This is a genomic window from Streptomyces sp. NPDC001270, assembly GCF_042896695.1.
Classification (GTDB): domain Bacteria; phylum Actinomycetota; class Actinomycetes; order Streptomycetales; family Streptomycetaceae; genus Streptomyces.
In genome coordinates, this window is record NZ_JBIAXM010000007.1 from 1 (window position 1) to 223,985 (window position 223,985).

The following is a 223,985-nucleotide window of genomic DNA, read 5'->3' on the forward strand; positions in this document are numbered from 1 at the left end:
CTTCGTGGTGGCCCACTTCCACTACGTCGTCTTCGGCACGGTCGTCTTCGCGATGTTCGCCGGATTCCACTTCTGGTGGCCGAAGTTCACCGGCAGGATGCTGGACGAACGGCTCGGCAAGATCACCTTCTGGACGCTGTTCACCGGCTTCCACGGGACCTTCCTGGTCCAGCACTGGCTGGGCGCGGAGGGCATGCAGCGACGGATCCCGGACTATCTGGCGGTGGAGGGCTTCGCCACGCTGAACACGGTCTCGACGATCTCCTCTTTCCTGCTCGGCCTGTCGATCCTGCCGTTCCTCCACAACGTCTGGAAGACCGCCAAGTACGGCAAGAAGGTCGAGGTCGACGACCCGTGGGGCTACGGCCGCTCGCTGGAGTGGGCCACCTCCTGCCCGCCGCCACGGCACAACTTCCTCACCCTGCCGCGGATCCGCAGCGAATCCCCGGCGTTCGACCTGCACCACGCGGGGGTGTCCCGCGCCGAGGAGCGGGAGCTGACCGCGCCGTGACCACGAGGGACGACGGGGCGCGGGAGGCGCGGGCGCTGGTCCAGGAGGTCGAGGGCCATCTGCTGCTGGCCGCCGCCCGCGAGGAGGGCCGTACGGCCGCGGCCCGGCTCACCGGCCGGCTCGGCTGGCTGACCGACCGGCAACGCGAGGACGTGGAGCGGCAGTTCGAGGCCGAGTACCTGGGCCTGGCGCGCGCCTCCTGGCGGCGCACGGCGGAGCGTGCCGAGGAGCTGCGCCGCACCTACGAGACCCGGTACCGGGCGCTGCGGCACCAACTGGTGGCCTGCTTCCTGCTGGGCTGCGCCGTGTGGGCGGCGACGGGGCTGCTGGCGCTGTCGGCGGCCCGGTGACGGTTCGGCGGGCGCTCCCGGCGGTCCCAGGGTGCTCCGGCCGCATGGACGGGCGGAACCGGATCCGTACCGGCCGGAAGTGGCCGCCATGTCGGGCCGCGCGGGCGCGGCGCCGTCATACTGACGGTCGTGCGGGTTGCGATCATGACGGCGGGATCCCGGGGCGACGTCGCCCCGTACACCGGGCTCGGCCAGGGCCTGTGCCGCGCCGGGCACGAGGTCACTCTGGTCACCCATGCCCGCTTCGAGTACCTGGTGGCGGGCTCCGGGGTCGCCTTCCGGCCGCTTCCGGTCGATCCGCGGGCCGAGTTGGAGTCCGTGCGCGGGCGGGGACTGCACCGCAGCGCCAGCGGTGTGGGCAAGCTGGTGCGGGTGGCCGAGATGGCGCGGCGGCTCGTCGGCCGGATGTCGGACGGCCTGGTGGCCGCCGCCCGCGCGAGCGATGTGCTGCTGTTGTCCGGCGCGGTGGCGCCGCTCGGGCACGCCATCGCGGACGGGCTGTCCCTGCCCAGCATGGGCGTCTACCTCCAGCCGCTCGCGCCCACCCGGGAGTTCGCGCCCCCGGTGCTGGGCGGCGGGTCCTGGGGCGGAGCGGGCAACCGGTTCGCCGGGCACGGGGTGAGCCTGGCCGTGGACCAGATCTTCGCGGCGGCCGTGCCGGAGGTGCGGGCGCGGCTGGGTGCACCGCCGAAACGGCTCGGCACCGCCCGGCGGGCACGTGCGCGCACCTGGCCGGTGCAGCACGGTTTCAGCCCGCTGGTGGTCCCGCGGCCCCGGGACTGGCGGGCGGGTCTGGACGTGTGCGGCTACTGGTGGCCGTACGACGCCGCGGCCGGGCTTCCCCGCGACGCGCGGGACTTCCTGGACGCGGGGCCCGCTCCGGTCTTCGTCGGCCTGGGCAGCGCCACCGTGCCCGACGCCGGGCGGCTGAGCGAGCAGGTCGTGACGGCGCTGCGGCGGGCCGGGCTGCGCGGGGTGGTGCAGCAGGGCTGGGGCGGGCTCGCGGCGGACGGCGACGACATGCTGACCATCGGCGAGGCGGCGCACTCCACGCTGTTCCCCCGGATGGCCGCCGTGGTCCACCACGCGGGCGCGGGCACGACGGCCGCCGGACTGCGTGCCGGGGTGCCGGCCGTTCCGGTCCCGATCCAGTTCGACGAGAGTTTCTGGTCCGCCCGTCTGGTCGACCTGGGCGTGGCGCCGGCCGCGGTACCGCTGCGCGGTCTGACCACGGACGCCCTGTCCGCCGCCCTGGTCCGCGCGACCCGCGACCCCGCGTTCGCCGACCGCGCACGGCAGTTGGGCGCCCGGATCAGCACGGAGGACGGCGTGGCGCCGGTCCTGGCGGCCCTGGACCGACTGGCCGGATAGCCCGCGCGCGGCGGCCGCCCGTGCCTCGGCGCGGCTCAGCTCGACCCAGCGGGCGCGGCGCGCGAGACGCGGCCGCTCGGTGTCCCGAGCCCGCCCGCCACGGTCCCTCCCCTGCCCGCCGTACCCTCCGTACCGGCCAATTTTGTCGTGTACGCGCTCTTGTGGTGAAGCCGACTCCACCTTACTTTTCAGTAAGTTAGCTGTGAACGCGCCTGTGTTCAGCTGCTCCGCCCTGTCAGGGCCCGTACCTCCACGCACCCCCGTCCAGAGGAGAGCAGTCATGCCTGCCTTCACCACCAGGCACCTTTGCTCCGTGGCCGCCGCGCTCGTCCTGGCCCTCACCGCTCCCGCCACCGCCGCCACCGCCGTGTCCGACGCCGCGGCCCTGCGCGAGGTGCTGTTCGTGGGCAACAACTGGGACGGCACCGCGGACGTCATCGGCTCCGGCGGCGACTACGCGAAGGCCGGCCGGATCGACGTCATCCCCGACAAGGACCAGCGGATGGCGGAGATCAACGCCGATCCGATCAAGTGGATCTACTTCATGGCCATCCGCGACAGCGTCGGCGAGGGCCACGACCAGTTCGTGGACGACATGTACTCCACCCCGGACGGGAAGTCGGTCGTGGTGTCGCGGCCGAGCTTCGCCGACGTGGTCTCGATCGATCTGGCCACCGGCGCGGTCAACTGGCGCTTCCCGGTGAGCGGTTACCGCGCGGACCACATGGCGGTCTCCCCCGACGGCACCCGGGTCGCGGTGTCTGCCTCGACCGCGAACACCGTGCACGTGCTGGACATCGCCACCGGCAGGCAACTCGGTTCCTTCGGCACCGGCGACAAGCCGCACGAGAACATCTTCACCAAGGACGGCAAGTACATCTGGAACATGTCCATCGGGGACGTCAACACCGACCTCGACGACCCGTTCTGGGACTGGACGAAGGGCGACCGGCACATCACGGTCGTCGACGCGACGACCTTCCGGCAGGTCAAGGTCATCGACATGCGGGAGCGGCTCGACGCGATCGGCCTGACCGATTTCTCGGACGCGGTGCGCCCCGCGGTCTTCTCCCCGGACGAGTCCAGACTGTATTTCCAGGTCTCGTTCTTCAACGGCTTCCTGGAGTACGACATCGCCGCGGACCGGATCACCCGGGTGAAGACGCTGCCGGAGAACCCGGCGACCAGCGCGGACCGCACCACCTGGGTCAACGACTCGCGCCACCACGGCATTTCGATGAGTCCGGACGGTACGAAGCTGTGCGTCGCGGGCACCATGGACGACTACGCCACGGTCGTCGACCGCGCCACCCTCCAGGAAGGCCCGCTGGTCGGCACGTCCAAACCGTACTGGGCCACGGTCAGCGGCGACGGCAAGGACTGCGTGGTCTCCGAGAGCGGCGCCGACCAGGTCACCGCGATCGACTTCGCGACCGGGCGGAAGGTCGCGACGGTCGCGGTCGGCGACCATCCGCAGCGGGTGCGGCTCGGGCACGTCCAGGCCGACTGGACCGGCCCGGCGGAAGGCTGACGAACCTGACCGGACCCGCCCCGCCCGGACCTGACGGACTGTCGTGACCGGTCGCCGGACGGTGTCCGGCCGCCGTGGACCGGTGCGGGCGGTGTCCGTCCGGCCGCCGTCGGCGGCCGGTCAAGTGCCGAGCCGGTTCGTCACGTTCAGCAGGTACTCCTTCCGGTTCAGCGGGTTGTGGTCGGTGCGCGCCCGCTCCGGGACGGCGCCGCGGGTCACCGGTGCGTAGTGGTCGAAGGCGCTCTCCAGCTCGCCCTCGCACCGGGTCAGCCCGGGCAGCCGCTGCCCGAGACCGTGCACCCGGGCGGCGGGCACCGCACCCTCCAGCACGCACCCGGTGCCGTGCGTCGCGGTGGTCCGCGGCACCGCCGACAGGTGCGCGAGCACCGGCAGCAGGGTGCCGAGGGTGTCCGCCGGGGCCTCGATGCGGAAGCGGCGCATCGGCTCGTGCACCCGGGTGCCCGCCCGTCGCAGCGCCTCGACCAGGACGAGCGGGGTCAGTCCGCGGAAGTCGGCCCCGGTGCTCGACATGCTCTTGTCGAAGCCCTGGTGGGCGTGGCTCTGCCGGGGCGAGTACCCGGAGTGGGTCACGGTCACCGTGCAGTCGGTGACCTGCCAGCCGTGCAGCCCCTGCCCGAGCGTCTCGCGCACCGTGTCCTCGACGGCCTTGAAGAAGGCGTACGGCATCGAGCCGAGTTCCACCTCCAGCCGGAAGCCGGTGCGCGAGCCGGCCGGGGCCGGGTCGACGCGGAGTCCGACGGTCGCCAGGAACGGGTTCCCGTCCTTCTTGTTGAACTCCACGGCCGCCCCGCTGCCGAGCGGACGCTCGACGCAGAGGGTCGTCGTCTCCCGGAACGTGACGTCGAGACCGTACTCGTCGGCGAGGGTCGCCTGGACGACCTCCTTCTGCACCTCCCCGTAGAGGGAGACGGAGGTCTCCTGCCGCAACTCGTCGTGCCGGACGCCGATCAGCGGGTCCTGCTCGGCGAGCTGGGTGAGCGCGATGTGCAGCGACCGCCGCTCCACGTGCGGGCCCGGGACGACGACACTCTCCAGGGTCGGCGGTGCGAAGTGACGCCGGCGGGCCCGGCGCGGCACTTGCCCGCGCGCGAGCGCACCGTCGCGCGGGAGCCCGCCGGGCCGGTCCGCACCGGGAAGCCGGTCGGCCGGGTCCCTACCAGGGGGCCCGTCGGCCGGATCCGCGCGAGGGGGTCCGGCCGTCCCGCCCGCTCGGGGGCACGCCTCGATCGTGTCCCCGATCCTGATGCCGCCGAGACCCCACAGCTTGCCGATCCGGCCCGCGCCGACGCTCTCCGCCCGGGCGTCGGTGCCACGGTCGAAGACGCTCACCGCGGTGACTTTCCCTTCCTGCCCTTCCCGCCGGTCTCCGTCCCGCCTGCGTCCCTTCCTCAGGTCCCTCGGGTCCCCTTCGCGCGGACCCCCGTCCCACGGGCCGTCCCCGTACCGGATCCGGTCGCGGGTGCGCAGGGTGCCGGAGAAGATCCGCGCGTAGGCGGCCTTCTCCCCCGCCGGGCCCCGGTCGATCTTGAACACCGTGGCCGACAGCGGGCCGTCAGGGTCGCCCGCGGCGGCGGGCAGCAGGTCCTCGACGCCGGCGATCAGGTCGGCCACGCCCGCGCCGGTGACGGCCGAGCCGAAGTACACCGGGTGGACGCAGGCATGCCCGGTCTGCGCGGCGAGGGCCGCGCGCAGCCGGCCGGGGGTGACGGCGCCCTCGACGTAGGCGGCGAGCAGGTCGTCGTCCTGGTCCGCGAGCACGTCGAGCGCACCGGCGCCGAGTCCGGGCACGAAGCGGGCAGCGGGGGTGCCGAGCGCGACGGCGGTGCCCATCGGCACCAGCGACGGGGTGAGCCGGCGGGCCATGGCCCGCAGTACCTCCCCCGCCTGCGCCCCACGTCGGTCGATCTTGTTCACGAAGACCAGTGTGGGGATCCGCAGCCGGCGCAGGGTCCGCATCAGCACCCGGGTCTGGGCCTGGACGCCCTCGACGGCCGAGACGACCAGCACGGCGCCGTCGAGCACACCGAGGACCCGTTCCACCTCGGCGATGAAGTCCGGGTGGCCGGGTGTGTCGATGAGGTTGACGGTGACGCCGTCGAGCGGGAAGGAGACGACGGCGGACCTGATGGTGATGCCGCGCTGCCGCTCCAGCGCGAGGGTGTCGGTCCGCGTGCTGCCCGCGTCGACGCTGCCGACCTCGTCGATCACTCCGGCGGAGTGCAGCAGCCGCTCCGTCAGGCTGGTCTTACCGGCGTCTACGTGCGCGAGGATTCCGAGATTGAGCAGATGCACTGAGCGTGATGTCCTTCGGCATGGGTGGGATTCCTTCCTGGGTGGACATGCACACAGTTCGCATCTCGGGTCCTCTCCGTATGCCGATCGGTCACGCACAGTGCAGCAGGCCCGGGACCCGACGGCAACGGATTAACGCTCGACGACAGCGCGTCACAGCGCTCGCCGTGACCACGCCCCGGCCCTAGAGTGACGTACATCACGTTCGGTCGCCGATCCCCCTTTCCTTCCGCTTCCTTCTGGTTCCTCCCGTTTCCTCACGCCCGTAACGGCCTGGAGGGCACATGACCCACATCAAGGTGAACGTGGACGGCACGGTCTACGAGGACGACGTGGCGCCCCGTCTCCTCCTCGTGCACTACCTGCGCGACCGCCTCGGCCTGACCGGCACGCCGATCGGGTGCGACACCTCGAACTGCGGGGCGTGCACGGTCGACCTGGACGGAGCGACCGTCAAGAGCTGCTCGGTGCTGGCCGTCCAGGCGGACGGCTGTCGGGTGACCACCGTGCAGGGGCTGGCCCGGGACGGAGAGCTGACCGCCTTGCAGCGCGCCTTCCACGAACAGCACGCGCTCCAGTGCGGCTACTGCACCCCGGGCATGATCATGGCGGCGCGCGACCTGCTGCGCGAGAACCCGCATCCCGAGGCCGACGAGGTGCGCCACGCCCTGGAGGGCAACCTCTGCCGGTGCACCGGCTACCAGAACATCGTCCGCGCGGTGCTCGCCGCCTCCGGCCAGGAGGCCCCGCAGGAGCCCCAGGAGGTCCGGGAGGTCTCGGCATGACCGATCAGGTCGCGGCCCGCGAGGTCGGCCGCTCCCGGCTGCGCAAGGAGGACGCGCGGCTGATCACCGGCCAGACCAACTGGACCGACAACATCCAGGTCACCGGCCTGCTGCACCTCGCCGTGCTGCGCAGCCCGATGGCCCACGCGCACATCGTTCGGATCGACGTCTCGCCCGCGCTCGACCGCCCCGGAGTGGTCGCGGCGTTCAGCGGCGCCGACCTCGCCGACGGGCTCGGCTCGCTGCCCTGTGCCTGGCTGGTGACCGAGGACATCGTGGTGCCCGACCACCCGCCGATCGCCACCGGCGAGGTCCGTTACGCCGGTGACCCGGTCGCCGTGGTGGTGGCCCGCGACCGGTACGCGGCCGCCGACGCCCTGGAGGCGATCGAGGTCGACTACGAGCCGCTGGAGCCGGTCCTCGACCTGGAGGCCGCACTGGCGGACGACGCGCCGCTGGTCCACGCGGACAAGGGCACCAACCGCAGCTACGTGTGGCCGCTGGCGACCGGCGAGAGCTTCGCCGCGGTCCGTGAGCGCGCCGACGTCGTCCTGCGGCGCCGCTACCACCAGCAACGCCTCATCCCCAACGCGATGGAGCCCCGCGCGGTCGTCGTCACCCCGCTCGCCGCCTCCGGCGAGTACACGGTCTACTCGACGACGCAGATCCCGCACATCCTGCGGATCATGCTGGCGACGGTCACCGGCGTGCCCGAGCAGAAGCTCCGGGTGATCGCCCCCGACGTGGGCGGCGGCTTCGGCTCCAAGCTCCAGGTGTACGGCGAGGAGGCCGTCGCCCTCGCGGTCGCGCGCCGGCTGGGCCGTCCGGTGAAGTGGACCGAGTCCCGCTCCGAGGGCTACCTGGCGACCCACCACGGCCGCGGCATGATCCAGGACGTCGAGGTGGCGGCCACCCGGGACGGCAGGCTGCTCGGCCTCAAGGTGGACCTGACCGCCGACATGGGCGCGTACCTGATGCTCGTCACACCGGGCATCCCGATCCTCGGCGCCTTCATGTACCCGGCGATCTACAAGATGGACGCCTACGACTTCACCTGCACGGGCGTCTTCACCACCCGGACCCCCACCGACGCCTACCGCGGCGCCGGACGTCCGGAGGCGACGTTCGCCATCGAGCGGACCATGGACGAACTGGCCGCGGAACTCGGCCTGGACCCGGTGGAGCTGCGGCGCCGCAACTGGATCCGGCACGAGGAGTTCCCGTACACCACCATCGCCGGCCTCACCTACGACAGCGGCGACTACGAGGCCGCCACGGACAAGGCGCTCGCCCTGTTCGGCTACGAGGACCTGCGCGCCGAGCAGCGCGAACGCAACGCGCGCGGCGACACCGTACGTCTCGGCATCGGCGTGTCGACCTTCACCGAGATGTGCGGGCTGGCCCCGAGCCGGGTGCTGCGCGACCTCAGGTACGGGGCCGGCGGCTGGGAGGCGGCGAGCATCCGCATGCTGCCCACCGGCAAGGTCGAGGTGGTCACCGGCACCAGCCCGCACGGGCAGGGGCACGAGACCTGCTGGAGCCAGATCGCAGCCGACGTGCTCGGCGTGCCGTTCGAGGACATCGAGGTGGTGCACGGCGACACCCAGTCCTCGCCGCAGGGCATGGACACCTACGGCTCACGGTCGCTGGTGGTCGGCGGCGAGGCCGTGCACCGGGCGGCGGTCAAGGTGGTGGAGAAGGCCCGGAAGGTGGCCGCGCACCTGCTGGAGGCGAGCGAGCAGGACCTGGACTTCACGGACGGCGTGTTCTCCGTGAAGGGCTCCCCGGAGGCGCGCAGGACCATCCAGGAGATCGCCTTCGAGACGTTCGCCTCGCACGACCTGCCCGACGGCATGGAACCCACCATCAACGCCGAGTACCTGGTCGACCCGGAGAACTTCTCCTATCCGCACGGCACCCACCTGTGCGCCGTCGAGGTCGACACGGAGACCGGCGCGGTGACCATCCGGTCGTACGTCTGCGTCGACGACGTCGGCCGGGTCGTCAACCCGATGATCGTCGAGGGGCAGGTGCACGGCGGGCTGGCGCAGGGCATCGCGCAGGCGCTGTACGAGGAGGCCGTCTACGACGACGAGGGCAACCTCGTCTCCGGCACCATGGCGGACTACCTGGTGCCGTCCGCGGCCGACCTCCCCGACTTCGTCACCGACCGGACCCAGACGCCGGCCGAGGGCACCGCCCTGGGTGTCAAGGGGGTCGGCGAGGCGGGGACCATCGCGTCGACGCCCGCCGTGGTCAACGCAGTCGTGGACGCGCTCCGGCCGCTCGGCGTGCGGGACGTGCGGATGCCCTGCACACCGGAACGGGTCTGGCGGGCCGTCCGCTCGGCCGCCGGGAAGGAGGCCGCAGGATGATTCCCCCCGCGTTCGAGTACACCCGGCCCGAGAGCGTGGACGAGGCGCTGCGCGCGCTCGCCGAGGCGGGCGACGAGGCGAAGGTGCTGGCCGGCGGGCAGAGCCTGCTGCCGCTGCTGCGGCTGCGGCTGGCCTTCCCCGAACTGCTCGTGGACGTCGGCCGGATCCCTCAGCTGCGCGGGGTCCGGGAGGACGGCGACACCCTCGTCATCGGTGCGCTGACCACGCACCACGAGGTCATCCGCGACCCGCTGGTCCGCCGGCACGCGGGACTGCTCGCCGCGGCGACCGAGACCGTGGCCGACCCCGCCGTACGGCACCGGGGCACGCTGGGCGGCTCGCTCGCGCACGCCGACCCGGCCGGTGACCTGCCCGCGGTGGCGCTTGCGCTGGACGCGGAGCTGGTCGCGGCCGGTCCGGGCGGGCGGCGCACCGTCCCGGCCAGGGACTTCTTCACGGACTACTTCCAGTCCGCGCTGGCACCCGACGAGTTGCTGGTGGAGGTGCGGCTGCCGAAGACGGGCGGCTGGGACTTCCACTACGAGAAGTTCCACCGGGTGGCCCAGGCCTGGGCGATCGTCGGCGTGGCGGCCCTGGTGCGCCGCACGGACGGGCGCATCGCCGAGGCGCGCATCGGGCTCAGCAACATGGGCAGCACCCCGCTGCGGGCGGTGGCCACCGAGCGGGCGCTGGTCGGCGCCGAGGACGCGCGGGCCGTGGCGCGGGCCGCCGAGCAGGCCGCCGAGGGCACCCGGCCGGCGCAGGACGTCTCGGCCTCGCCCGAGTACCGGGCGCACCTCGCGCGGGTGCTGACCCGGCGGGCGGTGCTGAGCGCGACCGGAGCGAGGTGAGCGCCGATCACCCGGATGGACGACCCGGAGCAGGTGCGGACCCGCCTGGAGGAGACGGGGTACCTCGTCGACGAGGGGCTGGCCGTCACCTGTTTCCTGGCCCTGAGGCTCAACCGGCCGCTGTTCTGCGAGGGCGACGCGGGCGTCGGGAAGACCGCGCTCGCCGCCGCCCTCGCCGAGGCGCTGGGCGCGCCGCTGATCCGGCTGCAGTGCCACGAGGGCATCGATGCCACGCAGGCCCTGTACGACTGGGACTTCCCGCGTCAGCTGCTGCACCTGCGGGCCGCCGAGGCGGCCGGGGTCACCGACGCGGAGCGGCTGGAGGGCGAGCTGTACGACCGGCGGTTCCTGATCGCCCGGCCGCTGCTGCGGGCGTTGCAGACGTGGCCGTCGGTGCTTCTGGTGGACGAGATCGACCGGGCCGACGACGAGTTCGAGGCGTTCCTGCTGGAGCTGCTGTCCGAGTACTCGGTGACCGTCCCGGAGCTGGGCACGCTGCGCGCCGAGGTGCCGCCGGTCGTCGTGCTGACCTCGAACCGGACCCGGGAGGTGCACGACGCGCTGAAGCGGCGGTGTCTGTACCACTGGTTCGACCATCCCTCCTTCGCCCGTGAACTGGCCATCGTGCGCCGCCGGCTGCCGGACGTCGCCGAGCGGCTGGCCGAGCAGGTGACCGCCCTGGTGCAGGCGTTGCGGGGCGCGGACCTGCTCAAGCCGCCGGGTGTGGCCGAGACGATCGACTGGGCGCGGGCCCTGGACGCCCTGGGGGCGAGCGAGGTCGACGCGGAGCTGGCGGTGGCCACGCTGGGCTCGGTGCTGAAGTACCGGGAGGACATGGCGCGGGCCCGGTCCCTCGACCTCACGGCGGTGCTGGCGGCCCGGGGAGCACGATCGGCATGACGGACACCGGACGCGGGGCGGTCGACGGGTGGCGGGCACCCGGTACGGGTCGGTGGGCGGACGGGGCGGCGGGGCCGGACGCGGTGCTGCTCGGCTTCGTACGGGCGCTGCGGGCCGCGGGGGTCGACGCGAGCACCGAGCGGCTGTACGCCTTCCTGCGCGCCGTGGACGTGCTGCGGCCCGGGGTGCGGGCGGACGTGCACGCGGCGGGCCGGGCGACGTTGTGCGGCGGACGGGACGACCTGGAGCGGTACGAGCGGGTGTTCGCCGCGTACTTCGGGCCGGCCGGCCCGAACGCCCCGGCGCCGGCCCGCGCCGCCGCGCCGCCCCGGGCGAGGCTCGTCGTCCGGGACGCGCCGGCCGGCGGCCGGGCACCGGGCGAGGGCGAGCCGCCCGGCCCGCCGGTACGGGCCCTCGCCAGCTCCGCCGAGGTGCTGCGGCACCGGGATGTCGCCGGGCTGGACGCCGCCGAACGCGTCCAGCTCAACCGGCTGCTGGCCGCGTTCGCACCGCACGTGCAGACCCGGCTGTCCGCCCGCCGCCGCCCGGCCCGGCGCGGCGCCGTCGATCCGCGGCGGACCGTGCGGGAACTGCTGCGGCGCGGCGGGGAGCCCGCGCTGCTGCGGCGGCACGCGCGCGTGCGGCGGCCGCGCCGGGTGGTGCTGCTCGTCGACGTGAGCGGTTCGATGGCGCCGTACGCCGACGCCCTGCTGCGGTTCGCGCACGCGGCGGCGCGCGGGGCGCCGACGGAGGTGTTCACCGTCGGCACCCGGCTGACCCGGGTGACCCGCGAACTCTCCCACCGCGACCCGGACCTGGCGATGGCGGCCCTCGCGGCGGCCGTGCCGGACTGGCGCGGCGGCACCCGGCTCGGCGACCTGCTGCGCGAGTTCCTGAACCGCTGGGGGCAGCGCGGCATGGCACGCGGCGCGGTCGTCGTGCTGCTCTCGGACGGCTGGGAGCGCGGCGATCCCGCGGCGCTCGGGGCCGAGATGCGCCGGCTGCACGCACTGGCGCACCGGGTGGTATGGGCCAACCCCCGCAAGGCACGGCCCGGTTACGCACCGCTGGCCGGGGGGATGGCGGCGGCCCTGCCCAGCGTGGATGCGTTCGTCGAGGGTCACAGCCTGGCGGCTCTGGAACGGCTGGCGGCCGTGGTGCGCGGCGCCGCGGCCGACCCGGCCGGGGCCACCGGCGGGAGCGTCGCGAAGACCGGCAGAACCGGAGCGGGCGACGAGTCCGGGCGGAGAGGAGCGGGACGTGCGTGAGATCCTTCCGGCGCTGGAGCGCTGGTACGCGGCGGGCGTCCCGTTCGGGCTCGCCGAGGTCGTGGCGGTCAGCCGCAGCGCGCCGCGCGGGCCCGGCGCGGCCATGGCGGTCGGCCCCGGCGACGAGGTCGTGGGCAGTGTGTCCGGGGGCTGTGTGGAGGGCGCGGTCTTCGAGCTGGCGCAGGAGGTCGTGACGAGCGGCGAGGCCCGTCTCGAAACCTTCGGCTACAGCGACGAGGACGCGTTCGCGGTCGGCCTCACCTGCGGCGGCGAGATCACCCTGCTGGTGCGGCCGGTGACGCCGGCGTCCGATCCGGTCTTCGGCGCGGTCGCCGCGTCGGTCGCCCGGGGCGAGCCGGTGACCATGGCCACGGTGGTCGACGGGCCCGCGCGGCGCGGCGCCACGCTGGCCGTGTGGCCGCGGGCGGTGGCCGGCACGCTCGGCACGACCGGTCTGGACGCGGCGGTCACCGCGGACGCGCGCGGCGAACTGGCCCTCGGCGCCACCGGGTCCCGGCACTACGGCCCGCACGGCGAGCGCCGCGAGGACGCGGTCACCGTCTTCCTGCACTCCTTCGCGCCGCCGCCCCGGATGCTGGTCTTCGGCGCGATCGACTACGCGGCGGCGGTGGCCCGGATCGGCGACTTCCTCGGCTACCGGGTCACCGTGTGCGACGCCCGCCCGGTCTTCGCCACACCCAAGCGGTTCCCGGCGGGTGCGGAGGTCGTCGTGGACTGGCCGCACCGCTACCTGAGCGGCACCGAGACGGACGGGCGGACGGTGATCTGCGTCCTCACCCACGACCCGAAGTTCGACGTGCCGCTGCTGGAGGAGGCGCTGCGCCGGCCGGCCGCCTACATCGGGGCGATGGGCAGCCGCCGTACCCACGACGAACGCCGGAAACGGCTGACCGACGCCGGGATCACCGAGGACGAGCTGTCCCGGCTGCGCTCGCCGCTCGGGCTCGACCTCGGGGCCCGTACGCCCGAGGAGGTCGCCGTGTCCGTCGCCGCCGAGATCGTCGCGCTGCGCTGGGGCGGCAGCGGCGTGCCCCTCACCGCGACCGCCGGGGACATCCACCCGGCGGGCGCTTCCTGAGTGCGAGGAGGAAGTCATGGAGCTGAACCACGAGTTCACCGTCCCCGTCCCGGTCGACGACGCCTGGCACGCGCTCCTCGACATCGAGCGGATCGCACCGTGCCTGCCGGGGACGACGGTGCAGGAGTTCGACGGCACGACGGTGACCGGCACGGTGAAGGTCAAGGTCGGGCCGGTCACCGTGGCGTACCGGGGCACGGCCGTCTTCGAGGAGCGGGACGAAACGGCGCACCGGATGGTGATCGTGGCGAACGGCCGGGAGATCCGCGGCCAGGGGACGGCGCGGGCCACGGTCACCGGCACGCTGAGCGAACGCGACGGCGGTACGGCGGTGTCGGTGCGGACCGATCTGACGGTGACCGGGCGGCCCGCGCAGTTCGGGCGGGGGGTGCTGGCGGAGGTGGGTGACCGGCTCGTGGGCCAGTTCGCGCAGTGTCTGGGCGAGCGGATCACCGAGCGGCCCGGGGCGCCCGGCGAACAGCCTGCTCCGCCGGCGGCGGAGCCGGAACCGCTCGACCTGGTCCGGGCGGCCGGGCTGCCGGTGGCCAAGCGGGCGGCGGGCGCGGCGGCGGTACTGGCGGTGCTGCTGCTGGTGCTGGGAGGCGTGTGCCGACGGCTGCGGCGCGGGCGCCCCCGGCGGTGCCGCTGAGCGTCCGCCGCACCGTCCGCCCCGGACGGTCCGGCGAGAGCGCGGTGCGCCGATCGTCGGCGGCGCGTCACGGCCGGGCGCCCGCCCCTTCCGCCCCGGGCCTACCGCTGGGGCAGCCGGTGGAGCGTCACGTCCGTGAGCGCGCCGTCGGTGAGGGTCGCCGTGAGGTACGTGCAGTGCGGCTGCCGTCGGCGGTCCGTCGGCGAACCGGGGTTGAGCAGGCGCAGGCCGGTCGGGGCCGTGGTGTCCCAGGGGATGTGGCTGTGGCCGAAGACCAGGACGTCGAGGTCGGGGAAACGGGCGGCGCAGCGCGTCTCGCGGCCCGCGGCGGGTCCGGTCTCGTGGACGACGCCGAGGCGCAGGCCGCCCAGTTCGGCGCGGGCCACCTCGGGGAGGCGGGCCCGCAGCAGCGGTCCGTCGTTGTTGCCGTACACCGCGATGAGCCGCCGGCTGCGGCTCTCCAGCAGGTCGAGGGTGGCGGTGTCGACCCAGTCGCCGGCGTGGACCACCACGTCGGCGTGCGGCAGCTCGGCGAGCAGCGGGTCCGGCAGCCGCTCGGCCCGCCGTGGAAGGTGGGTGTCGGACATGAGGAGCAGGCGCACCTGGCCAGGGTAGGCCGACACGTCCCGGCGGGGCGGCCCGACGGGCGGGGGGTCGGGAGGCGGAGCTGCCTGTCACCGCTCGGGTGTCCCGTCGGAGGGGTCGCCGCGTACCTCGCGTGTCGGGTGGCACGGCGGACGGTGATCCACACACCTCACAGGCTACCTGAACAGTTCCAACTGGACAGTCTTGGCTGCGTTATCTAGGGTGTTGGCCATGGACGACATCTCGGGCTCCGCCACCCGTGCCGCGCGCGACCTGCGCGTGGTGCTCAGCCGCATGCGGCGCCGTATCCGCGAGGTCGCCCAGGACGCCGACCTCACCCCCTCCCAGGAGTCGGCGCTCACCCTGGTCGGCAAGCACGGCGCCGCCACGGCCAGTGCCCTGGCGTCCGCGGAGGGGGTGCGACCGCAGTCGATGGCCGCCACTCTCGCCGTACTCGACCAGCAGGGTCTGATCCGTCGCACCCCCGACCCCGACGACGGCCGTCGGCAGCTGGTGACCCTCACCGACGCCGGCCAGGCCCGCGTCGAGGGCAACCGGCAGGCGCGTGAGGAGTGGCTGGCCCGGGCCTTCCAGGACCGGTTCAGCGAGGAGGAACGGCACACCGTCCTGGAGGCACTGGCCCTCCTGGAACGGCTGTCGCAGCAGTGACACCGAGGCTCACCGGACGCTCCCGGCAGTCGACGACCGCCGCGGGCGACCGGTCCGCCGGCGCGGCCCCGACCGCCGCGCACCGGCGGACGGCGCCGTACGCCACCGCCTCGGCAATCGCCTCCAGCCCGGCCCCGGTCACGACCACCGGCACGCCGTGCCGGTCCGGCTCCGCGCCGGCAGTGACCGCACCGGACCGCTCCCCCGACCGCTCCCCGGTCCGCCCACACCCCGAACATCCCGAGACAAACCCCGAAAGGCCCCACCGATGGCACTCACCGCCCTCGACCCCCGCACCGCCCTCGTCGTGATCGACCTCCAGCGCGGCATCGCCGGTGCGCCCACCCAGCCGTACGGCGGCCCCGAAGTGGTGGCCCGCTCGGCGGAGCTGGCCGACGCCTTCCGGGCCCGGGACCTGCCCGTGGTCCTGGTCCGCGTGACCTTCGCGCAGGACGGTTCGGACCGGGTCCCCGGCCGCACCGAGCACCAGGCACCGGCCCGCTCCTACCCGGAGGGCTGGGACGTCATCGTCGACGAGCTGTCCGGCCACCCCGGCGACATCCACGTCACCAAGCGCAACTGGGGCGCCTTCCACGGCACCGACCTCGACGTCCAGCTGCGCCGCCGGGGCGTCACCCAGATCGTGCTGACCGGCATAGCGACCAGCATCGGCGTCGAGTCCACCGCCCGCGCCGCGTACGAGCACGGCTACCACGTCGCCGTCGCCACGGACGCCGTGGCCGACCTGAGCGCCGAGGCGCACGCGGGCAGCGTCGAGCGGATCTTCCCGCGGCTCGGCGAGACGGGCACGACGGCGGAGATCCTGCAGCTCCTGGCCAAGACCCACGGCTGACGTCGGCCGCTGCCCGGGCCCGGCCTCCGGTCGAAGGCAAACGCCGCCCTTACCGGGGGCCGGGTTAACATTCGGCCACGCACACGCTGCCATGGAGGCAACGGAAAGCGAGCCGAGGGGGCTAGGAAGCCGGATGCCGGTCAAGGTCAGTGTCATCGTCCCGGTCTGCAATCCCGGGCCTTACATCGAGGACTGCGTCGCCTCGATGCTGCGTCAGTCGCTGCCCCGGGACCAGTACGAGGTGATCTTCGTCGACGACGGTTCCACCGACGCCACCCCGGCCAGACTGGACGAGCTTGCCGCCGCGCACCCGCAGTTCACCGTCGTCCACCAGCCGAACTCCGGCTGGTCGGGCAAACCGCGCAACGTGGGGATCGAGGCCGCCCGCGGCGAGTTCGTGATGTTCGTCGACAACGACGACTACCTCGGCGACGAGGCCCTGGAGCGGATGTACGAGTACGGGGTGACGAACAAGGCCGACGTCGTCGTGGGCAAGATGGCCGGCAAGGGCCGCCCGGTGCCCGTGGAACTGTTCCGGCGCAACCACCCGCACGCCACCGTGGACAACGCCCCGCTCATCGACAGCCTGACCCCGCACAAGATGCTCCGGCGCGACTTCCTGGACCGCATCGGGCTGCGCTTCCCCGAGGGCCGGCGCCGCCTGGAGGACCACGTCTTCGTCACGGAGGCGTATCTGCGCGCGGACAACGTCTCCGTGCTCAGCGATTACGTCTGCTACTACCACGTGAAGCGGGACGACGCGTCGAACGCCGGATTCCAGCGCTTCGACCCCGTGGGCTACTACAAGAACCTCCGCGAGGCCCTGGACGTGGTCGAGCGGCACACCGAGCCGGGCCCGCGGCGCGACCGGCTGCTGCGCCGCTGGCTGCGCGTGGAGATCGTGGACCGGATGAGCGGCCGGCGCCTGCTCGGCCTCCCGGACGACTACCGGCGGGAGCTGTTCCACGAGATGCGCGGGGTGGTCGTCGAACGGTTCGGGCCCGGCGTCGCCGCCGGCCTGCGCCCCGCGCAGCGCATCGTCGCCGCACTGATCAGGGACGACCGGTACGACGACCTGGTCGCCCAGGCCGAATGGGAGGCCGGGGTCGTCCCCAAGGCCGCGCCGACCGGCGTCGAGTGGCGTGACGGGACGCTGTGGGTGGACTTCACCGCCGAGTACAAGCGCGACGGCGAGCCCCTGACCTTCCCCGTCGGCGGGGCCCGCACCCCGGCCGCCGAGGCACCCCGGGATCTGGCCCAGACGACGGCCTGGCTCGGAGCGGACGCCGTCGCGGGCTTCGAGACGGCCACCGCCGACCTCGTCCTGCGAGACCGGGCCAGCGCCGCCTCCTTCTTCCAGCCGGTCGAAATCACCCACGAGCAGGTCCCCGCCGGCGACGGGCGGGTCCGGCTGGTGCTGCGCGCGACGGCCGCCGTCGACCCCGGCACCGCGGCGGGCGGCGTCCCGCTCCACGCGGGCCTGTGGGACGCGTACGTCCGGGTCGGCCTCGGCGGCTGGACCAAGGAGTGCCGGCTGGGTCCGGTCCGTGGTCCTGACCGCCCCGCTCCGCCGGCCGGCGCCGTCGCCGGGCGCGTGGTGCTGCCGTACTGGACCAAACAGCACGACAACTTCTCCCTGGACGTCGACAAGGCGGGCAAGTCACTGGGCCTCGGGCGGCTGACGCCCGAGGACGCCGCGGTCTCCGGCACCGATCTGCTGAGCGTCGCGCTCCCCCTGTACGTCGCGGACCGTGTCGACGTGCTGCTGCGGCTGACCGACTCGGCCGGCGGCAAGCAGACCGAGCGACCGGGGACGCTCACCCCGGCGCAGGGCACCGGCTCGCTCCTGGAGGCCCAGGTGCCGCTGCGCGAGCTGCGCGGCGCCGCCTGGCGGCTGGAGGTGTGCCCGGCGCCGCGGAGCGAGACGCCCCGCTTCCTGCCGCTGCCGCTCGTCCTGCGGCCCCGGCGCACCGGCGGCGCCCAGCTGACCCGTTCCACGGCACCGGGCCCGGTGCACCGCCGACTGGTGCGCCGCGCGCGGAGCATTCTGGGCGCCGCCCTGCGCGGGACGGGAGAGCGAAAGACAACACGGAAGGCGTGACGGAGTGCGGGCACTGGAAATAGCGGGAGCCTGGGTGTTGGAGCCCAAGGTGTACCAGGACCATCGGGGCAGCTTCCACGAGTGGTTCCGGGGCGAGGAGTTCCGCGAGGCCACCGGGTACGACTGGACGCTGGCCCAGGCGAACTGCTCGGTGTCCCGGCGGGGCGTGCTGCGCGGGGTGCACTTCGCCGACGTACCGCCCGGTCAGGCCAAGTATGTGACGTGCGTGAACGGATCCGTGCTTGACGTGGTCGTGGACATCCGCGTCGGCTCCCCCACCTACGGGCAGTGGGAGGCGGTACGGCTGGACGACGCCGACCGGCACGCGGTCTTCCTGGCCGAAGGGCTCGGCCACGCGTTCATGGCGCTCACCGACGACGCGACGGTGATGTACCTGTGCTCGACCGGCTACCTGCCGGAGCGTGAGCACGGGGTGCACCCGCTCGACCCCGAGCTGGGCATCGAGTGGCCGCGGGGCATCGAGCCGGTGCTGTCCGAGAAGGACGCCGCCGCCCCCACGCTGGCCGAGGCGGAGCGGTCCGGGCTGCTTCCCAGCCACGCGGACTGCTCCGCCTTCTACGAGCGGCTGCGTTCGGGTCGGCTCAGCGACTGACGCCGAACTGCGCCACCGCGCGACGCAGCGGCTCCCAGCCGCGGGACCGCTTGGTTCCGCGGTTGCGGGCCGCCGCCAGCGGCCCCCAGAAACCGGCCGACAGCAGCGCCTGCGGCTGCGCGGCCGTCGTCCGGTCCAGGATCGCCTCGGGCACCTTCTGCGGGTCGGGCACCTCGAACTCCGCGATGATCTCGTCGTACTTGTCCTGGAGCACCGTGCTCTCCGGGTCGGCTCCGAAGACCAGGAGCTGCCCGGTGGGCGCGGTGTCGACCAGGACCGTCACGAGGTCGGGGCGGTGGCGGTTCAGGATCTCGACGAGCTTGTAGACGTCACCGGTCCAGGCGTCGGTGTGCCGGTCCCGGGCCGCCTCGTCCACGCTGCGCGGCAGCATGTCGTCGAAGACGATCACACTGGCCCAGTCCGAGTGCCGCTCGATGTTGATGAAGTCGCGCAGGGCGTACTCGAACAGGTGCATGCCATCGATGAACGACAGGTCGAGGGTGGTGCGCCGCCAGTACCCGAACGGACTGCGGTTGCGGGCCAGGTTGCGCAGCGGGTGGCGGCCGCCCCGCAGATGGGCGAGGGGGTTCTCCCGGGCGAAGAAGTCGTCGCTCGTCGCCTTGGCGAGGTGCACGTCGCAGCGGATCTCCGTGACCACCTTGAACGCGGGGTCGATCGCGATGCTGGGCACCCGGGACAGCGTCAGGCTGCGGCCGTCGTTGACGCCGATCTCCAGGTAGTTGCGGTTCGCGGTGACCTTGTGCAGCTCCCGCAGGAACTCGTGCCGTTTCACTGGGACATCTCCTTGCGGATATGGGGCAGTGCTTCGTGCAGGGCGGACCGCCAGTCGCGCAGCGGTTCCAGGCCGGCCTCCCGCCACCGGTCGTGCCCGAGGACGCTGTAGGCGGGCCGGGGAGCCGGACGGGGGAAGGCGGCGCTGCCGACGGGGCGCACCCGGTTGGGGTCCGCGCCCGCCAGCAGGAAGACCTCCTGGGCCAGTTCGTGCCAGGTGGCCTCGCCGGAACTGGTCGCGTGGAAGACACCGTGCGCGCTGCCGTCCCGGGCGAGCCGGGTGCCGAGGTCCGCGATCCGCGCGGCCACGTCCGCGCTCCAGGTCGGCTGGCCGCGCTGGTCGTCGACCACGTCGAGGGTCTCCCGGCGGGCCTCCAGGTCGAGCATCGTGCGCACGAAATTCCGGCCGTGGACGCCGTACAGCCAGGCGGTGCGGACGACGGCGCCGGCCCCCGGGAGTTCCGCGAGGACCGCCTGCTCGCCGGCGAGTTTGGTACGGCCGTAGGCGGTGCGCGGGGCCGGCGGGTGGTCCTCGGGGTAGGGCGTGATCCGGGTCCGCTCCGGCCGGGCGGGGTCGGGAGCGCGAAGGGGTGCCTCGCCACCGAAGACGTAGTCGGTGGAGACGTGGATCAGGCGGGCGCCATGGACGGCGCAGGCGCGGGCGACGAGACGCGGCCCGTCGCCGTTGACGGTGAGCGCCCGCTCCTCGTCGGTCTCGGCGTCGTCGACGGCCGTGTACGCGGCACAGTTGACGACGAGGTCCGGGCGGTGCTCCGCGAGCGCCCGGCGTACCGCGTCGGGTTCGGTGATGTCGAGGGCGGTGCGGTCCAGGCCCGTCACGTCCGCGCCGCGCCGCCGCAGTTCCTCGACCGTGTCCCGGCCGAGCATGCCGCCCGCCCCGGTGACCAGCCACCTCATCGCGTCCCCTGCTGCTTGAGCGGCTCCCACCAGGCACGCCGGTCGCGGTACCAGGCGACGGTCTCGGCAAGGCCGGCGGTGAAGTCACGCCGGGGGCGGTAGCCCAGTTCGTCGCGGGCCTTGCTCCAGTCGACCGAGTAGCGCAGGTCGTGGCCCTTGCGGTCGGCGACGTGGTCGACCCGGTCCCAGTCGGCGCCGCAGGCTTCGAGGAGCAGACCGGTGAGGTCCCGGTTGGTCAGTTCGGTGCCGCCGCCGATGTTGTAGACCTCGCCGGGGCGGCCCTTTGTCCGGACCAGTTCGATGCCCTGGCAGTGGTCGTCGACGTGCAGCCAGTCGCGGACGTTGCGCCCGTCCCCGTACAGCGGGACCCGCAGGCCGTCCAGCAGGTTGGTGACGAACAGCGGGATGACCTTCTCGGGGAACTGGTGCGGGCCGTAGTTGTTGGAGCAGCGGGTGACCCGGACGTCCAGTCCGTGGGTGCGGTGGTATGCGAGGGCGAGCAGGTCGGAGGATGCCTTGGAGGCGGAGTAGGGGGAGTTGGGGGCCAGCGGGTGGGTCTCGGGCCAGGAGCCGGACTCGATGGAGCCGTAGACCTCGTCGGTGGATATGTGCACGAACGGGCCGACACCGTGACGCAGGGCCGCGTCCAGCAGCGTCTGGGTGCCGACGACGTTGGTGAGCACGAACTCGCCCGCTCCGTCGATGGACCGGTCGACGTGCGACTCGGCGGCGAAGTGCACGACCTGGTCGGCGTCCGCCATCAGCTTGTCGACCAGTCCGGCGTCGCGGATGTCGCCCTGCACGAAGTCGAGGCGGGGGTGTGCGGCGGGAAGGTTGGTGAGCGTACCGGCGTAGGTGAGCTTGTCCAGCACCGTGATCCGGGGGGCGTGCGGCCCGTCGTCGGCGAGGAGCGCCCGGACGTAAGCGGAGCCTATGAACCCGGCGGCGCCGGTGACGAGGAGATTCATGAACAGATCTGCACCTTGCTGTGGTCTCCGAGGACGAGGTGGTGGGCACTGGGCACGGTGGTCGTGGGGGTCACCTCGACGTGCCGTCCGATCAGCGAGGACTCGATCCGGCCCACCCCCTGGATGGAGGAGTCCCGCAGCACGATGGAGAACTCCAGCTCGCTGTCGGTGATCCGGCAGTTCTCCGCGACGGAGGTGAAGGGTCCGACGTAGGAGTCGCGGACGACGGTTCCCGAGCCGATGACCGCGGGGCCGACGATCCGGGAGTTCTCTATCCGCGCTCCCGCCTCGACCACCACCCGGCCGACGGTCTCGGACCGCTCGTCCACCTCGCCGTCGATCCGCCGCTCGGCCGACTCCAGGACGGTCCGGTTGACCTCCAGCATGTCCCCGACGTTGCCGGTGTCCTTCCAGTAGCCCTCGATGAGGGTGGAGCGCACGTCGGCACGGGTGTCGATGAGGCGCTGGATGGCGTCGGTGATCTCCAGTTCGCCACGCCGGGACGGCTCTATGGCGCGTACGGCCTCGTGGACGGCGGGGCTGAACAGATAGACCCCGACCAGCGCCAGATCGCTCTTGGGCCGCTGCGGCTTCTCCTCCAGGCGCACCACCCGGCCGGAGGCGTCGAGTTCGGCGACGCCGAAGGAGCGCGGGTCGGGGACATGGGTGAGCAGGATCTGGGCGTCGGGGCGGTGCGCCTGGAACTCGTCGACGAGGGCGCTGATGCCGCCGACCACGAAGTTGTCGCCGAGGTACATCACGAAGTCGTCGTCCCCGAGGAAGTCCCGGGCGATCAGCACCGCGTGGGCCAGCCCCAGGGGCTGCGCCTGGGGGATGTAGGTGACCTTGAGCCCGAACTCCGAGCCGTCGCCGACCGCCGCCTCGATCTCCGCGGCGGTCTCGCCGACGATCATCCCGACCTCGGTGATCCCGGCGGCGGCGATGGACTCCAGCCCGTAGAACAGCACGGGCTTGTTCGCCACCGGTACGAGCTGCTTGGCCGACGTGTGCGTTATCGGCCGCAGCCGGGTACCTGCGCCGCCCGAGAGCACGAGTGCTTTCATCTGCCACACCCTATAGGTGGTCGTTCGGTTCGAACCTTCGATTCTCTTGCTGGTTGGTTAAGAAGGTACGTCCTGTGTTCTACGGAAGGTTTACGGGAGGGTACGGTCCAGCGGCACGTGGGGTTCTCGTCACCGAGCAGACACCTTCAGTCACCCTCCGGTTCGACCATGGCACGCTGCACGTCGTCCTCGATCTCGGTCAGGGACCGGCCCTCGTCCCGGGCGTACTCGCTCAGCGCGGTCTGCAGGTCCCGGGCCAGGTCGCGCCAGGCCCGCACGGCGGTCTCGTAGGTGTCGGCCTGGGTTGCGGTCAACTGGGCCTCGGCCGGGGGCCCGTAGGTCTCCCGCAGCTCCTCCACCTGGGCGTGGGCGGCATCGGCGGCGCGCCGTTTGGCGACGAGTTCTTCGAAGGTGTGCGACACGGCAAGGACCCTAGGCACGCCGCGCGCGCCACGCACCCGCGACCTGCGGGCGGAGCCGGTACCCGTACCCGTGTGGCGGTCAGTCGCCGATCATGACGTCGGCCCACACCTGCTTGCCGCCGCCCGCCGGTACGGTTCCCCACGCCGTCGACACGGCCTCCACCAGCAGGATGCCCCGGCCGCCCGTGGCCTCCCAGCCGAGGTTGGTGGGCTTGACGGGGGTGCGCGGCGAGGCGTCGGCGACGGCGGCCCGGCAGCGGCTGCCGACCAGCGTGAGGTCGAGCCGGACCGGGCCGCCGGTGTGCACGAGGGCGTTGGTGACCAGTTCGGAGACGACGAGCAGGACGGCGTCCACGGCGTCCACGGGCAGCCCCCAGGAGCGCAGGGTGCGCAGGGTGAAGCGCCGGGCGTGCCGTGCGGCCTCCGGCACCCGCCACACCGTCCAGCTCTCCCGCAGCGGGCGCACGGCCATGCCGTCGTAGCGCATCAGCAGCAGGGCCACGTCGTCGTCGCGGTGGGCGCCGCCGAGCAGGACGTCGGCGACGGAGCCCGGACGGGCCGGGTCGGCGGCGCCGAGCTTCCGGGCGAGCCGGGCCAGCCCCACGTCGATGTCGGTCTCGGCGGACTCCACCAGGCCGTCGGTGGTCAGCGCGAGCAGGCTGCCGGGCGGCAGCCGCACCGGAGTCATCGGGAACTCCGCCTGGATCACCACACCGAGCGGCGGGCCGCCCGCCACCTCCACCACCTGTGTGCTGCCGTCCGGGTGGCGCAGCACCGGCGGCACGTGGCCGGCGCGCACGAACCAGGCCGAGCCCTCCTCCAGGTCGACGTCGACGTAGCAGCAGGTGGCGAAGAGGTCCGTCTCCATCTCCAGGAGCAGCCGGTTGGCGTGCGCGACGACGACGTCCGGCGGGTGGCCCTCGGCCGCGTAGGCACGCAGCGCGGTGCGCATCTGGCCCATGAGGGTGGCGGCGACCGCATTGTGGCCCTGGACGTCGCCGATGACGAGGGCCACGTGGTTGTCGGGCAGCGGGATCACGTCGTACCAGTCGCCGCCCACCTCCAGGCCGGCGGTGGTCGGCAGATAGCGGGCGACGGCGACCGCGCCGGGCAGCCGGGGCAGACGGCGGGGCAGCACCGCGCGCTGGAGCATGCCGACCAGTTCGTGCTCGGCGTCGAAGGCGCGGACCCGCATCAGGGCCTGTCCGGCCAGGCCCGCGCAGGCGGTGAGCAGGGCGCCCTCGTCGGGTCCGAAGTCGTGCGGGTGGTCCCAGCCGATGACGCAGGCACCGGTCATGCGGCCGTCGGCGGGCAGCGGCAGCACGGCCAGGCCGCCGGGCCCGACCCCGACGAGGGCGGGTTCCAGGTCGGAGCCGGCGGGCCAGACCTGGGCGCGGCCCTCGCGCAGGGCCGCGGCGAGGGTGGGCATGGAGCGCACCGGTGCGTCGGGCCACTCGGTGCGCCACTCGGTGCGCCACAGCTCGGGCCAGGCGTCGGGCTCGGGCGGATCGAGGACGGTGACCACGAGCCGGTCGTTCTCCAGCTCGGCGAGGGCGATCCGGTCGGCCTGCAACGGTGTGCGCAGCGCCGCCACCACGGCCTGGCTGACGTCCTTGACGGTGCCCGCGGCGGCGAGGGACGCGGCCAGGCGCTGCACCCGGGCCACGTCGGTGACGTCGGAGCGGAGCGTGGAGGCGTCCGCGACGGTGCCGACGAGCCGGGCCGGGCGGCCTTCGCCCGCGGGCCGCAGCCGGCCGCGCAGCCGCAGCCACTTCGGCGGGCCGGAGGGCTGGAGGACGCGGAACTCCAGTTCGCGTTCGCCGAGGGACCTGGGGTCGGCCTCGACGGCGGACATGAGGGAGGGCAGGTCCTCGGGCACGGTCAGGGCGAGCAGCGTCTCGATCCGGCCGTCGAACGCGTTCCGGTCGATCCGGAACAGCTCCAGGATGCCCTCGCCGACCTCGGCCTGGCCGGTGTCCATGGCCAGGCTGAAGGCGTCGGCGGGCAGGTCCCCGGTCTCCCCCGGCCCGGCCGGGACGGGCGTGGTGGTCGCGGCGGCGAGCAGTTCCAGGCAAGCGCGGTCCTCGCGGTCGAAGCCGCCGGGGGCCTCGGTCACGGCGAGCAGCAGGCCGGCGCCGTCGCGCACCGGGAGGACGGCCAGGCTGACGTCCGGGGACGGGGTGCGGCGGTGCGCCTCGGGGTGGCCCGCCAGTTCCCCGGGGCCGAGCCATTGCGGGCGCCCGGTGCGGTGCGCCTCGGCGGCCGGCGAGCGGCCGGCCACGGGATGGGTGTCGCGCAGTCCGTACATCGTGCGCGGCAGTCCCGCCGACTCGGTCAGGCACAGCAGGGTGCCGTCGTCACTGAGGGTGTACAGGCCGGCGAACGCCGCGCCGGCGAGGACCAGTGCCTGTTCGAGCACGCGGTGGGTCCGGTGGGCGGTCCGGGGGTCGGCGGCGAGTGCGTCGAGGGCGGCTTCGGCACGCTCCCTCCTCGTTCCGCGCAGCGCCGCGCCGTCAGTGACCACGTCCGCCATTACAGCGCTTATGGGGCGTCCGCGCAGCCCCTGTGACCGTTCCATGGAGCCGCGGGCACGGGTTTCCCACGGTCTTTGCCGCGGCGCGCACCGACACGGACGGTCACCACACGGACGGTGACCGGCGCCGGGGCCGGTGCGCGTGCCCCCGGTGTCCCGTGCCGCCCCGCGTCTCTCCCCCGCGGCGTGCTCTTCCGATCGCCCCCACCCGCCCGTGCGCTCCGGTTCCGCACAGCCTTCTCGCTGCGGCGGCCGGGGGCATAGGCCAGGGGAAGCGGGGTACTCGTCGCCCTTCACCAGCTCGGGAGCGAGTGCCGGGGGGTGCTCTCGCCGTGCGCCGGGCGCCGCCACGAGGGAGCCTTGACCCCTGAGAAGCGTGGCGCGCCGCGTGGCGTGAGGAGGTGGTCGCCGTGTCCGAAAGGCAGACGCCCCCGCAGGCCCCCGCGCCGACCGAGCTGTGGTCCGGCCGACCGCTGCTGTCGCTGTCGCTGGCCTCGATGATGGAGCACGTCCAGGCCCACGCCGGTGCGGTCTATCTGATGGCTCCGGACGAGCCGGTGCTGGAGATGGCCGTGATGGCCGGGCTGCCGCGGGCGTTCGTGGCGCCGTGGGAGCGGATCGGGCTGAGCGCGCCGATCCCGGTGTCCGAGGCGGTGCGCGAGGGCCGGCTGGTCTGGGTGGGCGGCGAGGAGGACATGGCACGCCACTATCCGCGCATCGCCGTGGTCCTCCCCTATCCCTTCGCCCTGGCCGCGCTGCCGCTGGCGACCGCCGACGCCACCTACGGCGCGGTGTTCGTGACCTGGCCGGGGACGCACCCGCCGGAGCTGTCCGACCATGAGCGGGAGCATCTGACCCGGGCCTGCCGGCTGCTCGCGGCACGGCTGGAGCGGGCGGCGCGGGAGAACCGTCCCCCGCAGCACGAGCCCGACCTGCTGGCGGTGCCGGAGCCGGACGTGGCGAGCACGCTGGGCTCGGTCGAAGCGGCCCGGATGGTGGCCCGGCTGCCGTACGGGCTCGTCTCCCTCGACCTGCACGGCCAGGTGGGCTTCGCCAACGCCGTGGCGGCCCGGCTGCTGGGCGCCTGCGCCGACGAACTGATCGGCACCCGGCTGTGGGCGTCGGTGCCCTGGCTGAACGATCCCGTCTACGAGGACCGCTACCGGGCCGCGTTGATCAGCCAGCAACCCACCTCGTTCGTGGCGTTGCGCCCGCCGGGCGACTGGCTGTCCTTCCGCCTCTTCCCGAGCATGACGGGGCTGACCGTGTGCATCGGCAAGGCCCGTGCGGTGGCGGAGATGGAGCAGCGCACACAGCGCGACGAGAAACCGTCCCAGCTGGTGACCATCTCCCAGATACTGAGCCTGGCGGGCGCTCTGACCGAGGCGGTCGGCGTGCAGGACGTGGTGCAGCTCGTCGCGGACGAGGTCTGCCCGGCCGTGGGCAGCCAGGGCGTGGTCATCCTCGGCTCCCACGCCGGACGGCTGCACGTGCTGGGGCAGCGCGGATACCCGAACCCGCGGGCCGTCGACCAGTTCGACGGCGCGCCGCTGGCGAAACGTACTCCGGGAGCGCACGTCCTCAGAACCGGCGTGCCGGCCTTCTTCGACTCCCGGCAGCAGTTGGAGCATCTGTATCCGGGCCGGTACGAGACCCCGGACGGCTTCGGCGCCTGGGCTTTTCTTCCGTTGATCGCCTCGGGGCGCCCGGTGGGCACCTGTGTGCTCGCCTACGCTCAGCCGCATGTCTTCCCGGCGAGCGAGCGGGCCGTCCTGACCAGCCTGGGCGGGCTGATCGCGCAGGCCCTGGAGCGGGCCCGGCTCTACGACGCCAAGCACCAGCTGGCGCACGGACTGCAGGCGGCGCTGCTGCCGCACTCGCTGGTCCGGCTGCCCGGCATCGAGGCGGCCGCCCGCTATCTGCCGGCCACCCAGGGCATGGAGATCGGCGGCGACTTCTACGACCTGGTGCCGACCCTGCCGTTCCCGGCGGCGGTGATCGGCGACGTCCAGGGGCACAACGTGACCGCGGCCGGGCTGATGGGGCAGATCCGTACCGGGGTCCGCGCGTTCACCACCGGGGGCCAGCCGCCGGAGGAGGTCATGAGCAGCACCAACCGGCTGGTCATCGACCTCGGGGCGGAACTGTTCGCGAGCTGTCTGTACCTGCGTCTGGACCCGGCGCGCGAACAGGCCGTGATGGCCCGGGCGGGGCATCCGCCTCCGCTGCTGAGACGGCCGGACGGCCGGGTACGGGTGCTGGACCTGGCCGGCGGCCCGCTGCTGGGCATCGACGCGGCGGCGACGTATCCCCGCACGGACGTCGATCTCACCCGTGGTTCATTGCTGGCCCTCTACACCGACGGCCTGATCGAGGCGCCCGGCGTCGACATCGAGGACGCCCTGGCCGACCTGAGCGGGCTGCTGGCGGCGGCGGGCGATCAGCCGCTGGAGCTGCTGGCGGACGAGGTGGTAGGGCACTGCGTGGCGTCGCACGAGCGGGCCGACGACGTGGCGGTGCTCCTGCTGCGGGCGCGGCCGGAAGGCTGACCCACGGCCCGCGACCCGCGACCGCACGCGCCGCGAGCGGACCCGCCCACCGCCACCGCCTGGCCGGGCGTGCACCGCCCCGGCCGACTCGTCGGCCGATTCGACAGCCCGGCTCGTCCCGGCCGGTTCGGCAGGCCGGCTCGTCCCACGGGCTCGTCCCGCCGGTTCGGCACAGGGGTGCGGACGGGGCGGGCGGGCGGCGTGTTCCACCGCGTCGGCCGGCGCGCCGGGCGCCGCGGCGGATCGCCTGCCTCGCGTGTCGTCGGGCGCGTCCGGGAACAATCCCCCGTATGACGATGACCACCGCCGAAGCCGACAAGATCCTCTCCGCCAACTTCGCCCCCTGGGTGCTTGAACTCGGTTTGTCGGTCGAGGCGCTGGGCGAGGACCGTGCCCTCCTGCGCCTGCCCTGGTCCGAGCGGCTGTCCCGGGAGGGCGGCGGCCTGTCGGGACAGGCACTGATGGCCGCCGCCGACACCGCGACCGTGATCGCCGTCTCGGCGGCGCGCGGCGCCTTCGTCCCGATGACGACGGTGCAGCAGTCGACGTCCTTCCAGCGGGCGGTGACGGGTTCGGACGTCCTGCTGGAGGCGGTGCTCACCAAGATCGGGCGGCGGATGGCGTTCGCGGACGTCACGATGACCGACGCGGCCTCCGGCGCGCTCGCCGCCCGCGCGAGCACGGTGTACGCGCTGCTGGGCTGATGCGCGCCGATACCGCTCTGCATGCGAACTGATGCCGACGAAGCCGTTGCGGAGCGACAGCCGGCACCGGCCGGCACGCCCAGGCGGGCCCCCGACGTGGCGGATCCGTCGCCGCAACCGACACCCCCGGCCCCGCCACCAACACGCTCAGTCGCCGATCAGCAACTGTCCGTTCCGATCGATCGGCGACTTCCCTCATGCAGCGAATCTGCACATCGATTACTCAAGCGGGTCACGGGGACCCGCGGATCTGCACAACCGTGCGCCCCCTGCCGCGCCTTTGGCGAGGAGTGCCGGATTCGGCCAGGCGGAGGCAAGAGTTCGGCCACACCGATGCCGTGCGGCATGTGAAGGAGTCGCTGGCAAGCCGTGCCCACTCCTGCACCGGACGAGCCCCTATGCGACGCAAGTGCCCAGGTGGGGCCGGGGATTGATTGGAAGGGCGAGCAGCCCGCGTGCTTTGATCCATCGCACCGCGAAGGCCGTGCGGGGCTCCCGGAAACGGGCGCCCGGCGGCCGCGGCCGCGGCCGTCCCCAGAGGGGGCCGCTCTCCCCCTTATGAATACCCATACGAAGGGAAGTTCCATCATGAACTCCACCCCCCAGGTCGAGACCGCTGAGATCTCCGACGCCGAGCTGGACAACGTCTCCGGCGGCCTGATCGGTGGCGTCGTCGCCACCGCCACCGGCCTGGCGGACACGGTTCTCCCGGTTTCCGGCGTGGTCAACACCGCCGTCGGCACCGTCGAGGGTCTCACCGGCCTGAACACCCAGCCGGTCACCGGCCTGGTCTCGGGTCTCTGATCGCACCTCGTTGACGCCGAGTCCCGGAGCCGTCCTGCGGCTCCGGGACTCCGCGGTGTTCCGTGTCCGCCGTGCCAGAGTCTCTCCGCAGGTGAGGGAAGTTCCGTGCAGTTCCGCCAACAGGCCCTCGCCAAGCTCCAGTCACCCGAGGAACTGGACCTTCCGGTGCGTCTCGCCCGTCCGCAGGGCTGGCTCGCGCTCCTGGTCACGGTCCTCGTGGTGGCGGCTGCCGCCGTGTGGGCGGTGACCGGATCGGTCGCCTCCACGGTCGGCGCGCCCGCCATCCTCACGCACGGACAGGGCAGTTACATCCTGCAGAGTCCGGTCTCGGGCCAGGTCACCGCCGTACTCGCCCGACAGGGCCAGCGGCTGGCCGCCGACTCCCCCGTCCTGAAGGTCCGCACCACTCAGGGCGAATCGGTCGTGCGCACGGTCGCCCCCGGCCGGATCACCACGCTCGCCGCGACCATCGGGCAGATCATCCAGACCGGTGCCGACGTCGCCGCGGTGGAGAAGATCGCGCACGCCTCGGACCCGCTGTACGCGACCGTGTACGTGCCCGCCGAGAACGCCACCGCCATCCCCGCGAACGCCCCCGTCGACCTGACCGTGTCGTCGGTGTCCACCCAGGAGTACGGGGTGCTGCGCGGCCATGTGAAGTCGGTGGACCGCACCGCCCAGTCCGCCCAGTCGATCGCGGCGTTCCTCGGTGACAGCCAGTTGGGCGAGCAGTTCACCAAGGACGGGCGGCCGGTGGCCGTGCTGGTGCGGCTGGACACCTCGTCGGCCACCAGGAGCGGCTACCACTGGTCCTCGGCGGACGGCCCGCCGTACGCCCTGGACTCGATGACCCTGGCCACCGGCTCGATCCGGCTGGCCGACCAGCGTCCCGTCGATTGGCTGCTGCCGTGACCACCGCCCAGGAAACCCGCGGCCGACGACGCGCCGCCCCGGCCAAGCGGCCGGTCCCCAAGGCCGCGCGCAAGGCCGTCCGCACGCCGACCGTGCTGCAGATGGAGGCCGTCGAGTGCGGCGCCGCCGCGCTCGCCATGGTGCTCGGCCACTACGGGCGGCACATCCCGCTGGAGGAACTGCGCATCGCCTGCGGGGTCTCCCGCGACGGCTCACGCGCCAGCAACCTGCTGAAGGCGGCCCGCGGGTTCGGGCTGACCGCCAAGGGCATGCAGATGGACCTGGCCGCGCTCGCCGAAGTGGCGGCACCGGCCATTCTGTTCTGGGAGTTCAACCACTACGTCGTCTACGACGGCATGGGCCGCCGGTTCGGGCGGCGCGGCGTGTACATCAACGATCCCGGCAAGGGCCGCCGGTTCGTGCCCATGGAGGAGTTCGACGGCAGCTTCACCGGGGTGGTCCTGGTGCTGGAGCCCGGTGACGGCTTCACCCGGGGCGGGCGCAGGCCGGGGATCCTCGGCGCGATGCCGGCCCGGCTGCGCGGCACCGCGGGCACCCTGCCGGCGGCGGTACTGGCCAGCCTGCTGCTGGTGGCGGTGGGCGCGGCGGTGCCCGCGCTCAGCCGGACGTACATCGACATGTTCCTCATCGGCGGGCAGACCTCGCTGCTCGGCGTGCTGTTCGCGTCGATGGGCACCTGCGTGCTGCTCACGCTGATGCTGACCTGGCTCCAGCAGACCAACCTGCTGCACGGCCGGATCATCTCCTCGACCCTGTCCAGCGCCCGCTTCCTGCGCCATCTGCTGCGGCTGCCGGTGACGTTCTTCGCCCAGCGCAGCCCGGCCGACCTGGTGCAGCGGTTGCAGTCCAACGACCAGGTCGCCGAGACGCTGGCCCGGGACCTGGCGGCGGCGGGTGTGGACGCGATCGTGGTCGTGCTGTACGCCGTACTGCTGTACACGTACGACCCGCAGCTGACGTTCGTCGGCATCGGTGTGGCACTGCTCAACATCGTGGCGATGCGGTGGGTGGTGCGGCTGCGCGCGACCCGTACCGCGAAGCTGCGGGCGGACACCGCCCGGCTCACCAACACCTCGTACACCGGCCTTCAGTTGATCGAGACGATGAAGGCGACCGGCGGCGAGGACGGCTACTTCCGCAAGTGGGCCGGGCAGCACGCGACCACTCTTGAGGAACAGCAGCGGCTCGGTGTGCCCAGCGCCTGGCTGGGTGTGGTCGCGCCGACGCTGGCCACGTTCAACAGCGCGCTCATCCTGTGGATCGGCGGCCTGCGCGCGGTGGAGGGCCATATCTCGGTCGGTCTGCTGGTCGCCTTCCAGGCGCTGGTGACCCGCTTCACCGCCCCGCTGACCCGGCTCAACGGGGTGGCCGGACGCATCCAGGACTTCGCGGCGGACGTGGCCCGGCTCAAGGACGTGGAGAACTTCCGCGCCGACCCGGTGTACGACCGTCCCGGCGCGGGCGAGTCGACCCGCCGCCTGCACGGCCACGTGGAGCTGGAGAACATCTCCTTCGGCTACAGCCCGCTCGACAAGCCGCTGCTCACCGGTTTCGACCTGGCCGTCGGCCCCGGCCGGCAGGTCGCCCTGGTGGGCGGTTCGGGCAGCGGCAAGTCGACGGTCTCCCGGCTGATCGCCGGTCTGTACACCCCGTGGGAGGGGGTGATCCGCATCGACGGGCAGCGTCTCGACGACATTCCGCGCGGTTCGCTCGCCGCCTCCGTCTCCTTCGTCGACCAGGACGTGTTCCTCTTCGAGGGCACGGTCCGCGACAACGTCGCGCTGTGGGATCCGTCGGTCCCGGACGAAGCCGTGGTGGAGGCGCTGCGCGACGCGGCCCTGTACGACGTGGTGGCGCGCCGGCCGGGCGGCGTCCACAGCAGGGTCGAGCAGGACGGCCGCAACTTCTCCGGCGGTCAGCGGCAACGTCTGGAGATCGCGCGGGCGCTGGTGCGCCGGCCCAGCGTGCTGGTGCTCGACGAGGTGACGAGCGCGCTGGACGCGGAGACGGAGCTGGCCGTGATGGACAACCTGCGGCGGCGGGGCTGTGCCTGCGTGGTGATCGCGCACCGGCTCAGTACCGTGCGCGACAGCGACGAGATCGTGATGCTCCAGCACGGCACGGTCGTCGAACGCGGGCGCCACGACGATCTGGTGGCCCGCGGCGGAGCGTACGCCGCGCTGGTCAGGGAGCGGTGAGATGACGGACGCGCACGGCGGCGACCTGGTCCTCGGCGCGCTCGGCGCGCTGGGCACGCCGATCGACTGCGGCGGTTCGAGCCGCCTGGACCTGGCGGGCCCGCAGACGCTGTGGCTGGTCGCGGCCGGTGCCCTGGACCTGTTCGCGGTGGACGCCGAGCAGCAGGGCCACTGGCACCACCTCGGCCGGCTGGAGGCGGGTGCGTTGCTGCTCGGCCCGGTGGCAGGCGCCCGGCACACCCTGGTGGCCCGTCCGCTGCGGGACTGCGTGGTGCGCCGCATCGGGCTGCGCGAGCTGTACCAGGAGCCGCAGACCGACAGCTGGTCCTACGACGAGTACGGCAACCCGCAGTACGTGCCGCCGACGTCGAGCCCGCTGGAGTACGCGCTCGCTCTGGGAGTCGGCCGCGGTCTGTCCGTCCTGTTCCAGGCGCCGCTGGCGACCGAGCGGGCGGCCGAGGACGGGGGTACCCCCGTGCGCGCGTACGCGGGGACGGGGGACGACGATGACGTCTTCTGGATGCAGGTGCCGCCGGGCAGCGTGCGGTACGGGTCGGTGTACGGCGCGGAGGCCGCGGACGACCTGCTGATGGACCCGGCCCTGTGGCAGGGCATGGTCGATCAGCAGTTCAGGCTGCTGACCGCCCTGGACCGCTGGATCGAACAGCTGGAGCGCACCCACGAGACGCGCACGGCCGCCGGGATCAAGGCGGGCGAGGCGGCCCGGGCCCAGGCCGACCGCACCCTGCTCGCCTCGATCGGCAGGGCGTCGGCGAAGCCCGTCACGGCCGCCGACGCCGATGCCACCTACGCCGCCTGCAAGCTGGTCGCCCGGGCCGCCGGGATCACGCTCGCCGAGCCGCCGCGGGCCGGCACCGGGGACGACCGGCTCGACCCGGTCGAGCGGGTGGCGCTCGCCGCCCGGGTGCGCACCCGGGCGGTGCGGCTGACCGGCCGCTGGTGGCGGGACGACGTGGGTCCGCTGGTCGGGCACCGGGCGCTGTCCGGGGCGCCGGTGGCGCTGCTGTGGCGGCGCGGCGGCTATGTGGCCGTGCATCCGGCGACCGGCCGGGAGACCCCGGTGGAGAAGGCCAACGCCGAGGAGTTCGAGCCGCGCGCGGTAATGTTCTACCGCCCGCTGCCCGACCGGATGCCCGGCCCGCTCGGACTGCTGCGGTTCACCACCCGCGGCAGCGGCGGCGACCTGCTGGCGCTGCTGTTGTCCGGCCTGGTGACGGTCGCGATCGGCGCGCTCGTGCCGATCGCCACCGGCAGGGTGCTCGGCGAGTACGTGCCCAAGGCCCAGCAGGGGCTGATCGTGCAGGTCTGTCTGGCCGTCATGATCAGCGGGGTGGTGGCGGCCGCGTTCGCGCTGCTCCAGAACCTGACCATCCTCCGGCTGGAGGGCCGTATCGAGGCGACGCTCCAACCGGCCGTCTGGGACCGGCTGCTGCGTCTGCCGACCGGGTTCTTCACCCGGCGCTCGACGGGCGAACTGGCCAGTGCCGCCATGGGGGTCAGCGCCATGCGGCGGATACTCGCGGGCGTCGGCCCGGTGGTCGCCCAGTCGGGGACCGTGGGCGCGATGAACCTGGCGCTGCTGTTCTGGTACAGCGCGTCGATGGCGCTGGCGGCGCTCGGCATGCTCGTGGTCGTCGCGGCCGTGTTCCTGGGCCTGGGGCTGTGGCAGGTGCGCTGGCAGCGGCGGCTGACGGTGCTCGGCAACAAGCTGAACAACCAGGCGTTCCAGACGCTGCGCGGCCTGCCGAAACTGCGGGTGGCGGCGGCCGAGAACTACGCCTACGCCGCATGGGCGGCCGAGTTCGCGCGCAGCCGTGAACTCCAGCAGCGCGTGGGCCGGATCAAGAACCTGACCACGGTGCTGGGTTCGGTGTACCTGCCGGTGTGCACGCTGCTGATGTTCATGCTGCTGGCGGGTCCGGCCCGGGGCAGCATGTCGGCGGCGGCGTTCCTCACCTTCAACACCTCGGTGACCATGCTGCTCACCTCGGTCACCCAGCTGACCGGCTCGTTCGTCTCGGCGGTGGCCGCCTGGCCGCTGTTCGAGGAGATCCGGCCGGTGCTGGAGGCGGTACCGGAGGTCCGCAGGGCGAGCACCCGGCCCGGCCCGCTGTCCGGTGCGGTGGCGGCCCGCCGGCTGTCCTTCCGGTACACCGACGACGGACCGCTGGTCCTGGACGACGTGTCGTTCGAGGTGCGGCCGGGCGAGTTCGTGGCGGTCGTCGGCCCCAGCGGCTGCGGCAAGTCGACCCTGCTGCGGCTGCTGATCGGATTCGACCGGCCGCTTTCGGGGAGTGTGCTGTACGACGGGCAGGACCTGGCGGCGCTCGACCAGTCGGCCGTGCGCCGCCAGTGCGGGGTGGTGCTCCAGCACGCCCAGCCGTTCACCGGGTCGATCCTGGACGTCATCTGCGGGACCGAGGCGTACACGCCCGAGGAGGCGATGGCGGCGGCCGAACTGGCGGGGCTCGCCGAGGACATCAAGCGGATGCCGATGGGCCTGCACACGATCGTCTCCGGCGGCGGCGCGGTCTCCGGCGGGCAGCGGCAGCGCCTGATGATCGCCCAGGCGCTGATCCGGCGGCCGCGCATCCTGTTCTTCGACGAGGCGACCAGCGCCCTGGACAACGACACCCAGCGCACGGTCATCGAGAGCACGCGGGCGCTGAACGCCACGCGGATCGTCATCGCCCACCGGCTGTCGACGGTGCTGGACGCGGACCGGATCATCGTGATGGAGGACGGCCGGATCATCCAGCAGGGCCCGCCCGCGGAACTGCTCGCCGACACCGGGGGCCGGCTGCACGAGCTGGTGCGGCGGCAACTGGCCTGAGGGGTCAGCCGAGTCCGGGCACGGGTGCGCCGGAGGGGACCCCGGCCGCGAGGTAGCCGGCGTAGAACTCCTTCCAGGGCGCGCTCATGCCGGCGTGCGAGCCGGTGAAGGTCTCGCCGCGGGCCAGCGCGTCCAGGGCGGCGAGGCACACCTCCCAGCCGGCGCCGTTGCGGGCGGCGGTGTCCTCGGCGGCGAGGACGTTGGTGAGGGTGAAGCGGGTGCGCCGGCCGTCGGCCTCCTCCAGGTCGAAGTGGAGTTCGTCACCGCCCCAGTCGAAGGACAGGTGCCGGGGCGGGTCGACGGCGAGCACCCGGCCGGTCGACTCCGGCATGTTCGGGTCGCCGGCGAACCGGATCGCGCCGCCCGGCCGCAGGTCGATCTCGGCGCGGGAGGGGAACCACCGGGCGAGTTCACCGGGGTCGGTCACGAACCGCCAGACGCGGTCGACCGGGTGGTCGTAGGTGCGGCTGAAACGGACGGCGGAGCGGCCGTCGTCCAAGGTCACAAAGGTTCCGGTGAGTTCGGCCGGCATGGTGTTCAGTCCTTCGGGGCGGAGGGTCGCGTGCGGTCGTCCGACGTCTCGTCGAGGCGGCGCCCCAGGGCGTCCAGGCTGGTGTTCCACAGCCGGCGGTAGGGGGCGAGCCAGGCGTCGAGTGCGGACATCGGGGCCGGGTCGAGGGCATAGACGCGACGCTGCGCCTCCTGCCGGACCCGTACCAGCCCCGCCTCCCGGAGCACCTTCAGGTGCTTGGAGGTGCTGGGCTGGCTCAGACCGCACGCCTCCACGATCTCCCCGACGGCCCGCGGGCGCTCCAGGAGGAGCGCGACGATGGCCCGGCGATGGGGGTCGGCGAGAGCCGCCCAGAGCATGGCGTCGGACATGGCAGCAATATGCCTCCAGGGTTATATGCCTGTCAAGGAATACAAAACCTTGCCCTCCACATCGAAACGTTGCCGTTTCGCTCGCGATGGTCTAGCCTCGATGCGTACGAAACAGTTTCGTTCAACTTCTCTTCACCAAACCCAGAACGACTTCCCTGGAGCGGTTCTCCCATGCCTCAGAAGACCCTGCCCGACGACGCCCTCGCGGGTGCCGTGGAGGCACCGCCCGCGGCGGCGCCCTCGCCGCGGCGCTGGTGGATCCTCGCGATCATCGCCGTCGCGCAGCTGATGGTGGTGCTCGACGCCACGATCGTGAACATCGCCCTGCCGTCCGCACAGGCGGACCTCGGTTTCTCGGACGGCAACCGGCAGTGGATCGTCACCGCGTACGCCCTCGCCTTCGCCTCGCTGCTGCTGCTCGGCGGGCGCATAGCCGACCTGTTCGGCCGCAAGCCGGCCTTCCTCGTCGGCATCGTCGGGTTCGCCGCCGTCTCCGCGTTGGGCGGTGCGGCGAACGGCTTCACGATGCTGGTCATCGCCCGCGCCCTGCAGGGTGCCTTCGGCGCTCTGCTCGCGCCCGCCGCGCTGTCGCTGCTCAACACCACGTTCACCGACGCCCGGGAGCGGGCTCGGGCGTTCAGCGTGTACGGCGCGATCGCCGGCGCCGGCGGTGCGGTGGGGCTGCTGCTCGGCGGCGTCCTCACGGACGCGCTCGACTGGCGCTGGACGCTGTACGTCAACGTGGTCATCGCCGTGGTCGCCTTCATCGGCGGTTCGGTGCTGCTGACCAACCACCGCGACGGCGCGGGCTCCAAGCTCGACGTGCCGGGCACGATCCTGGTCGCCACCGGTCTCTTCGCCATGGTCTACGGCTTCTCCAACGCCGAGACGCACGACTGGGGTTCGCCTCTGACCTGGGGCTTCCTGATCGCGGGTGCCGTACTGCTGGCCGCGTTCGCCTGGTGGCAGACCCGCGCCGCGCACCCGCTGCTGCCCCTGCGCATCCTGTTGGAGCGCGGCCGGGCCGCCTCGTACATCTCGGTGCTGATCACCGGCGCGGGCATGTTCGGCGTGTTCCTCTTCCTCACCTACTACCTGCAGCTCAACCTCGGCTTCAGCCCGACGAAGACCGGTGTGGCGTTCCTGCCGATGGTCGGCGCCCTGATGGTGACCGCGCAGCTCGGCACCACGGTGCTGCTGCCCAGGATCGGTCCCAAGACCGTGATCTCGCTGGGCTTCGCCGTCGCCGCCGTGGGCATGGCCTGGCTGACCGGCATCGGGGTCGGCTCCGACTACGCCACCGCGGTGCTGCCGCAGCTGATCGTGACCGGCGTGGGTCTCGGCCTGGTCATGCCGCCCGCCATGCAGTTGGCCACCGGCGGGGTCGCCGCCGAGGACGCGGGCGTGGCCTCCGCGACGGTCAACGCCATGCAGCAGGTGGGCGGTTCGATCGGCACGGCGCTGCTGAACACGCTCGCCGCGAGCGCCGCCACCGACTATCTGGCCGGCCGGGACGCCACCAGCAAGGCGGTCCAGGCGCAGGCGACCATCGAGAGCTACACCACCGCCTTCTGGTGGTCGGCCGGCCTCTTCGCGGTGGGTGCGCTGATCGCGCTGTTCCTCTTCCGCCGCGGCGCGCCGCAGCAGGTCTCCGGTACCGCACCCGTCGTGCACATGTGACGACCGTACGGGCTCCGCGGGGCCGCTGAGCGGAGCCACCAGACGAGGGGCCGCCGTCCACAGGGAGACGGCGGCCCCTTCGTCGTCCCACCCCTTCGTCGACCGGCCGCAGCGTCGCCCGGCCGCATCGTCGTCTCGTCGCCTGCCACGACGTCACAGGCGGGCGCCCGGAACCCGGGCCCGCTCGCGGGGGTCGGGCCGTCCGGCGGCCGTGTTCCCGGGGGCGGTGGGCGGCCCCACTCCGTCCACCGCCCCCGGCGCGGGACCGCCGCCGTGCCGGAGCCCGCGCTCGCCACCCGCGGGTTCGGTGCGGCAGACGCGGCGGCCGTCGGGTGCCGCCGCCCGGCCGGGCCGACGGCGCGGCGGCGAGGACGAGTCTGCCGAGTCCGCCGCCGAAACTCACCTCCGACCCATACGTTTCAGTAACCTCACGTATGGGATCAGTGGCGTGAAGTGACGGAACCCGAACGCCTCACCCCCGGAACCCCGCGGCTCTTGATCGGCTCACGCCTGCGGCTGGCCGGATTCCGGTGCCTCGGCAAAAGTCCTGAATCATTCCGGTTCCGCTCTCGGCGGACCTCTCCCCCACCCCTTGTGTTCGCACACCGGCGGAGTAATCGTTATTACATGATTACGGCAGAGGAACGAGAGAAACTGCGCGGCTGGTTCACCGGCCGGGTGCCGGAGGACCTCTTCACCGAGCTGGTCGAGGTGACCGTGGACCGCGAGGAGATCACCGTCGTCGGCCGCATACCCGAGCCCCGGCTCACCGACGGCACCACGGAGGCCGAACGGGCGGCGGCCGTCGAGGGCCGCATCCAGGAGTTCCGGGAACGCACCCGCGAGGCCCGGATGGCGGTGGCCCACGAGGCCGAGCACCGGTTCGGCCGGAAGGTGTCCTGGGGCGTGGCCTGCGGCCCGCGTCAGGCCCTGTTCACGCATGTCGCGGCGCCGGTGATGACCCGGCTGCGGCAGCCGGAGCGGCAGGTCCTCGACACCCTGATCGCCGCAGGTGTGGCCCGCAGCCGCAGTGACGCCCTCGCCTGGTGCGTACGCCTGGTCCAGCGCCACACGGACGACTGGCTCACCGAGCTGCGCACGTCCCTGGAACACGTCCAGCGGGTGCGGGCCCAGGGACCCGACACCGGAGAGGCAGCCGGCTCACCCGGCGACGAGGCGGAGGAAGGCTGATCGACGAGGCAGGGAGGACGCAGCAAGGAGACGGACGACTACGCGGGACGACGGTTGCCGACACGGAACGACGGTCGGCGGGAGGGAGAACGGGGGATGGCACGCCTGCAGCATGTGATCCGCCGGCTGTCGGCGGAGCCGGTCCGCACACCGCGTACGGCCGTTCCGCACACCGCGCCTGTCCCCGCGGAGGTCCGGCACGCGCCCGGCAGACCGCTGTCCGTCGGGGAAGCCACCCTCCAGCACGGGCGGTTCTCCCTCGCACGACTCACGCACGACCGACAAGGCACGCGCGCACGTTCGGCCGCCCTGAAGGAAAGTCAGAATCCACGCGGGAAACGGCTCTTGGCGCCCGGCGCGGCATGCGGGCGAGCACCCCGTGTGAAAGGTGTGCACGCGACGGTCCGGCGCGCACGCTGCCGACACACCAGGCCGGGTGGTCCACTGGGATCCGGCCCTCCTCGAAGGCCCCGCGCGGGACGGCGGCTCTCCCGTGTGAAACCGGCCGCCGACCCCGTTCCTCCCGCCCGCGGTCGGCGGCCCCGGGCGGGGGGCCGGCGGCCGGGGGCCGATTCCCCCCCGGCCGCTGCCGCCCGGCGGTCCCCGGTCCGGACTCACCGGGTCACCGGGGCGCCGGGCTCACAGCTGCCAGGAGCGGAGCCGGTCGGCCGCGCCGTAGACGTCCGTCTTCCCCGACATCAGGTCGCGGGCGAGGTCGACGAGGGCGCCGTAGGGCGGGTCGGTGCCGACGCCGCTGGCGAACATGTAGGCCACGGCCGCGGCGCAGGCGAAGCGGGCGTTGGCCGACGGCAGCGGCCTGAGCAGGGCGAGGGTGTGCAGCAGGGCCGCGGCCCGCCAGGCCGGGTCGGAGTCCACGCCGAGCCGGGGCGGGTCCACCCGGTGCCGGGCGACGGCGGCGACCAGCGCCGAGAAGTCGTCGACCGTGGGCTGGTCCGGCAGCACTTCCTCGTGTCGCTGGAGCAGCCAGGGCACATCGATATGGATGACGGGCGGCATCGGTTCAGGCGGCCCGTCCCACGCCCTTGGCGGGGGGTTCGTCGTCCGGGAACGCGGCGGCGAACTCGGCCGCATGGGCCGTGAAGAAGCGCCGGAACGCCTCGGCACCCTCCTGCAGCGCCCGGTGCCGGGCGATGTCGGCGGCGGCGGCCTCGCGTACGAGTGCCTTCATCGACGTACCCCGCTCCTTGGCGATCTGCCGCAGATCCTCTAGCTCGCGTTCGCTGAACTCCACATTGAGAGCTGGCATGCGCTCACGGTACCGCTCGGGTACTTACCGGTAAATACCAGCAGGTCAAGTGCCATGCCTCGCGGTACCCACGGCGCGTGAGCACCATGTCCGACTTCCGCCGGTGCCGCGCCCGTCCGCGCAGCAGACTCGTAACCGGAATCCCCCGGACCCATGGACCGGGACGACCGGGGGCCAGGACGACCGGAGACGAAGGAGGCGGTCACGATGGCCCTGTACACCCTCCACGACAGCCCGCTGGGCGAACTGCTGCTGACCGGCGAGGAGTCGCCCGGCGGCACCGTGCTCACCTCGCTGTCCATGCCGGGGCGGCGCGGCGCACCCGGTACCGGCCCCGGCATGCGCCGCGACGAGCGGGCCTTCGCCGTGGCGACCGCCCGACTGGACGCGTACTTCGCGGGCCGGCTCACCCGGTTCGAGCTGCCCCTGTCCGCCGCCGGCAGCGAGTTCCGGCAGCGGGTGTGGCGCGCCCTGGACGACATCCCGTACGGCACCACGACGACGTACGGCGCGCTGGCCGAGCGGCTGGGCGTGCCCCGGGCGGAGATCCGGGCGCTCGCCGCCGCCGTGGGCGTCAACCCGCTGCTGCTCGTCCGCCCCTGCCACCGGGTCATCGGCGCCGACGGCTCGATGCGCGGGTACGCGGGCGGGGTGGAGCGCAAGGTGCGGCTGCTCACCCATGAGGGCGCGCTGCAACCGCTGCCGGTGGGCTGAGGCGGCGGTCATGCCCCTCACCCACGCCCTGGCCGGCCGCCGCGTCGCCGACACCGACTGGGGCGCGCTCGCCGCGGAGCTGGACGCCCACGGCAGCGCGTCCACGGCGGAACTGCTGACACCCGCCGAGTGCCGCGAGCTGGCCGCCCTGTACGAGAGGCCGGAGCTGTTCCGGACCACCGTCGACCTGGCCCGGCACCGGTTCGGCTCCGGCGCCTACCGCTATTTCACCCACGAACTGCCCGCCCCGGTGGCCGCGCTGCGTGCCGCGCTCTACCCGCGGCTGCTGCCCGTCGCCCGCGACTGGGCGGCACGCCTGGGCCGGCCCGCGCCGTGGCCGGACTCCCTCGACGCGTGGCTGGCGCGCTGCCACGCGGCCGGCCAGGACCGGTCCGCGCAGATCCTGCTGCGCTACGGCACGGGCGACTGGAACGCCCTGCACCGGGACGTCTTCGGAGAACTGGTCTTCCCGCTCCAGGTCGTCATCGCCCTCGACGAGGCGGGCCGCGACTACACCGGTGGTGAGTTCCTGATGGTCGAACAGCGGGCCCGGGCGCAGTCCCGGGGCACCGCGACCGTGCTCCGGCAGGGCCGCGGCCTGGTGTTCACCACCCGGGACCGGCCGGTGCCGTCCCGGCGCGGCTGGTCGGCGGGATCGATGCGGCACGGCGTGAGCACCGTGCGCTCCGGCCGCCGGCACACGCTCGGCCTGGTGTTCCACGACGCGTCCTGAGGCCCGCAGGGGCGGCACACCGGCGCGGTGCCCTCGGGCCAGGGCCCGTCTGGCCGTCTGCCGCAGCGCGCGCAGCGCGATGCCGAGGAGAAGCGGCGCGGCGCCGCGCCGATGAGACGTACGTCACTTTTCACCCCAGCGACGTCACATTCAGGGTCGCCGGGTGCCTCGCAGTGGTGAGCGCGCCATCGGGGAGGCACACGCATGACGCAGAACCCAGCCGGTTCCGCCGCCGGCCGTCCGGCCGACGACCCGGCCGACGAGGCCACCGGTCATTTCGTCGCCCACCGCGAGCTGCTGTTCCGGCTCGTCTACAACATGCTCGGCAGCGTCGCCGACGCCGAGGACGTCCTCCAGGAGACCTGGCTGTCGTGGGCGTCCCGGGGCGGCGGCGCCCCGCCGGCCGAGGTCGCCCATCCGCGCGCCTATCTCGCGCGGATCGCCGTCAACCACGCGCTGCGACGGCGGTCCGCGATCAGCCGGCGCCAGGAGACGTACGTCGGTCCCTGGCTGCCCGAGCCGCTGGTCGCCCCGCCCGGGGAGGACGAGGACCCGGCCCTGCGCAACGAGTCCGTGTCGCTCGCCATGCTGGTGGTGCTGGAGTCGCTGACCCCGCTGGAGCGCGCGGTGTTCGTGCTGCACGAGGTGTTCGGGTACGCCCACACCGAGATCGCCGGCATCCTCGACCGCAGCCCGGCGGCCGTACGGCAGCTTGCACACCGCGCACGGTCCCATGTGCACGCCCGCCGGCCGAGGTACGAGGCTCATCCGCGGGTGCGCCGGGAGGCGACGGAGCGGTTCGTGCGGGCCGCGCTCGGCGGGGACCTCGGGGGGCTGCTGGAGATCCTGGCGCCGGATGTCACGGTGTGGACGGACGGCGGCGGCAGCCGCAGGCCGGCCGGGCTGCGCCCGGTGCGCGGCCGGGACAAGGCGGCCCGCCTGATCACCGCGCACGCCACCCGGCACGACCCGCGCGGCCTGGAGCTGCGCTACCGCAGGGTCAACGGGGACGAGGCGGCGGTGCTGTTCGACGGCGACGCCGCCTACGCCGTGATGGTCATGGACCTCACGCCCGACGGCGAGCGGGTGTCCGGGGTCTACATCGTGACCAACCCCGAGAAGCTCACGCACGTCCGCAAGGAGGAGGCGTGAGCGGGGACCGGCGGAGGCGGCGGCCGTCCTCCTCGGAGCGCGTCGCCGACTGGGCCGACGGCCGCCTCGGCATCCACATCCTGGCCAGGCAGTACCTGCGGAAGGTCTTCCCGGACCACTGGTCGTTCCTGCTCGGGGAGATCTGCCTGTACAGCTTCGTCGTGCTGGTCCTGACGGGCGTCTACCTCACCCTCTTCTTCCACCCGTCGATGAACGAGGTGACGTACCACGGCGGTTACGTCCCGCTCAACGGCATCCGGATGTCCGAGGCGTACGCCTCCACGCTGCACATCAGCTTCGACGTGCGCGGCGGGCTGCTCATCCGGCAGTTGCACCACTGGGCGGCGCTGGTGTTCGTCGCGGCGATGCTGACGCACATGATGCGGCATTTCTTCACCGGGTCGTTCCGCAGGCCGCGGGAGCTGAACTGGCTGTTCGGCTGGGCACTGCTGTTCCTCGGGCTGTTCGAGGGCCTGTTCGGCTACTCGCTCCCGGACGACCTGCTCTCCGGGACGGGCCTGCGCTTCGTCAACGGCGCCCTGCTGTCCGTGCCGATCGTCGGCACGTACCTGTCGATGTTCCTGCTGGGCGGTGAATTCCCGGGCCATGACATCGTCGCCCGCTTCTACTCGCTGCACGTCCTGCTGCTCCCGGGCGTGATGGCGGCGCTGGTGGTCCTCCATCTGCTGCTGGTCGTCCACCACAAGCACACCCAGTTCGCGGGCCCCGGCCGCACCGAACGCAATGTCGTGGGCGCCCCGTTCCTGCCGGTGTACCTGGCGAAGGCGGGCGGCTTCTTCTTCCTGGTGTCGGGGTTCCTCGCACTGCTGGCGGCGGTCGCGACCGTCAACCCGGTGTGGGCGTACGGTCCGTTCCGCGCCGACCAGGTCTCCACCGGCGCCCAGCCCGACTGGTACCTGGGGTTCGCCGAGGGGCTGGTGCGGATCATGCCGGGCTGGGAGATCGACCTGTGGGGCCACACCCTCGTCCTCGGGGTGCTGATCCCGGTGGTCGTCTTCCCGCTGCTCCTGCTGTTCATCGGCGTCTGTCCGTTCCTGGAGGGCCGGATCACGGGCGACGACCGGGAGCACCACCTCCTGGACCGGCCGCGCGACCGGCCGGTGCGCACGGCCGTCGGGGCATCCTGGATCAGCCTCTATCTGGTGCTGCTCGCGGGCGGCGGCAACGACATCGCGGCGACCCGGCTGCATCTGTCGGTCAACGCGGTGACCTGGGCGATCAGGGTCGGCGTCGGCGCCGTACCGGCGGCCGTGTTCGTGCTCACCCGGCGCATCTGTCTGGGGTTGCGGCTCAGGGACCGGGAGCTGGTGACGCACGGCCGGGAGACCGGGGTGATCGAGCGGCTGCCGAACGGCGGGTACGCCGAGGTGCGGCGACCGCTGGACCCGGCCCGCCGCCACACCCTGACCGCACACGAGCGGCCGGGGGAGCCCGCCGAGCGGGAGAAGACCTGACCCGGGCCCGTCGCGGACCGGGGCCGGCCGGCTGTTGTCCGGCGGGTCCGGGTCGACGGCACGGCCCCGCCAATGCCCCTGTCCGTCACGGGAGTCGGCCTCGCGGCCACCGGTGGTGCACGGGAGGTCCGGCGTGGCCGGCGGGCCGAGGCGGGTCCGCGGGGCCGCTCCCCCCGCTCGGATTCCGTCCGGCCGGATCATCCTCCTCCCCTCCGGCCGATGGGCCCGGCGGGCTCGCGTAGCCGTCCGCCACCGGAGCCGAAGCACTACGCTGGAACACAAGTGACGCACCTGCTCACTGTGAGTGTGCGCTTGGGAGTGGCGAGATGAGCCCGGTCTATCCGTTCGACGACGCGACGACGGCCCGGGCTGTCATCAGTGACGACGGCATCCTGGTCGAGTGGAACGGGGGCGCCCGGCGGCTGCTCGGCCACACCGCGGCCGACGTCGTGGGCCGCCCCGCGGCCCGGCTGCTCGCCGGTGACGGCGTCCCGGCCGCCCCCGCCGGTCCCCGCTGGCACGGCACGGTCGGCCTGCGCCACCGGGACGGCCGCACGGTGTCGGTCTGGCTGCTGGCCCACCACCGGTCGCCGCGCGCCGGCCGCCCCGGCGACTGGCTCGTCGTCACCCCGCTCGCCGACGACGCGCCCGACACCGCCCACGACCCGCTGACCGGCGCGGCGCTCGACCAGTCCCCGTGCGCCATCGCGGTCTACGACGACCGGCTGCGGCTGTGCTGGATGAACGACGCCATGGCCGGGGTGATCGGCCTGCCCGAGGCGCGCCTTCGGGGCCTCAGGATGTCCGAGATCGGCGGCGACCTGGTGAGCGACGACATGGAGGACGCCCTCCTCGACGTGCTCACCGGCGAGCGGCCCCGGGACGTGCGGACCCATACACGCGCCGGCGGCGAGGAGCGGGCGCACGCCTGGCTGGTCCGGATGGCCCCCGTCCGCGACACCGACGGGCGGGTGCGGGGCGTGTCCGTGGCCGCCCACGACTTCACCGACAACTACTTGGCCCGGGAGCGGCTGCAACTGGTCAACGAGGCGAGCATACGCATCGGCAGCACCCTGGACGTCACCCGGACGGCAGAGGAACTGGCGGCCGTGTGCGTACCCGCGCTCGCCGACTTCGTCACCATCGACCTGATCGACCCGCACGGCCACAGCGGCGAGATCGCGCCGCCGGTCAACGCGCCGGTCACGCTGCGCCGCATCGCGCACCGCTCCGTGCTGCCGGGCGACCCCGAGGCGGTGACCGAGATCGGCCAGCTCGCCGTCTACGCGGAATTCTCCCCCCAGGCCGACTCGCTCGTCTCGGGCCGCCCGGTCGTGGGCTCGCTGCCGTCCGACCGGTTGACCCGGTGGCTGGCCGCGGACCAGGCGCGCGCCCTGCGGTCCCAGGAGTACGGCGTCCACGCCATCATGATCGTGCCGATCCAGGCCCGCGGGCTGACCCTCGGGGTCGCGGGCCTCGCCCGGCACCGGAGCCCCGGCCCGTTCACCCCCGACGACGTCCTGCTGGCCGAGGAGGTCACGGCCCGGGCCGCGGTCTGCATCGACAACGCCCGCCGCTACTCCCGCGAGCGCGAGACCGCCATCGCCCTGCAACGCAGCCTGCTGCCCCGAACGCTGCCGCGCACGGCCGTCGTGCAGGCCGCGTCCCGCTACCTGCCCGCGGCCCGCGCCGGGGTGGGCGGTGACTGGTTCGACGTCATCCCGCTGTCCGGGATGCGGGTCGCCATGGTCGTCGGGGACGTCGTCGGCCACGGCATCCAGGCATCGGCCACCATGGGACGGCTGCGCACCGCCGTACGGACCCTCGCCGACATCGACCTGGCCCCCGACGAGCTGCTCACCCACCTCGACGACCTGGTGGTCCGGCTGTCCGAGGAGTCGGGCGAGCCGGGCGACGAGGCCGGCACCGGCGAGGTCGGCGCGACCTGCCTGTACGCCGTCTACGACCCGGTGTCGCGGCGCTGCACCCTGGCCCGCGCCGGGCATCCCCCGCCGGTGCTGGTGCCGCCCGGGGGCACCCCTCGCCAGCTGGACCTGCCCGCCGGGCCGCCCCTGGGCCTTGGTGGGCTGCCGTTCGAATCGGCCGAGGTGAAGCTGCCCGACGGCAGCCTGCTCGCGCTGTACACGAACGGTCTGATCAGCAACCGGGACTGGGACGCCGGCGCCGCCCAGCGGCTGCTGCTCGACGCCCTGGCGACGCGCAGGGGCAGCGCGGGCCCCGCGGACTCCCTGGACGAGACCTGTGACCGGATCCTGCGGTACCTGCTCCCGCCGGACGGCGTCCCGGACGACGTGGCCCTGCTGCTGGCGCACACCCGGGGGCTGCCCGCCTCCCAGGTGGCCGCGTGGGACATCCCGGTGAATCCGGCCCTGGTGGCGCCGATCCGCAAGAAGGTCGTGGAGCAGCTGGACACCTGGGGGCTGAGCGGGATCGCGTTCACCTCGGAGCTGGTGGTGAGCGAGCTGGTCACCAATGCCATCCGGTACGGCGCGCACCCCATCCGGCTGCGGCTGGTCCACGGTACGGACAACCTGATCTGCGAGGTGTCGGACAGCAGTCACACGGCACCGCACCTGAGGCGCGCCAAGACCTGGGACGAGGGCGGCCGGGGACTGCTCCTGGTCGCCCAGCTCACCCAGCGCTGGGGCAGCCGGCACACGGCCGAGGGCAAGACGATCTGGGCGGAGCTGACACTGGCCGAGGAGTAGCGGCCGGCCGTTCCGGGTCGGCCGCTGCTCGGGCGATCAGGCGATCAGCCAGGGACGCACTTGTTTGCGCGCCTCGTGCAGCCGGGACTTGAGCGTGCCGAGCGGGATACCGATGCGCTCGGCGATCTCGGCGTACTCCAGCTGGCAGATGTCGCGGAAGACCAGCGGCGCGACCAGGTCGGGGCGCTCACGCTCCAGCCGGTCCAGCGCCTCCAGCAGGTCCAGCCGGGAGCCGGCGATGACGCTGGTGGTGCGGGGGTCCACCCGTTCGATGGGCTCGATGGCGGCGGGCTGCTCGGCGGCCCGCCGCTTGAGTTCGCGGTACTTCTGCCGGGCGCAGTTGGAGACGACCGTGAACAGCCAGGTGCTGAAGCGGCTGCGGCCCTCGAAGGTGGAGATTTTCCGGGCGATCTGCAGGAGGACGTCCTGCGCGGCCTCCTCCGCGTCCTCCCGGCACGGCAGGAAGCGTCCGCAGCGCCGGACGACCTCCGGCCGGACCTCGGTCAGCAGCCGGTTCAGGGCCGCCGGATCACCGGCGGCGGCAAGCCGGGCGAGGTCTTCGGTCATCGCCGGGTCATGCACGGGTGGCCCCCTAGAAGTCGATCTCAAGGAGGCATGATAGTCCCATGCAACCCCGCGAACGGATCGGCCGCTACCTTCTGGAACGACGCCTGGGCACCGGTGCCTTCGGCACGGTGTGGCTCGCCCACGACGACCAGCTCGACGCCCCGGTCGCGGTGAAGGTCCTCGCCGACAACTGGTCACACCGCCTCGACGTGCACGACCGGTTCCTCTCCGAGGCCCGGCTGCTGCGCCGGGCCGACTCCAAACGAGTCGTGCAGGTCTACGACATCGGTGAACTGCCCGACGGCAGACCGTACTTCGTGATGGAGTACGCGGACGCGGGCACCCTGGCCGACCTCACGGCCGCGGGTCCGCTCCCGGTGCCGCAGGCGCTGCGGCTGACGGCGCTGGCGGCGCGCGGCGCCGCGGCGCTGCACGAGGCGGGGATCGTGCACCGCGACATCAAGCCGAGCAATGTGCTGCTGCGCTCCGCGTCCGACGGCAGCCGCCGGGTGCTGCTGGCCGACCTGGGGCTGGCCAAGAACCTGGCGCAGGGATCGGGGCTGACCCAGGCCGCCGGATCGGCCGGGTACCAGCCGCCCGAGCAGGCCGAGCCGGGCGCGGGCATCGATGCGCGCGCCGACGTCTACAGTCTCGGCGCGGTCGGCTACGAGCTGGTGACGGCCACGGTGCCGGCCGCCCCCGGCAAGGTGGTGCCGCCCGAACAACTGCGGCCGGACCTCGACGAGGAGGTCGTGCGGGCCCTCATGCGCGCGCTGGAACCGGACCCGGAACAACGCTGGCAGAGCGCGCAGGCGTTCGCGGAGGAGCTGGACCGGCTGGCGGCGCGGACCTCCGTGCCGGCGCCGACCTCCGCGCCGGCGCCGGGCAAACCGCCCAAGGCGGTCAGGAAGCGGTCCGGCGCCCTCGGGCTGGCCGGTGCCGCGGTGCTCGCGGCCGGGGCCGCGGCCCTGGCCGTCACGCTGCTGAACCGGCAGGCCGCGCCGGACACGGTGCGGATCACGGACACCACCGGCCGGATCGCGGCGGACGTCCCCTCGGCCTGGGCCCGCCGGCTGCGCGACTCCGGCTGGGACCCGAAGGCGCTCGGCCTGGACTCCGCGCAGGAACCGGGGCTGGCCGTCGCCGACGACCTGTCCCACTGGCAGGACCTGACGGCCCCGGTGAACGGCGTGTTCATCGGCCTGAGCGAGCACGGCGACGTGACGCCCGAGGTGGACGCCCTCACCCACACCGGCTGTCACTACGCCGGCAGCCGTGCCTTCAGCGACACGCGGTGGCGGGGCCGGATCCGGACCTGGGACGGCTGCACCGGCGGCGGCTCGGTCACGGAGGCGGCGCTGTCCTCGGCGGACGGCAAGGCGCAGCCCCAGGTGTATGTGCAGATCCGCGAGCACGGGGGCGCGGACGCGACCGACGGGATACTCCGCTCGCTCCGAGTCACCTGAGAGGGCGGCAGCAAGTACGGCGGGGCGGGGAAGAATGGCTGTGGGGCGAACCTTTCCCGCGGCCCGTGCATCGGAAGGTGATGACGGCGCCCGGCGCCCCGGGCACGCATCCGGCGCATGCCCCGTAGACCCAGGAGTGTTGACAGACATGGCGTACACCTCCCAGACCCCGCACCGGGCGGCGTTGCTCGTGGCCTCCGTCGCCGTGCTGGGCCTCTTGACCGCCTGCGGCAACGAGACCGGCACCCAGGGCAGCCCGCAGAAGGTCTCGGGCATGGCGGCACCCGCGACCGGCAGCCCGACGACGCACGACAGCGCGGCGGGGAACACGCCGGCGGGCGCGGCGACGCCACCACCGGTGCAGACGGGCGGCGAGGCCGCCGCCGGCGGCGCGTCCTCCCCCACCCCGCCGTCCGCGGGCGGCACGTCGGCCACGGCCGGCGGCGGCTCCCGCTGCCACACCTCCGAGCTGAGCGCCACGGTGGGCGGCAACAACCCGGGCGCCGGCCAGGAGAACTTCCCGGTCGTGCTCACCAACAAGTCCTCCCGCACCTGCACCGTGCGCGGCTTTCCCGGAGCGGCCTTCGTGAGCGCCGCCGGCGAACAGCTCGGCCCGGACCCCAGGCGTTCCTCGGGCACGTCCGCGACGGTGACGCTGAAGCCGGGACAGCACGCCTGGGCGGGACTGACCTTCTCCAACCCGGAGGTCAGCGGGGCCCGGACGGCGACGCCCGCGGCACTGCTGATCACCCCGCCCGACGAGCAGGACCCCCTGAAGGTGGCGTGGACGGCCGGCGAGGTGCCGGTGTCCGGGAACGCGTCCTCGGTCTCCCTGTCCGTCTTCGCCCCCGGAAGCGGCGCCTGACCCCCGTACCCACCCCCCACCGACCCCGCCGTCCGCTTGCCGGACGGCGGGGTTCGTCATGACGGCACCACGACTGTCACAGCGCGGAAACGGGTCCCGGCCGTGCCGATCTTTCCTCCGCGACCGCACATCGAACCCGACGACCGCACGGTGAAGCGGCCCCGCCCGGGGCCCGTGACGAGGAATTCGGGGACGAACATGAGCGGCATCTCACGCAGGCGCATGCTGACCGCGGGAGCGACGGCGGGCGCCCTGGGCGCCCTCTCCGCCTGCTCGAAAGGTACCTGGAGCGCGGGTGGCGGCCTAGCCGCGGGCGGTGCGGCCACGCAGCAGGCCAGGCCGGTGCGGCCGATCGGGGACGGCTCCACCGCGGACACCGGTGCCCAGCCGAAGCAGCCGAAGGCCACCCGGCTCGCAGCGGGCACCCGGCCGCCGCAGTTCGTGGTGTTCTCCTGGGACGGCGCGGGCGAACTCAGCAACCAGCTGTTCTCCCGGTTCCGCAAGGTGGCGGCCGACCACGGCGCGTCGATGACGTTCTTCCTCAGCGGCATCTACACGCGCCCGAGTCCAAGAAGCACCTCTACCACCCGCCGCAGCACGAGGTCGGCGCCTCCGCGATCGGCTATCTCGCCGACCGGCACATCCACGCCACGCTCCAGCAGGTGCGCGCCGCCTGGCTGGAGGGCCATGAGGTCGGCACCCACTTCAACGGGCACTTCTGCGGCGAGGACGGCGTGCGCAACTGGTCGTCCGCCCAGTGGCGCAGCGAGATCGACCAGGCGATCGACTTCGTCACGAACTGGAAGACGAACACGGGCTTCACCGACCTCGAACCGCTGCCCTTCGACTACCGCAAGGAGCTGACCGGCGGCCGCACCCCGTGCCTGGAGGGCCAGTCCGCGCTGCTGCCGACGGCCGCCGCGCTCGGCTGGAAGTACGACGCCAGTTCCCCCGGCGGGCTGCAGATCTGGCCGAACAAGGTGCAGGGCGGCAGGATCTGGGACTTCCCGCTGCAGTCCATACCGTTCTCCGGACACTCCTTCCAGGTGCTCTCGATGGACTACAACATGATGGCCAACCAGTCCGAGGGCAGTCCGACCGGCGACCGTTCCCAGTACGAGGCGTGGCGCACCCAGGCCCGCGACACCTATCTCGCCGGGTTCCGCCGTGCCTACGAGTCCAACCGGGCGCCGTTCTTCATCGGCAACCACTTCGAGCGCTGGAACGGCGGCATCTACATGGACGCCGTCGAGGAGGCCATCGGGGAGATGGCCAAGTTCGACGACGTGCGTTTCGTCTCCTTCAAGCAGTTGGTGGCCTGGCTGGAGGCGCAGGACCCGGCGGTGCTGCGCCAGATGCGCACGCTCAACCCGGGGCAGTCCCCGACCGGCGGCTGGGCGGAGTTCCTGGGCGGGGCCGGTGCCGGCTCCTCGTGACGGCCGGCCTCCCCGGCGGCCGCTGCCGATCGGCACGGCGCGGCCCCCGCGCGCAGGCCGGCCCGGCGGAGTCCGTGTCACGTCCCCGTACGCGCCCTGGACCGGTAGGCGCCCGGCGGAAGGCCGTAGCGCGCACGGAAGACCCGGCTGAAGTGGAACGGGCTCGGAAAGCCCGCTGCCCGGGCCACCCGTTCCACGGTCAGGTCGGTGCCCTCCAGCAGCCGGACCGCGTGCCGCAGCCGGGCCTCGCGCAGCGCGCGCATCGGGGAACGGCCGGTCTGCCGGGTGAACAGGTGGGCGAACCGGGAGGGCGACAGCGCGACGTCCGCGGCGAGTGAGTCGACGGTGTGCGAAGCCCCGGGGTCGGCGGCCATCACCTCCTCCGCCCGGCGTACGCGCGCGTCGAGCCCGACCGGTGCCGTCGGCCGGTCCGCCGCACCGGTCGTGAGCAGCACGATCTCCTCCAGCGCGCACAGGGCCAGGTCCCGGGCCGCGCTGCTGTGCGCGACCGAGACCGGCTCACCGTCCGCGGGGCCGGCTTCGGGCGGCGCCCCGGCACCCGTCCAGCGGGCGTCGGCGAGCATCCGGCCGAACGCCGCGCCGACCCGGTCGTGCAGACCGCCCGGGACGGGAGTGACGGCGTACAGCCCGTCGGCCACGGCGTGCCGGCCGAGCCGGTCCGTCCAGCCGGGCCGGGCCTGGCAGTGCGTCCACCAGAAGCGCCAGTGCCGGGCGCCCGGCGCGACCGCGTACCGGTGCGCCGCCCCCGGAGCGAGGACCACCAGGTCCCCGGCGCCCGCGTACACCCCGGCGGTGCCCCGGCCGACCAGTCCGCGCCCGCCCGTGGTCCAGGTGAACAGCCAACTGGACGCCCCGTCGGGCCGGTTGACGCTGTAGCCGGTGTCCTGGTCGAAGTGGCCGACCACGACCACGCCGGGCGGTGGGGAGGGGGCGGCGGGCGCGGCAGCCCTGGGCAGTTCCGCAGCTGTCATGGGCATCCTCCGGACGAGTGCGTCGGGCCTAGCGTGACGGGCGGGAACACCGCACGGGAGAGAACCGAGGAGTGGACGATGACAGCCACGGACAGCGGCGCCACCGGCGCCCCCATCCTGCCCGAGGATCTGCGGCGGCGGCTCGGGGAGTTCGAGGAACAGGGTTTCACCGTCATCCGCGGGCTGTTCGGGCCCGCGGAGACCGAGCGGTTGTGCGCCGAGTTCGCGGCGCTGCACGCGGCCGGGCCGGTGCCGGGGCACTTCGAGCCGCGGCCGGACCCGGCGGGCGGGCCGGCCGACCCGCTGCGCGCCTACCCGCGGGTGATGCATCCGCACGAGATCAGCGCGCTCGCCCGGGACGTCCTGGTGGACGCCCGGCTGCGGCCGGTGCTGGCGGCGCTGCTCGGCGAGGAGGTCCTGGCCGCGCAGAGCATGTTCTACTTCAAGCCGCCGGGCGCCCGCGGCCAGGCGCTGCACCAGGACAACTTCTATCTACGGGTCGAACCGGGCACCTGCGTGGCCGCCTGGCTCGCCTGCGAGGCGATCGACCGGGACAACGGCGGTCTCGAAGTGGTGCCCGGCACCCACCGGATGGGCCTGTTCTGTCCCGAGGAGGCGGACGTCCGGGAGTCGTTCGCCCGGGAGTACGTGCCTCCGCCGCCCGGTCTCGCCGCGGTGCCCGTGGACATGGCGGCGGGTGACGTCCTGTTCTTCAACGGGAGTCTGGTGCACGGTTCCGGGCCCAATCGCACCGCCGACCGCTTCCGCCGCTCGTTCATCGGCCACTACGTGGGCCGTTCCGCGCGGCGGATCGGGGCCCACTACCGGACGCTGTCCCTCTCCGGTGAGCGGGTCCGGCTCCCGGAGAGCGAGGGCGCCGGTCCGTGCGGCACCGAGTTCGCGCCGCACGGACCGCACTGACCGTCAGTGGCCGCTGATGGCGTGCGGGGTGTAGGACTGCTCCAGTTCCTCGATCTCCTTGTCGCCCAGTTCCAGTTCCACGGCGGCCACCGCGTCCTGAAGGTGCTGCGGCTTGGCCGCGCCGACGATCGGCGCGGTCACCGTGGCCCGGTGCAGCAGCCAGGCGAGGGCGATCCGGGCCCGCGGCACACCGCGCTCGGCGGCGATCCGGGCGACCGCCTCGACGATCGAGCGGTCGCTCTCCAGGTAGAGGCGGCCGCCGAAGTCGTCGGTCGTGCTGCGGTCGGTGACGGTGCCCCAGTCGCGGGTGAGGCGGCCGCGGGCGAGCGGGCTCCAGGGCAGCACTCCCACGCCCTGGTCCGCGCAGAGCGGAAGCATCTCCCGCTCCTCCTCGCGGTAGAGCAGGTTGTAGTGGTTCTGCATGGACACGAACTTGGTCCAGCCGTGCCGCTCCGCCGTGTACTGGGCCTTGGAGAACTCCCACGCGTACATCGAACTGGCCCCGATGTAGCGCACCTTGCCCGCCTTGACCAGGTCGTGCAGCGCCTCCATGGTCTCCTCGACCGGGGTGTCGTGGTCGTAGCGGTGGATCTGGTAGAGGTCGACGTAGTCGGTGCCGAGGCGGCTGAGGCTGTGGTCGATCTCGGTCATGATCGCCTTGCGGGACAGCCCGCCCCCGTTGGGCCCGGGCCGCATCCGGCCGTGCACCTTGGTGGCAAGCACGATCTCGTCGCGGCGGGCGAAGTCACGCAGCGCCTTGCCGACAATCTCCTCGCTGGTGCCGTCGGAGTAGACGTTCGCCGTGTCGAAGAAGTTGATGCCCGCCTCCAGCGCCTGCCGGATGAGCGGACGGGACGCCTCCTCGTCCAGCGTCCACTCGTGCGTGCCCCGGTCGGGCAGCCCGTAGGTCATGCAACCCAGACAGATCCGGGACACGTCCAGGCCCGTCGAACCGAGCTTCACGTACTGCATCGTTGCTGCTCCTGCCTTGGGGACGGTTACCTTCTCGCAGCGTACGTGCTCGGCGGGGTCCGGCTTGACGGCGGCGGGTCCTGCGGCTTGGATCGTGATCACGTGTCCGGCGCACCGCGCGGACACGCAGAGGTGCGCCCAGCCGGTGACGGACACGTTCTCAGCCCGGCCCGAGTCGCCAGGACCGTCGCGGTCCGAGGCGGGGCCGTACCCGCGATCCGCTGGAGCGGTCCATGCCCGCGAAGGGTGCTCTGCGCACCGAAGGTCCGGTGCCGGCCGTCGGCACGAGGATTCTCACCGCGCTCGTCTCGGCGGCCCTGCTGCTGACCGGCTGCGGGTCCCCCGAGGACTCCGCGCAGGCCGGGCCCGGGCCGGCCGGTACGGCGTCCGCGGTGCGGCTCCCGCCCCGGCACGCCGGCTTCGACTACCAGATCGGCGGCGCTTATCCGCCCCCGGCCGGTGTCCGCGTCGTCAGCCGCGACCGCACGGCGGCACCGGCCCCCGGCCTCTACAACATCTGTTACGTGAACGCCTTCCAGGCCCAGCCGGACGAGGTGGCGGCGTGGCCGGCCGACCTGCTGCTGCGGGACGCGCACGGCAGGCCGGTCGTCGACGAGGACTGGGACGAGCCGCTGCTCGACATCGGCACCGCGGCCAAGCGCAGGCGGGTGGCGGAGCGGGTCGACCGCTGGATCGACGGCTGCGCGGACAAGGGCTTCGACGCCGTCGAGCCGGACAACTACGACAGCTACACCCGGTCCGGGAAGCTGCTGACGGCGGCCGACGCGACCGCGTTCATCGCGCTGCTGTCCCGGCACGCGCACGCCCGGCACCTGGCCGTCGCGCAGAAGAACACGGTGGAGCTGGCCGGTCTCAGGCACCGCACGGGCCTCGATTTCGCGGTGGCGGAGGAGTGCGCGGAGTGGGACGAGTGCGGTGCCTACGCCGACGCGTTCGACGACCGGGTCCTGGTCGTCGAGTACACGGACGGCGGGCTGCGCAAGGCCCTCGCGGGCTTCGGCGACCGCCTGAGCATCGTCCGCCGGGACCGCGCGGTGTCGCCCGAGGGCAGCGCCGGTTACGTCCGTGAGGTGCGCTGAGTCCGGGTGCGGTGCCGGTCCGGGAGGCGGCGCACGGCCCTCTCCCCCGCGTCCCGGTACGGGTCAGGGGCGCTCCAGCAGGTCCAGAGCGCGTTCCCATCGGAAGTCCGGCCGGTGTCCGCTCCCGTCGGGCTCGCCGGTGTACGGCTCACCGACACGGACGCCCATGGCACGCAGCCGCACCAGGCTCGCCCGGTAGGCCGGGTGGGCGGCCAGCGCGTCGCCCACACAGGGCAGGACGGCGATCGGGACACCCAGGCCGTACGCCTCGCAGAGGGTGCCGAGGGCAAGGGTGTCCGCGATCCCCGCCGCCCACTTGTTGAGGGTGTTGAAGGTGGCGGGTGCGGCCACCACGGCGGCGGGCGCCGGGAAGGGGCGGGGGTCGGCGGGGGTGCGCCAGGCGGAGCGGACGGGACGGCCGGTCTGCGCCTCGACGGCACCCACGTCGAAGAAGCCGCCCAGGGCGACCGGGGTGGCCGTGACACCGACCTCCCAGTTCCGCTCCTGGGCGGCGATGATCAGCTTGCCGACGCCCGCGGCCACTCCGGCCGCGCACACGACGAGCTGGAGAAAGGGCTTTTCGGCCGGTTGGGTCACCCCGGAACCCTACGCCGCCGCGGGTCCGGCCGGGGTGGGCTCAGCCGGGTTGCCCGGTCACCGTGATGGCGCCGACCGGGCAGGCGCGTGCCGCGTCCCGGACCAGTGGGTCGCCGCCGCCGTCCTCCCGTCCGGGCAGCAGCGTGCTGAAGCCGTCGTCGTCCTGGGTGAAGACGTTCGGGGCGGTCAGGGCGCACTGGCCGGCGCCGATGCAGACGTCTCGGTCGATCTCGATGTGCATGGCCAGAGCCTCTTACCAAGTCACGGGGAGTTCCAGCATCCCCTGGATCGTGTCGCCGGGTTTGAACGGGATCTCCTCCGCCGGAACGGCGAGCCGGAGCCCGGGCAGTCGGCCGATCAGCGCGGCCAGGGCGATCTCCAGCTCGGTCCTGGCCAGGTTCTGGCCGAGGCACTGGTGGATGCCGAAGCCGAAGGCGACGTGGTGGCGGGTCGAGCGGTGCCAGTCGAGTGAGTCCGGCCCGGGGTAGACCCCCTCGTCGCGGTTGATGACCGAGGTCGAGAAGACCACGCCCTCACCGGCCCGGATGGTCGTCCCGGCCACCTCGATGTCCTCGGTGGCCACCCGGAGCAGTCCGTCCGCGATGGACAGCATCCGCAGCAGTTCCTCGACCGCCGCGGGCAGCAGGGAGGGGTCCGCGCGCAGTTCGGCCAGCCGCTCGGGGTGCTGGAGCAGCGTGAAGGTGCCGAGGGAGATCATGTTGGCGGTGGTCTCGTGCCCCGCGACCAGCAGGATGATCGCGAGGGCGACCAGTTCGTCGCGGTCCGGCGTGCCCTCGCGCGCCTGCTGCTCGACCAGTTCGTCGATCAGTCCGTCGCCGGGCTCCTTGCGCTTGCGGTCGATCAGGCCGCCCAGGTACTCGTCCAGCCGGTCCCGGGCGTCCTGCGTGGCCTCGGCCGTGGGGCCGCGCAGCAGCCGCCGGGACTGCTCCTCGAAGAATTCGTGGTCGGCGTACGGGACACCCAGCAGTGCGCAGATCACCATGGAGGGCACGGGGAGCGCGAACGCGCTGACCAGTTCGGCGGGCGGCCCCTGGGCGATCATCCGGTCCAGCAGGTCGTCGACGATGCGCTCGATGCTCGGCCGCAGCGCGGTGGCCCGTTTGAGCGTGAAGCTGGGGATCATCATCCGGCGCTGGGTGTGGTGCTCGGGGTCGTCGACGCCCAGCAGGGCCGTCTTGCGGTCGCGGACCCCGGCGAACCGGGGTGTCGTGATCGGGAAGTCGGCGCGGGTGCGGTTGCTGGACAGGCGCGGGTCGGCCAGCAGGTCCCGCGCGAGGCCGTGGCCGGCGACGAGCCAGGCCGGGCGGCCGTCGTAGAGGGCGACCCGGGTCAGCGGCCGGGCGGCGCGCAGCGGGTCGTAGCCGGTGGGGGGGTGGTAGGGACAGGTTCGGTCCTGGGGGAAGGCGACGGGTTGCGACAGTTCCGTCATGGAAGACCTCACAGACGAGGGGTGCGTCGTGCCGATCTTCATTAGATGCCCGAGGCACCTATCGCGCGACGCCAAGTTCAGCCAGAACGGTCACCTGCGGAATCTGGCCGGGAAGCGACGCTTCCGTTTCGTGCGTTCACGGCCCCGCAGGGCCACACCGGGAATAAAGAACCAGCCATTCACAATAGTCGCCGTTGGTGGCGATCGCCGTACGCCATTCGGCCGTGTCGCCGTCCGGCCGGGCCGGACGGGCGGCCCGGTGCGGTGCGGATGAATACCGCGGTCATCGGTGTTGAATCGATCTGTCAGCGAGCCCCGTCCGACGAGGAGAGGAACAGCATGCCTGTAGAGGGTGAGTACGAACCGAGTCCGGCCGCGTGGGTCCGGGAGCAGGTCGAGTTGTACGAGAGTTCCGGTGGCACCCGGGGCACGACGCTGCGGGACACCGGGCTGCCCGTCATCGTGCTGACCAGCCGGGGAGCCCGCAGCGGCAAGATCCGCAAGACGCCGCTGATGCGGGTGGAGCACGACGGGCGGTACGCCGTGGTCGCTTCGCAGGGCGGTGCGCCCAAGCATCCGGTCTGGTACTTCAACCTCACCGCCGACCCGCACGTGGAGTTGCAGGACGGACCGGCCAAGCAGGACATGACGGCCCGGGAGGTCACCGGCGCGGAACGGGCCGAGTGGTGGAAGCGGGCGGTGGCCGCGTACCCGCCGTACGCCGAGTACCAGGAGCGGACGTCCCGCGAGATCCCGGTCTTCGTCCTCGAACCGGGCACCGGGAGCTGAATCCGGCCGCGCACCGGCACCATCCGGAAAATCTGCCGCGGGCAGGCATGAACAAGTCCGGGTCCGGGCACCTTCTGCGTCAGGCCCCGCCGCGTTCCCCCGTCGCGGCGGGGCTTTCCCGTCCCTCCCCCGCCGACCGGTCGGTCACGTCCAGGAAGATCTCCCCGGTCCCGGGGAAGGTCTCGGCGAGGGACCGCTTGATGCGGACCGCGACGTCCTCGACCCGTTCGCTCTCCAGGCCCGGCACGAGATCGATCCGGGCGGGCCCGGATCCGCTCGGCCCGCTCCGGGTCGGCGGCCTCGCCGATGAGCCGGTCGCGCGCGTCGCGACCCAGCCGTGCGTCGGCGGGGCGGTGGCTGCGGCGCAGCGCGACCAGCAGGAAGACCTCGTTGAGGCTGTCGGCGACCGAGTGCGCGGCCTCCGACAGCAGGGCGGGCGAGCCGGTGAGGAAGCCACCGACGGCCTGGGCGACGACGATCACCAGATTGGCCGCGAGCGCCACGAGCACGGTGATCCGCGTCCGGCGGTCGGCCTTGCGCCGCGTCCCTCCGTCGCCGTCGCGCCGTCGGGTTGTCCGGTTCACTCCTGCCGACTGCCCACGGCCGGGCGACTCACACCGTGCGGCGGCGGCGACCGGAGTCCGGCGTGCGGACGGCGCAGGCCCGGCGATTTCTGGCCGTCGGCCCCCGTCGCCGTCGCGGACCCACCCGTCGCCGGCGTACCCGTCCGGGAGATGTCCTTCGCGGACCTGCCCGTCCGGTGGGCACCCGTCGTGGATGTCTCTTTCCCGCCCTGGAGCACCGGCCTGCGGCGGCCCGCCGGTGGAGCGTTCCGGACTGCGCGCCGCGGCGGTCCGGGTGACCATGAGGGGTGTGAACACGATGCGTGCCATCAGCCAGGACGTCCTCGGCGGTCCCGAGGTGCTCAAGGAAGTACGGCTGGAGCGGCCCGCGCCGCGCCCGAACGAGGTGCTGGTCCGGGTCCGCGCCGCCGGCGTCAACCCCACCGACTGGAAACACCGGGCCACCGGCGGCTTCCTGGGCGAGCCGCCGTTCGTCCTCGGGTGGGACCTCTCCGGCACGGTGGAGGAGACGGGGATCGGCGTGGCCGCGTTCGCGCCCGGGGACGAGGTCTTCGGCATGCTGCCCTACCCGTTCGGGCACGGCTCGCACGCCGAGTACGCCATCGCGCCGGCCCGGGCGCTCACCCACAAACCCGCCGGGATCGACCATGTGCAGGCCGGCGCGCTGCCGTTGGTGTCGCTGACCGCCTGGCAGACCCTGGTGGAGACGGCGGAACTGGCGGCGGGACAACGGGTCCTGGTGCACGCCGCGGCCGGCGGGGTCGGGCATGTGGCAGTGCAGATCGCCAAGGCGCGCGGCGCGTACGTGATCGGCACGGCGAGCGCGGGCAAGCACGACTTCCTGCGGAGCCTCGGCGTGGACGAGGCGGTCGACTACCGGAGCACGGACGTCACGGAGGCCGTGCGGGGTGTCGACGTCGTGCTGGACACCCTCGGCGGTGACAACGCCGTCCGGTCGCTACGGGTGCTGCGCCCGGGCGGGATCGTGGTGTCGATCGTGCCGGTCGGTTCGCGGGAGTTCCACGACGAGGCCGCGCGGCTGGGCGTGCGGGCGGTCCGCGTCCTCGTGGACGCCGACCGCGCGGGCATGCGGGCGATCGCCGCACTGGTGGCGGAGGGCCGGCTGCGGGCCACGGTCGCCGAGACGTTCCCGCTGTCCGAGGCCGCGCGGGCGCACGAGTCGGGCGAAACCGGTCGGACGTCAGGGAAACTGGTCCTGGTGACGGCCTGAACTGGACGGCGGACGGCCAAACTCGAAGACATATGTCAATCGAACATGCTCAAATTCGTTCTATCGAGGGTAACTTGCAGAGCGGGGAACGGATCCCGGCACGGGTGGGAGGTGACGTCGTGCGCCCGGAACCGCGGCAGGAATCCGCACCGCTCACCAGGCACCTGCGCGTCCGCGAGGACCGCGGGCACACGGTGCTGGAGTTCCACGGGGAGATCGACATCGCGGCGGCCGCCGAGCTGGCCCCGCAGCTGGACCGGGTGACGGACCGGCCGGGCGCCCGGATCGTGATCGATCTGCGGAACATCGAGTTCTTCGACTGCTCGGGGCTGCGCCTGCTCTACCGGGCCCGCACCCGGGTGCTGGAACACGGCGGAACGCTGCGCCTCGTGTGCACCCACCCGCTGACCCTGCGGGTCCTGCGGGTCACCGGCCTGGCCCGGCTGCTGCCCGCGCTGCCGACGCTGGAGGCGGCCCTGGCGCAGCCCGAGACCACGCCCGGCCCCTGGTGACCCCGGCGCCCCCGGGCGTCAGGGCCGGTACGGCGGCGGCCCGTCCGGTGACGGCCCGGTACCGGGCGCGTCGAACAGGGCGCTGATGCTGAGCTGCTGATGATGTGCGACGCGGCCCGCGGCGCGTCGGCGAGCCGCATCACGGTCGTCATGCCGCACTGTGCGGTCCGCTCCTCACTTGATCATCACGGGGCTGCGGGGCTCATGCCACTGAGGGCGGCCGCAGTCACCGCAGGAGACCACTGGGGTGTACGGGGCTGTCGGGGCGTCGCAGGAGGCTCGCTGCGCGGGCGTGCGCCCCGTGTGCCCCTGCCCGGGCCACCGATCCGCCAACCGGCCGGTCTGGCACGGCGGTTCGGCGGGCATCCGGAGGAACAGGAAGGGGGAACGTCGACATGACGACTTCCAACAGGCGGCTGCCCGGACGCATGCCGGGCTGGGCGAAAGTCCTGACCGCCGTCGTCCTGGTCCTCGCGGCGGTCTTCGCCGGGATCCGGCTGGCCGTGCTGCCGGGCATCAAGGACCTGTTCGGCACCGAGACGCGCGATCGCTCGGGACCGGCGCTGCTCGAATCGATCAAGGACATGAGCCGCTACGACGCCGCCTCCGGCACCTTCCAGGTCGTCGTGGACCTGGAGAAGGACGCGAAGCTGCTGCCCGACGCGATCCGCGGCACCCGCACCCTGTACGTCGGTACGGGCACCGTGGACGCCTACGTCGACCTCGGCCGGCTGGGCGAGCGGGACGTGACGGTCGACGGCGACCGCACGTCGGCCACGCTCCGGCTGCCGCACGCCCGGCTGGGGAAACCGGCCCTGGACGCCGACCACTCGTACACCGTCTCCAAACAGCGCGGACTGCTCGACCGGCTCGGCGACTTCTTCTCCGACAACCCCAACAGCGAACACGCCGTGCAGCAGCTCGCGGTACAGCACATCGGCGAGGCGGCCCGCGGCAGCGGGCTGACCACCCGGGCCGAGACGAACACGACCGCCATGCTCCGAGGGCTGCTGCACTCCCTCAGGTTCACGGAGGTGCACATCTCGTACGGGAGCTGACCGTGCCGCCCCGGCTTGCGGTGCGGGCGAGGGCATCACGGGGCGGTTCCGGGGTAACCGCCCCAGCACGCAGGCAAGCCGACGACAGGAGGACCGCATGGCCCGCACCGTTTCGCACCTGCGCACCGGCGGGAGCGACACTCCGACGGGAAGGCGACGCCCCGCGGGAAGCACCCGGTCTCCCGGCACCGCAGCGGACCGTCGCACGACCGGCACCGGCGCCACGGCCGGGTCCGGACGCTCGGGCGCATCCGGGGGTCCCGGTAAAGCCGGTTCCGGTAAGGCCGGTTCGGGTAAAGCTGGGGGTTCCGGTACGTCCGGGCGTTCCGGCGCGTCCCGGAGTTCCGGCTCCAAGGGTTCCGGAAAGTCCGGGAGTTCCAGCACGCCCAGGAGTTCCGCCAAGAAGTCCGGCACGCCCAAGGGTTCCCGTACGTCCAGGAGTTCGGGCAGGTCCGCGGGCCCCGGCAAAGGCTCCGCTTCCGCCGGATCCCGGCGGCCCGGCGCGCACCGGGGTCCGGCGGGACTGCTCCGAGCGCTCGTCGGCGGTGGCTTCGCGAAGGCGCGCGGCGCGGGCGGGCCGCGTCGCGGTGTCCGCAAGGCCGGTGGCGCGGCACGGCCGCCCGGTGCGGACCGGCACGCGCTCCCGTGGCCCGTGCGGCTGGCGGCGATGCTGGTCGCCTTCGTGTGCATGGTGGCGTTCGCCGTCGTGCTGGCCCGGCTGACGCTGGTGCCGTCCCCGGCGTCGGTGGCCCTCACGCACAGCAACCTGCGCCCGGGCAGTTCCCTGCGGGCCTATCTGGACCAGCCCGGACTGCGCGACGCCGCCAAACAGATCGGCGGGAACGTGCTGCTCGGCCTCCCGTTCGGGGTGCTGGTGCCGGTACTCGCACCGCGGGCCCGCGGCATCCTCCACGTGCTCCTGCTCACCGCGATGGTGATGCTGCTGGTCGAGCTGGTGCAGGGGGCGCTGATCACCGGGCGCGCCTTCGACATCGACGACGTCATCCTCAACACGGCGGGTGCGCTGGCGGGTTACCTGTTCCTCGGCCGCCGGCTCGGGCGGGCGGTGCACGCACGCGCGGCGAAGGCGTGACGTCCCCGTCCGGCCACGCTCCGTTCCGGACGTCCCGCCGGGCCGGTCCGCCCGCGCCGCTCAGGGCCCCAGGTGCACGTACGGAGCCCACAGCCAGGGGCTGCGCGGATAGCGCTCCCGCAGGTCGCGGGTCACCCGGTACAACGCCTCGGCGGGCGGCACACCATCCGCCAGGTGGCCGTACACGGCCGTGGTGAACTCCGTGGCGTCGCCGTCGGCGACCTCCCACAGGGTGGCGATCACATGGGTGAAGCCGGCCAGTTGGAACGACGAGGCGACATGGTGGGCCTCGTCGGCGAGGTGGTACGAACCGGCGGCGGATCCGCACGAGGCGAGGAACGCCAGTTCGGCGTCGAGGTCGAGCGTCGAGATGTCCGGCAGTGCCAGTGCGCCGTCCTGCAGCACCAGTTCGTTCGCGGTGATGCCGAGGAAGTCGGCCCGCGTATGGCAGGCGAAGTGCGCCCAGGTATGTCCCGCCAGCTCGCGGAGCACGGCCTGTTTGGTGGCGCCCTCGCCGGTCAGGACGGTGGTCCGGGGGAACAGCCCGGCGAGCGCCTGCGCGTCGGCCGCGGCGTGCCGCAGGGGCGCGGCCCCGGGCGCCTGCGGTGTGGCGACGGCCAGCAGGCGCGGATCGCGGCCGAGGCGGGAGCCCCCGGGCGCGGCTGCCTTCGGGCGCAGCGCGTTGAGTGTCGTGGTGTACGACGACATGACGTAGTCGGCGATTCCGTGCGGGGTGGCGCCGGTGTACCGCCCGGCCGCGTGCAGCGGCAGGAAGTTCAGGAGGCCGGTGGGGCACCACCACAGCCGGGGCGGCGAGGCGCCGCCGGGTGCGAGGTCCAGCGCCCGGACGACGGGTTCCGCCACCGCCTCCCACAGCCAGGCGAGCGTGTCCAGGACGACCCCGCCCGCCTCCCACCGCTGCTCGGCCGGCTCGTGCGGGTCGTGCAGCGCGCCGACGGCCGAGTCGAAGGCCATGAGCCGGTCCGCCGCGGACCGCAGGTCCGCCTGGGGCAACGGCACACACGTCGCCGTCCCCTCGGCGAGGACGATGGCGTCGCTGCGTACGGTCGCGAGGTTGACGACCACCACCGGGCCGCCCACGGTCAGCGTGCCGAGGTCGGGTACGCCCGGCCGCAGGAAGCTCTCGAAGCCGGGCAGGCCGCGGATCTCGTCGCGTACCCGTTCCCAGGAGCGGACCGTCAGCCGGTGCTCGTCCCTCGCGGGCCCCGGCGCCCTGTCCGGAGCCTGGTCGGCGCTCGCGCCGAGGGTGGTCATGGCCTCGCCGAGCCGGCTGAACTCCGCGGCCAGCTCCGGTGCCTGCCGGCGCAGGTCCGACAGGTCGCGCCGGGTCTCGGTGAGCTGTCCGAGCAGAATGCCACGGCCCCGTTCGAGGAGGTCCAACGCCCGGTGGGGATCGCCCAGTTGCAGCGCGCAGGCCGCCGCCTGCGAGGCGAGCAGGGGCTGGTCGGCAATGAGCAGCTCGCGGTCGGACCGGGCGAGCCGGTGCCCGACCAGGCGCGGCAGGAGGTCCACCGCGGCCTCGAAATGGGCCGCCGCGTCCTCCCAGTCGCCCCGGGTGACGGCCGTTCGCCCCGCCGACTCGGCGGCGGCGATGCGTTCCGGGAGGGGGAAGTGCGTGGTCCGGTAGACCCGGCCGCGCAGTTCGCGCACCTCCCCGGTCGGGTCCTCTCCCCCGGTGTCGCGTCGCGCCAGGACGTGGGACAGCGCCAACAGCGCGCGCACGTGCCCCACGTCGTCCGCGCCCGCCGCCGCCATGGCCTCGCGTGCCACGGCCTCGGCCTCGTCCAGCAGCGACGCGTCCTCCTCGTACCGTTGGATGCGCAGCAGCGCGCCGACCAGGTTGGTGCCCCAGACCGGGCGGCCCGGATGGCCGGCGGGCCCGGTCCGGATCGCCTCGCGCAGCAGCTCGGCGGCTTCCCTGGCGTCCTGTGCGGACCCGCGGTGCTTGGCGCGCCCGAGCAGCGTCACCGCCAGATGGGACAGCAGGAGGGAGCGGTCCTGGCGGCCCGTGGCGCGCAGCGTCAGCGACTTCCGGCCGAGGTCCACGATCGCGTCGAGTTCACGCTCGTACGCGGCGAAGGGCTCGGCGAACAGGGCGGTGAACATGTGCGGGCTGTTCTCGCGCGCCCGGCGGGCCAGGTCCGTGAAGGGGGCGAACTGCCGGCTGTGCTGGAGTCTCGCCTCCGCCAGCCGTGCCATGGCCTCGGCGGTCGTACGCCACGCCTCGGGGCCGGCGGCTGCCTCCTCCAGTACGTCCATGGCCTCCAGCAGCGCCGTGCTGTCCCGTGAGACCTCGTAGACGGAGGCCAGGCAGGCACCCAGCTCCAGCAGGGACCGGGACCGGTCGAAGGAGTCCTTCCGGGCGAAGCGCACGGCGGACCGGCAGACGGGGACGAGTTCGTCGAGCAGCCTTCTGTCCCGGGTGCTGTCGTACGCGGTGGTGAGGGCTCCCACGCATCTGCCCAGGAGCGGGCCGCGCTCGCCGTCGGTCAGGGTGGGGTCGTCCAGGCAGCGTCGGGCCAGGCTCAGGGACTGGTCCAACGCCCCGTCGTCCCGGGTGAGCTGGAACTGGACGCGGTAGGTGTCGATGAGGGCGACCTGCGCGCGGCGGGCCTCGACGTGCTCGACGGGGAGTTCGGCGGACACCGCTTCGAGCAGTTGCCTGCCCTGTGCCAGGGCGTCGGCGTCCTCGCTCAGCTCGGCCAGCAGCGTCAGCGAGTGGCCCAGTTCGACGCGGACGGGGAGGTGGTGGGAGTGGTGCGGGCCGGCGTGCCCGGCCGCCGTCCGCAGCACGGCCACCGCTTGCTCGGCGTCGAAGAGGTCACCGGTGGCCGTTGCCAGTTCCTTGTACGACAGCCCGGTGTTCAGCAGTTGCACCGCATGGGCCGGCCGGCTCGGGTCCAGCGTCCGTGCGGCGGCGTGGTTGAGGCGTGCCGATTCCCGCATGGCCGCCACGTCACGCAGCATCAGCGCCTTCACCCGCAGCACGTTGCCGAGGCAGGACAGGGCGCCGGATTCCTGCGGAGTCAGCCGATGCGCCCGGCGTGCCCATCCTTCGGCCTCCGCGATGTCGTCCCGCGCGCCCTCGTCGGCCCTGTCGCCCGCGGCGTTCACCTGACGCCCGCCGTCGTGCGCACGGGTCTTGAGGGCGTTGGCGAGACCGACCATCCGGCTCACGGCTTCCGGCCCCGTCGCGTCCGTGCCGGCGAGCGCGGCCCGCAGGACGTCCACCGCCTCGTCCAGCGCGGCGGGGTCGCCCTGGGCGTCGTGCGCCATCCGGAGACACAGGCCGAGGTCCGTCCGGTAGGCGCGTCGTCGGCCGTCGTCCGTCCCGGGGTGCGCGACGAGCGCGCGCAGCACGCGGGCCCGTGCGCGCAGCAGGGCGGGCTGTCCCTGGGCGATGTTCAGCGGTACGACGACGGTGAGGGCGTCGAGGATGCCGTGGCTGCGGGCGTCGGCCGGATCGCACTCCTCGGTCACCCGCTCGACGTACGCGCCGGCCTGGCGGACCCACTCGGCGGACGGGGTGCGCAGGTGGCCCTGGATGAGGGACGTGGCCAGTCGGAGGCGGACCTGTAGCCGGGTCTCGGGGTCCGCGGCCTTCTCCTGGACACGGTCCCATGCCGCGGCGCCCAGGGAGAGCAGCCGGGGATCACTTCCGGCGGGGCCGCCCGCCCTGTCACGGAAGGCGTTGAGCAGATTTCCGCCCAGCGGGGCGAGCAGTGGTACAGCCTGTTCGTCGGCGACCGGCGCGAGGGAGTCGATCGTGCGCGCGGCCCAGTCGACGGCCTCCGCGAGCGAGTCGGGGTCCCCGTCCGCCGCGTGCCGTTGCAGCAGGACCTCCACCAGGTTGATCTGCAGCATCTCGGGCAGGGCTCCGATCTCCCGCAGCATGCCGATGCCGCGCAGGAACAGCCGGATCGCCTCGCTCGACTGTGCCGGGTCGCCCGTGGCCCGGTGGGCGGCGGCGTGGCCGACCGCCTCGTCACCGAGCCGCAGGGCTTCTTCGAGCAGTCCTGCCGGGGCGGATTCCCGCGCGAGTACGGCGCCGATCTCCGCCGGCACCGCATCCGGCATCCGCGCCCACAGGGGACGGAAGAGTTGCAGGGCGTGGTGGAAGTCCGGGCCGTCGTACGTCTGCCGGGCCGCGCAGCGGAACCAGTGGAACCAGCCCAGGATGCGGGCGGCCTCGTCGCTCCAGGACGTCCGCAGGGCCCCGGTGAGGAGCTGGGCCGCCGCGTCGGCCTCGGGCCCGAGCACCTGGCGTGGATCGGCGGTGGCCGCGAACCGGTCGAGCCGCGCCCGCAGGGCGCCCAGTGGCAGGTTCTCCATCTCCCCCATCGCTCCCCCATCGCTCCCCCATCGCTCCCCCATCGCTCCCCCGTGGTGGTTGCCGAGCGACTCGCGCCCGTACCATCATGCAGCGACGCCGACACGTCCGCTGCGGAAGTGTCAAGGAGCGGCGAGGAGGGGCATGGAGGGGCGGGGTGAGGTCGCGGCATGGTGTGAGGCGCTCCCTCTCCTGCGGCGGATCGCCGCGGCGCAGGGCCGTGCGGACGAGGTCGCGGAGCTGGTGCGCCGGCTCCGCACGGACCCCGGCGTGGTGCCGCAACTCGACCATCTGGGACGGCAGTTCGGCATTCCGGGCGTCGGACCCAGGTCGGTGGTCGGGGTGCCCGGCGTGGCTCCGGGGGTCCCCGTCGACGGACTGTTCGTCTGCCCCGCCGACCGGTGCGACCGGGACTGGGTGCGGGCGCCGGGTGTGGCGACGCCCGAATGCCACCTTTTCGAGGAGCCGTTGGCGCGGACGACGCCTGAACGGCGCACCCGGTGACGCCCTTCCTCAACGAGCTGGCCAGGCAACTGGCCGGCAAATGGCTCTCCCTCCTCGTCGTACCCGGGGTCCTCTTCGTCGCCTCGGTCGCCGTCGGCTGGCGGATGCGTTTCGGGGCGTGGCCCGGCGACGAGGGGTTCGTGACCGGGCTCCAGCAGGGCGGGGCCTCGGCCGGGCAGCTGGCCGCGACCGTGCTGGGCGCCCTGCTGGTGTCGGCCTGGGCGGGGCTGCTGGCACAGGGTTCGGGGCGGGCCGTCCACTGGCTGTGGCTCGGCCGGTGGCCCGGACGTACCGGGGCGGCGCTGGCCGGCCGGCGCCGTCGCCGCTGGACGCGCGCCCAGGAACGCTACGAACAGGCGTACCGCCAGGGGCAGTCGGACGAGGTCCTGGCCGACCTGGCGTACCGGCGCAATCGCATCGCGCTGGCGCCTCCCAGCAGGCCGACGCACATGGGTGACGCCGTCGCGGCGCTCGGCGTCCGGGTCCGGCTCGAATACGGGCTCGACCTCGAACACGGCTGGCCGCGGCTGTGGTTGGTGCTGCCGGAGGAGACCCGGACGGTACTGGACGAGAGCAGGGATGCCTTCGGCCGGGCCACCGCGCTGGCCGGCTGGGGCGTGCTCTACGTCCTGGCGGGAGCCGTCTGGTGGCCGCTGGGGCTGGCGGGGCTGGGCACGCTGCTCACGGCCGTGGTCCGGGGCCGGTCGGCCGTGGCGAGTCTGGCCCAGCTGATGGAGTCGGCGGTCGACCTCCACGGGGCGAACCTCGCCGTCTCTCTGGGTATCCCCGTCCCGGACGGCCGGGTCACACCGGGGATCGGCCGCGAGATCACCCGCGCGGTGCGCAAGGGAGCCTGAGGGGCCGGCGAGCCGGTGTCCGGGGACACGAACATCCTGGGGACGCCCCGGACGGGCGCGGGACCGCGACCTGGGACGGCGGCGGTGCGCCGCCGGACCCGGCACATGATCGTCCCAGACTGGTCCGTACCAAGGTATTGACGCCCCCTTATCTCACTTCTTAAATCAAGAAGCGTCACCTTCACCCCCCCCACCTCGGCCGGCACTTCCGTGTTCCGGGCCGCCGTATGGAAGGGAGAGCCGTGGCCCCCCCCACGCCTGCTCCGCACCTCTGTGTTCGCCGCTCTGTCCGCCGCGCTCGTCGCGTCCGTGGCGATCGGCCCGGCCCGGGCGGACGCCTCCTCCGGCGCCTCCGACGCCGGCGTCGCCGCCGTGACGTTCTCCGACACCTTCGACGGCCCCGCGGGCGCGGCGGCCGACTCCTCGAAGTGGCAGACCGAGACCGGCGACAACGTCAACAACCATGAGCGGCAGTACTACACGTCGGGCAACAAGAACGCGGCCCTGGACGGCCAGGGCCACCTGGTCATCACGGCCAAGCGCGAGAACCCGGCGAACTACCCGTGCTGGTACGGCACCTGCCAGTACACCTCGGCCCGGCTGAACACCTCCGGGAAGTTCACCGCGCAGTACGGCCACGTCGAGGCGCGGATGAAGATCCCGCGGGGGCAGGGCATGTGGCCCGCCTTCTGGATGCTGGGCAACGACATCGGCAACGTCGGCTGGCCGAACTCGGGCGAGATCGACATCATGGAGAACGTCGGGTTCGAGCCCTCCACCGTGCACGGCACCCTCCATGGTCCCGGGTACTCCGGTTCGGGCGGTATCGGCGCGGGTTACAGCCTGCCGAACGGACAGGCGTTCGCCGACGCCTTCCACACCTTCGCCATCGACTGGGCGCCGAACTCGGTCAAGTGGTCGGTCGACGGCAACGTCTACCAGACGCGCACCCCGGCCGACGTGGGCGGCAACGCCTGGGTGTTCAACAAGCCGTTCTTCCTGATCATGAACCTGGCGGTGGGCGGCTACTGGCCCGGCGACCCGGACGGTTCCACCGCGTTCCCGCAGCAGTTGGTGGTGGACTCGGTGTCGGTGACGACCAGCGACACCGCGGCCGGCGTCGCGATCAAGGGTCTGGCGGGCAAGTGCGTGGACGTGGCCGGCGCGAGCGCCGCGAACGGCACGCCGGTGCAGCTCTACGACTGCAACGGCACCGCCGCCCAGCAGTGGGCGGTGGGTTCGGACGGCACCATACGGGCGCTCGGCAAGTGCCTCGACGTCACCGGCAACGGCACGGCGGACGGTTCGGCCGTACAGCTGTGGGACTGCACCGGCGGCCCCAATCAGAAGTGGGCGGTGTCCGCGGCGCACGACATAGTGAACCCGCAGGCGAACAAGTGCCTGGACGCCACCGGCAACAGCTCGGCCAACGGCACCCGGTTGCAGATCTGGACCTGCTCGGGCGGCGCCAACCAGAAGTGGACGGTGGGCTGAGGCCGGGCCGGCGAACCCTCAGTGCGGCCGCCAGGTGAACTTGTCGCCGCCCACCCAGCGGACCACGTCCGGATCGTCCAGGTCATGGACCGTGATGCCGTACGCGGCCGCGGTCTCCAGGACGTCGGTGACGGCCCGCGCGGCGCCGACCACCTGACCGTCGATCTCCATGATCCGGAAGGGCAGGCTGCCCGGCCTGCCCCGCATCACCCCGAGGACCAGGATCCGGGGGCGGCAGATGTGGGGGCTCGCTATCTCCGTCATACCACCGAGCCTAAATCCCATATGCCGGATATGTTCCATCGCATGTGTCGCCCGTCGAGTGATCCACTCGACTGACCACCGCGCGCCGCACGACGCCCGCCCGGCGTCGTGCGGCGCAGTCGTGCCCGGATGAACCCTCGGCGTGGAGGCGACGGCGGATCCCGCCTTCACCGGGGGACGGGCCGGACAGAGGAAGCCCCGACCGCGACGGGGGAATCACGGCCGGGGCGGCCAGGAGGTGGGTGCGCACGGCGGTCGCCTCTCGGCGAAGGGCTCCACAGGGCTTCAGCCGGACGATCGTCCCTGTGGGCGGAAGGTGAGGCCCGGGGACACTGTTCCGTCCGCACCCACGGCAGGTTCAACGGGTAACGATCCCCGGGTGTTCCATCCGGAGGCCCCACACGATGGTGATCCCCGTCACCCGGCCCACGCACCCCGGACGTCCGTGATCCGCACGGGTTTCCTGTTGACTTCGAGAGCACTTCAATTCGTAACGTTCCGGGCATGAGTACTACCGCACAGCACAAGATCGGATCGGGCTTCGGCGCCACCAGCACGGCGGACGAGGTCCTCGCGGGCATCGACCTCACCGGACGGCTCGCCCTCGTCACGGGCGGCTACTCCGGCCTGGGTCTGGAGACCACGCGGGCGCTGACCCGGGCGGGTGCCCGGGTGGTCGTGCCGGCCCGGCGCCCCGCCGTCGCCCAGGAGGCGCTGGCCGGCCTCGACGGGGTCGAGGTGGACGAGCTGGACCTCGGCGACCTGGCGAGCGTGCGCGGCTTCGCCGAGCGCTTCCTCGCCTCCGGCCGCGACCTCGACCTCGTGATCGACAGCGCCGCGATCATGGCGTGCCCGGAGACCCGGGTCGGGCCCGGCTGGGAGGCCCAGTTCGCCACCAACCACCTCGGTCACTTCGCCCTCGTCAACCGGCTGTGGCCGGCGATCGAGCGCGGCGGCGCGCGCGTCGTCTCCGTCTCCTCCCGGGGCCACCACTTCTCCGGCATCCGGTGGGACGACGTCCACTGGCACCGGGACTACGACAAGTGGGCGGCGTACGGGCAGGCGAAGACGGCCAACGCGCTGTTCGCCGTCCACCTCGACCGGCTGGGGCGGGACGCCGGGGTCCGGGCGTTCTCCCTGCATCCGGGCGGCATCCTCACCCCGCTCCAGCGCTACCTCCCCCGGGAGGAGATGGTCGAGCGCGGCTGGATCGACGAGCACGGCAACCTGCTGAACCCCGAGGGTTTCAAGACCCCGGAGCAGGGGGCTGCCACCCAGGTGTGGGCGGCCACCTCGCCCCGCCTCGACGGCATGGGCGGGGTCTATCTGGAGGACTGCGACATCGCCGGACCGGCCCCCGCGGACGGGGAGCGGGCCGGGGTGAAGGACTGGGCGTGCGACCCGGAGCAGGCGGCCCGCCTCTGGACGCTGTCCGCCGAGCTGACGGGAGTGGACGCCTTCGCCGGCTGAGCGCTCCCCGGACGGTCCCGGCGTGCCGCCCCGAGACGGCGGTGCGGCACCGTCGGCGACCGTGCGGCGCCTGCGATCGTCCGCGGGGGCGTCGCGGCCCGCCGCGCCCGGCACCGTCAGCGCGGGGCCCGGTCCTCCAGCGCCGCCCGCCAGGCCGGCAGCCGGTCCTCGGCCGCGGGCGGTGCGCGGTGTCCGCCGCGGTTGAAGAAGTCGGCCAGGGGCAGGATCGCGGCGCCCACGGTGACCGCGTCGGGCCCGAGCCGGCCGAGGTCGATCGTCACCTTCTCGGCCGGGTGGCGCAGCGCGTACATGGTCGCGTACCGGCGGACGGCGGGCAGGAAGCGCGGGCCGAGCTGGAGCCCGGCCCAGCCGCCGATCAGGATCCGTTCGGGCTGGAAGAGGTTGATCAGGTCGGACAGGCCGGCGCCCAGGTACTCGGCGGTCTCCTCCAGGACGGCCAGCGCCACCGGGTCGGCGGTGCCGTCCCCGGGCGGGTAGGCGGCGGCCAGCATCGCCGTCAGCGCGGTCTCCTCGTCGGTGCCCTCGGGCGGGCGTCCGCCTTCCTCGCGCCAGCGGGAGAGCAGGGACTCCGCACCCGCGTATGCCTCCAGGCAGCCGAGCGCTCCGCAGCGGCAGCGCCGGCCCCGCACCCGTACCGTCAGGTGCCCCCACTCGACGGCCCGGCCGTGCTCGACCTCCGGAGTGACGAGACAGGCGCCGACACCGGAGCCGAAGAGGACCACGACCGCGTTGCGCGCGCCGCGCCCGGCGCCGAACCACATCTCGGCCTGGCCCAGGGTCTTGGCGCCGTTGTCGATGAAGTACGGGACGGTGTCCGGGAGTTGGGAGCCGGCGCGGAGCAGCGCCTCCAGCGGGACGGCGTCCCAGCCGATCGTCTGGCCGTGCACGACGGCGCCCCGGTCGGCGGTGCGTTCCACGATGCCGGGGACGCCGACGCCCACCCCGAGCAGCAGCTCGGGTGCCGTCCCGGCGGCGGCGAGGACCTCGGCGACACCGTCGCGGACGTGACCGACGATGACGTCGACGTCGTACCGCTGCGGGGCCAACGGACGCTCCACCCGGGCGAGTTCGGTGAGCGCCAGGTCGAACAGCTCGACCCGGACCCGGGTCTCACCGACATCGACGCCGATCATGTGTCCGCTGTGCGGGGCGACGCGCAGCAGGGTGCGCGGCCGGCCGCCGTCGGAGTCGACGCTGCCGGCCTCCTCGACCAGGCCGTCGGCGACCAGATCCGCGACGACGTTGCTGACCGAGCCGGAGCTGAGGCCGGTCGCCGGGCCCAGCTCGAACCGGCTGAGAGGTCCGTCGAAGTAGAGCCGTTGCAGCACGGCCGTGCGGTTGCCCCGTCTGAGGTCGCGTACCGTGCGCCCGTTCCGCCCCGCCATGTGACTCCCTTCGAACCCAGCCCGACCTGCAACATACCCCCGCGGACGGGCCCGGCGCGACATTCTTCCAACCCTTAGTTCACGCTATGAGCTAAGAGGTGGGGGGCGGGCCGCCGCTCCCGTCCGGCGCCCGGGAGGGGGCGCGGGCGGTGCCCGCGCCCTCCGGCGCGCCGAACCGGGCGAGGGTGTGCCACACCTTCTTCAGGTCCTGGGGTTCGTGGCGGCCGGTGCGCGCCGCGTCCCCGATGATCCGCGGATCGAGCAGCCCGTCGCGGGCCAGGCGGGCACCCAGGTCGGTGTACCGCCGGCCGCGGAAGGCGGCGTGACGGTGCAGTTCGGGCACGGTGAGCCGGTAGCCGGGGTGCCATTCGAGCGGGCAGGGCAGCCCGCGGGCCGCGGCCTCGACCGGGGTGCCGCGGTAGCTCGCGTCGAGGACCAGCGCCTCCACGTCCCGGGCGAGCAGCACCCCGCCGTGCACGTGTGCCTCGATGTAGTCGTCGAGGGCGTCGCGTACGTCGCTCTCGGCGAGCGCGGTCAGATGGGTGCCGGCCGCCACCCCGAAGTCGCTCGGTTCGGCCGCGCTGTCGGGGTGGCAGAAGGTCGCGCGGGCCAGGGCGGCGCCGGTCAGCCGGGGGTGCGAGGAGCCGAACCGCGGTGCGGCGCCCACGACTTGGCGCCGGAAGTTCAGCCCGCCGTAGACCGGCCGTTCGACGGGGTGCGCGTCGTCGTAGACCCCGCCGAAGATCCGGCTCTCCCAGCGGGTGCGGTCGCCGCCGGGGTGCGCGGTGAGGCCGCCGTTGCCGGTGCCGGTGACGAACTGCGAGTGATAGGCGCCGTCGCGGGCCAGTGCTCCGAGGATCGGCAGGCCGCCGGAGCGCCGGTCGGGGTGGAAGTTCAGGGTGATGCGCAGGTCAGCGGCGAGAGCCGGGCCGGCGGAGCCGCGGGCGACCTGACGCAGCGCCGCCTGTGCCCGCGCCGGGACCGCGTCCCTGAAATCCATTGGCTCTCCCTGCCCCTGGCTGCCTACCCTGACCAAAACCTAGAGCCTCTAGGTTTCCGTCTCGCGGTCCGTACGTCTCTCGTACCCCCGGAAAGGGCTCCCCCATGAGATCACTCGACGAACAGGAGATCCGCAACTCCTTCGCCAACTGCTCGAAGGGTGAGGCCAGGCGGCTTGCGGTACCCCGCGACCTCGGCGAACGGCCGTGGGACGACCTGGACTTCCTCGGCTGGCGGGATCCGGGGGCGCCCGACCGCTGCTACGTGGTGGCCGAGCGGGAGGGCCGGCCGGTCGGCGTCGCACTGCGTTTCCCGTCCGCGCGGCGCGGTTTTCTGCACCGGAGCATGTGCTCGGTGTGCCTGACGACCCATCACGGGGGCGGGGTCTCACTGATGACGGCGCGCAAGGCGGGGGCGGCGGGCCGCGAGGGCAACTCGGTCGGCGTGTACATGTGCACCGACCTGGCCTGCTCGCTGTACGTGCGCGGCAGGAAGGTGCCCGAGGCCGGTCTGCGCATCGAGGAGAGCCTCACGACGGACGAACAGATCGCCCGCATGACGGGCAACCTGTTCGCGTTCCTCGACAAGCTCGGGGTCTGAGCCCGGCGGGTCCCGCGGCGGACGGCGCCGGGCCGCGGTCAGCCCTGGCGCAGCCGGGCCGCCGTCACACGGTGCAGATGCACCAGGATGTCGTGGCTGGGGGCGAGCGCGATGGCGTAGGGGCCGTCCGGGTAGTCCGTGCCGATGCTGCGCGTCGGCCGGGCCCGCTCCAGCCAGGCGCGCGCGGGCGCGCCGACGGAGCGCAGGTCGACCAGGTAGTCGCGGTACCGCACCCGGTCGAGGGTGGCCTCGTTGGTGCCCGGGCCGGCCGCCGGGAGCGTCCAGCGGTGGAGGGCGCCGTCCGGTCCGGTGGCGTTGAACGCGCCGTGGTCGAAGGTGAGGCCCACGCTCAGATAGCCGCAGCCGAGGCGGTCGCGCAGGAAGGCGCCCTGCATCTTCGGGTAGTGGGCGGGGTCCTGGGGCTCGTAGGCGACGTGCGCGTCGTGCGCCGACAGCAGCACCTTGGTTCCGGTGTGCCGCTGCCACCAGTCGACGTTGGCGGCCATCGTCTCGTCCCGGTAGCGCATGCTCGCGGCGACCTGGGCGGGGTCGTCGAAGTCGAAGGCGTACTGCCGGGCCGTCCGGTCGACGGCCGCCGCGTTCTGCACGGCCAGGTCGTAGGCGGCCCGGTCGGCGCCCGGGCGCTGCCGCCGCAGCAGCGCCAGCGCCCGTCCGGTGCGGTCCGCCATCTCCCTGCGGTCGGCGTACGGCTTGTTCAGGTACTCCTCGATGTACCGCCCCGTGGCCACGATCGGCCGCAGCCCCTGGTAGAGCGCGGCGAGGCGGGCGGTCAGCTCGGGATGCGTGCGGGCCGCGTAGTCCGTGACGGCGTCGTACAGCTCGGGCCCGGACCAGGCGGTGTCGTCGCCCAGGAAGCGGACCGGGCCGTCGGGGTGCCGCAGGTTGTACGACCGCATCCACTCGATGAGCCGCAGATAGTCCGTGTTGTTCCACCAGAGGTAGTCGCGCTGGAACTCCTCCCTCATGATGCGCCGTGGGTCGCCCTCGCCGCGCAGCACGTAGGCGTCGAGCAGCCGGCCGGTGCTCCAGCTGCCTTCCAGGGCGAAGGTGCGAAAGCCCCGCTCCTCGACGAGGTGGCGGAAGACGCGGTCCTTGAACGCGAAGAAGTCGTGCGAGCTGTGTGTGGCCTCGCCGAGGCCGACAACCCGGGCACCGCCCAGCATCCGGTCCAGGGCACGCAGGTCGCCGGTGTCGCCGCCGGGCTCGACGGTGCGCAGGGGGTGGGCGGCGCGGTCGAGGGCGGCGACCACCGGGTCCGGCCGCGGGACGGCCGCGACGGCGGCCCCGGGCACGGCGACGGTGGCCGCCAGCAGTCCGGTGAGCAGGGTCAGGACGACCGGGGTCCGAGGCCGTCTCCTGGTCCGGGGGCTCGGGTGCGGGTGTCCGGGGCCGGCGTCCGCGGGTCCGGGGGTCGCGTGCGCGCTTGCGGTGCTCGCGCCGGTGGGTCCGAGGCTCGTTCTCATGCGTCCGAGGCTCGCGCCCGGCGGTGCCGCGCGGCCATCCCGCCTTCCTCCGTCCCGGGGCGGGGGACTGCCCCCTTGCGGACGCCCCGGCCGGCGTCACGCACGTTCGACGAGTCCGCGCACGGGGAAAAGCCCAGAAGATGCCAGATGTACGGAAGTGGGGCGCGGGGCCGAAGAGGTTCCTGAAGCACCGCCACGACCCCGTTGTCGTCCAGACGCTGCGGTCGGCCGCCGCGGCGACGCTCTCGTACGTCGTCGCACTGCGGCTGAGGCCGGAGTCCGTGCCGCTGACCGCACCCCTGACCGCTCTGCTGGTCGTCCAGGTCACGCTCTACGCCACGCTCACCAACGGCGTGCGCCGGGTGACCGCCGTGGTGGCCGGGGTCCTGGTGGCCATCGCCTTCAGCCTGCTGGTCGGGCTGACCTGGTGGAGCCTGGCCCTGCTGATCGTGGCGGCGCTGGCCGTCGGGCGCCTGGTCCGCGTGGACGAGTACGTGCCCGAGGTGGCGATCAGCGCCATGCTGGTGCTCGGCGTGACCGCCATCGGGAACACGGCCTGGGCCCGGGTGGTGGAGACCCTGATCGGCGCGGTCGTCGGACTCGCCTGCAATGTGCTGCTGCCTCCCCCGGTCTGGGTGGACGAGGCCGGGGAGTCGATCGAGGAACTGGCCAGGCGGCAGCGGCGGCTGATGCTGCGGCTGGGCGAGGAGGCCGCCGGACCCGTCCCGTGGGAGCTGGCCGCCGAGCGGCTGCACGAGGCACGCCGGCTCGACCACGACGTCGCCGAGGTCGACGCGGACCTGCGGCAGGCCGAGGAGAGCCTGCGGCTCAATCCGCGCGTGCAGGAGGGGCTGCTGCACCGGGTGGTGCTGCGGACGGGCCTGGACACCCTGGAGATCTGCACGGTCGTGCTGCGGGTGCTGGCCCGGACCTTCACCGACCTGGCGAAGTCCCGTGGTCCCGATCCGCTGTTCCCGCCGCAGGCCGGCGTCGCCGTCCAGCGGCTGCTGGCCGAGGTCGCCGACGCGGTGGTCAGCTTCGCGGTGCTGGTGACCACCGATGTGAGCGTCAGCGCCGATTCCGCCGAGGCGCGGCTGACCGCCGGGCTGCGCACGGCCGCGGGCACCCGCGACAAGGTGGCCCTGCTGCTGCGGGAGGAGGCCGAGCGGGATCCGCGTCGCTGGCAGTTGCTCGGCGCCGCGCTGACCGAGGTCGACCGGATCATCGACGAGCTGGACGCCGGGCACCGCTCGCGCCGTCTGCTGGAGGAGCTGGACCGGGTCTCCCGGGAGCAGCAGGACCGGCTGCCCCGGGTCCGGGAGCGGGTGGGCCTGCCGCGGCGGCTGCGCCGCGGCAGGCCGGGCGGCGGGCGTCCACGGTGACGGGTAGCGGACAGGGGACCGGACGGGCGGCGGGGCGTCCACGGTGACGGACCTCGGACACGGGACCAACCGGACGGAGGGGCGTGTTCATGACCGACACGCCCGTACCCTTCCCGCTGCGGGATCCCGCCGCGGTCGCGGGGTGGAGCCGCCGTGCGGACGGCCGGCAGCGGCCGTGCTCGCGCGCCACCGGGCAGGATCGTGACCCGGCGCCGGCGAGCGAGTGGCGCGGCCGGTTTTGCCTTCGCGGGGTGGTCCGCGCGATGGTGGCTGTCAGGACCGAGACGAACTTCCTGAGGTGCGGACATGGGCAGTGATGCGGAATCGTCGGGCGGCGGCTGGAGCCGGCGCCGGTTCGTCGGGGCGCTGGCGGGCGGCGCCGCGGCGGTGGGCCTGCCGGCGCCGGCGGCGCCGGCCACCGAGCCCGAGGGGCCGGACTCCGCGCCGGCCGCCGCCTCCCGGCGCCCGGCGAAGCCGTCCGGCTCCCGCCCCCTCTACCTGGGCACCTACACCTCCGCCCAGGGCGGCGGCACCGGCATCGGCCTGGCCCACTACGACCCGTCGACCGGTGCCGTCACCCGGTCCGGCACCCTGAGCGGCGTCGCCGACCCGTCCTACCTCGCCGCGCATCCCGACGGCCGCACCCTGTACGCGGTCGACGAGCGCACGGACGGCACCGTGACCGCCGTCCGCACCGCCGACCGGCGGATCCTCGGCTCCCGTGGCACCGGCGGAGCGGCCCCCGCCCATGTGTCGGTGCACCCGGACGGGCGCTGGCTGCTCACCGCCAACTACGGGTCGGGCAGCGTGGCGGTGCATCCCATCGCCGCCTCGGGCGCCCTCGGGGAGCGCACCGCCCTGGTCACCGACGCCGGTCCGCCCGGTCCCGGACAGCAGGGACCGCACGCGCACCAGCTCGTCGCCGGCCCCGACGGCGACCACGTCCTCGCGGTCGACCTGGGCACCGACAGCGTGTACAGCTACCGGCTGGACCTGGGGCGCGGCACCCTGACCGCGGTCGCGCGGGCGCACGCCCGGCCGGGCGCCGGACCGCGCAACCTCGCCTTCCACCCGGGCGGCCGGTTCGCGTACCTGGCCAACGAGGTGGACAACACGGTCGCCGTGTGCACCTACGACGGGGACACCGGACGGTTGAAGATCGGTGCGCCGCAGTCCACCGGCGGCGGCTCCGGCGCCAACTACCCGGCGCAGATCCTGGTCACGGCGAACGGCGCGTTCGCGTATCTCGCCAACCGCGGGCACAACACGCTCGCACGCTACGCCGTGGAGGCGGGCGGCGCCCGGCTGCGGCTGCTGGACACCGTGCCGGTGGCGGGCGACTTCCCGCGGCAGATCGCGTTCTCGCCGGACGGCCGGCTGCTGTTCGCGGCGAACCAGCGCTCCAGCACCGTGAGCGTGTTCCACGTGGACGAGCACAGCGGCGAACTGCGGCTCGCGGGAAAGCCGTTCCCCTCACCCGTCGCCGTCTGCGCGCTGCCGCTGTAGGGCGCGCGGGCAGGCGGCCGTGGCCGCCCGGGTGAGCAGGGCGTGGACACGCTCGGTGAGCTGGCCGAGGTCGTCGGCGGGCCGGTGGAACGGCAGCCGTACGTCGCCGTGGCGCCGGCCGCGCTCGATGCGCAGCGTGAGTCCGTACCGGTCCAGCGCGAGGGGCACCACCCGCGTGGCGGCGTGCAGGCTCGCGGGTTCGACGAGCCGGGTGAGGCGCTCGACGGCGTCCGGGTGGGCATCGGCGAGGTGGGTCAGCAGCCGGGCCTCGGCGGCGGCCAGCGGATCGGGGGCGGCGGCGGTGAACGCGTCGAGGTCCACGGCCTCGGCTCCGGACGGCCCGCGCAGCACCGCCCGGGTGGCACGGAAGGCGAGCCGGTCGGCCTCGGCGGCGAACGAGCCCGCCAGCCAGAGCCGGGCGCGGATCCGGTTGCGCTGCGCGACGGGAGCCACGTCGGCGAACTCCAGCACGGCGCACGGCTCGCCGCGTGGCGCGCAGATCACGGCCGCGCGCAGCACGCTGTCCGCCGGGGCGTGCAGGATCACCCGTCCGTCACCGGTGACGGTGTGCGCCCCGACGAGTTCCTCGCGCCCGCCGTCCACGGTCACCGCGCACGACCAGGCGACGGCGAGCACGGATCGCGCCCGCTCGGCCGCGCCGGGTCCGGCCGTACTGGCTCGGCTGTCACCCATCCCGATACCTCCTTAGGTAAGCCTTGCCTAACCTATCGGAGATCGGGGCGTACGCCAACCGGGCCGAACCTCCGGCCGGGTGACCGGTCAGGGCGCGAGGACGCCCAGCAGGGCGCGCGTGCACAGATCGCGCACCTGCTCGCGGTCCACACCCGGACCGCGCAGCCACTCCAGGCAGACCGCCGTGGTGAAGGCCAGCCAGCCGCGCACGGCGAGCCTCAGGTCGGCCCGGTCCCCGGTCAGCGGGCCGAACTCGGGGTCGGCGGCGAGGGCCCCCATGATCTGCCGTTCCTGCGCGGCCAGGGCGCGCAGGTAGATGCGGCGCACGGCCTGGTCGCCGGCGGCGTCGGCGCGGTGGAAGGCGCGGTAGCCGTGGGCGTGGGTCTCGACGTAGACGAGGTAGGTGTCGAGACCGGCGGTGATCTGCTCGCGCACCGGCACACCCGGCACCGCCGCGGTCAGCCGCAGCATCCGCTCGCTCTCACGTTCGACGACCGCGGCGAAGAAGTCCCGTTTCGTCGGGAAGTAGTGGTACAGCAGCCCGCGGGAGACCCCGGCGATCTCGGCGACCCGCTCGATCCACACGTCGTCGTAGGGCTTCTCCGAGAACAGTCTGGCCCCGACCGACAGGAGTTGCTCCCGGCGCTCCTGGGTGCTGAGCCTGCGCCGGGTGCGCCCTGCTTGGTCCGCGGCCATGTCCGCACTTTACTTGACGTCGGTTCAGTAACCGGCCCAGACTGGAACTCGTTATTGAACCTGCGTACAACACGAACCCGCGTACCACACGCACAACCTGCCGCAGATCGAGGGAGATCGCGTCATGGCGGAGACGAGGACGGCGCCACCCCTGCCGAAGGGCTTCCGCGGCGCCCGGCACGGCTGGCCCGAGCTGCACCGCATCCCCCATCCCCCGAACCGCCTGCCCCTGCTCGGCGACGTACTGGACGCCGACCGGCGCACGCCCGTGCAGGGCACGCTGCGCCACGCCCGCCGACTGGGTCCGATCTTCCGGCGCAAGGCGTTCGGCAACGAGTTCGTGTTCCTCTGGGGCGCCCGGCTCGCGGCGGACATCGCGGACGAGTCCCGGTTCGCCAAGCACGTGGGCCTCGGCGTCGCCAACCTCCGCCCGGTCGCCGGGGACGGGCTGTTCACGGCCTACAACCACGAACCCAACTGGCAGCTGGCGCACGACGTGCTGGCCCCCGGGTTCAGCCGTGAGGCCATGGAGGGCTACCACACCGCGATGCTGGACGTGGCCGGGCACCTGACCGACCACTGGGACCGGCAGCTCGCCGCGGGACGCCCGGTGGACGTGCCGGGAGACATGACCAAGCTGACCCTGGAGACCATCGCCCGGACCGGATTCGGGCACGACTTCGGTTCGTTCGAACGCGACCGGCCGCACCCCTTCGTGACCGCGATGGTGGGCACGCTGACGTACGCGCAGCGGCTCAACACCGTCCCGCCGCCGCTGGCCGGGCTGCTGCTGCGCGGCCCGACCCGGCGCAACACCGCCGACATCGGATACCTCAACCGCACGGTCGACGACCTCGTCCGGGCCCGGCGGGAGAGCGGCGGCGGGGACGGCGACCTGCTCGACCGGATGCTGGCGACGACCCATCCCGAGAGCGGTGAGCGGCTGTCGCCGCTGAACGTGCGGCGCCAGGTGATCACGTTCCTGGTCGCGGGCCACGAGACCACGTCGGGGGCGCTCTCCTTCGCGCTGCACTACCTCTCCCGGCACCCGGAGGTCGCGGCCCGGGCCCGCGCCGAGGTGGACCGCGTCTGGGGCGACACCCCCGCACCCGGCTACGACCAGGTCGCCAAACTGCGCTACGTACGACGGGTCCTCGACGAGTCGCTGCGGCTGTGGCCGACGGCACCGGCCTTCGCCCGGGAGGCGGTGGCGGACACCGTGCTGGCCGGGGAGCACCCGATGCGACGGGGGGCGTGGGCGCTGGTGCTCACGCCGATGCTGCACCGCGACCCGGAGGTGTGGGGTGCGGACGCCGAGCGGTTCGACCCGGACCGGTTCGACGCGCAGGCCGTGCGCGCCCGTGCCCCGCACACCTTCAAACCGTTCGGGACCGGCGCGCGGGCGTGCATCGGCCGCCAGTTCGCGCTGCACGAGGCGACACTCGTCCTCGGCCTGCTGCTGCGCCGCTACGCACTCGAACCCGATCCCGGTTACCGGCTGCGGGTGACCGAGCGGCTGACCCTGATGCCGGAGGGGCTGCGGCTGCGGCTCGTGCGGCGCGGCCGGCCGCCGGTGCCGGCGGTCGGCGACGGTGCGCCGGAGAGAGCGGAGTCAGCGGCGCGCTGCCCAGTGCACGGGACGGACGACTGACGCCGGCAGCCGGGTGCCCGCACTGCCCCGGGCCGCGTCGGTCTGCGGCTGGGTCAGGAAGAACGCGCCGGTCAGATCGGCGTCCGTGAGATCCGCGGCCCGCAGGTCGGCACCGATCAGGTCGGCGCCACGCAGATCGGCACCCGTCAGATCGGCGGCGATGAGCAAGGCCCCGCGCAGATCCGCGCCGCGCAGGTCGGCCCCCTTGAGGCGGGCGCCGACCAGGTCCGCGCCCCGCCGGTCCTTCTTGCGGCCCCTGGCACCCGGTGTCACCGCGCGCACCGCCTCGCTGGTGCGCCGCAGCAGGACGTCGACCCGGCGCCGGTGGGCGGCCCCGTCCAGGGCGGCCAGCTCCGCGGGGGCGAGCCGGGTGAGCCGCTCGGTGTCCTGAAGTGCCTCGCGCAGCTCGGCCCGGAACGGACGGGCCGCGGCCAGGTCCTGTGCCTCGGTGAGGTACCAGAGCAGTTCGTGCAACTGCCGTACGACCGGGAACACCTCGGCCATGCCGCGGGCGAGCCCGGCGGAACCGGTGCGCCGGTCCCGCCCGCCGAAGACGACCTGGGAGACCTTCTGCCCGGCGCCGAAGCAGTCGTAGACGGTGCAGCCGGCGAAACCCTTGGACCGCAGCTCGGTGTGGATGCCGCAGCGGTGGTCGTCCCGCAGGTTGGGGCAGGGCCGGCCGGCGGGCTTGTCCAGGGCGAAGTCCGCCGAGGCGGCGAAGGGCAGGGCGACGCAGCACAGCCCGAAGCAGCGCGCGCAGTCGCCGCGCAGCTCCGTTCGGCCGTCCGGCTGATCCGACATGCCGATCACCCTACTGACCTGCGGATCCCGTGTCGCCCGCATTTACGCGCCGTCCCGCACGCCCCGTCGCCGCCCTGCGGACCCGGGCCCTGCGGGCGCGGGTCACACCTCGTCGCGGGTCACACCTCGTCGCGGGTCACACCTCGTCGCGGGTCAGTGCCAGCAGCCGGTCCAGGACCCGGGGCGCGCCGACGCGCAGGCCGTCGTGCTCGAACTCGTCGGTGACCCAGGTGCGCAGGCCCCGGATCGCGCGCGCGGTGCGCAGGGAGGAGTCGGCGTCGACGTACATGTCGTCGTGGTAGACGGCCGCGGCGACCGGGACCTCGTTGGCGGTGAGCCGGGCCGGGTCGTACAGGGGCTGCCAGTCGGCGTGGGCGGCGAGCAGGTCGGCGGTCTCGCGCAACGGGCGCAGGGCCGGATCGGCGTCGAACGTCCAGGGGTGGACGGTCTCCCCGGTGAACAGCACCGGCGCGTCCCCGGCGAGCGCCTTGGCCGCGTCGAACTGCGGGAACTCGGCGCGTACCCGTTCGGCGGCCCACGCGGTGGGGCGGGCGTCCTGACCGTAGACGGACTCGTGGACGAGGGCGTACAGCGGGTACGCGGCGTAGGAGAGGAGCCCCTGGACCGCCTCCTGGAAGGCGTCGGACAGTTCCGGTCCCGCCGGTGTGCGCACGAAGGCGTCCTCCAGCAAGTGGTGCAACCGGTGGCTGCCGTCGCCGGTGCCGAGCATCAGGCCGAGGGACTGGAACGCCTCGACGGTGAGCCGGTAGCCGTTCGGCAGGACCACGTCACGGTCCAGCAGGTGGTCGGCGATGGTCCGGGCCCGCTCCACGTCCTGCGGGTAACGGGCGTAGTGCGCACTGACCTTGCGCTCGATGCGCGGGTAGGCGGCCCGGTAGACGTCGTCGGCGTGCGCGTCCAGGGAGGGCAGGCCACCGGTGATCACCGCGGTGTCCACTCCCTCGGGGGCCAGCGACAGGTAGGTCACCGTGCAGAAACCGCCGTAGCTCTGGCCCAGCACGGTCCAGGGGGCGCCGCCGGTCAGCGCCGGGCGGATGTACTCGCAGTCGCGGACGATCGAGTCGGCACGGAAGTGGGCCAGGTAGCGGGCCTGTTCGGCGGGGCCGCCGCGCAGCGGCAGCGTCTGCCGGGTGGCGGGCGTGGAGTGGCCGGTGCCGCGCTGGTCGAGGAGGAGCACCCGGTACTCCTCCAGCGCCCGGCCGAGCCACGCCTGCCTGCCGACGAAGCGGTTCGCCCCGTGGCCGGGGCCGCCCTGGAGGTACACCAGCCACGGCAGGTCCTGGTGCGCCTTGTCGCTGGCGACGGTCTCACGGGCGTACAGGTCGATGGTCTCGCCCGCCGGGTCTGCGTGGTCCAGGGGCACGGTGAAGCGGTGGTCGGTGAGGACGACACCTGGCTGACGGTAACTGGTGCTCAACGGGTCTCCCGGGCCGGACGGACGGTCGCGTCCCAGTTCAGCACATGTCCGCCGGCCGTCCGCCACCCGGGATCCCGGAGTGCCGCCGGACCGGGCCGGAACGCCGGCCGCCGGTGCCCACGCGGGCGCGACGGGCCGCCGGGGCGCCGTCGTACGCCGACGCGCGTCGCCGGCGCGGCTCGCCACGCACTGGACCGGGTCTCCCCCAGCGGGTTGTCGCCGGTTACCCTGCACTCATCGGATGATCTACCCCTAGGAGCCGCGATGCGTGTCGCACTGTTCCTGACCTGTGTCAACGACACGCTCTATCCCGACACCGGCCGCGCGGTGGTGAAACTGCTGACCAGGCTGGGCGTCGACATCGACTTCCCGATGGCCCAGACCTGCTGCGGGCAGGCCCACTACAACACCGGCTACCGTCACGAGACGGAACCGCTGGCCCGGCATTTCTCCGATGTCTTCGGTCAGTACGAGGCGATCGTGACCCCGTCCGGGTCGTGTGGGGCGATGGTGCGGGAGCTGTATCCGCGGCTGGGCGAGCGGGCCCGCGCCGAGGGGCGCGGGGACACGCTCACCGCCACGCTCGCGCCCGTGATCCCCAAGACGTACGAGCTGACGGAGTTCCTGGTCGACGTGCTGGGGGTGACGGACGTCGGCGCGTACTACCCGCACAGGGTGACGTATCACCCGACCTGTCACGGGCTGCGCAGCCTGGGCCTCGGCGAACGGCCGCGCAGACTGCTCGGGGCAGTACGGGGGCTGGAGCTGGTCGAGCTGCCGGGCGCCGAGGAATGCTGCGGTTTCGGCGGCACGTTCGCGGTCAAGAACGCGGACGTCTCGGCGGCGATGGGCACCGACAAGGTGCGCAACGCGGAGTCGACGGGCGCGGACGTGCTGTGCGCGGCCGACAACTCCTGTCTGATGCACCTGGGCGGCACGATGACCCGCCTCGGGACGGCGATGCGGCCGGTCCACATCGCGGAGATCCTGGCGAGCACCGAGGAGGAACCGGCGCTATGAGCGGAACGTTCGTCGGCATGCCGGCGTTCCCGAAGGCCGCACACGAAGCGGTCCGCGACGAGACGCTGCGCGGCAACCTGCGCCACGCCACGCACACCATCCGCGCCAAGCGGGCCAAGGCCGTCGCGGAGGTGTCCGACTGGGCGCAACTGCGGGAGGCGGGCAAGCGGATCAAGGACCACACGCTGCGCCACCTGGACCGCTATCTGGTGCAGTTGGAGGAGTCGGTCACAGCGGCGGGCGGCGTCGTGCACTGGGCGGCGGACGCCGGCGAGGCCAACCGGATCGTCGCCGAACTGGTCAAGGAGACCGGCGAGTCGGAGGTCGTCAAGGTCAAGTCGATGGCCACCCAGGAGACCGGGCTCAACGAGGCGCTGGAGGCGGAGGGCATCCACGCCTACGAGACCGATCTCGCCGAGCTGATCGTCCAGCTGGGCAAGGACCGGCCCTCGCACATCCTGGTCCCCGCCATCCACCGCAACCGCGGGGAGATCCGTGACATCTTCACCCGGGAGATGGGCAGGTGGGGCCGCCCGGCGCCCGAGGGGCTGACCGACTCCCCCGCCGAACTCGCCGAGGCCGCCCGGCTGCACCTGCGGGAGAAGTTCCTGCGCGCCAAGGTCGGCGTCTCCGGCGCCAACTTCATGGTCGCCGAGACCGGCACCCTCGTGGTGGTGGAGTCCGAGGGCAACGGCCGGATGTGCCTGACCCTCCCCGAGACGCTGATCTCTGTCGTCGGCATCGAGAAGACCGTCCCGACGTGGCGGGACCTGGAAGTGTTCCTGCAGACGCTGCCACGCTCGTCGACGGCCGAGCGGATGAACCCGTACACGTCGATGTGGACGGGCACCACCGACGAGGACGGGCCGCGCGCCTTCCACCTGGTCCTGCTCGACAACGGCCGCACCGACACCCTCGCCGACGAGGTCGGCCGGCAGGCGCTGCGCTGCATCCGCTGCTCGGCCTGCCTGAACGTCTGCCCGGTGTACGAGCGGGCGGGCGGCCATGCGTACGGCTCGGTCTACCCGGGTCCGATCGGCGCCATCCTCAGCCCCCAGCTGCGGGGCACGGCGAGCGAGATCGACGCCTCACTGCCGTACGCGTCCTCGCTGTGCGGGGCCTGCTACGAGGTGTGCCCGGTCGCCATCGACATCCCCGAGGTCCTGGTGCACCTGCGGGAACGCGTCGTCGAGGGCGGCCCCGCGACCAGGGAGGGCAACAAGGTCGTGCTGCGGCCCGCCAAGGGACACGCGGCCGAGCGGGCGGCGATGCGGGCGGCCCGCTGGGCGTTCACCCACCCGGGCGCCCTGCGCACCGGCCAGCGGCTCGCCTCCCGTACCCGCCGCCTCCACCCCCGCTCGCTGCCCGGCCCCGGCAAGGCGTGGACCGGCACCCGCGATCTGCCCGCGGTGCCCGCGGAGCCGTTCCGGGACTGGTGGCGGCGCACCCACGGCTCGCACGGCACGGACAGCGGGAAGGGGGCCGCGGGATGAGCGGCAGGGAACGGATCCTGGGGCGGGTGCGGCGCGCGCTGGCCGACGTACCGGCCGACGACACGCCCTACGAGCGGGCCGTCGCCCGGGACTATCTGCGGGCCCACGGTGAGCGCGGCGTCGAGGAGACGGTGGACCTGCTCGCGGAGAACCTCGCCGACTACCGGGCCGTGGTGCACCGCTGCGCGGCCGGCGAACTGGCTTCGGTGATCGCCCGGTTGCTCGCGGAGCGCGGGGCGACATCGGTGCTGGTGCCGCCCGGGCTCGACGAGGGCTGGCTCGCGGCCACGGACGTCGGGCGGGTCGCCGACCGGGCGGACAGCACCCCGCACCAGCTCGACCGGGTGGACAGCGTGGTCACCGGATGCGCGGTCGCGATCGCCGAGACCGGCACCATCGTGCTGGACGGCGGGCCGGAGCAGGGCCGCCGCCGGATCACCCTGGTCCCGGACCACCACATCTGCGTGGTGCGCGTGCCCGGCCAGGTCGTCTCCGGCGTCCCGCAGGCCCTCGAACGCCTCGACCCGACACGGCCGTTGACCTGGATCTCCGGCCCGTCGGCGACCAGCGACATCGAGCTTGACCGGGTCGAGGGGGTGCACGGGCCGCGGATGCTGGAGGTCGTCCTGGCCGACTGACCCGCCGGGCCGCGCGACCCCGTCGGACCCCGGCCGCCCGGCAGCGGGGGGCACGGACTCCCGGGCGCGTCCGCGGCGGTGGTCGCGTCATCCCTTCGGCCGCCCGGTGCCGGGCGGCGAGCCGCGACCGGCCGGGCTAGCGTGAGGGAATGATCCGGTTCGAGCAGGTCACCAAGCGCTACCCGGACGGTACGACGGCCGTGGACGACCTCTCCTTCGAGGTGTCCCAGGGTGAACTGGTCACGCTCGTCGGCCCGTCCGGCTGCGGCAAGACCACGACCATGAGGATGGTCAACCGGCTCATCGAACCGACCGCGGGCCGCATCCTCGTCGACGGCGAGAACGTCGCCATGGTCGACCCCGTGCGGCTGCGCCGCCGGATCGGTTACGTCATCCAGCAGGTGGGTCTGTTCCCGCACCGCACGGTCCTCGACAACACGGCGACGGTCCCGGCCCTGGTCGGCTGGAAGAAGGCGAAGGCCCGGGCGCGCGCCGCCGAACTGCTCGACCTGGTGGGGCTCGATCCCGCCACGTACGGGCCGCGCTATCCGGAGCAGTTGTCGGGCGGGCAGCGGCAGCGGGTCGGGGTGGCGCGGGCACTCGCGGCCGACCCGCCGGTGCTGCTCATGGACGAGCCGTTCGGCGCGGTGGACCCGGTCGTGCGCGAGCAGTTGCAGGACGAGTTCCTGCGCATGCAGGCCGCGGTGCGCAAGACGGTGCTGCTGGTCACGCACGACATCGAGGAGGCGGTGCGGCTCGGCGACCGGATCGCGGTCTACGGGCAGGGCCGGATCGAGCAGTTCGACACGCCCGGGGCGGTGCTGGGCAGGCCCGCGACGGAGTACGTGGCGTCCTTCGTGGGCGCCGACCGCGGCCTGAAGCGGCTGTCGGTCACCGCGGTCGAGCCGGACGACCTGGAGCAACCGCCGGTGGTCCGGCTCGACGAACCCGCCCGAGGCGCCCGGGACCGGCTGCGGGACCAGGGCGCCCGGTGGGCAGTCGTGCTGGACGCGCGCGGCGAGCTGCACGGCTGGGTCGGTGTCGACACCCTCACGGCGGACGGCCCGGTCGGCCGGCTCGCGCACCGGATGACGGCGTGGGTGCCGGTGGGCACGCCGCTGAAGCAGGCGTTCGGGGTGATGCTCCAGTACGACGCGGGGTGGGTCGCGGTACTGGACGGCGCGCGCTTCCTCGGCGTGCTGACCCCGGCGAAACTCCACGAGGCACTGCGGCGGTCGGTGGACGCGGACGCGCGCGGGGTGTCACGGGGCCAGGTGGCGTTCGACTCGGTGGCGGACGCCTGAGGGAAGTGGCCGAGGCCCGCCGGGCGGGGCTCGGTCGACAGACCCGAGCAGGGTCGATGGAACCGAGCAGGGTCGCTGGACCCAGCAGGAGAACGGCCGAGGCACACCTGGCCGGTGCACGGCCGCGGCGCGCCGCCGCGGAGCGCGGTCACTTGAGCAGACCCTTGTCCCGGAGATAGGCCCCGGCCACGTCCGCGGGCAGTCGGCGCCAGCTGTCCACCTGCTGGTTCATGGCGGCCAGGTCCGCCGTGGTGAGGACGTCGTTGAGCCTGCCGAGCGCCTTGGTGACGCCCTCGCCGCCGGCCCGCGAGCGGTTGACCACCGGGACGACGTAGTCGGCGTTCTGCAGGTGCTTGTCGTCGGCGAGCAGGACCAGGCCGAACTGGTCGAGGGTGGCGTCCGTGGTGGTGGTGAGGACCATCTGGTCCTGACCGCTCTGCACGGCACGCTTGGCCTGGGTGGTGCCGACCCCCTTGGGGTCGACGGCGACGAGGTCGATGCGGTAGGTCTTCTTCAACCCCGGTGCGCAGTAGGGCCGTTGCACGCATTCGTCGCCCGCGGCGAGCCGCACCGGCAGTCCCGACGCGCCCAGGTCGCTGAGCCTGCTGAGCCCGTGTTCGCGGGCGAACGACCCGGCCACCGCGAAGGCGTTCCGGGCGACCGCCCGTCCGGGGTCGAGGACGGTGAGGCCGCGGGGCGTGGCGAGCCTGCGCAGCGCGGTCATGGTGGCGGCGAGGTCGGGCGAGCCGGCCGGCGGCGCGTCCGGGCCGTTGGCCCTGGCGTTGAGCCAGTCGGCGAAGGTCGCCGCGTACTCCGGCACGACGTCGATCTGGCCCGATTCCAGCGCGGGTTCGTACAGCTCGCGGTTGGCGACGGTGAGGAGGGACGTCCGGTAGCCGGCCCGGTTCAGCAGCAGCGCGTACATCTGCGCGAGCAGATCGCTCTCGGTGAAGCCGGCCGAGCCGACGGTCAGCCGATGGCGGTCGCCGGGCGACGCGGTGACCGCGCCCCGGTTCTCCAGGGAGGGCCCGCTGACGCACCCGGCGAGCGCGAGGTGCACCACCGCGGCGAGGACGGTGGCGGTGGTGCGGCGGCGGTTCACCGGGCGCCCCGGACCCAGCGGGGGGAGAGCCGTTCAACGGTCTCGAAGACGGCCTCGACGACCAGGGCGAAGACGGCGACGAGCAGCGCCCCGGCCACCACCTGGGGCGTGCTGGCGAGGTTGAAGCCCGCCGTGATGATGCGGCCGAGCCCGCCCCCGCCCGCCAGCGCGGCAATGGTCGCGGTCGCGACGAGCTGGACGGCGGCGATCCGCACCCCGTTGAGAATCAACGGGAGGGCGAGCGGCAGCTCCACCTGGCACAGCAGCTGCCACCCGGTCATCCCCATCCCCCGGGCCGCCCCGACCACACTGCGGTCCACCTCGCGCATGCCGACGTAGGCGTTGGTGAGCAGCGGCGGCACCGCGAACAGCACCAGGGCCACGACGGTGGGCCCCTCCCCCCAGCGGCCGACCGGGGTCAGCAGCAACAGGACCAGCACGGCGAAGGTGGGCACGGCCCGGCCGGCGTTGGAGATGTTGACGGCGAGGGCGCCGCCCCTGCCGAGGTGGCCGAGGACGAGGGCGACGGGCAGGGCGACCAGGCAGCTGACGACCAGGCAGACGGCGGTGAGCACGAGGTGCTGCGCCAGCCGGTGCCGGATCCCGTCGTCGCCCGTCCAGTGCGCCGGGTCGGCGAGCCAGTGCCAGGTGGCGGTGAGGATCTTCACGTGCGGGCCGCCCGCGCCCAGGGCGTGATCAGCCACTGCACGCCGAGCAGGAGCAGATCGGCGGCCACCGCGATCAGCACGCACAGCACCGACGCCGTGAGCACCTGCGCCTTGAAGTAGGTGTTCATGCCCGCGTAGATGAGGTTGCCGAGCCCTCCGAAGCCGACGATCGCGCCGACGGTCACCAGGGACACGGCCGAGACGGTGGCGATGCGCAGCCCGGCCATGCCGGCGGGCAGGGCGAGCGGCAGCTCGACGGTGAGCAGCAGCCGGACCGGGCCGTACCCCATGCCGCGGGCGGCCTGCCGGGTCTCCTCGGGGACGGCGCGCAGACCGGCCAGGATGTTGCGGACGAGCAGGGTGAGCGAGTAGAGCACGAGCCCGCCGACCACCAGGGTGGCGGAGAGCCCGTACACGGGCAGGAGCAGGGAGAACATCGCCAGGGACGGGATCGTGTAGAGGATCGTCGTGACCACGAGGACGGGTGCGGCGGCCCAGGTCCAGCGGCGGGCGAGCACGGCCAGCGGCACGGCGACGGCCAGGCCGATCAGCACCGAGAGGACGGTCAGTTGCAGATGCTGGGCCACTGCGTCGAGCAGGATGTGGCGCCGGGTGCTCAGGTAGGCACCGCAGATCCATTCGTTGCGCGCGAGGCAGTCGTCCGGTGGCGCGGTCACGGGTCCATTGCACCGGGCGGGCCACGGGGTCGGCTCGTTGTGCTGACCCGTACGGGGTGTCGGTGACTACACCCGCCGATACGGGTTCTGCGCCCCGTGTGCCGGGGCCGCCGTCTCCGTAGCTTCGTCGACGGGGCACAGGGAGTGCCGGACGGAGAGGGATGACATGGCGCGCACGCGGTCGCGACACACCTACGACACGGGGCCCGCCGCCGAGGCGCTGCGGCTGGTCAAGGTCACCAAGACCTACGGCAGCGGCGACGGTGCCGTCAGGGCGCTGGACGGGGTGACGCTCAGCCTGGAGCGGGGCACGTTCACGGCGGTGATGGGGCCGTCGGGTTCCGGCAAGTCCACGCTGTTGCAGTGCGCGGCCGGGCTGGACCGGCCCGACAACGGGATCGTGTTCGTCGACGGTACGGAGATGACGGGTTCCGGCGAGGCGGAGCTGACCCGGTTCCGGCGCAGCCGGGTCGGGTTCGTCTTCCAGCAGTACAACCTGCTGGACACGCTCACGGTGGCGCAGAACACGGTGCTGCCGCTGCGGCTCGCGGGGCGGCGCGTGGACCGGAAGCGGGCCCGGGAGGCGCTGGCGGCCGTCGGGCTCGGCGACCGGCTGGGGCATCTGCCGAGCCAGTTGTCGGGCGGTCAGCGGCAGCGGGTGGCGATCGCCCGGGCGCTGGTCACCGAGCCACGGCTGATCTTCGCGGACGAGCCGACCGGGGCACTGGACACCCGTAGCGCGCGGGAGGTGCTGGAGCTGCTGCGGGAGTCGGTCGTGGTGCACGGCCGGACCGTGGTGATGGTGACGCATGACCCGGTCGCGGCCGCGTACGCCGACTCGGTGCTGTTCCTGGCCGACGGGCGGCTCGTGGGGCGGTTGCCGGCCCCGACGGTCGACGCGGTCGCGGAGCGGCTCGCGCACCTGGGCGACGACGTGCCCACGGGGGTGTGACCGATGCTCGTACTGGCACTGCGGTCGGTCCGGGGGCGCCCCGGACGGTTCCTGGCGACCCTGCTGTCCGCGTTCCTGGGCGCGGCGCTCGTCATGGCCTTCGGCTCGCTGCACGACACGGCCGGGCAGCCGGGCGTCGACGAGGTCAGCGCGCAGACGCTGACCACCTCGGCGAGCGTCGTCGGCGGCTACGGCACCCTGCTGGTCTTCTTCGCGGTGGCCTCCACGCTGACGGTGAACGTGCGTCAGCGGGCGGCGGAGCTGGAGTTGCTGCGCTGCTCGGGGGCGACTCCCGCGCAGATCAGGCGGATGGTCGTGGGCGAGGCGGTGGCGGTCGCCCTGGTCGGCGTGGTGCCGGCGTTCGGTCCGGCGGTGCTGGGCGGGCGGGCCCTGCTCGGCGCGTTCCAGGACAGCGGTCAGGTGTCCCGCTCCGTCGACCTCGTCCTCGGCCCTGTCGCGCTGCTGTCCGGTGCGGGCGTCACGCTGCTCGCGTCGGCGGGCGCCGCATTCCTCGCCGTACGCCGGGCGACGCGGCGGGGCGTGCGGCGGGCCCGGGCGCGGACGCTGCTCGCCTACGGCACGCTGGCCGCCGGTGCGCTGGCGGCGGCGAGCACGTTCGCGTTCTCGGCGACGGACGCGGCGTTGATGGCCGCGCCGGCGTACGGGGCGATCCTGCTGTCGGTGGGGTGCGCGCTGCTGGCGCCGCGGCTGCTCGGCGCGCTGCTCTCCGGGCTGCCGCTGGGCGGGGCGAGCGGCTGGCTGGCGGTGCGCAATCTCCGTCGCCGGGTGGACGAGCTGTCGGGGATCCTGATGTCGCTGGTCCTGTTCACCGCCATCAGTACGGCGACGGTGACCATGCAGTCGGTGGAGTCCGACGCCGTCGCGGCCTCGGGGCTGCGCAAGTCGGTGGACGCGAAGAATTTGGAGACGCTGAATCTGACGGTCGTCGGTGTCATCGCGGTGTTCGTCTGCATCATGCTGGTCAACTCGCTGTACGCGGCGACGTCCTACCGGAGTTCGGAGTTCGGCCGGCAGCGGCTGGCGGGGGCGACCCCGGTCCAGGTGCTGGGCACGGTGGGTGCGGAGTCCGTGGTGCTCACGGTGGTGGGGGTGGCGCTGGGTTCGCTGGCCGCGCTGGCCGGGATCGTCCCGTTCACCATGGTCCGCACCGACGGCACGCTGCCGGGTCAGACGCTCGGCATCTGGCTCGCGGTGTGCGCGGTGGCCGCGGCGGTGACGCTGGGGACGAGCCTGGGCACGGCGCGGCGGGTGCTGCGGACCCCGGCGATCGGGGCGGTGACGAGGGCGGCGTGACCGCTCCGGAAGTGCGGGGGCGCGCGCCACGACGGCGGGCGCCCCCGCACCCGCGTGCCGGTCACTCGCGCCTCGTCCTGCCCTGCTCGGCCACGGTAGGGCCCGGAGCCCCGGAGGTTCGCCGGCCCCGGCGGTCCCGTGGCCGGTGGCCCGGCGGCCGATCGTGCGGCGTCCCACCGGAGTGACCGAGAGGGCACCCGTGTGGTCGACTTGCCGTACGTCCGCCCGCAGACGAGGAGCTACGACATGAGCCGGCCACCCGTGGCGCTCGGCACCTTCCCCACCCCCGTGGAACCGGCGCGCCGGCTGGCCGCCGTGCTCGGGCTCGGCCCCGACGACCTGTGGGTCAAACGCGACGACCTGACCGGTCTCGGCGGTGGCGGCAACAAGGTCCGCAAGCTGGAGTGGACCGTGGGCGCCGCGCTCGCCGACGGTGCCGACACGCTGGTGACGACCGGCGCGGCGCAGAGCAACCACGCCCGGCTGACGGCGGCCGCGGGGGCCCGGCTGGGCCTGGACGTCGTCCTCGTACTGGGTGGCTCGCCGGGCGGATCCCGGTCCGGGAACCTGGCGCTCGACGGCCTGTTCGGCGCGCGGCTGGCCTGGGCCGGTGACGTGGACCGGGCGGGTCTGGACGCGGCGGCGGCCGAGGTGTGTGAGCGGCTGCGGGCGGCGGGTGCCCGGCCGGCGCTCGTCCCGTTCGGCGGGTCCAGCACGCTGGGGGCGCGCGGCTATGTGTGCTGCGGAGAGGAGTTGCGCCGGCAGGTACCGGGGCTGCGGACCGTGGTCGTCGCCCTGGGTTCGGGCGGGACCATGGCCGGTCTGGTGGCGTCGCTGGGGGCGGAGGCCGTGCTGGGCGTCGACGTGGGCGCGGTGGCCGACCCGGCGTCCGTCGTCACCGGGTTCGCGGCGCCGCTCACCGCGGAGCCCGTCGCTCCGGAGCGGCTGCGGATCCGTACCGACCAGGTGGGCAGCGGTTATCCGGTGCTCACCCCGGCGGCGGCCGACGCGCTCCGGCTCGCCGCCCGCACCGAGGGTCTGGTCGTCGATCCCGTCTACACCGGCCGGGCCCTGGCCGGTCTCGCCGCCGCGGTCCGCGACGGTGACGTCCGGCCCGGCGAACGCACGGTCTTCGTGCACACCGGCGGACTGCCCGGCCTGTTCGGTCACGCGGCCGCGGTGGCGTACGCCGAGAGCGGCGCACTGCCGTACCCGGCGGACGACTGACAGCGGCCCCTCGACGGGCAGGCCGCCGCGGGCCCCGGTGCCCACGGGCGGGGCCGAGGACCGGTCCCCGCGGCTCGGAGCGCCCCCGGCCGGGGCCCGGGTCCGGCAGCACGAACCGGCGGGCAGCCGCACCGGCCCAGCCGTGCGGGCTGCCCCGGCCCGCCCCCGGTCCCCGCGGCCTCCGGAGCGCCCCCGCGTGTCCGCCCCGGCCGTACGGCAGGGCCTGCCTGGAAAACCCGATCGAACATCCTGCGGGGGGTGCGGGATGATCAGGTCCGGCCGATTCCCTGGGGGTCCTACGTGGCGTGGTCCGAGCACATGGTGGTACGCGAGGGCGTCCGGATCGCGTGCCGGGACTGGGGCGGGCCGGGACAGCCCGTCGTACTGTTGCACGGCCTGGCCGGCCACGCGGGTGAATGGGACGTGCTGGCACGGCGGTTGATCTCCCGTTACCGGGTCGTCGCGGTCGACCAGCGCGGGCACGGCGCCGCCGAGCGCCGCCCGGCGGACGTCTCTCGTGCGGCCTACGTCGCCGACGTCGTCGCCGTCGTCGATCGGCTGGCGCTGCGCCGGCCCGTTCTGGTCGGCCAGTCGCTGGGCGGGCACACGGCCATGCTCACCGCGGCGGCGCATCCGGAACTGGTCCGGGCGCTGGTGCTCATCGAGGCGGGCCCCGGTGGGAATCCGAACGGTCCGGCGGACATCGGCCGCTGGTTCGGCTCCTGGCCGACCCCGTTCCCCTCCCGCGAAGCGGCAGCCGAGTTCTTCGGCGGCGGACCGGTCGGCGCGGGCTGGGCGGCCGGGCTGGCGGAGCGCGAGGACGGATGGTGGCCCCGCTTCGACCGGGACGTGCTGGTCCGCTCGCTGGAGGAGAACGCCCGGCGCTCGTTCTGGAGCGAATGGGGCCGGATCGTGTGCCCCACGCTGGTGGTCCTGGCACAGTCCGGCTTCATCCCGGGGCCTGAGGCGGAACAGATGCTCCGGCAGCGGCCCGCCACCACGGCCATGAGCATCCCCGGCACCGGCCACGATCTGCACCTGGAGCAGCCTGACCCCCTGTACACCGCGCTCTCGCACTTCTTCGCACGTCTCGCTTGAGCAGGGGGGACGACTCGCGGAGGCGGCCCGCTCCATGCCGCGGGCCGGCGCGGGCCACGCTCAGCGCGCCAGCAGGTCGTCCAGTTCGGCGGCGTAGAGCAGGGCGGGGTCGAAATCCATTCCGGCGAACTGGCCGGCCAGTTCCAGGGACAGGACGCCGTGCAGCCGGGACCAGACGATCAGGGCCCGGTGCAGGACCGCGGGCGGGGCCGGATGCTCCCCCGCCCACTGCCGGTGGTCCGCGAGGTGGGTGTCGAGCGGTGACTCGGGACGGTCCGAGGGCAGCGCGGCGCAGGCGTCCAGCAGTACCGCCATGATCTCGGAGGCGATCAGGGTGACGTCGCTGGGCGCGTGGTAGCCGGGGACGGGCGTGCCGTAGATGAGGAAGTAGCGGTGCGGGTCCTCCAGGGCCCAGCCGCGCAGGACGTGCGCCAGTCCGGCGAGGTCGGCACCGGACCCGGCGGCCGCACTGAAGGTGTCGGCGAGGCTGCGGTACGCGTCGGTGATCAGCTCGGTCATCAGCTCGTCACGGCTGGCGAAATAGCGGTACAGCGCCGGTCCGCTCATGCCCATCCGCTTGGCGATCGCATTGAGGGACAGCGCGGACGCCCCGGCGGTGGCGATCTGCTCCCACGCGTGTTCCTTGACCTCCGCGCGCACCTGCGCACGGTAGCGCTCGCGCGGAGTCTTTGTGCCCGGTGCTGCCATGACCTTCGCCTTCCCGTCCACGTCGCTACAACGCTAAGACTTAGTTAGAGGGTATCACGAAACCGGTCGGCCACCCCTTTCGATCGCCCCAGCCTCTCCGGCGAGCACACCGAACACCCGTCGACCGACACCCGCACACGGCTTGGTTAGAGGTTGTCGCGAATGCGATTGACCTTCACCCCCGACTGCGTTATACCTTCTAACAGACGCGAAAATGCATCACCGAACGCCGAGCGCAGTGGAGGTCGCCGTGAACACCGAAGGAGCCGTCGAGGTCGTCCTGCCGGGCCGGGTCGAGCCGGAGGGGCTGCAGATCCGGTACGGAGCGATCCCCGCACCGGGTCCCGGACAGGTGCTGATCCGCACGGAGGCGACCGGGGTCTCCTTCGCCGAGCAGCAGATGCGCCGGGGCAGGTACTACGACCAGCCCCCGTTCCCGTTCGTGCCGGGCTACGACCTGGTCGGCACCGTGGAGAGGGCCGGCGAGGGCGTCCCGGCCGGCCTGACCGGCGTCCGGGTGGCCGCGGTGGTCAAGGTGGGCGGCTGGGCCAGCCATGTGGTCGTCGACGCGGCCGACGTGGTGGAGGTGCCCGACGGGATCGGCGCGGCTGAGGCGGAGACGCTCGTGGTGAACGGCCTCACCGCCTGGCAGATGCTGCACCGCAAGGCCCGCGTCCGCGCCGGGCAGACCGTCCTGGTGCTCGGCGCCAACGGCGGGGTCGGCACGGTCCTGGTCCAACTGGCCCGGGCCGCCGGGGTGAAGGTGATCGGCGCGGCCTCCGAACGCCATCACGACGCCCTGCGGGACCTGGGCGTCACGCCCGTCGACTACCGCGCGGGCAACGTCGCCGCTCGGGTCCGCGAACTGGCCCCGGACGGGGTGGACGCGGTCTTCGACCACGTCGGCGGTCGCGGCATCGTCGACTCCTGGCGGCTCCTCGCGCCCGGCGGCACGCTCGTCTCCTACGGCACCGCCGCCACCCGCGACGACACGGGCTCCAAGCAGTTGCCAGTGCTCAAGCTGCTCGGCCGGCTGTGGCTGTGGCACGCCCTGCCCAACGGCCGCCGCGCCTACTTCTTCAGCCTCTGGGCCGGCCGTGCCCTGGCCGAGGACCGCTTCCGGGCCCGGCTGCGGCACGACCTCACCCAAGTCTTCGCCGCTCTCCAGCGCGGTGACGTCACCCCGCGGATCGCCGCCCGGCTGCCGCTCACCCGCGTCGCCGACGCCATGCGGCTGGCCGAGTCCGGCACCGTCGCCGGCAAGGTCGTCCTCACCCCCTGAACCGCCGTCCCTGTCCCACGAACCCCCGGATCCGGCCGACCAGGCAGGCCGGAAACCCGAAAACCCGAAAGGAACCACCCCATGTCCAGCACCCGTACGCACACGTCCACCGGGCAGCGGTCCGGCCGCCACTCCCCCGGCGCCGTCTCACCGGGTGCCCGCCCCCGGTCCGGCGTGCGCGCCGCCGTGCTCGCGGTCTCGCTCGCCACCGTCGGCGTCCTCGGCACCACCGCTGCGAGCGCCCAGGCCGCACCCGCCCAGGGCCGGTCCGTCCACCACGGCTCCGCCGTCGAGTGCCGTGGGCAGGGCGTCGACCCCGACGCCCGCATCCGCTACCGGTCCGGCATCGTGATCAACGCGCCGCTGCGCACCATCTGGAAGGTGCAGACCGGCGTGCAGCGCTGGCCGTCCTGGCAGGCCCCCGTCGTCACCATGGAGCGCCTCGGCCCCGGTCCCCTCCGGCCGGGTGCGCAGTTCCGCTGGACGACCCCGGCGCCGGCCACCCCTACGACGCCCGAAACCACGCTCACCATCACCTCCACCGTCCGCCAGATCAAGCCGAACTCCTGCATCCGGTGGACCGGGCCCGCGATCGGTGAGGGACTGCGCATCGACGAGGGGGTCCACGTCTGGACCTTCACCAAGACCAAGGGCGGCGTGCGCGTCGACACCGAGGAGACCTGGACCGGCGACCAGGTCGAGACCGACGTGCCCACCGCGACCGGAGCCCTCGGCCAGGGCCTCGAACTGTGGCTGCGCGACCTGAAGGCCACCGCCGAGGCTGCCTCGCACCACTGAGGAACGAGCGCGCCCTCCACGCCCGTGCGTGCCGAGGGCGCGCTCGTCCGTCCGGCCCACCGGGCACGACTACGCGCCGGGGTGACCGAGTTCGATGTCGTGGCCCTCGACGTCACCGCCGTCGACCCGCACGCCGACCGCGCGGGGCGGGTAGCCGGTCGCGATGACCGAGTACGGGCCGGTGTCCAGGTCGGAGAAGGCGTACGCCCCGTCGGCCCCGGTGGTGGTCGTCGCGACGACGTTGCCGGCGGCGTCCAGGAGCGTGACCCGGGCGTCGCCCAGCGGGGCGCCGGAGCCGGACACCGTGCCGCGCACGTACGCCCCGGGCCGCAGTTCGATCTCCACGCGGGTGACTCCGGAGCCGGCCATGTCGACGGGGAGCGCGGACGGGCGGTGCTCGGACGAGCTGACCGCGAGGGTCACCGTCCCGGGCACCAGATCGCTCACGCTGAACTCGCCGAGCGTGTCGGTCCGTCCGGTGGCCAGGACGTCGCCGCGCACGTCGGTGACGACGACGACCGCGCCCGCGACCGGCGCCCCGCTGTCCGCGCTGCGTACGGCGCCGGCCAGCCCGGTGCCGCCGCCGAGCAGGACGTCGTGGGTCAGCGGCGCCGCGCCCACCACGAGCGACGCCGCGCGTGGCCGGAAGCCTGCGGCGGAGGCGATCAGGATGTACGTCCCCTCCCCCGGCGCGGCGAGCGCGTACGCCCCGTCGGAGCGTGCGAGGACCCGGTTCAACTGGCGCCCGTCGAGTCCGATCAGGGTCACCGGCGCACCGGCCACGGGTACGCCCTCGGCACCGCGCACGTGCCCGCGCACCGGGACACCGGGGCCGGCATCCACAGCGATCGGTCCCGCGGCCACCGCCTCCGTACCCCTCGCGTCCGGGTCCGGCGCCACCACGGTGACCGGCCCGGCGGGGGGCGCGGGCGGCTGCGGTACGTCCCCGGGCGACGCGGCGTGCACGGTGTCCGGTCCCACCACGGGCGCGGCCCCGCGGCGCGGGATGAAGGCGGCCACCACGAACGCGAGCACCGCCGCTGCGGAACCCACGGCCATGACCGTCTTGAAGCCGTTCTCGGAGGGCAGCGCGGCGGCGCCGAAGCGCGTGGTCAGCTGGGCCAGGATCACGCCCGCCACGGCGCTGGCGGTCGAGGTCCCGATGGCCCGCATGAGGGTGTTGAGGCTGTTCGCCGCCGCCGTCGCGGACGGCTCGACGGCAGCCATGATGAGCGCGGGCATGGCGCCGTAGGCCAGGCCGATGCCGGCGCTGATGACGCTGGAGGCCACGACGAGCTGCCAGACGGCGTCCATCAGCACGATGTTGACGGCGTAGCCGACGGCCACGACCACGGCCCCGCCCATCAGGGTCACCTTCGGCCCGTACGCCTTGGAGACGGCGGCCGACACCGGCGCCACGGCCATCATCACCAGGCCGCTGGGCGCCATGACGAGTCCGGCGTACAGCAGCGACCTGCCCAGGCCGTAGCCGGTCGCCGCGGGCAGCTGAAGCAGTTGCGGCAGTACCAGGGACATCGCGAACATGGAGAAGCCGAAGGCGACCGAGGCGAGGTTGGTCACCAGCACCTGGCGGCGGGCCGTGACGCGCAGGTCCACCAGCGGCTGGGTGGAGCGCAGTTCGAACAGGCCCCACAGGAGCAGCACCAGGACCGCGGCGCCGAACAGGCCGAGGGTCGTGCCGCCGGTCCAGCCCCAGTCGCCACCCTTGGAGATCGCCAGCAGCAGGCAGACGAGACCGGCCGCCATGCCGAGGGCGCCGAGCAGGTCGAACCGGCCACCGGTGCGCACATTGGACTCGGGCACGAGCGACAGGACCAGCACGGCGGCGACGAGGCCGAGCACGGCCGAGGTCCAGAACAGCATGTGCCAGTCGTAGCGGTCGGCGATGAGGGCGGCGGCGGGCAGCCCGAGGGCACCGCCGACGCCCAGGGAGGCGCTCATCAGGGCGGTGGCGGAGCCGAGCCGTTCGGCGGGCAGCTCGTCCCGCATGATGCTGATGCCGAGCGGGATCACGCCGGCCGCCAGGCCCTGCAGCGCCCGGCCGACGATCATCGGCGCGAGCGTGTCGCTCAGCGCGGCGACGACCGATCCGACGACCAGCATGACGAGGCTGGTCAGCAGCATCAGGCGCTTGCCGTACATGTCGCCCAGCCGGCCCACGACGGGCGTGGCGACGGCGGAGGCGAGGAGCGTGGCGGTGACCGCCCAGACCGCGTTCGACGCCGGAGCGTGCAGCAGCTCGGGCAGCTGGGGCACGATCGGGATCACCAGGGTCTGCATCAGCGAGACGACGATGCCGCCGAAGGCCAGCACCGCGACGACGAGGTTCGTCCGCGGCACCGCGGGCTCGTACGGCCGCACGGTCTCGGCGGGCCGGGGTTGCGCATGGGCCATGGTCGGGCCTCCGTCCGGGCACTCTGATCTCACGACTGCGGCAACTCTAATTCAATTGATTGACTTAAGTAAGGAGAATCACACCTGGCCGCCGGAGCGGAATCCGCGGCGCGCCCGTCCGGCCGCCCTCGGGCGGAGGGCCGTCGCACAGGTCGGCAAGCGGAACCATCGACCGCTAGGTTGGGCGTCATGAGCAACCTTGACCGCGCGCCCGTACCCAGTGTCTGCGGCGGCCGCGGATTCGTTGTCGCCGAACCCGTCCGCGAGTTGCTGAGCCCCCGTCAGGTGCGGCTCGGCGAGTCGACCGAGGTCCGCCGGCTGCTGCCGAACCTCGGTCGGCGCATGATCGGCGCCTGGGCCTTCGTCGACCACTACGGACCCGACGACATCGCGGACGAACCGGGCATGCAGGTCCCGCCGCACCCGCACATGGGACTGCAGACGGTCAGCTGGTTGCACGAGGGCGAGGTGCTGCACCGGGACTCGACGGGCAGTCTGCAGACCATCCGCCCCAAGGAGCTGGGCCTGATGACCTCGGGCCGGGCGATCAGCCACTCCGAGGAGAGCCCCCGCTCGCACGCGCGCTTCCTGCACGGCGCCCAGCTGTGGGTGGCACTGCCGGACGCGCACCGCCACACCGACCCGCGGTTCGAGCACCACCCCGAACTCCCCACGGTCACCGCGCCCGGCGTGACGGCGACCGTGATCCTCGGCGGCCTCGACGGCACCGCGTCGCCGGGTTCGGCGTACACGCCGATCGTGGGCGCGGACCTCGCCCTGGCCCGCGGCGCCGACGTCCGCCTCCCGCTGGAGCCCGACTTCGAGTACGGCGTGCTGGCGATGTCCGGCGAGGTCCATGTCGACGGCGTGCCCGTGCTGCCGGGTTCGCTGCTCTACCTCGGCTGCGGCCGGACCGAACTGCCGCTGCGCGCCGAGTCGGACGCGGGGGTCCTGCTGCTCGGCGGTGAGCCGTTCGAGGAGGAGCTGATCATGTGGTGGAACTTCATCGGGCGTACGCAGGACGAGATCGAGCGGGCTCGCGAGGACTGGGGGAAGGGGGTCCGTTTCGGTCAGGTGCACGGCTACGACGGAGTGCCGCTGCCCGCGCCGGAACTTCCGGGAGTCCCGCTGAAACCTCGGGGAAGGGTGCGCTGACCCCGGGCCGATCCGCACTTCGTGCGCCGGTCTGCGTACGGCGGCCGCGCCCGTCGTCCCGCTCGGTCCTGACGTGCTGCCGAGCGCCTTCCCTGTCGCCCTGCGCCGAACGGTGGACCCTGAGGTTCTCGACGGCCACCGCGTGACCTGGAGGATCCCGGCGGCCGCCGCGTCGGGCCGCGGGAGCCGCGTGTGCTCGGCCGCGCCCCGGCGGGAGCCGGCCGCGGGCGGTCGCTGCGCCGCGTCGGCGGCCGGGGCCGCGTCGCCGTGGTCAGTCCGGTGCCGCCGTGCGGACGTGGGCGCGGTACCAGGGGGCCCAGGACGCCATCCGGTGCAGCGGGTCCGGGTCATACGGTACCTCGGCCAGCCGCCACACCCGTTCGCTGCTGAACCAGTTGTCCTGTGCGAGGAGTTCGAACTGACGCCGGCTCACCCGGCTGCCGGAGGCGGCCAGGTGCTCCAGGCAGCGGGGCCAGCTCAGGTCCCGGTCGGGAACGGCGGGCAGGACCCCGTGGGCGACGAGGGCGTCCAGCAGGTCGCCCGAGCGCACCGGACGGGGGTGGCTCGCGTGCTGGACCGACGGCCCCGGCAGACCGGGGGCGTCCAGGGTGGCGGTGATCAGCCGGGCCAGGTCCTCCACGGCGACGAGGGACGTCAGCGCGCGCCCCGCGTCCCAGCGGGCGGGGACCGAGCGGAGCAGTTCGGCCAGCGCGGGCACCACCCACCGGTCCCCGGCACCCAGGACGAGCCCCGGACGCAGCACCACCGCGCCGGCGTCCAGGGCGGACCGCTCCCCGGCGAGACGGGTCGAGCTGGCCGCCGAGACCGGGGACGGCTCCACGTCGCCGACGTCCGGTCCCCGATGCGGTCCGCGGCCGTACACGGCGGCCGTGGACAGCTGTGTCACGCGCGGTACGCCGGACCGGACCGCCTCGGCCATGAGCCGGGCCGTGCCGTGCACGTTCACCGCGGTGCACGCGTCCGCGTCGCCGCCGACCAGGGAGGCCAGATGGAGCACCGCGTCCGCGCCCGCGCACACGTCGCGCAGCGAGTCCGGCGCCGCCAGGTCGGCCCGGAACCACTGCGCGCCCGCCGCGATCAGCGCCTCGGGCCGCCGGCGTGTCACGACGCGGACCTGCCATGCCGGGTCGCGCAGCAGCAGCTCCGCGACCCGGGAGCCGATGAAGCCGGTGGCTCCGGTGAGCACCACCCGGCGTTGTGTCCCCTGTGTCACGTCCGTCCCACTTCCTGACTCCTTTGCTTCCTCGCGGCCGGCGCGGGGCCGCGCCCGCTCTCGACGACGCTCCGCGGCGGGGTCTCGGCGCGGGCCGGCCGGGGCCGCGGACGGCACCCCGGCAGCCGACGCGGACGGGGAAGCCGGCGGAGGTCCGGAGCCCTGGGTCATCGTGGCAGGCTCCACCCGCCGGCCAGGGGCGCACCCGCCCCGAAGCGCCGGTCTCCCGGCCCCGCGGCACGGCGGACGCCCGCCCGCAACCGCCTGGTGCGCCGCGGCTCTCCCCCGGGCGCGAACACGGCGTCCGCCAACTGCTGCCGCCCCGCCGCCTCTTGGGGCCGCCGCCCGCCTTCGCCATGCCGCCCAAAGTTACAAACAGAACGCCCCCCATGTCACACGGGCACCTATTACCGTGTCCGGCGGCTGCTTCGGCCCGACAGGAGATCCAAGGGGAACCCATCATGTCCGCACGGAACGAGATCGACGACCGTCCCGCCGCCCAGGACGTCACGGACGACCTGACGCCGGTGGTGCCCTGGCAGGTGCACAAGGACCACGCCGAGGAGGTCTACCTCACCGACTGGCGCCCGGCGGGCCGTGACCGCTTCCGCATACGGGCGCGCCGGCCGGACGACCACGCCTTCTACCGTCTCGGGGCGGACCTGGACCCGCTGCTGCTGTGCGAGACCGTCCGGCAGACCTTTCCGCTGCTGTGCCACACCGCCTACGGCGTACCGCTCGGACACCAGCTCATCTGGGAGCGGTTCGGCTACCGGATGGCCGACGCGGCCCTGGCGGGCGTGGACCGCGGACGGGACCTGGCGCTGGACGTCCGCTGCTTCGACATCGATCACCGCGGCACCCGTCCCGCCGCTCTCTCGCTGCACGCCCGGGTGTGCTGGGGCGGGGAGCCCGTGGCCACCGCCGAGACCCGGTTCACGGTGCAGTCGCCGGCCGTCTACCGGCGGCTGCGCGGCGGCTCCGCCGACGCCGGGAGCGCCATGGCCCGGGCTGTGCCGGTGCCGGCCCCGGACCCGCGCACACGGTCCGGCCGGAACCGCGCCCGCGACCTGGTGCTCGCCGCGCGCGGCGCCGACGGCAGACAGCTGCGGGTCGACACCGCCCATCCGCTGTACTTCGACCACCCCGTCGACCACGTTCCCGGCATGGTTCTGCTGGAGGCGGCGCACCAGGCTGTGGGCGGCACGGACGTCACCGCTCTGGACTGCGTCTTCCACCGGTACGTCGAACTCGACCGCCCCTGCACGATCACCACGGTGCCGCCGGGCGAGGAGGACGGAGAGCGCCGCACCCGGATCGCGGCCGTGCAGGACGGCGAGGTCCGTTTCACCGCCACGGTCGCCGCCCGGGCCGGCGCCGTCCCGGAGGCGGCCGGCGGCGACTGACGGGGCGTCCGGCCGCGACTGCCCTTCCTCGGGCCGTCCACCGGATGCCGCGGATCCGAAAAATAGTAGCCATGTACATAGTATCCATGTACAGTATCGGCATGAGCAAGGGTTCCGAAGGGGCCACGCCGGGGTTCCTGGTGTGGCGTCTGTCCACGAAGTGGCGGGTCGCGGTCGACCGTGCGGTGGCTCCGCTGGGGCTCACCCACGCGCAGTACTCGCTGGTGGCCTCGCTGTACGGCATGCACCGCGCCGGCCGGCAGCCCAGCCAGCGCCAACTCGCCGACCACACGGGGCTCGAAGCCCTGTACGTGTCGAAGCTGGCGCGCGGACTGGAGTCCGCGGGACTCGTCGACCGCACCCGGGACCCGGACGACCCGAGAGCCGTCCGGCTCTCTCTCACCGAGCAGGGCCAGGACGTGACCCGGCGGGCGATCCACGTCGTCCACGGTCTGCTGCAACAGCTCCTGGCACCGCTCGGCGGGCTCGACGGGGAGCGGACCCGGGAGTTCACCCGCGACCTGACGGCCCTGCTCGACGCGCCACTCGACCCGTTCAGCACGACCGACAACGAGACGGAGCAGTCATGACCACCCCCGCACCCACCGTCGGCGGCCGCGTCATCGGCCTCGCCCACTACGCGTCGCGCGCGGTCCTGGAGCAGGTGCTGGACCCGCACGGCCTCACCTTCCTGCGGTTCGTCACGTTGCGGCTCACGGCCCTGGCGGACGGGCCGGTGGAAACCGACCGGCTCGTCGGCGAGGTCGTGGACGCCGTCAAGATCGACGCGGCGGACGCGCACGGCGCGGTCGCGGAGCTGATCGGCGCGGGGCTGGTGACGCCGCGGGAGCCGTCCGGCGTGCTCGTCACGGACGCCGGACGCGAGCTGCACGCCAGGGCTTCGGCCGAGACCGCGGCGGTCTCGGCCCGGATCTACGACGGCATCCCGGCGCAGGACCGGGCCGCGGCGGGCCGGGTGCTGGCCCTGGTCACCGAGCGGGCCAACGCCGAACTGGCCGCCTCCCGAAGGTGATCGGAGGCAGCGCCGGCACCCGGCGGAAAGCAGTGGAATATTGAACCATCCGGCTCCGTTGTGTGCGGCGAAGGAGGTCAGAGTGGAGACGACGGAGACGACCGGGACGACTGGGACGACGTACTACGACCACGGCACCCCGGCGGAGCGCTGGGAGCGCGGTCAGCAGTTCTTCGACGCCCAGGACTACGCGGGCGCGGCGCGCGTGCTGGCCGGGCTGGTGCAGGAGGTGCCGGAGCAGACCGGACCCCGGCTGCTGCTGGCCCGCGCTTACTACCACTCGGCCCAACTGCGCCGTGCCGAGGCCGAGTTGCGCGTGATCGTGGAGCGCGACCCGGTGGAGCACTACGCCCGGCTGATGCTGGGCCGCACCCTCCAGCGGCAGGCGCGGCACGGGGAGGCCGAGTCGCACCTGCGGATCGCCGCGGCGCTGGCGGGCGACCCGGGCGAGGAGTGAACGACCCGGTCGCGGGGGGGGGGGGGGGGGGGGGGGGGGGCGCCGGGGGGGGCGGGGGGCGGGGGGCCCCCCGCGGGGGGGGGGGGGGGGGCCCCCCGGCCCCCCCCCCCGCGGCATGGTGCCGTACGCGGGCGCACCCGGGGTGCGGGGCTCACAGCGGGGTCGCCGCGTGCAGCACCAGGAACAGCGTGACCGCGGAATTCGCGGAGGACATCAACGAGGCGAGGGTGCCGACCGCCGCGCCCCAGGCGGCCAGGCCGACCGCGGTGCCCAGCGAGGGCCAGGTGCGGGCCGTCGGCGCGGGGGCCAGCAGGGCGGCGACCCGGCGCGGTACGGGTCCGGCCGCGGCCAGGGCCGCGAGCGTCGCCGCGGGGGTGGCGCGGGACAGCAGGGCCGCCTTGCCGATCGCCCGGGCCACCGTCCGCCGGTCGCCGACCGCGCGGGCCGCCTCCTCGTCCGCCCAGCGCTCCGCCGTGTAGACGACGGCGGTGCGCAGGGGCCGCAGGAACGGGTTGGCCCGCGCCGCGAGATGGACGGCGAGCAGGTGGCGATGGTGCCGGGCGGCGAGGTGGGCGCGTTCGTGGGCGAACAGGGCACGGCGTTCGGCGGAGGAGAGCCCGTCGAGCAGCGCGGTGGTGACGACGACCCGGCCCGGCTCACCCGGCAGCGCGTACGCGTACGGCTCGGAGTCGGGCAGCACGGCGACCGTGACGCCGGGCAGCCCGGCCAGTGCCCGCCGGGCGCCGCGCGCGACCCGGCGGTGGAGCCACAGGGTGCGCCCGCAGGCCGCGGCGACCAGGCACAGGGCGGGGATGGCGGCGCGGCCCGCGATCCCGTCGTGCGGGACCGCCGCCCGTACCTGAGGGTCGGACCAGCCGTCCGGCAGCGGATTGCCGGGCAGTTGAGCGGTGCCGACCACCATGAGCAGGGCCAGGCACAGTGTGCTGCACACGGCCATGACCACCGCCACGGCGGTCAGCAGCCGGGTGGCCGTGCGCGGGTGCAGCCGCACCTCGGCGAGCCGGGCCACCGGCCAGGCGGACAGCGGCAGTACGAGCGGCAGGAAGACGAAGACCCCCATGCGGTGTCAGTCTGCCGTACCGCCCGGCGGGAGGTGCCGGGTGTTCCCCGGGTCCGGCCGTCCCTCGCGGTCCGCCCCTTCCAGCAGGGCGCGCAGCAGTTGCTCGTCGCCGGGCGGCAGGGCGGTGACGAAGCTCGCCAGGACGGCCTCGCGGTCGCGTTCGCCGTCGAGGAGGCGGCGCATGCGCAACGCGGCGAGCCGCGCCACGTCGGCCGTCGGGGTCCAGACGAAGGAACGGCCGCGCCGTTCCCGGGAGACGACGTCCTTGGCGAGCAGCCGGGTCAGGATGGTGACGACCGTGGTGTAGGCGAGGTCGCCGCCGAGCCGCTCCTGCACCCAGGCCGCGGTCACCGGGGCGTCCGCCTCGCGGAGCGCGCCGAGCACCTGGCCCTCCAACTCGCCCTGCCCGCGCCGCCGGGACCGGCCGTCCTCCCGCACCATGCCCGTCTCCCTCCGGTCTCGGCGTGTCTGCCTACGCTACTTCACCCCGGCGCCGGTGCCCCAGGGGCGTCGGCCACGACGGGACGCCCGAGCACGACGCGCGGCGCCGGTCACGTCGCCACGACGTGCGCGGCGGCGAACCGGACCGGTCCCGGCGGCTCGACCGCCGAGAGCACCGCCGGGACCGTCGTACCGCGACCGACAGCCGACAGCCGACAGCCGCAGGCATGTCATGCTGGCCGGATGGCACATCCCATTGATCGCGCACCCCTCGCCGAGCGGGTCGAGGAACTTCTCGCCGACGGCGGCCCGTTGCCCATCGTGGCGGCCGGCGACCCCGTGCTGCGCCGCCCCGCCGAGCGCTTCGAGGGCCAGCTCGAACAGGCGCTGCTCGACCGGTTCGTCGAGGCCCTTCGGGCCACCATGCACGCGGCACCCGGCGTCGGCCTCGCCGCACCGCAGGTCGGCGTGGGACTGCGCATCGCGGTCGTCGAGGACCCGGCGCCGGTGCCGGACGAGGTACGGCTGGCACGCGGACGGGTGCCGCAGCCGTTCCGGGTGCTGGTGAACCCCTCGTACACCCCGGTCGGCGCCGGCCGGGCCGCGTTCTTCGAGGGGTGCCTGAGCGTGCCGGGCTGGCAGGCGGTGGTGGCCCGGCACGCCGAGGTCCGGCTGCGCGGCGAGGACGAGCACGGCCGCGCCATCGACGAGGTGTTCACCGGCTGGCCCGCCCGGATCGTGCAGCACGAGACGGACCACCTCGACGGCACCCTCTACCTGGACCGCGCCGAACTGCGCTCCCTGTCCTCGCAGACGGCGATGGCGGAGCGGTGGACGCAGCCGACGCCCGAGGCCGCCGCGGCGGCCCTGGGCTTCGAGCTGCCCTGAGGGACCGGACGGCCGGCCCGGCACGGTCAGCCCCGGTAGGTCTCCAGCAGCCGCAACCACACCTCACTGATCGTCGGGTAGGACGGCACCGCGTGCCACAGCCGGCTGACCGGGACCTGTCCGGCGACGGCGACGGTCGCCGAGTGGATCAGCTCGCCGACGCCGGGGCCGACGAAGGTGACACCGCGCAGAACCTCGTCCTCCAGGTCGACGACCATCCGGGCGCGGCCCTTGTAGCCGTCGCCGTACAGGCTCGCGCCCGCCACGGAGGAGAACTCGACGTCGACGGCCCGCACCCGGTACCCGGCCTGTTCCGCCTCCGCCAGCGAGAGCCCGACGGCGGCGGCCTCCGGGTCGGTGAAGACGACCTGGGGTACGGCGTGGTGGTCGGCGGTGGCCGTGTGCGGGCCCCAGGGTTCGGCCCGTACCGGGTCTCCGGCGGCCCGCGCGGCGATGGCGGCGCCCGCGATCCGGGCCTGGTACTTGCCCTGGTGGGTGAGCAGCGCACGGTGGTTGACGTCGCCGACCGCGTACAGCCAGTCGGTTCCGGTGACGCGGAGGCTGTCGTCGACCGGCAGCCAGGACGCCGGCTCCAGGCCGACGGTGTCCAGCCCGATGTCGTCGGTATGCGGGACCCGGCCGGTGGCGAAGAGGATCTCGTCGGCCTCGATCCGGTCGCCGGCCGCGGTGACCACGACGACGGCGCCGTTCTCCCGGGCCACCGACTCGACGGAGGTACCGGTGCGGACCTCGACGCCGACGTCGGTGAGCGCCTCGGCCACCAGTTCACCGGCGAAGGGCTCCATGCGGGGCAGCAGGCCCTTGCCCCGGACCAGGACCGTGACCTGGGAGCCGAGGGCCTGCCAGGCGGTGGCCATCTCGGTGGCGACCACGCCGCCGCCCACCACGATCAGCCGGCCGGGAGCGGCCTTCGCGCTGGTCGCCTCCCGGCTGGTCCAGGGCTGCACCTCGGCGAGTCCGGGCAGGTCGGGCAGGAGCGCGCGGGTACCGGTGGACACGGCGACGGCGTGCCGCGCGGTGAGGGTCCGCACGGAACCGTCGGCGCCGGTCACGGTGACCGTGCGGGGTCCGGCCAGCCGGCCGTGGCCGCGGTACAGGTCGGCACCGATGCCCTCGACCCAGCGGACCTGTCCGTCGTCCTTCCAGTGCGCGGTGAAGTCGTCCCGGCGGGCGAGGACCGCGGGTGTGTCGAGGGGGCCCTGGACGGCCTGGCTCAGGCCCGGCAGGCGAAGGGCGTCGGCGCGGGCGATGACCGGGCGGAGCAGGGCCTTGCTGGGCATGCACGCCCAGTAGGAGCACTCGCCGCCGACCAGTTCGCTCTCCACGATCGCCGTGGACAGTCCTGCCGCGCGCGTGCGGTCGGCCACGTTCTCCCCCACAGGGCCGGCCCCCAGCACCACGACGTCATACGCGATGGATTCCGTTTCCGTCATGGGGCCAGTCTGGTGGGTGGTGTGCCCGGTGGCCACACGGGTACGCGCCCGGAATACGTACGCGGACGGCCGTGTTCTGTCCACGGTCCGGCCCACACCAGGAAGAGGGAGTCGCTCATGAGCAGCACCGTGGAGCTCACCAAGGAGAACTTCGACCAGACGGTCACGGACAACGAGTTCGTCCTGATCGATTTCTGGGCGTCGTGGTGCGGTCCGTGCCGCCAGTTCGCTCCGGTGTACGAGAAGGCGGCCGACGAGAACCCGGACCTGGTGTTCGGCAAGGTGGACACCGAGGCGCAGCCGGAACTGGCCGCGGCCTTCGGCATCCAGTCGATCCCGACGCTGATGATCGTCCGCGATCAGGTCGCCGTGTTCGCCCAGCCGGGTGCGCTGCCGGAGGCCGCCCTGACGGACGTCATCGGACAGGCCCGCAAGCTGGACATGGACGAGGTCCGCAAGAGCATCGCCGAGCAGCAGGCGACGGCCCAGGGCGAGTGACCCCGCCCGCCCGGACTCCGGGGCGTGCGCGGGTGTGCGGCCGGTGCGACCGGTGCGGAGCCCGGGCCGGTCGGCCAGGTGACGTGGCACCTGTGGAAATGATCTCGTGAGCACCGCCCGCGGGCGCGCAAGGCGCCGCGGGCGGTGCCGTTCTCCCCGGCCGTGACGGCCGGCCGGCAGGCGGGGGCTCGGGCGGCTTCCTGCCGTACGGGAGCCGCCGGGGTGCCCTTGTGTCTCCCGCCCCGCCCGGCCGCGGACAGCCCGGGTTCCGGCCGGGCGCGATCACGCCCGCGCCGCGCGGCCGTGCGCCGGACCCGGGCGCCTCCCCGTGCGGGCACGCCGTGCCTCCGCCACCTCCCGGCCTTCTCCGCCGCCGGGTCCCGATTCCCGACACGGACTCCTGAGCGCGCGCCACCTCTTCACGAACATGTTCGTTACGAACTTGTTCGGCACGAACATGTTCGTTACGCTGCTTCGCATGACAGCTCGCCCTGACGCCCCGCGCAGCCGCCGCGCGCGCCCCGCCAAGCCCGCCCTGACCCGGGAGGGAATCGTGGCCGCGGCCGTCGCCGTACTGCGCGCCGAAGGGCTGCAGAAGGTCACCATGCGTCGGCTGGCGCAGGAACTCGACACCGGCCCCGCCTCGCTGTACGTGTACGTCCGCAACACCGACGAGCTGCACGCCGCCGTCCTGGACGAACTGCTCGGCACGGTCGGGCAGGTCGCGGCCGAAGGCTCGTGGCGAGAGCGGCTGACCGCGGTGCTGACCGAGTACACCGGGATGCTCCTCGCCCACCCGACGCTGGCGCGCTCGGCACTGACCGCCCGCCCGTCCGGCCCCCACTACCTGCGCCTGATCGAGACGCTGCTGGCGCTGCTCGACGCGGGCGGCGTGCCGCCCGCGCAGGCCGCGTGGGGCGTGGACCTGCTGTTGCAGCACGCCACGGCGACCGCCGCCGAGCACGCGGGGCAGGACGCCGCCCCCGCGGACTGGGACGCGTTGGGCAGCGCCGTGCACGGGGCGTCCGAGCAGACCCACCCGCACGTCGCCGCCACCGCCGGCCTGCTGCTCTCGGGTGCGCCCGAGGCCCGGCTGTCGTGGGCGTTCGACGCGCTCGTCAACGGCATCGCGCAGACCGCCGTACCCGACTGACCCATCCTCAGGAGACCACCATGACCACCGTCCACCACCCGATCACCGTCGTCGGCGCCGGACTCGGCGGGCTCACCCTGGCCCGCGTCCTGCGTCTGCACGGCATCGAGGCGGCCGTGTTCGACCTCGACGACTCCCCCGCCGCCCGCACCCAGGGCGGCATGCTCGACATCCACGACGACTCCGGCCAGGTGGCGTTGCGCGCCGCCGGGCTGCACGACGCATTCCTCGCGCACGTCCATCCCGGCGGCCAGGAGACGCGGATCCTGGACCGCACCGCCACGGTCCGCATGCAGCAGCACGACGACGGCGCGGGCGGCCGGCCCGAGATCGACCGCGGCGACCTGCGGGACCTGCTGCTCGACTCGCTGCCGCCGGGGACGGTCCGCTGGGGCACGAAGGTCACGTCCGCGCGCCCGCTCGAAGACGGCCGGCACGAAGTGACCACCGCGGACGGCCGGACCGTCACGACGGACCTGCTCGTCGGCGCCGACGGCGCCTGGTCACGGATCCGTCCGCTCCTCTCGCCGGCCCGGCCCGCCTACACCGGCGTGTCGTTCGTCGAGGCGGATCTGTGGGAGGCCGACGCGCGCCACCCGGTGGCCGCGGAGGTGGTCGGCGGCGGCATGCTGTTCGCGCTCGCGCCTGGCCGGGGACTGCTCGGGCACCGCGAGACCGACGGCAGTCTGCACGTGTACGCCGCCCTGGAGACCGCCGAGGAGTGGCTGGACGGCATCGACTTCGACGACACCGAGGCCGCCAAGGCCGCCGTGCTGGAGCACTTCGCGGACTGGGACAAGAGCCTGCGGTCGCTGGTCGCGGACGCGGACGGCGCGCTGGTGCCGCGGCGGATCCACGCGCTGCCGGTCGGGCACCGCTGGACGCGTGTCCCAGGTGTCACGCTGCTCGGTGACGCCGCCCATCTGATGTCGCCGTTCGCGGGCGAGGGCGCCAACCTGGCGCTGCTCGACGGCGCCGAACTGGGCCTCGCTCTCGCCGCGCACCCGGGCGACACCGAGGCCGCCCTGTCCGCCTACGAGGAACGGCTGTTCCCGCGCAGCGAACGGTCCGCGGCCGAGTCGGCGCGCAACACCGCGCTGATCTTCCGCGACGACGCCCCGCAGGGGCTGGTGGAAGCCTTCGCCGACCACGACTGACCGGCCTGCACGGAGTGATCCGCGCAGGCCAACCGGGCGACCAGGTCCAGCCAGCCGGCCTCGACCCGATCCAGCGGCATACCGCGCTGGCGGATGAGATGGTGGACCAGGACGGGGCTCAGATAGCCCATCAGGGTCTGGGCCAGCAGCTCATGGTCCGCCTCGGGCACCGCCTGCCGCAGCAGCAGCACCAGATGGCTTTGCTGGACTCGGCGCGGCGCGGCCGAGAAGCGGCGCTCCGGGTCGGGCTCGGCCGCCAGTTGCAGGTCGAGTTCGTCTCCCATCCGGCGCAACAGCGTGACGCCGAACGCTTCCAGCCGCTGAACCGGTCCGGCGCCGGGGCCGAGCGGCGGCGGTCCGCTCATGAACGCGGCCTGGAACTTCTTCTCCGAGTGGTCCAGAAGGGCCGTCAGCAGGCCCGTGCGATCGCCGAAGCGGCGGAAGACGGTGCCCTTGCCGACGGCGGCCGCGGCGGCCACCGCCTCCATCGTGAGGTTCGCGGCGCCGTGCTCCCGCACCAGACGGGCCGCGGCCTCCAGCAGCCGGGCCCGGTTGCGGGCCGCGTCGGCGCGCAGGCAGGGCTCGTCCTCTCCGGTACCGACTTCGAGCAGCGGCATCTCCACCGGCTCCACGGGCGCGGGCAGGGGCGGCAGGGAGCTGGACATGAAAACAGCGTAAAGCATCGGAAGCAAACTGGACCGCGGTCCGGTTAGGCTGATACAAAATTAAACGGACCTCGGTCCGTTTGTCACAGCAATGTTTCAGCCCCCACTGGAGTTGTCATGCCTGTTCGTATCCTCGCCCTCGTCGGCAGCCTCCGCGCCGGTTCGACCAACCGCCGGCTCGCCGAGGCCGCCGTCAAGGTCGCCCCCGAGGGCGCCGAGGTCACGCTGTTCGAGGGGCTGGGCGACATCCCCTTCTACAACGAGGACATCGACGTCGAGGGCGGCGTCCCGGCCGCCGCCGCGCGACTGCGCGAGGCCGCGCAGGCCACCGACGCGTTCCTGCTCGTATCCCCCGAATACAACGGCACGATCCCCGCCGTGCTGAAGAACGCCATCGACTGGCTGTCCCGCCCGTACGGTGCCGGCGCCTTCGGCGGCAAGCCGGTCGCCGTGATCGGCACCTCCCTCGGCCAGTACGGCGGCCTGTGGGCCCAGGACGAGGCCCGCAAGTCCGTCGGCATCGCCGGTGGCAAGGTCATCGAGGACCTCAAGCTGTCCATCCCGGGCTCGGCGGCCCGCTTCGCCGAGACCCACCCGTACGACGACGCCGAGGTCGCCGCCCAGCTGACCGATGTCGTCGCCCGCCTGCACGGCAACGTGGGCGCGGCCGCCTGACCACCGCACCTCACGAGGGGCCGGAACCCACCGGGTTACGGCCCCTGCGGCCGCACCCGTACCGGGTGGCCGCCACCGGCCCGGGGCGCCACCCGCCGGTCGGCGGACAGGTCCCGCCGTACGGCGGCCCGGAACCCGGCGGCACGGCGCCGACCATGGAGGCACGCGCCGCAGCCGTACCCCGTGAGGAGAAGCCATGACCCCGGCCCCGCCGCCCCCGTTCGACCCTGAACTCGCCGCCGCCCTGGAGCTGGCCGGGCCCGTGCTCCCGGCGCCCTTCACCCTGGACGGCATCGACGCCGCCCGGGAGAACCGCGCCGTGGCCGTTCCGGAGGCGGACCTCACCGCGGGCGGGGCCTTCGAGGCGGCGGACCGGACCGTACCGGGACCCGCCGGGGCACCCGGGATCTCCCTGCTGATCCGCCGCCCTGCCGCCCCGCCGGCCGCCGGGCCGCTGCCCGTCCTCTATCACGTCCACGGCGGCGGCATGGTCCTCGGCGACAACCGGACCGGCGTGGAGGCCGCGCTCGACTGGGCGCGGGAACTCGGCGCGGTCGTGGTGTCGGTGGAGTACCGGCTCGCGCCCGAACACCCGCACCCGGCACCGGTCGACGACGTGTACGCGGGCCTGCTGTGGACGGCGGAGCACGCCGGGGAGATCGGCGGCGACCCGGAGCGGATCGTCATCGCGGGCGCCAGCGCGGGCGGCGGCCTCACCGCGGCGCTGGCCCTGCTGCTGAGGGACCGTCAGGGGCCGCGGGTGATCGGGCAGCTCCTGCTGTGCCCGATGCTCGACGACCGCAACGACACCCCCTCCAGCCACCAGATGGCGGGCCTCGGCGTCTGGGACCGGACGGCCAACGAGACCGGCTGGACGGCCCTGCTCGGCGAGCGCCGGGGCGACCGGGACGTCTCCCCGTACGCCGCCCCCGCGCGTGCCACGGACCTGTCCGGCCTGCCCCCGGCCTTCCTCGACGTCGGCTCCGCGGAGACCTTCCGCGACGAGGTCGTCGACTACGCCTCCCGGATCTGGCAGGCCGGCGGAGTGGCCGAACTCCACGTCTGGCCCGGGGGCTTCCACGGTTTCGACGCCGTCGTCCCGCAGGCGCCGCTGTCGCTCGCGGCCCGCGCGGCCCGCCTGGACTGGCTGCGCCGACTGCTCGCGGGGTGACCGGCCCGGCCCGCCGACGGGCCCGGTGACACCGGGCGCGGTCCACGCGTCCGTGAGCCGACGGCCCGGTGCCCGGCCGCGGCGGCTGCCGGGACTCCTCGGGAGCACCGGTCCGTGACGCATCATGGACACATGAAAGAGCTGGCCGGGCGGCTGGCCGCGGTGGATCCCGATGCCGGGGCCGCGGTCCGGGTCATCGCCTACTTCGACGCGCTGACGGAGAACCGCGCCGGTCTTGAGGCGCTGCTGCGCGGTGCCGCGGTCCTGGCCGGGTGCCCGGCACGCCTCGTGGACACGGACCGGCAGGTCCGGCTGAGGGTGACGCCGGACGGCCGGCGGACCGGCGTGGACACCGCCACGGAACCGGGCTGGCCGTCGGTGCCCCTGGTCCCCAACGGGCCCCCGGCGCTGTGGCTGGAGCGGCCGGAGAGCGGGCCCAGCGTCGTCGACGCCGTGATTCTGGAGCGGGCCGCCCACGCCGTGCGCACCGTGCTCGACCGCACCCGCGGCCGGGCCCCGGGCCGGGCCGACCCGGACCCCGCGCTCGTCGAAACGGTCCTGGACGCCACCGCCCCGGAACCGGCCCGGCTGCTCGCGGCACGGGGTCTCGGCCTGGACACCGCGGACCCGTCGCTGCGCTGCCGGGCCGTCGCCGCGGCGCAGGGCCCGCCGCGCGTCGTACCCGCCGGGCACCGCCCGGATCCTCAGGGCGGCGGTCCGCCCGCCGGTCGCCTCGGCGTCGGCCCGGCCGTCCGGGTCCTGGACCTGCCCCGCTCCTGGGCCGCCGCCCGCGCCGCGCTGCGGTTCACGGCGGAGGGCGGGGCGCAGGACCCGGGGCAACGCGTCGTCCACGCCGACGACCTGGGCGGGATCGCCCTGCTCACCGAGCTGATCGCGCCGGGTGCCGAACCGCCGCCGGACGTCCTGGCCGTCGAGGCCGCCGCGGCGGACGCCCCCTGGATGCTGGGCACGCTGCACGCCGTCGCCACGACGGCGAGTCTGCGCACGGCGGCCGCGGAGGTCAGCGTGCACCACTCCACGCTCCAGGACCGCCTGCTGCACGCCGAGCATCTGCTGGGCTGGCCCGTGCGCACCCCGCAGGGCCGGTTCCGTCTGCAACTGGCCCTGGCCATGCGGCAGTTGGCGCGCGGCCAGTAGTACGGGGCCGGACGATGAGTTCCACGGCACGCCGGACGACCGGCCGGGCACCGTCCGGAACGGGCGACGCGCCCGGGGACGACCGCCCCGTCCGGCGGCGGCCGCCCACCGCCGCCACGCCGCAGGCCGCACGCCGCACGCCGCACGCCGGAACGGGTGCCCGTCGCGACGCCGGACACCCGTCGCGGTCGCGGGTCGCGGTGGCGGACGGCCGTCGCGGTGACGGGCGACGGGCCGACCGGGTCAGACCGAGGCGTCCTCCTTCGCCGCGGCCGGGTCCGCCGTGCCCCCGGCGGCCGGCGCGGTGCGGGCGGCGGGGATGACCGCGGCGACGGCCGCGGAGACCAGCGCGAGACCGCCACCGATCAGCAGGGCGGTGCGGAAGCCCGCCTCGGAGGCGAAGGTGTGACCGCCCATGGTGGTGGTCAGCTGGGCGAGGATCACGCCGATGACGGCGGAGCCGATCGAGGTGCCGAGCGAACGCATGAGCGTGTTGAAGCCGTTGGCCGCCGCCGTCTCGGCGATCGGTACGGAACTCATGATGAGCGCGGGCATCGAGCCGTAGGCAAGGCCCACACCACCGCTGGTGACAATGGAGACGATCATCAGGCCCCAGGCGGAGCCCAGCAGCGCCATGGACAGGCCGTACCCGACGGCGATCACCAACGCCCCGCTGACCAGGGTGAACTTGGGACCGCGGGCGTTGGTCAGCTTGCCGCCGAGCGGGGAGACGATCATCATCATGAGGCCGCCGGGGGCCATCCACAGACCGGCTGCGAGCATCGACTGGCCCAGGCCGTAGCCGGTGGCCTTGGGGAACTGCAGCAACTGCGGCAGCACCAGCATGCTCGCGTACATGCCGAATCCGACGAAGACCGAGGCGACGTTGGTGAGCAGCACCCGGGGACGGGCCGTGGTGCGCAGGTCGATCAGCGGGTCACCGGTCCGCAGCTCCCACCGGCCCCAGCCGGCCAGCACCACGACGGCGACGGCGAACAGGCCGAGCGTGGTCGCCGAACCCCAGCCCCAGTCGGCGCCCTTGGAGACCGCGAGCAGCAGGCAGACCAGGGCGACACCGAGACCGAGCGCGCCCGGCAGGTCGAAGCGCTGACCTCGGGCCGCGGCCGGGACGTCCGGGATCATGAAGAAGATCAGCACCGCGACGACGACGGCGAGTCCCGCGGACCCCCAGAACAGCACCCGCCAGTCGGCGTACTGGGCGACGGCGGCGGCGATCGGCAGGCCGAGGCCGCCGCCGATCCCCATCGACGCGCTGACCAGTGCGATCGAGGAACTGAGCCGCTCCGCGGGCACCACGTCGCGCAGCAGGGCGATGCCCAGCGGCACCATGCCCATGCCCATGCCCTGGAGTCCACGACCGATGATCATCGTCACTACGGAGGACGACAGGGCGCTCACCACCGAGCCCGCGATCAGCGGCACGGCGCACACGAGCAGCATGCGCCGCTTGCCCAGGAGGTCTCCGAGCCGCCCCACGACGGGCACGCAGACGGCGGCCACCAGCAGGGTGACGGTGATCACCCAGGCCGCGTTCGAGGGCGTCGTGTGCAGGATCTGTGGCAGTTCCGCCAAGAGCGGGGTGACCAGGGTCTGCATGATCGCTGCCGTGATGCCGGCCAGCGCCAGGGTCGCGACCACACCGCCTGAGCGGGTCGTCGGCTGGGGGGCGTCCATTTCTGGGGACTCCTCGACTTTCTCTCACGGGGATGACTCGCGCGACGTCGGCGAGTGCCGGGTGAAGGATGTGCATCGTACATGCCATGTGTATCGAGCATGTGCTGTGGCCCATACACGCAGTTGTGCCAGGATGGAACGGCCGTACGTGGGGACATACAGCGCAACGGCCCCACGGGACAGGAGGCTCAAGTCACATGGTCAGACCGACGTACGAGGTCGAGTACGAGCAGATGCTGCTCAGCCGCTACACCTTCATGAACCAGCTGGGCGGCCGGCGCAAGGACAGCGTCATGGAGCGCAGCGCCTACATCCTGCTCAGCCGCATCCGGGTCCAGGGGCCGATGTCGATCGGGGAGCTGAGCGACGCCTTCGGGCTCGACGCCTCCACGCTCAACCGGCAGACCGCCGCGGCCATGCGCGCCGGTCTCGTGGACCGCATCCCCGACCCGGGCGGGGGCATGGCGCGTAAGTTCCGCATCAGCGAGAAGGGGGCGCGGCTGCTGGACGAGGAGCGCGAGGGCATGGTGCGCGGCCTGGACGAGGTCATGTCGGACTGGCCTGCTGAGGACATCGCCGCCTTCGCCGACTATCTCAAGCGCTTCAACTCAAGCATCGAACGCATCGCAGGCCGGCCCTGGCCCCGCCCGTAGCGCGGCGGCGGCCCGCGGGACCACACTCGGGCCGGGAACCGAGGGCGGCACGGAACCGGGCGGGGGGCCGGGCGGACGGTGCCGTCGCGGGGTGCGACCCTTGAGCGGTACAGCTCACGGGTGTGCCGGCCGGTGCCCTGCCGCGGGAGGAAACGCAACTGAGTACCACCACCGTCGTCACCGAGACCGTCTCGGTGGTCCTGCTGCTGGGCGTGCTGGCCTTCGCCGTCGTACGGCCGCGCAGGCTGCCGGAGGCGACCGCCGCCGTCCCCGCGGCGGCCGTCGCCGTTGCGGTGGGCGCCGTGTCCGCCCAGGACGCCTGGCAGCAGACACGTGCTCTGCTGCCCGTGGTCGTCTTTCTGGCGCTGATCCTCGTGTTCGCCCAACTGTGCGCGGACGAGGGCCTGTTCGAGGCGGCCGGCGCCGCCGTCGCCCGCTGGTGCCGCGGCAGCCCGCGGCGGATGCTCGCCGGGGTGTTCGTGGTGGCCGCCTCGATCACGGCTGTGCTCAGCCTGGACGCGACCGTCGTCCTGCTCACGCCCGTGGTGTTCGCCACCGCCGCCCGGGTCGGCGCACGGGCCCGTCCGCATGTGTACGCCACCGCGCATCTGGCCAACTCCGCCTCCCTGTTGCTGCCGGTGTCCAACCTGACGAACCTGCTGGCGTTCGCGGCCAGCGGGCTGTCCTTCACCCGGTTCGCGGCACTGATGGCGCTGCCCTGGCTGGCCGCGGTGGCGGTCGAGTACGCCGTCTTCCGCGGCTTCTTCCGCGCCGACCTGGCCGTGGCCCCGGCGCCGGGCGCGACGCCGGAGCAGGGCCCCGGGGTGCCGGTCTTCACGCTGGTCGTCGTGGCCCTGACGCTGGGCGGCTTCGTGGTGACGTCGTTCGCGGGCCTCGCACCCGCGTGGGCGGCGCTCGCCGGGGTGCTGGTGCTCGGCGGGCGGGCGCTGTGGCAGCGCCGGACCGGGCCGCGCGAGCTGGCCACCGCGGCGGCCCCGTTGTTCTGCCTGTTCGTGCTCGCCCTGGGCATCGTGGTGAAGGCCGTCGTCGACCACGGCCTGGACGCCGGGCTCGGCCGGCTGCTGCCCGACGGGACCTCGCTGCCCGCGCTCCTCGCGGTGGCGTTCGTGGCGGCGCTGCTCGCCAACGTGATCAACAACCTGCCCGCGGTGCTGGCGCTGCTGCCCCTGGTGCAGTCGGGTGGTCCCGGCCCGGTCCTCGCGGTGCTGGTGGGTGTCAACCTGGGCCCCAACCTCACCTATGTGGGCTCGCTCGCCACCTTGCTGTGGCGGCGCATCCTGCACGCCCACGACACCCGGGCCGAACTGGGTTCCTTCACCCGGCTCGGCCTGGTGACGGTCCCGGCCACGCTGCTTGCCTCCACCCTGGCCCTGTGGGGGATGCTGCACGTCGTGGGAACCTGACCGCATACCGCAACGGACCGCCGCCGGAGCCGCCGATGAGCGTCATCGTCTGGATCGTCGAGGGCACCTGGCCGGCCTGCGTCGACGCGGCACGCGCCCGGACCGCCCCCGGCGAGGAGATCGCGCTGCTGTACGTCCGCGACGACGCGCTCGCCGAGACCGCGCACGGCGCGTTCGCCGGGCTGCTCGGCCGCGGACACCCCGGGCGCGACCCGGGCACCAGCCTGGAACGGATGGCGGCGGCCTCCGCCCATGACCTGCTGCGGGCCGCCGCCGACCGGCTGGGGCGGCCGTGCACGTTCCTGGAGCGCGGCGGGCGGGTCGAGCGGGAGGTCGTCGCCGCGGCCGGGGACGCCGCCCTGCTGGTCTGCGCCCGGGACGGTGACCCGGCCCGCCTCGGCCCGCGGAGCCTGGGGCAGGCCACCCGGTTCGTCGTCGACCACGCCCCGTGCCCCGTGCTGCTGGTCTGGCCCGGCGAGGCCCCGCGCACCCCGCTGCCGCCGGTCCCGCCCGAGCGGGGCCACCGTCCGTGACGGCGCCGGGCCGCCTCGAACCTCACCCCCACAGCGCCCCGGCGCAGGCGACCCCGGCGGACGCCGCCCCCAGGCCCGCCAGCACACTCACGACCACGTTGGCGGCGGCGAGGAACCGCGCCCCCTCCTGGGCCAGGCGCAGCGTCTCGTAGGAGAACGTCGAGTACGTCGTCAGCGCCCCGCACAGGCCGGTACCCAGCGCCAGTTGCACCTGGTCCGAGGCGGCTCCGGCCATGACCGCACCCGTCAGCACGCCCAGGACCAGACAGCCGACGACGTTCACGGCGAACGTGCCCCAGGGGAAGGCGGTGCCGTGCCGCCGCTGCACGGCCCGGTCACCGAGAAAGCGCAGGGGGGCACCGACCATCCCGCCGGCCACGACCAGCAGCCAGTTCATGGCTTCTCCCGTCATCGCGGCCCCCGCCCCGGGCCGAGGACACGGCGGGTCGCCGCCGCCGCGAGCCAGACCGCCGTGAGCGCCGCGACGGGCGTGGCGGCCAGATACGCCAGCGCGGTCGGCGCGCGGCCGTCGGCGATCAGCCGCTGGACGTCCACGGCGTACGTCGAGAAGGTGGTGAAGCCGCCGAGCACCCCCGTGCCGAAGAACGGCCGCACCAGCCGATGGGCCCTCCACACCTCACTGATGACCACCATGAACGCGCCGATCATTGCGCAGCCCGCCGTGTTGATCCACAGGACCGTCCACGGAAAGGCGCCCGGCGCGGCCGGCCACAGCAAGGTGGCGCCGTACCGTGCCGCCGCGCCGATGCCGCCGCCGAGCGCCACCAGCGCCACGACGGGCGCCTGCCGCGGACCGGGCCGCCGCCGGAGAGGGATGCGCGGTCCGGCGGCGGACCGCGGGAACCGCTCCGCCGCCTTGGCGTCCTCAGCTGTCATGTGCCGTGTCTCCCTACTCGCCGGGGCCCGCGCACGCGGGCGCGCACCGTTGCAAGCAGGGACTGTTGGCGGCACCGGTGCCGCGGTTCGGGTACGGCGAGCCCCACCGCCGTGCTGGGCCCACGGGGCTCAGCGGAGCAGCAGCATAACGCGGCGCCGCCGGTCACTCATGATCGGGGGGCGGGCGGTGGGCGCGGGCCTGCCGGCGGTCGCGGCGGACCAGCGCCGCGGTGGCGCACGCCACCACGAGCACCGCGCCGGCGACCGGAACCAGGAAAGGGGTCATGACGGCTCCTTCGGCCCGGCGACGGGCCGGGGGTGCGGGCTTCAACCGGTGCCGCCGTGCGCACTCCCCCGGGCGGGCCGGGGCCCGACGGTGCGGCGTCGGTGCAACGGCCGGACGAACAGGCGGGTCAGCCACCAGGCGACGGCCAACGAGACGGCCGAGGCCAGCACGTGCAGCGCCCCGCCCACGGCCCCGGCGGACAGCAACTCGGCGAGCAGCAGCGCGTGTGCGGCGACACCGAGGAGCCAGGCCAGCACTGTCAGCAGGGACAGCGCGACCGCCACCGGCACCCCGCCCATCCCCCAGGGCCCGAGGTCGATGTCCGCGTCGAAGCTGTCCGCGGTGGCGGCGCCGAGCGCGACCAGCAGCCAGAAGCACACGACCACGACGAGGGCGGCGGTGAACAGGATCGACAGCGGGCCGGTGGCGGCCTCCATGAACGTCCGCATCGTCCGCCCCCTCCCGGTCCGCGGCCACGGCCCGACGGCGTGTCCGGGCGGTGCACCGTCCGCACTCCGGACTCCGGTGCCGGGCACCTGCCGGTGCCCGGCACCGGAGTCATCCTCAGTGCTCCCCCGACGTCATGATGCCTGCCGGGCACATCCAGGCGCATTGCCGAATCCCGGCAGTGTTCCCCGGGGTCTTTGTGCCGGTGTGCCGCTGAGGAACCGTCAGCGCGGCTTCGGTTCCGCGCCCGCGCTGGCCACGCGTCGCGGCACGGGCCCGGGAAAACCGGGGCGTGCCGGGCGCGGGGCCGCGGTTCGTCCGGGGCGCGGCCCTAGCGTGAGGGCATGCGCGTACTGGTCACCGGCGGTGCCGGGTTCATCGGTTCCCAGGTCGTCGAGGCGCTGGCGGCGCGCGGCCACGAACCGTCGGTGTTCGACGTGCGCGCGGACGCGGGCGCGGACGTACGGGACCGGGAGGCGGTCGGCCGGTCTCTCGCCGGGGTCGACGCCGTCTGTCACCAGGCGGCCATGGTCGGGCTCGGCACCGGTTTCACGGACGCCCCGGAGTACGTCTCCCGCAACGACCTCGGCACGGCCGTCCTGCTCGCCGCGATGGCCGGGGCCGGGGTGCGGCGGCTCGTGCTGGCGGGGTCGATGGTGGTGTACGGGGAGGGCCGGTACGAGTGCCGGACGCACGGGGTGGTGCGGCCAGGGCCGCGGGCGCTCGCCGATCTGGCCGCCGGGCGCTTCGAGCCGCGCTGCCCGGTGTGCGGCCGGGAGGTGTCGCCGGGGCTGGTCCGGGAGGACGCCCCGGCGGATCCCCGGAACGTGTACGCGGCCACCAAGCTGGCCCAGGAGCACCTGGCGGCGGCCTGGGCCCGGGCGACAGGCGGGTCGGCGGTGTCGTTGCGCTACCACAACGTGTACGGGCCCGGGATGCCGCGCGACACCCCGTACGCGGGGGTCGCCTCCTTCTTCCGCTCGGCGCTCGCCCGGGGCGAGCCGCCGCGGGTGTTCGAGGACGGGCGCCAGCGGCGGGACTTCGTGCATGTGCGGGATGTCGCGGCGGCGAACGTGCTGGCGCTGGAGGCGGGTTCGGCGCCGGGGGCGCTGACCGCGTACAACACGGGCAGCGGCGAGCCGCACACCGTGGGGGAGATGGCGGCCGAACTGGCCGCGGCGCACGGCGGTCCGGCACCGGTGGTGACCGGCGAGTACCGGCTGGGCGACGTACGGCACATCACGGCCGACTCGGCACGGCTGCGCACCGACCTGGGCTGGCGTCCCGGGACCGGGTTCCGCGACGGAATGCGCGAGTTCGCCGCCGCTCCGCTGCAAGAAGCCTGAACTCACCGGCGCACGGAGCGCGGGCGCTCGGCCGTACGGCGCCCGCGCGCCCCGCCCCGCGATGCCGGACCGGCTACGGCGGCGCGCGGCGGTCCGCCCCCGGTCACGACCGGCGGGCCACCCGCCCGGCGCCGTCCGACTCCGCTGGTGGAAACCCGGCCGACCCGGTGCCTGAGCACCGGCCGCGCGCTGCCCGGGATGCCGCGCCGCCGTGCGGAGCGGGGCGGGGCCGGCCCCCGGTGCTCATCCCTCCGGCTCGAAAACGGGCAGTGTCACCTCGAAGCAGCAGCCGCCGGGGATGTTGCGCACGCTCGCACGTCCTTGGTGGGCCTCCACGATGCCGCGGACGATGGCGAGTCCGAGGCCCGCGCCGGCGGGCGGGGTCCTGGCGTGGGTACCGCGCCAGCCGGTGTCGAAGACGCGCGTCAGATCCTCCTCCGGGATGCCTCCGCAGCCGTCGGTCACCGACACCACCACGCCCTCGGACGACCGTTCGGCGGCCACCGCGACCGTGCCGTCGGCGGGGGTGCGGCGGATCGCGTTGACGAGGAGGTTGCCGAGGACCCGGCTCATCTCCTTGCCGTCCACCTCGACCGGTACGGGCTCCACCCGGTCACCGACCAGGCGCACGCCGTGCTCGCGGGCGAGCGGGTCGGCGCCCTCGAGGGCGTCACCCACCAGGTCGTACAGCGAGACCCGGGACGTGGCCAGGGCGAGCGCGCCGGCGTGGATCCGGGAGAGTTCGAACAGGTCGCCCACCATCTCGTTGAGGCGTTCGACCTCGGCACGGATCTGCTTCAGATAGCGGTCCGGGTCGGCGGCCACCCCGTCCTCCAGGGCCTCCGCCATGGCACGCAGCCCGGCGAGCGGGGTGCGCAGGTCATGCGAGATCCACGCGACGAGTTCGCGCCGGGAGGACTCCAGGGCCCGCTCGCGCTCGCGGGACTGGGCCAGCCGGGCACTGGTCGCCGCCAGCTCCCGGCTGAGCTGGTCGAGTTCGGCGGTGGCCGGGCCGGCCGGTGCGGCGAAGTGGCCGCCGTCGCCGAAGGAGCGGGCGGCCTGGGTGAGCGCCCGGCTGCGGGCGACCACCCAGCGGCCCAGCAGCAGCGCGGTGGCCAGGGAGACCACGGCGGCCATCGCGACGACCGTGGTCACCACGCTCAGGTCGTGGGACGACAGGAACATCGCCCACGCGACGGCGAGCGTGCCCGCGAGCATCGCGACCACGGCCACCGCGGCGACCACGGTGAGCGAGGCGGTCAGCGACCGCCGCCGGATCAGCCGCAGCACGCCGGCCCCGACCAGACCGGTCGCGCCGGCGCCCAGGAACGCGTACAGGGCCATGAGCAGGGTGTCGTTCACGGCAGCTCCGCCTCCCCCTCGGGGTCGAACCGGTAGCCGACGCCCCATACGGTCCGGATCAGCTGCGGCCGGGCCGGGTCGTCCTCGACCTTGCCGCGCAGCCGGCGCACGTGCACGGTGACGGTGGACAGGTCACCGAAGTCCCAGCCCCACACCTCGCGCATCAGGTCCGTACGGCTGAACGCCTGTCCCGGATGGCGCAGGAAGAAGGCCAGCAGGTCGAACTCGCGCAGGGTGAGGGCGAGTTCGTCGCCGTCCTTGGCGGCGCGCCGGGCCGCCGGGTCGACGGTGAGGCCCGCCGCGGCCAACGGGCGCAGGTCCGCGCGGGGCCGGGTGCGGCGCAGCACCGACTCGACGCGCAGGACGAGTTCGCGGGGGCTGAAGGGTTTGGTGACGTAGTCGTCGGCGCCGACCTCCAGGCCCAGGATGCGGTCGTCCTCGTCGCCGCGCGCGGTGAGCATGATGACCGGGACGGGCGCCCGGCCGCGCAGCCGGCGGCACACCTCAAGGCCGTCCATGCCGGGCAGCATCAGGTCCAGGACGACCAGGTCCGGCCAGTGCGCGGACGCCCGGGCCAGCGCCGTCGGTCCGTCCTCGGCGCGGTCCACGGCGTGCCCGGCGCGGTCCAGATATCCGGTGACGACCTCGGCGACGGTGGGGTCGTCCTCGACGACCAGGACCCGGGCGCCGCCGGGGCGCGGGTGTCCGGGCGGCTGGGCGTCCTCGGGTTCGTGCGGCTGCTGCATGTGTCCAGCCTCGCACCGGGCCTGTGCGCACGTCGCCTCGCGGCCGGGCGGCGGGCGCGACGTCCGTGTTTCGTAAGGAACGGAAGACCGGTATGTCCATTTCGTGCTCGTAGGGTGAGTGCCGTGACGATCTCTCCCACGATCCCGGCGGTCGATGTGGTCCTCCCCTGTCTGGACGAGGCCGCCGCCCTGCCCTGGGTGATCGGCCGGATCCCGGCCGGCTGGCGCGCCCTTGTCGTCGACAACGGCTCCACCGACGGCTCGGCGGAGGTGGCCGGCGGTCTCGGCGCGACCGTCGTGCACGAGCGGCGCCGCGGCTTCGGCGCGGCCTGCCACGCCGGCCTGCTGGCCGCCACCGCCGACATCGTGTGCTTCTGCGACTGCGACGGTTCGCTCGACCCCGCGCTGCTGGTGCCGTTCGTCCGCGAGGTCCGCGCGGGCCGGGCCGACCTGGTGCTCGGCCGGCGCCGGCCGCGTGGCCGGGGCGCCTGGCCGGCCCACGCCCGCGCGGGCAATCTCGCGCTCGCCCGGCTGCTGCGCCGCCGCACCGGGCTGCGCCTGCACGACCTCGGCCCGCTGCGGACCGCCCGCCGTGAGCCGCTACTCGCCCTCGGCCTCACCGACCGGCGCAGCGGCTATCCGCTGGAGATGGTGGTGCGGGCGGCCGACGCGGGCTGGCGCGTGACCGAGCACGACGTCCCCTATCTGCCGCGCACCGGCGTCTCGAAGGTGACCGGGACCTGGCGCGGCACCTGGCACGCGGTGCGCGACATGCGCCAGGTGCTGGCCGCGCCGGCGGTGCCCGCCGCGGGAGGTGGCACGCCCCGATGACCGACTCGGCGCCCACCCTGCTCGTCATCGCCAAGGAACCCCGTCCGGGCCGGGTGAAGACCCGGCTCACCCCGCCGTTCACGCCCCGGCAGGCGGCCGAACTCGCCGAGGCCGCGCTCGCCGACACGCTGGCGGCCGTGGCGGACGCGCCGGCCGCCCGCCGGGTCCTCGTCCTGGACGGCTCGCCCGGCCCCTGGCTGCCGCCCGGCTTCGACGTCGTACCGCAGTGCGGGGGCGGCCTGGACGAGCGGCTGGCGGACGCCTTCGCCGGCTGTGGCGGACCGGCCCTGCTGATCGGCATGGACACCCCGCAGGTGACACCGGCGCTGCTCACGGTGGACTTCGCCGGGTGCGACGCCTTCTTCGGACCGGCCGAGGACGGCGGCTTCTGGGCGCTGGGGCTGGCGGTCCCGGACCCGGAGCTGCTGCGGGGCGTCCCCATGTCGACGGCCGAGACGGGCGCGGTCCAGCGGGCCCGGCTGGTCGCCGCCGGCCTGCGGGTGCGCGATCTGCCCCGGCTGCGCGACGTGGACACCGCGGCCGACGCCCGCGCGGTCGCCGCGGCGGCCCCGCGCGGCCGGTTCGCCGCACGGCTCGCCCGGCTCGGCACGGGCGTCGGCCGGTGACCGCCGCACCCGGCGCCGCCGCTTCCGTCGCCGCCGCGCCATGGGGCGCCGACGACCCCTACGCGGACGCGCTGCGCACCGGCCGCGGCCCGCTGTTCCTGCGGCGCGGCGACGGCTGGCTGCTGCCGCTGGAGGTGGAACGCTGGTGCGCCGCGGCCGACGCCGTCGACCTCGCGGTGCTGGAGCGCTGCGAGGGCGCGGTGCTCGACGTGGGGTGCGGGCCGGGACGGCTGGTGGCGGCGCTCGCCGCGCGAGGCCGGCCGGCCCTGGGCATCGACGTCAGCGAGGCCGCCGTCCGGCACACCGTGCGCAGGGGCGGCCAGGCGCTGTGCCGCTCGGTGTTCGAGCGGGTCCCCGGGGAGGGCCGGTGGGACACGCTGCTGCTCATGGACGGCAACATCGGCATCGGCGGCGACCCGCGGGAGTTGCTCCTGCGGCTGGCCCGGCTGACGGCGGCGGGCGGGCTGCTGGTGGTCGAGACCGCGCCGTTCGACATCGACGAACGGATCCGGGTGCAGGTCGTGCACAGTGGCGGCCCGGACGGCCCGGCGGGCAGCCCGTTCCCCTGGGCGCGGCTGGGCACGCCGGCCCTGCTCCGGTATGCCCGGAGCACCGGCTGGCGTGCCGTCGGCCAGTGGGCCGAGGGCGGCCGCTGTTTCGCGGCCCTGCGCAGCCGCGCCACCGGCACCGCCGCGGAGCCCGGGCACGGCAGGGCCGTGATCAGCAGCCAGCGGGCCCGGTAGCCGTCCCCGGACGGTCCGCCGGCCGGCGCCCCTCGCGCGGGGTGACGGACGGGAACCGGGCCGCGAACAGGCAGGTCCGCTCCGGGGCTTGGGCGGGCGGACCGGCGGACGGCTGGACGGCTTCGGCCCGGCCGGGCGGGGCCCGACGCCGAGGCGAACCGGGCGCCACGCGGCGGTCGTGCCACAAGTCCGGCGCCGCGTGGGACCGTTGCACGTGTCCGTCCGGATCGCAGGCCGCGACCGCACGGGGGACGGGTGCGTGATCCATGACGAAACGCTGACGTCCGCCCCGCGGGAGGCCGAGTTCGCGGTTCGGGTGCCTAGCGTTTCGCTGTGACTCGTACTCCGCTCCGCGACCTGTGTGCCGTCGTGGCCGCCGCCCTGCTCGTCCTGGTGGCCGCCCTGGTCGGCCGGCACATCCAGGACACCCATCACACCCTGTTCGTCAACTGGCCCCCGTTGTTCGCGACCTGGCAGCCGCACGTGGGCCCGGGCACCCCCGCGGCCGTCGTCCTGGCCGCGGCCGGCGTGGCGTACGGGCCCGCGCTGGCGGCCCGCCTGCCGTGGCGGGCCCTGCTCGTCACCGCCTGGGCTGCGGCCATGGCCTGGATCTGGTCGCTCGCGCTGGTCGACGGATGGCGGCGGGGCGTCGCCGGCCGGCTCACCACGCGGGAGGAGTACCTGCGGGTCATCGGCCGCTTCCAGAACATCCCCGACGCGCTACGGGACTTCACCCACCACATCGTGGCCGGTTCCCCGCAGCCCTGGCCCGCCCATGTCGCCGGCCATCCCCCGGCGGCCCCGCTCACCTTCGTGCTGCTGGACCGGATCGGGCTGCACGGCGGGGCCTGGGCGGGCGTCTGGTGCATCACCACCGGCGCGACGGCCTGCGTGGCCGTCCTGGTCGCCGTGCGCGCGCTGGCCGGCGAACGGTCGGCCCGCCGGGCGGCGCCGTTCCTGGTACTGGCCCCGGCCGCCGTGTGGCTGGGCACCTCGGCCGACGCGTACTTCGCGGCCGTCGCCGCCTGGGCGGTGGCGCTCCTCGCCCTGGCCGTCACGCGCGGGTCTCTGTGGGCGGCGGCGGGCTCCGGGCTGCTGTTCGGGCTGACCTGCTATCTCTCGTACGGACTCACGCTGTTCGCGGTGACCGGGGCGGCGGTGCTGGTGCTGGGCCGGCGCCGGATACGCGAGCGGCCCGTTCTGCTGGCCTCGCTGGTCGCCGGGCTGGCGGTGACACCGCTGGTGTTCACGCTCGCCGGGTTCGACTGGTGGGAGGCGTACCACCTGCTGGTCACCCGCTACTACCAGGGCGTGGGCGGCACCCGCCCGTACGGCTACTGGGTGTGGGCCGATCTCGCGGGCACGGTGATCATCACGGGTCTGGCCACGGCCGCGGGTCTCGCACGGGCCGGATCGACGCTCGCCCGGCTGCGCGGCGCGGCCCTGACACGGCCGGACGGGGCAGCCGGCCCGGACAGCACCGGTGGCACGGACGCCACCGACGGCACCGGGGGCCCGGCGGCCGCCCGCCTCGCGCTGCTCGTGGCTGCCGCCCTGCTCGCGCTGCTGGCCGCCGATCTGTCCGGGATGAGCAAGGCCGAGACGGAACGCATCTGGCTGCCCTTCGCGATGTGGCTGCTCGCGTCCTGCGCGTTCCTCGACCGCCCGCGCGTCTGGCTCGCCGCCCAGGCGGCGCTCGCGCTCCTCGTCAACCACCTTCTGCTGACCGGCTGGTGACCGAGCGGCTTCGGGACGAACGCTGCCCAGGCGAACCACACTCTGCGAACGGCCTTTCCCCGACACCGCTTTGCGAAGAGTTCTTCGCGAACATCTCTTCGCGAAGGACTATTTGCGAAGAAACGTTTGCGGTCCAGGGTGCCGGCATGACGGACGCGGAGAAAAGGCCGGACGACCCGTCCGCCACGGCGGACTCGGCCGTCCTGGACGCCAAGGGGCTGCGCGCCCTGGCCCACCCGGTGCGGCTGCGGTTGCTCGGGCTGCTGCGGAGGTACGGCCCGTCGACGGCCACCCGCCTCGCCGAACGGCTGGGCGTGAACTCCGGGACGGCCAGCTACCATCTGCGCCGGCTCGGCGCGGCCGGATTCGTCGAGGAGGACACGGAACGCGGCAACGCCCGTGAACGCTGGTGGCGTTCGGTACACCGGATGACCGAGATGAGCATCCTGGACCTGGTCGAGCAGGAGCCGGAGGCCGCGCTCGCCTATCTGCAATCCGTCGCCGCGACGTACACCCTGCGCACCCAGCAGACGCTCAACGAACTGGGGACGATGCCCCGTCCCTGGCGGAGCGCCGTCGACCTGAGCGACCGGGCACTGCGGCTGACGCCCGACGAAGCCGTCGCGCTGCGGGAGGAGTTGTGGGCCGTGATCGCCCGCTACGACGGCGACACACCGGAGTCCGACGTGCGCGCCGCCGAGGGCGCGGCGCGGGTCGGCGTCATCGTGCAGGTCCTGCCCGAGCTGGACACGCCCGCCTCCGCCGAGGACCCGACACCGTGACGGGCAACGGCGCGGGGACCGGCGGCGGGACACCGGCGCAGCGCTCGTTACGACCGTTCGGCGGGGTGCTGGCGGCGATGGCCGTGTCCCTGACCGGGACCCGGGTGTCCGCCGTGGCCCTGCCCTGGTTCGTGCTCGTCACGACCGGCAGCGCCACCCGCACCGGACTGGTCGCCTTCTGCGAGATGGCCCCGTACGTGCTGGTCAAGGCGTTCACCGGGCCGCTGGTCGACCGGACAGGCCCGCGGGCTGTCTCCTGGACCACCGATCTGGTCAGCGCCACCGCCGCCACCGCGGTCCCCCTCCTGTACGCCGTCGACCTGCTGTCCTATCCGCTGCTGCTGGCCCTGGTAGCGGTGATCGGCGCGGCCCGCGGGCCCGGTGACCTGGCCAAGGAGGTCATGGTGCCGGAGGCGGCCGAACGCGGCGGGATCCCGCTGGAGCGGGCCACGGGTCTGACGGGCGTGACGGAACGGCTGGCGGCCACCGTCGGCCCGGCCGCCGGCGGCGCCCTGGTGGCCCTGGTCGGCCCGTTGCCGGGGCTCCTGGTCAACGCGGGCAGCTTCGCGCTGGGTTCGCTGATCGTGGGACTGGTGTTGCCCCGTGGCCTGGGGCGGACGGCCGAGGAGGCCCCGAAGCGGGCCGGGGCGGCGGAAACGGGCTACTGGCGACGGTTCGGCGAGGGCCTGGCCTTCCTGCGCGGGGAGCCGCTGCTGCTCATGGTCGTGGTCATGGTGGGTGTGACCAATCTGCTGGACGCCGGGTTCAGCTCGGTGCTGCTGCCGGTCTGGGCCAAGGAGTCGGGCGGCGGGGCGGGCGCGATCGGCCTGCTGGGCAGTGTCTCGGGGGCGACGGCGGTCGCGGGAAGCCTGATCGCCGCGCTGGCCGGGCACCGGCTGCCGCGCCGCGCGGTGTTCTTCATCGGATTCCTGCTGGCCGGGGCACCTAGGTTCCTGGTCCTCGCCTCGGGTGCGCCCTTGGGTGCGGTGCTGGCCGTGTTCGCCGTCGGCGGGTTCGGCGTGGGCTTCGTCAACCCGGTGCTGGGGGCCGTTCTCCTCGAACGGGTGCCGCGCCGCATGCTGGGCCGGGTGAACGCGCTCGGCGACTCACTGGCCTGGGCGGGTATTCCGCTCGGCGGGCTGATCGCCGGGGCGGCGGTGGCCTCCGCCGGGCTGGTGCCGGTACTGCTCGCGGGCGGGTCCGCCTACTTCCTCACCACGAATCTGACCGCCCTGCGGCCGGAGTGGCGTGAGCTGCGCCGTGCGGGCGGGCGGGATGCCCCGGAGCGGCGCCCCGAGAACGGCGCCCGGCCCACCGCCGGTTCGGATCTCACGGGCTGACGCCGCCCGACCGCCCCGGGTGCCCGCCGCCGGGAGGCCATCAGACCGCGGACGTCCGCCGCCACGGCGTCCCGGCGGCGGACGTCCCACGTCAGGTCGTGGTGAGCACCATCCGGAAGCGCGCTCCGCCGGAGAGCATCTTCTGGTACGCCTCGTCCGCCTGGTCCAGCGGCACGATCTCGGTCATCGGACGGATACCGTGCAGCATGCTGAACGCCATGGTGTCCGCCACGTCCTGCGCGGTGCCCGACGGATGACCGCGGACCACCCGCCCGGACATCAGCAGCTGGGCCGGGGTGATCCCGAGGGGTTCGTTCGCCGCCCCGATGACCACCAGCTCACCACGGTGCGTGAGCCCTTCCACGGTCTCGGTGACCGCGGCGGAGTTCCCGGCGGTGGCGAGCAGGACCTTCACCCCGCCGAGCGAGCGGAGCGCATCGGCGACGGGCGTGCCCGACGTGCTGTCGACGTAGTAATGGGCGCCGAGCTGCTTGGCCAGGTCGGCCTTCTCCGCGCCGCGGGCGATGGCCACGGTCTCGAAACCCATGGCGACGGCGTACTTCACCGCGAGGTGGCCGAGGCCGCCGATGCCGAGCACGGCGACCGTGTCACCGGGCCGGGCAGAGCTGCGCCGCAGCCCGTTGAACGTGGTCACGCCGGCGCAGGCCATCGGTCCGGCGTCGCTCGCGTCGAGTCCGCTGGGGATCCTGGCCAGGGCGTCGACCGGGGCGATCACCTCCTCGGCGAAGCCTCCGTCGTAGGCCCACCCGGGGACCTTCAGGTTCTCGCACACGATGAAGTCGCCCTGCCGGCAGGGCGTGCAGTGGCCGCAGCTGCCGCCGAACCAGCCCACCGCGACGCGGTCGCCCAGCTGCCAGCCCTTTTCCCGCGCGCCCTCACCCAGGGCCTCGATGCGCCCGGCGATCTCGTGTCCGGGAACGACCGGGAACCGGACACCGGGCACACCGGCGTTCACGAAGAACGCGTCGCTGTGGCAGACACCGCAGGCTTCCACGGCGATCCGGACGTGTCCGGGTCCCGGCTGCGACATCTCCCGCTCGGCGATCTCGAACGGTCCGCCCTTGGTGGGTACCTGCGCGACTTTGTAGCTGCTCATGTGTCTCTCCGGGAACGAGTGCGACGCCCCCGAGTTCCAGCACACCAGCTCCGGGCCGATCGCGCGCGCCGAACGGGCCGGCGAACGGCCGCGCCGCGGCCGGGTCAGCCCCGCGGCTGCGCGATGTCGACCATCCACGGGATGCCGAAGCGGTCCGTGCACATGCCGAACTCGTCACCCCACGCCTGCTTCTCCAGTGGCAGGGACACGATGCCGCCTGCGGACAGTTTCTCCCAGTAGCCGCGCAACTCGGTGTCGTCGTCGCCGCTCAGACTCACCGAGAAGTTGTTTCCGTGGGTGTGCGCGAGCCCGGCCGGCGCATCGGCTCCCATCAGGGTGAAACCGCTCGGGGTCTCCAACAGGGCGTGCATGATCCGGTCGGCGCCCGGGGCGTCCGGCTCCCCGGATTCACCGTACGTGCTGACGGTCAGGGTGCCGCCGAAGACGTCCCGGTAGAACTCCATCGCCTGCCGGGCGTCACCGCTGAAACTGAGGTAGGGGTTGAGGCGCGAGGCCATGAGAACCTCCTGCACGCGGGTCCGTGGTCACTTGGCCGCACAGTAACGCGGCCCACCGACAACGGCCCGCCGAGCCACCCGGCCCCGGATCCGGCGACGACGCCCTGGCACTTCCACGGTGCCCGGCTACGGCTTGATGCCCACGCCCACGAACATGCTGACCTCGGCGTCCGTGGGCTCCCCTGCGGCGTCCGCGTCCTCGTCGGCGGGCCGCCGCCAGCGGTGGGCGAGCGCGATGCCCGGCTCGATCAGGTCGAGCGCGCCGAAGAAGCGGGCGACCTCCTCCTTCGAGCGCGTCTGCGCCGGGGTCCCCGACGTGACGTACAGGTCGATGACCTTCACCCAGACGTCCGGGTCGAAATCGGATGTGACGTGACTCAGGGCCAGCGCACTCCCCGAGGGGAGGGCTTCGAGGTAGCCGGCCACCATGCCGTACGGGTCCATGTCGTCGGTGACGAAGTGCATCAGCGCGTTCAGGGACAGGGCTATCGGCTTGTCGAAGTCCAGCACGTCGGCTCCTTCCACGGCCGCGAGCAGGGACTTCGGGTCGGTGGCGTCCGCCTCGATGTACGCGGTGCGGCCCTGCGCCGTGCTGCGCATCAGGCGCTCGGCGTACTTGAGGACGAGCGGGTCGTTGTCGGCGTAGACCACCCTGGCGTCGGGCGCCACGGACTGGGCGACCTGGTGCAGGTTGGGCTCCGTGGGGATGCCCGTGCCGATGTCGAGCCACTGCCGGATGCCGTACTCCTGGGCGAGGGTCCGGGTCGCCCGGTGCATGAACTTCCGGTTCTCCCCGGCGCACGCGAAGATTCCGGGGTAGAGGTCCGCGACGGTCGCGGCGGCCTTCTTGTCGACCGGGAAGTGGTCCTTGCCACCGAGGTAGTAGTCGTACATGCGGGCCGAGTGCGGCCTGCTGGTGTCCAGGTCCCGGCCCGCGTGGATGTTGGTCATGCTGTCCCTTTCGGAGTGTGCGTCGGCGTACCGGCAGGCCGGTTCAGCCGACCGTCAGGTGGTCGGCCATGCCTTGTTTGACCCCGCGGACGAAGGCGCTGATCTCCTCTGGCGTGTAGATCAGCGCCGGTCCGGCCGGGTCGGTCGACTGACGGACGGCCACCCGGCCGTCCGAGAGCTGCTTCGTCTCCACGCATTGACCGCCGTTGGGCCCGCTCCACGGGCGCTCCCAACCCTGCTCGCCCAGCTCCAAGGCCGGCATCCCGTTGTAGACAGTTCTGTTGGTGGGGGTGGTGGGGGTGGTCATGAGTACTCCTTGCGCATGCGGTTCAAGAGCACCTTGCTGTCCTCGGACGAGGTCAGCAGCGACATGCGGGTGTGCGCCTCCAGGTGGGCGACCACGTCTTCGCGCTGGTCCAGGTACATCGAGCCGGAGAGGATCTCGGTGTAGACGATGTCGGGCAGTTCCGGTTCCTGGAACCGGAAGTAGGTGAAGGGCGCGCACGCACCGACGTGTGCACCGGCGGAGAAGGGCACGATGTCGATGCTGACGAGGCCGAGTTCGGAGGCTTCCAGGAGCCGGTCGATCTGCTCGCGCATCACCTGCGGACCGCCCACCACCCGGTGCAGTACGGCTTCCTCCATGACCACCCAGAGGGTGGGGGCGTTCGGCGCCGTCAGCAGGCTCTGCCGGCGCAGCCGCAGGTCGACGCGGCGGTCCAGCTCGTCCTCGCTGCCGTTGGGGAAACCTCCACGCAGTACTTCACGCGCGTAGACAGGTGTCTGCAACAGGCCCGTGACGTAGTGGGGTTCGTAGGTGCGCAGGGTCTTGGCGCCGGTCTCCAGACTCACGTACGCCGTGAACCAGTTGGGCAGCACGTCGCGGTAGGCGTGCCACCAGCCGGGCTCGTTGGCCCGCTCGGCCAGGGCGACGAACTCGTCGATCTCCTGGGGCTCGGCCCCGTAGGTCTCCAGCAGTTTCTCGACGTAGAGCGGTTTCAGGGCGACTTCGGCCTTCTCCAGCCGCCGGATCGTCAGCGACGTGACACGCAGCGCCTTGGCCGCGTCGTCCAACGAGGCTCCGGCGGCCTGCCGCATGTCCTGGAGCCTGCGGCCGAGGATCATGCGCAGGACCGTGGGTGCGCCGGAGCCGGATCTGCCTTCGCTCACGTCACTACCTCCTGATGGGCTGTCACCCATGTGAGTCTGACAGTCACTTGAGGAGAAAGCCAGACCGATACCGACTTGCTGAAATTATCAGAGAGACGGTTGCAGTATGAAGTGAGTGCCGAGCATAGTTGACCGTGTGAGCAAACTCGCCGCAGCCGTGGTGCCTCGCCATCTGCCGTCGACCGGACGGGAGTTGGTGCCACCGGGCGCTAGGACCACGGGTCATCCCCTGAACGCGCCTCTCCCCCCTGGGCTTTCCCGTAGCTGTCGGCTCCGCCCCGCGCCCGTTCCCCTTGGAAGGCGAACTCCGTGACCCCCCACACGACCCCCACCGTCAACCGCCCGACTGCCGCTCTCTCGCACCGGGAACACTGGTTCGGCCTGCCCGCGCTGCGCACCAGCGTGAAAGCGGCGCGTGACACCGTGCGCGAGCGGCTGTGCTCGTGGCGGGTGCCCGGCGACCTGTGCTGCGATGCCGTACTGCTCGTCTCCGAGCTGGCCACCAACGCCGTCATCCACACGGGCAGCAGGCGCTTCCTGTGCGGTATATCCCTGGCCGGCGACGACAGCCTGCGCATCGAGGTGCACGACGACGACCACACCACGGGCCGTCCGACCGGTCGCCACCCCGGCCCCCGTGACGAGGGCGGACGGGGGCTGTTGCTGGTCCACCAGCTCTCCTCGGCCTGGGGAGCCGACCGGTCCACCCGGACCCAGGGCACGGTGGTCTGGGCGGACCTGCGGTACTGCGCCTGACCCGGTGCGGCCGGCCCCCGAGGGGGAGGGGACCGGCCGGACCGTCAGACGGCCGGACGGGCCGGAGCCAGCCGCAGGACCGTGCCCTCGCCGTCGGCCGAGAGCAGCAGACAGCCGTCGGGGGTGACGGCGAGGCCCGCGAAGCCGCGGGGTGCGCCCGGCATGCCGCCGGCGAACAGCGCGGGCTCGGCGCGGGGTCCGATACCGGGCGGCGGGCCCACCGGCAGGTGCTCGGCGTCCACCCGCCACTCGCCGGTGCCGGGGGAGATCGCCAGCAGCCTGCGGTGCGTGCGCTCCACCGCGAACAGCTCGTCGCCCAGCACGGCCAGGCCCTCGGGGGCCCCGAGCCCGTCGGCGACGACCACCGCCGACCCGTCGTCGTCGAGGCGGAGCACCGCGCCCAGCCGGTCGTCGCTCACATAGCAGTGCCCCTGCCCGTCGAAGGTGACGTCCACCGGACCGGCAAGCCCCTCGGCCCGGACGGTGAGCGTGTCACGGCCGTCGATCGCCACGATGCGGCCGGCGTCCGCCTCGGCCACGACGAGCGAGCCGTCCGGTCCCACGGTGATGCCGAGGGGCCGCCGCAGGCCCGTGGCCCGCACCCGGGTGGCGCCCGTCCCGGTGTCGTGCGTGCGTACCTCGCCGTACTGCGAGGTGGAGTGCAGCAGCGTGCCGTCGGCGGCGATGCCGTGGGCGAACGGCAGGAGGATCCGGGTGGTCACCCCGGCGGGCCCGGACCCGGCCCCGGCCGGTGGTGACCCGGTGGTCCCGGCCTCGACCGGTGGCCCGCCCGGCCCGCGTCCGTCGTCGGGTGCCAGGCTCGCGATCCGGTAGTGGTCGGCCGCGTACACCCCGCCGCCGAGGTCGACCGTGACGCCGTAGGGACCGTCGAGTCCCGTGGGCACGAGCTGACGGATCCGGCCGTCGGGGTGCAGTTCCGTGACGCCGCCGCTGGCGTAGCTGGAGACGAACATGCGGTTCTCCGCGTCGAACGCAGCGTTGTCCAGACCGGTCAGCCCGCTGGTGACCAGGGTGCGGGCGCCGCTCCCGTGGAGGTCGATCCGGGTGACGACGCCCTGCGGACCGCGCGAGAGCACGTGCAGCACACCGCCGCGGTCGAAGCGGACCGCGACCGGCTGGAGCACATCGTCCGCGACCAGTTCGGGACTGCCGCCGTCCGGCGGGATCCGCCAGACCTGCCCGGTGTTCAGGGGGTCGGCGCCGCTCATCATGTGCGGGTAGTAGAGGTGGCCGTCGGGGCCGAGCTGCATCGCGTTGCCGAGTGCCAGGCCCTGGGTGAGCACCACCGGGTCGCGGCCGTCCGGGAAGAGCTCCAGCAGGCGGCCGTCGGGCTTCATCTCGTTCACGAAGAGGCGGTCGCCGACGCAGGTGATGCCGTTGGGGTTGACCACGTCCGACCGGACCAGCGTGTACGTGCCCTGCGGGTCGCGCCGCCACACCCGGCCGGGAACCAGGTCCGCGATGTACATCGAACCGTCCGCGCCGAAGGCGAGGTCGTCGGGCGACTGCACCGGCCCGTCCATCGGGACGACCACTTCGACGTCCCCCGTCGCCGGGTCCACGGCGCTGATCTGCCCGGCGAGGAACTGGGCGACGTACAGGCGGCCGTCCGGCCCGAACGCCACGCCGTTCGAACCCCACAGCCGGTTGGGCGGGTTGAGCCGCCGGACCGCCCAGCGGGTGCTCGTGGTGCGGCTGCGGCCCGTCTCATCGAACCGGCTGGGGAGGCCGGGCCCGGCCTCCGCCGCGCCGTGGCCGGCGTTCACTCCCCCTCGACCAGGACGTCGCGCATCCCGCCCTCGGCGCGCCAGCGCCGCAGCAGTCCGTGGAAGACGACCGGCCCGTCCGCGTACCGCTGGCCGGCCGGGTTCGGCCGGCCCTCGTTGTTGTAGTAGCCGGGGGTGCACTCGGCGCGGAAAGCCGCCAGGTCCGTGCCGTTGTCCCGGATCTCGGCCACCCACGCGGCCTCGGCGCCGGGGGACGGCTCGACGTACCGGGACCGCCGTGCGCGGGCCTGCGCCACCACCTCGGCCACGTGGACGGCCTGTTCGTCGAGGACGTGGACGTAGTTGACCGCGGCGGCGTTCTGCACCGGTCCGAGCTGGAACAGGTTGGGGAAGCCGTGGCTGTAGAACCCGTGCAGGGTCCGCGGCCCGTCCCGCCACGCCTCCCGCAGCCCGACACCGCCCCGGCCGTACGCGGGCAGCCGGCCGGACAGCAGCCCGGAGACACCGACCTCGAAACCGGTGCCGAAGACGATGCAGTCCACCTCGTACGCCGTCCCGCCAACCTCGACGGCGTGCTCGGTGATCCGCTCGACGCCATGGGTGTCGGCGGTGTCGACGAGGGTGACGTTCGGCCGGTTGAAGGTCTGCAGATACGTGTCGCTGAACGTGGGCCGCTTGCACATGTACCGGTACCAGGGTTTGAGCTTCTCGGCCGTCGCCGGGTCCGTGACGAGGTCGTCCACCCGGGCGCGCAGCTCGTCCATCTTCTGGAAGTCGGCGATCTCGTAGGCCCGTTCGCGTTCCTCGGGCGGGACCTGCGCGTAGCTGTCGGTCGGGACCATCTTCTCCTGGAGCCGGGCGCTGGAGGTCCAGGCGTCGTCCACCAGGTCCTCGGTCACGCGGACCCCGGAGACGATCTGGAGGAAGTTGTCACGACGCCGCCGGGCCCAGCCGGGCTCCAGGGAGGCGGCCCAGTCCGGGTCGGTGGGCCGGTTGCCGCGTACGTCGACGGAGGACGGGGTGCGCTGGAAGACGTACAGGTGCCGGGCGTCGGCGGCCAGGTGGGGCACGCACTGGACGGCGGTGGCGCCGGTGCCTATGAGGGCCACCCGCTTGTCGGCGAGCCCGACGAGTCCGCCGTTCGCGTCGCCTCCGGTGTAGGCGTAGTCCCAGCGGCTCGTGTGGAACATGTGGCCCCGGAAGGTCTCCGCACCGGGGATGCCGGGCAGTTTGACCGAGCTGAGCACACCGGTGGCGGTGACCACGTACCGGGCCCGGATCAGGTCCCCGCGGTCGGTGCTGACGAGCCACTCGCAAGTGCCCTCGTCCCAGCGCAGTTCGGTCACCACGGTCTGGAAGCAGACGTCGTCGTAGAGGCCGAAGCGGCGGGCGACGGCCCGCGCGTGCTGCCGGATCTCCTCCCCCGGCGCGTACTTCCACGCCGGGACGTGGCCGACCTCCTCCAGCAGGGGCAGATAGACGTACGACTCGATGTCGCAGTGGATGCCCGGGTAGCGGTTCCAGTACCAGGTGCCGCCGAAGTCCGCGCCCTTCTCGACGATCCGGATCGAGTCCACGCCGGCCTGACGCAGCCGCGCGCCGGCCAGCAGCCCGCCGAACCCGCCGCCCACGACGAGCGCTTCCACCCGGTCGCGCCTGGGTTCCCGGGTGAACTCCGGGTCGGCGTACGGGTCTTGGTCGAAGGACGCGAACTCGCCGGTCGGGCGCCGGTACTGGGCGTTGCCGTCGGGGCGGATCCGGCGGTCGCGTTCCGCCCGGTACTTCGCCCGCAGGGCGTCCAGGTCCAGGTCCAGGTCCAGGTCCAGGTCCAGGTCCAGGTCCAGGTCCTGCTCGTGCGGGTGGGAGGCGGGCGGCGACGGCTCGGTGCGAGGGGCGGGCATGGGCGTCCTTGTTCCTTTCGGGAGGCTGCCGGGGGTCGGTCGGGAGGCGGTCGGGGGCTGTGGGGGCCTGTGGGGGCCTGTGGGGTGGGATCGGTCGGGCGCGCGTTCGCCGGGCGGGGGGACGCGGGGGCCCGGTGTGAGGGATCCACGTGGGTGGATCCAGCGGTCGGTGGGCGGCCCTGCTGTCGGGTCCGCGGGTGGACGGGGTCCACCGCCGGGTTCGAGGTCGGGGACCGGGCGGTTCGGAGCGCGGGCGGTTCGGAGCGTGGACGGTTCGGAGCGTGGGCGGACGGCCCAGCCGGTGGCCGGAATCCCGGCGGTGCGCGGCTGGGCCGGTCCCTCTCCTGTCAGCCGGTGTCGCGGGCGAAGACGCCGCGCGACTCAGGCAGGGGTCTCCTCGGCCACCGTGATGGCAGCCGCCGGGCAGACGGCCGCGGCCTCCCGCACGGCCGCGTGCAACTCCGGTGCGGGCCCCGCGTCGAGCAGGACGACGACGCCGTCCTCGTCCCGCTGGTCGAACACCTCCGGCGCGGTCAGTACGCACTGGCCGGCACCGCAGCAACGGTCCTGATCCACAGTGATCTTCACTGGACGGTCCTTTCCTCCGGGTGCGGTCCCCTCACCAGCGCACCGCCACCGTGCTCGGTCCGGTCACCAGAAGCCCCTCGATGCGCGGCAGTTCCTCGGCGGGCACGTCCAGGCGGAGGGTGGGCACCTTGTGCAGCAGGACCTCCAGGGCGACCTGGAGTTCCGTGCGGGCCAGCGCCTGGCCCAGACAGGAGTGCGGCCCGGCGCCGAACGTCAGATGCGGGTTCGGGGACCGGGTGAGGTCCATCCGGCCCGCGTCGGCGAAGGCCCGTTCGTCGCGGTTGGCGGCGGCCATGCTGCACACGACGGTGGTTCCGCTGGGCAGCAGTTCGCCGTCGACCTCGATGTCCTCGGTGAGGTAACGCCGCATGCCGAGGCCGACGTTGACGTCGAAGCGGAGCGACTCCTCCACCGCGGTGCGCACCAGGCCGGGGTCGGCGAGCAGCCGCTCCCACCGGCTGCGGTCGGCGAGCAGCAGGCAGACCATCTTGCCGATCATGTTCGCGGTGGTCTCGTGCCCGGCGACCAGCAGGCCCATGCCGGTGGCGACGAGTTCCTCGTCGGTCAGCCCCTGGCCCTCCGGCTCGCTCCCCTTGATCAGCATGCTGATCAGGTCGTCGCCGGGCCGCTTCCGGGTCGCCTCGATGTGTGCGGCCATGTACTCGGCGAACTCGTCGTGCTCCGCCCTCGCCTGCTCACCGGTGAGGCGGGTGACGTTCAGGAAGGCGTCGGACCAGTGGGAGAAGCGCTCCCGGTCCTCGGCGGGGACGCCCAGGATGTCGCAGATCACGTAGACGGGCAGCGGGAAACCGAGACTGGCCCTGAGGTCGCCCGGCGCGCCCCGCGCGATCATGTCGTCCACCAGTTGTCCGGCGGTCGCCACCATGCCGGGGCGCAGCGCCGTCATGCGCTTGGCGGTGAAGTACTTGCCCACCTGGCGCCGCCACCGCAGGTGCGGCTCGCCCCGGTCCGGCAGGGTCAGCGCGCCCTCGCCGTCGGCGGCGGGGCCGCCCGCGCCCTCGGGCGCGATCCGGGCGGCGCCCTCACCGGCCTTGGGGCGGGTGAAGCGGGCGTCGGAGAGGACCGACTTTACGTGGTCGTAGCGGGTCAGGAGGGTCGCCTCGTCACCGCTGGGGAGTTCGACGGTGGCCACCGGGCACTGCCGGCGCAGCCGCTCCCACTCGGCGGGCGGCTCCAGGGGGCTGTCGCTGGGCAGCGGCAGGCGCAGGGTCTGGTCGTTGGGTCGCATCTGCTTCTCCTCGTGGGGGCTGGAGATTCGGGGTGGGGGGTGATTCGGGATGGGGATGAGGTGAGAGCGCGGCGGACGGACGCTGACGCGGTCACAGACAGGACGCTATTCACATTGTGCATCCTGCATCAAGTGTGCATGATGCACTTCTCGTCCATTGGCGTGTTTTCACCTAAGGTGAGGCGCGCAGTCACCAACGGGAGAGCACCCGGTCACGGGGGACGGAGGGGCACCGGAGTGGATGCGCGTGAAGCAGGGGAACGCATCGAACTGGAGCTGCTGATCCTGACGCGCCACCGGGAGATGACGTCCCGCGGGGTGCGCGGCGGCGACGAGCTGGATCGCAGCGCGTATGTCCTGCTCAGCCGGCTGGAGGTGCAGGGGCCGATGTCCGTGCCGGACTTCGTCGAGGCATTCGGACTGGTCGCGTCGACGTTCACCCGGCAGACCTCGGCCCTGCTGCGTCAGGGGCTGGTGGAGCGGACGCCCGATCCGGACGGCGGGATGGCCCGCAAGTACCGCATCACCGGTGAAGGGCTACGGCGGCTCGCCGTGCAGCGGGAGACCATCGTCGACGGCCTCACCCAGGTCGTCGCCGACTGGCCCCCCGAGCGCCGGCTGCGGTTCATCGCGGACCTGTGGCAGTTCAACTCGGACATCGAGCGCTTCACCAGCCGCCCCTGGCCCAGGACCGAGCCCCGGCCCCGGGCTGTCGCCGTCCCCGACGATTCGGCCTGACGGAGCGGATCGTCGCCGTCCACGGGCCCGTGCGCCGCCCGGCGCGTACGGGCGCGGCGACGCACGGCTCCGGCGGCCCCCGCCTACCCGGGTGCCGGAGCATCGGACCGGGCGACACCCGACCCTTCGACGGCCCCCGGCCCGTACCCTGTGGCCATGGGCGATGCGTCGATGGTCGGGCTCATGGGGCGGGTCACCGGAACGGTGGGACCCGGGCTGGTCGGCGAGGTGATCGTGCGGGTGCGCGGGGGCGCGGAGCACTTCCTCGCCTACGCCGCGACCGGAGCCGTCCGGATCGAGCCGGGCACGGTGGTGATGGTGGTGGAGTACCTGCCGCCGAGAACGGTGTACGTCACGGCCGCGTACGACAGTTGAGCATGCTCCGCCCCAGGTGAGGGCGGGGTGCGTCAAGATTGTGACAAGGATCCGCCGGCGTCTTCACCGGTGGCTGCGGCGGGCGGACACTCCCTTCGTTCGGTGCCGAACAGGCACCCAGGCAAGGGGGCGCAGGCCGATGTTCGTCGGCATTGTGGCGGGGGCGGTCGTCGTCGCCGTTCTCGCGTTGATCGCACTGTTCAAGATGATGTGGCGGGTCGCGGAGCCGAACGAGGCGCTCATCATCTCCGGTTCCACACACCGCACCGAGGGCCTTGAGGAGGGCATGGGCTTCCGTATCGTCACCGGGCGCGGCACGCTGGTGCTGCCCGGCGTCCAGGCGGTGCGCAGGCTCTCTCTCGATCTGAACGAGACCGAGCTGCACGTGGACTGCGTGACCCACCAGGGCATCCCGCTCAAGGTGCGGGGCGTGGTCATCTTCAAGGTCGGCGACGACTTCGTGTCGATCGCCAACGCGGCCCGCAGGTTCCTGGACCAGCAGAGGCTGATGTCCGAGCGGGTGCACAACGTCTTCGCCGGTCATCTGCGCTCCATCGTGGGCGGCCTGACCGTCGAGGACATGATCCGCGACCGGGAGAAACTCACCGGGCAGACTCGGGCGGCCTGCGGTACGGAGATGGAGAAGCTGGGGCTCATCGTCGACTCGTTGCAGATCCACGAGATCGAGGACCCGAGCGGCTACATCCAGAACCTGGCCGCACCGCACGCGGCGGCCGTGCAGCGGGACGCGCGCATCGCGCAGGCGGAGGCGAACCGGCTCGCCACCGAGGCGGAGCAGCAGTCGTTCGCGCGGATGGCTGAGGCCACCCGGGACAGCGAGATACTTCAGGCCGGTTACCAGGCCGAGCGGGACAAGGCGGCGGCGAAGGCCCGGCAGGCCGGTCCGCTCGCCGAGGCGGGAGCCCGGCAGGAGGTCGTCGTCCAGGAGACGCGGGTGGCCGAGCTGGAGGCGAACCGCCGCGAACAGCAGCTCCAGGCGGACGTGCGCAAGCCCGCCGACGCCCAGGCGTACGAGAAGCGCACCCTGGCCGAGGCCGAGCGGGACGCCCGGATCTCGGCGGCGCAGGCCAAGGCGAAGGAGACGGAGCTGGCGGCGGCGGCCGAGGCGACCCGGGTGAAGACGGCCGCGAGCGCGGAGGCCGAGGCAACCAAGAGCCGGGGCTCGGCCGGTGCGGCGGCGACCCGGGCGACGGGTGAGGCCGAGGCGGCCGCGGCGCAGGCGAAGGGCCTGGCGGACGCCGAGGCGACCCGGGCCAAGGGGCTCGCGGAGGCCGAGGCCATCAAGGCGCGGGCGGCGGCCCTCGCCGAGAACCAGGAGGCCGTCGTGGCCCAGCAACTCGCCGAGACCTGGCCGGAGATCGTCCGGGCGGGCGCGTCGGCCTTCGGCAACGTGGACAACATGGTGCTGCTGAATGGCGCCGACGGCATGGCGGACGTGTTCGCGAAGGCGCTCACCATGGGCGGCACCGGGCTGGGTCTGGCCCGTCAACTGCTCGCCTCGATGAACCAGAACGGCCAGGCGCACAACGACCGGCCCCCGAACGGGACTTCCCCGGAAGGCGGCGTGGCCGGGGCGCCCCGGACACAGCATGTGCCGGTGACGACGGATCGGGGGTGACCCCACGCGGGTGCGGCGGGGGGACCCTTTAGGGTTCCCCCGTGACTGCCTTTGCCGATGAGGACATCCCGGGCCGCTACGGCCCCTCCGCCACCACCGAGGCCGACGCGCGCGACGTGGGCCCGGTGCGTACCGAGTACGCGCCCGCGCACGACGGCGACCCCGATCCCGGAGAGATCGTGTGGACCTGGGTGCCGTTCGAGGAGAACGACGGGCGCGGCAAGGACCGGCCGGTGCTGGTCGTGGCCCGGGAGGCGGCCGGCACGCTGCTGGCGGTGCAGTTGTCGAGCAAGCGGCACGACGGCGACCGGGAGTGGGTGGCGATCGGCAGCGGGCCGTGGGACCGGTCGGGGCGCGACTCCTGGGTGGACGTGGACCGGGTGCTGCGGCTGCACGAGGGGGGCATGCGCCGGGAGGCGTGCGCCCTGGACCGGATGCGGTTCAACCTGGTGGTGCACCGGCTGCGGGAGCGCTACGGCTGGCGCTGAGGTGCCCGCGTACCGCACGGCGCGGTAGCCGCGCAGAAGGCGCCGCGGCCGGGCGCCGCGGGCAGCCGCGAAAGCGCTACGGCCGGTGCTGCGGCATGCTGAACGCCCGTGCGAAGGCGTTCCGCACCACGGCCCCCGGCGTGCGGTCCAGCACCCCGAACACCACATGTTCGAATGTCTGCGCGAATCGCCCGCCGGGGCCGAGCAGCGCGCGGAAGGCACCCGCCACCTGGGCAGGGTCGTTCTGGAACACCCCGCAGCCCCAGGCGCCCAGCACCAGCCGCCGGTAGCCGTGCGCCGCCGCGACCTCCAGGACCCGTTCGGCCCGCACGGCGAGGGCCTGCGGCAGTTCGCCCGCGCGCTGCGGCGCCGAGCGCCGCACGACCCCGGCGTTCGGTGCCGCGGCCGTGAGGAACCCGGCCGTGAACGGCTCGTCGAGCAGGGCGCCGCGGTCGTCCCGGAAGACGGGCACGGCCGGTGAGTGGATGACCCGGTCGGTGTAGAACGGGTCGCGGTGGGCGCGGTGGTGGTCGTAGAACTCCGGGGCCCGCCGCAGGCAGGTGTACAGCGCGGAGGCCCGGCACAGGGCCTCTTCCTGGGCCTGGGCACCGTTGAGGTATCCGCCACCTGGGTTACAGGCTGAGGCGAAATCCAGCACCGCCACCGGTGCCGGGGCCGACCGGGCCGCGACCTCAAGGCTGCTCTCGCCCGTGACCTCGAAGAACGTGTCGGCAGGTGGGGCCGGCGGCACCTCCACCGGGCCCGGTCCGTGCATCCGCGTGCCGTCGCGCGCCGCCTCGATCGCCACGGCCAGCGTGACCTCGTGCCCGCCCGGCGCGCGATAGGCCCCGTCCGCCACGATCCGCTCGGTTTCGCGCGCCACCGCGCGCAGGCGCGCGCTCATGTCGCCGTCTCCGCGAAAGCCCAGGACACACGCCCCGCGTTCGCCCCCGTCGTGCTCATGGACGCATCGTGGGTGATGCTGGTGCTGCGGTGCAACGGGGTTTCCCCGCCCGCGGAACGTGCCGGCAACGCCCACGGAAACGGAGGTGACCGATCCGGAACGTCCGGTAGCGCACTCTTGTGCGCATCACTTTCAGGGTCTTGGGTGGGACGAGTGCCTGCCCGGCCCCACCGGATTCCGGGCCGGTGGCATGGTGGAATCTCAGGAGGATCCCGACATGTCGGATGCATCTACCGCTTCGGCGAGTGACTGTACGGACCCCCGTACCGCTCTCACCGAGGCCGAGGTCGAGGCGCTGGTCCGCGGCATCTGCTTCAAGACCGGCCCGCCTCGCACCGTCGGCGTGGAACTGGAATGGCTCGTACACGAGCTGCGGACCCCGCAGCTCCCCGTGACACCCGAACGACTCGAAGCGGCCTACGCCGCACTACGGCCCATGCACCTGAGGTCGGCGCTCACCGTCGAGCCCGGCGGCCAGCTGGAGCTGAGTTCGCCGCCCGCCGCCTCCCTGATGGAGTGCATAGGCACCGTCTCCGCCGATCTCGACGCCGTCCGCGCGGTGCTGCGCGGCGACGGCCTCGACCTGGTCGGCATCGGCCACGATCCCTGGCACCCACCCCGCCGCTTCCTGCGCGAGCCGCGCTACGAGGCGATGGAGGTGTGCCTCGACCGCACCGGACCGGCCGGCCGCCACATGATGTGCGCCTCGGCCTCCGTGCAGGTGTGCCTGGACGCCGGCTACGAGGAACCGGGACCGCTCGGCCACGGGCGGCGCTGGTGGCTCGCGCACCAACTGGGTCCGGTCCTGGTGGCCGCGTTCGCCAACTCCCCGATGGCCGCGCGCCGGCCCACCGGCTGGCGCTCCACACGGCAGCTGCTGTGGATGGAGATCGGGCCCGGCCGGGCGGGCGCGCCCCCGCTGACCGGGGAGCCGCGCGGCGCCTGGGCCCGGCACGTCCTGGACGCGCCGGTGATGTGCGTACGCCGGGACGGCGGCCCGTGGGAGGTCCCCGACGGGCTCAGCTTCCGCGACTGGACCCGGTCGCGCACGCCGCGGGCGCCCACCAAGGAAGACCTCGACTACCACCTGACGACCCTGTTCCCGCCGGTCAGACCGCGCGGTCACCTGGAGCTGCGCATGATCGACGCGCAGCCCGGCGAGGACGGCTGGATCGTCCCGCTCGCGGTGACGACCGCCCTGTTCGACGACCCACAGGCGGCCGAGACCGCCTACCGGGCCGTGAAGCCCCTGGCCGAGCGCTCGCAGGCACAACCCGCGCCGCACAATCCGCTGTGGCTCGACGCGGCCCGCACCGGCCTCGGCGACCCCGAACTGCACGACGCGGCGGTCGGCTGTTTCACGGCGGCCGTGGAGGCGCTGCCCAGGATCGGCGCCACCACCGAGGTCACGGACGCCGTCGCGGCGTACCTCGACCGCTACGTCCGCCGGGGCCGCTGCCCCGCCGACGACCTGCTCGACGACGTGCGCGCCTTGGACGGACGGACCCGGCTCCGCTCGACCGGCGCGCACCCCGCTCACGGGAAGGACTTCCCCGCATGACCCCCGAGATGGACGGCGCGGCCGTCACCTCCGCGCCGGACGGCGAAGCCGTCCGCGCACGCGCGCTGGCCTCGCTCACCCGGGCCCGGGCCCGCACCACGCTGCTGACCAGTTGCGTCGAGGAGCCCGACCTCACCGCGCAGCACTCGCCGCTGATGTCCCCGCTGGTGTGGGACCTCGCCCACATCGGCAACCAGGAGGAGTTGTGGCTGCTGCGGGCGGTCGGCGGGCGGGAGGCGATGCGGCCCGAGATAGACGGCCTCTACGACGCCTTCGAGCACCCGCGGGCCGAACGGCCCACGCTGCCGCTGCTGCCGCCCGCCGAGGCCCGCAGGTACGCGGCCGAGGTGCGTGGCCGCGCCCTCGACCTGCTGGAGGGCGCCGCGTTTCGTGGAAGTCCGCTGACCGAGGCGGGCTTCGCCTTCGGGATGATCGCGCAGCACGAGCAGCAGCACGACGAGACGATGCTGATCACCCATCAGCTGCGCACGGGCCCACAGGCGCTCGGCGCGCCCGACCCGGCTCCGGCGCCGCCGTTCGACGGACCGGCCGAAGTCCTGGTCCCCGGCGGCCCGTTCACCATGGGCACCTCCACCGAGCCGTGGGCGCTGGACAACGAACGCCCGGCGCACCGGCGTGAGGTGGCACCGTTCCACATCGACACGACTCCGGTGACCAACGCCGCGTACCAGGATTTCATCGAGGACGGCGGCTACACCGACGAACGCTGGTGGGCCCCGGCGGGCTGGGCGCACATCCGCCGGCACGACATCGTCGCCCCGCTGTTCTGGCACCGCGAGGGCGGGCAGTGGCTGCGCCGCCGTTTCGGTGTCACCGAGGTCGTCCCGCCCGACGAGCCGGTGCTGCACGTGTGCTGGTACGAGGCGGACGCGTACGCGCGCTGGGCCGGGCGCCGGCTGCCCACCGAGGCGGAGTGGGAGAAGGCCGCCCGGCACGATCCGGTCCAGGGCCGTTCGACGCGCTACCCGTGGGGCGACGACGACCCGTCGCCCGACCAGGCCAACCTGGGCCAGCGCCATCTGCGCCCGGCCCCGGCCGGCAGCTATCCGGCGGGTGCGTCGCCACTGGGCGTACGGCAGTTGATCGGTGACGTGTGGGAGTGGACGGCGAGCGACTTCCTGCCCTACCCGGGGTTCGCCGCGTTCCCGTACAAGGAGTACTCGGAGGTGTTCTTCGGGCCCGAGTACAAGGTGCTGCGCGGCGGCTCGTTCGCGGTGGACCAGGTGGCCTGCCGGGGCACGTTCCGCAACTGGGACTATCCGATCCGGCGGCAGATCTTCTCCGGGTTCCGCACCGCCCGCTCGGAGGCCGTCTGATGTGCCGGCACCTGGCCTGTCTGGGCCCCGAGGAGCCGCTCGGCCGGCTCCTGGTGGACCCGCCGCACGGCCTGTACCGGCAGTCGTGGGCACCGCGGCGGCAGCGGCACGGGACGGTCAACGCCGACGGCTTCGGGGTGGGCTGGTACGCGCCGGGCGACCCGGTGCCCGCCCGCTACCGGCGGTCGGGGCCGATCTGGGCCGACGCGTCCTTCGCCGACCTGGCCCGGGTCGTCCGCACCGGCGCGCTGCTCGCCGCCGTACGCGACGCGACCCTGCCGGGCGCGGACGGGGAGGCAGCGGCGGCGCCGTTCGCCGGGGACCGCTGGCTGTTCAGCCACAACGGCGCCGTGGCCGGCTGGCCCGCGTCGGCGGCGCCGCTGGTCCCGGGGCTGCCGCCGGTCGAGACGCTGTCGCTGGCCGCGCGCACCGACTCGGCGTTCGTCTGGGCACTGCTGCTGCACCGGCTGCGCGCGGGTGAGGATCCCGGCGGCGCGCTGGCCGGCACGGTCCGTGAGCTGGCCGAGGCGGCCCCGGCCTCCCGGCTCAACCTGCTGCTGACCGACGGCACCGTGATCCTGGCCACCGCCTGGGGCGACACCCTCTGGTACCTGGCGGAACCGGACGGCGCCACCGTCGTCGCCTCCGAACCGTACGACGACGATCCACGCTGGCGGGAGGTCCCCGACCGCACCCTGCTCAGGGCGGACCGCACCGAGGTCCGGCTCACCTCGCTCAAGGACCCGGCACCCGCACGTAAGGAGCCTTGCACGTGACTTCCCTGCACGTCACCCGCACCCTCCCGGAGGACGCCACGGACGCGGCGCTGCGCGCCGACGTCCGCCGCGGCCTGACCTCGACCCCCAAGACCCTGCCGCCGAAGTGGTTCTACGACGCGCGGGGCAGCGAGCTGTTCGAGCGGATCACCGAACTGCCCGAGTACTACCCGACGCGGGCCGAACGGGAGATCCTGCTCGCCCGGGCGGGCGAGATCGCCGCCGCGACCGGCGCCCGCACCCTGGTCGAGCTGGGCTCCGGCTCCTCGGAGAAGACCCGGCACCTGATCGACGCCCTCACCGCGCTGCGCGTCTACGTCCCGGTGGACGTCAGCGAGAGCGCGCTCACCCAGGCCGCCCGGGCCCTGATCGAGGAGCGGCCGGGCCTCGCCGTGCACGCCCTGATCGCGGACTTCACGGCGGACCTGACGTTGCCGTCGACGCCCGGCCCCAGACTGCTGGCGTTCCTCGGCGGCACCATCGGCAATCTGCTGCCCGCGGAACGGGCCGCCTTCCTGGCCTCGGTGCGCCGTCTGCTGTCGCCGGGCGACACCCTGCTGCTCGGCACGGACCTGGTCAAGGACGAACGGACCCTGGTCCACGCGTACGACGACGCGGCGGGGGTGACGGCCGAGTTCGACAAGAACGTACTGGCCGTCGTCAACCGCGAGCTGGGCGCCGACTTCGATCCGGCCGCGTTCGACCACCTGGCCGTGTGGGACGCGCGGCACGAGTGGATCGAGATGCGGCTGCGCGCCCGCACGGCACAGACGGTGAAGGTGCCGGCGCTGGACCTCGCCGTGGACTTCGCCGCGGGCGAGGAACTGCGCACCGAGGTGTCGGCGAAGTTCCGCAAGAGCGGCGTGACGGCGGAAGTGGCCGCCGCCGGACTTGAGCTGACCCACTGGTGGACCGACACCGCGGGCCGCTTCGCGCTGTCGCTCAGCACCGTCCGGTGAGTCACCCGAAGGCCGGGGCGAGCTTCTGCGTGATCTGCTCGCAGGCGCGGCGGGCCGCGGTCGCGGGGTCCGCGCCACCGAGCACCTCGGTCATGTACGACTTGATCGGGTTCTCCGCCTCGACCTCGGTCCACTGAGGCGTGTTGGGGGTCGCCCGGCCGTGCGCGGCACCGGCCGCCATGGCGGCGGCCCCCTCCGAGCCGTCGACGGCGCTCGCCAGCGTCGCCTTGTTGGGCACGTAGTTCATGGCGCGGGCCAGTTCGGTGTTCCACTTGGCCCCGGTGAGCGCGGCGATGACGGCCACGGCCCCGTCCCGGTCGTCGGTGTTCTCCGGCACGACCAGGTCGGAGCCGCCGGTGAACATGGCCCCCGGCCGGCCGGCGGTCGGTCCGGGCACCGGAAAGTAGCCCAGTTTGTCCTTGAGTTCGGGATTGTGCTGGAGGATGGTCTGGGTCAGTCCGGGCACCGCCACGATCTGCGCGACCTTGCCCTGCGCGAACACACCCGCCTGGGGCGGGTGTTCCTCGTCCGCGCCGACGGGGCCCGCGCCGAGCGCCTGGAGCCGGCGGTAGAAGTCCATGCCGCGCAGCGCTGCCGGGGTGTCCAGGGTGCCCTTCCACACGCCGTCCTTCTCCTCGGCGAGTTCGCCGCCCTCGTCCCAGATGAACCCGGAGAGCGTGTACCAGTCCTGGCCGGCGAGGTAGATGCCCTGGTTGCCGCCCCGGTCCAGCTTCTCGGTGTCGGCGAGCCATTCGTCGCGGGTCCTGGGCAGCCGGCCGATACCTGCCTGCTGGAACAGGTCCTTGCGGTAGATGACGACGCGGTTGGCGGCGTACCAGGGAATGCCGAACTGGCGGGAGCCCTCCTGGCCGGGTTCGGCGAGGCCGGGCAGCCAGTCCTGCCTGCCCCAGTCCCGCAGCGACTCCAGCGACAGGTCGGTCAGCCGCCCGCCCTCGACGTACTGCGAGACCTGGGTGTTGCCGACCTCGATGACGTCCGGACCCGACCCGGGGTCGCCCCTGAGCGTCTTCTGCACCTTCTCGACGATCCCGGTCCATTCCTGGATGCGGAATTCGAGGCTGATGTCCTGGTGCTCGCGCTCGAAGTCGTCGGCGAAGCGGTCCAGGAAGTCCTGCGAGGCGCTGCCCTTCATCAGCCACACGGTGACCGTGTGGCGCTCGCCGCCACCCGGCAGCAGGCCGCAGCCCGCGGCGAGGAAGGCGGACACACAGCAGACGGCGAGCAGACGGCGTCGCACCGGAACCTGTCTCACGAGGGGTCCTGTTCTGTCTAGGGACAGGGGGGAGGGGCCCGACGTGGGGGGACGAGCGACGGGCTCGTACGGGTGTGCTGATTTTGGTATGGACCAATGCGCGGGTCAAGTGGTGCCGGTGGTACGGCTGTGACGCCTCGCGCTCCGCTTCCGCATACGGCACCGTGGAGTGACGTGCGACACACCGGTCACGGGGGAGGGGCACGTGTCAGCGCCGAGAGGAGCACCCGCATGTCCCATCACACCTACCGGGTCACCGAGATCGTCGGCACCTCGCAGGAGGGCGTCGACCAGGCCATCCGCAACGGCATCGCGCGCGCCGGACAGACCCTGCGCAACCTGGACTGGTTCGAGGTGACACAGGTCAGGGGGCAGATCGAGAACGGGCGGATCGAGTACTACCAGGTCGGCCTCAAGGTGGGCTTCCGCATCGAGGGCGAGGACTGAGGCACCGCCCGGCACGGCCCCGGCCCGTTCAGGTCCGGCCCTCCCGCTCCTGGGCGTCCGCCAGCGCGGCGGACCGGTCGGCCCAGCGGGCGCGCACGACGGTGAACCCGGCCCGTTCGGCGTCGTCGCACACCAGCTCGTCGTCGTCCACGAGGACGCGGACCGCGCGGTCGCGGACGAGCCCGCGAAGAACCTCCAGCTTGACGATCCGGGCGGGCCTGCGGTCCCCTCTCCCGCCCCGGCGCCCCGCGTCCTGCCGCATGAGGACGCGGCCCGGTGGCAGCCCCTGGGCGGCGAGCCACTCCAGCGTGTCGCGCCGGCAGCGCTCGGGCCGCCCGGTCAGGTAGACGATGTCGCACTCCCGCGCGTGCTCCCGGACCAGCGCCACCCCCTCGGCGAGCGGCGGGTCCTGCGGTGCCGCGGCGAAGAAGCCACCCCAGTCGCGCGGCCTGCGCTCCAGGAACCGCTGCCGGTGCGCGGTGTCGGCCAGGGTGTTGTCGAGATCGAACACGGCGATCGGACGCCCGCTGCTGTCTGCCACCCGGCCCACCCTAGCCGCCCGGACACAATTGTTAATGGGATCCATTTTCATGTAGCGTGCGGTCCCCGACCCGAGGAGGAGTCACGATGGCCGTCCCCAAGCGGAAGCTGTCCCGCAGCAACACCCGTCACCGCCGCGCCCGCTGGCAGGCGGCACCGGCCGCACTGGTCCCGGTCACCATCGACGGAGTCCGTCACCTGGTACCGCAGCGGCTGGTCAGGGCGTACGAACGCGGACTGCTGCGCCCCGACGGCTGACCGCCGATCCGGCTCGCAGATCACCGTCGTCAGCGACCGGGGCCCGAGGCCCGCCGGCGACGGACGGGCGCAGCACGCGCACGCCCCGCGGCCCGCCGGGAACCGGCCCGGGGCCCGGCGGGAATCGCGGCGCCGCCACCGCGTTGACATCCGTGTGAACGCGCTGATCCCCGCCACCCGGTTCTCCGTCCTCGACCGCTCCCGCACCCGCACCGGACACACCCACGCCGAGGCACTGCGCGACACGGTCGCGCTGGCACGGGAGCTGGAGCCGCTCGGCTACCACCGTTTCTGGGTCTCCGAGCACCACGGGGTGCCCGGAGTCGCGGGCTCCGCGCCGACCGTGCTGGCCGCGGCCGTGGCCGCCGCCACCCGCACGATGCGGGTGGGCACCGGCGGGGTGATGCTGCCCAACCACCGCCCCCTGGTCGTGGCCGAACAGTTCGGCGTACTGGAGTCGCTGTACCCGGGGCGGATCGACATGGGCCTCGGCCGGTCCGTGGGCTTCACCGACGGGGTGCGCAAGGCCCTGGGACGCGACAAGGGCGCCGCCGAGGACTTCGCGGCGCAACTCGGTGAACTGCTGGGCTGGTTCCGCGGCGGCTCGCCGGGCGGGGTGCACGCCCGCCCGGCGGAGGGGCTGCACGTGCCACCGTTCGTGCTGGCCATGGGCGAGGGGGCCGGCATCGCGGCCCGCGCGGGACTGCCCATGGTCATCGGCGACCTGCGCGGCCGGGAGCGGATGCTGCGCGGCATCGACGAGTACCGGACCCACTTCAGGCCCTCGCCCTGGGCGGCACAGCCGTACGTCGTGATCTCCGGCACGGTCGCGGTGGCCGGCAGCGAGGAGGAGGCCCGGCGGCTCCTCGTCCCGGAGGCCTGGTCCATGGCGTACTCCCGCACCCATGGGTCCTTCCCGCCGCTGCTCCCGGCCGAGGCCGTGGAGTCCCGTGCCATGACGGCGAAGGAACGGGACCTCTACGAGTCCGGTCTGAGCAGGCACATCGCCGGCACCGAGGACCAGGTCGCCCACGAACTCCGGACGGCGCTCAAGGAGACGGGAGCCGACGAGGTCCTGGTCACCACCAGCACGTACGACCGGGCGGCCCTGCTGGACTCCTACCGCCGGCTGGCCCGCCTCGTGCGCCCGGCGGCGGCCGTCCCCGAGTGACCGCCGGGCGCGGAAGAAGCGGCGTCGGCCTCAGCCCTCCACGGCCGCCGGCTTGTCCGAGCGGATCGTCACCGAGCCGTCGGCCGCGTCCACAACGGCGCGGTCGCCCGCGACCAGTTGGCCCGACAGCAGCAGGTCGGCGAGCCGGTCGTCGACCTCGCGCTGGATGGTGCGGCGCAGCGGGCGGGCGCCGAAGTCGGGCTGGTAGCCGATGTTCGCGAGCAGCGCGGCGGCCTCGTCGGTGACCTCCAGGGTGACGTCCTGGGCGTGCAGCCGGCGCCGGGTGTGCTCAAGGAGCAGGTCGACGATCTGCCGCAGCTGGACGCGGTCCAGACCGCGGAAGACGATGATCTCGTCGATACGGTTGAGGAACTCCGGCCGGAAGTGCTGGTTCAGCAGCGGCATCACCGACTCGCGGACCTTCTTGTAGTCCTCCACCCCGGCAGCCAGGATCCGGTCGGCGCCGATGTTCGACGTCATGATGACGACGGTGTTCTTGAAGTCGACCGTGCGGCCCTGGGCGTCGGTCAGCCGGCCGTCCTCCAGCAGTTGCAGCAGCGTGTTGAAGACGTCCGGGTGGGCCTTCTCCACCTCGTCGAGCAGCAGCACCGCGTACGGCTGCCTGCGCACCGCCTCGGTGAGCTGGCCGGCCTCCTCATGACCGACGTATCCGGGCGGGGCGCCGACCAGGCGGGAGACGGTGTGCCGCTCCTGGAACTCGCTCATGTCCAGCCGGATCATCCGGGTGTCGTCGCCGAAGAGGGCCGCGGCCAGGGCGCGGGCCAGTTCGGTCTTGCCGACGCCGGTCGGCCCGAGGAAGAGGAAGCTGCCGACGGGCCGGCCCGGATCGCTCATGCCCGCGCGGGCCCGGCGGACGGCGCGGGCGACCGCGGTGATCGCCTCGTCCTGGCCGACGACCCGCTCGTGCAGGTGCTCCTCCAGCTTCATCAGCCGCTCCCGCTCCTCCTCGGTGAGCTGGGCGACGGGGATGCCGGTGGTGCGGGAGACGACCTCGGCGATGTCCTCGGCGGTGACCCGGGGCGTGCGCTCCTCCCCCTTGGTCAGCTCGGCCAGCCGGGCCTCGGCCTCCTTGATCCGGTCGCGCAGTTCCTTGGCGCGCTCGTACTCCTCGTCGGCCACCGCCTGGTCCTTCTCCCGGCCCAGGGCGGCGATCCGGTCCTCGATGTCCCGGGTGTCGGCGAGCGGGGTCTTGGCGCGCAGCCGCACCCGGGCGGCGGCCTGGTCCATCAGGTCGATCGCCTTGTCCGGCAGGAAGCGGGAGGTGATGTAGCGGTCGGACAGCTCGGCCGCGGCGACGACCGCCTCGTCGGTGATGCGGACCTGGTGGTGGGCCTCGTAGCGGTCGCGCAGGCCGTGCAGGATCTCGATGGTGTCGTCGACGGTGGGCTCGCCCACCAGGATGGGCGCGAAGCGGCGCTCCAGGGCGGCGTCCTTCTCGATGTGCTTGCGGTACTCGTCGACGCTGGTCGCGCCGATGAGGTGCAGTTCGCCGCGGGCGAGGGCGGGCTTGAGCATGTTGCCCGCGTCCAGGGCGCTCTCGCCGCCCGAGCCGGCGCCGACGACGGTGTGCAGCTCGTCGAGGAAGAGGACGAGTTCGTCGCCGTGCTCGCCGACCTCGTCGAGCAGCTTCTTCAGCCGCTCCTCGAACTCGCCGCGGTACTTCGTCCCGGCCACCAGGCCGGCCAGGTCCAGGGCGACCAGCCGCTTGTCCTTGAGGGTCTGGGGGACGTCTCCGGCGGCGATGCGCTGGGCGATCCCCTCGACGATGGCCGTCTTGCCGACGCCGGGGTCGCCGATGAGGACCGGGTTGTTCTTGCTGCGCCGCGACAGCACCTCGATGGTCTGCTCGACCTCGTCGTCGCGGCCGATCACCGGGTCGAGGCGGCCGGCGCGGGCGTCCTCGGTGAGGTCGCGGCCGTACTCGTCGACGGTCGGCGTGTTGCTGGGCCCCCGCCGCTCGGCGGCGCTCTCCACGGGCATCCGGGTGGGTTCCCAGCCGGACTCGGCGAGCACCCGGCCGGCCGCCGACTCCGGGTTCGCGGCGAGCGCCCGCAGCAGGTGCTCGGGACCGATGTACGAGGCGCCCTCGGCGTGCGAGATCTGGTAGGCGTCGAGCAGGGCGCGTTTGGCGGCCGGGGTCAGGGTGGCGGGCTCGGTCTTCTCGCCGGTGCCCCCGGCGGTGCCCAGCCGTTCCCGGACGCCGTCGGGATCCGCGCCGGCCTCGCTGATCAGGCGCCGGGTCGAATCGTGCTCGGTGGCGGCGGCGAGCAGATGCCGGGCGTCGAGGTCCTCGCTGCCCTCCGCGGCGGCGATGTCCCTCGCCTCCGCGACCAGCTCGCGGCCCCGCTCCGACAGCAGGCTGCCGATGTCGACCCGCTGGACCCGCCGGGCGGGTGCGGCCTGACCGGTCCCGCCGAAGAAGCGGGACATCAACTCGTCGAACTCCTCGAAGGGACTGCGTCCGAATCCGAAACCGGGAGTAGTCATCCTCGCGGGCCTTTCTGCGGCGGAAGGCATACCTTGGTTCCAAATTGACACATGGGGGACATGCGTGCATCCGTACGATCCCGCTCCCGAGATGCGAACCACGCCCGGGACGGTGAACCTGAGAGACGGAGCACCTATTCAGCGAGGAGGGTTGTCATGTCCCTCATGGACAAGCTCAAAGGCATGCTCAAAGGTCACGAGGACCAGACGAGCAAGGGCGTCGACAAGGCCGGCGACTACGTCGACGAGCGGACCGGCAACAAGTACCAGTCCCAGGTCGACACCGCCCAGCAGAGGATGAAGGACGAGATGGGCGGCCAGGACAGGGACATCCCTCCGCATCCGTAGTCACCGGGGCGAGGGGCCGGGACCGCGGCTGTCCCCACCTGGCCGACCCCGTACGGAGTCCCCCGCTGCCCGGCCCCGCGACCACCCCCGTACGTCCGCCGACGCGACGCCCGTGAGCACGTTCTCACGGGCGTCGGTCGCGTGCGGCGGTGGAAACGGGTCGGGCCGGGCAGGACGATCGGGGTCAGGCCGCTTCGGCGGGCTGGGCGGGGCGTGCCGGTTCCCTCGGCGGGCCACCGGCGACCAGGGCCGCGTGGGTCCAGTCGGGCTCGTGCGCGGCCGGCTCGGCGGCGCGGGCGAGGGAACGGCGGTCGGGGTGGCTGCCGGCCGGTATCACCGGCCGGACCTCCACCTCGGCCACCAGCCCGCGCGACGTCGCCACCCGCCACACCGAGGCGAGCAGGGTGTCCTCGCCGACGAAGGCCGGCGCGGTGCTGGCCGGGCCGCCCGCGACCCGGTAGTGCAGGCGCACCGGCTGGACCGGGACGCCGGCGTCGAGGGCGGCCTGGAAGACGGCCCGGTGGAAGCGGCCGTGCGCCCGACCGCACCAGGTGCTGCCCTCGGGGAAGACGGCGACCGCGGCACCGCCGCGCAGCGCCTGCGCGATACGGGCGACGGTGCCGGGCAGGGCGCGCAGCCGGTCGCGTTCGATGAACAGCACACCGGCCCGCGCCACCAGCGCCCCGGCCACGGGCCACTGGCGGATCTCGGTCTTGGCCAGCATCCGCGCCGGGCGCACCGCGGCCAGCAACGGGATGTCCAGCCAGGAGATGTGGTTGGCCACCAGGAGCAGGCCGCCGGTGGGCGCGGCGGCGCCGGTGACCCGGACCTGGACCCCGGCGGCCCGCACGATCGTCCGGCACCACCGCGCGACCAGCCCGGCGGGGATCCTCCCGCCGAGCGGGGTCAGCACGATCCCGGTGAGCAGCAGGAGGACGACCCCGGCGATCCGCAGCACGGCACGTGGTGCGGCCGCCGCGGGCCACGTCGGCTCCACGCACGCCGCCGGGGTGCAGGGCGCGCTGGGCAGCCAGACGCTCATCAGGACGGCACGAGCGAGAGGAAGTGCCGCAGATAGCGCGGGTTGACCCGGCGCATCGACAGCAGCACGTACAGGTCGGCGACCCCGAAGTCCGGGTCGTGCGCGGGCTCGGCGCAGACCCAGGCGCCGAGCCGGAGGTAGCCGCGCAGCAGCGCGGGCAGCTCGGTCCGTTCGGCCGTCACCCGGGCGTTCGGGACCCACGGCAGCAGAGGACGTACCCGGTACTCCTCCGGGGCCAGGTACTTCGCGCTGACCCGCTGCCAGGTGGCGGAGGCGAGGGTGCCGCCGTCGGCGAGCGGGATGGAGCAGCAGCCCGCCAGCCAGTCGTGGCCGCGGTCCACCATGTAGCGCGCTATCCCCGCCCAGATCAGGCCGATGACGGCGCCGTCGCGGTGGTCGGGGTGCACGCAGGAGCGGCCGACCTCGACCAGGCCGGGCCGGATCGGGTCGAGCGCGCTCAGGTCGAACTCGCCCTCGGAGTACAGCCGGCCCGCGACCGCGGCCCGCTCCGGCGGCAGCAGCCGGTAGGTGCCGACGACCTGCCCGGTGACGGATTCCCGCACGAGCAGGTGGTCGCAGTACGCGTCGAAGGCGTCGATGTCGTAACCCGGCTGCGGGGTGGACAGCAGGGCGCCCATCTCCCCGGCGAAGACCTCGTGCCGCAGCCGCTGCGCGGCCCGCACGTCGGCTTCGTCGGCCGCGAGCGTGACGGTGTAGCGGGTGGGCGCCGCGGGCTGCGGGGGGCGGTCGAGGGTGGAAACGCCGGTCATGGCTCTCTCCTGGTCACGGGCCGGGTCGGCGAACGACCGGCAGACCGGCTTCGGCCTGCCGATCCTGTTCTTCCGACACCGGTTGGCCGCCGCGTGACCTGAGCCAGGAGAACGGATGTGGGGATGTTGAACGGCCGGTCACCCGCGGGCCCGCGTGCGGATGCCTGGCGGGGCCGGGCATGAGCACCACTCCCGACCCCGCCCGTCCGCACCCATCGGCGAACGTCTTGTCACCCGGCGCACAAGCACCCCGAGGCAGCACCCCCGAAGGCGCCCCCGAGGGGCGCGGGGAACCGCGCGACCAGCCACACCCCACCCGCACCGAACCACACACCCCCGAGGAACACGGGAAACCGCTCATCCACCCGCACCCCAACGCCCCTCAAGGGGCGCGGGGAACTGCGCGACCACCCACACCCCACCCACACCCCAACCGCACCCGACCGCCGTCAACAACGACAACGCACCCCAACGGCCCAACCCAAGCGGTCAGCGCCGCGTGGACTTGCGCGCAGCCCGCAGCCACTCCCGGTTCATGCCGGTGATGGACATCAGCGGGATCCCCTTCGGGCACGCGGTGGCGCATTCCCCGGTGAGGGTGCAGCCGCCGAAGCCTTCCTCGTCCATCTGCGCCACCATGTCCAGCACCCGCGTCTCCCGCTCGGGCGCGCCCTGCGGCAGCACGTTCAGGTGATTGATCTTCGCGGACGTGAACAGCATCGCGGCACCGTTCGGGCACGCGGCCACGCACGCCCCGCACCCGATGCACTCCGCGTGCTCGAAGGCGAAGTCCGCGTCCGGCTTGGGCACCGGTGCGGCGTGGGCCTCCGGGGCGGCTCCCGTGGGCGCGGTGATGTAGCCGCCGGCCTGGATGATCCGGTCGAACGCCGACCGGTCCACCACCAGGTCCTTGATCACCGGAAAGGCCGAGGCCCGCCACGGTTCGATGTCGATCGTGTCGCCGTCCTCGAAGGACCGCATGTGCAGCTGGCAGGTGGTGGTGCGCTCGGGGCCGTGCGCGTCCCCGTTGATCATCAGGCTGCACGCGCCGCAGATGCCCTCGCGGCAGTCGTGGTCGAAGGCGACCGGGTCCTCGCCCTTGAGGATGAGTTCCTCGTTGAGCGTGTCCAGCATCTCCAGGAAGGACATGTCGGAGGAGATCCCGTCCACCTCGTAGGTGGACATGGCGCCTTCGGCGTCGGCGTTCGGCTGCCGCCAGACGCGCAGGGTGAGCTTCATGCGTAGCTCCGCTGAGTGGGGTGGACGTACTCGAAGACCAGGTCTTCCTTGTGCAGGACGGGCGCCTCGCCGGTGCCGTTGAACTCCCAGGCTGCCGCGTACGAGTACTCCTCGTCCTTGCGGGCCGCCTCGCCGTCGGGCGTCTGGGACTCCTCACGGAAGTGGCCGCCGCAGGACTCGTCGCGGTGCAGGGCGTCTAGGCACATCAGCTCGGCCAGTTCCAGGTAGTCGACGATGCGGTTGGCCTTCTCCAGCGACTGGTTGAGTTCCTCGCCGGTGCCGGGCACCTTGATGCGCCGCCAGAACTCCTCCCGGATCTGCGGGATGCGCTCCAGCGCCTTGCGCAGTCCGGCGTCCGTACGCGCCATGCCGCAGAACTCCCACATGAGTTCGCCGACTTCGCGGTGGAAGGAGTCGGGGGTGCGGTCGCCGTCGACGGCGAGCAGCCGTTCGAGCCGGCTCTCGGTCTCCGTGACGACCTCCCGCACCGCCGGGTGGTCGGCGGTGACCGACTCCTGGTGGGGGTTGCGGGCCAGGTAGTCGTTGATGGTGGCCGGCAGCACGAAGTACCCGTCGGCCAGCCCCTGCATCAGCGCCGACGCGCCGAGCCGGTTGGCGCCGTGGTCGGAGAAGTTGGCCTCGCCGATCGCGAACAGACCGGGGACCGACGTCTGCAGGTCGTAGTCGACCCACAGGCCGCCCATGGTGTAGTGCACGGCCGGGTAGATGCGCATCGGCACCTGATAGGGATCCTCGTCGGTGATCCGCTGGTACATGTCGAAGAGGTTGCCGTACTTCGCCTCGACCGCCTTGCGGCCCATCCGCTGGATCGCCTCGGCGAAGTCCAGGTAGACGCCCTGCCCGCCGGGGCCCACTCCCCTGCCCTCGTCGCAGACGTTCTTGGCGGCGCGGGAGGCGATGTCGCGCGGGACCAGGTTGCCGAAGGACGGGTAGATGCGCTCCAGGTAGTAGTCGCGCTCGTCCTCGGGGATCTGGTTCGGCGACCGGGTGTCGCCCTTGGCCTTCGGCACCCAGATCCGGCCGTCGTTGCGCAGCGACTCGCTCATCAGGGTGAGCTTGGACTGGTGGTCACCGGTGCGCGGGATGCAGGTGGGGTGGATCTGGGTGAAGCACGGATTGGCGAAGTACGCGCCCCGGCGGTGGGCCCGCCAGATCGCGGTGGCGTTGGAGTTCATGGCGTTCGTCGACAGGTAGAAGACGTTGCCGTAACCGCCGCTCGCCAGGACGACGGCGTCGGCGACATACGTGTCGATCCTGCCCGTGATCAGGTCGCGGGCCACGATCCCGCGGGCCCGCCCGTCGATGACGATCAGGTCGAGCATCTCGGTGCGCGGGTGCATCTCCACGGCGCCCGCGGCGATCTGCCGGGACAGCGCCTGGTAGGCGCCGAGCAGCAACTGCTGCCCGGTCTGGCCGCGGGCGTAGAACGTGCGGGAGACCTGGACGCCGCCGAAGGAACGGGTGTCGAGCAGGCCGCCGTACTCGCGCGCGAACGGCACGCCCTGCGCCACGCACTGGTCGATGATCTCCACGGAGATCTCGGCCAGCCGGTGGACGTTGGACTCGCGGGCGCGGAAGTCGCCGCCCTTGACGGTGTCGTAGAACAGCCGGTGGATCGAGTCGCCGTCGTTGCGGTAGTTCTTCGCGGCGTTGATGCCGCCCTGGGCGGCGATGGAATGGGCGCGGCGCGGGGAGTCCTGGTAGCAGAACTGGACGACGTGGTAGCCCTGTTCGGCGAGCGTGGCCCCGGCGGAGCCGCCGGCGAGGCCGGTGCCGACGACGATGACCGTGTGCTTGCGGCGGTTGGCCGGGTTGACCAGCTTGGCCTCGAAGCGGCGCCGGTCCCAGCGCTCCGCGATCGGCCCGTCCGGGGCCCGGGTGTCGGCGACCGGCTCGCCGGTCGCGTAGTCCGTGTATGCGGTGGGGATTGTCATGTCAGCTCACCACTCCGGTCATGACGCCCACGGGTACGGCGATGAAACCGGCCGTGAGCAGCAGCGCGAGAACGTTGGCGACGGTCTTCAGGGCACGGTCGCGAGTGCGGCTGCCGGCGCCGAGGGTCTGGGCCGCGCTCCAGAAGCCGTGCTGGACGTGCAGGCCGAGCGCGAGCATCGCGACGATGTAGATGACGTTGCCGTACCAGGTGGAGAAGGTGTCGACGACGTTCTGGTAGGGGTGGCCCGGCTGGAATCCGCCGGAGTGCACGGTGCCGGTGGTCAGGTCCAGGATGTGCCACACGATGAACAGGCCGAGGATGATCCCGCCCCAGCGCATGGTGCGCGTGGCGTAGCTCGCCCGGGGCTTCTTGTGCACGTACTTGCTCGGGCGTGCCTTGAGGTCGCGGCGGCTGAGCTGGTAGGCGGAGACGGCGTGCGCGACGACGGCGACGACGAGTACGACGCGGATGCCCCAGAGCGTCCACTCGTAGTGCATGAAGGGCTCGCCGATGGTGCGCAGCCAGTGTGCGTAGTCGTTGTAGGTACCCGCCCCGAAGAAGATCTTCAGGTTGCCGTACATGTGCACGACCAGATACAGGAGCATGATCAGGCCGCTGACCGCCATCACGGTCTTCTTGCCGACGGAGCTGTCCCACATCGTGCGCGCCATGGACGGCCGCCGGTCCGTCCGCGTTGCCAGTGCCATGGCCTGCACGCTAGGGCCCGGGCCACCCATCGGTCCAAGACATGGTCCAGCTTGTTTCCATAGGCAGGGACTATGCTGGCCTGGTGCAGTTCCAACAGCTCCAGTACTTCGTGGCGGTCGCCGAGACCCGGCACTTCACCCGGGCCGCGGAGCTGGTCCATGTCGCCCAGCCGTCGCTGTCCCAGCAGATCAGGGCGCTGGAGCGGGAGCTGGGCGCGGACCTGTTCCTGCGGGCCCGGGGCAACATCACGCTCACCGACGCCGGCGAGGCGCTGCTGCCGCTGGCCCGGCGGATCCTGGCCGATGCGGACACCGCCCGGCACGAGGTGCAGGAACTGGTGCAGCTGCGCAGCGGGCGCGTGCGGCTGGGCGCCACGCCGAGCGTGTGCACGGGTCTGCTGCCGGACGTGCTGCGCGCCTTCCACGACCGGTATCCCGGCATCCGGCTGCTGATCGAGGAGGGCGGCTCCCACGACCTCGTACGGGAGCTGGCGCGCGGCGCGCTCGACCTGGCCCTGGTCGTGCTGCCACTGCCGACGCCGTCGCCCGCCCTGACCACGGTGGAGCTGCTGCGCGAGGACCTGGTGGTGGTGTCCTCACCGGAGGCCGAGCCACCGAGCCGCGACGGGCGCCGGCACGTCCGGATCTCCGATCTGGAGGGCGCGCGGCTCGTGATGTTCCGGCACGGCTACGACCTGCGGGAGCTGACCGTCGCCGCGTGTCGCGCCGAGGGTTTCGAGCCGGACTTCGCGGTGGAGGGCGGCGAGATGGACGCGGTGCTCGGGTTCGTACGGGCCGGGCTGGGGGTGGCCGTCGTGCCGCGTATGGTCGCCACGCGGTCGGGGCGGGGGCTGCGGGTCACCGCGTTGGCTCGGCCGGGGCTGTATCGGACGATCGCGCTTGCGCACCGTAGTGACGTGGCGCCGCCGCGGGCCGCTCGGGAGTTGCAGCGGATGTTGCTTGAGCGGTGACGGTGGCTGCGCCGCTTTTGCGGGGGTTGGTGCGGGGGTTTGTTGTGGGGGACGGTTCGGGGTGGGTGTCCGGGGTTTGTGTCCGGGGTGCGGGTTGGGGGTGGTTGGTCGCGCAGTTCCCCGCGCCCCTGGGGGGTGGCCGGTGCGGTGTCGAAGAGTGCGGGTTGGGGGTGGTTGGGCGCGCAGTTCCCCGCGCCCCTGGGGGGTGGCCGGTGCGGTGTCGAAGAGTGCGGGTTGGGGGTGGTTGGGCGCGCAGTTCCCCGCGACCCGGGGGCGCGGGGGTCAGGCTGTTGCGTCTACCAGGGCCAGGTGGTGGAGGCGGTCGGGGGGGCCGGGGCGGGCGTAGTACCAGCCCTGGGCCGTGTCGCAGCCCAGTATGCGTAGTTGTTCGGCCTGGGCGCCGGTCTCCACGCCCTCCACAGTGACCGCCAGGTCCAGGCTGTGCGCCAGTGAGACGATCCCCTCGACGATCTTGAGGTCCACGGGGTCGGCCGGGAACTGCTGCATGCTCTGGGTGAAGGAGCGGTCCAGTTTGAGGATGCTCACCGGCAGGCGGCGCAGGTTGGCGAGGTTGGAGTAGCCGGTGCCGAAGTCGTCCAGGGCGATGTCGACGCCCATCTCGGCGAGCCGGCGCAGCGGCTTGAGCAGGTCGTCGTCGGCGCCGATCAGCGCGGACTCGGTGACCTCCAGGCACAGCGCGTCCGGGGTGACGCCCGTGCGTTCCAGGATCTCGACCGTGTCCTGGACCAGACCGGGATGGCTGAGCTGGCAGGGCGAGAGGTTGACGTTGATGCGCAGCGGGCCGGTCGGCGTGTGCTCGCCGTACCGCTCCCGCCAGTCACGGGCCTGCCGCACCGACTGTTCCAGGACCCAGCGGCCCAGCGGGACGATCAGCCCGGTGTGCTCGGCGAGCGGGATGAACCGGTCGGGGCCGAGGACACCGTGCTGCGGGTGCAGCCAGCGCACCAGTGCCTCGGCACCGCGGACGCTGCCGTCACCGAGGTGCACCAGCGGCTGGTACTCGATGAAGAACTCACCGCGCTCCAGGGCCGTGGGCAGCGCCGTGGTCAGCCCGTGCCGGGTGATGGCGCGGGCGTCGGCCTCCGGGTCGGCCAGTTCGGAGCGGTTGCCGCCCGCCGACTTGGCCCGGTACATGGTGATGTCGGCGCTGCGCAGCACCTCCGCCGCGGTGCGTTCGCCCGCCGGGCCCTCGACGATGCCGATGCTGCCGCGCACGAGGAGTTCACGGCCGTCCACGCTGACCGGGGTGACGAGCGCGTTCATGATGCGCTCCGCCAGTTCGTCGACCTCGTGCTCGGTGTCGGGTCCGGTGGTCAGCGCCACGAACTCGTCGCCGCCGAGCCGGGCGACCATCTCGCCGGGCGCGGTGGCGCATGCCTGGAGCCGGTCGGCGACCTCGACGAGCAGCCGGTCGCCGGCCGCGTGGCCGAGGCTGTCGTTGATGGTCTTGAAGCCGTCCAGGTCCAGGTAGCACAGGCCGAAGCGCTGGCCCTCGCCTGCGGCGAGCACCTTCTCCAGACGTTCGAAGAACAGGGTGCGGTTGGGCAGCCCGGTGAGCGCGTCGTGCGTGGCCTCGTAACGCAGCCGGAGGTTCAGCAGCCGCCGCTCGGTGGTGTCCTCCATGAGGGCGAGCTGGTACTGCGGGTTGCCGTCGGCGTCACGCAGCAGGGAGACCGTGAGATTGGTCCACAGCACGGTTCCGTCGGTGCGGTTGAAGGCTTTCTCCACGTGGTAGTGCTCACGCTCGCCGCGCACGAGTTCGTCGTAGAGCCGACAGGTGTGCGGCGCGTCCTCGGGGTGGGTCCACTCCAGCACCCGGCGGCCGCGCAACGACTGCTCGGAGAGCCCGAACATGCGCATCAGCGCCTCGTTGACCTGGAGCACCCGGCCGTCGAGGTCGGCGATGCCGATCCCTATGGCAGCCCCCTCGAACACCGCACGGAAGCGGGCCTCGCTGGCGTGCAGGGCCTGCGCCACCACACCCTGTGCCTGCAACGCGGCCCGGGCGATGGCCTCCTGCTCGGCCAGGGTCCGCTCGCGCAGCGCCTGCGCGAATCCGGCCGCCATGGCGTGCTGCAGCCGTGAGCAGCGCATCCGCAGTTCCTCCTGCGGGCCGTCCTCGCCGCAGTAGAGCACCAGGTAGGCGTCGACGCAGTCCAGGGTGCGGCTGAGTGCCTCCGGGTCGGTGCAGTGCGCGTCGATCAGCGCGGCACCGACCGCCTTGCCCTCCTCCGCGTCGAAGCCGTGCCGCCGCAGCGCCCCGCTCAGCCGGCGTGCGAGCGGCAGGAGCCTTTCCTCCAGCTCCGGCCGGGTCAGCGACGTCGAGGTCACCGGGAACACGGCCCGGCTCCAGATGGTCGCGAACCGCTGCAGTCTGTCCTCCGGCCCGTCCGGCTCCGCGGTCACGCCGTACGCCCCACGCCCGCGAACCCGGAGAAGGCGAACGGATCCTCGTCGTCCGGCTCCGAGTCCTCCGGGCGCCAGCGCGGCATCGCCACCATTCCGGGTTCCACCATGTCGTACCCCTCGAAGAACCGCGCGATCTCGTCGCGCGAGCGCATGATCAGCGGGTTGCGAATGTCCCTGTACACGTCGACCGCGCCCTGGACCCGTTCCGGCGGCAGCGGCATTCCCTCGTACGAGGCATGCGTGAGGATCAACAGGCTGCCCGGCGCGAGTGCCTCACGCAGTTCGGCCACCGCTCCATAGGGATCGTCCGCGTCTTCCACGAAGTGCAGTATGGCAACGAGCAGCAGCGCCACTGGCCGATTCAGGTCGATGAGCCGCCGGATCTCCGGGCTCGAAAGGATCTCCTGGGGCTTGCGGAGGTCCGCGGCGACGACGCCCGCGTCCTCGTCACCCGCCAGCACCGTCTGGCTGTGCGCCACCGCCACCGGGTCGTGGTCGACGTACACCACGCGGGCCTCCGGCCGGGCTCTCCTGGCCACCTCGTGGACGCTGCCGAACGTGGGGATGCCGGAGCCGATGTCGAGGAACTGCGTGATGCCCTCCCCGGCCGCGAAACGCACGGCACGACGCATGAACGCCCGGTTCGCCTGCATGATCTTCGGGAGTCCCGGCAGGAACTCCATGGCCTTGCGGGCCGCCTGCCGGTCGACCTCGAAGTTGTACGAACCGCCCAGGTAGAAGTCATGGATGCGCGCAACGCTCGGCACCGAGATGTCGATGCTCCGTGGGGCCCAGGCGGGACGCTCCATCTATCGCTCCAAGGCGTAGGCGATCCGGTGTTCGAGCAGAGGCTACTGATCGTCCGCCAATGGAGCGACCCGAAACGGAAATTGACCGTCCGTTCCCGGTCACTGCCTGCGGCACGTGCCGGAACGGTGCCGCAGCGTGAGCACACGGGCACACAGCGGCCCGCCCCCGCGGTGCGGAGGGGACGAACCCGTGGCCGCACGCCTGTTGGCGTACGTCCGGCCCCCGCTCGCCCTCGTCCCGCCGTTCCGGGGTGGTCCGATGCCGGCTGGGGGCGGGGCGGCCGGCCCTGGGACGCGGTCCCTGTTTCGGCCCGCGGACCGGCTTGCCGTCGGGCGCCCCGGAGTACACGGAGTACCAGGTGCCGTCGGCGTCCTGACCGTCGGCGCCACCGGGGGCCCGTCACCCGCAGAGGTGTGGAGCGACGGGCGGTCGACAGTCCTCTGCTGGAAGCCGTCAGTCCGGGTGAAGCCCATCAGGACCGTCCGCTGTACGCCCTTGGTGTCGCCGCCTTCACCGGAACGGCCGCCGGCCGCTTCTCCGGGCGGTCGCCGGTGCGGTGCGAGACGGGCTTCGGCCAGACTCCGTCCTTCATGGTCCGTCATGGTCCTGGTGGTGCCCATGGTCCTTGGTGGATCTTCATGAAGCGGTGGACCGTGCCGCGCGCCGTCGTCAGTGCCGGCACCGCAGCGGCCGCGGTCGGTGGTGAGGCGGTCCGCCAGCAGGTCCGCATCCTCGACTTCCCCTCAACTCCCCTTTGCCGCACTGGTGTTGCGGCGCCTGCCGGGCCGGCGCACGACACTGGGTACGGACCCGCCGGGGCGCCGTGTTCCACCGCCCCGAAGCTTGGTCCGCGCCCCGCGGGCGGGCGGGGCGCGTCCGCCGGAAACCGGGATCCCCCCGTTCAAACCCCCCGGGGGCCACAGTCCCTCGATCGGGCCAATCCGCGCACTCTTCGGCGTGGCCAGGGGCCGAACGACCCATGATCTCGGTCGTGCATGGACCCGAAGCGACCCGATTCCCGCCCGTCCTACGGGTGTTGGCTCTGGTGACGCTGGTGTGGACCCTCGTGGGCTGTCCGGTCGGCACGGCCAGGGCCGACACCTGCGCGTACGCCTCGACGGGCCCGGACGGCACGGTGGCGGTGGCCGTCGCGGGCGGCTCCTGGCCGACGCCGCCGCACTGCCCGAAGCCCACGCCCCCGCCGTGCCCGACGCCCACACCCACCCCGACGCCGACCCCGCCGCCCCCTCCCCCACCACCGCCGCCGCCTCCGAAGCCCACGCCGACACCGAAACCCAAGCCGACACCGAAGCCGACGCCGCCGCCGCCGCCGAGGCCGAAGCCCGTGCCACCACCACCGCGCGCCGTGCCGCCCCCTCCGGCCCCGCCGCGTCCGGCCCCCCGGCCGACGCCGCCCCGCACACCGCCTCCGGCGCCCAAGCCGTCGCCCAAGCCCAGTCCACGGCCTTCCCCGACCCCGGTCACCTATCCGAGCTACCACCCGCGGCCGACCGCCGCCCCGGCGCCCAACCGGACGTCACCGGTCACCTACGTCCTGCTCATCACCATCCCCGCGATCGTCGCCGTCGCCGCGCTGCGTCCCCGCTGACGTACCACGGCAGGCCGACGCATCGATTCGCCCGTCCCTGGAGGCATCTGTTGTCGGATTGGCTTGTTCTCGTCCTCGCGATGCTGGGCGCGTGCGCCGTGGTGGTCGTGGTCACCGTGGTACGGAACCGCGCCGCCTCGGACGACGACGACCCCAGCGAGACCCCCGACGTCATCGAGTACATGACGATGTGGATCGGCGTCGTCTACGCCATCGTGCTGGGCCTGGCCATCGCCGGGGTCTGGGAGGCGCGCAGCGCGGCGCAGGACCACGTGCAGGCGGAGGCCCAGGCACTGCACGAGATCTCGGAGCGGGTGCGGGTCTATCCGCCCGACGTCCGTGACAGAATTCGGGCGGATGTCAACGCCTATGTCGGACACGTCGTACACACCGAGTGGAAGGCGATGGCGGAGGACCAACGCCTCACCGACACCGGCACCCAACTGCTCGCACGCGTCCGCCGCGACGTCACCGACTACCAGCCCAGGACGGACTTCGAGGCGCAGGCGTACCAACCGCTCCTCGATCAGGTGGCGGCCGCGGACCAGGCGCGCAGCGCCCGCGCCGACTCCACGGGGGCGACCATGCCCGGCGTGGTGTGGTTCGGGCTGGTCTTCGGGGCCGTGATCACCGTCGGCATGATCTTCGCCCTGCAGATCAGACGCACCGCGCGGGAACTCGTCCTCGGCGGGCTGTTCTCCGCCACCATCGCGTTCATGCTCTTCCTGATCTGGGTCTTCGACGCCCCCTACAGTCGGGGCATGGACGCGACCGCGCAGCCGTTCCTGGACCTCTTCCCGAACATCAAGGGCTGACCCTCCGGCAGGTAGGAGAAGCGTCGTACGGTCCTACGCCGACCGGTCTACGGGGGATGTGCGCGCCGCGCCGCGCGTGTCCCCCGTCCGCAGCAGCGCGATCGCCCGACCGGCCGACACGGTTAACCCGTTCGCGCTACTGCGTTCGCGCGCCTGTGCCACTCTTCCTAGCGTTCCGGACATCGAGGTGCACGCACGGCGCAAGCGGCAGAAGGTCCGCGGGCTGCTCCTCGGGGACCGGAGGAAACATCCATGTGCGCGATACGCGTCGCTTCGGCCGCACTGCTGGGCGCCACCGCCCTCGCTCTGGGCGCGCCCGCCGCCGTGGCGGAGGACGGCGGCAAGCACGCCGGCGCGCCGTTCGGCTTCGGGGTCGAGCCGTCCACCATCACGGCGGGCAGCAAGCTCACTCTGCGCCTGGACCGCAACGACGGCTGCAAGGGTGGCGCCACGGTCACCTCGGACGTCTTCGAGACGGTCCGCATCCCGTCGGGCCGGTCGTCGGCCACGACCACGATCGACGCGCACGTCAAGTCCGGCTCGTCGTACCGGGTGACCTTCGACTGCGACGGCACGAGCGGCTCGACGGACCTGCGGGTCGCGGACGGCCGTGGCGACAGCGGCCGGGACTCCGGGACGGCGCAGGGGGCGCGCGGGGACGGTCACTCCCCGGACGCGACGGTCCCGGGCGCAGTGCAGGCCGGCGACGGCGGCAGCGTGGCCGGGTTCGACCTCGGGAAGATCGGCCTCGGCACGGTGCTGATCGCCGGTTCGGTCGGCACGGCCTACCGGATCGCCCGCCGCACCACCCATGACGATGCCTGACCGAGCGCCGGCGACGACGCCTGGGCGAGAACCGGCGACGGCACCTGAGCGCCCGGCCGCGCTCCCGGACCTCCGCCCCGATCCGGTACGGGATCCGGGGCGGAGGTCCGGCCGGATGCGCTCCGCTTGGGCGCGCGGCAGCCGTCCGGCACGGGCGGGTGGCCGGGTCAGACCCGCTTCTCGAACCGGCGGCGCACCCAGACCACGCTGCCGCCGATCACGGCCGCCGCCACCAGGCCGCCGCCGATGGCCACGTCGGTGGGCGTGGCCCCCGAGGTGCTGGAGCCGCCGAGGCCGCCGTGGACCGGGCCCGGCCTGTTTCCTTCCCCGGGCCGGATGCCTTCGCGGCCGTTCCCGGGCCGGATGCCTTCGCGGCCGTTGCCCGGCCGGAAGCCGCCGCCCGGGCCGACCCCGCCGGGAAAGAATCCGCCGCCGAATCCGCCGCCGGGAAAGACCCCACCGCCCGGATAGAACCCACCGCCGGCAAAGCCCCCGCCGCCCGGGTAGACCCCACCGCCGGCAAAGCCCCCGCCGCCGGGAAAGACCCCGCCACCCCCCACGACGCCGCCCGGGCCGATTCCGCCGCCCGGGCCGATTCCGCCGCCCGGCACGACGCCGCCCGGGGCCACCCCGGTGCCGGGGGCGATCCCTGTTCCGCCTACACCGCCGGTGTTGCTCGGTCCGCCCCCGTTGCCCACGCTGTCCGCGACGGCCGTGGGGGCGGCGAGCCCAAGGGCGGCGACGGCGATTGCCGTGGCCGCCAGGGCGCGAGTGTTACCCATGTGATCCTCCGCGAGAGGCACCCCGGGACCCGTCCCCGGTCGATCGGCGAAAAAGCACCTCCGGAGTCGACCTTCAGATGTGCGGAACACGCCCGCATGTCGAGAATGGTCCATCCCAGTGATCAGACACGCTGAACGATAAGCGCATAATCGGATGTTGCCGCAGGTCACAGACCGTCAGAAAATTTCCTGTCGGCCGCAACTCGGATGGCGCACCGTAGGGCCTTGCGGCCACCCGTTCGGCGCTTCCCCCGTCGCCGCCCGTGTGCGCGGGACTTAGCGTTCTCGTATGCGCGAATGACACGGCGACGACCGTGTCGAAAGGGGATGGCGAATGTCTGCGTTCGAGCTGTCCGAGCTTTCCGAAGAGGAGGGACGGCGGAAGAAGCGCGCTCCGTGGGGCGTGATAGCGCTTGTTCTGCTGACCGGCCTCGCGCTCATTCGGAACGGGTCAGGGGAGTTCGACGTCGGACCGCCGCAACCCGCGCAGGCCGCGGCCGTCGACCGGCCGGTGCCCGGTGCCACCTTCGCCCCCGCGCCGACGTCGCTGCCGTTCTCCGGGGCGGAGCGGATCACGATCCCCGCGATCCGGGTGAACGCCCCGGTCGTGCCGGTCGGTCTGGACGGCGACGGCTGGGTCGCCGCACCGCCACCGGAGAACCCGAATCTGGCCGGCTGGTTCAACGGCGCCGTCTCGCCCGGCGAAAAAGGAACGTCCGTGGTCGTCGGGCATGTGGACAACAAAGCAGGGCCCGCGGTCTTCTACGGACTCGGGTCCCTGAAGAAAGGGCATCACGTCGAGATCCGGCGCAAGGACGGGAAAACGGCGGTCTTCGAGATCTACGGCGTCGAGGTCTTCTCGAAGAACAGTTTCCCCAGCGACCGGGTCTACGGTTCCAAAGGCACCCCCGAACTGCGCGTCATCACCTGCGGAGGCGGTTTCTCCAAGCAGAACGGCTACGAGGGGAACGTGGTCGTCTTCGCCCGCCTGGTCGAGGTCCACTGAGCGGTCCCGGCCGGGCGGGCGGCACGGCGGTCAGGGGTACGGGCGTCTGGGGATGGTCAGGTGGTAGCCGGCGTCGAGCAGCCGCGGCAGATAGCGCCGCAGCGCGCTGACGCTCTGCGAGCGGTTTCCCCCGGCGTCGTGGGAGAGCACCACGACACCGGGGGCGGCGCCGGTCTCGATCCGGTCGATGATGGTGCGGGTGCCCGGTTCGGTCCAGTCGAGGCTGTCCACCGTCCAGGCCAGCGGCTCCATGCCCATTTCCGAGCCCAGTTGGAAGGCGGCCCGGTTCCAGGCGCCGTAGGGCGCGCGGAACCAGCGCGGGTGCTCGCCGTAGCCCCGCTCGATGGCCTCGCTGGTGCGTTCCATCTCGGAGCGGATCTGCGCCCGCCTCAGCTCGGTGAGCAGCGGATGGGACCAGGTGTGGTTGCCGACGACATGCCCCTCGCCGGCCATCCGGGCCAGCAGGTTCCCGTTCCACTCGGCCATCTCGCCGCAGACGAAGAACGTCGCCCGGACGTTGTACTTGGCGAGGGTGTCCAGGATGTGCGGGGTGTACTGCGGGTCGGGACCGTCGTCGAACGTCAGCAGCATGCGGCGCCCGCTGCCTGACATGCGCAGGATCGGCTCGTCCCGGACCGGTGTCCTGGCGGGTACGGTGCGCGGGGGTCCGTCACCGGTCAGCAGCTGGAGACGGAAGGCGGAGGACTTCATCGCCGCTTGCCCGCCGGGTCCGGCGAAGGGCGCGGCGGGTCGTGCGGGTGCCGGGTCCGTACCGCCGGAGAGGAGGAGGCCGGCGGCGCTCGCCGCCCCCGCGGCAGCGGCTGAGGCGAGCAGCATCCGGCGCCGCGTGAACGTCTGATCCTTCTTCATGACTCATCAGTCGCCCCACGAGGCACCGGGGCACCACTCGGACACCCGGTGCGGCGGCCGGAATCCACCCGCACGGCCCAGAAATCCCCACGATCGGCGTGACCACCGGCGGACCACCGGCGGACCGCGGGGGGCGACCGGGCGGAGTGGCGCGCCCGGCGGCGCGCCGGCCGCGAGAAGGACACAGAGCGGGCCGAAGGCGCCCAAGCAGGCGCTTGCGACCTTTGGGCACAGCGAGGGCGGATCGCCCGTCGAAGGCGCGCACAAGGGGGCGGGACCTGCGGATTCCGATAGCCTCACGGCCGTGACGGAACAGCACGAACAGCATGGGCACACGTTCGAGCGGGGCACGGACGGGCCGAAGGTCATCGTGGTCGGGGTGGACGGCTCCGAGTCCTCGCTGCGGGCCGCGGCCTACGGCGCCGGTCTGGCCCGGCGGCAGCACGCCCTGCTCGCTTTCGTCTATGTGCAGCCGGTGATGGCCGCGGGTGCCGCGCTGGGGGCTCCGGTGGCGGAGACGACGGACGAGATCGCCGAGGGCCTCGTCACCTACATCCGTGAGGCCGCCGAGCAGGTCAAGGGGATATTCGACCTGCGCTGGGAGTTCCACACGTTCCGTGGTGATCCCTACAACGGCCTGGTGAAGGCGGCCGACGAGCTGAAGGCGGACGCAGTCGTGGTGGGCGCGTCCGAGCACGCCGGTCACCGGATCATCGGATCGGTGGCGATCCGCCTGGTGAAGGCGGGTCGGTGGCCGGTGACGGTGGTGCCATAGGTCAGCCGGGCCGTCCCGCGGTGCGGGCGGGGGCGCGTGCCGGGCCTGCCCGGGGCCATGCGTGGCGTCTTCCGCCCCACGGCCCCCTGGGCCATCATGAACCGCCGTCAGCCGATTGCCGCAGGCGAAGAGGTGAGGCTCATGGCAAGGTTCCGCGCGGGTGAAGGAGTCCTCCGCCGCAAACCCATCGAGCACATCGAGGACACCGAGGCCGGGGAGGGCCCCAGGCTGGCGAGATCGCTCGGCCTGTGGCAGCTCACCGCGATCGGGGTGGGCGGCATCATCGGCGCGGGGATCTTCACCCTGGCCGGCACGGTGGCGGGCGGCGTGGCCGGCCCGGCGGTGGTCGTCTCCTTCCTCGTCGCCGGTCTGGCCAGTGCCGCGGCGGCCCTGTCGTACGCCGAGTTCGCGGGTCTGATCCCGAAGGCGGGCTCCGCCTACACCTACGGCTACGCGGTGCTCGGCGAGTTCGCCGGCTGGTTCATCGGCTGGGACCTGCTGCTGGAGTACACGGCGATCGTGGCGGTGGTCGCCATCGGCATCTCCGGGTACTTCAGCTTCCTGGTCGAGGAGATGGGCGCGAACCTGCCGGCGTGGATGCTGGGGGCGCCCGGCACCGGGGCCGGGCACCGGGTGGACCTGTTCGCCGCGCTGCTGTGCCTGCTCATCGCCTGGCTGCTGACCCTGGGCATCCGCAACGCCGCCCGCTTCGAGACGATCGTGGTGGTGCTGAAGGTGCTGGTGGTGCTCCTGGTCATCGGGGTGGGCGTGCTGCACATCACCTCCGCCAACTACCACCCGTTCTTCCCGTACGGGGCAGGCGGGGCGTTCACCGGTGCGGCGACCGTGTTCTTCGCCGTCTTCGGCTACGACGCCATGTCCACCGCCGCCGAGGAGTCCAAGGACGCCCAGCGGCACATGCCGAAGGCGATCATCCTCTCGCTCGCGATCTCGATGGTGCTGTACGTGGCGGCCTGCCTGGTGCTGACCGGGATGCAGAACTACCGGGACATCGACAAGGAGAGCGGGTTCTCCACCGCGTTCAAGTCGGTGGGCCTGAGCGGGCTGGCCGATGTGATCGCGGTGGGTGCGATCATCGGCATCCTCACGGTGATGTTCACGTTCATGCTGGGCGTGACCCGGGTGTGGTTCTCGATGTCGCGGGACGGGCTGCTGCCGAGGTGGTTCGCGAAGACGCATCCGACGCGGCACGTGCCGACGCGGGTGACCTGGATCGTCGGGGCGGCCTCGGCCGCCATCGCCGGGTTCCTGCCGATCGGCGAGGCGGCCGAGCTGACCAACATCGGCATCCTGCTGGCGTTCGTGGTGGTGTGCACGGCGGTGATCGTGCTGCGCTACCGGCAGCCGGATCTGCCGCGCACCTTCCGCACGCCGTGGATGCCCGTCGTGCCGGCACTGGGTGTCGTCTTCTCCATCTGGCTGATCACGTTCCTCCAGTGGCAGACATGGGTGCGGTTCGCGGTGTGGTTCCTGATCGGGGTGGCCGTGTACTTCGGCTACTCCTACCGGCGGTCCGCGCTGGCCGGCCGCTAGTGCCCGGGCACCGGGTACGCGGATCACCGGCCGGCGGCGTCGGAGTTCCGGTCACTGCCCCATGGCCAGACCGTCCTTGGCGGCGCCGCGGGCGAGCACCACGTCCCGGATCCGGTCGCGCACGGCGGTCAGTTCGGCGCCGCCGGCGATGGCCGCGTTGACATCGACGACGCGGCCCGCGTCGAGGTCGTACACCTGCGGGATGAACTCGGCCCGGCTCACCTCCCAGCGGGCGCCGGGCCGGGCCGGCGGCGCGAAGGTGAAGCGGGCGAGGGTGGACTCGTTGCCGCGCGGGTCCTGGAGGCCCTGCCGGTTGTACATCTCGCCGGCGATCTGGTCGCCCATGCCGTACACCACCCAGGTGCCGTTGATCTTCTGGTACGCCTGCGGGACATGGGCGTGGGTGCCGATGATCAGGTCGAGGTCGGGGCGCCCGCCGGTCCGCGAGGCGGTGAGGCGCTCGGCGAGGGCGAGTTGCCGCTCGTCGGGTTCGTCCTGCCATTCGGTGCCCCAGTGCAGCGACACGACGACCACGTCGGCGCCCAGTCGCCGGGCCGTGCGGGCATCGGCGACGATGCGCTTCTCGTCGATCAGGTTGACCGCCCAGGGCTGCCCGGCCGGCGGCGCGAAGCCGTTGGTGTCGTAGGTGTACGACAGGTGCGCGACCCGTGCCGGGCCCGCCCGGAGCATGGTGATGGTCCGTGCCTCCGCCTCGGTGCGGGCCGTTCCGGCGTGCCGCAGACCCGACCGGTCCATGGCGTCCAGGGTGCGGGCGACACCGTCCGCGCCGTCGTCCAGCGCGTGGTTGGAGGCGGTGGAGCAGCCGTCGTAGCCGACGGCGACGAGGCTGGGGGCGATCTCCGGCGGGGACTTGAAGGCGGGGTAGCCGGAGTAGTCGCCGTTCGAGCCGTACACCGTCTCCATGTGACACAGTGCCAGATCGGCCCGCGCCACCACGGGCTGCACACCGGCCAGCATCGGACGGAAGTCGTAGCCGACGCCGCCCGCGTCGAAGTTGGCCCGCTCGATGACCGAGGTGTGCGGCAGCACGTCGCCGGAGGCGACCAGGGTGAAACCGCGGGCCGCGGCGGGTGCCGGGCGCGCGCGGGCGGCCGCCTGGGAGTCCTTGCGGGCCTCGGCCTGACAGGCGGCGGCCGCCGCGAGAAGGGCGGTCAGGGCCAGGGCCACCTGTCGTCTGCGTGCGATCATCAGCTCACCCCAAATTGTTCTTGACTCACCGTCACATTTAGTATTTACCGACAAAAGGGTACGAATCCAACAGGCGCCCCAAACGACTCAGCAGCTCTCTTTAGCCCGTCCGGTGTCCACGGCGGGAACTGACGGACCGTTCGTCGTACCGTTCGCCGACGCGATCGACCGTCCGTCGCAGAGCCCTGTGCGCCCCCTGTCCCGGCGGCGGACCCTGCGGTGCGATACGCCCATGACGGCCGGAACCACCCTTGACCACGGGACGACGACCGCCGACCACGAGCTGGCCACGCTGCAACGCGAGCACGGCCGACCGCTTTTCGCCCTGCTGCTGCGGCTGTGCGACGGGGACCGGCAACGCGCCGAAGATCTCGTGCAGGAGACCTACGTACGCGCCTGGCAGCACCCCGAGGCCCTGCGCGCCGACGCCTTCGACTCGGTGCGGCCGTGGCTGCTGACCGTGGGCCGGCGACTGGCGATCGACGCCCGGCGAGCCCGGCAGGCACGGCCGCCGGAGGTCGGCGACGCCGTCCTGGAGAGCGCCCGGATCTGCGCCGACCACGCCGAGCGCTCGGCCGCGACGCTCGACGTCCGCGAGGCTGTGAAGACTCTCACTCCGGAACACCGTGAAGTCCTGGTGCTCGTGTACTTCCAGGGGGCGAGTGTTGCGGAAGCCGCCGAAACGCTCGGAATCCCACCCGGTACGGTGAAGTCCCGCGCGTACTACGCGCTGCGCGCCCTGCGCCGGGTTCTGCCGGGATACGCGCCCGAACTGCGGTGAAACCGAAGCCTCGGTCAAACCTCGGCAAAGCGCCTTGCCGACGACCCCGCCCGGGCAATCAGCTGTCCTCATCCGTGTTCCGGACCGGGGCGGGGTCCGGGCGACGCGCACGTGACGGAGGAAGGCAGGACGGGATGCTGGACAGAGGTCGACAGAGCACGGACGGCACCGGCGGCGCGCCGGCCGTCCCCATGGCCTGGTTCTACGCCGAGTACATCGCCGACGAACTGCTGCGCACCGGCGATCTGATGCCACCTACGTCCTTCGAGTTCCGGGCCGGCCGGGACGCGCTGGCACTCACCGTGTTCCTCTCCGACACCGACGGCGAACTCTCCGGCATCCGGGTCGTCTCCCAGCTGGAGACCTGGCTCTCGCTGACGGCGTACGACCAGCCGTGGCAGGACTGGGTGCGCGAGCGCATGGCCCAGCTCGCGGCCGCGGCGATCGCCTCGGGCGCCTCCTCACCGGACCTGGACCTCGCCGCGGAGGCATGGCGCTGGCTCCAGGAGACGGAGTTGCTCGCCCCCGACCTGGACGCGGTGCCGGGCGGCGGGCCGGTGGTCGGCGAGGAGGACGGCCCGAAGGTGTGGACCCCCGCCTGGCGGCTCGGGCTGCCCCTGGGACATCTCGCCATCCACCTCTTCTGAGACTCCCTCCGGCCCCTGTGGCCCCCTGCTGAGGCCGGCTCCGGCTTCTGCTGCCGAGGCTTCCCCCCGCCGACGTGTCCGCCTCCTACGGCCATGCTCCGGACCGCTTCGGGGGCTGCTTCGAGACCTTTCGGCTTGAATGATTCGGCTGCCCGGTGCGTACCGGTGGGTGCACCACGTGGTCCCACCCGCACCCAACGGCACGAGGATTCGGCATGAGGTCCCTGGAGAGGCATCGCGACGTCGGCGCTTACGCGCTCGGCGTGCTGGACGAGGCGGAAGCCTTCCGCTTCGAGGACCACCTCATGGAGTGCCCCCACTGCGCGGCGCACCTGACCGGATTCGGCCCCACCACATGGCAGTTGATGCTCTACCGTCGGGCCACGCCGCACCGGGTGCACGCACTCGCCCAGCCGGGACCCCGGCTGCTGGACCGGCTGCTCGGCGAGGTGGCGGCACGGCACCGGGCGCGGCGCCGGCGCTTCCTGTACGGCCTGGCCGCCGCGGTGGTGTTCGCCGGCGCCGGTCCCGGGATCGCCGTCCACGCGGCGCACGGCGCCCCGTCCGTACGGGTCACGGCGACGACCGACCCGGAGTCGGGCGTGTGGGCGCAGGTGACCAGCGAGGACGAGGGCTACGGCAGCGGGGTCGAACTGAAGGTGCGGGACCGGGCCGGTCCGCGTTCCTGCCGGCTGGTCGCCGTCGGCCAGGACGGCACCGAGCAGATCCTGGCCGGCTGGACCGTGCCGGGCCACGACGCCCGGACGAACACCCTGCGCGCCGCCTCCGCGCTGCACCCCGAGGAGATCGACCACTACGAGGTACGGACGGCCGGCGGGGCACGGCTGGCCACGCTGCCGGGCCGCTGAGCGCTCGGCCGGCCGGACCGCGGGCGCGGTGGTCCCCACGCGGCTCCGTGACGGCCGGACACACGGCTCCCCGCACCCTCCTGGAGGCGCTGTCCTGCCCGTGCGGGGGCTATTTCAGCAGCCGGGACATCCGGCGGTCCGCCAGCGGCTTGCCGCCCGTCTGGCAGGTGGGGCAGTACTGCAGGGACGAGTCGCTGAAGGACACCTCGCGGATGGTGTCGCCGCAGACCGGACAGGGCTCGCCGGTACGGCCGTGCACCCGCAGCCCGCTCCTCTTCTCCGCCTTGAGCCGCCCGGCGGCCAGGCCCCGGGAGCGGGCGACCGCCTCCGTCAGGGTGGTGCGCAGCGCCTCGTACAGCCGCCGGTTCTCCTCGGGCGTCAGGGACGCGGCGAGCTTGAACGGGGACATCTTCGCGGCGTGCAGGATCTCGTCGCTGTAGGCGTTGCCCACGCCGGCGATCAGGCTCTGGTCCCGCAGCGCGCCCTTGAGCTGCCGCCGCTCCTGGGCCAGCAGGGCCGCGAGGCGGGCCTCGTCGAAGTCGCCGGCGAGCGGGTCGGGACCGAGCCGGGCCACACCGGGCACCTGCTGCGGATCCCGCACGACGTACACCGCGAGCCGTTTCTGGGTGCCCGCCTCGGTCAGGTCGAAGCCCGCGCCGTTCTCCAGGGCGACGCGCAGCGCGAGCGGGCCCTTGCCGGGGCGCGGCGGGCCGTCCGGCAGCCGGTCCTTCCACTGCAACCAGCCCGCGCGGGCCAGGTGCGTCACGAAGCGCAGGCCCGTGTCCCCCTCGATGTCGAGGAACTTGCCGTGCCGGTGCACGGCCGTGACCTTGCTGCCCTCGAAGGCGCCGACCGGCGGGTCGTAGGTCTTCAGGACGCTGATCGCGACCGGCAGCACCCGGACGACCTCGTGGCCGACCAGGTGCTCGGTCAGGAAATCCTTGAGCGCTTCCACCTCGGGGAGTTCCGGCATACGTCCAGAGTGCCACCCGGGGCCCGGGCGGTCAGCCGCGCCGCCCCACCAGGAACTCGCACCACACGCACTTGCCGCCGCCCCGCGCCTCCACGCCCCAGACGTCGGCGAGCCGGTCCACCAGCAGCAGGCCGCGCCCGGAGACCTCGGACTCCCCCGCCTCCCGGCGCCGCGGCAGGGCGCTGGAGGAGTCCTCGACCTCGACGCGCACTCTGCGCTCGCGGCCGACGAGCACCCTGAGGGTGACGGTAGCGGAGCCCTCGGTGTGCATGAGGGCGTTGGTCATCAGCTCGTCCGCGGCCAGTTCGATCTCGTCGGTGTGCTCGCGGGCACCCCAGGCGCGGACCGCGGCCCGGATCATGTGCCGGGCCATCGCCAGGGCGTCCGGGTCACCGGGGGCCACGTGCTGCTGGAGCCGGCCGCCGCCCCGGGCGGCGTCCCGGCTCCGGCGGCGCAGCAGAAGCAGGGCCACGTCGTCGTCACCGCCGCGCTCCTCGGCGACGTCGATGAGCCGGTCGGCCAGCGCACGTACGTCCTCCGGGCCGGTGGCGATGAGCGCGGTGAGGGCCCGCACGCCGTCGTCGAGGTCGGCGCCGGGCTGTTCCACCAGGCCGTCGGTGCACAGCAGGAGGGTCTGTCCGGGGTCCAGCTCGAGGGTGGCGACCGGGTATTCGAGCTGCCCGAACTCGGCGGACAGACCGAGCGGCAGCCCGCCGTCGACCGCCACCCGGCGGCAGCTCCCGTCGGTGTGCCGGATCAGCGGGTCGATGTGCCCGGCCCGGACCACCTGGACCACCCCGGTGGCCAGGTCGGCCTCCGCGTACAGGCAGGTGGCGAACCGGTCGGTGTCCAGCTCGTGCAGGAAGACGGAGGCCCGGGCCATCACCGCCGCCGGGGTGTGTCCCTCGGCGGCGTAGGCGCGCAGCACGATGCGCAACTGGCCCATGACGGCCGCCGCGTGCGTGTCGTGCCCCTGGACGTCGCCGATGACCGCGCCGACCCGGCCGCCGGGCAGCGGGATCAGGTCGTACCAGTCACCGCCGATGTCCCGGCCGAGGGAGCCCGCGGCGGAGCCGGCGCGGTAGCGGACGGCGACGTCGGCGCCGCGCACGCTGGGGATGGTACGCGGCAGCATCGCCTGCTGGAGGCCCTGGGCGAGGTCCCTCTCCTGCTCGTAGAGCATGGCCCGTTGCAGGCTCTGCGCGATGCTGCTGCCGAGCGCGATCAGCACGGACCGCTCCTCGGTGGAGAAGCCGCGGCGGTCGCTGTAGAGCAGTCCCATGGCGCCGATCGGGCGGCCCTGGGCGATGAGCGGCAGATAGGCGGCGGAGGTGATGGAGAGGCCGATGATGTGCGGCCACAGGATCGGATAGTTCGCGGCGAAGTCCTCCGGCGATTCGATGAAGCGCGGGCTGAGCATGCGCACCGCCTCGCTCATCGGGTACTGCTCGTCGATCCCGGTGAGCAGGGTGCCGGGCACGAAGCTGCCCTCGGGTCCCTCGGCGACCAGCCGGATGCGGCCCGCCTCCACCAGGCCCATCACCAGGCTGGCCGCGCCCAGGTGGCGTACGCCGTCGGAGTCCTTGAGGGCGTCGATGACGTCCTGGACGCTGTGGGCGTGCGAGAGGGCGGCGGTGATGACCTGCACGACGTTGCTCTGCCTGCGGAAGGCGGCCTCCTGGGCGACCCGCAGACGGCGTCCCTCGCTGTCCTCCAGCTCCTGGGTGGCGTCGCGGACGATGCCGATGACGCGGCGCGGCCTGCCGGTGTGGTCGCGCCGGATGTAGCCCTGGGTGTGCGTCCAGCGGTACCGTCCGTCCCGGCGGCGGATGCGGAAGTACGCTCCGTAGTTCTCGCTGCCGTCCTTGATGGCCCGCGAGATCACGGCGTCGATCCGGCTCGCCTCGGTCTGGGGGATCCGGAGGCCGAGCGACTCCAGGCGCCCGTCGAATTCCTCGGGGAACAGGTCGAACACCTCGTATGCCTGGGCATCCATGTGGTACAGACCGGTACCCAGGTCCCAGTCGAAGGTGCCCATGCGGTTGAGCGCCAGGAACGGATCCGGGTGAGCCGGCCAGTCGTCCGGGACTGACAGGGCGCTCGCTCCCCGATCAGCCATGGGGCCACCTTGCCAGGATTCGTCCGATTCTTCGAGTGGTGCCGGTGCGGCCACGGCGACGCTCAGCGGCCGAGGGCGCCGGCGGGGCCGTCGAGGATGCCGCCGCCGACGGTGCCGGCGTCCGGCACCGGGCCGGCGCCTGCGGGCCGGGCGGGCGTGTCCGGGCCGGTTCCCGGGCCGCCGGGGCGGCCCGGGGCGGCTCCCGGCTCCGCCGCGGGGGCCGGGAGCGGACGGGACGCGGACGGAACCGGACGGGCATCCGCGGTGGCCGGGCGGGCGGCCGGAGGCACCCGGCGGGCCGCCGGGGGAATCGGGCGCGCGGCCGGAGCGCCGTCCGCGCGGACCGGCTGGGCCGTCCGGGTGAGCGGGGACGGCGGCGCCGCGGTGGCCACGGTGGCCGTGGAGTCCGCGGAGGGACCGGGTCCCGGGGCATCCGACGGCTCCGGGCGGGCCGGGCCGCCCGACCGGGTGACCCGGCCGGCACCGCCGCCGGGGTGGGCGAGGAGCGGCGCAACCGAGCGCACCGCGAGCACACTGACCGTGACGATGGTTCCGGTGGGTATCCGCACCGCGTTTCTCCGACCTCGTTCGGGCACTGTCGGGGCATTTCGTGACCATTGTCTGTGTCGCTCCGCCGGGTCACGCAAGCGGAGCGGTGCGGTACGGAGAGTGCGGCACGGAGAGTGGGGTACGCGCCCGCGGGTGACACTGGAAGAAGGAGCGCACGGCCGTGGACTGGTTCACCGCACCCGAGTACTGGCTGAGCCGACTGGTGTTCCAGCGGGCTCTGGCCGCCGTGTACCTGGTCGCGTTCCTGACGGCCGTCCTCCAGTTCCGCGCCCTGATGGGCGAGCGCGGGATGCTGCCGGTCCCCCGGTTCGTGGCGCGGGTGCCGTTCCGGCGCGCGCCGAGCCTTTTCCACCTGCACTACTCGGACCGCTTCTTCGCCGCTTGCTGCTGGACGGGCTGCGCCGTGTCGGCGGCGCTCCTCGCGGGCCTGGACTCCCGGCTCCCGCTGGCGGGCGCGATGCTGTTGTGGCTGGTCCCCTGGGCGCTGTACCTGTCGATCGTGAACGTCGGCCAGACCTGGTACGCGTTCGGCTGGGAGTCGCTGCTGCTGGAGGTCGGTTTCCTCGCCGTGTTCCTCGGCAACGACGAGGTCGCTCCTCCGGTGGTGGTGCTGTTCCTGCTGCGCTGGATCCTGTTCCGGCTGGAGTTCGGCGCGGGTCTGATCAAGATGCGCGGCGATCCGTGCTGGCGGAAGCTGACCTGCCTCTACTACCACCACGAGACCCAGCCTATGCCGGGCCCGCTGAGCTGGTTCTTCCACCGGCTGCCGAGGCCGTTGCACCGGGTGGAGGCGGCGGCGAACCACGTCACCCAACTCGTGGTGCCCGTCCTGCTGTTCACCCCGCAGCCGGTGGCGACGGCCGCGGCGGCGCTGATGATCGTCACGCAGCTGTGGCTGGTGCTGTCCGGCAACTTCTCCTGGCTGAACTGGATCACCATCGTGCTGGCGCTCTCCGCGATCCGGTACCCGGGCACACCCCCGCGGCTGCCCGCGGCCCCGCTCTGGTACGTGGGTGTGGTGCTCGCCGCCGCCGCGCTCGTCGTGTTCCTCAGCCACCGCCCGGTGGTCAACATGGTCTCCCGGCGCCAGGTGATGAACCGTTCCTTCGACCCGCTGCACCTGGTGAACACCTACGGCGCTTTCGGCAGCGTGAGCCGGATCCGCTACGAGGTGGTGGTCGAGGGCACGCTGGACGCCGTACCGCGCGCGGACGAGGGGTGGCGGGAGTACGAGTTCAAGGGCAAACCGAGTGATCCACGGCGCTGGCCGCGCCAGTTCGCCCCTTACCATCTGCGGCTGGACTGGCTGATGTGGTTCGCCGCGCTGTCGCCCGCCTACGCCGGGGAGTGGTTCGCCGGCCTGGTGGAGCGGCTGCTGGAGAACGACCGCGACACACTGCGGCTGCTGCGCCGTTCACCGTTCCCGGCGGACCGGCCGCCGCGCTACATCCGCGCCCGCCTCTTCCGCTACCGCTACACGACCTGGCAGGAACTGCGGGCGACGGGCGCCTGCTGGGAGCGCACGTACGTCCGCGAGTTCCTGCCGCCGACCCGGCTGGCGGCGACCGCTCAGATGCCGTAGACCCGGGCGGCGGTGCCCTCGAAGACCGCGGCGCGCTCGGCCGGAGCGAGCTGTGCGGTCAGGTCCCGGGCCGTGGCGAGCACCCGGCCGTACGACGCCGCCAGGGTGCACACCGGCCAGTCGGAGCCGAACATCAGCCGGTCGGGCCCGAAGGCGGCCAGCGCCGTGTCGGTGTACGGGCGCAGGTCATCGGTCGTCCAGGACGCCGGGTCGGCCTCGGTGACCAGTCCGGAGAGCTTGGCGACCGTGTTGGGGAGCGCGGCGAGCGCCCGGAGGTCCGCCGTCCAGGACCCGGCCCCGCCCGAGGCGACGGGCGGCTTGCCCAGGTGGTCCAGGACGAAGGTCAGCCGGGGCAGCGCCGCCGCGGCCCGGGCCGCCGCCGGCAGCTGGTGGGGCAGGACGACGAGGTCGTAGACCAGGCCCGCGTCGGCCACCGCCGCGAGGCCCCGGTGGACGTCCGGGCGCAGCAGCCACTCGGGGTCGGGTTCGCCCTGGACCTGGTGGCGGATGCCCTTCAGGTACCGGCCGCCGGGGAGTGCGCGCAGCCGGGCGAGTTCGTCGGCGACGTCGGGCCGGGTGAGGTCGGTCCAGCCGACGACCGCCGCGATCAGCTCGTGCCGGTCGGCGAGGGCCAGGAACTCCGGTGTCTCCTCGGCCGCGGTGACGGTCTGGACCAGGACGGTGCGGTCCACTTCGGCCGCGTGTGCCTCCGGTTCCAGGTCCTGGACCGTGAAGGTGCGCCGGATCGGCTGGAGTTCCGGCCCGGTGATCCATTCCTGGTCGCGCACCGCGAGGTCCCACACGTGGTGGTGGGCGTCCACCGTCATGGCAGCTCCCCGACGTGCGCGGCCTCGGGCGCGGTGGTCCGGTCCGGGTGGACCTCGGTGTGCGGGACGGCTCTCAAGACGGCTCCTTCTCGGTTCTCGTGCCGGTGCGGTGGGTCACGACGGCTCCCCGGTCAGCAGGCCGGTGTCGCGCAGTTCGTGCCAGAACGCGTCCGGCACCGGGGTGCCGAACTGCTCGGCGGTGTCCCGGACCTCGGCCGCCGAGCGGGCGCCGACCAGGACGGCGGCGACCGCCGGGTGCGCGGCGCAGAAGGCGAGGGCGGCGCCCCTGAGGGTGATGCCGTGCCGGTCTGCGACCGCGTTCATGCGCAGCGCCCGGTCGAGCAGTTCGGCGGGCACCCGGGCGTAGTCGTAGGTCGCCGAGGGCTTCGGGTCGGCCAGCAGACCGGAGTTGAACGCGCCGCCGATGACGACGGACACGCCCCGACAGGCGGCGGCCGGCAGCAGTTCGGTCCGGGCCCGCTGGTCGAGCAGGGTGTAGCGGCCCGCGCACAGCACCACGTCCACGTCCGTGTCGCGGACGAAACGGGTGAGCATCTCCGCCTGGTTCATGCCGGCGCCGATCGCGCCCACCACGCCCTGCGCGCGCAGTTCCTCCAGGGCGGGGTAGCCCTCGCGGAACGCCTGCTCGGCGTGGTGGTCCGGGTCGTGCAGGTAGACCACGTCGACCCGGTCGAGGCCGAGCCGTTGCAGGCTGGACTCCAGACTGCGGCGGACGCCGTCGGCGCTGAAGTCCCAGACGCGGCGGTGGGTGGCGGGCACCGCGAAGCCGTTGGCGAGGTCGTCGCCGCCCGCCGTCGACGGTTCCAGGCGCCGGCCCACCTTCGTGGAGACGGTGTACTGGTCGCGGGGCAGCTCCCGCAGGGCCGCGCCGAGGCGGCGTTCGGCCAGGCCGAGGCCGTAGTGCGGGGCCGTGTCGAAGTAGCGGACGCCCCGCTCCCAGGCCGCGGCCACCGCCTCGTGCGCCTGCTCGTCGCCGACCTCGGTGTACAGGTTGCCAATGCTCGCGGTACCGAGGGCCAGGGCGCTGACCGGGACGCCGCTGCGGCCGAGGGTGTTCACCGGGCCTCCGGGCGCAGCCGCAGCCCCTGCATGCCGCCGTCGACGGCGAGGGAGGTGCCGGTGGTGGCACCGGACAGGGGGCTCGCCAAGTAGGCGATGGCGCCCGCGACTTCGGCCGCGGAGACGAGCCGGCCGGTGGGCTGGCGGGCTTCCAGGGCGGCGCGTTCGGCCGCCGGGTCGGCGGCGGAGTCCAGCAGCCGGCCGATCCACGGGGTGTCGGCGGTACCGGGGTTGACGCAGTTGACGCGGATGCCCTCGGGGAGGTGGTCGGCGGCCATGGCGAGGGTCAGGGAGAGGACGGCGCCCTTGGTGGCGCCGTACAGGGCCCGCCTGGGCAGGCCGGCGGTGGCGGCGATCGAGCAGGTGTTGACGATGGCGGCGTGCCGGGAGCGGCGCAGGTGGGGCAGGGCGGCGCGGGCGGCGCGGACCATGCCGACGACGTTGACGTCGAAGACGCGGTGCCATTCGTCGTCGGTGTTGTCCTCGACGGTGCCCTGGGCGCCAATGCCCGCGTTGTTGACCAGCACGTCCAGGACGCCGTCGGTGCCGAGTTCCGCCGCCGCCGCGTCCACCGCGGCGCGTACGGAGGCGTCGTCGCTGACGTCGGCGCGCAGTCCGAGCAGCGGCTTGTCGACCGCGGACGGGTCCAGATCGAGGACGGCGACCCGGGCGCCGCGTGCGGCCAGGAGCTCGGCGGTGGCCCGGCCGATCCCGGACGCGCCGCCGGTCACCAGGGCCGTCAGTCCCTCGAAGTCGTTCATGCCGCGTGTCCCTTCCGGGTCTCGGGGTCGGCGGCCCAGTAGGTGCCGCCGGGGTAGGTGTAGCGCGCGATGGACTCGGGCCGCATGGCGGCGGAGAAGCCGGGCGCGGTGGGGGCCGCGTAGTGGCCGTCGTGGACGACCACCGGGTCGAGGAAGTGCTCGTGCAGGTGGTCGACGTATTCGATGACCCGGTCGTCGGTGGTGCCGGAGACCGCCAGGTAGTCGAACATCGACAGGTGCTGGACGAGTTCGCACAGGCCCACCCCGCCCGCGTGCGGGCAGACCGGGACGCCGAACTTGGCCGCGAGCAGCAGGATCGCCAGGTTCTCGTTGACGCCGCCGACCCGGGCCGCGTCGATCTGCACGATGTCGATGGCGTCGGCCTGGAGCAGTTGCTTGAAGACGATGCGGTTGTGCACGTGCTCGCCGGTGGCGACCTTGACCGGGGCCACCGCCCGGCGGATCGCGGCGTGGCCGAGGACGTCGTCGGGGCTGGTGGGCTCCTCGATCCAGTACGGGTCGAACTCGGCGAGCGCCCGGGTCCACCGGATCGCCTCGTCGACGTTCCAGCGCTGGTTGGCGTCGACGGCCAGCCGGATGCCGGGTCCGACGGCGGCGCGGGCTGCGCGGCAGCGGCGCACGTCGTCGTCGAGGTCGGCGCCGACCTTCAGTTTGATCTGCCGGAAGCCGTCGGCGACGGCCTGGGAGGCGAGCCGGGTGAGTTTCTCGTCGTCGTAACCGAGCCAGCCCGCGGACGTGGTGTAGCCCGGGTAGCCGCGCTCCAGGAGGCGGGCCCGGCGCTGTTCGGCCCCGGCCCGGCCGCGGCGCAGCAGGGCCAGCGCCTCGTCGGCGGTGAGCGCGTCCGTGAGGTAGCGGAAGTCGATCTGCCGCACGATCCACTCGGGGTCGGCGTCCGCGAGCAGTTGCCACAGCGGCTTCGCGGCCCGCTTGGCGGCGAGGTCCCACACGGCGTTGACCACGGCCCCGATCGCCATGTGCATCACGCCCTTCTCGGGTCCGAGCCAGCGCAGTTGGCTGTCCCCGATCAGGTCCGCGAAGAGGGATCCCGGGTCGTCGCACATTTCCTCGACGGAGCGGCCGACCACGTGGTTCCGCAGCGCCTCGATCGCGGCGACCTGGACATCGTTGCCCCGCCCGATGGTGAAGGTGAACGCGTGCCCCTCGTGTCCGTCGGCGGCGTCGGTGCGCAGCACGACGTACGCCGCGGAGTAGTCGGGGTCCGGGTTCATCGCGTCGGACCCGTCCAGCTCGCGCGAGGTCGGGAAGCGGATGTCGTGGGTGTCGACCGCGATGACGCGGGCCGGGGTCGGGGACACAGAATGCCTTTCGGTCGGTGGAAGGTGGGGGTCAGTCCTGGGCCCGGCCCGTGGTCACGCGGGCGATCATGAGGGCGAGCAGGATGATTCCGCCGTAGATGGCCTGGATCCAGAACGAGGGCACCTGGGCGAGGGTGAGCAGGTTCTGGACGACGCCGAGCAGCAGGACACCGGTCAGCGCGCCGAACATGGTGCCCTTGCCGCCGTCCAGGCTGATGCCGCCGATGACCGCGGCCGCGAACACCGTGAAGATCATGTTGTTGCCCTGGTTGGCGCTGATCGCGCCGACGTACCCGGTCTGCATGATGCCGCCGACCGAGGCGAGGACCCCCGCGACGACGAACACGCCGAGCATCACCCGTTCGACGCGGATGCCCGCCGCGCGGGCCGCCTCCACGTTGCCGCCGATGGCGTACAGGGCGCGGCCGACACGGTGGTACCTCAGCACCAGTCCGGCCACCGCGAAGGCGACGGCGGCCAGCCACACGGACAGGGGGACGGAGAGGAAGGTGGTGGTCGCGAGCGAGTAGAAGCTGTCCGGCATGCCGAAGAGGGTCTTGCCCTTGGTCGCGCCGACCAGCAGGCCGCGCAGCACGATCAGCATGGCCAGCGTCACGATGAACGCGTTGAGCCGGAACTTCACGACCAGGACGCCGTTGAAGGCGCCGACCAGTGCGCCGGCCACCAGGACCGCCAGCAGGGCGAGCGGGGCCGGGAACTCCGTTCCCCAGCCGGACTGGGCGGCGGGCAGCACGAGGAGCGCGCCGACCGCGGGCGCGATGCCGACGACCGACTCCAGGGACAGATCGAACTTGCCGGTGATGAGCACCAGCGACTCGGCGAGGACGACCATCGCGAGCGCGGCCGAGGCGCCGAGGATGGAGATCAGGTTGCGTTCGGTGAGAAACGAGTCGTTGACCACCGCGCCGAGCACCAGGAGCAGCAGCAGGGCCGGGACGAGGGCGAGTTCGCGGGCCCGGCGGAGCAGCACCGTCCGGGCCGCGCGCGGGTCGGCGGCGCGCGCCGGCGCCACCGGCACGGCCTTGGTGTCAGCCATGGTCCACTCCTTCGATGGAGGCGATCAGCTCGTGGTCGCGCCAGCCGGCCGGGTGTTCGGCGACGATGCGGCCGTGGAAGAGGACGAGGACCCGGTCGCAGCGGCGCAGGTCGTCCAGTTCGTCGGAGACGACGAGCACGGCGGTGCCGTCGTCGCGGGCGCTGTCCATGCGGGTCAGCAGGGACTCCTTGGACTTCACGTCGACGCCCGCGGTCGGATTGATGAGGACGAGCAGGCGGGGCTCGGAGGCGAGGGCGCGGGCCATGACGACCTTCTGCGCATTGCCGCCGGACAGGTCGGAGACGGGCTGTTCGGGGCCCTCGGCGTGGATGTCGAGGCGTTCGATCAGCTCGCCGGCGAAACCCCGCTTGCGGTCGGTGCCGACGAAGCCGAGGCGGCCGAGCCGGTCCAGGACGCTCATGGTGGTGTTGTCGCCGATGGTCATGCCGGGGACCAGGCCCTGCTCGTGCCGGTCCCGGGGCACGCAGCCGACCCCGGCGCGCAGCGCGGCGCGTACGTCGCCGAACGGGAGGTCGCGCCCGTCGATCCGGGCCGAGCCACCGGTCGGGGTGTGCAGTCCGGCGAGGGACTCGGCCAGTTCGATCTTGCCGCTGGCGCTGCTGCCGGCGATCCCGAGGACCTCGCCGCGGCGGACCGTGAGGTCGATGCCGTCGTACGCGGCGGAGGTGAGGCCGCGCACGTCGAGCACGACGGGTGCGTCCGCGGCCACCGTGTCGCGGGTGTTCTCCTGGGCCGCGACCGACTCCCCGGCCATGGCCTCCACGAGGGCCGCGCGCGGCAGTTCGGCCACCGGGGCCGTGACGATCCAGCGGGCGTCGCGCAGCACCGTGACGGTCTGGCAGACCTCGTACACCTCCTGGAGGTGGTGCGAGATGAACAGGAAGGTGACGCCGGACTCCTGGAGCGTGCGCATCCGGGCGAACAGCCGCTCGATCTCCCGGTTGTCGAGCTGCGCGGTCGGCTCGTCGAGGACGATGAACCGGGCGCCGAAGCTGAGTGCCCGGGCGATCTCCACCATCTGGCGGTCCTCGACCTTGAGGTCGGCGGTGCGCGCCTCGGGGTCGACCTGCACGTCCCAGGTGTCCAGGAGGGTGGCGGCCTCGGCGCGCAGCCGGCGCCAGCTGATGAACCCCCGGCTGACCGGCTGCCGGTTGATGAAGAGGTTCTCGGCGACCGTCAGCTCCGGGACGACCGTGGGCTTCTGGTACACGCAGGCGACGCGGCGCCGCCAGGCGTCCCGGTCGGCGAGCGGGGGTGCGGGCTCGCCGTCGAAGCGGACGGTGCCCTCGTCGGGGGCCTGAAGGCCGGTGAGAACGTTGACCAGGGTGGACTTGCCCGCGCCGTTGCGGCCGACGAGGGCGTGCGACTCGCCGGGCAGCACGGTGAGCCGGCCGTCGGCGAGGGCCACGGTGGGCCCGTAGCGCTTGACGATGCCCTGGGCTTCCACGAGAGGGGTGGCGAGTGGGGTGCTCATTTGACCGAGTTGCCCCACAGCTTGGGGTCGTCGACGTTGTCCTTGGTGACCAGCGGGGCGGGCAACTGATCTTCCAGGATGCCGCTGGGCAGCTTGACGATGGTGGAGTCGTGGTCGGTCGGCCCGGGCTCGAACGTCTTCCCCTCCATCGCGGCCTTGATGTAGTACAGGCCGTACTTGGCGTAGGCGTCCGCGGGCTGTGAGACGGTGGCGTCGATCTCGCCCTTGCGGATGGCGTCGAACTCCTGCGGGATGCCGTCGTTGGAGACGATGGCGATGTGGCCCTGCTGCCCCGCCGTCTTCAGCATGCCCTTGGACTTGAGGGTCTGCAGGGTGGGCGCCAGGTAGACGCCGCCTGCCTGCATGTAGATGCCCTTGATGTCGGGGTTGGCGTTCAGCAGTGTGTCCAGTTTGGAGGCCGCGGTGTCGGACTCCCACTTGGCGGGGATCTCCAGGACCTTCAGGTCCGGGTACTTCTTGCTCACACAGGACCGGAACGCCTCGGACCGTTCACGGCCGTTGACCGAGGCGAGGTCGCCCATGATCTGGACGACCTTGCCGCTCTTGACGTGCTGCCCCAGGTAGTCGCACGCCTTCTCGCCGTAGGCCACGTTGTTGGCGCGGACGACCATGGCGACCTTGCCCTTGTCCGGGGCGACGTCCACCGCGACGACCGGCACGCCCTTGCGTTCGGCCTGGTCGAGCCCCGCCTCGATGGCGGCGCTGTCGAGCGGCGCGACGACCAGGCCCTTGACGCCCTGGTTCAGCTCGTTGTTGATGTCGGTGATCTGCTGCGAGGGGTCGCTGTTGGAGTTGACCGTCTTCAGTACGTCGACGCCCTCGGACTTCGCCGTCTTCGGCACGTAGTCGTTGTACGACTGCCAGAACGGCGAGGTCAGCAGCGGCAGGATCACGCCCACCTTGCCGGTGCCGCCGCCTGCGGCGCCGGAGGCGCCGTCGTCCTTGGTGCTGCCGCACGCGGCGAGCGCGAGCGAGGCACCGACGGCCAGGGCCGTCGCGCCGATGATCCGGGTCCGGTTCCGCTTCCTCGGTGACCTCAGTGTTCCGCCGGGCATCTGCTGGCTCCTAGTCGACGTCGTCTGGCCGATGCCCGCATACTTATCAGACCACTCGGCTTCCACAACACCCCTGCGGTGCTGTCTTTCCCGTAAAACGGCCATAGTGGTCCGACCACATCAGTGATTAGACTGCGGCGCACCGGTGACAGGAGGAGTGGCGTGGACGAGACAGCCCCGCAGAAGGGCACCGTGACCGAGCGCGCCATCGAGCGGATCAAGGCGATGATCGCCGAGGGCCGGCTGGAACCGGGCGAGCGGCTGCCCACGGAGCGCGATCTCGCCGCCCAGCTGGGCATCTCCCGCAGCTCGATGCGGGAGGCGATCCGGGCGCTGACGGTGCTCGGCGTCCTGGAGGCCCGGCACGGCTCGGGCATCTACGTCACCGCGCTGGAGGCCGGCGACCTGCTGGAGACCTTCGGGGTGGTCGCCGACCTGTCACGCGGCCCGCGCCTGGTGGAGCTGCTGGAGGTGCGCCGGATCCTGGAGTCCACGGCGACCGCGATGGCCGCCGCGCGCATCACCCCGGACCGGCTCGCCGAGGTGGAGAAACACCTGGCGGCGATGAACGCGACCGACGACCCCGAGGAGATCCTCGCCCACGACCTGGCCTTCCACCGGGAGATCGTGAGTGCGGCGGGCAACGAGACCATGGCCGCGATCCTGGACGGCCTGTCCTCCCGGACGTTCCGGGCCCGGGTCTGGCGTGGGTACCAGGAGGAGGGCGCGTTCGCGCGTACCCGCCGTGAGCACGCCGCCATCCACCGGGCGCTGGCGGCCCACGACCCGGAGGCGGCCCGGGCCGCGGCGGCGGCGCACGTCGGCGAGGTGGAGGAGTGGCTGCGGGCCCAGCTTCGCGCTCCGCTGGGTGAGGCGTGACAGCCCCTCCGGGTGAGGCGTGGCAGTTCCTCCGGGTGGGAGGTGACGGTCCTCCGTCGGGCGCGGCGGCGTCGTGGCTTGGCGCGCAGTTCCCCGCGCCCCTAAAAGGGCGCGCCCCTGGCGGTCGGTCGTCGGGCTCGGCCGCGTCGTGGCTGGGCGCGCAGTTCCCCGCGCCCCTAAAACGCTGACGGTCCTCCGTCGGCCGCGGGCGCGTCGTGGCTGAGCGCGCAGTTCCCCGCGCCCCTGACAGGGAGCGTCTCTGGCGGAGAGGGTGTTCGGGGCCGTGGGGTGGGTGGTGTGGCCCACGGCCCCGGTGTTCAGGCTCGTCGCAGGCGGAGCGTCATCAGTTCGAACGGGCGCAGCCGTACGGTGATGCGCGCGCCGTCCCGGACGGGGGCGGTCGCCTCGGACAGCGGGCGCTCCAGCAGGTCGGTGACCTCGACGTCAGCGATCTCGAAACCGGCCGTCAGGGTGGCGGCGGCCCGGCCCCCGTGGGCCTCGTGGAAGCGGACCACCACGTCCCCGCTGCCGTCGTCGGCCAGCTTGAGCGCGGTGACGACGACCGCGTCGTCGTCCACCGTCACCAGCGGCGCGACCTCCCCCGCGCCCTCGACGCGGCGCTCCGGCACATTGATCCGCCAGCCCTCGCGGACCGCGTCGCCGATGTCCGCGCCCGGCACCAGCGCGTGCCGGAAGCGGTGGACGCCCTGGTCGGTCTCCGGGTCGGGGAAGCGCGGGGCACGCAGCAGGGAGACCCGGACCGTGGTGGTGGTGCCGCGGTCGCCGTCGGTACGGACCGTACGGGTCACGTCGTGGCCATACGTCGAGTCGTTGACGACGGCGACGCCCCAGCCCGGCTCGGCCAGCTGCACGAAGCGGTGGTTGCACGCCTCGAACTTGGCCGCCTCCCACGAGGTGTTGGTGTGGGTGGGCCGGTGGAAGTGCCCGTACTGGGTCTCCGACGCGTACCGTTCGGCGTGCACGTCGAGCGGGAAGGCCAGCTTGAGGAACTTCTCCGTCTCGTGCCAGTCGACCTCGGTGTCCACGACCAGGCGCCGCTCCCCCGGCGGCAGGGACAGCACCTGGACGGCACGCGAGTCACCGAAGGACCGCTCGATCCGCACCGAGCCGCCGTCCTCGCCCGCCGTGACCGCGTCCGCGTCGGTCAGGTCGACGACCGTGTTGCGGTAGAACTCGTCCACGTCCCAGGCGTCCCACATGTTCGGGAAGTCCGGGTGCAGCTGGAGCAGGTTAGCGGCGCACCCGGGTGCGACGCTCTCGCGGTCGGCCTCGATGTCGTACACGGACACCACCAGGCCCCGCTCGTCGATCTCCACGCGCAGCAGGCCGTTGTCGAGGACGTGTCCGCCGTCCGGCCGGGGCGTGAGCCGGGTGCCGCCCGCCGCCCGCGGGGCACCGGCGCCGCCCGCGGGGATCCCGGCGCGGGCGTGCGGGGCCGCGTTGAACACCAGCGGGACCGTGCCCTCGCCGGCCAGCGCGCGTTGGGCGGCGTCGATGATGCCGGTCAGTTCCCCGGCCAGCCGCTCGTAGGTCGCCCGGGCCTCGCGGTGCACCCAGGCGATGGAGGAGCCGGGCAGGATGTCGTGGAACTGGTGCAGCAGCACCGTCTTCCAGATCCGGTCCAGTTCCTCGTACGGGTAGCGGAACCCGGTGCGGACGGCGGCCGTGGCCGCCCACAGCTCGGCCTCGCGCAGCAGGTGCTCGCTGCGCCGGTTGCCCTGTTTGGTCTTCGCCTGGCTGGTGAGGGTGGCCCGGTGCAGCTCCAGGTACAGCTCGCCGACCCAGACCGGCGGCTCGGGGTACTCGGCCTCGGCCTTGTCGAAGAACGCCTGCGGTGTCTCCCACACGACCTGCGCGGAGCCTTCGAGGTCGCGCAGCCGGGCGGCCTTGGCGACCATCTCGCGGGTGGCGCCGCCGCCGCCGTCGCCCCAGCCGGTGGGGGCGAGGGAGTGCCGGGCGACGCCCTTGTCCTTGAAGTTGCGGGCCGCGTGGGCGATCTCGCTGCCCTTCATGGAGCAGTTGTAGGTGTCGACCGGCGGGAAGTGGGTGAAGATCCGGGTGCCGTCGATGCCCTCCCACTGGAAGGTGTGGTGCGGGAACCTGTTCGTCTGCGACCAGGAGATCTTCTGGGTGAGCAGCCGAGTCGAGCCCGCGGCCCGGATGATCTGCGGCAGGCCGGCGGCGAAGCCGAAGGTGTCGGGCAGCCAGGCTTCGTCGTTCTCGATGCCGAACTCGTCCAGGAAGAACCGCTTGCCGTGCACGAACTGCCGGGCCATCGCCTCCGAGCCGGGCATGTTGGTGTCGGACTCCACCCACATGCCGCCGGCCGGCACGAACCGGCCCTCCGCGACCGCCTTCTTCACCCGCGCCCACACCTCGGGCCGGTGCTCCTTGATCCACGCCCACTGCTGGGCCTGGGACATGGCGAAGACGAAGTCCGGCTCGTCCTCCAGCAGGGCCGTCATGTTCGACGTGGTCCGGGCCACCTTGCGGACCGTCTCACGCAACGGCCACAGCCACGCGGAGTCGATGTGCGCGTGACCGACGGCACTGATGCGGTGCGCGGAGGGCACGGCAGGGGCGGCGAGCACCCCGGCGAGCTGTTCCCTGGCGCGGGCCGCCGTGCCGCCCACGTCCTGAAGGTCGACCGCGTCGAGGGCGCGCTCCACCGCCCGCAGGATCTCCCAGCGGCGGGCCGACTCCACGGGCAGTTCGGCCATCAGCTCGCCGAGCACTTCCAGGTCCATGACCAGGTGCCACACCGTCTCGTCGAAGACGGCGAGGTCCATGCGGGTCAGCGTGTACTGCGGCTCGGTGCCCGCGGTCTCCTTGTCGCCGAGCTGTGTGGGCAGGAAGGGGTGGTAGTCGAGGATGACGGGGTTGGAGGCGGCCTCGATGTGCAGCCGCACCTCCTCGCCGCCCGCGGCGGGCGCCCCGACGCGGACCCACTGGTTGCGCGGGTTGAGGCCCTTCACCGGGGTGCCGTCCGGCCGGTAGACCAGGCCCTCGCACTGGAAGCCGGGCATGTTCTCGTCGAAGCCGAGGTCGAGCAGTGCCTCGACGGTGCGCCCGGCCCAGGTCTCGGGCACGGTCCCGGTCACCCGGAACCAGCTGGTGCCCCACGGAGCACCCCACCGCGCGCCCACCTCGATCGGCTCGGGCTCGGCGGCAAGCCCCTCCTCGACCGGCACGGGTTCGCCGGGGGCATGCCAGACCGCGACCTGGAGCGGCACGGACTCGGGGTGGACGGCGGGACGGATGCGCTCGTCGAGGACGCGCTTGAGACGGCCCTCGACGAGGCTGCGGTCGTCATGCATACGGGATGCTCCGTAGGTCGTACGTCAGCTGGTGGTTACCAGGTGTGGGTGGCGGTCGCGGGGGCCGACGAGGAGTACGGCTCCCCCACGGCGCGCACTTCGAATCGTGCCTCCCGCTCGCCCTGGCCGGGCTGGAGGCCGGTCACGAAGTATGCCCGCCGGCAGGTGCCGCCGGGAAAGCGCCGGGTGCCGTCGGGCAACGGCCACCGCCGACCACCAGATCTTCAGGCTGTGCCGGGTGATGCCGGTGCCGGGGCTGCCGGCGGGCAGCGGGTCCGGGTACCGGTGTGCGGCGTACGGCGCGGTGGCGGCGGCGATGCGTGGGGCCGCCGCCGCCACGGGCAGGGCGGGCGCCGGGGCCGCCGCGGTCGGCGGGCGGGCCGGTGCGTCCGGTGGGGTTCACGAGCGGGTGCCTCCTGGTGGGGTGCGGAGTACCTGATCGGGAGTGACGACTTCGGTGATGCCGCGCGCGGCCAGATGGTCGCGGTCGTCCGCGCGCTCGTCGAGCACGGTGGTGGGCCGGGCACCGTCGGCGACCAGCCGGAAGAAGGCGTCGAAGACGGGCCCGCCGGGGGCGCAGTGGGAACGCCGGGCCGGATCGGCGGGGACGACGAGGGCGGTGGCGCGGGTGGCGGGTGCCGGCCGCGGCTGCCGGGCCGCCGCCGCGAGGACGCGGGCGAGGTCCTTGGGCCGCCGGTCGTTGGTGAGCAGGCCGAGCCCGTATTCGAGTTCGGGGAAGTCGGCGAGGTCACGGGAGACGTCGTGCGAGCACCACCAGGTGATACCCCACAGGCCGGGGCAGTCGAGCGCGTTCGCGACCGTGGCTTCGGTGAAGGCGGCGGCGTGCTCGGCCGGGATCAGCGGGGCGGGGGCGCCGACCTCCTGGAGCCAGACGGGGCGGTGCGGGTCGTCGGCCCATGCCTTGCTCAGCTCGACCAGGTAGGCGGCGTGGTGCTCGGTCGGCACGGAGACCCGTCCGTGACGCTGGGCGGTGCCGTTGAACACCCAGGAGTGCACGGCGGTCAGGTCGCCGACGCGGGCCGAGTGCGCGGGGGTGAACGGCTGGTCGTCCTGGTACCAGGCGGCGTCGTACGAGGCGTGCAGGTGCAGCTTGTCCGGGGCGCCCTCGGCACAGGCCGCGAGCAGCCGGGTCAGCCAGCGCTCGGCCTGGTCGGGGGTGATGCGGTCGGGGTCGGGGTGCGGCCCGGCGGCGAACTGGTTGACCTCGTTGCCGACGGTCATGCCGATGAAGTTCGGCCGGTCGGCGAGGGCGGCGGCCAGGGTGCGCAGATAGTGTGCCTCGCCCTCGACCACGTCCGGGTCGGTGAAGATGTTGCGCCGGTGCCAGGTCCGGGTCCAGGCGGGCAGGAAGTCGAAGCTCGACAGATGGCCCTGGAGCCCGTCGACGTTGACGTCGAGCCCGCGTTCGGCGGCGGCGTCGGCGAGCGCCACCAGGTGCTCGACGGCGCGCGGCCTGACCAGGGTGCGGTTGGGCTGGAACACGGGCCACAGCGGGAAGACCCGGATGTGGTCCAGGCCCAGCGCGGCGATCGAGTCGAGGTCGGCGCGTACGGAGTCCGGGTCGAAGTCGAGCCAGTGGTGGAACCACCCTTCGCTGGGCGTGTAGTTGACGCCGAAGCGCACGGCAGAGGACATGGAGTTCCCGGTTCTTTAGTGCGTACGTGGGGAGTTCGGGTGTCTCAGCCCTTCACCGCGCCCTCGCCGACGCCACGGAAGAAGTACCGCTGCAAGCAGGCGAACAGGGCGATCAGCGGGGCGACGGCGATGACCGTGCCGGCGGCGACGAGGCGTTCGTCGTTGGCGAAGGTGCCGTGCAGATAGTTGAGTCCGACGGTGAGGGTGAACTTGGACGGGTCGCTGAGCACGATGAGCGGCCACAGGAAGTCGTCCCAGGCGCTCATGAAGGCGAAGATCGCGACGACGGCGAGGGTGCCCTTGACGGCGGGCAGGGCGATGCGCAGGAAGCGCTGCCAGGCGTTGGCGCCGTCGACGAAGGCCGCCTCCTCGATCTCGTAGGGGAGGTTGCGGAAGGCGTTGCGCATCAGCAGGACGTTCAGGGCGTTGACGCAGCCGGGCAGCAGGACGCCGATCAGTGTGTTGTTCAGGCCGAGGTCCCGCATGGTCGTGAACTGGGCGATGATGATGCCCTCCACGGGCACGAGCATCGCCAGGACGAAGACGAGGACGGCCACCCGGCGGCCCCGGTAGCGCAGCCGGGCCAGGGCGTATCCGGCGAGCGCCGAACCCACGCAGTTGGTGACGACACTGGCGGCCGCGACCTTCAGCGAGTTGAGGGCGTAGTCCCAGACGGGGATGGTGTCGGCGACCCGGGTGTAGTTGTGCAGGGTGGGGTGGCTGGGCAGGAACTTCGGCGGGGAGCTGAAGATGTCCTCGGTGGGGCCCTTGAGGGAGGTGGACAGCTGCCACACGAACGGGCCGACGGTGACGGCCAGGACGACCAGCAGCAGGGCGTAGCGCAGGACGAGTTCCCAGCCGGGGATCCGGCGGCCGTGCTCGTCGGTGATCCGGGGCGGCCGGGCGGTGGCGGGCCGTGGCCCGGCCGGTGCCTTCTCGGTGGCGCTCATGACTCCTCCCTCCGGTCGGCGCGCATGACCAGCAGCATCAGTGCGACGGTGACCACGAAGACCACGACGGACAGGGCGGAGGCGTAGCCGACCCGGCCGGTCAGCCCGGTGCCGGTGCGCTGGACGAGCATGACGAGGGTGGTGTCCTCGCCGGCCGGGCCGCCGTTGGGGCCCGCCATCAGGTACACCTCGGAGAACACCTTGAACGCGGCGACCGAGGACAGGGCGGCGACCAGGACCATGGTGGAACGCACGGCGGGCACGGTGACCGTGAGGAAGCGCCGCACGGCGCCCGCGCCGTCGACGGCGGCGGCCTCGTGCAGTTCGCGGGGCACGTTCGCCAGCGCGGCCAGATAGATGATCATGTAGTAGCCGAGGCCCTTCCAGACGGTGACGGCCATGGCGCTCAGCAGGAGCAGCCACTGGTCGCTGAGGAAGCCGACCTTGCCGAGCCCGACGGTCTCCAGCAGGGAGTTGATCAGGCCGCGGTCGTCCAGCATCCACACCCAGATGAGCCCGACCACGACGATCGAGGCGACGACGGGGGTGTAGAAGGCGGACCGGAAGAAGGCGATGCCGGGGATGTTCTTCTGCACCAGCAGCGCGAGCAACAGCGGCAGGACGACCAGGGCCGGGACGACGACGGCGACGTACAGCGCGCTGTTGCGCAGCGCGATCCAGAACGTGTCGTCGTGGAGCAGTTCGCGGAAATTGGCGAGGCCCACGAAGCGGCCCGGGATCAGGGTGCGGCGGTCGGTGAAGGCGTTGACCAGCGTGGAGAGAAACGGGTAGAGCACGAAGGCGCCGGCGACCAGCAGCCCCGGGGCGGCGAACAGCCAGGGGCTGGTGGGCAGATGGCGCCGTACCCGGATCCGTACCGTGAGATTCGCCATGTCCGCTCAGCCCTGCTGCGTGAGGAGCTGGTCGCAGGTCTTGACGGCGTTGTCGAGAGCCGCCTTGGGGCTCTCCTTGCCCTGGAGCGCCTTGGCGACCTCGTTGCCGAGTGCCGTCTTCATCTGGTCGCTGAACAGGACCGGTGTGTAATTGACGGCGTTCTTCAGGGACTTGGCGGCGGCGACGCGGACCCGGGTGTCGTCGCTGCCGTCCTCCTTGGTGAAGTACGGGTCGTCCAGGGAGCCCGCGGTGCTCGGGAAGATGGCGACCTGCTTGGCGAACGACATCTGGTTCTGCGCGTCGGTCACGTAGTGCGCGAAGGCGACGGCGGCGGGCGTGTGCTTGGTGCGGGAGTTGACCATCAGGCCCATCACGTACATGTTGACGTGGCCGGTGCTGGTGATCTGGTCGGTGATGCCGATGTTCTTGTACAGGTTCGGCGCGTTCTTCTTGAAGTTGCCGAGGTCGAGTGCGCTGCCGGGGTTCATGGCGACGGCCTCGGTGAGGAACTTCTTCCCCGAGGACTCCGGGGTCGCGGTCAGCGCCTGCGGGTCGAGAGCCTTGGCGTCGAACAACTCCTTGTATTTCGTGAGGAGTTCCACGCCCTTTGCGTCGTTGAAGGCGAAGCCGGTGCCCTGGCCGTTCATGAGCTGGGCGCCGTAGCGGCCGAAGTCCTCGATGGTGGGCACATTGGCGAGGGTGGCCACCTTGCCCTTGCTCTGCTCCGCCATCTTCAGTGCGTCGGTGAAGAGTTCGTCATAGGTCTTCGGGGGCTGCTCCGGGTCAAGGCCCGCCTGCTCGAAGAGGGACTTGTTGTAGAACATCGGGCCGGTGTTCAGGTACCAGGGGAAGGCGTACGTCCCGGTCAGCCCCGGTATCCGGTTGCCGGCCCAGGCGCCGTCCAGGTACTCCTTCTTGTACTGGCCGGCGGACTTGTCGAGGTCGAGGGCGAGGCCCGCCTTGGCGAGCGGGGCGAGCAGGTCGGGAGAGACGTTGACGACGTCGGGCAGGGTGCCGCCGGCCGCGTCGGCGCTGAGCTTGTCGGGGTAGCCCTCGGCCGGCTGGTCGATCCACTTGACGTGGGTGCCCGGGTACTTCTTCTCGAAGTCCGTGATCACGCCCTCGAAGTACGACTTGAAGTTGGCGCGCAGGTTCCAGGTCTGGAAGGTGATGTCACCCTCGACCTTGCCCGAGGCATCGGTCGAACCGCCGCCGTCGCCGCCCGATCCGCAGGCGCTCAGCGGCAGGACGAGAGCGGCGACAGCGGCCGCCGTGAAGGTTCTGCGGGAGATGCGCACAGTCCGTTGCTCCTTTGCAGTGGATGGACCGAAGTTACCCGGCCAGACATTGCACGCCGCTCGGCGAGCAAGTCAACGGATTTCGCCAGCTAAATTCATTAGTTGCCTGATGTTCCTGGTCACATCGCTGTCAGCGGCGCATCCGCCGGTACACGAAGGGGATTGCCACGATCGCTAATGCGCTTTAGAGTGCTTGCGCTCAAGCGCATTAGTGGATCGCCGTGCGGACGTCGGCGGAGAAGGGGGCAGGGTGCCAGCCAAGCGGACACCGGCGCGCCGGCCGACGATGAAGGACATCGCGCGCCGCGCCGGGGTCTCCGAGAGCGCGGTGTCCTTCGCGCTCAATGGCAGACCGGGGGTCTCCGAGACCACCCGGGCCCGGGTGCAGCGGGTCGCCGAGCAGTTGGGCTGGCGGCCGAACACGGCGGCCCGCGCGCTCTCCGGTGAGGGCGCGGCCACGGTGGGTTTCGTCCTGGCCCGGCCCGCGCACACACTCGGCGTGGACTCGTTCTTCCTGCAACTGGTCTCCGGCATCCAGGAGGTGCTGGCGGAACGCCATCTCGGGCTGCTGTTCCAGGTGGTGGAGGACATCGGCGACGAGTGCGCGGTGTACCGGCGCTGGTGGGCGGAGCACCGGGTGGACGGTGTCCTGGTGGTCGACCCGCGCTCCGAGGACCCGCGCCCCGGTCTGCTGAACGAACTCGGCCTGCCCGCGGTGCTGATCGGCGGGGCGCCGGACGAGGGTCACCAGGGTCTGTCCACCGTCTGGGCGGACGACGCGGGCGCGATGGCCTCGGTGGTCGACGAGCTGACCGCGCTGGGGCATCGCCGGATCGTGCACATCGCGGGGCTGCCGGACCTCGCCCACACCCGGCGCCGTATCCGCGCGCTGCGGGCGGAGGCGGAGCGGCGCGGCCTCGGCGAGGTGGAGTCGGTGACCACCGACTACTCGGACACGGAGGCCGCCGCCGTCACGCGCCGGGTCCTGGACTCCGCCGCCGCGCCGACCGCGCTCGTCTACGACAACGACGTGATGGCGGTCGCCGGCGTGGCCGCCGCGTCCGAGCTGGGCTTCTCGGTGCCGGCCGACCTGTCGGTGGTGGCCTGGGAGGACTCGGCGCTGTGCCGCATCGTCAAGCCGTGGCTGTCCGCGCTGTCACGGGACAGCGTGGAGTTCGGGAGCACGGCGGCGCGGGAGCTGCTGGCGCTGCTGGACGGCGGCCCGGCGCGGACCGTACGGGTCCCGGTGCCGCGGCTGATCGAGCGGGACAGCACGGCGGTCGTACGGGCGGGTTGAGTCCGGCCCGCCGCGGGGTTCACGCGCCGCGGCGGGCGGCGGCCGGGCCGTGCGGCTCGGGGTCGGCGGGGTCGGGAGCGGGGCCGTGCGCGCCGGGCGGCGGACCGTGCCCCGGCGCGCGGGCCGGCGGCGAGGACGCCGCCGGCCCGCCGTTCGGCCCGCGGCGCTCGGCCGCGAGGGTCTGTCCCTGCGCTCAGCTGCGCCACTCCACCTTGAAGACCCATGCGTGCCGGCCCGCCTTCCGGGCGGCCGCGGGGACGTCGACGACCAGGGCGCCGTTGCTGACGCGCCAGGTCAGGGGCCGGTCGTGGCCCAGCATCGTCACCTTGTCGCCGCTGCGGACGGGCACCGGCGCTTCGACGGTGAGCTTCGCGCCCGGCTCGGCCAGCGAGTGGATGTAGAAGGCGTCGTCGGGGCGGACCGTGAAGCGCAGGTCCTCGCCGAGCTGCGCCATCGACGACCAGTACGTCGTCCCGTAGATCGCCTCGCCGTTGACCCGCAGCCACTGGCCCGTCTCCCGCAGCCGGGTCTGCATGATCTCCGGGATGGTGCCGTCGGCGCGGGGGCCGATGTCGAGCAGGAAGTTGCCGTTCTTCGAGACGATGTCGACGAGGCTGTGCACGACTTCCTCGGTCGTCATGTAGGCGGAGTCCGGGGTCGCCCGGTTGTAGCCGTAGCTGCGCGGATCGAGTCCGCGGCTGGCCTCCCACTTGGCGACCACCGTGCTGTCGTACGTCGTGTACTCGGGGGTCGTGAAGTCGTGGAAGGAGATGCCCGAACGGTCGTTGACGGCGACCTCGACGGGCCGGGCACGGTCCTTGGCGTGGTTGAAGTACTCGGCGAGGACCCGCAGGCTGTCGTTGGCGCCGCCGATGTCGCACCAGATGACCGCCGGGTCGTAGCCGTGGATCAGCTCCAGCATCTGCGCGGCCTGGTAGTCCTTCACGTAGTCCTTGCCCGCGGTGTAGCCGGTGTACGGGACGGACTGGAGGGTGTACGGGTTGCGCGGGGCGTGTCCCATCCAGGGGTTGTCGGGGTTGAACCACTCGGGCATGGAGAAGTACAGCCCGCGGTGGAGTTCGGGGGTGTAGCGCCTGGACGCCTCGAAGAGTTCCCTGACCAGGTCGCGTTTCGGGCCCATCCGCACGGAGTTGCGGTCGGAGACCTTGGTGTCCCACAGGGCGAAGCCCTCATGGTGTTTCGAGGTGAGGACGTGGTACTGGGCACCCGCGTCCCGGAACAGCTCCACCCAGGACCGGGGGTCGAACTTCTCGGCCGTGAAGCGCGGGATGAAGTCGTCGTAGGCGAAGTCCTCGCCGTAGGTGTCCCGGTGGTAGGCGTGGACGGCGTTGGCCGGGTCCTGCATGTGGTTCCAGTACCACTCGGCGTACTGCTTGCCGACCGGCGACCAGGCGGGCACGGAGTAGACGCCCCAGTGGATGAAGATGCCGAACTTGGCGTCCTGGAACCAGTACGGCGCCTGGTGACCGGCGAGGGAGGTGTCGGTGGCCTGGTAGTCGGCCGTGCCGAGGGTCAGCTTCCGCTGCAACGCGGCGGCCTGTGCGCCCCGTCCCTGCACGCGGACCGTGCCGTCCCGCACGGTGCCGGGTGCGGTGCCCGCGCCGTTGCGGATGCCGACGCGGACCCGGGCCTGTTCGCCGGGGCCCAGGCGGCGGATGCGGGCGGGCTCGACGGTGCGGGCGCCCGGCACGTCGACGCGCACGGCGACGTCGTCGGCCGCGAGAACGGCGACGGTGCCCGCGTTGAGGACGGTGGCCTCGACGCTCTGGGCGCCGCTGGACTCCAGGAGGGACTGGGTGGAGCGCGCGTCCCGCAGGATCAGCGCCCGCCCCTGGGCGACCGGTTGCAGGCTGAGCGCGAAGACGTGCAGGGCCGTCTTCCCCTCCTCGGCCGGGCCGGTGACCGGCAGGGTGATCGCGACCGCGTCCCGCTGCGGGTCGATCCAGACGTCCGAGGTCCCGATCCCGACGCTGTGCTCGTCCTTCGTGCCGTCGGGCTGGTACCGGTACGGCGCCGACAGCGAGCCGGCCGCCGCGTACCAGTCGGCGCCGCCGAGGCCGGCGGTCGTGGTCGTGCCGTCGGCGTAGTGCACGGTGGCCTGGCCGGAGGCGTTGCCGTAGCTGCCCGCGGTGAGGAAGACGGCGGACAGGTAGCGGCCCGCGGGCAGGTCGACGCGCTGGCCGCGGGCGACGACGTTGTTCGGGGTGCCGGCGGTCGAGGCGGGGAAGTCGAAGGGCACCCCGTCGACCTCGATCCGGCCGGCGGGCAGTTCCTCGCCCGGAAAAGTGTAGCCCGAGCCGTCGAAGTCACCGCCCCGTGCGGCCGCGGTGTCGATGCCGTCGTTGTCGAAGAGGCCGGTGAGCGGCACGGTCAGCGGGTCGGGGACGGTGCCCCAGGGGGCGGGCTGTCCGTCGGCGCGGGCCTGCATGTCGGCTGGGGCCTCCGTGGCGGCTCGGGCCTGCGGGGCGGCGGTGAGCGGCAGGGCGGCCGAGGCGGCGACCACCGCCGTGGCGCCGAGAACTTGACGTCTGGGATACGTACTCATGAGCGGCTCCCCATTCATCGGATGTCTGATGATTGAGCGGGTTCCGGATGACTGTCAATGGGTACTGGAGCCATAGCAGTTGAGCCATTGGTCGGATGACCAGCGCACCGACCGTCAGACGATCGGCAGCCGGCCGGTGGACGACCATGGGACGTCCGCCAGGCGACCGGCCGTCGGAACGGTGTCGGCCGCCGGTCGTGGCGCGCGAAACCCGGGGACAGGGCAGCCGTCCGGGGTCCACGGCCTCTCGACGCGGGGCCCCGGACGGGGCACAGTGCTCTGTGCGTACTCACGAGTAGGCATCCGCATCGCCCCCGGACCCCAGGAGAGCCCGTGACGAGTTGGGTCGGAAGCACCGCCGCCGAGATCGCCGCCGCCGTACGGGAGAAGCGGGCCACGCCCCGCGAGGTGGTGGCCGGGCACCTGGCCAGGATCGAGCGGCTGGACGGCCGGATCGGCGCGTTCCGGACCGTGCGCGCCGAGGCCGTGCTGGCGGAGGCGGAGCAGTTGGCGGCCCGCCCCGATCTGGCCGAACTCCCGCTCGCGGGTGTGCCGTTGGCCGTCAAGGACAACCTCGCCGTGCGCGGCGAGTCGAGCCGCAACGGCTCCGCCGCCACTCCCGACACGCCCGCCGCCGAGGACCATCTCACCGTCGCCCGGCTGCGCGCCGCGGGCGCCCTGGTCGTGGGCCTCACCAACGTGCCGGAACTCTGCGTCTTCGGCACCACGGAGGGCGTGCACGGCACCGCCCGCAACCCCTGGGACGTCACGCGCACGGCGGGCGGCTCGTCGGGCGGCAGCGCGGCCGCGGTCGCCGCCGCGATGGCACCGGTCGCGCTAGGCAACGACGGCATGGGTTCGCTGCGCATCCCGGCGGCCAACTGCGGACTGGTCACGCTGAAACCCGGGCCCGGGGTGGTGCCGGCGGGCATCGGACACGGCGACTGGTTCGGCATGGCGGAGAACGGGCCGCTGGCGACCACGGTCGGCGATCTGCGGCTGACGCTCTCCGTCCTCGCGGACGTGCCGTTCCCGCCCCCGGGCGCGCCGGTGCCGCGCCGGATCGCGGTGTCGCTGCGCAGCCCGCTCGCCGGAGTCCTCGTCAGCCGGCCGTATACGAACGCGGTCCGCGCGGCGGCGGACCTGCTGGCCGGGGCGGGCCATCAGGTGCGCCGCGCCGAGCCGCCGTATCCGGCCTCGCTGGGTGTCACCGCGCTGCGGTACTGGACAGCGGGCGCCGCGGACGACGCCGAGGGCCTCGATCCGGCGCGGCTGGCCCGCCGCACCCGGGTGCAGGTGGCGATGGGCCGCCGGTTCGCCGGCTCGGTCCCCGCCGACGACGGGCGCGAGCGCCTGCGCGCCCGGATGACCGCGTTCTTCGCCGGGCACGACATCCTGCTCACCCCGGCGCTCGCCCGGCACTCACCGCCGGCCGGGCCGTGGCACGAGCGGGGCTGGCTGCGCAACGTCCTCGTGAACGGGCGGTACGCGCCGCTCACCGGGACCTGGAACCTGACCGGCTGGCCCGCGATGTCCGTACCGTTCGGCACCCTGCCCTCGGGCGCGCCCTGCGCCGTACAACTGGTCGGCCGTCCCGGAACGGAGAGTGATCTGCTGGCTCTCGCGCAGCAGTTGGAGGAGGTACGCCCGTGGCAGCGGACGGCGCCCCTCGGGTAGGCGGGGACGGGGCACGGCGCGAGCGGCGCGAAGGTCCCGCGGACTCGGAGGGCGCGGCACGCCCCCGGCCGGGGGCACGGGCGTCGCCCGTCCTGTTCGGCCGAGCGCCTTGTCCATGATGTGGAGGCCCACCCGGCCGTGCCGGGGGTGGTCGAAGACCTGGGGCACCGTGCCGAGGATCCTGAAGCCCAGGGAGGTCCACAGGGCCACGGCCGGGTCGGTCTCGACGACCGCGCTGATGACCATCGCGCGGTAGCCCGGCGCGGCGGCCTCGGCCAGCACGCGTTCGGCGGGGGCGCGGCCGACGCCCCGGCCGGCCCGGTCGGGGTCCACCACGAAGGCCGCGCCCGCGACGTCGGCGGCGGGGCCGCCGTAGTGCGGGCCGAGACGGGCGGAGCCGAGCGCGGCGCCCGCCGGGTCCTCGGCGACGTACACCTTCCTGACCGGGTCCATCCACCGGGCGCGGGCCGTCTCCTCGGGGGTGTCCGGGTCCCAGGTGCAGGTCTCGCCGACGGCGACGATCCGGTGCCAGAACGGCCGGATCCGCACCCAGTCGCCGGCCACGGCCTCTCTGATCAGCATGGGCGTGTGTGTCGCACGCACGCCCATGCGTCCGCGATCGTGCCGGGACGGCCCCGGGTCAGTCCACGCTCGGCAGGATGTGGGGTTCGGCGAGGTCGTCCTCGTAGCCCGCGAGGCGGATCGGCGCGGACCGCGCCCACACGTCGAGGCTGCCGAGCTGTCCGGGTCGGCGGCTCGCCCGCTCGGGGCGTTCCTTGGGGCGCTGATCGCGATTCGTCTTCTCCGGTGTCACCGCGCACTCCTTATGTGTCGGGTCACCCTCGGGGCATGCCGGGCACGGTGCGGTCCGGTGCTCGACGCCCGCTCGGGTCTGAAGGGAAGGCCAGTTCGGACGCGGTGGCGCCGGTCACTCGTGGTAGAGCCGGCCGTGGTGAACCGGCCCCGGGACGGACCGTGGGTGTGGGTGGGACCCAGTGGTGCTGTCCGCCATCCACCAGAGTAACCAAATGAGCGGGGGTCCGCTCGATCGGGAGTGAAAACAAGCTGTAACTTCCTTGCGTCACTCCGTGCTCCATCGACACCATTTTGCTCCTGTTTGTAACGCAATGCGGCACTAGGGGTCACCCGTTCGGCGCACCCCTCGAACACAGGACCCCAGCGCTGTGCAGTTCAAGTGCCGTTGGCCGGGTCGCAAGCTCCCCATGATCTGCTGACACCAGGCAACGGCTGTCTCGCAGGAGGACTGACGCATGGAGCTGCGCAGCGTCGAGGAGCTGATGGATCTGCTGTACGCCGGCCGGTACGAGCACGCGCTGCGCACCGCCGCGCTGCTGCGCCGCGCCCGCCCCGCCGACAAGGAGCTCCAGGTGGCGGGGCTGGTGCACGGCATCGGGCCGCTGCTGTGCCCCGGCGACCTGGCCGGGCAGGCGGCACGCGCCGCGCAGGCCGTGCGGCCGCTGCTCGGCGAGCGGGTGTACGACCTGGTGAGCGACCGCGGACCGGCCGCCGACGACGATCTCCAGCGGCTGCGCCACGCGAGAGAGGAGAGCCGGATCGCCGCCTTCGACGCGGGGGTCCTGGAGGACTGGCGCACGGTCCTGGAGCTGGTGGCAGCACGGCACTCCCGGCTCGGCGCCGTCGACTGACGCCACCCGCCGCGCGACACGGCCGTGCGGTGTCCTCGCGCTGCCCCGGTTCCCGGCCGCGGTCACCATCTGCCGGGCGCGTAGTCCTTGAGGAAGACGCCGTACAGGTCCTCGCCCGACTCGCCGCGCACGATCGGGTCGTAGACGCGTGCGGCGCCGTCCACCAGGTCCAGCGGGGCGTGGAAGCCCGCCTCGGCGAGCCGGACCTTGTCAGGGTGCGGACGCTCGTCCGTGATCCAGCCGGTGTCCACGGCCGTCATCAGGATGCGGTCCTTCTCGAACATCTCCTGGGCGCTGGTGCGGGTGAGCATGTTCAGCGCGGCCTTGGCCATGTTGGTGTGCGGGTGTCCTGCGCCCTTGTAGCCGCGCTCGAAGACGCCCTCCATGGCGGACACGTTCACGACGTAGGTCCGCCGGGCCGCCGCGGCGGCCATGGCCGGGCGCAGTCGGCTGATCAGGATGAACGGGGCCGTCGAGTTGCACAGCTGGACCTCCAGCAGCTCCACCGGCGTGACCTCGTCCACCGACTGGATCCAGCTGTTGGTGTCGTGCAGGTCGGGGACCAGCCCGCCCGCGTCGATCGCCGTACCGGCCGCGATGCGCTCCAGGGACGCCGAGCCGGAGACCAGCGCCAGAGAGGTCACGTCCGCGGCGCTCAGGGCGCCGCCGGCGATCGGCAGCTCGGCGACCGCGCCGGAGCCGAAGGTGCCGATCACCTCGGCCGTCGGCAGCTCACCGGCCGGCAGCGGGGCGGACTCGGCGGCGACCAGTTCGCCGTAGGCCTGCGGGGAGCGCCGTACGGTCTGCGCCGCGTTGTTGATCAGGACGTCGAGCGGGCCCGCGGCGGCCACCGAGTCGGCCAGCGCCACCACCTGGGCGGGGTCACGCAGATCGATGCCGACGATCTTCAGGCGGTGGATCCACTCGTCGCTGTCGGGCTGGGCCTTGAAACGGCGGATCGCGTCGTTCGGGAACCGCGTCGTGATCGTCGTGTGCGCTCCGTCCCGCAGCAGCCGGAGCGCGATGTACATCCCGATCTTGGCCCGGCCGCCGGTGAGCAGCGCGCGCTTGCCGGTGAGGTCGGTGCGGGCCTCGCGGCGGGCCCGGTTCTCGGCGGCGCACTTCTGGCAGAGCTGGTGGTAGAAGTAGTCGACCTCGACGTAGCGCTGTTTGCAGGTGTAGCAGGAGCGGGGGCGCTGCAGTATCCCCGCGATCTGGCCCGCCCCGGTCGAGGAGGAGGGCAGGACGCCCTCGGTCTCGTCGTCGATGCGCTGGGCGGAGCCGGTCGCGGTGGCCTCGGTGACCGCCTTGTCGTGGGCGGTCTTGGCGGCCCGGCGCTCCTGCCGGCGGCGCTGCTTGACCGTCCGGTAGAGGTGCGAGGTGGCCCGGCGCACCTTGATCGCGTCGGGGTGGTCGACCTCGATCCCGTCGAGTTCCGCCAGCACGCCGAGGCACACGGCGAGTCGTTCGGGGTCGATGCCCGGCCCGTACGCCGCCTCTTCACCGGGCTCGTAGGTCCCCTCCGGGGCCGTCGGGCCGTCCTGTGTCACCGTCATCGCACTGCCGTTCCCTGATCACCGCGCGGCGCTCCGGTCGCGCCTGCCGTCGAAGGCGGAATTTTACGGAGCGCCCGGCCGCACCGCCAAACCCGTCCGGCGGGTACCGGCGGCGCGGGGCCGGGCGGCGCGGCGGTCAGCGCTCGCAGACCGCGATCAGGGCCTCGACCTCGTCCGTCACCGCCCGGGCCAGCCGGTCGAGGTCGGGCACGGCCCGCGCGTCGGCGACGAGTCCGTAGTGGACCCGGCCGCGGTAGGTCGAGATCGCGACCGCCAGGGACTGGCCGGGGGCGAGCGGGGCGAAGGGGTAGACCTCGGTCAGCTGCTGCCCGCCGAGGCGCAGGCCGAGGCCGGGCAGCGGCACGCTGGTGACCAGGATGTCGAACCAGAGCCGGGCGGCCTGGCCGACGAACGGGCCGCCGAGCCGGTGCCCCAGCGCGGGCACGTGGTCGGCGAGGAGCGCCACGGCGCCGGCGCCCCGGTTGGGTCCCGCGTCCTTGTTGCGGTCCATCGCGGCACGGACCGTGCCGAGGCGGCGCAACGGATCGGGGTCGCCCACCGGAAGCCGTATCAGGTAGCCGGAGAGCCGGTTGCCCTGTGGGTGGGCGGTACGCGGGCGGCGCTTGGAGACGGGGATGAGGGCGCGCGGCGCGACCCCCTCACTGCCGTCGCCGCGCTCGTCGAGCCAGCGGCGCAGGGCGCCGGCGACGACCGCGATCAGCACGTCGTTGACGGTGCCGCCGGCGGCCTTGCGGATCCGGTGCACGTCGTCGATGTCGAGGACGACGCCCGCGGTGCGGCGCGTGCCGCTGGACGGCGCGGACAGCGCCGGGCAGGAGCGCGCGTCCAGCGTGGACAGGGCGACGGAGGCACCGATGTCCAGGGCGCGGCCGACGTCGGACAGGGCGCCCCGCAGCAGGCCGGGCAGTCTGCGCACGTCGGGCACCGGGCGGCTCGGGGGCTCGGCGGGGCGGGGGTCGCGCCGGGGGCCCAGGTCGATCGGGTCGAGCACGCCGGCGGCGAGCTTGAGCGCCCGCAGGCCGTCGGCCAGGGCGTGGTGGAACTTGAACAGCACGGCGAAGCGGACGCCGTCCGCGCCGGGCAGGACGTGTGCTTCCCAGGGCGGCCGGCCGCGCTCCAGCGGGCACTGCATCAGCCGGCCCGCGACGGTCTGGAAGTCCCCGGTGGGCGCGTGCAGCCGCACGTGGTCCATGGGGTCGAAGCCGGGATCGGGTTCGCGGGCCGCCCCGCCGAAGGCGAGCGGGAGGGCCAGTGGGGAGCTGATCGGCTGCCACACGTCCCGGATGCGCATGCGCAGCCCGGGCACGGCGGCGGCACGGGCGGCGAGCAGGTCGGCGGCGTGCGCGCCGGCCGTGGGCGAGTGCGCGGTGAAGACGCCGAGCGCGCCCAGGTGCATCGGGTGCAGATCGGATTCGATGTTCCAGAACGCCAGGTCTAGGGGGGCGAGCAGATCGGAAGTCAATGGCTTGCCTCGGATCGGCGGTGGGTGGGCGAGCAGTCAACCCCGGTCGGCGATTACGGTCAAGTAAGATCAAACTACGCATAGTTAACGACATATTAAAGTCCCACCCCGCCAAAAGGGGTGGGACTCTTGAGGGGCCTGAGGTCACGTCAGGGCGGGAGGCGCCGCCCCGGGCGATGTGCCCCACTCAGACGGGCGCGGGCCGACCGTGAACGCGAGGGAGCGCAGACCGCGCAGCGCGGGGGTGGTCAGATACGTCCTCCGGTACGGCACCGAGTCGGTCCGGGCGGACTGGATGTAGCGGTCGGCGGCCGAGGTGCCGGGCGCGGTGATGGTCAGCCCGCCGCGCGGCCAGTGGCGCCGGTCGAGGGTGAGGTCGACCCGGTCGAAGACGGGCGTGGACAGGCCCCAGGTGCCGTATCCGGGCTGCACCGGGAAGATGCCGATGGACGACAGCACGTGCCAGGCCGACATGGTGCCGAGGTCGTCGTTGCCGGTCACACCGGTCGGGGTGTCGGTAAACAGGGTCAGCGCCGCGTGCACCACGTCGGTCGTCTGCCACGGCCGGCCGGTGGAGAGATAGGTGTACGGGGCGATGAGGTCGGGCTCGTTCTGCGGGTTGTACTTGTCCGCGTTGTAGTACGCGTACGGATCGCCGTGCACCCACACCTCGCGGGCGGTGCCCGCCGGGTCGGCCAGCAGCCGGTCGTAGGCGAAGAAGGCGTCCAGCCGCTCGTTGGCCGCCCCGGTGCCGCCGATCAGGTCCACCATGCCGGGCAGGTCCTGCGGTACCAGCCACTGGTACTGCCAGGCCGTGCCCTCGTGGAAGCCGACGCTGCGCGCCGGGTCGGCCGGTCCGGTGAAGGCGCCGAGGGCGTCCCGGGCCCGGAAGAAGCCGGTCGAGGCGTCGAAGACGTTGCGGTAGTTGCGGGCGCGGGCCGCGTACCGCGCGGCGTCCGCGGTGTGGCCAAGGCCGCGCGCCATCTGCGCGAGCACGGCGTCCGACAGGGCGTACTCCAGCGTCACCGAGCCGCCCTGGTGGTAGTCCGAGTCGCCGAGCTTGGCCTGCGGGCGGGCCTTGTCGTACGGGGCGAAGCCGCGCGCGATGTACTCGGCGTTGGCCTCGCGGCCCGCCATCGGCACCCCGGCCGGCGGCACGCCGTCGGCGTTGCGCTTCAGCACGCGGTAGGCCCGCTCCTCGTAGCCCTTGAGCAGCCCCTGCTGGTAGGCGTTGGTCAGGAACGGGGTGACCGGGTCGCCGGTCATGATGTTCGTCTCGACCGTGCCGTAACCCCACTTGGGCAGCCAGCCGCCCTCCTCGCCGACCCGGACCACCGAGACGGCCATGTCACGGGCCTCCCGCGGGGCGAGCAGGCCGAGGAGCTGGCACTGGGTGCGGTAGGTGTCCCACAGGGACCAGTTCTGGTAGTAGGTGAAGCCCCGCGCGCGGTGGACCTTCCGGTCCCAGCCCAGGTAGCGGCCGTCGGCGTCGTTGCCGGCGTTGGGGGCCAGGAAGGAGCGGTAGAGCGACGAGTAGAAGGTGCGCCGCTGCTTCTCCGCGCCGCCGCGGACGCGGACCGTGCCCAGCCGGTCCTCCCAGGCCCGCCGGGCCGCGTCGCGCACGGCGTCGAAGGAACGGCCGCCCTCCGCGCGCAGGTTGGCCGCCGCGCCCCGGGCGTCGACGTACGACAGGGCGGTGGTCGCCGTGACGGTGCGCTCCCGGGTCGTGTCGAAGCGCAGGTAGGCGCCCCCGGGCCCGGTCCGCGACCCGGGGGTGAGGGTGGCACCGTCCCAGGTGCCGTACGCGGTGAACGGCCGGTCGAAGCGGGTGATCGTGTACACGGTGTAGGGCAGGGTGTCCCGGCAGAAACCGCGGCCGGTGATCTCGGTGCGCACCGTACGGTCGTCGAGGATCTCCACCCGGCTGGAGACCGCCTTGTGCAGCGCCTGGGCCGCGTTCAGCAGGACGTTGGCCCGGTCGGTGGCGGGGAAGGTGTAGCGCTGCACACCGGTGCGCGCGGTCGCGGTCAGTTCGGCGCCGATCCCGGACGAAAGGCCGACCCGGTAGTAGCCGGGGCTCGCCCGCTCGTCGTCGTGCCGGAACGCGGCGGCGTACCGGGCGTAGTCCGTCTGCGTGACCTCGCCGGTGGTCGGCAGCGCGGGCAGGTCGCCGCCGAGGCGGCAGCCGACGCCCGAGAGGTGGACCAGGGAGAAGCCTCGGATGCGGTCGTGGGAGTAGTCGTAGCCGGTTTTGTGCCCGGTGTCCGGGGACAGTTGCACCATGCCGAAGGGCACGGTGGCGCCGGGGAAGGTGTTGCCCTCGTTCTGGGTTCCGATGAACGGGTTGACCAGGTCGGTGAGGTGGCCGACGGTAGGCTCGGCGGCCCGTGCGGCGGGGGTGGTGAACAGCGCGGACGCCGCCATCACCCCGGCCAGGCACAGCCGCGGTCGCCAGGTCGCTCTCATCTCGGATGACCTCCGGATCTCGAATCGTTGACTGCATCCTGAGGTCCGGGGGGCCGCGAGCCCGGGATCCCGCGGGGACCGTCCGCGGCGCGTCGCCCGCACGGCGGTGCCTGGTGCCGGTGCCGGGGCCGTGGAGGCCGCCGCCACGACCCGGCCCGCCTCCGTTCCCCGGCCACCCGCCCGGGTCCGGAGCCGAGCCGGGGCCGCGCGGATGTCACCTCCCGGTCATCCGGGGGCGGCGGGCGGGGCGGGGCGCGGCGGCCGGGTGAAACAGCAGTCGCCACAGATCCCGCCGCCGGGGACGCGGTAGTAGAGGCAGCAGCTGCGGCGCCGGAAGGCGGCTGCGGTGAAGACGCCGGTGGCGCTCAGCGGCGGGTGCGCGAAGAGTTCCGCGGTGAGCGCGCGGGCCCGGTCCGCGACGTCGCCACGGCCGCTGCCGCGCGCCCAGCGGTCCAGTTCGCGGGCCGCCCCGGCGAGCGCCGCGCCCGCGTTCCCCCACAGCAGTCCCGCCGCGGTCCCGTAGCGGGCGCGCAACGCCTCCCCGAGGGGCCGGAGATGGCCGTGCAGGACGGTGTCCGTCAGCGCGGCGGCGGTCGCCGGCAGGGCGCGCACCTCGGTCAGCCACAGGTCGTCGGGGGCCGCGGCGTCCGGGTCCCAGCGCAGCAGGCGCGGGTCGAGGTCGGGTACGCCGCCGTACAGGGCGGCGCAGCCGAGCGCCACCGACCACAGCCGGGCCGCGAGCCCCTGCTGGGCGATGGACGCGCACACCCGTGGCTCGGGTGCGCGCAGCCGCCGCGCGACGACCCCGACGCGGAAAGCGAGCGGACTGCCGTGCGCGTCCGGCCTCGTGACGTCCTCCGGCTTCCTGACACCGTCCGGAGCCGCGTCGCCGCCCGGCCTCGTGACACCGTCCTGAATCGCGTCGTCGCCCGGCCTCGTGACGCCGCCCGGTTCTGGGGCACCGTCCGGCCTCGTGTCGTCGTAGGCGTCCGCGAGCGTCGGCAGCGGCCGGGACGGTGCCGCGCCTGCGGGTCCGGTCGTGCGCAGGACGAAGAAACCCCCGAGGGGACGGAGCGCGGCGAGGTCGGGATCGAGGTCCACGGACAGGAGTAGTACCAGGCCGCGGACGGCACGCGGAACCCGCGTACACCCCGCGTCGCCCGCCCATGGGATGACCGGGGCAGGACCGTACTCCATCGGCAGTAGGAGGCATTGCCTGCTCAAGTACGACGACGGGAAGCACCGGGACGGGCAGAGTGTTGGACATGGAAGAAGATCGTTCGCCGCGCCGGGCCCCGCGCCTCGGCTTCACGCAGAGGAGCAGTTCATGAATGCCCTCGCGTTGTCCGTGGTGCTGTCGTTCGTCTCCGCCGTCGCCTACGCCGGCGGAGCGATCGTGCAGGAGCAGATCGCGGTGTCCTCCTCCCCCGGCGAGCGGTACGCGCTGCTGCGCCGAGGGAGCTGGTGGGCGGCGATGGCACTGAACGGACTCGGCGGACTGCTGCACGTGGTGGCGCTGGCCTACGGCCCGCTCAGCCTGGTGCAGCCGCTGGGCGCGCTGACCATAGTGTTCGCACTGCCCATGGCGGCGCTGTTCGTCGGCCGCAGGGCCGGGGGCACGGCCTGGCGCGGCGCGGTCATGGCCACGGTGGGCCTCGCGGGCCTGCTGTCCCTGGTCGGCACGTCCGACGGGCGGTCGCTCGACGGCACCGAGCAGGTGGAGGTCGGGCTCGTCACGGGCGGTGCGGTGGTGGCGCTGATGGTCGCGGGCCGGGCGGTGCACCGGCACCGGGCGGTGCGCAGCGTGCTGCTCGCCACCGCGTCCGGCACGGCCTTCGGCATGTCGTCCGTGTTCACCAAGACCGTCGCGGTCGACTGGTCCCACGGGATCGCCCTGGCGGACCTGCCGTCGCTGGCCGTGATCGGCGTGTTCGCCGTCGCCGGTGTGCTGCTGTCGCAGTCCTCGTACCGTGGCGGCGGTCTGGCCGCGCCGCTCGCCACGCTGACCGTGGTGAACCCGGTGCTGGCCGCCGCGGTCGGCATCACGATGTTCGGCGAGACGTTCCGGCACGGCTCCGCGGGCACGGCCCTCGCGCTGGGCTGCGGCGTGCTGACGGCGGGCGGACTGATCCTGCTGACGACCGAACGCATCAGGCCCGCGGAACCGGTCCCCGCCGAGCCGCTGCCCTCGACCGGTACGGGGCCGCTGCCCCTGTCCGCGCTCGCCGGGCCCGTGGCGGCCGGGGAGCCGCTCGTCGCACTGCCGCAACAGCGCGGCGCGACGGACCGCGCGGAACCGGGTACCGGCCGGGCGGCCGAGCTGAGGACGGCGGCGTCGGACCCCGGTCCGGCGGCCGAGCCGAAGACCTTCGTGCCTCCGGACGCAGGGCACGAGGGCGAAGGCGGAGGGGGGACGTCGGCCCCGTACGTGCTCTCCGCCTCCTACGGCCCGTTCCACAGCGGAGTCTGCCTGCCGCTGGCGTTCCCGGACGAGCACTGCGCCAAGGTCAGATCCTGACGCCGCCGGCCCTGAGGTAGGCGAGCGGGTCGACGTCGGTGCCGAAACCGGGGCCCGTGCGCACCTCGAAGTGCAGATGCGGGCCCGTGGAGTTCCCGGTGGACCCCGAGCGGCCGATGCGCTGCCCGGCGGTCACCGGCCGGCCCGCCTTCACGGAGATCGCCGACAGGTGGGCGTACTGGGTGTAGCGGCCGTCGGCGTGCCGGATCACCACCTGGTAGCCGAACGAGCCGCCCCAGCCCGCCGAGACCACGTGCCCGGCCGCGACCGCCTTGACCGGGGTCCCGGTGGGCACCGGGAAGTCGACTCCGGTGTGGTAGCCCTTCGACCAGTGGCTGCCCGAGGCGTGGTACTGCGTGCCCGTGGCGGCGCTCACGGGCGCGACGCGGGAGTGGGCGCCGGACGACGAGGTGTGCGTGCTGCCGGCCGCCTTCCTCGCTCCCGAGGTGTCTTTCTTCGCCTCGGGCTTTGCTTGGGGTTTCGCTTGGGATTTCGCTTCGTGTTCCGCTTCGGGAGAGGTCTTCTTCGCCTGCTGGGCCTTCCTCTCCGTCTGCTCGGCCCGCTCCGCCTTCTGGGTCTTCTCCGTCCCGGCCCGTCTCTTCGCCTCCGGCGCGGCCTTCCTGGTGTCCGGTGCGGTCTTCCGCGCGTCAGCGGGCTTCTTCTCGGCCGGCCCGGTCCCGGTGCGGCTCCCGGCCGCCGGGGCCGCCTCGGCCCGCAGGTCCAGCCGCTGTCCCGGCAGGATCAGATCGGGATCGGCGCCGACCGTGCTCCGGTTGGCGGAGTACAGCCGCTGCCAGCCGCCCCGCACCTGTTGGTCGTAGGCGATGCCGGAGAGGGTGTCGCCCCGCACCACGGTGTACATCCGCGCCCGGCCCGCCCGGGACTGGGGCGTGGTCTGCGGCTGTACCTCGCTCATCGCGCTCTGGACGGGCCGGGTCGCGGCGCTCTCCGTGCGGGTACCGGAGACGTCGCCCCGGGTGAGGCCCGACGGGGGCGAGCAGGCCGGCCAGGCACCGGGTCCCTGTCCGTCGAGCACCTTCTCGGCGACGGCGATCTGCTGCTCCCGGGTGGCCAGATCGGCCCGCGGGGCGTACGCCGTGCCGCCGAAGGCGGCCCAGGTGGACTGCGTGAACTGGAGCCCGCCGTAGGACCCGTTGCCGGTGTTGACGCTCCAGTCGCCGCTCGACTCGCAGGCGGCGACCTTGTTCCAGGTGGCCGCGTCGGCCGCGTGCGCCGTCGGGGCGCCGATCAGCGGGATCGCGATGCCGACACCGCCAGCCGTGGCGGTGAGCGAGGCGCGGTTGATCCTGTTCGGCTGGTACCGGCGATGCCGGCCGCGTACGGCCATTCAGAGCCCCCTCGACATGAGCAGGAGGGGCAAAGGTAAGGGCCGCGAACTGGCCATGACAAGACAGCAATCAGCCGCTCCGCGGGGCAAGTGTCCGGGAATCCGCTCCGGTTGGAATACGGCTGGGACAGCCGGGGCTTGTAGTGCGTGTCCGTCCACGCGGTCGGAACAATCAGGACGTGCGGTCGGCCTACCGGCAAGTCAGGATGGTCAGGGGCAATACTGGCGGCACGACCGGCACCATCGGAGTCCAGGATCTTTTAGGAGCCATCCGTATGAGCACTTCAGCCCAGATCGGCGTCACAGGTCTGGCGGTCATGGGCCGCAACCTCGCCCGCAACTTCGCGCGCAACGGATACACGGTCGCGGTGCACAACAGGACCGCGTCCCGGACCCAGGCGCTGGTGAAGGAGTTCGGCCACGAGGGAGACTTCGTGCCCGCCGAGACCGCCAAGGAGTTCGTGGCGGCGCTGGAGCGGCCACGGCGCCTGGTCATCATGGTGAAGGCCGGCGAGCCGACCGACGCGGTGATCCAGGAGTTCGCCCCGCTCCTGGAACCCGGTGACATGATCATCGACGGCGGCAACGCCCACTTCGCGGACACCCGGCGCCGCGAGCGCGAGCTGCGCGAGCAGGGCATCCACTTCGTGGGCACGGGCATCTCCGGCGGCGAGGAGGGTGCGCTGCACGGCCCGAGCATCATGCCGGGCGGCTCCGAGGAGTCGTACGACTCCCTCGGCCCGATGCTGGAGAAGATCTCCGCGAAGGCCACGGACGGGGCGCCCTGTGTGACCCATGTCGGCCCCGACGGCGCCGGGCACTTCGTGAAGATGGTGCACAACGGCATCGAGTACGCCGACATGCAGCTCATCGGCGAGGCATATCAGCTGCTGCGCGATGTCGCCGGGTACTCCCCCGCCCAGATCGCGGACATCTTCCGCACCTGGAACACGGGCCGGCTCGACTCGTATCTGATCGAGATCACGGCCGAGGTGCTGTCCCATGTGGACGCGGCGACGGGCAAGCCGTTCGTGGACGTGGTGGTGGACCAGGCGGAGCAGAAGGGCACCGGCCGCTGGACCGTCCAGATCGCCCTCGAACTGGGCGTCCCGGTGTCCGGTATCGCCGAGGCCGTGTTCGCCCGCTCGCTGTCGGGCCACGCGGCGCTGCGGGCGGCCTCGCAGGACCTGGCCGGCCCGAAGCCGACCGCGCTCGGCGAGGCGGAGGCGGCGGCCTTCGCCGACCGGGTGGAGCAGGCGCTGTACGCGTCGAAGATCGTGTCGTACACGCAGGGATTCCACGAGATCGCCGCGGGCAGCGAGGAGTACGACTGGGACATCGACCTCGGCGCGATCGCCTCCATCTGGCGGGGTGGCTGCATCATCCGGGCGGCGTTCCTGGACCGTATCCGCGCCGCGTACGACGCCCGGCCGGACCTGCCGAGCCTGCTGTCCGACGAGACGTTCGCGCAGGAGATCGCGGCGGCGCAGGACGACTGGCGCGAGGTGCTGGTCGCCGCGACCCGGCAGGGCGTCGCCGCCCCCGGCTTCTCCGCCGCCCTCGCCTACTACGACGCGCTGCGCGCCGAACGGCTGCCGGCCGCGCTGACCCAGGGGCAGCGGGACTTCTTCGGGGCGCACACCTACCGGCGGGTGGACCGGGACGGTTCGTTCCACACGCTGTGGGGTGGGGATCGGTCTGAGGTCAAGGCGTAAGCGCTCCGCTGGGTGGGGGGCGGCTGAACGGCTCGGGCTGCTTCAGGGGGCGAGCGGGGCGGGTCGTCGTTCCGCTGCGGCAAGAGTGTGGCTGGGCGCGCCGTTCCCCGCGCCCCTTAAGGGGCGCCCGCCCGGCCCGGAGCTGACACGCTCGGTCCGCTTCAGGTGACCAACGGGACAGGTCATCGTTCGACTGCCGCAAGAGTGTGGCCGGGCGCGCCGTTCCTTAAGGGCGCCGCCTACCGGGTCCGGGGCTGAATCGCTGGTCGGGTCAGGGGTGGGCCCGGTTCGGGGGCGGGGGGTGGTTCTGGGCCGGGTGGGATCGGTGAGGGCGAGGGTTCTGGGGGTGGGCCCGGGGGCCGGGGCGGCGGGGGGCCCGGTGGTGGGGGTGGTTCGGGGGCCGGGGGCGGCTCAGGGGGCGGGACCGGGGTCGGGTACGGGTCCGGGGGCCGGGGGCCCGGTCCGGGTGCGGGTTCGGGATGCGGATTGCTCATGACGTCCTCCGGCCGGGCGCTCGACATCGCCTCTGGGCTACTCCCCAGGTACCCGACACCGCCGCCACCACTCACCGAGGAACCCGGACCGACCCGCCCGGACCGCGTGGGCGCCCCGTGCCGACGGCGCCGATGAGGCGGGCGCCGCCGGGCGGGAACCCCCGGGAAGGTCAGAACCGGCCGGGGTGCGCCACCAGCCAGGCGTGCGCGGCGGTCAGCAGCTCGAGGTCGGCCACGGGCGCTTCCTCGGGGTGGCGCGCCGCCCACTTCACGACGTACGGGCACAGCGGGGCCACCTGGACGCCCTCGCGCCCGGCGATGGCGTACAGCTCACGGGCCAGGGAGCCGGCGATGCCCTTGCCCTCGTGCGCCGGTTCCACGATGGTGTGGACGGGGACCAGCGCACGTCCCGGTGCCTCCAGGACGAAGTACTCGATGCGGCCGACGACTTCGGCGCCGGAGACGGCCTCCAGGCGGCCCGCCGCCCGGTCGTCGCGGATCTCGATGTCACTCATGGCTACCCACACCCTCCTGCTTTCGGTCAGCCGAGCGTAGCCCATGGTGATCAGTACGACCGTGGTCCGCGAGCCAGGCGGCGGCAGCCGCGCTCAGCCCGCCGTCAGCTCCGCGTCCTGCCCCTCGAACTGGGTGCGGTACAGCTCGGCGTACCGCCCGTCCGCCGCCAGCAGTTCCTCGTGGGTGCCCCGTTCCACGATGTGCCCGGCCTCGACCACCAGGATCAGGTCCGCCGTCCGGACCGTGGACAGCCGGTGGGCGATCACCACCGCGGTCCGTCCCTCCAGCGCCTCCGCCAGCGCCTCCTGGACGGCCGCCTCGGAGGTGTTGTCCAGGTGGGCGGTGGCCTCGTCCAGGATGACGACGCGCTGCCGGGCCAGCAGCAGCCGGGCGATCGTCATGCGCTGGCGCTCGCCGCCGGAGAGCCGGTAGCCGCGTTCGCCGACCACGGTGTCGAGTCCGTCGGGCAGCTCCCGTACGACCTCGTCGAGGCGGGCCCGGGTCAGCGCCTCCCACAGTTCGGCGTCGTCGGCCGTGGGGCGGGCCAGCAGCAGGTTGGCCCGCACGGTGTCGTGGAAGAGGTGGCCGTCCTGGGTGACCATGCCGAGGGTGGCCCGCAGCGAGCCCGCGCCGATGTCGCGAACGTCGACGCCGCCGATCCTGACGGCGCCCTCGTCGACGTCGTACAGGCGCGGCAGCAGCTGCGCGATGGTCGACTTGCCGGCGCCGGAGGAGCCGACGAGGGCCACGGTCTGCCCGGGTTCGGCGCGGAAGGAGATGCCGTGCAGGACCTCGGCGCCGCCGCGCGTGTCGAGGGTCGCGACCTCCTCCAGGGAGGCGAGGGAGACCTTGTCGGCGGCCGGGTAGCCGAAGCGGACGTCCGCGAACTCCACGGTCACCGGCCCCGCGGGGACCTCCCGCGCGTCCGGCCGCTCGGTCAGGAGCGGCTTCAGGTCCAGCACCTCGAAGACCCGCTCGAAGCTGACCAGCGCGCTCATCACCTCGACCCGGGCACCGGCGAGCGCGGTCAGCGGCGCGTACAGCCGGGTCAGCAGCAGCGCCAGCGACACCACGGCGCCCGGTTCCAGGGTGCCGCGCAGCGCGAAGAAGCCGCCGAGCCCGTAGACCAGGGCGAGGGCCAGGGAGGACACCAGGGTGAGCGCGGTGATGAACGCCGACTGGGCGGTCGCCGATCGGACGCCGATGTCCCGCACCCGGCCGGCGCGGGCCGCGAACTCCGCCGACTCCTCCTCCGGCCGGCCGAACAGCTTCACCAGGGTCGCGCCGGGGGCGGAGAAGCGCTCGGTCATGCGGGTGCCCATCGCCGCGTTGAGCGCCGCCGCCTCGCGCTGCATCCGGGCCATCCGGCTGCCCATCCGGCGGGCCGGGATCACGAACACCGGGAGCAGCACCAGCGCGAGCAGGGTGATCTGCCAGGACAGGGTGAGCATGACGGCGAGGGTGAGCAGCAGTGTGACGACGTTGCTGACCACTCCGGACAGGGTGTTGCTGAACGCCCGCTGCGCCCCGATGACGTCGTTGTTGAGCCGGCTGACGAGCGCTCCGGTACGCGTGCGGGTGAAGAACGCGACCGGCATCCGCTGCACGTGGTCGAACACAGCCGTCCGCAGGTCGAGGATGAGTCCTTCCCCGAGCGTCGCCGAGAGCCGTCTGCCGAGGATACCGAGGGCCGCCTCGGCCACCGCGATCAGGGCGATCAGCAGGGCCAGCCGGACGACCGTGGCCGGGTCTCCGTGCGAGACGATCGCGTCCACGACGCGTCCCGCGAGCACCGGGGTGGCGACGGCGAGGAGTGCCGTCACCACCCCGAGCAGGACGAACCGGGCGATCCGGCGGCGGTGTGGCCGGGCGAAAACGGCGATACGGCGCAGGGTGGCGCGGGCCAGCGGGCGCCGTTCCTGCTGGGCGGTCATCACGCTGTGCAGCTGTGTCCAGGCTGTGGTCTCCATGCTCATGGAAGAGAACCTAGAACCTCAAGCATCCTTGAGGACAACCAGCACCGGACCCCACCGGCCCGAGCCTGCCATGCCCGATCCGAGCTGGGGGCCGCGCGGCCCCCCGTTGCCCCGAACCGCAAGCCCGCGCCGGCCCGAGCCGGCTGGCACCCGACCGCCCCGAGCCGGAGGGCTCCCGCCGGTCCCGAGCCGACTGACACCTGTCTGTCCCCGGTCGGACTGCCGTCCTCCGGTCCCCGGTCGGGCGGCCCCCGCGGACCCGAGGCGAACGGGCGGCTCGCCTCTCCCCCACCCGCTTCCCGCATGTAATCCGCTGTCCCCGATCCGGCTACCCGCCGTTGGGGCGGTGCGGAAAGCCTCTCCGAGTGTGACAGCGGCACAACTCCCCGATCCCCGCCCGCGGCCTCGTCCCCTTCGGCGGCTCCCCGTCCGTCAAGTCCTGTGCCTGGCCCCGCTCGTGCTCGTCGCCGTGGTCGCGGTGCAGCACCGCTCCGTGCTCGTGGAAGGCTTCGGCCAGCTGCGGTCCGCGTCCTGGCCCTGGCTGCTGGCCGCCGGCGGCGCCACCTGCCTGACCTGGGTGGCGGCGGCCGTCACCCGGCAGGGCGCGGTGGTGCAGCCGCTGCCCAAACGGCGGCTGCTGGCCACCCAGTTGGCGGCGTACGCGGCCAATCACCTGCTGCCGACGGGTCTCGGTTCGAGCGCGGTCAACCTGCGCTTCATGACCGTGTGCGGGATCCCGCTGGCCCGTTCGTCGGCCGCGGTCGCGCTGTACCTGCTGGCCGAATCCGTGGGCCGGGTGGGCCTGTTGGCCGCGCTGCTGATCGCCTTCCCGCACGCGCTGCGGCTCGGCGGCCTGCTGCCCGCCGGTGCGACCGGCCCGCTCGGGCTGATCATCGGCGCCCTGCTGGTGGTGGCGGCGGGCGCGCTGGTGTGCGTCCGGCGGCTGCGCACGGCCGTGTGGTCCTTCCTGCGCAGCGCGCTGGGCGAGGCCCGCTCGGTGCACACCCGTCCGTCCCGGGCGCTGGCCCTGTGGGGCGGCTCGCTGGCCTTCCCGGCGCTCCAGGCGGCCGGTCTCGCCGCGGTGGGGCGGGCGCTCGACCTGCCGGTGGCGCCCGCGCACATGGCGCTGGCCTATCTCGCGGCGACGGTGGCGGTGGCGCTGGTGCCCACGCCCGGTGGCCTCGGGTCCGTCGAGGCCGCGCTGATCGTGGCCCTGGTGGCGGCGGGCGGACCGGTCGCGGTCGCCACCGCGGTGGTCCTCGCCTACCGGATCATCACCGTGTGGGTGCCGCTGCTGCCGGGTGCGCTGACGCTGGGCGCGCTGGTGCGGCTGAAGGTGATCTGAGGCAGAGTGGGCCCTCCGAGCCGGCCGGGCGCGGCC

The 223,985-nt window shown here is 73.3% G+C and carries 197 protein-coding genes and 6 pseudogenes; 110 read left to right on the forward strand and 93 right to left on the reverse strand.

The window, feature by feature from the left end; genetic code table 11:
* From ACFY2B_RS13545 to ACFY2B_RS13560, 4 genes are all read left to right on the forward strand, one after another.
* Positions 1-511, forward strand: a 511-nt coding sequence (locus ACFY2B_RS13545) for a cbb3-type cytochrome c oxidase subunit I (RefSeq protein WP_390763289.1), incomplete at its 5' end; no start/stop codon positions are given.
* Positions 508-861 (forward strand): hypothetical protein, encoded by a 354-nt coding sequence (locus ACFY2B_RS13550; protein WP_390763290.1) that lies wholly within the window; start codon positions 508-510, stop codon positions 859-861. The genes ACFY2B_RS13545 and ACFY2B_RS13550, both read left to right, overlap by 4 nt.
* Positions 862-1,005: 144 nt before the next feature.
* The gene (locus ACFY2B_RS13555) at positions 1,006-2,232 is read left to right on the forward strand and encodes a glycosyltransferase (RefSeq protein ID WP_390763548.1); all 1,227 of its coding nucleotides are present in this window, start codon (positions 1,006-1,008) and stop codon (positions 2,230-2,232) included.
* Between the two features lie 280 nt (positions 2,233-2,512).
* The gene (locus tag ACFY2B_RS13560) at positions 2,513-3,763 is read left to right on the forward strand and encodes a YncE family protein (protein ID WP_390763291.1); all 1,251 of its coding nucleotides are present in this window, start codon (positions 2,513-2,515) and stop codon (positions 3,761-3,763) included.
* A gap of 120 nt (positions 3,764-3,883) precedes the next feature.
* Here the strand turns inward: ACFY2B_RS13560 and ACFY2B_RS13565 are convergent, their stop codons facing one another.
* Positions 3,884-6,076 (reverse strand): GTP-binding protein, encoded by a 2,193-nt coding sequence (locus tag ACFY2B_RS13565; protein WP_390763292.1) that lies wholly within the window; start codon positions 6,074-6,076, stop codon positions 3,884-3,886.
* A gap of 284 nt (positions 6,077-6,360) precedes the next feature.
* Between ACFY2B_RS13565 and ACFY2B_RS13570 the strand changes: the two genes are divergently transcribed.
* From ACFY2B_RS13570 to ACFY2B_RS13600, 7 genes are read left to right on the forward strand one after another with little or no spacing between them, the layout of a single operon-like run.
* Positions 6,361-6,861: a (2Fe-2S)-binding protein gene (locus tag ACFY2B_RS13570; protein WP_390763293.1), complete on the forward strand. Its 501-nt coding sequence runs from the start codon at positions 6,361-6,363 to the stop codon at positions 6,859-6,861.
* A complete protein-coding gene (locus tag ACFY2B_RS13575) occupies positions 6,858-9,236 on the forward strand; it encodes a xanthine dehydrogenase family protein molybdopterin-binding subunit (protein WP_390763294.1) in 2,379 nt (792 codons plus the stop codon). The genes ACFY2B_RS13570 and ACFY2B_RS13575 overlap by 4 nt, the downstream gene beginning before the upstream one ends.
* Positions 9,233-10,087 carry an FAD binding domain-containing protein gene (locus ACFY2B_RS13580; RefSeq protein ID WP_390763295.1) on the forward strand — a complete coding sequence of 285 codons (855 nt, stop codon included), beginning with the start codon at positions 9,233-9,235 and terminating at the stop codon, positions 10,085-10,087. The genes ACFY2B_RS13575 and ACFY2B_RS13580 overlap by 4 nt, the downstream gene beginning before the upstream one ends.
* Positions 10,088-10,102: 15 nt before the next feature.
* Entirely contained in the window at positions 10,103-10,987 is an 885-nt protein-coding gene (locus ACFY2B_RS13585; RefSeq protein ID WP_390763296.1) for an AAA family ATPase, read from the forward strand.
* Positions 10,984-12,255 (forward strand): VWA domain-containing protein, encoded by a 1,272-nt coding sequence (locus ACFY2B_RS13590; RefSeq protein ID WP_390763297.1) that lies wholly within the window; start codon positions 10,984-10,986, stop codon positions 12,253-12,255. The genes ACFY2B_RS13585 and ACFY2B_RS13590 overlap by 4 nt, the downstream gene beginning before the upstream one ends.
* Positions 12,248-13,354, forward strand: a complete 1,107-nt coding sequence (locus ACFY2B_RS13595; RefSeq protein ID WP_390763298.1) for an XdhC family protein — start codon at positions 12,248-12,250, stop codon at positions 13,352-13,354. The genes ACFY2B_RS13590 and ACFY2B_RS13595 overlap by 8 nt, the downstream gene beginning before the upstream one ends.
* A gap of 16 nt (positions 13,355-13,370) precedes the next feature.
* Complete coding sequence (locus ACFY2B_RS13600) at positions 13,371-14,003, forward strand: SRPBCC family protein (protein ID WP_390763299.1); 633 nt, start codon at positions 13,371-13,373, stop codon at positions 14,001-14,003.
* A gap of 101 nt (positions 14,004-14,104) precedes the next feature.
* Here ACFY2B_RS13600 and ACFY2B_RS13605 read toward each other — a convergent pair whose 3' ends face one another.
* A complete protein-coding gene (locus ACFY2B_RS13605; protein WP_390763300.1) occupies positions 14,105-14,605 on the reverse strand; it encodes a metallophosphoesterase family protein in 501 nt (166 codons plus the stop codon).
* Positions 14,606-14,819: 214 nt separating this feature from the next.
* On the opposite strand from ACFY2B_RS13605, the gene ACFY2B_RS13610 reads away from it, so the two are divergent.
* From ACFY2B_RS13610 to rfbC, 4 genes are all read left to right on the forward strand, one after another.
* Positions 14,820-15,257 carry a MarR family winged helix-turn-helix transcriptional regulator gene (locus ACFY2B_RS13610; protein WP_390763301.1) on the forward strand — a complete coding sequence of 146 codons (438 nt, stop codon included), beginning with the start codon at positions 14,820-14,822 and terminating at the stop codon, positions 15,255-15,257.
* A 268-nt stretch (positions 15,258-15,525) separates the two neighbouring features.
* Positions 15,526-16,110: a hydrolase gene (locus tag ACFY2B_RS13615; RefSeq protein ID WP_376528234.1), complete on the forward strand. Its 585-nt coding sequence runs from the start codon at positions 15,526-15,528 to the stop codon at positions 16,108-16,110.
* 133 nt (positions 16,111-16,243) lie between these two features.
* A complete protein-coding gene (locus ACFY2B_RS13620) occupies positions 16,244-18,211 on the forward strand; it encodes a glycosyltransferase family 2 protein (protein ID WP_390763302.1) in 1,968 nt (655 codons plus the stop codon).
* 4 nt (positions 18,212-18,215) lie between these two features.
* Positions 18,216-18,824 carry a dTDP-4-dehydrorhamnose 3,5-epimerase gene (rfbC, locus tag ACFY2B_RS13625; RefSeq protein WP_376528230.1) on the forward strand — a complete coding sequence of 203 codons (609 nt, stop codon included), beginning with the start codon at positions 18,216-18,218 and terminating at the stop codon, positions 18,822-18,824.
* Here the strand turns inward: rfbC and ACFY2B_RS13630 are convergent.
* The 6 genes from ACFY2B_RS13630 to ACFY2B_RS13655 all read right to left on the reverse strand — a co-directional run bounded on the left by ACFY2B_RS13630 (position 18,814) and on the right by ACFY2B_RS13655 (position 25,521).
* Entirely contained in the window at positions 18,814-19,617 is an 804-nt protein-coding gene (locus tag ACFY2B_RS13630) for a class I SAM-dependent methyltransferase (protein WP_390763303.1), read from the reverse strand. The genes rfbC and ACFY2B_RS13630 overlap by 11 nt on opposite strands.
* The gene (gene rfbD, locus ACFY2B_RS13635; protein WP_390763304.1) at positions 19,614-20,534 is read right to left on the reverse strand and encodes a dTDP-4-dehydrorhamnose reductase; all 921 of its coding nucleotides are present in this window, start codon (positions 20,532-20,534) and stop codon (positions 19,614-19,616) included. The genes ACFY2B_RS13630 and rfbD overlap by 4 nt, the downstream gene beginning before the upstream one ends.
* Complete coding sequence (rfbB, locus tag ACFY2B_RS13640; RefSeq protein ID WP_390763305.1) at positions 20,531-21,502, reverse strand: dTDP-glucose 4,6-dehydratase; 972 nt, start codon at positions 21,500-21,502, stop codon at positions 20,531-20,533. Before rfbB ends, rfbD begins: the two co-directional genes overlap by 4 nt.
* Positions 21,499-22,566: a glucose-1-phosphate thymidylyltransferase gene (locus ACFY2B_RS13645; RefSeq protein WP_390763306.1), complete on the reverse strand. Its 1,068-nt coding sequence runs from the start codon at positions 22,564-22,566 to the stop codon at positions 21,499-21,501. The genes rfbB and ACFY2B_RS13645 overlap by 4 nt, the downstream gene beginning before the upstream one ends.
* 146 nt (positions 22,567-22,712) lie before the next feature.
* Positions 22,713-22,988, reverse strand: a complete 276-nt coding sequence (locus tag ACFY2B_RS13650; protein WP_390763307.1) for a hypothetical protein — start codon at positions 22,986-22,988, stop codon at positions 22,713-22,715.
* A 79-nt stretch (positions 22,989-23,067) separates the two neighbouring features.
* A complete protein-coding gene (locus ACFY2B_RS13655) occupies positions 23,068-25,521 on the reverse strand; it encodes a SpoIIE family protein phosphatase (protein ID WP_390763308.1) in 2,454 nt (817 codons plus the stop codon).
* A gap of 401 nt (positions 25,522-25,922) precedes the next feature.
* Between ACFY2B_RS13655 and ACFY2B_RS13660 the strand changes: the two genes are divergently transcribed.
* The 6 genes from ACFY2B_RS13660 to ACFY2B_RS13685 all read left to right on the forward strand — a co-directional run bounded on the left by ACFY2B_RS13660 (position 25,923) and on the right by ACFY2B_RS13685 (position 35,563).
* Entirely contained in the window at positions 25,923-28,070 is a 2,148-nt protein-coding gene (locus ACFY2B_RS13660) for a SpoIIE family protein phosphatase (RefSeq protein ID WP_390763309.1), read from the forward strand.
* A 290-nt stretch (positions 28,071-28,360) separates the two neighbouring features.
* The gene (locus ACFY2B_RS13665; RefSeq protein ID WP_390763310.1) at positions 28,361-28,774 is read left to right on the forward strand and encodes a PaaI family thioesterase; all 414 of its coding nucleotides are present in this window, start codon (positions 28,361-28,363) and stop codon (positions 28,772-28,774) included.
* 588 nt (positions 28,775-29,362) lie between these two features.
* On the forward strand, positions 29,363-29,578 hold the full coding sequence (locus tag ACFY2B_RS13670; protein ID WP_390763311.1) for a type A2 lantipeptide: 216 nt from the start codon (positions 29,363-29,365) through the stop codon (positions 29,576-29,578).
* 105 nt (positions 29,579-29,683) lie between these two features.
* Complete coding sequence (locus tag ACFY2B_RS13675; protein WP_390763312.1) at positions 29,684-30,490, forward strand: HlyD family efflux transporter periplasmic adaptor subunit; 807 nt, start codon at positions 29,684-29,686, stop codon at positions 30,488-30,490.
* Complete coding sequence (locus ACFY2B_RS13680) at positions 30,487-32,709, forward strand: NHLP family bacteriocin export ABC transporter peptidase/permease/ATPase subunit (RefSeq protein ID WP_390763313.1); 2,223 nt, start codon at positions 30,487-30,489, stop codon at positions 32,707-32,709. The genes ACFY2B_RS13675 and ACFY2B_RS13680 overlap by 4 nt, the downstream gene beginning before the upstream one ends.
* A 1-nt stretch (position 32,710) precedes the next feature.
* Entirely contained in the window at positions 32,711-35,563 is a 2,853-nt protein-coding gene (locus tag ACFY2B_RS13685; protein ID WP_390763314.1) for an NHLP bacteriocin export ABC transporter permease/ATPase subunit, read from the forward strand.
* Positions 35,564-35,567: 4 nt separating this feature from the next.
* On the opposite strand, the gene ACFY2B_RS13690 is transcribed toward ACFY2B_RS13685, so the two are convergent.
* The gene (locus ACFY2B_RS13690; protein WP_390763315.1) at positions 35,568-36,095 is read right to left on the reverse strand and encodes an SRPBCC family protein; all 528 of its coding nucleotides are present in this window, start codon (positions 36,093-36,095) and stop codon (positions 35,568-35,570) included.
* A 5-nt stretch (positions 36,096-36,100) separates the two neighbouring features.
* A complete protein-coding gene (locus ACFY2B_RS13695) occupies positions 36,101-36,445 on the reverse strand; it encodes an ArsR/SmtB family transcription factor (RefSeq protein ID WP_390763316.1) in 345 nt (114 codons plus the stop codon).
* Positions 36,446-36,616: 171 nt separating this feature from the next.
* Between ACFY2B_RS13695 and ACFY2B_RS13700 the strand changes: the two genes are divergently transcribed.
* Positions 36,617-38,125: an MFS transporter gene (locus ACFY2B_RS13700; protein ID WP_390763317.1), complete on the forward strand. Its 1,509-nt coding sequence runs from the start codon at positions 36,617-36,619 to the stop codon at positions 38,123-38,125.
* Between the two features lie 627 nt (positions 38,126-38,752).
* Positions 38,753-39,316, forward strand: coding sequence for a hypothetical protein (locus tag ACFY2B_RS13705; RefSeq protein ID WP_390763318.1), 564 nt, complete (start codon positions 38,753-38,755; stop codon positions 39,314-39,316).
* Positions 39,317-39,955: 639 nt separating this feature from the next.
* Here ACFY2B_RS13705 and ACFY2B_RS13710 read toward each other — a convergent pair.
* Together ACFY2B_RS13710 and ACFY2B_RS13715 are read right to left on the reverse strand one after the other, a co-directional pair.
* A complete protein-coding gene (locus ACFY2B_RS13710; RefSeq protein ID WP_390763319.1) occupies positions 39,956-40,333 on the reverse strand; it encodes a toxin Doc in 378 nt (125 codons plus the stop codon).
* A 4-nt stretch (positions 40,334-40,337) separates the two neighbouring features.
* Entirely contained in the window at positions 40,338-40,583 is a 246-nt protein-coding gene (locus ACFY2B_RS13715; RefSeq protein ID WP_376528188.1) for a hypothetical protein, read from the reverse strand.
* A gap of 207 nt (positions 40,584-40,790) precedes the next feature.
* Between ACFY2B_RS13715 and ACFY2B_RS13720 the strand changes: the two genes are divergently transcribed.
* The 5 genes from ACFY2B_RS13720 (at position 40,791) to ACFY2B_RS13740 (ending at position 47,386) form a co-directional block, all read left to right on the forward strand.
* Complete coding sequence (locus ACFY2B_RS13720; RefSeq protein WP_390763320.1) at positions 40,791-41,297, forward strand: methylated-DNA--[protein]-cysteine S-methyltransferase; 507 nt, start codon at positions 40,791-40,793, stop codon at positions 41,295-41,297.
* 10 nt (positions 41,298-41,307) lie between these two features.
* On the forward strand, positions 41,308-42,030 hold the full coding sequence (locus tag ACFY2B_RS13725; protein ID WP_390763321.1) for a 2OG-Fe(II) oxygenase: 723 nt from the start codon (positions 41,308-41,310) through the stop codon (positions 42,028-42,030).
* A gap of 204 nt (positions 42,031-42,234) precedes the next feature.
* Positions 42,235-43,182 (forward strand): RNA polymerase sigma factor SigJ, encoded by a 948-nt coding sequence (gene sigJ, locus ACFY2B_RS13730; protein WP_390763322.1) that lies wholly within the window; start codon positions 42,235-42,237, stop codon positions 43,180-43,182.
* Positions 43,179-44,657: a cytochrome bc complex cytochrome b subunit gene (locus ACFY2B_RS13735; RefSeq protein ID WP_390763323.1), complete on the forward strand. Its 1,479-nt coding sequence runs from the start codon at positions 43,179-43,181 to the stop codon at positions 44,655-44,657. The genes sigJ and ACFY2B_RS13735 overlap by 4 nt, the downstream gene beginning before the upstream one ends.
* Before the next feature lie 326 nt (positions 44,658-44,983).
* The gene (locus ACFY2B_RS13740) at positions 44,984-47,386 is read left to right on the forward strand and encodes a SpoIIE family protein phosphatase (protein ID WP_390763324.1); all 2,403 of its coding nucleotides are present in this window, start codon (positions 44,984-44,986) and stop codon (positions 47,384-47,386) included.
* Between the two features lie 36 nt (positions 47,387-47,422).
* On the opposite strand, the gene ACFY2B_RS13745 is transcribed toward ACFY2B_RS13740, so the two are convergent.
* Positions 47,423-47,968 (reverse strand): RNA polymerase sigma factor, encoded by a 546-nt coding sequence (locus ACFY2B_RS13745; RefSeq protein ID WP_390763325.1) that lies wholly within the window; start codon positions 47,966-47,968, stop codon positions 47,423-47,425.
* 44 nt (positions 47,969-48,012) lie between these two features.
* On the opposite strand from ACFY2B_RS13745, the gene ACFY2B_RS13750 reads away from it, so the two are divergent.
* The 3 genes and pseudogenes from ACFY2B_RS13750 (at position 48,013) to ACFY2B_RS13760 (ending at position 51,720) form a co-directional block, all read left to right on the forward strand.
* Positions 48,013-49,419: a serine/threonine-protein kinase gene (locus ACFY2B_RS13750; protein WP_390763326.1), complete on the forward strand. Its 1,407-nt coding sequence runs from the start codon at positions 48,013-48,015 to the stop codon at positions 49,417-49,419.
* Between the two features lie 148 nt (positions 49,420-49,567).
* Complete coding sequence (locus ACFY2B_RS13755; protein WP_390763327.1) at positions 49,568-50,284, forward strand: DUF4232 domain-containing protein; 717 nt, start codon at positions 49,568-49,570, stop codon at positions 50,282-50,284.
* Positions 50,285-50,482: 198 nt separating this feature from the next.
* A pseudogene (locus ACFY2B_RS13760) lies at positions 50,483-51,720 on the forward strand (hypothetical protein).
* 77 nt (positions 51,721-51,797) lie between these two features.
* On the opposite strand, the gene ACFY2B_RS13765 reads toward ACFY2B_RS13760, so the two are convergent.
* On the reverse strand, positions 51,798-52,712 hold the full coding sequence (locus tag ACFY2B_RS13765) for a helix-turn-helix domain-containing protein (protein ID WP_390763328.1): 915 nt from the start codon (positions 52,710-52,712) through the stop codon (positions 51,798-51,800).
* A gap of 78 nt (positions 52,713-52,790) precedes the next feature.
* Between ACFY2B_RS13765 and ACFY2B_RS13770 the strand changes: the two genes are divergently transcribed.
* Positions 52,791-53,633 (forward strand): phytanoyl-CoA dioxygenase family protein, encoded by an 843-nt coding sequence (locus ACFY2B_RS13770; protein ID WP_390763329.1) that lies wholly within the window; start codon positions 52,791-52,793, stop codon positions 53,631-53,633.
* A 3-nt stretch (positions 53,634-53,636) separates the two neighbouring features.
* On the opposite strand, the gene ACFY2B_RS13775 is transcribed toward ACFY2B_RS13770, so the two are convergent.
* Positions 53,637-54,605: an aldo/keto reductase gene (locus ACFY2B_RS13775; protein ID WP_390763549.1), complete on the reverse strand. Its 969-nt coding sequence runs from the start codon at positions 54,603-54,605 to the stop codon at positions 53,637-53,639.
* 233 nt (positions 54,606-54,838) lie between these two features.
* On the opposite strand from ACFY2B_RS13775, the gene ACFY2B_RS13780 reads away from it, so the two are divergent.
* Positions 54,839-55,705 (forward strand): endo alpha-1,4 polygalactosaminidase, encoded by an 867-nt coding sequence (locus ACFY2B_RS13780; RefSeq protein WP_390763330.1) that lies wholly within the window; start codon positions 54,839-54,841, stop codon positions 55,703-55,705.
* A gap of 63 nt (positions 55,706-55,768) precedes the next feature.
* Here the strand turns inward: ACFY2B_RS13780 and ACFY2B_RS13785 are convergent, their stop codons facing one another.
* The 3 genes from ACFY2B_RS13785 to ACFY2B_RS13795 are packed head-to-tail and all read right to left on the reverse strand — an operon-like array spanning position 55,769 to position 57,752.
* A complete protein-coding gene (locus tag ACFY2B_RS13785) occupies positions 55,769-56,302 on the reverse strand; it encodes a flavoprotein (protein ID WP_390763331.1) in 534 nt (177 codons plus the stop codon).
* A gap of 40 nt (positions 56,303-56,342) precedes the next feature.
* Positions 56,343-56,543 (reverse strand): ferredoxin, encoded by a 201-nt coding sequence (locus tag ACFY2B_RS13790; RefSeq protein ID WP_390763332.1) that lies wholly within the window; start codon positions 56,541-56,543, stop codon positions 56,343-56,345.
* 12 nt (positions 56,544-56,555) lie between these two features.
* The gene (locus tag ACFY2B_RS13795; protein ID WP_390763333.1) at positions 56,556-57,752 is read right to left on the reverse strand and encodes a cytochrome P450; all 1,197 of its coding nucleotides are present in this window, start codon (positions 57,750-57,752) and stop codon (positions 56,556-56,558) included.
* Between the two features lie 339 nt (positions 57,753-58,091).
* Here ACFY2B_RS13795 and ACFY2B_RS13800 point away from each other — a divergent pair, with 339 nt between their 5' ends.
* Positions 58,092-58,541 (forward strand): nitroreductase family deazaflavin-dependent oxidoreductase, encoded by a 450-nt coding sequence (locus tag ACFY2B_RS13800; protein WP_390763334.1) that lies wholly within the window; start codon positions 58,092-58,094, stop codon positions 58,539-58,541.
* 79 nt (positions 58,542-58,620) lie between these two features.
* On the opposite strand, the pseudogene ACFY2B_RS13805 reads toward ACFY2B_RS13800, so the two are convergent.
* A pseudogene (locus ACFY2B_RS13805) lies at positions 58,621-59,050 on the reverse strand (cation transporter).
* A 355-nt stretch (positions 59,051-59,405) separates the two neighbouring features.
* Between ACFY2B_RS13805 and ACFY2B_RS13810 the strand changes: the two are divergent.
* The 5 genes and pseudogenes from ACFY2B_RS13810 (at position 59,406) to ACFY2B_RS13830 (ending at position 63,019) form a co-directional block, all read left to right on the forward strand.
* Positions 59,406-60,356 carry an NADP-dependent oxidoreductase gene (locus tag ACFY2B_RS13810; protein ID WP_390763550.1) on the forward strand — a complete coding sequence of 317 codons (951 nt, stop codon included), beginning with the start codon at positions 59,406-59,408 and terminating at the stop codon, positions 60,354-60,356.
* Between the two features lie 119 nt (positions 60,357-60,475).
* Positions 60,476-60,868 (forward strand): anti-sigma factor antagonist, encoded by a 393-nt coding sequence (locus ACFY2B_RS13815; RefSeq protein WP_390763335.1) that lies wholly within the window; start codon positions 60,476-60,478, stop codon positions 60,866-60,868.
* Positions 60,869-60,958: 90 nt separating this feature from the next.
* Positions 60,959-61,027: pseudogene (locus ACFY2B_RS13820) on the forward strand (ribose-phosphate pyrophosphokinase-like domain-containing protein); the annotation flags it as partial.
* A 236-nt stretch (positions 61,028-61,263) separates the two neighbouring features.
* Positions 61,264-61,926, forward strand: coding sequence for a DUF4230 domain-containing protein (locus ACFY2B_RS13825; RefSeq protein ID WP_390763336.1), 663 nt, complete (start codon positions 61,264-61,266; stop codon positions 61,924-61,926).
* 523 nt (positions 61,927-62,449) lie between these two features.
* Complete coding sequence (locus ACFY2B_RS13830; protein ID WP_390763551.1) at positions 62,450-63,019, forward strand: VanZ family protein; 570 nt, start codon at positions 62,450-62,452, stop codon at positions 63,017-63,019.
* Between the two features lie 60 nt (positions 63,020-63,079).
* Here the strand turns inward: ACFY2B_RS13830 and ACFY2B_RS13835 are convergent, their stop codons facing one another.
* Positions 63,080-67,372, reverse strand: coding sequence for a CHAT domain-containing protein (locus ACFY2B_RS13835; protein WP_390763337.1), 4,293 nt, complete (start codon positions 67,370-67,372; stop codon positions 63,080-63,082).
* 142 nt (positions 67,373-67,514) lie between these two features.
* Between ACFY2B_RS13835 and ACFY2B_RS13840 the strand changes: the two genes are divergently transcribed.
* The 3 genes from ACFY2B_RS13840 (at position 67,515) to ACFY2B_RS13850 (ending at position 70,225) form a co-directional block, all read left to right on the forward strand.
* Positions 67,515-67,874: a hypothetical protein gene (locus ACFY2B_RS13840; RefSeq protein ID WP_390763338.1), complete on the forward strand. Its 360-nt coding sequence runs from the start codon at positions 67,515-67,517 to the stop codon at positions 67,872-67,874.
* On the forward strand, positions 67,871-68,731 hold the full coding sequence (locus ACFY2B_RS13845; RefSeq protein ID WP_390763339.1) for a hypothetical protein: 861 nt from the start codon (positions 67,871-67,873) through the stop codon (positions 68,729-68,731). Before ACFY2B_RS13840 ends, ACFY2B_RS13845 begins: the two co-directional genes overlap by 4 nt.
* Before the next feature lie 273 nt (positions 68,732-69,004).
* Positions 69,005-70,225: a ricin-type beta-trefoil lectin domain protein gene (locus ACFY2B_RS13850; RefSeq protein ID WP_390763340.1), complete on the forward strand. Its 1,221-nt coding sequence runs from the start codon at positions 69,005-69,007 to the stop codon at positions 70,223-70,225.
* Between the two features lie 18 nt (positions 70,226-70,243).
* Here the strand turns inward: ACFY2B_RS13850 and ACFY2B_RS13855 are convergent, their stop codons facing one another.
* Positions 70,244-70,489 carry a hypothetical protein gene (locus tag ACFY2B_RS13855; RefSeq protein WP_376528126.1) on the reverse strand — a complete coding sequence of 82 codons (246 nt, stop codon included), beginning with the start codon at positions 70,487-70,489 and terminating at the stop codon, positions 70,244-70,246.
* A gap of 504 nt (positions 70,490-70,993) precedes the next feature.
* Here ACFY2B_RS13855 and ACFY2B_RS13860 point away from each other — a divergent pair.
* Positions 70,994-71,959, forward strand: coding sequence for an SDR family NAD(P)-dependent oxidoreductase (locus tag ACFY2B_RS13860; protein WP_390763341.1), 966 nt, complete (start codon positions 70,994-70,996; stop codon positions 71,957-71,959).
* Between the two features lie 116 nt (positions 71,960-72,075).
* Here ACFY2B_RS13860 and ACFY2B_RS13865 read toward each other — a convergent pair whose 3' ends face one another.
* A complete protein-coding gene (locus ACFY2B_RS13865) occupies positions 72,076-73,365 on the reverse strand; it encodes an ROK family protein (protein WP_390763342.1) in 1,290 nt (429 codons plus the stop codon).
* Between the two features lie 91 nt (positions 73,366-73,456).
* Positions 73,457-74,365, reverse strand: coding sequence for a DUF3626 domain-containing protein (locus ACFY2B_RS13870; RefSeq protein WP_390763343.1), 909 nt, complete (start codon positions 74,363-74,365; stop codon positions 73,457-73,459).
* 104 nt (positions 74,366-74,469) lie between these two features.
* Here ACFY2B_RS13870 and ACFY2B_RS13875 point away from each other — a divergent pair, with 104 nt between their 5' ends.
* A complete protein-coding gene (locus ACFY2B_RS13875) occupies positions 74,470-74,964 on the forward strand; it encodes an FBP domain-containing protein (RefSeq protein WP_390763344.1) in 495 nt (164 codons plus the stop codon).
* Positions 74,965-75,002: 38 nt separating this feature from the next.
* Here the strand turns inward: ACFY2B_RS13875 and ACFY2B_RS13880 are convergent, their stop codons facing one another.
* Positions 75,003-76,448 carry an erythromycin esterase family protein gene (locus ACFY2B_RS13880; RefSeq protein WP_390763345.1) on the reverse strand — a complete coding sequence of 482 codons (1,446 nt, stop codon included), beginning with the start codon at positions 76,446-76,448 and terminating at the stop codon, positions 75,003-75,005.
* 140 nt (positions 76,449-76,588) lie between these two features.
* On the opposite strand from ACFY2B_RS13880, the gene ACFY2B_RS13885 reads away from it, so the two are divergent.
* Positions 76,589-77,830: an aromatic acid exporter family protein gene (locus ACFY2B_RS13885; protein ID WP_390763346.1), complete on the forward strand. Its 1,242-nt coding sequence runs from the start codon at positions 76,589-76,591 to the stop codon at positions 77,828-77,830.
* Positions 77,831-78,136: 306 nt separating this feature from the next.
* Entirely contained in the window at positions 78,137-79,336 is a 1,200-nt protein-coding gene (locus tag ACFY2B_RS13890) for a lactonase family protein (protein ID WP_390763347.1), read from the forward strand.
* Here ACFY2B_RS13890 and ACFY2B_RS13895 read toward each other — a convergent pair.
* Together ACFY2B_RS13895 and ACFY2B_RS13900 are read right to left on the reverse strand one after the other, a co-directional pair.
* A complete protein-coding gene (locus ACFY2B_RS13895; protein WP_390763348.1) occupies positions 79,304-80,029 on the reverse strand; it encodes a DUF2470 domain-containing protein in 726 nt (241 codons plus the stop codon). The genes ACFY2B_RS13890 and ACFY2B_RS13895 overlap by 33 nt on opposite strands.
* An 87-nt stretch (positions 80,030-80,116) precedes the next feature.
* Positions 80,117-80,725 carry a TetR/AcrR family transcriptional regulator gene (locus ACFY2B_RS13900; RefSeq protein ID WP_390763349.1) on the reverse strand — a complete coding sequence of 203 codons (609 nt, stop codon included), beginning with the start codon at positions 80,723-80,725 and terminating at the stop codon, positions 80,117-80,119.
* 124 nt (positions 80,726-80,849) lie between these two features.
* On the opposite strand from ACFY2B_RS13900, the gene ACFY2B_RS13905 reads away from it, so the two are divergent.
* Positions 80,850-82,376 carry a cytochrome P450 gene (locus ACFY2B_RS13905; protein ID WP_390763350.1) on the forward strand — a complete coding sequence of 509 codons (1,527 nt, stop codon included), beginning with the start codon at positions 80,850-80,852 and terminating at the stop codon, positions 82,374-82,376.
* On the opposite strand, the gene ACFY2B_RS13910 is transcribed toward ACFY2B_RS13905, so the two are convergent.
* Together ACFY2B_RS13910 and ACFY2B_RS13915 are read right to left on the reverse strand one after the other, a co-directional pair.
* Positions 82,338-83,177 carry a pentapeptide repeat-containing protein gene (locus ACFY2B_RS13910; protein ID WP_390763351.1) on the reverse strand — a complete coding sequence of 280 codons (840 nt, stop codon included), beginning with the start codon at positions 83,175-83,177 and terminating at the stop codon, positions 82,338-82,340. The genes ACFY2B_RS13905 and ACFY2B_RS13910 overlap by 39 nt on opposite strands.
* 136 nt (positions 83,178-83,313) lie before the next feature.
* Positions 83,314-84,615 (reverse strand): alpha/beta fold hydrolase, encoded by a 1,302-nt coding sequence (locus tag ACFY2B_RS13915; protein ID WP_390763352.1) that lies wholly within the window; start codon positions 84,613-84,615, stop codon positions 83,314-83,316.
* 264 nt (positions 84,616-84,879) lie between these two features.
* On the opposite strand from ACFY2B_RS13915, the gene ACFY2B_RS13920 reads away from it, so the two are divergent.
* The 4 genes from ACFY2B_RS13920 to ACFY2B_RS13935 all read left to right on the forward strand — a co-directional run bounded on the left by ACFY2B_RS13920 (position 84,880) and on the right by ACFY2B_RS13935 (position 89,070).
* Entirely contained in the window at positions 84,880-85,635 is a 756-nt protein-coding gene (locus ACFY2B_RS13920) for a (Fe-S)-binding protein (protein WP_376528096.1), read from the forward strand.
* Positions 85,632-87,128, forward strand: coding sequence for a LutB/LldF family L-lactate oxidation iron-sulfur protein (locus ACFY2B_RS13925; protein ID WP_390763353.1), 1,497 nt, complete (start codon positions 85,632-85,634; stop codon positions 87,126-87,128). Before ACFY2B_RS13920 ends, ACFY2B_RS13925 begins: the two co-directional genes overlap by 4 nt.
* A complete protein-coding gene (locus tag ACFY2B_RS13930; protein WP_390763354.1) occupies positions 87,125-87,766 on the forward strand; it encodes a lactate utilization protein C in 642 nt (213 codons plus the stop codon). The genes ACFY2B_RS13925 and ACFY2B_RS13930 overlap by 4 nt, the downstream gene beginning before the upstream one ends.
* A gap of 149 nt (positions 87,767-87,915) precedes the next feature.
* Positions 87,916-89,070 carry an ABC transporter ATP-binding protein gene (locus ACFY2B_RS13935; RefSeq protein WP_390763355.1) on the forward strand — a complete coding sequence of 385 codons (1,155 nt, stop codon included), beginning with the start codon at positions 87,916-87,918 and terminating at the stop codon, positions 89,068-89,070.
* A 148-nt stretch (positions 89,071-89,218) separates the two neighbouring features.
* Here ACFY2B_RS13935 and ACFY2B_RS13940 read toward each other — a convergent pair whose 3' ends face one another.
* Genes ACFY2B_RS13940 through ACFY2B_RS13950 form a run of 3 tightly spaced genes read right to left on the reverse strand, consistent with a single transcriptional unit; the run spans position 89,219 to position 91,517 of the window.
* A complete protein-coding gene (locus tag ACFY2B_RS13940; RefSeq protein WP_390763356.1) occupies positions 89,219-90,172 on the reverse strand; it encodes an ABC transporter substrate-binding protein in 954 nt (317 codons plus the stop codon).
* Positions 90,169-90,840: an ABC transporter permease gene (locus ACFY2B_RS13945; protein ID WP_390763552.1), complete on the reverse strand. Its 672-nt coding sequence runs from the start codon at positions 90,838-90,840 to the stop codon at positions 90,169-90,171. The genes ACFY2B_RS13940 and ACFY2B_RS13945 overlap by 4 nt, the downstream gene beginning before the upstream one ends.
* Positions 90,837-91,517 carry an ABC transporter permease gene (locus ACFY2B_RS13950; protein WP_376528082.1) on the reverse strand — a complete coding sequence of 227 codons (681 nt, stop codon included), beginning with the start codon at positions 91,515-91,517 and terminating at the stop codon, positions 90,837-90,839. The genes ACFY2B_RS13945 and ACFY2B_RS13950 overlap by 4 nt, the downstream gene beginning before the upstream one ends.
* Positions 91,518-91,683: 166 nt before the next feature.
* Between ACFY2B_RS13950 and ACFY2B_RS13955 the strand changes: the two genes are divergently transcribed.
* The 4 genes from ACFY2B_RS13955 (at position 91,684) to ACFY2B_RS13970 (ending at position 96,108) form a co-directional block, all read left to right on the forward strand.
* Positions 91,684-92,469, forward strand: coding sequence for an ABC transporter ATP-binding protein (locus tag ACFY2B_RS13955; protein WP_390763357.1), 786 nt, complete (start codon positions 91,684-91,686; stop codon positions 92,467-92,469).
* Positions 92,470-92,472: 3 nt separating this feature from the next.
* Entirely contained in the window at positions 92,473-93,783 is a 1,311-nt protein-coding gene (locus tag ACFY2B_RS13960; protein ID WP_390763358.1) for an FtsX-like permease family protein, read from the forward strand.
* Positions 93,784-94,029: 246 nt separating this feature from the next.
* Positions 94,030-95,010: a pyridoxal-phosphate dependent enzyme gene (locus ACFY2B_RS13965; RefSeq protein ID WP_390763359.1), complete on the forward strand. Its 981-nt coding sequence runs from the start codon at positions 94,030-94,032 to the stop codon at positions 95,008-95,010.
* Positions 95,011-95,310: 300 nt separating this feature from the next.
* Entirely contained in the window at positions 95,311-96,108 is a 798-nt protein-coding gene (locus ACFY2B_RS13970) for an alpha/beta fold hydrolase (RefSeq protein ID WP_390763360.1), read from the forward strand.
* 60 nt (positions 96,109-96,168) lie between these two features.
* Here the strand turns inward: ACFY2B_RS13970 and ACFY2B_RS13975 are convergent, their stop codons facing one another.
* Entirely contained in the window at positions 96,169-96,816 is a 648-nt protein-coding gene (locus tag ACFY2B_RS13975; protein ID WP_390763361.1) for a TetR/AcrR family transcriptional regulator, read from the reverse strand.
* A gap of 214 nt (positions 96,817-97,030) precedes the next feature.
* Here ACFY2B_RS13975 and ACFY2B_RS13980 point away from each other — a divergent pair, with 214 nt between their 5' ends.
* Entirely contained in the window at positions 97,031-98,098 is a 1,068-nt protein-coding gene (locus tag ACFY2B_RS13980; protein WP_390763362.1) for a medium chain dehydrogenase/reductase family protein, read from the forward strand.
* A gap of 81 nt (positions 98,099-98,179) precedes the next feature.
* The gene (locus tag ACFY2B_RS13985; RefSeq protein WP_390763363.1) at positions 98,180-98,896 is read left to right on the forward strand and encodes an SRPBCC family protein; all 717 of its coding nucleotides are present in this window, start codon (positions 98,180-98,182) and stop codon (positions 98,894-98,896) included.
* Positions 98,897-98,965: 69 nt separating this feature from the next.
* On the opposite strand, the gene ACFY2B_RS13990 is transcribed toward ACFY2B_RS13985, so the two are convergent.
* Positions 98,966-101,311 (reverse strand): MFS transporter, encoded by a 2,346-nt coding sequence (locus tag ACFY2B_RS13990; RefSeq protein ID WP_390763364.1) that lies wholly within the window; start codon positions 101,309-101,311, stop codon positions 98,966-98,968.
* Positions 101,312-101,500: 189 nt separating this feature from the next.
* Between ACFY2B_RS13990 and ACFY2B_RS13995 the strand changes: the two genes are divergently transcribed.
* Entirely contained in the window at positions 101,501-102,466 is a 966-nt protein-coding gene (locus ACFY2B_RS13995; protein WP_390763365.1) for a pirin family protein, read from the forward strand.
* A gap of 271 nt (positions 102,467-102,737) precedes the next feature.
* On the opposite strand, the gene ACFY2B_RS14000 is transcribed toward ACFY2B_RS13995, so the two are convergent.
* A complete protein-coding gene (locus ACFY2B_RS14000) occupies positions 102,738-103,700 on the reverse strand; it encodes an NAD-dependent epimerase/dehydratase family protein (protein WP_390763366.1) in 963 nt (320 codons plus the stop codon).
* Positions 103,701-104,161: 461 nt separating this feature from the next.
* Between ACFY2B_RS14000 and ACFY2B_RS14005 the strand changes: the two genes are divergently transcribed.
* The 4 genes from ACFY2B_RS14005 (at position 104,162) to ACFY2B_RS14020 (ending at position 106,596) form a co-directional block, all read left to right on the forward strand.
* Positions 104,162-105,106 (forward strand): ScbA/BarX family gamma-butyrolactone biosynthesis protein, encoded by a 945-nt coding sequence (locus tag ACFY2B_RS14005; RefSeq protein WP_390763367.1) that lies wholly within the window; start codon positions 104,162-104,164, stop codon positions 105,104-105,106.
* A gap of 101 nt (positions 105,107-105,207) precedes the next feature.
* On the forward strand, positions 105,208-105,696 hold the full coding sequence (locus ACFY2B_RS14010) for a MarR family winged helix-turn-helix transcriptional regulator (protein WP_390763368.1): 489 nt from the start codon (positions 105,208-105,210) through the stop codon (positions 105,694-105,696).
* Entirely contained in the window at positions 105,693-106,139 is a 447-nt protein-coding gene (locus ACFY2B_RS14015; protein WP_390763369.1) for a MarR family winged helix-turn-helix transcriptional regulator, read from the forward strand. The genes ACFY2B_RS14010 and ACFY2B_RS14015 overlap by 4 nt, the downstream gene beginning before the upstream one ends.
* A gap of 82 nt (positions 106,140-106,221) precedes the next feature.
* Complete coding sequence (locus ACFY2B_RS14020; protein WP_390763370.1) at positions 106,222-106,596, forward strand: tetratricopeptide repeat protein; 375 nt, start codon at positions 106,222-106,224, stop codon at positions 106,594-106,596.
* A gap of 151 nt (positions 106,597-106,747) precedes the next feature.
* Here the strand turns inward: ACFY2B_RS14020 and ACFY2B_RS14025 are convergent, their stop codons facing one another.
* Both ACFY2B_RS14025 and ACFY2B_RS14030 read right to left on the reverse strand, forming a co-directional pair.
* Positions 106,748-107,677: a M56 family metallopeptidase gene (locus ACFY2B_RS14025; RefSeq protein WP_390763371.1), complete on the reverse strand. Its 930-nt coding sequence runs from the start codon at positions 107,675-107,677 to the stop codon at positions 106,748-106,750.
* 6 nt (positions 107,678-107,683) lie between these two features.
* The gene (locus tag ACFY2B_RS14030; RefSeq protein WP_390763372.1) at positions 107,684-108,118 is read right to left on the reverse strand and encodes a BlaI/MecI/CopY family transcriptional regulator; all 435 of its coding nucleotides are present in this window, start codon (positions 108,116-108,118) and stop codon (positions 107,684-107,686) included.
* A 243-nt stretch (positions 108,119-108,361) separates the two neighbouring features.
* Between ACFY2B_RS14030 and ACFY2B_RS14035 the strand changes: the two genes are divergently transcribed.
* On the forward strand, positions 108,362-109,006 hold the full coding sequence (locus tag ACFY2B_RS14035) for a peptide deformylase (protein WP_390763373.1): 645 nt from the start codon (positions 108,362-108,364) through the stop codon (positions 109,004-109,006).
* 26 nt (positions 109,007-109,032) lie between these two features.
* Here ACFY2B_RS14035 and ACFY2B_RS14040 read toward each other — a convergent pair whose 3' ends face one another.
* Positions 109,033-110,460, reverse strand: coding sequence for a dihydrolipoyl dehydrogenase family protein (locus tag ACFY2B_RS14040; RefSeq protein WP_390763374.1), 1,428 nt, complete (start codon positions 110,458-110,460; stop codon positions 109,033-109,035).
* Between the two features lie 117 nt (positions 110,461-110,577).
* On the opposite strand from ACFY2B_RS14040, the gene trxA reads away from it, so the two are divergent.
* From trxA to ACFY2B_RS14055, 3 genes are all read left to right on the forward strand, one after another.
* Positions 110,578-110,958 carry a thioredoxin gene (gene trxA, locus ACFY2B_RS14045; protein ID WP_376538113.1) on the forward strand — a complete coding sequence of 127 codons (381 nt, stop codon included), beginning with the start codon at positions 110,578-110,580 and terminating at the stop codon, positions 110,956-110,958.
* Between the two features lie 478 nt (positions 110,959-111,436).
* Positions 111,437-112,111 (forward strand): TetR/AcrR family transcriptional regulator, encoded by a 675-nt coding sequence (locus tag ACFY2B_RS14050; RefSeq protein ID WP_390763375.1) that lies wholly within the window; start codon positions 111,437-111,439, stop codon positions 112,109-112,111.
* Positions 112,112-112,131: 20 nt separating this feature from the next.
* Positions 112,132-113,268: an FAD-dependent oxidoreductase gene (locus ACFY2B_RS14055; protein WP_390763376.1), complete on the forward strand. Its 1,137-nt coding sequence runs from the start codon at positions 112,132-112,134 to the stop codon at positions 113,266-113,268.
* Between the two features lie 29 nt (positions 113,269-113,297).
* Here ACFY2B_RS14055 and ACFY2B_RS14060 read toward each other — a convergent pair.
* A pseudogene (locus ACFY2B_RS14060) lies at positions 113,298-113,951 on the reverse strand (TetR/AcrR family transcriptional regulator); the annotation flags it as partial.
* A gap of 99 nt (positions 113,952-114,050) precedes the next feature.
* Here ACFY2B_RS14060 and ACFY2B_RS14065 point away from each other — a divergent pair.
* The 3 genes from ACFY2B_RS14065 (at position 114,051) to ACFY2B_RS14075 (ending at position 116,937) form a co-directional block, all read left to right on the forward strand.
* The gene (locus tag ACFY2B_RS14065; protein ID WP_390763377.1) at positions 114,051-114,608 is read left to right on the forward strand and encodes an NAD(P)H-dependent oxidoreductase; all 558 of its coding nucleotides are present in this window, start codon (positions 114,051-114,053) and stop codon (positions 114,606-114,608) included.
* A gap of 196 nt (positions 114,609-114,804) precedes the next feature.
* The gene (locus tag ACFY2B_RS14070; protein WP_390763378.1) at positions 114,805-115,779 is read left to right on the forward strand and encodes an alpha/beta hydrolase; all 975 of its coding nucleotides are present in this window, start codon (positions 114,805-114,807) and stop codon (positions 115,777-115,779) included.
* Between the two features lie 132 nt (positions 115,780-115,911).
* Complete coding sequence (locus ACFY2B_RS14075; RefSeq protein WP_390763379.1) at positions 115,912-116,937, forward strand: helix-turn-helix domain-containing protein; 1,026 nt, start codon at positions 115,912-115,914, stop codon at positions 116,935-116,937.
* A gap of 243 nt (positions 116,938-117,180) precedes the next feature.
* Here the strand turns inward: ACFY2B_RS14075 and ACFY2B_RS14080 are convergent, their stop codons facing one another.
* Positions 117,181-118,632 carry an MFS transporter gene (locus tag ACFY2B_RS14080; RefSeq protein WP_390763380.1) on the reverse strand — a complete coding sequence of 484 codons (1,452 nt, stop codon included), beginning with the start codon at positions 118,630-118,632 and terminating at the stop codon, positions 117,181-117,183.
* 197 nt (positions 118,633-118,829) lie between these two features.
* Between ACFY2B_RS14080 and ACFY2B_RS14085 the strand changes: the two genes are divergently transcribed.
* The 3 genes from ACFY2B_RS14085 to ACFY2B_RS14095 all read left to right on the forward strand — a co-directional run bounded on the left by ACFY2B_RS14085 (position 118,830) and on the right by ACFY2B_RS14095 (position 121,242).
* Complete coding sequence (locus ACFY2B_RS14085) at positions 118,830-119,285, forward strand: MarR family winged helix-turn-helix transcriptional regulator (RefSeq protein ID WP_376538103.1); 456 nt, start codon at positions 118,830-118,832, stop codon at positions 119,283-119,285.
* Between the two features lie 158 nt (positions 119,286-119,443).
* Positions 119,444-120,709: an SLC13 family permease gene (locus ACFY2B_RS14090; RefSeq protein ID WP_390763553.1), complete on the forward strand. Its 1,266-nt coding sequence runs from the start codon at positions 119,444-119,446 to the stop codon at positions 120,707-120,709.
* 35 nt (positions 120,710-120,744) lie between these two features.
* Entirely contained in the window at positions 120,745-121,242 is a 498-nt protein-coding gene (locus ACFY2B_RS14095) for a universal stress protein (RefSeq protein ID WP_390763381.1), read from the forward strand.
* Between the two features lie 22 nt (positions 121,243-121,264).
* Here the strand turns inward: ACFY2B_RS14095 and crcB are convergent, their stop codons facing one another.
* From crcB to ACFY2B_RS14115, 4 genes are all read right to left on the reverse strand, one after another.
* A complete protein-coding gene (gene crcB / locus ACFY2B_RS14100) occupies positions 121,265-121,639 on the reverse strand; it encodes a fluoride efflux transporter CrcB (RefSeq protein ID WP_390763382.1) in 375 nt (124 codons plus the stop codon).
* Between the two features lie 11 nt (positions 121,640-121,650).
* Positions 121,651-122,139 carry a fluoride efflux transporter FluC gene (locus ACFY2B_RS14105; RefSeq protein WP_390763383.1) on the reverse strand — a complete coding sequence of 163 codons (489 nt, stop codon included), beginning with the start codon at positions 122,137-122,139 and terminating at the stop codon, positions 121,651-121,653.
* A 163-nt stretch (positions 122,140-122,302) separates the two neighbouring features.
* Complete coding sequence (locus tag ACFY2B_RS14110) at positions 122,303-122,425, reverse strand: hypothetical protein (protein ID WP_390763384.1); 123 nt, start codon at positions 122,423-122,425, stop codon at positions 122,303-122,305.
* A gap of 41 nt (positions 122,426-122,466) precedes the next feature.
* A complete protein-coding gene (locus ACFY2B_RS14115; RefSeq protein WP_390763385.1) occupies positions 122,467-122,874 on the reverse strand; it encodes a hypothetical protein in 408 nt (135 codons plus the stop codon).
* A gap of 342 nt (positions 122,875-123,216) precedes the next feature.
* On the opposite strand from ACFY2B_RS14115, the gene ACFY2B_RS14120 reads away from it, so the two are divergent.
* Positions 123,217-124,218, forward strand: a complete 1,002-nt coding sequence (locus ACFY2B_RS14120; protein WP_390763386.1) for an NAD-dependent epimerase/dehydratase family protein — start codon at positions 123,217-123,219, stop codon at positions 124,216-124,218.
* Between the two features lie 243 nt (positions 124,219-124,461).
* Here ACFY2B_RS14120 and ACFY2B_RS14125 read toward each other — a convergent pair whose 3' ends face one another.
* Together ACFY2B_RS14125 and ACFY2B_RS14130 are read right to left on the reverse strand one after the other, a co-directional pair.
* Positions 124,462-125,580: a sensor histidine kinase gene (locus ACFY2B_RS14125; RefSeq protein WP_390763387.1), complete on the reverse strand. Its 1,119-nt coding sequence runs from the start codon at positions 125,578-125,580 to the stop codon at positions 124,462-124,464.
* Entirely contained in the window at positions 125,577-126,326 is a 750-nt protein-coding gene (locus ACFY2B_RS14130) for a response regulator transcription factor (protein ID WP_390763388.1), read from the reverse strand. The genes ACFY2B_RS14125 and ACFY2B_RS14130 overlap by 4 nt, the downstream gene beginning before the upstream one ends.
* A gap of 114 nt (positions 126,327-126,440) precedes the next feature.
* On the opposite strand from ACFY2B_RS14130, the gene ACFY2B_RS14135 reads away from it, so the two are divergent.
* The 6 genes from ACFY2B_RS14135 (at position 126,441) to ACFY2B_RS14160 (ending at position 132,385) form a co-directional block, all read left to right on the forward strand.
* Positions 126,441-127,157, forward strand: coding sequence for a glycosyltransferase family 2 protein (locus tag ACFY2B_RS14135; protein WP_390763389.1), 717 nt, complete (start codon positions 126,441-126,443; stop codon positions 127,155-127,157).
* Positions 127,154-127,783, forward strand: coding sequence for a DUF2064 domain-containing protein (locus ACFY2B_RS14140; protein ID WP_390763390.1), 630 nt, complete (start codon positions 127,154-127,156; stop codon positions 127,781-127,783). Before ACFY2B_RS14135 ends, ACFY2B_RS14140 begins: the two co-directional genes overlap by 4 nt.
* Positions 127,780-128,526, forward strand: a complete 747-nt coding sequence (locus tag ACFY2B_RS14145) for a class I SAM-dependent methyltransferase (protein ID WP_390763391.1) — start codon at positions 127,780-127,782, stop codon at positions 128,524-128,526. Before ACFY2B_RS14140 ends, ACFY2B_RS14145 begins: the two co-directional genes overlap by 4 nt.
* Positions 128,527-128,859: 333 nt before the next feature.
* Positions 128,860-130,263, forward strand: a complete 1,404-nt coding sequence (locus ACFY2B_RS14150) for a hypothetical protein (RefSeq protein ID WP_390763392.1) — start codon at positions 128,860-128,862, stop codon at positions 130,261-130,263.
* Positions 130,264-130,409: 146 nt separating this feature from the next.
* Entirely contained in the window at positions 130,410-131,045 is a 636-nt protein-coding gene (locus ACFY2B_RS14155) for a helix-turn-helix domain-containing protein (protein ID WP_390763393.1), read from the forward strand.
* 77 nt (positions 131,046-131,122) lie between these two features.
* Entirely contained in the window at positions 131,123-132,385 is a 1,263-nt protein-coding gene (locus tag ACFY2B_RS14160; RefSeq protein ID WP_390763554.1) for an MFS transporter, read from the forward strand.
* Between the two features lie 91 nt (positions 132,386-132,476).
* Here the strand turns inward: ACFY2B_RS14160 and ACFY2B_RS14165 are convergent, their stop codons facing one another.
* The 5 genes from ACFY2B_RS14165 to ACFY2B_RS14185 all read right to left on the reverse strand — a co-directional run bounded on the left by ACFY2B_RS14165 (position 132,477) and on the right by ACFY2B_RS14185 (position 136,141).
* Positions 132,477-133,502: an alcohol dehydrogenase gene (locus ACFY2B_RS14165; RefSeq protein WP_390763394.1), complete on the reverse strand. Its 1,026-nt coding sequence runs from the start codon at positions 133,500-133,502 to the stop codon at positions 132,477-132,479.
* 104 nt (positions 133,503-133,606) lie between these two features.
* Complete coding sequence (locus ACFY2B_RS14170) at positions 133,607-134,020, reverse strand: VOC family protein (protein ID WP_376526753.1); 414 nt, start codon at positions 134,018-134,020, stop codon at positions 133,607-133,609.
* 126 nt (positions 134,021-134,146) lie between these two features.
* A complete protein-coding gene (locus ACFY2B_RS14175; RefSeq protein ID WP_390763395.1) occupies positions 134,147-134,971 on the reverse strand; it encodes an SAM-dependent methyltransferase in 825 nt (274 codons plus the stop codon).
* A gap of 43 nt (positions 134,972-135,014) precedes the next feature.
* Positions 135,015-135,278 carry a DUF397 domain-containing protein gene (locus ACFY2B_RS14180; protein ID WP_390763396.1) on the reverse strand — a complete coding sequence of 88 codons (264 nt, stop codon included), beginning with the start codon at positions 135,276-135,278 and terminating at the stop codon, positions 135,015-135,017.
* A complete protein-coding gene (locus tag ACFY2B_RS14185; RefSeq protein ID WP_390763397.1) occupies positions 135,275-136,141 on the reverse strand; it encodes a helix-turn-helix domain-containing protein in 867 nt (288 codons plus the stop codon). Before ACFY2B_RS14185 ends, ACFY2B_RS14180 begins: the two co-directional genes overlap by 4 nt.
* 309 nt (positions 136,142-136,450) lie before the next feature.
* On the opposite strand from ACFY2B_RS14185, the gene ACFY2B_RS14190 reads away from it, so the two are divergent.
* Positions 136,451-136,897 carry an ATP-binding protein gene (locus ACFY2B_RS14190; protein WP_390763398.1) on the forward strand — a complete coding sequence of 149 codons (447 nt, stop codon included), beginning with the start codon at positions 136,451-136,453 and terminating at the stop codon, positions 136,895-136,897.
* Between the two features lie 44 nt (positions 136,898-136,941).
* Here the strand turns inward: ACFY2B_RS14190 and ACFY2B_RS14195 are convergent, their stop codons facing one another.
* The 4 genes from ACFY2B_RS14195 to ACFY2B_RS14210 all read right to left on the reverse strand — a co-directional run bounded on the left by ACFY2B_RS14195 (position 136,942) and on the right by ACFY2B_RS14210 (position 142,383).
* A complete protein-coding gene (locus ACFY2B_RS14195) occupies positions 136,942-138,684 on the reverse strand; it encodes a hypothetical protein (RefSeq protein ID WP_390763399.1) in 1,743 nt (580 codons plus the stop codon).
* Positions 138,681-140,546: a flavin-containing monooxygenase gene (locus ACFY2B_RS14200; RefSeq protein WP_390763400.1), complete on the reverse strand. Its 1,866-nt coding sequence runs from the start codon at positions 140,544-140,546 to the stop codon at positions 138,681-138,683. Before ACFY2B_RS14200 ends, ACFY2B_RS14195 begins: the two co-directional genes overlap by 4 nt.
* A gap of 381 nt (positions 140,547-140,927) precedes the next feature.
* Entirely contained in the window at positions 140,928-141,134 is a 207-nt protein-coding gene (locus ACFY2B_RS14205; protein ID WP_376526733.1) for a ferredoxin, read from the reverse strand.
* Positions 141,135-141,165: 31 nt separating this feature from the next.
* Positions 141,166-142,383 (reverse strand): cytochrome P450, encoded by a 1,218-nt coding sequence (locus ACFY2B_RS14210; protein WP_390763401.1) that lies wholly within the window; start codon positions 142,381-142,383, stop codon positions 141,166-141,168.
* Between the two features lie 237 nt (positions 142,384-142,620).
* On the opposite strand from ACFY2B_RS14210, the gene ACFY2B_RS14215 reads away from it, so the two are divergent.
* The 4 genes from ACFY2B_RS14215 to ACFY2B_RS14230 all read left to right on the forward strand — a co-directional run bounded on the left by ACFY2B_RS14215 (position 142,621) and on the right by ACFY2B_RS14230 (position 145,623).
* Positions 142,621-143,121, forward strand: coding sequence for a MarR family winged helix-turn-helix transcriptional regulator (locus ACFY2B_RS14215; RefSeq protein WP_390763402.1), 501 nt, complete (start codon positions 142,621-142,623; stop codon positions 143,119-143,121).
* Positions 143,122-143,277: 156 nt separating this feature from the next.
* The gene (locus ACFY2B_RS14220) at positions 143,278-143,496 is read left to right on the forward strand and encodes a hypothetical protein (protein ID WP_376526724.1); all 219 of its coding nucleotides are present in this window, start codon (positions 143,278-143,280) and stop codon (positions 143,494-143,496) included.
* Positions 143,497-143,635: 139 nt separating this feature from the next.
* Positions 143,636-145,135 carry a flotillin family protein gene (locus tag ACFY2B_RS14225; RefSeq protein ID WP_390763403.1) on the forward strand — a complete coding sequence of 500 codons (1,500 nt, stop codon included), beginning with the start codon at positions 143,636-143,638 and terminating at the stop codon, positions 145,133-145,135.
* 41 nt (positions 145,136-145,176) lie between these two features.
* Positions 145,177-145,623: a type II toxin-antitoxin system PemK/MazF family toxin gene (locus tag ACFY2B_RS14230; RefSeq protein ID WP_390763404.1), complete on the forward strand. Its 447-nt coding sequence runs from the start codon at positions 145,177-145,179 to the stop codon at positions 145,621-145,623.
* 76 nt (positions 145,624-145,699) lie between these two features.
* On the opposite strand, the gene ACFY2B_RS14235 is transcribed toward ACFY2B_RS14230, so the two are convergent.
* Positions 145,700-146,527 carry a TIGR02452 family protein gene (locus ACFY2B_RS14235; RefSeq protein WP_390763405.1) on the reverse strand — a complete coding sequence of 276 codons (828 nt, stop codon included), beginning with the start codon at positions 146,525-146,527 and terminating at the stop codon, positions 145,700-145,702.
* A gap of 277 nt (positions 146,528-146,804) precedes the next feature.
* On the opposite strand from ACFY2B_RS14235, the gene egtA reads away from it, so the two are divergent.
* The 4 genes from egtA to egtD are packed head-to-tail and all read left to right on the forward strand — an operon-like array spanning position 146,805 to position 151,220.
* Positions 146,805-148,148, forward strand: coding sequence for an ergothioneine biosynthesis glutamate--cysteine ligase EgtA (egtA, locus tag ACFY2B_RS14240; RefSeq protein ID WP_390763406.1), 1,344 nt, complete (start codon positions 146,805-146,807; stop codon positions 148,146-148,148).
* Positions 148,145-149,485 (forward strand): ergothioneine biosynthesis protein EgtB, encoded by a 1,341-nt coding sequence (egtB, locus tag ACFY2B_RS14245; RefSeq protein ID WP_390763407.1) that lies wholly within the window; start codon positions 148,145-148,147, stop codon positions 149,483-149,485. The genes egtA and egtB overlap by 4 nt, the downstream gene beginning before the upstream one ends.
* On the forward strand, positions 149,485-150,261 hold the full coding sequence (gene egtC, locus ACFY2B_RS14250) for an ergothioneine biosynthesis protein EgtC (RefSeq protein ID WP_390763408.1): 777 nt from the start codon (positions 149,485-149,487) through the stop codon (positions 150,259-150,261). Before egtB ends, egtC begins: the two co-directional genes overlap by 1 nt.
* The gene (egtD, locus tag ACFY2B_RS14255; protein WP_390763409.1) at positions 150,258-151,220 is read left to right on the forward strand and encodes an L-histidine N(alpha)-methyltransferase; all 963 of its coding nucleotides are present in this window, start codon (positions 150,258-150,260) and stop codon (positions 151,218-151,220) included. The genes egtC and egtD overlap by 4 nt, the downstream gene beginning before the upstream one ends.
* A 1-nt stretch (position 151,221) precedes the next feature.
* Here egtD and ACFY2B_RS14260 read toward each other — a convergent pair whose 3' ends face one another.
* Positions 151,222-152,478, reverse strand: a complete 1,257-nt coding sequence (locus ACFY2B_RS14260) for an extracellular solute-binding protein (protein WP_390763555.1) — start codon at positions 152,476-152,478, stop codon at positions 151,222-151,224.
* 246 nt (positions 152,479-152,724) lie between these two features.
* Here ACFY2B_RS14260 and ACFY2B_RS14265 point away from each other — a divergent pair, with 246 nt between their 5' ends.
* Positions 152,725-152,940 carry a dodecin gene (locus tag ACFY2B_RS14265; protein ID WP_390763410.1) on the forward strand — a complete coding sequence of 72 codons (216 nt, stop codon included), beginning with the start codon at positions 152,725-152,727 and terminating at the stop codon, positions 152,938-152,940.
* A 28-nt stretch (positions 152,941-152,968) separates the two neighbouring features.
* Here the strand turns inward: ACFY2B_RS14265 and ACFY2B_RS14270 are convergent, their stop codons facing one another.
* The gene (locus tag ACFY2B_RS14270) at positions 152,969-153,481 is read right to left on the reverse strand and encodes a hypothetical protein (protein ID WP_390763411.1); all 513 of its coding nucleotides are present in this window, start codon (positions 153,479-153,481) and stop codon (positions 152,969-152,971) included.
* A gap of 86 nt (positions 153,482-153,567) precedes the next feature.
* Between ACFY2B_RS14270 and rpmF the strand changes: the two genes are divergently transcribed.
* On the forward strand, positions 153,568-153,738 hold the full coding sequence (gene rpmF / locus ACFY2B_RS14275) for a 50S ribosomal protein L32 (RefSeq protein ID WP_390763412.1): 171 nt from the start codon (positions 153,568-153,570) through the stop codon (positions 153,736-153,738).
* 154 nt (positions 153,739-153,892) lie between these two features.
* Positions 153,893-154,909, forward strand: a complete 1,017-nt coding sequence (locus ACFY2B_RS14280) for an LLM class flavin-dependent oxidoreductase (RefSeq protein ID WP_390763413.1) — start codon at positions 153,893-153,895, stop codon at positions 154,907-154,909.
* Positions 154,910-154,939: 30 nt separating this feature from the next.
* On the opposite strand, the gene ACFY2B_RS14285 is transcribed toward ACFY2B_RS14280, so the two are convergent.
* The gene (locus ACFY2B_RS14285; protein ID WP_390763414.1) at positions 154,940-157,417 is read right to left on the reverse strand and encodes an ATP-dependent Clp protease ATP-binding subunit; all 2,478 of its coding nucleotides are present in this window, start codon (positions 157,415-157,417) and stop codon (positions 154,940-154,942) included.
* Between the two features lie 156 nt (positions 157,418-157,573).
* Here ACFY2B_RS14285 and ACFY2B_RS14290 point away from each other — a divergent pair, with 156 nt between their 5' ends.
* Complete coding sequence (locus ACFY2B_RS14290) at positions 157,574-157,765, forward strand: antitoxin (protein ID WP_376526683.1); 192 nt, start codon at positions 157,574-157,576, stop codon at positions 157,763-157,765.
* A gap of 184 nt (positions 157,766-157,949) precedes the next feature.
* Here the strand turns inward: ACFY2B_RS14290 and ACFY2B_RS14295 are convergent, their stop codons facing one another.
* From ACFY2B_RS14295 to ACFY2B_RS14315, 5 genes are all read right to left on the reverse strand, one after another.
* Positions 157,950-158,807, reverse strand: a complete 858-nt coding sequence (locus ACFY2B_RS14295) for a lysophospholipid acyltransferase family protein (RefSeq protein ID WP_390763415.1) — start codon at positions 158,805-158,807, stop codon at positions 157,950-157,952.
* Complete coding sequence (locus tag ACFY2B_RS14300; protein WP_390763416.1) at positions 158,807-159,577, reverse strand: GNAT family N-acetyltransferase; 771 nt, start codon at positions 159,575-159,577, stop codon at positions 158,807-158,809. The genes ACFY2B_RS14295 and ACFY2B_RS14300 overlap by 1 nt, the downstream gene beginning before the upstream one ends.
* Positions 159,578-160,066: 489 nt before the next feature.
* On the reverse strand, positions 160,067-160,816 hold the full coding sequence (locus tag ACFY2B_RS14305; RefSeq protein WP_390763417.1) for a succinate dehydrogenase/fumarate reductase iron-sulfur subunit: 750 nt from the start codon (positions 160,814-160,816) through the stop codon (positions 160,067-160,069).
* Positions 160,813-162,771 carry a fumarate reductase/succinate dehydrogenase flavoprotein subunit gene (locus tag ACFY2B_RS14310; protein ID WP_390763418.1) on the reverse strand — a complete coding sequence of 653 codons (1,959 nt, stop codon included), beginning with the start codon at positions 162,769-162,771 and terminating at the stop codon, positions 160,813-160,815. The genes ACFY2B_RS14305 and ACFY2B_RS14310 overlap by 4 nt, the downstream gene beginning before the upstream one ends.
* Position 162,772: 1 nt before the next feature.
* The gene (locus ACFY2B_RS14315; protein ID WP_390763556.1) at positions 162,773-163,444 is read right to left on the reverse strand and encodes a succinate dehydrogenase; all 672 of its coding nucleotides are present in this window, start codon (positions 163,442-163,444) and stop codon (positions 162,773-162,775) included.
* Positions 163,445-163,563: 119 nt separating this feature from the next.
* On the opposite strand from ACFY2B_RS14315, the gene ACFY2B_RS14320 reads away from it, so the two are divergent.
* Entirely contained in the window at positions 163,564-164,451 is an 888-nt protein-coding gene (locus ACFY2B_RS14320; protein ID WP_376526669.1) for a LysR family transcriptional regulator, read from the forward strand.
* A 282-nt stretch (positions 164,452-164,733) separates the two neighbouring features.
* On the opposite strand, the gene ACFY2B_RS14325 is transcribed toward ACFY2B_RS14320, so the two are convergent.
* Both ACFY2B_RS14325 and ACFY2B_RS14330 read right to left on the reverse strand, forming a co-directional pair.
* Positions 164,734-166,878 (reverse strand): putative bifunctional diguanylate cyclase/phosphodiesterase, encoded by a 2,145-nt coding sequence (locus ACFY2B_RS14325; RefSeq protein ID WP_390763419.1) that lies wholly within the window; start codon positions 166,876-166,878, stop codon positions 164,734-164,736.
* Positions 166,875-167,690: an SAM-dependent methyltransferase gene (locus ACFY2B_RS14330; protein WP_390763420.1), complete on the reverse strand. Its 816-nt coding sequence runs from the start codon at positions 167,688-167,690 to the stop codon at positions 166,875-166,877. Before ACFY2B_RS14330 ends, ACFY2B_RS14325 begins: the two co-directional genes overlap by 4 nt.
* 1,660 nt (positions 167,691-169,350) lie before the next feature.
* Between ACFY2B_RS14330 and ACFY2B_RS14335 the strand changes: the two genes are divergently transcribed.
* Complete coding sequence (locus ACFY2B_RS14335; RefSeq protein ID WP_390763557.1) at positions 169,351-170,115, forward strand: hypothetical protein; 765 nt, start codon at positions 169,351-169,353, stop codon at positions 170,113-170,115.
* 252 nt (positions 170,116-170,367) lie between these two features.
* Positions 170,368-170,940, forward strand: a complete 573-nt coding sequence (locus ACFY2B_RS14340; protein ID WP_390763421.1) for a hypothetical protein — start codon at positions 170,368-170,370, stop codon at positions 170,938-170,940.
* 167 nt (positions 170,941-171,107) lie between these two features.
* Here ACFY2B_RS14340 and ACFY2B_RS14345 read toward each other — a convergent pair whose 3' ends face one another.
* Complete coding sequence (locus ACFY2B_RS14345; RefSeq protein WP_390763422.1) at positions 171,108-171,722, reverse strand: hypothetical protein; 615 nt, start codon at positions 171,720-171,722, stop codon at positions 171,108-171,110.
* 334 nt (positions 171,723-172,056) lie between these two features.
* Between ACFY2B_RS14345 and ACFY2B_RS14350 the strand changes: the two genes are divergently transcribed.
* Entirely contained in the window at positions 172,057-172,728 is a 672-nt protein-coding gene (locus tag ACFY2B_RS14350; RefSeq protein ID WP_390763423.1) for a class F sortase, read from the forward strand.
* 30 nt (positions 172,729-172,758) lie between these two features.
* Here the strand turns inward: ACFY2B_RS14350 and ACFY2B_RS14355 are convergent, their stop codons facing one another.
* Positions 172,759-173,598 carry a polysaccharide deacetylase family protein gene (locus ACFY2B_RS14355; protein WP_390763424.1) on the reverse strand — a complete coding sequence of 280 codons (840 nt, stop codon included), beginning with the start codon at positions 173,596-173,598 and terminating at the stop codon, positions 172,759-172,761.
* A 304-nt stretch (positions 173,599-173,902) separates the two neighbouring features.
* On the opposite strand from ACFY2B_RS14355, the gene ACFY2B_RS14360 reads away from it, so the two are divergent.
* A complete protein-coding gene (locus tag ACFY2B_RS14360; RefSeq protein WP_390763425.1) occupies positions 173,903-174,373 on the forward strand; it encodes a universal stress protein in 471 nt (156 codons plus the stop codon).
* 141 nt (positions 174,374-174,514) lie between these two features.
* Positions 174,515-175,927 carry an amino acid permease gene (locus ACFY2B_RS14365; protein WP_390763426.1) on the forward strand — a complete coding sequence of 471 codons (1,413 nt, stop codon included), beginning with the start codon at positions 174,515-174,517 and terminating at the stop codon, positions 175,925-175,927.
* Between the two features lie 51 nt (positions 175,928-175,978).
* Here ACFY2B_RS14365 and ACFY2B_RS14370 read toward each other — a convergent pair whose 3' ends face one another.
* Positions 175,979-177,136: a CapA family protein gene (locus ACFY2B_RS14370; protein ID WP_390763427.1), complete on the reverse strand. Its 1,158-nt coding sequence runs from the start codon at positions 177,134-177,136 to the stop codon at positions 175,979-175,981.
* A gap of 232 nt (positions 177,137-177,368) precedes the next feature.
* Between ACFY2B_RS14370 and ACFY2B_RS14375 the strand changes: the two genes are divergently transcribed.
* The 3 genes from ACFY2B_RS14375 (at position 177,369) to ACFY2B_RS14385 (ending at position 179,433) form a co-directional block, all read left to right on the forward strand.
* Complete coding sequence (locus tag ACFY2B_RS14375) at positions 177,369-177,917, forward strand: sigma-70 family RNA polymerase sigma factor (RefSeq protein ID WP_390763428.1); 549 nt, start codon at positions 177,369-177,371, stop codon at positions 177,915-177,917.
* A 134-nt stretch (positions 177,918-178,051) separates the two neighbouring features.
* The gene (locus ACFY2B_RS14380) at positions 178,052-178,564 is read left to right on the forward strand and encodes a hypothetical protein (protein WP_390763429.1); all 513 of its coding nucleotides are present in this window, start codon (positions 178,052-178,054) and stop codon (positions 178,562-178,564) included.
* A 215-nt stretch (positions 178,565-178,779) separates the two neighbouring features.
* On the forward strand, positions 178,780-179,433 hold the full coding sequence (locus ACFY2B_RS14385; RefSeq protein WP_390763430.1) for a zf-HC2 domain-containing protein: 654 nt from the start codon (positions 178,780-178,782) through the stop codon (positions 179,431-179,433).
* A gap of 109 nt (positions 179,434-179,542) precedes the next feature.
* Here the strand turns inward: ACFY2B_RS14385 and ACFY2B_RS14390 are convergent, their stop codons facing one another.
* The 3 genes from ACFY2B_RS14390 to ACFY2B_RS14400 form a co-directional block, all read right to left on the reverse strand.
* Positions 179,543-180,406, reverse strand: coding sequence for an Fpg/Nei family DNA glycosylase (locus ACFY2B_RS14390; RefSeq protein WP_390763431.1), 864 nt, complete (start codon positions 180,404-180,406; stop codon positions 179,543-179,545).
* Positions 180,407-180,437: 31 nt separating this feature from the next.
* Entirely contained in the window at positions 180,438-182,525 is a 2,088-nt protein-coding gene (locus ACFY2B_RS14395; protein WP_390763432.1) for a SpoIIE family protein phosphatase, read from the reverse strand.
* Between the two features lie 62 nt (positions 182,526-182,587).
* On the reverse strand, positions 182,588-183,094 hold the full coding sequence (locus ACFY2B_RS14400; protein ID WP_390763433.1) for a hypothetical protein: 507 nt from the start codon (positions 183,092-183,094) through the stop codon (positions 182,588-182,590).
* Between the two features lie 161 nt (positions 183,095-183,255).
* On the opposite strand from ACFY2B_RS14400, the gene ACFY2B_RS14405 reads away from it, so the two are divergent.
* The gene (locus tag ACFY2B_RS14405) at positions 183,256-184,677 is read left to right on the forward strand and encodes a lipase maturation factor family protein (RefSeq protein ID WP_390763434.1); all 1,422 of its coding nucleotides are present in this window, start codon (positions 183,256-183,258) and stop codon (positions 184,675-184,677) included.
* Here the strand turns inward: ACFY2B_RS14405 and ACFY2B_RS14410 are convergent.
* The 7 genes from ACFY2B_RS14410 to ACFY2B_RS14440 form a co-directional block, all read right to left on the reverse strand.
* Positions 184,665-185,504, reverse strand: coding sequence for an amidohydrolase family protein (locus ACFY2B_RS14410; RefSeq protein WP_390763435.1), 840 nt, complete (start codon positions 185,502-185,504; stop codon positions 184,665-184,667). The genes ACFY2B_RS14405 and ACFY2B_RS14410 overlap by 13 nt on opposite strands.
* Before the next feature lie 114 nt (positions 185,505-185,618).
* The gene (locus ACFY2B_RS14415; RefSeq protein WP_390763436.1) at positions 185,619-186,584 is read right to left on the reverse strand and encodes an aldo/keto reductase; all 966 of its coding nucleotides are present in this window, start codon (positions 186,582-186,584) and stop codon (positions 185,619-185,621) included.
* A complete protein-coding gene (locus ACFY2B_RS14420) occupies positions 186,581-187,345 on the reverse strand; it encodes an SDR family NAD(P)-dependent oxidoreductase (protein WP_390763437.1) in 765 nt (254 codons plus the stop codon). The genes ACFY2B_RS14415 and ACFY2B_RS14420 overlap by 4 nt, the downstream gene beginning before the upstream one ends.
* Positions 187,342-188,682: an enolase C-terminal domain-like protein gene (locus tag ACFY2B_RS14425; protein ID WP_390763438.1), complete on the reverse strand. Its 1,341-nt coding sequence runs from the start codon at positions 188,680-188,682 to the stop codon at positions 187,342-187,344. Before ACFY2B_RS14425 ends, ACFY2B_RS14420 begins: the two co-directional genes overlap by 4 nt.
* Positions 188,683-188,713: 31 nt before the next feature.
* A complete protein-coding gene (locus ACFY2B_RS14430) occupies positions 188,714-189,739 on the reverse strand; it encodes an ABC transporter permease (protein WP_390763439.1) in 1,026 nt (341 codons plus the stop codon).
* A complete protein-coding gene (locus ACFY2B_RS14435; protein WP_390763440.1) occupies positions 189,732-191,234 on the reverse strand; it encodes a sugar ABC transporter ATP-binding protein in 1,503 nt (500 codons plus the stop codon). The genes ACFY2B_RS14430 and ACFY2B_RS14435 overlap by 8 nt, the downstream gene beginning before the upstream one ends.
* Positions 191,231-192,310 carry a sugar ABC transporter substrate-binding protein gene (locus ACFY2B_RS14440; protein ID WP_390763441.1) on the reverse strand — a complete coding sequence of 360 codons (1,080 nt, stop codon included), beginning with the start codon at positions 192,308-192,310 and terminating at the stop codon, positions 191,231-191,233. The genes ACFY2B_RS14435 and ACFY2B_RS14440 overlap by 4 nt, the downstream gene beginning before the upstream one ends.
* Positions 192,311-192,472: 162 nt before the next feature.
* Between ACFY2B_RS14440 and ACFY2B_RS14445 the strand changes: the two genes are divergently transcribed.
* Positions 192,473-193,189: a FadR/GntR family transcriptional regulator gene (locus ACFY2B_RS14445; RefSeq protein WP_390763442.1), complete on the forward strand. Its 717-nt coding sequence runs from the start codon at positions 192,473-192,475 to the stop codon at positions 193,187-193,189.
* A gap of 317 nt (positions 193,190-193,506) precedes the next feature.
* On the opposite strand, the gene ACFY2B_RS14450 is transcribed toward ACFY2B_RS14445, so the two are convergent.
* From ACFY2B_RS14450 to ACFY2B_RS14470, 5 genes are all read right to left on the reverse strand, one after another.
* Complete coding sequence (locus tag ACFY2B_RS14450) at positions 193,507-196,527, reverse strand: alpha-mannosidase (RefSeq protein ID WP_390763443.1); 3,021 nt, start codon at positions 196,525-196,527, stop codon at positions 193,507-193,509.
* Positions 196,528-196,926: 399 nt separating this feature from the next.
* A complete protein-coding gene (locus ACFY2B_RS14455; RefSeq protein ID WP_390763444.1) occupies positions 196,927-198,183 on the reverse strand; it encodes a glycosyl hydrolase in 1,257 nt (418 codons plus the stop codon).
* Positions 198,184-198,227: 44 nt separating this feature from the next.
* The gene (locus ACFY2B_RS14460) at positions 198,228-199,133 is read right to left on the reverse strand and encodes a carbohydrate ABC transporter permease (protein WP_390763445.1); all 906 of its coding nucleotides are present in this window, start codon (positions 199,131-199,133) and stop codon (positions 198,228-198,230) included.
* Positions 199,130-200,026, reverse strand: coding sequence for a carbohydrate ABC transporter permease (locus ACFY2B_RS14465; protein WP_390763446.1), 897 nt, complete (start codon positions 200,024-200,026; stop codon positions 199,130-199,132). Before ACFY2B_RS14465 ends, ACFY2B_RS14460 begins: the two co-directional genes overlap by 4 nt.
* A 6-nt stretch (positions 200,027-200,032) precedes the next feature.
* Positions 200,033-201,325, reverse strand: coding sequence for an ABC transporter substrate-binding protein (locus tag ACFY2B_RS14470; protein WP_390763447.1), 1,293 nt, complete (start codon positions 201,323-201,325; stop codon positions 200,033-200,035).
* Positions 201,326-201,575: 250 nt separating this feature from the next.
* Here ACFY2B_RS14470 and ACFY2B_RS14475 point away from each other — a divergent pair, with 250 nt between their 5' ends.
* Positions 201,576-202,622 carry a LacI family DNA-binding transcriptional regulator gene (locus tag ACFY2B_RS14475; RefSeq protein WP_390763448.1) on the forward strand — a complete coding sequence of 349 codons (1,047 nt, stop codon included), beginning with the start codon at positions 201,576-201,578 and terminating at the stop codon, positions 202,620-202,622.
* Positions 202,623-202,815: 193 nt separating this feature from the next.
* Here the strand turns inward: ACFY2B_RS14475 and ACFY2B_RS14480 are convergent, their stop codons facing one another.
* Positions 202,816-205,188, reverse strand: coding sequence for an alpha-L-fucosidase (locus ACFY2B_RS14480; RefSeq protein WP_390763449.1), 2,373 nt, complete (start codon positions 205,186-205,188; stop codon positions 202,816-202,818).
* A gap of 333 nt (positions 205,189-205,521) precedes the next feature.
* Between ACFY2B_RS14480 and ACFY2B_RS14485 the strand changes: the two genes are divergently transcribed.
* Positions 205,522-206,865: an amidase gene (locus tag ACFY2B_RS14485; protein ID WP_390763450.1), complete on the forward strand. Its 1,344-nt coding sequence runs from the start codon at positions 205,522-205,524 to the stop codon at positions 206,863-206,865.
* A gap of 102 nt (positions 206,866-206,967) precedes the next feature.
* On the opposite strand, the pseudogene ACFY2B_RS14490 reads toward ACFY2B_RS14485, so the two are convergent.
* Positions 206,968-207,447 (reverse strand): annotated as a pseudogene (locus tag ACFY2B_RS14490) (GNAT family N-acetyltransferase); the annotation flags it as partial.
* A gap of 58 nt (positions 207,448-207,505) precedes the next feature.
* A complete protein-coding gene (locus tag ACFY2B_RS14495; RefSeq protein ID WP_376526579.1) occupies positions 207,506-207,679 on the reverse strand; it encodes a hypothetical protein in 174 nt (57 codons plus the stop codon).
* A gap of 457 nt (positions 207,680-208,136) precedes the next feature.
* Between ACFY2B_RS14495 and ACFY2B_RS14500 the strand changes: the two genes are divergently transcribed.
* Positions 208,137-208,532 carry a hypothetical protein gene (locus ACFY2B_RS14500; RefSeq protein WP_390763451.1) on the forward strand — a complete coding sequence of 132 codons (396 nt, stop codon included), beginning with the start codon at positions 208,137-208,139 and terminating at the stop codon, positions 208,530-208,532.
* Positions 208,481-208,660: pseudogene (locus ACFY2B_RS14505) on the forward strand (hypothetical protein); the annotation flags it as partial. The gene ACFY2B_RS14500 and the pseudogene ACFY2B_RS14505, both read left to right, overlap by 52 nt.
* On the opposite strand, the gene ACFY2B_RS14510 reads toward ACFY2B_RS14505, so the two are convergent.
* The 4 genes from ACFY2B_RS14510 to ACFY2B_RS14525 all read right to left on the reverse strand — a co-directional run bounded on the left by ACFY2B_RS14510 (position 208,595) and on the right by ACFY2B_RS14525 (position 215,138).
* Positions 208,595-210,088 (reverse strand): SDR family NAD(P)-dependent oxidoreductase, encoded by a 1,494-nt coding sequence (locus tag ACFY2B_RS14510; RefSeq protein ID WP_390763452.1) that lies wholly within the window; start codon positions 210,086-210,088, stop codon positions 208,595-208,597. The pseudogene ACFY2B_RS14505 and the gene ACFY2B_RS14510 sit on opposite strands and share 66 nt — an antisense overlap.
* A gap of 136 nt (positions 210,089-210,224) precedes the next feature.
* Positions 210,225-211,571 carry a wax ester/triacylglycerol synthase family O-acyltransferase gene (locus ACFY2B_RS14515; RefSeq protein WP_390763453.1) on the reverse strand — a complete coding sequence of 449 codons (1,347 nt, stop codon included), beginning with the start codon at positions 211,569-211,571 and terminating at the stop codon, positions 210,225-210,227.
* Positions 211,572-211,715: 144 nt separating this feature from the next.
* Complete coding sequence (locus ACFY2B_RS14520) at positions 211,716-214,037, reverse strand: GH92 family glycosyl hydrolase (RefSeq protein WP_390763454.1); 2,322 nt, start codon at positions 214,035-214,037, stop codon at positions 211,716-211,718.
* A 225-nt stretch (positions 214,038-214,262) separates the two neighbouring features.
* Positions 214,263-215,138: a (2Fe-2S)-binding protein gene (locus ACFY2B_RS14525; protein ID WP_390763455.1), complete on the reverse strand. Its 876-nt coding sequence runs from the start codon at positions 215,136-215,138 to the stop codon at positions 214,263-214,265.
* A 226-nt stretch (positions 215,139-215,364) separates the two neighbouring features.
* Here ACFY2B_RS14525 and ACFY2B_RS14530 point away from each other — a divergent pair, with 226 nt between their 5' ends.
* Positions 215,365-216,555, forward strand: a complete 1,191-nt coding sequence (locus ACFY2B_RS14530; RefSeq protein WP_390763456.1) for a DMT family transporter — start codon at positions 215,365-215,367, stop codon at positions 216,553-216,555.
* Here the strand turns inward: ACFY2B_RS14530 and ACFY2B_RS14535 are convergent.
* Entirely contained in the window at positions 216,545-217,903 is a 1,359-nt protein-coding gene (locus tag ACFY2B_RS14535) for a transglycosylase family protein (protein ID WP_390763457.1), read from the reverse strand. The two genes, ACFY2B_RS14530 and ACFY2B_RS14535, sit on opposite strands and share 11 nt — an antisense overlap.
* A 275-nt stretch (positions 217,904-218,178) precedes the next feature.
* Between ACFY2B_RS14535 and gndA the strand changes: the two genes are divergently transcribed.
* A complete protein-coding gene (gndA, locus tag ACFY2B_RS14540; protein ID WP_390763458.1) occupies positions 218,179-219,618 on the forward strand; it encodes an NADP-dependent phosphogluconate dehydrogenase in 1,440 nt (479 codons plus the stop codon).
* A 664-nt stretch (positions 219,619-220,282) separates the two neighbouring features.
* On the opposite strand, the gene ACFY2B_RS14545 is transcribed toward gndA, so the two are convergent.
* Together ACFY2B_RS14545 and ACFY2B_RS14550 are read right to left on the reverse strand one after the other, a co-directional pair.
* Entirely contained in the window at positions 220,283-220,627 is a 345-nt protein-coding gene (locus ACFY2B_RS14545; protein WP_390763459.1) for a GNAT family N-acetyltransferase, read from the reverse strand.
* A gap of 93 nt (positions 220,628-220,720) precedes the next feature.
* Entirely contained in the window at positions 220,721-222,598 is a 1,878-nt protein-coding gene (locus ACFY2B_RS14550) for an ABC transporter ATP-binding protein (protein ID WP_390763558.1), read from the reverse strand.
* 373 nt (positions 222,599-222,971) lie between these two features.
* Between ACFY2B_RS14550 and ACFY2B_RS14555 the strand changes: the two genes are divergently transcribed.
* Positions 222,972-223,949 (forward strand): YbhN family protein, encoded by a 978-nt coding sequence (locus ACFY2B_RS14555; protein WP_390763460.1) that lies wholly within the window; start codon positions 222,972-222,974, stop codon positions 223,947-223,949.
* Positions 223,950-223,985 lie beyond the last annotated feature (36 nt).

Excerpts from the sequence above, each read along its gene's own strand:
- ACFY2B_RS13555 (WP_390763548.1), top strand. The coding sequence starts at position 1,006 with ATGACGGCGGGATCCCGGGGCGACGTCGCCCCGTACACCGGGCTCGGC.
- ACFY2B_RS13560 (WP_390763291.1), top strand. The coding sequence starts at position 2,513 with ATGCCTGCCTTCACCACCAGGCACCTTTGCTCCGTGGCCGCCGCGCTC.
- ACFY2B_RS13570 (WP_390763293.1), top strand. The coding sequence starts at position 6,361 with ATGACCCACATCAAGGTGAACGTGGACGGCACGGTCTACGAGGACGAC.
- ACFY2B_RS13575 (WP_390763294.1), top strand. The coding sequence starts at position 6,858 with ATGACCGATCAGGTCGCGGCCCGCGAGGTCGGCCGCTCCCGGCTGCGC.
- ACFY2B_RS13580 (WP_390763295.1), top strand. The coding sequence starts at position 9,233 with ATGATTCCCCCCGCGTTCGAGTACACCCGGCCCGAGAGCGTGGACGAG.
- ACFY2B_RS13585 (WP_390763296.1), top strand. The coding sequence starts at position 10,103 with ATGGACGACCCGGAGCAGGTGCGGACCCGCCTGGAGGAGACGGGGTAC.
- ACFY2B_RS13590 (WP_390763297.1), top strand. The coding sequence starts at position 10,984 with ATGACGGACACCGGACGCGGGGCGGTCGACGGGTGGCGGGCACCCGGT.
- ACFY2B_RS13600 (WP_390763299.1), top strand. The coding sequence starts at position 13,371 with ATGGAGCTGAACCACGAGTTCACCGTCCCCGTCCCGGTCGACGACGCC.
- ACFY2B_RS13610 (WP_390763301.1), top strand. The coding sequence starts at position 14,820 with ATGGACGACATCTCGGGCTCCGCCACCCGTGCCGCGCGCGACCTGCGC.
- ACFY2B_RS13615 (WP_376528234.1), top strand. The coding sequence starts at position 15,526 with ATGGCACTCACCGCCCTCGACCCCCGCACCGCCCTCGTCGTGATCGAC.
- ACFY2B_RS13620 (WP_390763302.1), top strand. The coding sequence starts at position 16,244 with ATGCCGGTCAAGGTCAGTGTCATCGTCCCGGTCTGCAATCCCGGGCCT.
- rfbD (WP_390763304.1), bottom strand. The coding sequence starts at position 20,534 with ATGAGGTGGCTGGTCACCGGGGCGGGCGGCATGCTCGGCCGGGACACG.
- rfbB (WP_390763305.1), bottom strand. The coding sequence starts at position 21,502 with ATGAATCTCCTCGTCACCGGCGCCGCCGGGTTCATAGGCTCCGCTTAC.
- ACFY2B_RS13645 (WP_390763306.1), bottom strand. The coding sequence starts at position 22,566 with ATGAAAGCACTCGTGCTCTCGGGCGGCGCAGGTACCCGGCTGCGGCCG.
- ACFY2B_RS13655 (WP_390763308.1), bottom strand. The coding sequence starts at position 25,521 with ATGGCGGACGTGGTCACTGACGGCGCGGCGCTGCGCGGAACGAGGAGG.
- ACFY2B_RS13665 (WP_390763310.1), top strand. The coding sequence starts at position 28,361 with ATGACGATGACCACCGCCGAAGCCGACAAGATCCTCTCCGCCAACTTC.
- ACFY2B_RS13670 (WP_390763311.1), top strand. The coding sequence starts at position 29,363 with ATGAACTCCACCCCCCAGGTCGAGACCGCTGAGATCTCCGACGCCGAG.
- ACFY2B_RS13685 (WP_390763314.1), top strand. The coding sequence starts at position 32,711 with ATGACGGACGCGCACGGCGGCGACCTGGTCCTCGGCGCGCTCGGCGCG.
- ACFY2B_RS13690 (WP_390763315.1), bottom strand. The coding sequence starts at position 36,095 with ATGCCGGCCGAACTCACCGGAACCTTTGTGACCTTGGACGACGGCCGC.
- ACFY2B_RS13695 (WP_390763316.1), bottom strand. The coding sequence starts at position 36,445 with ATGTCCGACGCCATGCTCTGGGCGGCTCTCGCCGACCCCCATCGCCGG.
- ACFY2B_RS13700 (WP_390763317.1), top strand. The coding sequence starts at position 36,617 with ATGCCTCAGAAGACCCTGCCCGACGACGCCCTCGCGGGTGCCGTGGAG.
- ACFY2B_RS13705 (WP_390763318.1), top strand. The coding sequence starts at position 38,753 with ATGATTACGGCAGAGGAACGAGAGAAACTGCGCGGCTGGTTCACCGGC.
- ACFY2B_RS13710 (WP_390763319.1), bottom strand. The coding sequence starts at position 40,333 with ATGCCGCCCGTCATCCATATCGATGTGCCCTGGCTGCTCCAGCGACAC.
- ACFY2B_RS13715 (WP_376528188.1), bottom strand. The coding sequence starts at position 40,583 with ATGCCAGCTCTCAATGTGGAGTTCAGCGAACGCGAGCTAGAGGATCTG.
- ACFY2B_RS13720 (WP_390763320.1), top strand. The coding sequence starts at position 40,791 with ATGGCCCTGTACACCCTCCACGACAGCCCGCTGGGCGAACTGCTGCTG.
- ACFY2B_RS13725 (WP_390763321.1), top strand. The coding sequence starts at position 41,308 with ATGCCCCTCACCCACGCCCTGGCCGGCCGCCGCGTCGCCGACACCGAC.
- sigJ (WP_390763322.1), top strand. The coding sequence starts at position 42,235 with ATGACGCAGAACCCAGCCGGTTCCGCCGCCGGCCGTCCGGCCGACGAC.
- ACFY2B_RS13740 (WP_390763324.1), top strand. The coding sequence starts at position 44,984 with ATGAGCCCGGTCTATCCGTTCGACGACGCGACGACGGCCCGGGCTGTC.
- ACFY2B_RS13750 (WP_390763326.1), top strand. The coding sequence starts at position 48,013 with ATGCAACCCCGCGAACGGATCGGCCGCTACCTTCTGGAACGACGCCTG.
- ACFY2B_RS13755 (WP_390763327.1), top strand. The coding sequence starts at position 49,568 with ATGGCGTACACCTCCCAGACCCCGCACCGGGCGGCGTTGCTCGTGGCC.
- ACFY2B_RS13765 (WP_390763328.1), bottom strand. The coding sequence starts at position 52,712 with ATGACAGCTGCGGAACTGCCCAGGGCTGCCGCGCCCGCCGCCCCCTCC.
- ACFY2B_RS13770 (WP_390763329.1), top strand. The coding sequence starts at position 52,791 with ATGACAGCCACGGACAGCGGCGCCACCGGCGCCCCCATCCTGCCCGAG.
- ACFY2B_RS13775 (WP_390763549.1), bottom strand. The coding sequence starts at position 54,605 with ATGCAGTACGTGAAGCTCGGTTCGACGGGCCTGGACGTGTCCCGGATC.
- ACFY2B_RS13780 (WP_390763330.1), top strand. The coding sequence starts at position 54,839 with ATGCCCGCGAAGGGTGCTCTGCGCACCGAAGGTCCGGTGCCGGCCGTC.
- ACFY2B_RS13790 (WP_390763332.1), bottom strand. The coding sequence starts at position 56,543 with ATGCACATCGAGATCGACCGAGACGTCTGCATCGGCGCCGGCCAGTGC.
- ACFY2B_RS13795 (WP_390763333.1), bottom strand. The coding sequence starts at position 57,752 with ATGACGGAACTGTCGCAACCCGTCGCCTTCCCCCAGGACCGAACCTGT.
- ACFY2B_RS13800 (WP_390763334.1), top strand. The coding sequence starts at position 58,092 with ATGCCTGTAGAGGGTGAGTACGAACCGAGTCCGGCCGCGTGGGTCCGG.
- ACFY2B_RS13810 (WP_390763550.1), top strand. The coding sequence starts at position 59,406 with ATGAGGGGTGTGAACACGATGCGTGCCATCAGCCAGGACGTCCTCGGC.
- ACFY2B_RS13825 (WP_390763336.1), top strand. The coding sequence starts at position 61,264 with ATGACGACTTCCAACAGGCGGCTGCCCGGACGCATGCCGGGCTGGGCG.
- ACFY2B_RS13835 (WP_390763337.1), bottom strand. The coding sequence starts at position 67,372 with ATGGAGAACCTGCCACTGGGCGCCCTGCGGGCGCGGCTCGACCGGTTC.
- ACFY2B_RS13840 (WP_390763338.1), top strand. The coding sequence starts at position 67,515 with ATGGAGGGGCGGGGTGAGGTCGCGGCATGGTGTGAGGCGCTCCCTCTC.
- ACFY2B_RS13855 (WP_376528126.1), bottom strand. The coding sequence starts at position 70,489 with ATGACGGAGATAGCGAGCCCCCACATCTGCCGCCCCCGGATCCTGGTC.
- ACFY2B_RS13860 (WP_390763341.1), top strand. The coding sequence starts at position 70,994 with ATGAGTACTACCGCACAGCACAAGATCGGATCGGGCTTCGGCGCCACC.
- ACFY2B_RS13865 (WP_390763342.1), bottom strand. The coding sequence starts at position 73,365 with ATGGCGGGGCGGAACGGGCGCACGGTACGCGACCTCAGACGGGGCAAC.
- ACFY2B_RS13870 (WP_390763343.1), bottom strand. The coding sequence starts at position 74,365 with ATGGATTTCAGGGACGCGGTCCCGGCGCGGGCACAGGCGGCGCTGCGT.
- ACFY2B_RS13875 (WP_390763344.1), top strand. The coding sequence starts at position 74,470 with ATGAGATCACTCGACGAACAGGAGATCCGCAACTCCTTCGCCAACTGC.
- ACFY2B_RS13880 (WP_390763345.1), bottom strand. The coding sequence starts at position 76,448 with ATGAGAACGAGCCTCGGACCCACCGGCGCGAGCACCGCAAGCGCGCAC.
- ACFY2B_RS13885 (WP_390763346.1), top strand. The coding sequence starts at position 76,589 with ATGCCAGATGTACGGAAGTGGGGCGCGGGGCCGAAGAGGTTCCTGAAG.
- ACFY2B_RS13890 (WP_390763347.1), top strand. The coding sequence starts at position 78,137 with ATGGGCAGTGATGCGGAATCGTCGGGCGGCGGCTGGAGCCGGCGCCGG.
- ACFY2B_RS13895 (WP_390763348.1), bottom strand. The coding sequence starts at position 80,029 with ATGGGTGACAGCCGAGCCAGTACGGCCGGACCCGGCGCGGCCGAGCGG.
- ACFY2B_RS13900 (WP_390763349.1), bottom strand. The coding sequence starts at position 80,725 with ATGGCCGCGGACCAAGCAGGGCGCACCCGGCGCAGGCTCAGCACCCAG.
- ACFY2B_RS13905 (WP_390763350.1), top strand. The coding sequence starts at position 80,850 with ATGGCGGAGACGAGGACGGCGCCACCCCTGCCGAAGGGCTTCCGCGGC.
- ACFY2B_RS13910 (WP_390763351.1), bottom strand. The coding sequence starts at position 83,177 with ATGTCGGATCAGCCGGACGGCCGAACGGAGCTGCGCGGCGACTGCGCG.
- ACFY2B_RS13920 (WP_376528096.1), top strand. The coding sequence starts at position 84,880 with ATGCGTGTCGCACTGTTCCTGACCTGTGTCAACGACACGCTCTATCCC.
- ACFY2B_RS13925 (WP_390763353.1), top strand. The coding sequence starts at position 85,632 with ATGAGCGGAACGTTCGTCGGCATGCCGGCGTTCCCGAAGGCCGCACAC.
- ACFY2B_RS13930 (WP_390763354.1), top strand. The coding sequence starts at position 87,125 with ATGAGCGGCAGGGAACGGATCCTGGGGCGGGTGCGGCGCGCGCTGGCC.
- ACFY2B_RS13935 (WP_390763355.1), top strand. The coding sequence starts at position 87,916 with ATGATCCGGTTCGAGCAGGTCACCAAGCGCTACCCGGACGGTACGACG.
- ACFY2B_RS13955 (WP_390763357.1), top strand. The coding sequence starts at position 91,684 with ATGGCGCGCACGCGGTCGCGACACACCTACGACACGGGGCCCGCCGCC.
- ACFY2B_RS13960 (WP_390763358.1), top strand. The coding sequence starts at position 92,473 with ATGCTCGTACTGGCACTGCGGTCGGTCCGGGGGCGCCCCGGACGGTTC.
- ACFY2B_RS13965 (WP_390763359.1), top strand. The coding sequence starts at position 94,030 with ATGAGCCGGCCACCCGTGGCGCTCGGCACCTTCCCCACCCCCGTGGAA.
- ACFY2B_RS13975 (WP_390763361.1), bottom strand. The coding sequence starts at position 96,816 with ATGGCAGCACCGGGCACAAAGACTCCGCGCGAGCGCTACCGTGCGCAG.
- ACFY2B_RS13980 (WP_390763362.1), top strand. The coding sequence starts at position 97,031 with ATGCATCACCGAACGCCGAGCGCAGTGGAGGTCGCCGTGAACACCGAA.
- ACFY2B_RS13985 (WP_390763363.1), top strand. The coding sequence starts at position 98,180 with ATGTCCAGCACCCGTACGCACACGTCCACCGGGCAGCGGTCCGGCCGC.
- ACFY2B_RS13990 (WP_390763364.1), bottom strand. The coding sequence starts at position 101,311 with ATGGCCCATGCGCAACCCCGGCCCGCCGAGACCGTGCGGCCGTACGAG.
- ACFY2B_RS13995 (WP_390763365.1), top strand. The coding sequence starts at position 101,501 with ATGAGCAACCTTGACCGCGCGCCCGTACCCAGTGTCTGCGGCGGCCGC.
- ACFY2B_RS14005 (WP_390763367.1), top strand. The coding sequence starts at position 104,162 with ATGTCCGCACGGAACGAGATCGACGACCGTCCCGCCGCCCAGGACGTC.
- ACFY2B_RS14010 (WP_390763368.1), top strand. The coding sequence starts at position 105,208 with ATGAGCAAGGGTTCCGAAGGGGCCACGCCGGGGTTCCTGGTGTGGCGT.
- ACFY2B_RS14015 (WP_390763369.1), top strand. The coding sequence starts at position 105,693 with ATGACCACCCCCGCACCCACCGTCGGCGGCCGCGTCATCGGCCTCGCC.
- ACFY2B_RS14025 (WP_390763371.1), bottom strand. The coding sequence starts at position 107,677 with ATGGGGGTCTTCGTCTTCCTGCCGCTCGTACTGCCGCTGTCCGCCTGG.
- ACFY2B_RS14030 (WP_390763372.1), bottom strand. The coding sequence starts at position 108,118 with ATGGTGCGGGAGGACGGCCGGTCCCGGCGGCGCGGGCAGGGCGAGTTG.
- ACFY2B_RS14035 (WP_390763373.1), top strand. The coding sequence starts at position 108,362 with ATGGCACATCCCATTGATCGCGCACCCCTCGCCGAGCGGGTCGAGGAA.
- ACFY2B_RS14040 (WP_390763374.1), bottom strand. The coding sequence starts at position 110,460 with ATGACGGAAACGGAATCCATCGCGTATGACGTCGTGGTGCTGGGGGCC.
- trxA (WP_376538113.1), top strand. The coding sequence starts at position 110,578 with ATGAGCAGCACCGTGGAGCTCACCAAGGAGAACTTCGACCAGACGGTC.
- ACFY2B_RS14050 (WP_390763375.1), top strand. The coding sequence starts at position 111,437 with ATGACAGCTCGCCCTGACGCCCCGCGCAGCCGCCGCGCGCGCCCCGCC.
- ACFY2B_RS14055 (WP_390763376.1), top strand. The coding sequence starts at position 112,132 with ATGACCACCGTCCACCACCCGATCACCGTCGTCGGCGCCGGACTCGGC.
- ACFY2B_RS14065 (WP_390763377.1), top strand. The coding sequence starts at position 114,051 with ATGCCTGTTCGTATCCTCGCCCTCGTCGGCAGCCTCCGCGCCGGTTCG.
- ACFY2B_RS14070 (WP_390763378.1), top strand. The coding sequence starts at position 114,805 with ATGACCCCGGCCCCGCCGCCCCCGTTCGACCCTGAACTCGCCGCCGCC.
- ACFY2B_RS14075 (WP_390763379.1), top strand. The coding sequence starts at position 115,912 with ATGAAAGAGCTGGCCGGGCGGCTGGCCGCGGTGGATCCCGATGCCGGG.
- ACFY2B_RS14080 (WP_390763380.1), bottom strand. The coding sequence starts at position 118,632 with ATGGACGCCCCCCAGCCGACGACCCGCTCAGGCGGTGTGGTCGCGACC.
- ACFY2B_RS14085 (WP_376538103.1), top strand. The coding sequence starts at position 118,830 with ATGGTCAGACCGACGTACGAGGTCGAGTACGAGCAGATGCTGCTCAGC.
- ACFY2B_RS14095 (WP_390763381.1), top strand. The coding sequence starts at position 120,745 with ATGAGCGTCATCGTCTGGATCGTCGAGGGCACCTGGCCGGCCTGCGTC.
- crcB (WP_390763382.1), bottom strand. The coding sequence starts at position 121,639 with ATGAACTGGCTGCTGGTCGTGGCCGGCGGGATGGTCGGTGCCCCCCTG.
- ACFY2B_RS14105 (WP_390763383.1), bottom strand. The coding sequence starts at position 122,139 with ATGACAGCTGAGGACGCCAAGGCGGCGGAGCGGTTCCCGCGGTCCGCC.
- ACFY2B_RS14110 (WP_390763384.1), bottom strand. The coding sequence starts at position 122,425 with ATGACCCCTTTCCTGGTTCCGGTCGCCGGCGCGGTGCTCGTGGTGGCG.
- ACFY2B_RS14115 (WP_390763385.1), bottom strand. The coding sequence starts at position 122,874 with ATGCGGACGTTCATGGAGGCCGCCACCGGCCCGCTGTCGATCCTGTTC.
- ACFY2B_RS14120 (WP_390763386.1), top strand. The coding sequence starts at position 123,217 with ATGCGCGTACTGGTCACCGGCGGTGCCGGGTTCATCGGTTCCCAGGTC.
- ACFY2B_RS14130 (WP_390763388.1), bottom strand. The coding sequence starts at position 126,326 with ATGCAGCAGCCGCACGAACCCGAGGACGCCCAGCCGCCCGGACACCCG.
- ACFY2B_RS14140 (WP_390763390.1), top strand. The coding sequence starts at position 127,154 with ATGACCGACTCGGCGCCCACCCTGCTCGTCATCGCCAAGGAACCCCGT.
- ACFY2B_RS14155 (WP_390763393.1), top strand. The coding sequence starts at position 130,410 with ATGACGGACGCGGAGAAAAGGCCGGACGACCCGTCCGCCACGGCGGAC.
- ACFY2B_RS14160 (WP_390763554.1), top strand. The coding sequence starts at position 131,123 with ATGGCCGTGTCCCTGACCGGGACCCGGGTGTCCGCCGTGGCCCTGCCC.
- ACFY2B_RS14165 (WP_390763394.1), bottom strand. The coding sequence starts at position 133,502 with ATGAGCAGCTACAAAGTCGCGCAGGTACCCACCAAGGGCGGACCGTTC.
- ACFY2B_RS14170 (WP_376526753.1), bottom strand. The coding sequence starts at position 134,020 with ATGGCCTCGCGCCTCAACCCCTACCTCAGTTTCAGCGGTGACGCCCGG.
- ACFY2B_RS14175 (WP_390763395.1), bottom strand. The coding sequence starts at position 134,971 with ATGACCAACATCCACGCGGGCCGGGACCTGGACACCAGCAGGCCGCAC.
- ACFY2B_RS14180 (WP_390763396.1), bottom strand. The coding sequence starts at position 135,278 with ATGACCACCCCCACCACCCCCACCAACAGAACTGTCTACAACGGGATG.
- ACFY2B_RS14200 (WP_390763400.1), bottom strand. The coding sequence starts at position 140,546 with ATGCCCGCCCCTCGCACCGAGCCGTCGCCGCCCGCCTCCCACCCGCAC.
- ACFY2B_RS14210 (WP_390763401.1), bottom strand. The coding sequence starts at position 142,383 with ATGCGACCCAACGACCAGACCCTGCGCCTGCCGCTGCCCAGCGACAGC.
- ACFY2B_RS14220 (WP_376526724.1), top strand. The coding sequence starts at position 143,278 with ATGGGCGATGCGTCGATGGTCGGGCTCATGGGGCGGGTCACCGGAACG.
- ACFY2B_RS14225 (WP_390763403.1), top strand. The coding sequence starts at position 143,636 with ATGTTCGTCGGCATTGTGGCGGGGGCGGTCGTCGTCGCCGTTCTCGCG.
- ACFY2B_RS14235 (WP_390763405.1), bottom strand. The coding sequence starts at position 146,527 with ATGAGCGCGCGCCTGCGCGCGGTGGCGCGCGAAACCGAGCGGATCGTG.
- egtA (WP_390763406.1), top strand. The coding sequence starts at position 146,805 with ATGTCGGATGCATCTACCGCTTCGGCGAGTGACTGTACGGACCCCCGT.
- egtB (WP_390763407.1), top strand. The coding sequence starts at position 148,145 with ATGACCCCCGAGATGGACGGCGCGGCCGTCACCTCCGCGCCGGACGGC.
- egtC (WP_390763408.1), top strand. The coding sequence starts at position 149,485 with ATGTGCCGGCACCTGGCCTGTCTGGGCCCCGAGGAGCCGCTCGGCCGG.
- ACFY2B_RS14265 (WP_390763410.1), top strand. The coding sequence starts at position 152,725 with ATGTCCCATCACACCTACCGGGTCACCGAGATCGTCGGCACCTCGCAG.
- rpmF (WP_390763412.1), top strand. The coding sequence starts at position 153,568 with ATGGCCGTCCCCAAGCGGAAGCTGTCCCGCAGCAACACCCGTCACCGC.
- ACFY2B_RS14285 (WP_390763414.1), bottom strand. The coding sequence starts at position 157,417 with ATGACTACTCCCGGTTTCGGATTCGGACGCAGTCCCTTCGAGGAGTTC.
- ACFY2B_RS14290 (WP_376526683.1), top strand. The coding sequence starts at position 157,574 with ATGTCCCTCATGGACAAGCTCAAAGGCATGCTCAAAGGTCACGAGGAC.
- ACFY2B_RS14295 (WP_390763415.1), bottom strand. The coding sequence starts at position 158,807 with ATGAGCGTCTGGCTGCCCAGCGCGCCCTGCACCCCGGCGGCGTGCGTG.
- ACFY2B_RS14300 (WP_390763416.1), bottom strand. The coding sequence starts at position 159,577 with ATGACCGGCGTTTCCACCCTCGACCGCCCCCCGCAGCCCGCGGCGCCC.
- ACFY2B_RS14305 (WP_390763417.1), bottom strand. The coding sequence starts at position 160,816 with ATGAAGCTCACCCTGCGCGTCTGGCGGCAGCCGAACGCCGACGCCGAA.
- ACFY2B_RS14310 (WP_390763418.1), bottom strand. The coding sequence starts at position 162,771 with ATGACAATCCCCACCGCATACACGGACTACGCGACCGGCGAGCCGGTC.
- ACFY2B_RS14315 (WP_390763556.1), bottom strand. The coding sequence starts at position 163,444 with ATGGCGCGCACGATGTGGGACAGCTCCGTCGGCAAGAAGACCGTGATG.
- ACFY2B_RS14330 (WP_390763420.1), bottom strand. The coding sequence starts at position 167,690 with ATGGAGCGTCCCGCCTGGGCCCCACGGAGCATCGACATCTCGGTGCCG.
- ACFY2B_RS14340 (WP_390763421.1), top strand. The coding sequence starts at position 170,368 with ATGTGCGCGATACGCGTCGCTTCGGCCGCACTGCTGGGCGCCACCGCC.
- ACFY2B_RS14345 (WP_390763422.1), bottom strand. The coding sequence starts at position 171,722 with ATGGGTAACACTCGCGCCCTGGCGGCCACGGCAATCGCCGTCGCCGCC.
- ACFY2B_RS14350 (WP_390763423.1), top strand. The coding sequence starts at position 172,057 with ATGTCTGCGTTCGAGCTGTCCGAGCTTTCCGAAGAGGAGGGACGGCGG.
- ACFY2B_RS14355 (WP_390763424.1), bottom strand. The coding sequence starts at position 173,598 with ATGAAGAAGGATCAGACGTTCACGCGGCGCCGGATGCTGCTCGCCTCA.
- ACFY2B_RS14365 (WP_390763426.1), top strand. The coding sequence starts at position 174,515 with ATGGCAAGGTTCCGCGCGGGTGAAGGAGTCCTCCGCCGCAAACCCATC.
- ACFY2B_RS14370 (WP_390763427.1), bottom strand. The coding sequence starts at position 177,136 with ATGATCGCACGCAGACGACAGGTGGCCCTGGCCCTGACCGCCCTTCTC.
- ACFY2B_RS14375 (WP_390763428.1), top strand. The coding sequence starts at position 177,369 with ATGACGGCCGGAACCACCCTTGACCACGGGACGACGACCGCCGACCAC.
- ACFY2B_RS14380 (WP_390763429.1), top strand. The coding sequence starts at position 178,052 with ATGCTGGACAGAGGTCGACAGAGCACGGACGGCACCGGCGGCGCGCCG.
- ACFY2B_RS14385 (WP_390763430.1), top strand. The coding sequence starts at position 178,780 with ATGAGGTCCCTGGAGAGGCATCGCGACGTCGGCGCTTACGCGCTCGGC.
- ACFY2B_RS14390 (WP_390763431.1), bottom strand. The coding sequence starts at position 180,406 with ATGCCGGAACTCCCCGAGGTGGAAGCGCTCAAGGATTTCCTGACCGAG.
- ACFY2B_RS14395 (WP_390763432.1), bottom strand. The coding sequence starts at position 182,525 with ATGGCTGATCGGGGAGCGAGCGCCCTGTCAGTCCCGGACGACTGGCCG.
- ACFY2B_RS14410 (WP_390763435.1), bottom strand. The coding sequence starts at position 185,504 with ATGACGGTGGACGCCCACCACCACGTGTGGGACCTCGCGGTGCGCGAC.
- ACFY2B_RS14420 (WP_390763437.1), bottom strand. The coding sequence starts at position 187,345 with ATGAACGACTTCGAGGGACTGACGGCCCTGGTGACCGGCGGCGCGTCC.
- ACFY2B_RS14430 (WP_390763439.1), bottom strand. The coding sequence starts at position 189,739 with ATGGCTGACACCAAGGCCGTGCCGGTGGCGCCGGCGCGCGCCGCCGAC.
- ACFY2B_RS14435 (WP_390763440.1), bottom strand. The coding sequence starts at position 191,234 with ATGAGCACCCCACTCGCCACCCCTCTCGTGGAAGCCCAGGGCATCGTC.
- ACFY2B_RS14440 (WP_390763441.1), bottom strand. The coding sequence starts at position 192,310 with ATGCCCGGCGGAACACTGAGGTCACCGAGGAAGCGGAACCGGACCCGG.
- ACFY2B_RS14450 (WP_390763443.1), bottom strand. The coding sequence starts at position 196,527 with ATGCATGACGACCGCAGCCTCGTCGAGGGCCGTCTCAAGCGCGTCCTC.
- ACFY2B_RS14455 (WP_390763444.1), bottom strand. The coding sequence starts at position 198,183 with ATGTCCTCTGCCGTGCGCTTCGGCGTCAACTACACGCCCAGCGAAGGG.
- ACFY2B_RS14460 (WP_390763445.1), bottom strand. The coding sequence starts at position 199,133 with ATGAGCGCCACCGAGAAGGCACCGGCCGGGCCACGGCCCGCCACCGCC.
- ACFY2B_RS14465 (WP_390763446.1), bottom strand. The coding sequence starts at position 200,026 with ATGGCGAATCTCACGGTACGGATCCGGGTACGGCGCCATCTGCCCACC.
- ACFY2B_RS14480 (WP_390763449.1), bottom strand. The coding sequence starts at position 205,188 with ATGAGTACGTATCCCAGACGTCAAGTTCTCGGCGCCACGGCGGTGGTC.
- ACFY2B_RS14500 (WP_390763451.1), top strand. The coding sequence starts at position 208,137 with ATGGAGCTGCGCAGCGTCGAGGAGCTGATGGATCTGCTGTACGCCGGC.
- ACFY2B_RS14510 (WP_390763452.1), bottom strand. The coding sequence starts at position 210,088 with ATGACGGTGACACAGGACGGCCCGACGGCCCCGGAGGGGACCTACGAG.
- ACFY2B_RS14520 (WP_390763454.1), bottom strand. The coding sequence starts at position 214,037 with ATGAGAGCGACCTGGCGACCGCGGCTGTGCCTGGCCGGGGTGATGGCG.
- ACFY2B_RS14530 (WP_390763456.1), top strand. The coding sequence starts at position 215,365 with ATGAATGCCCTCGCGTTGTCCGTGGTGCTGTCGTTCGTCTCCGCCGTC.
- ACFY2B_RS14535 (WP_390763457.1), bottom strand. The coding sequence starts at position 217,903 with ATGGCCGTACGCGGCCGGCATCGCCGGTACCAGCCGAACAGGATCAAC.
- gndA (WP_390763458.1), top strand. The coding sequence starts at position 218,179 with ATGAGCACTTCAGCCCAGATCGGCGTCACAGGTCTGGCGGTCATGGGC.
- ACFY2B_RS14545 (WP_390763459.1), bottom strand. The coding sequence starts at position 220,627 with ATGAGTGACATCGAGATCCGCGACGACCGGGCGGCGGGCCGCCTGGAG.
- ACFY2B_RS14550 (WP_390763558.1), bottom strand. The coding sequence starts at position 222,598 with ATGGAGACCACAGCCTGGACACAGCTGCACAGCGTGATGACCGCCCAG.